This window comes from Nocardia sp. N2S4-5 (genome assembly GCF_044628355.1).
Lineage (GTDB): Bacteria > Actinomycetota > Actinomycetes > Mycobacteriales > Mycobacteriaceae > Nocardia > Nocardia wallacei_B.
Genome location: NZ_JBIUPM010000001.1, coordinates 740,157 through 970,842, shown reverse-complemented (window position 1 = coordinate 970,842; position 230,686 = coordinate 740,157). Strand labels below are relative to the sequence as shown.

Sequence of the window (230,686 nt, the reverse complement as noted above, 5' to 3'; positions counted from 1 at the left end):
GCCTCGTCCAGGGCGTTGGTGTGCAGCGACTGGGTGTGGCCCTGGGTCGCGGCCATCGCCTCCACGCAGGTGCGTGCGACGTTGTTGAACACGTCCTGCGCGGTCAGCGACCACCCGGAGGTCTGCGAATGGGTGCGCAGCGACAGCGACTTCTGGCTCTTGGGCTCGAATTTCGAGACCAGCTCGCTCCAGAGCAGCCGTCCCGCACGCAGTTTCGCGACCTCCATGAAGAAGTTCATGCCGATCGCCCAGAAGAACGACAGCCGCGGCGCGAACTGGTCGATCTCCATGCCCGCGTCCAGCCCGGCGCGCAGGTACTCGACGCCGTCGGCGAGGGTGTAGGCCAGCTCCAGATCCGCTGTGGCACCGGCCTCCTGGATGTGGTAGCCGGAGATGGAGATGGAGTTGAACTTGGGCATCTTGGCCGAGGTGTAGGCGAAGATGTCGGAGATGATCCGCATCGACGGCTTCGGCGGGTAGATGTAGGTGTTGCGGACCATGAACTCCTTCAGAATGTCGTTCTGAATGGTTCCGGCCAGCTGTTCGGGCTTGACGCCCTGTTCCTCCGCCGCGACGACGTACAGCGCCAGGATCGGGAGCACCGCGCCGTTCATGGTCATCGACACCGAGACCTGGTCCAGCGGAATGTGATCGAACAGCTCGCGCATGTCCAGGATGGAGTCGATCGCCACGCCCGCCATGCCGACGTCACCGGTCACGCGCGGGTGGTCGGAGTCGTAGCCGCGGTGCGTGGCCAGGTCGAACGCCACCGACAGGCCCTTCTGACCGGCCGCCAGATTGCGCCGGTAGAAGGCGTTGGAGTCGGCGGCGGTCGAGAAGCCCGCGTATTGGCGGATCGTCCACGGCTGGTTCACGTACATGGTCGGGTACGGTCCGCGCACGAACGGCGCGACGCCGGGCACCGAGTCCAGCGGATAGCCCTCGGCGGCGATGCGGTCGCGGTCGGCCTTGGTGAATACCGGCGGCACGTCGATGCCCTCCGGGGTCGACCACACCAGCTCTTGCGGCGCTTGGTGATTCGCGGCGGCGGCCGCCTGCACGAACGCGTCGACCTGCGCGCCGCTCACCTCCGCCGCGCCGGCGCTGTCGAGCGGCACGTCGGCGAAACTGCCGATCACATGCTTGCTTTCTCGTGTGGTCATCTACGCTCCCAGCTTTTCCAGCAGGCCGGACAGGGCCGTCACCGCGTCCATACGCGCCGTCAGGAATGCGTCCGGCCGCTCCGTGCCGGACAGTTCGGCCACCGCCTTCTCCGGCCCGGCCAGCAGCACCGTCGCGATACCGGCGCTGCGCAACTGCTCCACCGCGGCGCCGGCCTCGGCGGCGTAGCGGGCGTCGGTGCCGCACAGCACGGCGATGGTGGTACCCGATTCGGTTGCGGCCGTACCGATCCCGGCAATGTCGAGGGTACCCGGGTTGATCGTCTCGATACCGCCCGAGGCCAGCAGGTTAGCGGTGAAGGTCACCCGCACGTTGTGCTCGGCCACCGGGCCGAGCGGCACCAGCAGGGCCCGCGGCCGGGCGCCGTGCGTGGCCAGGTAGGCGTCGGAGCGGTCGCGCAGCGCCTCGAACGCCGAACCGTACCGGGCGACCTGGCCGGGCCGTCGCGCCGCCTCCGACAGTGGCTGCTCGGCCAGGTTCGGGAACTCGTTGACGCCGGTCACGGCCGTCTTCCGGTGTGCCACATCGGTTTCGCGCCGCGCGCGGACCGCGGCGATACGCTCGGTGAGCAGCCCGGAGTCCAGCGCCGCCGGATAGCCGCCGGCGCGCTCGATCTCCTGCATGAACTCCCACGCGCGCTGGGCCAGCCGATCGGTGAGGCTCTCCACGTACCAGGAGCCCGCACCGGGGTCCCGCACGTGTCCCAGATGCGATTCCTCCAGCAGCAGCAGCTGGGTGTTGCGCGCCATCCGCGCCGAGAACGCCTGCGACACCTCGAGTTCGCCGGGCGGCAGCGCGGCGTCGAAGGGCAGCACCGTGACGTAGTCCGCGCCGCCCACGCCCGCACCGAACGCCGCCAGCGTGGTGCGCAGCATGTTCACCCACGGGTCGCGCTGGGTCATCATGGCCGCCGAGGTCACCGCGTACTGCGGCGCGTTGCCGAACGCCGGGGCGCCCAGTTCGTGCGCCACCCGTGCCCACAACCGCCGGGCGGCACGGAATTTCGCGATCGTCGCGAACTGGTCGTCGGTCGCGGCGAAGCGGAACAGCAACTGCCCCAGCGCATCCGCGACATCCACGCCCGCGCCGGTGAGCAGTCGCAGGTATTCCAGGCCCGCGGCCACCGCGGCGCCCAGTTCCTGCGCGTCCGAGGCGCCCGCGTTGTGGAACGCGACACCGCAGACGGTGATCGCCCGCACGGTCTCCGCTCGCGCGATCGACTGCCGGGCCAGCGTGACCGCCGCGTCGGTGTCGATGTGGGTGGTGCCGTTGAAGCGGCTGGTCAGCGGTGTGGCACCGAGCGAGATCTGGATGTCGGCCCGATTCGGGTCGGCGACACCCTCGATGCGGTAGTCGTCGAGCACGGCGAACAGTCGCGCCGCCGCGTCGGCGGCGTCGGCGCCGGCGTCCAGCAGCAGCGGGGCCAGCTCGAACAGCACGCCGCGCACGGCGGTCGGCAGCTCGGCGACCGGCACGCCGCGCTCCCCCACGCCCAGCCACACCGCGCCGACGCCGTTCTCCAGCGCCGCGAGAATCTCACGATTGAGCGTGGCGGCGTCGGCGCCGTCGAATCGGTCCGCGACGTGCCAGCCCCGGTGCACGTCGCGGGTCGCGTCGGTACCGCGCACGAACGGGAACTCGCCGGGCAGCGGCTGTTCCGGCAGCTCGTCGCGGCGGGTGTAGAGCGGGGCCACCGTCAGCCCGTCGTAGGTCGAGTCGTCGAGCAGCCGCTCCGGCTCGTCCCCCAGTTCGGACGCGTCCACCTTGCGGGCCTTGGCCAGCACACCGGCCACGCCCTTCCGCCATGCGGCATATCCGGGCACGACCTGCGCGCCCGGGTCCGAACCAATCGGCATCGCTGCTGTCCCTCTTCCACTCGATCCGATACTTCAGCTGTACCGCAAACCCGGGCGCATCCCCAACCCTTCGCACCGTCTTCGCAGCCCGCTGTGTGTCTCGTTCGCTCGGCGTTCACGCCTTGGTTCGCGCAGGTAAACCTGCATTTTGGTTAACCCGCATTCAGCCCTTCGGTGCTGATGCTAACCGCCGGTCACGGGCCGGTTCGCACAGCGTCCGGCTACCGGCCGGTAACCTCGGCCCCGCCGCGCGGCGGGTACTCTGACCCGGTGCTGAGGAGAATCCGCAACCCGCGCGTCCTGGCGCTGCTGGTGCTCGGCGCGGCCCTGGTCGCGGTCGCGCTGCTCGCCCCGCATCCGGCGCCGCAGCAGGTGCGCGACTGGGCCGATTCGGTCGGTCCGCTGTTCCCGCTGGTGTTCTTCGCGGTGCATGCGATCGTCACGGTCGCACCGTTCCCCCGGACCGTCTTCACGCTCAGCGCCGGGCTGCTGTTCGGTCCCGTGCTCGGCATCGGACTGGCGGTGGCCGCGACGACCGTCAGTGCCGCGCTGGCGTTGCTGCTGGTGCGTGCGCTGGACCGCGACCAGGTGGCGGCTCGGCTCACCCACCCCGCGGTGCGGGCGGTGGATCGCCGCTTGGCGCGGCGCGGCTGGCTGGCGGTGGGATCGCTGCGGTTGATCGCGCCGGTGCCGTTCTCGGTGATCAACTACTGCGCCGGGCTGTCCTCGATCCGGGCGCTGCCGTACCTGCTGGCCACCGTTATCGGAATCCTGCCCGGCACCATCGGCGTGGTGGTGCTCGGCGACGCGCTCACCGGGCGTACCGAACCGGGGCTGCTGGTGCTGTCGGGGATCTGTATCGCCCTCGGCGTGATCGGCCTGATCGTCGACGCGCGGTGGGGCGCAGAGCAATTCGCGGAACCCGCGGCCCCGGTGGAACACGAGCCGGTAGCTCACTGACAGCCGGAAAATCGGATGCGAGTCGGCGCGGGAGATCGGCATCATGCGTGCATGCCGCTGCTACCGCATCCCGCGCCCGAGGACCTGCGCCGCGATCCGCTGCCGCTGCGCGGGAGGACCGCCCTCGTCACCGGGGCCAGTCGTCGTGGCGGCATCGGGTATGCCGTGGCACGGCGGCTGGCCGCGTACGGGGCGAGTGTGTATCTGCATCACCATGTTCCGCACGATGCGGCGCTGCCGTGGGGTGCGGACGATCCCGGCGAGGTCGTGGCAGGCGTCCGGGCGGCCCTCGCCGATCCCGATGCTCGCGTCGTCGCGGGGCCGGGTGATCTGTCCGATCCGGACGCACCCGCCCTTCTCCTCGGCGACGCGGCGGAGCGGCTCGGCGGGCTGGACATTCTCGTCGCCAATCACGCGCGCAGCGGGCGCGACGGCACCCTGGACAGCATCGACGCCGCGATGCTCGATGCCCACTGGGCCGTCGACACGCGCTCGGTGATTCTGCTCGTTCAGGCGTTCGCCGCGGCCCGGGCCGCGGAGCCCGGCGGGCGAGTCGTCATGATGACGTCCGGACAGGACATCGCCGACGGCATGCCGGGCGAGGTGGCGTACGCGCTCCAGAAGGGCGCTCTCGCCTCGATCACCCGCACGCTCGCGACGGCACTGGCGCCCCGGCGCATCACCGTCAACACGGTGAATCCGGGGCCGGTCGACACCGACTACCTGACCGGCGAGGACTACGAGTTCATCGCCGGGCGGTTTCCGGCGGGCCGCTGGGGCATGCCCGACGATCCGGCCCGGCTCATCGCCTGGCTGGCCACCGACGAGGCCGAATGGGTCACCGGCAATGTCGTGCACTCCGAGGGCGGCTTCCGCCGCTGGCCACCGGAAGGGTTGGGGTAGGTCGGGAGACGACCCGGCCCCGCCGCCCGGTACACCGAACAGCGGGGCCGCGGAAGTCTGGTCGGCCGCGTAGCCTTACAGGTACGCGCCGCACACGGGCCACGCGCCCGCGCCCTGGCCGGCGAGCACGTTCTCGGCGACGGCGATCTGCTCTTCGCGGCTGGCGTCCGCGGCGTTGCCGCTGCCGCCGTAGGCGTTCCAGGTGCTCTGGGTGAACTGCAGGCCGCCGTAGAAACCGTTACCGGTGTTGGCGCCCCAGTTGCCGCTGGCCTCGCACTGCGCGACGGCATCCCAGTCGTGGCCGCCGGCGGCCGACGCGGTGGAGGTCAGGCCGAAGGGCACGGCGACGAGAGCACCGGCGACGGCGGCGAGACCGAGAGCGCGGGAGCTGAACTTACGGTTACGAGACATGTAGTGGTTCCTGCCTGCGCCCAGCCGGCCCGGCGGAAAAGCGTTACCGGGTCCCTGTCCCCAGTGATGTCGGGGTCGAACTCGAATCGCGGGACAGGGTTACCGGTGTTCGGCGATTCGAGCGTCAGCCCGTCGTTCCGGGCCGCGACCGACGGTAACGAACAAATCTCGATTGATCACGTTGCGGTAACAACCATAAAGTCTCGACCATGACGTGAGATGTACGTTGTTTATGCAGATGGAAAGCTGAAATCAAGCATTACATACTTGTAGTTACCTATTCGTTATGTAACCGAGATCACTGCGATATTGTGGTCCGGGTCACGTTTAGAGCAAGGTTTCGGCCGCTACCAGCGGACTCAGTAACGACTTCGCTGTCACTTCACCTCGGACGATCCGGTCGGCGCCGCAGCGATCGGTGGTCGCGACAGACCTCGGCTAGCTCCTGGCTCGGCCGAGAATATTCGGTTCGCCTATATCGGCCGACGAATTTCTTTGCGTCGCACGAAATATCCGCATCGGGCGGCGCGGTCGTCAATTCACCCGCGTCGACCGGCTCTCGTAATGCGCTGCGGCGCAATAAGTGTGCCCGACTCCGAATCGGCCCGGTACGCCGCCATTCTTTCCGATCACGCTGATCGTGACACTGTTCACCGCACCGCGAGTCCGACAGGATCGGGCCGGACAGTTGCGCCCCCCGGACTCCGGGTGCGGGCGGCGGCCGTCCGAGTTCAGTTCGGCAGGAAGGTGAATCGCGTGAACGGCAACCGCGCAATCCGGCGAGTCCGGCAGCGCCGGATCGCATGACGAGCCTGCGCGGACGCGCGAGGACACCGGATGCGTGGGTACGACGAGCGATGGTGCGGCTGCTGTCGCCGGCGGTCTTCGTCGGGCTCTGGTGGCTCGCCGCCACCGCGAAACTGGTCGATGCGCAGTTCCTCCCGGCCCCGGACGCGGTCTGGGACGCGTTCGTGCGCGCGAACAGCTGGCATCAGCTGGCTCCCGGCGTACCGCGGGAGGTGCGCGGGGAGCAGAACTACTTCCTCTGGGAGCACCTGGTGGCCAGCCTGCAACGGATCGGCGCCGGCGCGGGCGCGGCGGTGGTGCTCGGGCCGCCGGTCGGTTTCGCCCTGGGCACGTCGAAACGCCTTGCCGCCGTGGTGGAACCGTATCTGAACTTCCTGCGGGCGTTGCCGCCGCTGGGTTACATCGGGCTGCTCATCGTCTGGTTCGGGATCGGTGACACCTCGAAGATCTGGCTGCTGTTCCTGGCGTCCTTTCCGCCGGTGGTGATCGCGACCATCGGCGGCGTGCACGGGGTATCGTCCGACCGGATCAACGCCGCTCGTTCGCTGGGCGCGAATCGCTTCCAGGTGGTCACGCGGGTGCTGCTGCCCGCGACGCTGCCGGAGGTGCTCGGCGGTATCCGGGTCGCCGTCGGATTCGCGTGGACCACCGTGGTCGCGGCCGAACTCAACAACGGCATTCCGGGCATCGGCGGGCTGGCGTATCTGTCCGGTCAGCGCCTGGACACCGCCCTCACCCTCGCCTGCATCATCGTCATCGGACTCACCGCGCTCGCCCTGGACGCGGCCATCAAGGGTGTAGGCGCTGTCGTCGCGCCGTGGAAAGGCAAAGTATGAGAAGGACAGTCGCCGCGGCGGTGGCGGGGATGCTGGTTCTGGCCCTGACCGGTTGCGTGGAGTCCGGCCGGACCGATTCCTCCCGGTACACCGGCGAGCAGGTGGCGTGCCCGGTCCCGGTCGACGAGTCGTTCACCGGCAGTGTGCGTATCGGCTATCAGGACATACCCAACGGCGACCTGATCGTGAAGGACACCGGCCTGTTGCGGACGTGCCTGCCGCACGGGACCTTCACCTGGTCGAAGTTCGCTTCCGGCGGCGACGTCATCCAGGCATTCGGCGCCGGATCGCTCGATATCGGCCTGCTCGGCAGCGCGCCCACCGCGCGGGCGCTGTCGGTCCCGCTGCGCCAGGACCTGAAGGTCATCTGGATCCACGATGTCATCCAGGGCGCGGAATCCCTTGTGGCCAAAGATCCCTCGATCACCTCGGTGGCAGGGCTGCGAGGCAAGCGGATCGCGGTGCCCTTCGCGAGCACCGCGCACTACAGTCTCACCGGTGCGCTCGCGGCGGCCGGGCTAGAACGAGACGTGCGGCTGGTGAACCTGGCGCCCGACGCCATCCTCGGCGCCTGGAAGGGCGGGCAGATCGACGCCGCGTTCATCTGGGAGCCGACACTGTCACAAGTGCTGAGCGACGGTCACGTGGTCACCTCGGCCGCGCAGACCGCCGCGGCCGGGCGGCCGACCTACGACCTGGCGGGTGCGCGCGGCGAATTCGTCTCCGCCAACCCGAAATTCGTCGAGGTGTGGACGGCGGCGCAGCACTGGGCTGTCACCCGGATCATCAGCGATCCGGCGCAGGCCGCCACGCATATCGCGGCGCAGCTCGGTGTCACGGTCGACGACGCCCGCAAGCAGCTGGCCGGGTACGGCTACCTCGATGCCCCCACCCAGGCGGGCGCCGCATACCTGGGCGGGCAGCTCGGCGCCGACCTGCGCGGCACCGCCGAATTCCTGTTGAGCCAGGGCGAGGTCCAGGGTGTCCGCGAGCGGGAAGCGTATGCGGGCGCGGTCTATCCGGCGGCCGCGGCGGCGGTGGGCGCGAAATGACCGCCGCGGTCGATGCGCCGGATCGGGTGGTGCTGACCCAGGTCTCGAAGACCTACGACACCGCCACGGGCCCGACCGTCGCCCTGGCGCCCACCGATCTGGTGATCGAACCCGGCGAATTCGTCGGTGTCGTCGGGCCGTCCGGATGCGGTAAGTCCACGCTGCTCAATCTGCTCGCCGGATTCGTAGCCCCCAGTACGGGTGAGTTGCTGGTCGGCGGGGACGCCGTCACCGGGCCGGGGCCCGAGCGCGGTGTGGTGTTCCAGTCGCCGACGCTGTATCCGTGGCTGTCCGTGCGGGGGAATGTCGAGTTCGGGCCGAAATGCCGTGGCGTCGATCGTGGTACGCGGCGGGCCGAGGCCGAGCGGCTGCTGGAACTCGTCGGGCTGGCCGACTTCGCGGGCAAGCGTCCCTACGAACTGTCGGGCGGTATGCAGCAGCGGGTCCAGATCGCGCGGGTGCTGGCCAATGATCCACGGATCATTTTGATGGACGAGCCGTACGGCGCGCTGGATCAGCTCACCCGCGAACGGCTTCAGGTCGAGCTGCTGCGGCTGTGGCGGCGGGCCGGGAAGACCATCGTGTTCGTCACCCATTCGGTGGCGGAGGCGGTGTTCCTGTCCACCCGGGTGCTGGTGATGAGCGCGCGGCCCGGACGGGTGATCGTCGACCGGTCCATCGAGTTGCCCGGTGACGACCCGGACGGGGTGCGGGAGTTGTCGGTCACGGCCGACCCGCAGTTCCAGGCGATGAGAACGGAACTGGCCCAAGCTATCTACGACGCCCACGGCTGATCCGCTCGGGTCAGCTCAGGATCGCTTCGACGGCGGTGTATGCCAGCAGCGTCGCACCGAGACCGGCGACGACGCTGACGACGACGTTCAGCGCGGCGTACAGGTAAGCCCGTTCCTCGGTGAGCCGGACGGTTTCGTAGCCGAAGGTGCTGTAGGTCGTGAGCGCGCCACAGAAGCCCGTGCCGAGCAGCGCGAACACCGGAGTCGAGACCGCCGCGCCGGCCAGGCCGCCGAGGACCAGGCAGCCGGTGAGGTTCACCAGGAAGGTGCCCCAGGGGAAGGCGCTGTCGTGCCGGGACTGCACGGCGCGATCGGTCAGATAGCGCAGCGGCGCGCCGATCATCGCGCCGAGGACCACGAGTATCACGGTCACGCCGCTCGCCTCCCTCGCATGCGGTCGTGTACGCCGCGAGTCACGCGCATGCCGATGAGGGTGGCGAGGAGCGCGCACACCAGCGTGCCCGCGAGGTAGGCGAACGACACCGCGATCGTGTCCGGCCGCAGTAGTGCGCGGGCCTCGTTGGCGTAGGTGGAGAAGGTGGTGAAGCCGCCGAGGACGCCGACTCCGAGGAACGGGCGAACCAGGGGATGCGCGGCCCGGATGTCGGTGACCACGACCATGAGGACGCCGATGAGGAAGCAACCGGTGACGTTGGTGACGAATGTGGCCCACGGGAAGCCGTTCGGGGGCGTCGGCCACCACTGTGACAAGCCGTATCGGGTGAGTGCCCCCAGCGCACCGCCGACCGCGATCACCGGTAGCACCACACCGTGCGCACGGCTCAGCTCGCGGCGCTGCTCCGGTACTCCGAGATCGACATCCGGATCGATGGGCTCGGTCTGCCTACTGGTCACACACGTCTCCTACACGACTCGACCACACGGGTATTCATCGGGTAGGGACTGTTGGCGGCGTCTTCACCACGGTTGTTCCGGGCATGCCCGGAGCGGCGAGCCCCACCGCCGCATCGGCTTACCGAGTCAATCACACGCACGTCGGGTGGCGCGAGGTCGGTGCGGAGGGTCACGCCAGGGCCACGGCCGCGTCGCCGCCGTCGGCGACCGGGAGCGGCCAGCGCTCGGCGCGGTCCAGGGGTGCGAGATCGCAGGCGCGCAGTTGTTCGCACACCGCGGTGCGATATCTGTGGGCGAACAGTGCGTCCGGGTGCCGCGCACCGGCTTCGGCGAGCCAGCCGCTCGCCTGCCGCAGCACCTCGCTCGTGTCGATGTCGCCGTCGAGCAGCAGGCTCCCGTACTCCGGTGCGACCGTCATGGCCGAACCCAGGTGCTGCAGGCAGCGGGCGGTACCGAGCCGGTGGTCCAACTCGTTGTAGCGGGTGAGGGCGACCTGCCAGAAACGCAGCGCCCGCCGGGGTTCGCCGCGCACCCACCACAGCACACCCATCAACTCGAACGTGTGCGCGCGGCCGGACAGATCGCGGCCGCCGCGCGTCAGCGACTCCGCCAACTCCAGCCGATTGCGCGCGGCCACCAAGCGCCCCTGCTGCAGATGCACCACCGCGAGATCGATCAACGCGCACACCTCCCCCGCCACATCCGCGCGAGGCAGCCACCACCACGCCTTCTCCAACTGATCGACAACCTCGTCCAGCTCCTCCCGCCGCGCCCGCTCAAGCCGCTCTCCCAGCGAAAGTTCTTCGCCCACATCCCCTTTCCCCCACCGCCGCGCCAGCCACGCGACGCCGCGACGCCACCGCACACCGATAGCCGAGGTCGAGGGCGGCCCGCCCGTCGCCGACTGTGCGTCGATCGGCAGCTCCATGCCACTCGGCAGCCGCGCACCCGCTTCTGACTGCGTGCCCGTCGACAAGTGTGTGCCGGGCAGCGGTTGAGTGCCCGTCTGCGGGTGGGGACTTGTGGGCAGGTGCTCGGTGCGGTCCGGGGTTTCGGGTGATTTCGGGGTCTCCGGTTTTTGTAGGCGGTGTAGTGCGAGGCGGTGGGCGCGGCGGGCCTGGAGGCTGGTCGAGTAGCGGTGGGGGTGGTAGCGGCGTACGCGGCGGCCCGGGGCGCCTGCTCGGATTCTGGATTGTGCGCGTAGTTCCGGGTAGCGGTCGCCCAGGGGGGAATCGAGCAGATTCCGCATGGCGGCGGCGATGCCGTCGGTGTTCTCCGGCCAGCCGTTGTCGGCGAACCACAGGTCCAGTGCGTCGGCGATGCGCGCCAGGGCGCGAATGTCGATGGTGTCGCGCAGGTCTTCCGGCAGCCGCGGCACAGGTTGCGCGGTATCCGCGGTGAGGGTGCTGGTCGCAGTGGGCGCGGGCTCTTGTCCCGCTGACTCATGGCCGGGCTCCGGCGATGGCATCGGCTCACGCATGTACGCGGTCTCGGGCGGGGACGCATGCGCGGCTTCGAGTTCGGGGCCGGGTTCGGGTTCCGCCGTGGATTCACGCTCGCGATCGGGGTCTGCTGGGGATTCGGGGGCGCAGGCTCGGACGAGTTCTGCCAGGCGGGGCCATTCGTCGGTGAACCAGCGGCGGGCGCCGGGGCCCAGGCGGGTGGAGTCGAGGGCGATCGCCCAGCGTTGTACGCGGTCCGCGTAGTGGCGCAGCAGGGCGGGGGCCATGACCTGGCGGGCGGCGCGTTGCCAGAGTCGCAGTGCGGCAGTGTTTTCGGGGGTCGCGGTGGGTTCGGACGCAGCGTCGGGTGCGGGGATGCCGGTGATTCGGAAGACGTCGGCCGTGCGGCGGGTTTCGTGCGGGGCGGCGGGTTCGGCGCGGCGCCGGGTGTTCGCGAATCGATCGTCGGCGCAATGCACGAGGACTCCGTGGGCCATCAGGCGGCGGATCACCGCGTCCGCCGTCGGCCTGTGCTCCTCGGCGTGGCGCTGCTGGGGCAGGAGGTCGGCGGCCGAGAGCATGGCACTCACCACGTCGTAGAGCGCCGCCGATTCGTAGTCGGGCAGCGACAGTTCGCGCAGTGCGGTCGCGACGACGAGGTCCTCCGGTCGCAGCGGCGGTCTCTGTTCGGGTGCTCGAAAGCCCGTGGGCGCCAACAGCAACGGCACCGGCGCCGCGGGCTCGACGAGCGTCGCGGTCATATCGAGTTCCCTGGCGCGGCGGACCCGTTCGCGCATCTCGAAGACCCGCCGCCACACCAGATATCCCGCGGCCAGCACCACCACCAGCACGACGATCCAGCGCGCCGCGCCCACGACGCGGGTGATCACCTCGTTCTCGCCGACCGCGCCCTCCAGCAGTTTGGCGACGACCTCGAGCATGATCGAGGACGCCACCACCCACGCGCTGCCCAGCAATCCTTGCCACACAGAGGATTTGGGCGTCGAGATCAAGGTCTCGGCGGACTCGTGGGCGGGCGGGCGGCGCTGTTCGCCGTGCGGTTCGGTCATCGCAGCACCCCGCCGGTGAGGCCGGGCACGAGGAACCGCCGCCAGGTCGCCAGCAGCAGCAACGCCGGTGGCACGGCCGCCAGCAGCGCACCGGCGGCGAGATGGCCGGCGTTCTCGTTGAACTGCCGCGCCTCACCCCACAGCAGCAACGACCACGGGCTCACGTCCGAGCCGCTGACCAGCAGCCCGACGAAGAAGTCGTTCCACACCTGCACCAGCTCCAGCACCGCGACCGCGCCCAGCGCCGGCCGCGCGGTGACCATCGCCCGCCACACCACCGTCCACGGCCCGACCAGCCCGTACAGCGCGTCGGCGGCGGGGCTGTCCGGCGGCGCCACCAGCGCGCCGCGCAGGATCAGCACCGCGATCGGCAGCCCGATAGCGGCGTGCACCACGATCAGCGACGACACGGAAGTGGCGGTGAGACCGGACAATTCGATGACGCGGCGGATCGGCCCGGCGTACATCTGCGCGGGCAGCACCGTGAACACCACCAGAAACACCACGGCCACCTTCGACACCACGCTGTCCGACCGCAGCGCCGCCAGATGGTGCGCGACCGGTATCGCCGCGGCCAGTACCAGCAGCGTCGCCCACAGCGCGACCCAGCCGGTGTTCGCCATGCCCTGCAACAGTTCGGTGTCCCGCCACACCGCACCAGACCCGTTGAATCCGGGCCCGTCCGCACCGATCCACGCGAAGACGGCCAGCGCCACGAGCGGCCACACCGCCAGCAGCGAGACCACCGCGACGCGCAGCACGCCGAGCGCGACCGGCGGCACCCGCCGCACGCCCACTGCCTCGGAGGCCGTCCACCGGCGCGGCACCGCCTCCCGCGCCGGACTCCGCGACCAGCCGGTGCGATGGCGGCGCACATTCGTCTGGAGAATGTAGGCGGCCAGGCCGACCAGCACGGCCAGCGGCAGCGAATAGGCCGCCGCCACACCGGGATCCAGTCCGTCGTCGCCGACCAGACGCCACCAGTGCACGGTCGCGCTGTCCAGGGAGTATTGCAGCGATCCGGGCACCGCGATCAGCACCACGTCGAACACCCGCGCCGCGGCCACCGCCACCACCAGTCCGAGGACCAGGAACACCGGCCGCACCAGCACGAAAAGCCGCTTGCGGGAAGGAAGTTCGGGCCGCCGAGCCGACCAGGCCCGCTGCCGCCGCCGAAGCGTGATCCAGACCCGGCGCGCACTGCGGCGGCCGCCCAGCCACCGGACGAGCGGGCGCGGCGACCGGACGGCCGAGGACCGTTGGCCCCCATCCGAATTCGACGCGTCGCGCCGGTACACGTAATCCCGGCGCACCGGATCGGCCTCGATGGCCGCCACCGCGGCCCGGAACAGCGCGAACAACACACCGAGCCAGCTCCACGCGAAGACGGCCAGCAGCAGCCCGAACAACCAGACCTGCTGCCCGAAGACGCTGTCGAGCGGCAGCCGTCGCTGCGGATATTCGAACACCAGCCGCAACGCCACCCCGGCCGCGAACGCGGAGATCCCGAACGGCAGGATCAACGGCTGCCACGGCCACCAGACCCGGCGGCCGAGCCGGGCGAATTCCAATGCGGCACCGAGGATTCCGGCGGCGCACAGCACCCACAGCAGGGTGCGGCCGTACGCGCCGCGACCGTCGGCGCCCAGCGCGATCGCGATCACCCAGCCCGAAACCGCCAGTGTCACCGCGGATCCCAGCGCCAGCAGCGATCGACCGACCGACGTCCGAGTCCTGTTCCGCAGCAACGCGATATCCACCAGCGTCCGACGCACCAGCCGCCACTGCGACCGCCGGACGCCGCGCCACAGCCGGTGCACCCGCTCGTCCCGCCGGCACACCAGCCGCAGGCCGACCGCCGCGGCGACGAACAGCGCACAGGCCGCCACCATGCCCGGCCGCACCCGCGCCGCCGTCCACACCGTCGTCGCCGCCGGACCGACCAGCAGGATCGCGACCAACGCCGCGGCCGGCAGTTGCAGCACCCACGGCACCCACCGGCGCGGCGGGCTGCCGCCGACGAGCGGCCCGGCCATCCGCCGCGTCGCCAGCTCCAGATCCAGCCCGTTGGCGTAGATCCGCTGCGCCGACATCACGATCTCCGCTCGAACTCGTCGAGGGCGGCGACGGCGCGGTCGGTCGCGTCGTCGATCCGGTCCAGCCGGCCGTCGCCGACGGTCACCAGGAAGTCGGTGAGCACGCGCCACAGCCCGTTGCGCAATCCGGCCTCGCCGATGAGGTCGGCCAGATCGAACGCGGTCCACGAATTCAGCTGATCCGCAACGGGATCCAGGGTGGACGGATAGGTGGGCCGGGTGCGCAGGCTGGGCGAGAGGAAGCCGCCGTAGGAGTCGATCCACGGTTGCGCGGCCGTCGGAGCGGCCAGCTGTGCGACCACCCTGTCGACCGCCGGGTCGGGGTCGCCCGTGATCACCAGCGCGTCGCCGCCGCCGATCAGCGGCCGCACCCCGCCCGACCCCGCCGGGAACGGCATCACCCCCACCGCTTCCGGGCCCCGGTGGGCGCGGCGCAGGCTGCTGCGCACGATCGCCTCGGCGAAATCCGGGGCCACCACCATGGCGGCGTCGCGCAGCTCGAACACCTGCCGTACCGCGTCCGGATACTGCCGGGTCAGCGCGCCGGGCACGCCGCCGGGGAACGCGTCCGGCTGCCCCCAGACGGCGCCGAGCTGCCGGAACGTCCGGCGCACGGCGTCGCTGTTCCAGCACCGGGGCGGCGACCCGTCGTCCCGGGCGGCCGCCAATCCCGTGTAGTCCTCGGCGGATTCGGCGTACAGCACGTTGGCGAACATGTACGCCAGCACCCAGCCGTCGGCCGCGCCCAGTGCCAGCGGCCGTCGGCCGTGTGCGGCGACGCGGCGCAGCTGCTCCGGCCATTGCGCCAGCGTCCACTCCTGCGGGTCGTCGCGCGGGCCGGAGCCGCCGAAGGCGTATCGGTCGTACCACACCAGCGATTTCTGCGCCGACTTGAAGGGCACCGCGTACGGAATCCCCTTGTGCCACAGCAGGTTCTGCCAGACCTCCGGATAGCGCAGTCCCTGGTCGTCGGTCCACAGCGACTCCGGGACCGGACGCAGACCGTCGCCCGCCATGTCCCGTACCCGGCCGACATGCGGAAGCATCACCAGATCCGGCTTCGAGCGGCCGCGCGCCAGCAGGGCGGTGTCGATGTCGTCGCCGAGCGGCAGCACATCGACCTGGTCCTGCAGGCGCAGTCCGGCCAGTACGGCGCGGAAGGCCGCGAGCTCGGATCCGCTCCAGGGCACCGCGATTCGGATCACGTCGGGGTTGCCGAGCAGGGCGCTCGGCGCGCACGCCGCCAGGGCCGGAGCGAGCACGCCTGCCTGGAGTACTGCCCGTCGCCTCATCATCGTCCCCCCGCGTCACTGCTGCCGGTCGAGTCGGTTCCAGGGGCCGGGTTTACGCGCCGGCCGCCTGGAACATCGTCGAATCCGACTCGCCGTTAATGGCCCTGCGGCGGCGTCCACGGCCGGGTCTCGCCGGTCCCGGGCTGGTAGGGCTGCTGGACCGGCGGCGGCTGCGGCGGCTGCTGGTCCGGCTGGAAGGTGGGCCTGCTGCCGCCGAGCGCGCCCTGCGGCGGCAGGTTGCGCGAGGGTACCGTCGGCACCGGCGATTCCACCGGAGTGGCGGCCGCGGCCTCGGCGGCACGCACGGCGCGTTCCGCGGCCGGGTCGGTCTTGACGTCGAACCAGTCGGCGACCTCGTCGGAGTCGTCCTCGGGGCGCGGACCGCCGTCCCTGTCGGGCGCGGGCTCGTAGCGGAAGACGCCGTCCTCGCCTTGAGTGCCGAAGTTGCGGGCGAACCCTTCCAGCGCCTTGCCGAAATCGCTGGGCACCATCCACACCTTGTTGGCGTCGCCCTTGGCGACCAGCGGCAGCGTCTGCATGTACTGGTAGGCAAGCAGTTCCGGGGTGGGCTTGCCGGACTTGATTGCGGCGAAGACCTTTTCGATCGCCTTCGCCTGGCCCTGCGCCTGCAGGTAGGCGGCGGCGCGCTCACCCTGAGCGCGCAGGATGCGGCTCTGCCGGTCGCCCTCGGCGCCCAGGATGGCCGACTGCTTGGAACCCTCGGCCGACAGGATCTGCGCCTGCTTGGCGCCCTCGGCGGACTTGATCTGCGCCTCGCGGTTACCTTCCGCGGTGAGGATCATGGCCCGCTTCTCGCGGTCCGCCTTCATCTGCTTCTCCATCGACTCCTGGATCGACGGCGGCGGATCGATGGCCTTCAGCTCGACACGCGCCACCCGCAGGCCCCAGCGTCCGGTGGCCTCGTCGAGGACGCCGCGCAGCTGCGAGTTGATCTGATCGCGGGAGGTCAGCGTCTCTTCCAGGGTCATGCCGCCGACCACGTTGCGCAGCGTGGTGATGGTCAGCTGCTCGACCGCGGCGATGTAGTTACTGATCTCGTAGACCGCCGCCTGCGGGCTGGTGACCTGGAAGTAGACCACCGAGTCGATCTGGACGGTCAGGTTGTCCTGGGTGATCACCGGCTGCGGCGGGAAGGAGACCACGCGCTCGCGCAGGTCCACCTTGGCCCGGATGCGGTCGGCGAACGGCACCAGGAACGTCAGCTGGCCGGACACCGTGCGCGAGTACCGGCCTAATCGCTCGATGACCGCGGCCTCCGCCTGCGGCACCAGCGCGATCGACTTGAACACCACGACCACGACCAGCAGGACGAGGACGACGGCGACGATCAGTACAGCCATTAAGGCCCCTTCCACACGACGGCGTGCGCGCCGTCGATCTTCATGACGTAGACGGTTTCACCCTCGGCGTACTCCTCGCCCGGGTCGAGCGGGCGCGCGCTCCACACCTCGCCGCCGATCTTCACCTGGCCGGTGTGTTCGTTGACCGGCTCGAGCACACGCGCCGTCTTGCCCGGCAGGGCGTCCACATTCGTCGGGGTGGGCGGTGGAGTCGCGAAGCGCCGCAACAGCATCGGACGCACCAGGAATATCAGCACCGCGGAGCTGGCACCGAACACGATGGCGTCGACGATCAGTGAGGTGTCCGCCAGCCCGGAGACACCCGCGGTCGCGAGCGCGGCCGCCCCCAGCATGAGCAGCGTGAAATCACCGGTGAGCATTTCGGCGGCCGCGAGCAGGATCCCCGCGACCAGCCACACTATTGCGGCCACGCCGATCACTCTAGTGGGCGCCACCGCACGATGTCGGGATACACACGCAACATCGAACGGCTCGAGTCGCCGCGCGGCGCGGAGTTCGCCGTTCGCAACGGAATCGGCATCCGACCGGTACGGTGTTGTGATCCGGTACGGCCCGTCGCCGCCGGGAAACGAACCATCACAGGTATTTTCGAGCGCGTGAGTGCGCGGAACTACGGGAATATCTACGGCGGGCACGCCCGCAACGAGAAGCGGGCCGTGCCGCGGGTGCCGGCCGAACGCGACCTGGTCGTCGAGGACGCCGCGACCGGATTCTGCGGCGCCGTCGTGGGATTCGACCGCAGTTACGACGGCGAGTTCGTGAAACTCGAGGACCGCCACGGCAAGGTCCGGCTGTTCGCCCTGCGGGAGGCGGCCTTCCTCATCGACGGCCGCCCGGTCACCCTCGTCCGCCCGGCGCCCGCGGCGCCGGCGCGGCCGACCCGGTCGGCATCGGGCTCGACGCGCGTGGAGGGGGTGCGGGCGCGGGTGGCGCGCACCAGCCGGATCTGGGTGGAGGGCGTGCACGACGCGGCGCTGGTCGAGCGGGTGTGGGGGCACGATCTGCGTATCGAGGGCGTGGTCGTCGAGCACCTCGAGGGGCTGGACAATCTCGCCGAGCGGCTGAGCGAATTCGAACCGGGGCCGGGCCGCCGCGTCGGCGTCCTGGTCGATCATCTGGTCACCGGATCCAAGGAGACCGGCCTGACCACCGGCCTCGGGCCACACGTTCTCGTCACCGGCCACCCCTTCATCGATGTGTGGCAGGCCGTGCGACCCGCCGCGGTCGGCATCGAGGCCTGGCCCGAAGTCCCGCGCGGCGAGGACTGGAAAACCGGCATCTGCCGCCGCCTCGGCTGGGGCACGCCCCAGGACGGCTGGCGCCGCGTCTACAACGCCGTCCACACCTTCCGCGACCTCGAGTCCCCGTTGATCGGCGCGGTCGAACGCCTCATCGACTTCGTCACCGAACCGGCCGAGGAATGACCCTCCGCCCCAGGACCCCTGAAGGGCGGCGGCACCGGGGATGCCGCCGCCCGGGGCTTAGGCCGGGGCCGGGGTGAAGACCATGAAGCGGTTGGCGTCGGTGTCGAGGAGGTGAGCGAAGGTCAGGCCGTCGGGTGTGGTCACGGACGGGACCAAGACCTTGGCGCCGAGGGCGACGGCCTGGTCGCAGGTGGCGGCGACGTCCTGGACCAGCACGCAGAATATGGCGTGTGGCGTGTCGGACTCGTCGAGGTGGGCGATGCCGCCGCTGGGGACCTCGGTGTTCGCGTAGCGGATCAGGTCGTAGCCCTCGCCGCTGCCGGGATCGGCGCCGAAGGTCCAGCCGAACAGGGTGCCGTAGAACCGTTGGGCCGCAGCGGGGTCCGCGCTGCCCACCTGGAACCAGGCCACGGTGCCGAAAGCGGATGTCATGCGATATCTCTCCTCTGGTCGGGCGCGGCCGGACGGTCGCGCCCACTCAGCATCGAGCACCCCCGCGACAACCCTATGTCGGTGTTTTCGCCGGAATCGCGGCCGGTCTCTCCAGACTCACGGTTCGCACGATCCGGCCGGGCGGCACATCGCAGTACTCGCGCGACGGCCGCACCACGGTGAGGAATTCCGTCAGGTCGGCGGCGCGGATCCGATCCAGCCGGAACACCCGTGTCTCCTCCCGCAGCCGGCACCACCCGACCAGATACCACCCCTCGCCGCCGCACATCAGCGCCGACGGCTCGACCGCGCGGTCCGACACCGCGCCGAACCGGTCGACATAGGACATCTCGATCAGCCGGCGGCGTTGCAGCGCCAGCTGGACCAGCGCGGCGAACGGGGCACTGGGCGGTTCGTCCGGAGGCTCCACGACCCGCACCTGCGCCGCGAGTTCCCGTGCGGCACCGGCCGATTCGTCCGACAATGCCGCGAGGATCTTGGCCAGCGCGGCCTGGCCCGCGGCGTCGAAGGGCGTGCCGCGCATGCGCTGCAGGGCCACGCCGAGCGCGACCACCTCGGCCGGCGAGAAGTTCAACGGCGGCAACGACATCCGCTTGTCGAGCGCGTACCCGCCGGTGCGGCCGACGTCGGCGAGGATCGGCACGCCAGACTGCTGCAGCGCCGCGATATCGCGTTCGATCGTGCGCACGCTGACCTCGTACCGTGCCGCCAGCTCCCGCGCGCTGCGCCGCCGCGGCGCCACCGCACGCAGTTCCTCGACCAGCGCGTACAGTCGATCCGTCCGGTTCATGGACCCTCTCCGCTCACCTCGGCTGCGCGCAGGATAACGACGCGCACCGACAACCACCGTCCAGCGCCCGCCCGAACGCGCCATCTCCGCGGGAATGACCACGTCGGCGGGTCGGCAGGCTATTGCCCAGTTATGCTCGAAACATGTGTTCTCCCAGTGCGACGCTGACGGTATGGGCCGGTTCGTGGCTGGCCGGTCAGAGCGCGCCCGACGACGTGCTGGACGCGCTGCGGGCCTGGGCGCCGCGCCACGGCGTGGCGGCCGGTGACCCGATCACCGGCGGCCGGACCGGATTGCCCTGGCCGACCGCCGAGCCGCTCGCGGCCGGGACCGGAATCATGATGCTGCTCAAGGTGATCCGCGAGGCGCTCGACGCGCCCGGGGCGCATCTGCGGTTGGTGCTGCCCGTACCCGGCGATCTCCGCGGCGTCCCGCCGGGCACCGAGTTCGCCACGGCGGCAATGGAAGCCGAGGAGGGCCTGATCGTCGGCGTGCCCGGCGCGGAGGGTGTCGGACTGGTCCCGCAGTGGACCGCCGAGGACACGCTGCAGTGGACCGTCTTCCACACGCCGGTCCCGAACCCGGTGCCGGACATGGCCCTCGGCGAGGCGGAATACGCGATGCGGCAGGCGGTCCGCGACGCCGCCGACGCCCTGATGAAGTTGCAGACCACCACCGTCGGCACCGACGACATGGACCCGCGCGAGCTGGTCGAGGCCGAACTCGCCGACTACTCCCGGCACGTGTATCCGGATTCGGCGCCGCTGCGGGCCCGCCGGATCCTCGACACCGCCGACCATGTCGCCGCGATCCTCACCGTCGCGCAGCAGGCCCCGGCCTCCTCCCCGGCCTCGGCCAGCGCCATGCAGGCGCAGGAGACATTCCTGCGGCCGCTGTGGGACGCGATCCGCGCCGCCCGGCTCACCGCCGTGCACGCGGCCGCCGGTAGCCGCTGAGGCTCACACCGGCTCGGGGCTTTCGCGGGTGTTTTCGCCGAGCCAGCGATCGATGCAGTCCAGCAGTTCGTCCGGGTCGACCGGTTTGGTGATGTAGTCGCTCGCGCCGGAAGCCAGACTCTTCTCCCGGTCCCCCGCCATCGCCTTGGCCGTCACCATGATGATCGGCAGCCGGTCGAAGTGCGGCATCGTGCGAATGGTCGTCGTGGTGGCGTAGCCGTCCATCTCCGGCATCATCACGTCCATCAGGATCACGTCCACGTCGGGGTGGTCGCGCAGCGCCTCGATGCCCTTGCGCCCGTTCGGCGCGTGCTCCACCGACATGCCGTTGAGTTCCAGAATGCCCGCGATGGCGAGCACGTTGCGGGCGTCGTCGTCGACCAGCAGCACCCGGCGGCCCCGCAGCCGCGGGTAGCCGCTGCGCCGCGGCGGCGTCTCGATCCCCGACGGATGCGGCTGGGTCAGCAGCAGAATGAACCGTTCCCGGAACTCCTCCGCCGCGCCGAGCAGCTCGAAGCCGTGGTTGCGGGCGGTGATCTCGGCCAGCCGCTGCTGTTCGGCATTCAATGCCCGCGCCGGATACGCCAGCATCGGAATGCTGCCCGGCGCGACCCGGCCGCGCAGCTGATCCAGGAATTCCGAGGTGAACACTCCCGCGCGGCTCGCGTCGACCAGCACGTACTGACATCCCGAGACCAGCTCGAGCGCGCGGCCCGCCGTCCCGACCGACTCGATGTGCAACGGACCCGTGGTATCGGCGAGTTCGTCCACCACGCCCGACACCAGCCGGGTCAGCGACCGCTCGGCGGGATCCTCCAGCACCAGCACCGCGCGCGTCACCGCCTTGGGCCGGGCCTTCGACTCCGACGGCGTCTCCGGCTGCGGCCGGATCGGCAGGAACAGCGTGAACGTGCTGCCGACGCCGAGCCGGCTCTCGGCCCGGATCTCGCCGCCCAGCAGGTTGGCCACCTGACGACTGATCGACAGGCCGAGCCCGGTGCCGCCGTAGCGGCGGCTGGTGGTGCCGTCGGCCTGCTGGAAGGCGGCGAAGATGGTCTCGAGGTTCTGCTCCGCGATGCCGATCCCGGTGTCGCACACGGAGAATGCCACCTGATCGTCGTACCGCGACACTCGCAGCCGGATCTCCCCCTGCTCGGTGAACTTGACCGCGTTGGACAGCAGATTGCGCAGCACCTGACGCAGCCGCTGCTCGTCGGTGTCGAGGTGGGTAGGCACCTCCGGCGCCACGTCGATCTCGAAGGTCAGCCCCTTCTGACTGGTCAGCGGCCGGAATGTGGTCTGCACGTAGCCGAGCAGCTGACGCAGCGGAATCAGCTCGGTACGGACGTCCATCTTGCCTGCCTCGACCTTGGACAGATCGAGGATGTCGTCGATCAGCTGTTGCAGGTCCTTGCCCGCGGACTGGATCACCCGGGCGAATTCGACCTGCTTGGCGGTCAGGTTCTCCGACGCGTTCTGCGCCAGCACCCCGGCCAGGATGAGCAGGCTGGTCAGCGGCGTGCGCAGTTCGTGCGACATGTTGGCGAGGAATTCCGACTTGTACTTCGAGGCCAGCGCCAGCTGCTGGGCGCGTTCCTCGATCTCCTGGCGGGCCTGCTCGATCTCGAAGTTCTTCATCTCGATGTCGCGGTTCTGCCGGACCAGCAGCTCGGCCTTCTCCTCGAGTTCGGCGTTGGACTGCTGTAGCTGACCGGCCAGCCGTTGCGACTCCTCGAGCAGGGAGTCGGTGCGCGCGTTGGCCATGATGGTGTTGACGTTGACGCCGATGCTCTCCATCAGTTGTTCCAGGAAGTCGCGCTGCACGACGGTGAAGCGACCGAAGGTGGCCAGTTCGATCACGCCGAGCACCTGGTCCTCGAACACGATCGGCAGCACGATCAGGCTGGCCGGGCGCCCGGCCCCGAGACCGGAGGAGATTCGCACGTAGTCCAGCGGCGTGGCCTCCACCACGATCGCCTTCTTGGTCTTCGCGACCTGACCGACCAGGGACTGCCCCAGTTCGAAGACGGTCCCGTCCTCGTTGCGCCCGTAGCCCGCGATGAGCCGCAGCCGCCCGCGGTCGCCGTCGCCCTCCATGAAGAAGAACGCGCTGTACTGCGCCCCGACCAGCGGGGTGACCTGGTTCATGATCAGCTGCGCGACGGCGCTGAGATCGCGATGACCCTGCAGCCGGCCGGAGATGCGAGCCAGGTTGGTGTTGAGCCAGGCCTGTTCCTCGTTGGTGCGGGTGGTCTCGCGCAGCGACTGCACCATCGCGTTGATGTTGTTCTTCAGTTCGGCCACTTCGCCGTTCGCCTCGACCGAGATGGAGCGGGTCAGGTCGCCGGTGGCCACCGCGCTGGTCACCTCGGCGATGGCGCGCACCTGCCGGGTCAGATTGCCCGCCAGCTCGTTGACGTTCTCGGTCAGCCGTTTCCAGGTGCCGGACACGCCCTCGACCTCGGCCTGGCCGCCGAGCTGGCCCTCCTTGCCGACCTCGCGGGCCACGCGGGTCACCTCGGCCGCGAACGAGGACAGCGTGTCGACCATGGTGTTGATGGTGGTCTTGAGTTCGAGGATCTCGCCGCGCGCGTCGACGTCGATCTTCTGCGACAGGTCGCCCCGCGCCACCGCGGTGGTGACCTGGGCGATGGAACGCACCTGGCTGGTGAGGTTGCCCGCCATCGAATTGACGTTGTCGGTCAGGCTTTTCCAGGTTCCGGCGACATTGGGCACGCGGGCCTGGCCGCCGAGCATGCCCTCGGTGCCGACCTCGCGCGCCACGCGCGTGACCTCGTCGGCGAATGCCGAGAGGGTGTCGACCATGGTGTTGATGGTCTGCGCGAGCGCGGCCACCTCGCCCTTGGCCTCGACCGTGATCTTCTGCGACAGATCACCTTTCGCGACCGCGGTCGCCACCTGCGCGATGGACCGGACCTGGTCGGTCAGGTTGTCGGCCATCACGTTCACCGACTCGGTGAGACCCTTCCACGTACCCGACACACCCTTCACATCGGCCTGCCCGCCCAGGCGGCCCTTGGTGCCGACCTCCCGGGCGACGCGGGTGACCTCGTCGGCGAACGAGGAGAGCGTGTCGACCATCGTGTTGATGGTCTCCTTGAGTTCGAGGATCTCGCCGCGGGCGTCGACGCGGATCTTCTGCGACAGGTCGCCGCGGGCGACGGCGGTGGTCACCTGAGCGATGGAGCGGACCTGGTCGGTGAGGTTGTCGGCCATCACGTTCACCGACTCGGTGAGACCCTTCCACGTGCCCGACACGCCTTTCACGTCGGCCTGCCCGCCGAGGCGGCCCTCGGTGCCAACCTCGCGCGCCACCCTGGTCACCTCGTCGGCGAACGACGACAGCGTGTCGACCATTGTGTTGATGGTGTTCTTCAACTCCTGGATCTCACCCTTGGCCTCGACCGTGATCTTCTGTGACAGATCGCCTTTCGCGACCGCCGAGGAGACCTGGGCGATGGAGCGGACCTGGTCGGTCAGGTTGGCCGCCATGAAATTCACCGATTCGGTGAGGCCCTTCCACGTGCCCGAGACACCCAGCACCTGGGCCTGGCCGCCGAGGCGGCCCTCCGTGCCGACCTCGCGGGCGACGCGGGTGACCTCGTCGGCGAACGCGGAGAGCTGGTCGACCATGGTGTTGATGGTGTTCTTCAACTCCAGGATCTCGCCGCGGGCGTCGACCGTGATCTTCTGTGACAGATCGCCTTTCGCCACCGCCGTGGTGACCTCGGCGATGGAGCGGACCTGAGCGGTGAGGTTGCCCGCCATGATGTTCACCGATTCGGTGAGATCGCGCCAGGTGCCCGAGACCCCGGGCACCCGGGCCTGACCGCCGAGTCGGCCCTCGCTGCCCACCTCGCGCGCCACCCGGGTCACCTCGTCGCCGAACGCCGAGAGCTGATCGACCATCGTGTTGATGGTGTTCTTCAACTCCAGCAGCTCACCCTTGACGTCCACGGTGATCTTCTGCGACAGATCGCCTTTCGCGACCGCGGTGGCGACCCCGGCGATGTCGCGCACCTGCGCGGTGAGGTTGTCCGCCATGGCGTTCACCGAATCGGTGAGGTCCTTCCACGTGCCCGAGAGTCCGGGCACCGAGGCCTGGCCGCCGAGTTTGCCGTCGGTGCCGACCTCGCGGGCCACCCGGGTGACCTCGGTGGTGAACAGCGAGAGCTGATCGACCATGCCGTTGAAGACGATCGCGATCTCGTCCAGCATCGGGTCGCCCACCTGCGGCAGAGACCGGCGGAAGTCGCCGTCGCGCACGGCTTTCAGTCCGTTCAGCAGTGGTTTGAGCCGCTCGTCGCTGTTGCTCACCCGTTCCGCGGTCGCCATGTCCTGGACCATCGGTCGCCTGCCTTCACCTGCGAGTAGTGGGTCAATGCCGGAGGTCGGCGTCGAAGTGGTCGTGCCCGGCGGCGATCCGCCGGATGACGTCGAGCAGGTCCTCGAAGAGACCGGTCTTCAACATCAGGCCCGCCCCGCCCGCGGCCGCCACCCGAGCGACCATGGCCCGGTCGGCGTAGCCGGTGAACACCAGCACGCGGACTCCGGGCGACGCGGCGCGCAGAGCCTCGATCGCGTCGATGCCGTCGCCGTCGCGTAGGCGGCGGTCGAGCAGGATCACGTTCGGGTGAGCGCGGGCGGTCGCGGCGATCGTGTCGGCGACCGAGCCGGTCCGTTCGACGATCTCGATGTCCTCGACGAGTTCGAAGGCGGAGTCCAGTGCCACGGCGACCATGGGATGGTCCTCCGCCACCAGCAGCCGGATAGCGTCGTCCGCCCTATCGGATGGCATGACGGGAAGTCTAGGGCGATTTTGGAGGATGACTGCGGGTTTGGTGAAGAAAGACGCAGGTCATACGCCACCCAGCGGTCTCTTTTTACCCTAAGGACGACAGGTCCCCGGGGCGGGCGTCCTCCGGTTCGCCACGTACCTAGACACTCCCGCACGGCGCCTTCGGCGCATCCGGCCAGGTTGCCGGGCCGGTGCACGTCGGCGATCGGTCGCTGGAACGATGCCGAGGGGCGACCTCGCCACCGATTTCCCATCGGCGCCCGCTCCGGCCCGAAAGCGGCGGCACAGCAACGGATGTGATGAGTATCTCGGTGCCGCAGCGGTTTTCATCGGACCGCGAGGCACGTCAGTCCTTCCGCACGACGCGCTCCTCCTCCCCCGGCTTCCAGATAACCACCTCCATGCGGCCGTCGATCAGCTCCACCGCGGACGCGCCGGTGATGTCGGCGACGTAGAACGGATCGAAGACGCGGCCGCGCAGGTCGAACCCGGTCCGCTCGTACAGGGCGGTGGCGAAACGCTGGTGCAGCTGCTCGTCGGGCACGTGGTGGACCACGCCCCACAGCTTCGCGTCGCCGTCGGTGGCGTGGGTGTCGACGGTGGCGGTGTGCAGGCAGAACCGCGGATCGCGGTGCAGGTCGCGGAATTTGGTGGTGCCGGGCATGCCGCCGACGATCAGGCGACCCTCGAAGATCCGCGGTTCCATCGGGCTGATGCGCGGATAGCCGTCCGACCGGGTGGTCGCCAGCATGCACAGGTTCCCGGTCGCGGTGTGGCGGCGCAGGAAGATCGCGGAGGTTCGCGGCGCGGCCGCGGTGAACTCGTCCCAGCTGGTCATAACCTCACGGTAGGCCGGGGCACCGACAATCCGGATCCGATCGCGCGGCGCGGCCCCACTGGATCCGGGCGGCCCGCATGCGGCAGACTCGGCGCATGCACATCTCCCGCGGCGTCACCGCGGCCCTCGCCGCGGCGTTCCTGGCGCTCGGCCTGTCCGCCGCGCCGCCGGCCGCTGCCGTGGTCGGCGGCGCCGAGGCCGAGGCGTCGGCGTACCCGTGGCTGGCGGCCCTCAGCACACCGCTCTATGCCACTCGCGCGGGCGGCCAGTACTGCGCGGGCGCGCTCGTCGCGCCCGACCGCGTGGTCACGGCCGGGCACTGCGGCGCCTTGGCGAAGGTCCTGCCCGGCACGACGGTCACCTTCGGACGCACCGACATGGCCGGTCCGGGCGGACTCACTGTGGGCATCAAGGACGTTCGGCTGCATCCGGATTTCCGCGTGTCGCTGTTCGGTGACGATCTCGCGTTTCACCACGACGTCGCGATCCTGACCCTCGCCGAGCCGGTGGCGCTGCCGACCCTGCCGGTCGGCCCCGCGCACGGTGATTCGGCCGAGGTGGTCGGCTGGGGCATCACCGCCGACGACGACATGTCCAACAGCCGTCTGCGCAGCGCGCGCATCCCGCTGCTCGGCGACGACGCCTGCGCCGCGTACGGCGCCGAATTCGACTCTCGTGAAGCTTTGTGCGCGGGCTCCACTCTCGCCGACAGCGCCCAATTCGACAGCGGCGGACCGCTTCTCGTCGACGGCGCGTTAGCCGGTATCGTCTCGTGGGGCAAGGGCAGCGCCGAGCCCGGCTATCCCGGCGTCTACGCACGCGTCCCGGCCCTCGACTTCTGAACCGGGCGCGGCACCGGCTCGCACCATTCCGGTCCCGGTGAATCTTCCTGGGTGACTTGGTCACCGGCGCGCGGAAATCGGCCGGACCGGACACTGCCGCCGCCGCGCACCGCATTTGCTGCCGGGATGCCACTGGCCGATGCAGTCGAGATCCGCGCGCGGCGACCGGATTTGCGAAGTGTCGCCGAACCCGCCCGGACTGTCCGTTCCGGACGTACCCTGACCACATCCACTCCGGCCGCGAAGATGTGGGATGCGCGCGGCCGCGGGGAGCATCGATCAGTGACGAGGAAGCTGATGACCGCGCCGGACCCGAACCCGCCGTACTCGACTGTCGTCTCCGCCGATGGCACCACCATCGCCTACCTCACCGTCGGCGACGGCCCCGCGGTGATCGTCGTCCCCGGCGTGTTGTCGGTTGCCAGTGGGTATCTGGACTTCGCCCGGGCCCTCGGCGCGCATTTCACCGTGCATGTCATGCAGCGCCGCGGCCGCGACGGCAGCGGACCGCAGGGCGCGGACTACAGCATCGGCAAGGAGTGTGCGGACCTGCTCGCCCTGCGCGCGGAAACGGGCGCCGAACTGTTGGTCGGCCACAGTTACGGCGGGCTGGTGGCGCTGGAGGCGGCGCGGGGATGTCCCGATATCCGCAAGGTCGCCGTGTACGAACCGGGGCTGTCCATCGACGGCTCGATGCCCAGCGACTGGATGCCCGTGTACGAACGGAAACTCGCACAGCACAAGCCGTTCGACGCATTCGTCGAATTCGTGCGCGCGCTCGGTCCGGAGTCGGTTCGCCGCACCCCGCGCTGGGTGATGCGCCGGATGATGCCGCTGGTCATGGAGGCGCCGGAGCGCGAACTGGTCACCGGGCTGCTGGCGGAGAATCTGCGCGAGCACCGCGAGATCGTCCGCCTCGACAACACCTACCCCTGCTACCGCGAGATCGAGGCCGAGGTCCTCTTCCTCCAAGGCGGCAAGGACCACCTCGCGCAGACCGATATCGACCGGGCCACACTGGAATACGTCATTCCCCGCTGCACCGGACATCTGTTTCCGGATCTCGACCACTTCGGCCTGGACAAGCGTGCCCCGGAGCGGGTCGCCGGAGTGATCGGCACCTTCTTCGCAGGCTGAGCCGTTCGCGCCGAATCCCGCCCGGCGGTGGCACTTTCCCCGTCAGGCGGGGCGGCGGGCCGGTTCGCAGCAACCGGTCGCGCACGGTGCGCCGTTGGTGGTGCAGCCGTAGCCGGGCGCCTCGCCGAGGCGGCGGGGCGCGATGTCCGCGAGGTGTTCGCGCACGAGTTCGGTGACCAGCTCGGCGAATCGGGGATCGGGCCCCGGCGTGCCCGCGCGGGCGAAGGCCATGCCCAGTTCGGCGGCCTTCTCCCGCGCCTCGTTGTCCAGGTCCCAGATCACTTCGAGGTGGTCGGAGACGAACCCGACCGGGCACACCACGACCGCGTCGATTCCCTTGGCCGACAACGCTTCCAGATGGTCGACGATGTCGGGTTCCAGCCACGGCACCTGCGGCGGGCCGGAGCGGGATTGCCACACCACGTCGAAATCCTCGAAACCCGTAGCGGCGGCACACAATCGGGCGGCGTCGACCACCTGGCGGCTGTAGAGGTGACCGCCGTCGGCGGGCGGTCCCGCGGCCACGTCGGCCGACACCGGAATCGAATGCGCCGTGAAGACCAGGCGCGCCCGGTCCCGCCGGTCGTCCGGCAGGCCGCGCACCGCCGCGCGGATGGCGTCGGCGAACGCCTCGATCAGCAGCGGATGGTCGAAGTACTGCCGCAGCTTCACCAGCTCCGGCGCCCGCTCCCCGGCCGCGGCGCGCGCCCGCGCGATGTCCTCGTCGTACTGGCGGCATCCGGAGTAGCCGCCCCACGCCGAGGTGGGAAACACCAGGGCCGAACCGATTCCGTCGTCCCGCATCCGGGCGACGGTGTCCTCCACCATCGGATGCCAGTTGCGGTTGCCGAAGTAGATCGGCAATTCGATTCCGGTCCGGGCGAATTCGGCCTCGACCGCCGCGATGAGGTCGCGGTTGAGCGCGTTGATCGGCGATACGCCACCGAAGTGCAGGTAGTGCTCGGCGACCTCGGCGAGCCGCTCCGGCGGCACGCCGCGGCCCCGGGTGACGTTCTCCAGGAACGGAAGTACGTCCTCCGGCCGTTCCGGACCGCCGAAGGACAGGACGAGCAACGCGTCGTATTCCATGCCCACCTCAGTTCACGTCAATGCCACGACGGTCCGAAAGCCCGGGATCGTTCAGTTGGCCGACCAGTTCTCCGGGAACCAGGTGTTGTGGCTGGCGCCGCCGTCGACGTAGATGATCGAGCCGGTGGTGCCGGGCAGCCAATCCGACAGCAGGGTGACGATCGACTTCGCCACCACGGTCGGGTCGTCGACGTCCCAGCCGATCGGCGAGGCGCCGTCCCAGTAGGTGTTCAGCATGGTCAGCTGCTTGGCGTCGTCGGTGGCGGTGCCCGCGATGGCCTTGGCGGCGAGGGTCTTGATCGGACCGGCGGCGATGAGGTTCGAGCGAACGCGCTTGGCCTCGCCCACTTCTCGCGCCACATACCGGTTCACCGATTCCAGCGCGGCCTTGGCCACGCCCATCCAGTTGTAGTACGGCAGCGCGGTGCGCGGATCGAAGTCCATGCCGACGATCGAGCCGCCCTCGTTCATCACCGGCAGCACGGCCCGCGCCAGCGAGGCGTAGCTCCACGCCGAGATCTCGAAGGACTTCGCGGCATCGGGGCCCGGGCCGTCCAGGAACGGCTTGGCGTCGGGGCCCATCAGGGTGCGCGGCGCGAACGCGATCGAGTGCAGCACGCCGTCGACGCCCTCGGGGGCCAGTTCGCGCACCTTGTCCGGCAGCGCGGCCAGGTCGTCCTCGCTGGTGACGTCGAGGCCGATGGCCGGGGCGATCTCCTGCGGCAGCCGCTTGGCGATCCGGTCGATCAGCCGCAGCCGCTCCGGGATACCGGTGATGATCACCTTGCCGCCCTGCTCCTGCGCCACCTTCGCGGCGTGGAAGGCGATCGAGGAATCGGTGATGATGCCGGTGATGAGGACGGTCTTGCCCTCGAGCAATCCGCTCATGAGTTGTCGGGTCTCCTGTTCAAGGTCTGAGGGGCCGGGAACGAGATCGAAAGGCTCAGTGGCCCATGCCCAGGCCGCCGTCGACCGGGATGATCGCGCCGCTGATGTACTGCGCCTCGTCGGAGGCGAGGAAGCTGATGGCGGCCGCGACGTCCGAGACCTGGCCCATGCGGCCCGCCGGGATCGCCTTGAGCGCGATCTCGCGCATGTCCTCGGTCATCTCGTCGCGGGTCATGTCGGTGTCGATGAAGCCGGGCGCGACCACGTTCGCGGTGATGTTGCGCGACCCGATCTCGCGAGTGATGGCGCGTGCCATGCCGACCAGGCCGGCCTTGGCGGCGGCGTAGTTCACCTGTCCGGGCACGCCCATCGTGCCGACGACCGACCCGAGGAAGATCATCCGGCCGAAGCGGGCCCGCAGCATCGCGCGGTTGGCCCGCTTGGCGCAGCGCCACGCACCGGTGAGGTTGGCGTCGATGACGCGGGTGAACTGCTCCTCGCTCATCCGCATCAGCAGCGTGTTGTCCACGATGCCGGCATTGGCCACCAGCACCTCGACCGGCCCCTGCGCGGCCTCCACCTCGGAGAACGCCTCGTCGATCGAATCATTGTCGGTCACATCGCATTTCACGCCGAACAACCCGTCGGGCACCCCCGAACCCCGATGCGTGACAGCGACCTTGTGTCCGTCGGCGGCGAGCCGCTGGGCGACCGCGAGACCGATGCCGCGGTTGCCGCCCGTCACCAGCACCGACCGGGATGTGAAGTTCGACATGGGGGTAAACCTACCTGCGCCGAGCCCCACCGTCACGATCGGGTGGTCGTTTCTCGTGCGGATACCCAAAGAAAACGGCCCGGAAGAGTGCCATTTCACTCTCCCGGATGACGCCCCAAACCTCACGACAAGGCCGACATTGGCGGTGAGCACCCGTCAACGACGGGATGCGCTCGCCGCCAATGTGATTCGGCTACGGCAGGCGCTGCCGGTACAGCAGACCGGCCACCGCTCCCGCCGAGGCGAACAGCAAGCCCAGCAGCAGCCATGGGCGGCTCGCGTCACCCATTTCCGTCTCGTAGCCGATCTGCCCCTGCAGCGTGTCGTAGACGTCGGTCAGCTGTTGCAGTGTGGCGGCGCGATAGAACTGCCCGCCGGAGATTCTCGCGATCTCCTGCATCGCTTCGTCGTCCACACCCACCGGGGCGTCCTGCATCGTGCCGTCGGAGCGGGGAATCTGAATGTGCGCGCCCTTGGTGCCGAACGAGATCGTCGATACCGGGACGTTCTTCTCTTTTGCCACCCGGGCCGCGACATACTCGTGGCGCGGATTGTCGTAGTCCTCGAAGGCGGGTACGGTCTGCTTGCCGTCGGACATCAGGACGATGCGGGCCGGGGGCGGCGATTCGGTGCCGCCGAGGACCGAGCCGAGCGTTTCGATCGCCTGCATGGCCGAGAAGATGCCCTCGCCGGTGGCGGTGCGTTCGGACAGTTTCAGATTGTCGATCGCGGCCTTGGCGGATTCGTGATTCGCGGTGGGCGACACCAGGACCGACGCGGTGCCGGCGAAGGCCACCAGCCCGAGATTGATGCCGCTGGGCAGCTCGTCGACGAAATCCTTGCCCGCCTTCTGGGCGACCTGCAGTCGCGTGGGCGGCACGTCGGTCGCCTCCATCGACAGCGACACGTCGATCACCAGCATCACGGTGGCGCGGTTACGCGGCACCTTCTTCGCCGCCTGCGGACCCGCCGCGGCGATCGTCAGCAGCACCAGCCCGACCAGGATCAGCGCGACCGGCACGTGCCGCCAGCCGCTGGGCCGTTTGGGCGCGACCCGCTCGAGGGTCTCCATGTTGGCGAACCGGAGCAGATGACGTTGACGACGCCGCTGCACCACCACGTACAGCAGTGCGATGGCGGCGACGACCAGCAGGAAGGCCAGCCAGACGGCGGCCGTGAAATGCGAAATGCTCACTGTCGGGGGACCTGTCCGGTCGGGGCGCCGAACGTGTGGCGCCGGGTGGACACGAACCGGACGACGTCGGCGATCCAATCCCGATCGGTGCGCAGGGACAGCACCGGAGCGCCGCACCCGCGCAGCGCCTGTTCGACCTGGCCGCGGTGCCGCTGCGCCGCACGCGCGAAATCGCTACGCAGCGCGGGGGTTACGGAGAATTCGCGGGTGCGGCCGGTCTCGGGATCGTGCAGCACCACGTCGCCCACGTCGGGCAGGTCCAGATCCAGTGGATCCAGCACCTCCACCCCGAGCAGATCGTGGCGGCCGGAGATGGCGCGCAGCGACCGTTGCCAGTCGATGTCGCCGAGGAAGTCCGAAATCACTACGGCCAGACCACGTTTGCGCTGCGGCCGGCGCAGCGACTCGATCGCGCCGCGCAGGTCGCCGCGCACGCCGTCGGCCGCGTGCGGGGTGGTGGCGATGCTGCGCAGCATCGCCTGGGCGTGCACGCGCCCGGCGCGCGCCGGGATGCGGAACAGCCGTTCGCCGTTGGCCACGACGGCACCCACCCGATTGCCGCCGCCGCTGGTCAGATGGGTGACCGCCGCCGCGGCGGCAACTGCCAGATCCCGCTTCTGGCACAGCGCGGTGCCGAAGTCCAGGCTGGCGGACAGGTCGACCACGAGCCAGGTCTCCAGCTCGCGGTCGGCGATCATCTGCCGCACGTGCGGGTGCGTGGTGCGCGCGGTGACCGACCAATCCATCTGGCGCACATCGTCACCGGGCTGGTACTCCCGCGCGTCGCCGGGTTCCGAGCCCGGCCCCGGGATGAGGCCGAGGTGGTCGCCGTGCAGCACGCCGTCGAGGCGGCGCCGCACGGTCAGCTCGAGCGTCTTCAGCGCCGCCGACAGCCGCGGATCGTTCAACTGGCCGGAACGGAACGAAGGGGGTGCGGCACTTCCTCGGGTGGGTGGGATCTTCGCTGGATTCGTCACTGGGGCAACCGGATCCGATGCTCCGTTCACGGACGCTGCGGTTGCTGCTGGCCGACGGCCTGCTGCCCGTTCGGGGCGGGCGGCGCCGGCGGCTGCGGCACACCCGGCTGCTGGCCCACCGCGGGCGCGGGCATCGGCGCGGGCGGCTGCTGGCCCGGCGCGGGCGCGTTGGCCTGCGGCGCGACCTGCGGCAGGCCGACGGTCTGCAGCACCCGGCGGATCACGTCGTCGGGGCTCACCTCGTCGGCCAGCGCGTCGTAGGACAGCACCAGGCGGTGACGCAGCACGTCGGGCACGACCTCGACCACATCCTGCGGGACCACGTAATCGCGGCCGCGGATGAGGGCGACGGCGCGGGCGGCGGCGATGATGCCGAGGCTCGCACGCGGGGAGGCGCCGTAGGCGATCCAGCCCGCGACGTCGTCGAGACCGAACTCGGCCGGGTTGCGGGTCGCGGAGATCACCCGCACCACGTAGTCGACCAGGGCGTGGTGCACGAAGGTGTTCGACGCCAGGCGCTGCAGCCGGATCACCTCGCCGGGCTCGAGGATCTGCTTGGGCTCCGGCGGGGTGACGCCCATCCGGTAGATGATCTCGCGCTCCTCCTCGACGGAGGGGTAGTCGACGACGACCTTGAACAGGAAGCGGTCGCGCTGCGCCTCGGGCAGCGGGTACACGCCCTCGCTCTCGATCGGGTTCTGTGTGGCCATCACCAGGAACGGATCGGGCATCGGGAAGGTCTTGCCGCCGATCGACACGTGCCGCTCGGCCATCACCTCGAGCAGCGCCGACTGCACCTTGGCCGGCGCGCGGTTGATCTCGTCGGCGAGCACGAAGTTCGCCACCACCGGACCCAGCTCGGTGTCGAACTCCTCGCGGCCCTGCCGGTAGATGCGGGTGCCGACGAGGTCGGTGGGCACCAGGTCGGGGGTGAACTGCACGCGGGAGAAGGTGCCGCCGACGACCCGTGCGAAGGTCTCGACCGCGAGCGTCTTGGCGATGCCCGGCACGCCCTCGAGCAGCACGTGGCCGCGCGCCAGCACACCGACGAGCAACCGCTCGACCAGACGATCCTGGCCGACGATGACCCGTTTGACTTCGTAGATCGCCTTCTCCAGGGTCTGGACATCGCGCTCGAGGGTGGCGGGCGCCGGCGTGTCTTTCGCCGGATTCACCGTGCTCACACCATCAGTCGAAGTCACAAACATCCCCGCTTTCGCCTAGTCCGGCCCCGTGAGGCTCGCCGCTGCATCTGTGGTTCACCAGCCGGTGCGTCGTGTCGGCCTCCGCGGCCGGTCCGACGTCACCCGGCGTGTTCCCCACCACTATTCCAGGTTCGACATCCTCCCCCAACGCAGCCAGGGGATTCCGACACGCCAACTCGCCGCGCGCCACGCGCGACATTGTGAACCCTAACGCAAATCCCGCCGAACGCGCCTGAGAGGACACTGGGAGTCGTCAGGTGAGCAATCGCACCGCGTACGGCATGATGCCCCCCTCACGGACCGGCGAAACCTTCACCACGTCGCCGGATTCGGGCGCTTCGACCATCTTGCCGTCGCCGAGATACAGCGCCACGTGCTCGCTGCCGTTGGCCCCCCAGAACAGCATGTCGCCGCGTTCGCGCTCGGCGACCGGCACCCGGGTGCCCATCGTGTACTGATAGCCGCTGTAGTGCGGCAGGGCGATGCCGACTCCGGCGAACGCGTAGATCATCAGGCCGGAACAGTCGAATCCGACCTTGTCGTAGTCGCCGTAGCTGTCGGCCACGCCGCCATCGTGGATGCCCAGTGTGGGGCCGTTCTCGTCGCCGCCGCCCCAGGAGTAGGTGACGCCCAGTTGCGACATGGCGCGATCCACCACGGTTTCGACGAGTTCGGACCGGCTGCCGGAGGGACGCGCCGGACGATCGGGCAGCGAGGCGTGCGGCGCGGGCGCGTTGTCGAGCTGGGTGTGCGGGCGCTTGCCCGTGCCCACCTGTGCGGCGCGGTCGTGGGCGGCCTGGTCGGTGGCCGCGCGGGCGGCGGCCGCGGTCGCGGCGGCCTGGGCCGCGGCGACCTCGGCCTGGCGTTGCCGGTCCCAGGCGAGGAATGCCTCGCGCTGACCCTGGAGCCCGGCCACTCGCTGGCGCGCCGCGTCGAGCCGCTGCTGTGCCGAATCCCGCTGTCCCAGTAGCGCCGTGCGCTGCGCGGCCTGTTGCTGCTGGGCGGCCTGCGCGGCGGCGACGGCCTGCTGTGCCTCCAGCTTCTTCTGCTCGGCCGCGGCCGCGGCGGCGTCGGCGGTCTGCTTCGCCCGGCGCGCCGCGGAATCCCGGTTGGCCTGTTCGACCTGGGCCCGGCGTAACAGCTGCAGGGCGTCCTGCTTGGTCTTGGACGCGACCCCGAGCAGTTGGGCCCGGTCGAGGGCCGCGGCCGGGTCCGCGCCCGCGAGCACGTTGACCATCGAACCGGTCGCCGGTTGCGTGTAGGCCTCGATGGCGAATCGGTCGAACTCGGTGCGGGCCTTCCCTACTCGGACGCCGGCGTCGGCGAGGTCGCGGCGGCAGGCCTCGGCCGCGGCGTTCGCGGCGTCGGCCGCGGCCCGTGCGGCCTGCAGGTCGACCAGTGCCTTGTTCACCGCCTCGCGCTGCCGGGCGACCTCGGTGTCGAGTTGCCGCAGCTGCTGTTCGGCCGCGGCGACCTCGTTGATCAGGCCGCCGACTTCCACCACGCCGGCATCCACCTGCCCGCCCGCGTCGGCGATGTCACCGTCGCTCGGATTGGGCGGCGGCGCGGGCGCCGCACCGGCGGCGCCGACCGATACCGACAACGCCACCGCGCACACCAGCAACCCCAGCGCGACTTTGATCGAGGCCCCGTGCCACCCCACTCGCACACCTCCCTGGATCCCGCTCCGGTTCCCGGGGAACGAGGTTCACCGGGACTGCGCTGGGCGACCAGTGACCGGCATCGCCTCACGAGCCCCAGCCGCACCCGATACCTCAATGGTTGCTGAGGACTCATATGACACTCTTTCCACTTCCGTGCCATTCGAAACCGTACGACACTTCTTGCACGGAGAAAACACGGGCCACAGAATGCCAGAGGTGTAATTCGCGGCTAGCTACTAAATTGCTGGATCAGCGTGTGGATTAGCTCCACAAAACAGACCGGATAGCCATAAAAACCGGATGGTTTGGGATGTGCGTTCGGAGAGGCGAACACGCCCGAAATGAACGAACCCGGCGCAGGTTGCCTGCGCCGGGTCGAGAAAGCCGCCTCGAGCCGATCCTGGCTACGCCCCGGAAGACTGGGCGCCCACCGAGACGGGCACGCGCGCCCGCCGGGCCTTAATCCAGTACAGCCCGGCCAGCACCATGAGCAGTACGGCGAGCGCGGCCGACGTTGCCACTGTGGGCGATACCGCTTCCGGCGTTTCCAGACGGTCGACGAGGATCTGCGCTGCCGTATCCGAATGCCCTAGGCCCTTGCCTTTCGCCGGATCCTCGGCCCACTCGAGCCGCGCCCGCGGAATCGAGTCACTGTAGGTGCCGACGAAGTCGTCGCTGAGCACCGCCACCGTGCCGTGCTCCGTCTTGCCGACCGCGGTAGCCAGGTCGCGCATATCCTCCTCACGCCCCCTGTTGCCCTGCACCACCACGATGCTCAGCGCGATGCCGTGCTCGCGGGCGTCGTCGACGATCGCGGCCAGAGCGCTTTCCTTCTGCTCCTGCCCCTTCGGCACGGCCACGTGATTGTCGGCCAGGTCCTGCGATATCGCATTCAGGTCGGTATCGGGAGGTAGCGCCGCTTTGGGCGTGAGAACCGAGGTGTCAAAGACGGTCATCTTCCATCCGGTTTGTCGAGTCGCGGGCGCGACGGGCATCCAACACTCTGCAGACGATCAGCATGCTGACGGCGGTCGCCGGAACCGACTACCTCCGGCGGACTCGTGAGCACAGTACGCGACAGGAGGATGATGGTTGCTGGCACGGCGCGCGTGACGCGCCCCCCGCGTTTCACAGGACAAGCGTACTGTTAGGGTTGTCAGTACGAGGCGCACAGCCCAGACTGCGCCCTCGACCGGGTCGCCGGCACAGCCCCGCCGACGGCCGACCCCCCGCGGGGCCTCTGGGTAGGACCCGGCGGAGGAAGCTTGCGTAACCACGTAGGGCCCCCGAGGCCCCATCAGACACGACGAGTGGAGCTGAACGTATGACGAGCATCAATACATTCGGCGCCAAGGGCACCCTCGAGGTAGGAGATCAGTCGTATGAGATCTTCCGCCTCTCGGCCGTGCCCGGCACCGAGAAGCTGCCCTACGCCCTGAAGGTGCTGGCGGAGAACCTGCTTCGCACCGAGGACGGCGCCAACATCACCGCCGACCACATCCGCGCCATCGCGAAGTGGGATCCCTCGGCCGAGCCGGACACCGAAATCCAGTTCACCCCCGCGCGTGTCATCATGCAGGACTTCACCGGCGTGCCCTGCATCGTCGACCTGGCCACCATGCGCGAGGCCGTCGCCACCCTCGGCGGCGACCCGAACAAGGTGAACCCGCTCGCGCCGGCCGAGATGGTCATCGACCACTCCGTCATCATCGACGTGTTCGGCCGCGCGGACGCCTTCGAGCGCAACGTCGACATCGAGTACCAGCGCAACGGCGAGCGTTACCAGTTCCTGCGCTGGGGCCAGACCGCGTTCGACGACTTCAAGGTCGTCCCGCCGAGCACCGGCATCGTGCACCAGGTCAACATCGAGCACCTGGCCCGCGTCGTGATGGTTCGCAACGGGCAGGCCTACCCCGACACCTGCGTCGGCACCGACTCGCACACCACCATGGTCAACGGCCTGGGCGTATTGGGCTGGGGCGTCGGCGGTATCGAGGCCGAGGCGGCCATGCTGGGCCAGCCCGTCTCGATGCTGATCCCGCGCGTGGTCGGCTTCAAGCTGACCGGTGAGATCCACCCGGGCGTCACCGCCACCGACGTGGTGCTGACGGTCACCGACATGCTGCGCAAGCACGGCGTGGTCGGCAAGTTCGTCGAGTTCTACGGCAAGGGCGTCGCCGAGGTGCCGCTGGCCAACCGCGCCACGCTGGGCAACATGAGCCCCGAATTCGGTTCCACCGCGGCGATTTTCCCGATCGACGACGTCACCATCGAGTACCTGAAGCTGACCGGCCGCAGCGACGAGCAGGTCGCGCTGGTCGAGGCCTACGCCAAGGAACAGGGCCTGTGGCACGACGCCGACCAGGAGCCCGCCTACTCGGAGTACCTGGAGCTGGACCTGAGCACCGTGGTGCCCTCCATCGCCGGTCCGAAGCGCCCGCAGGACCGAATCCTGCTGTCGGAGAGCAAGACCGCGTTCCGCAAGGACATCCACAACTACACCTCGGACGCCGAATCGGGTCCGGCCGCCCACACCCCGCACAGCAAGCTGGACGAGGCCGTCGAGGAGTCCTTCCCGGCCAGTGACCCGGCCGTGCTGTCGTTCGCCGACGACGGCTCGGTGCCGCTGAGCTCGGCCGCCAACGGGGCCGAGGGCCGTCCGTCGAAGCCGGTCAAGGTCTCCACCGAGGAGTACGGCGACTTCGTGCTCGATCACGGCGCGGTGGTGGTCGCCTCGATCACGTCCTGCACCAACACCTCCAACCCGTCGGTCATGATCGGCGCGGCGCTGCTCGCCCGCAACGCCGTGGACAAGGGCCTGTCCCGCAAGCCGTGGGTGAAGACCTCGATGGCGCCGGGCTCGCAGGTCGTCAACGGCTACTACGAGAAGTCGGGGCTGTGGCCGTACCTGGAGAAGCTGGGCTTCAACCTGGTCGCGTTCGGCTGCGCCACCTGCATCGGCAACACCGGACCGCTGCCGGAGGAGATCTCCAAGGCGGTCAACGACAACGACCTGACCGTCACCGCGGTGCTCTCGGGCAACCGCAACTTCGAGGGCCGCATCTCCCCCGACGTGAAGATGAACTACCTGGCCTCGCCGCCGTTGGTCATCGCCTACGCGCTCGCGGGCACGATGGACTTCGACTTCGAGCACGACGCGCTGGGCCAGGACTCCGACGGCAACGACGTCTTCCTGAAGGACATCTGGCCCGCGCCCAAGGAAATCCAGGACACCATCGACGCGGTCATCTCCCGCGACATGTTCCTCGAGGACTACAAGGACGTCTTCAAGGGCGACGAGCGGTGGCGTTCGCTGCCCACCCCGGAGGGCAAGACCTTCGACTGGGCGGAGGACTCGACCTACGTCCGCAAGCCCCCGTACTTCGACGGGATGCCGCAGACCCCGGAGCCGGTGCGGGACATCAAGGGCGCGCGAGTGCTTGCGCTGCTGGGTGATTCGGTCACCACCGACCACATCTCCCCCGCGGGCAACATCAAGCCGGGCACCCCGGCCGCGCAGTACCTCGAGTCGCACGGCGTCGAGCGCAAGGACTACAACTCCTACGGCTCGCGGCGCGGCAACCACGAGGTCATGATCCGCGGCACGTTCGCCAACATCCGGCTGCGCAACCAGCTGCTGGACGACGTCTCGGGCGGCTACACCCGCGACTTCACCCAGGACGGCGGCCCGCAGGCCTTCATCTACGACGCCTCGCAGAACTACCAGGCCGCGGGCATCCCGCTGGTCGTGCTGGGCGGCAAGGAGTACGGCTCGGGTTCCTCGCGCGACTGGGCGGCCAAGGGCACCAGCCTGCTGGGCGTGAAGGCGGTCATCACCGAGTCGTTCGAGCGCATCCACCGCTCCAACCTCATCGGCATGGGCGTCATCCCGCTGCAGTTCCCCGAGGGCGAGTCGGCGGCGTCGCTGAAGCTGGACGGCACCGAGACCTTCGACATCGAGGGGATCACCCAGCTGAACGAGGGCGTGACTCCGAAGACCCTGAAGGTGACCGCCACCAAGGAGAACGGAGACAAGATCACCTTCGACGCCAAGGTCCGCATCGACACCCCCGGCGAGGCCGACTACTACCGCAACGGCGGCATCCTGCAATACGTGCTGCGCAACATGATCGGCTGAGATATCGGCGCCGCCTCCGGCGTCGCGTGTTCGCGAGAGTGCGAACGATCGGTGGCTTGCTCGTACTGTGGTACCCCCGCGCCGATGTCTTTCGGCGCGGGGGTCCGTGCATCCCGATGGAGGAGTCCATGCCCAAGGTCAGTGACGACCATCTCGCCGCGCGGCGCAGCCAGATACTGGACGGGGCGCGGAGCTGTTTCGCCGAGTTCGGCTACGAGGGCGCGACGGTGCGCCGGCTCGAGGACGCCATCGGACTGTCCCGGGGGGCGATCTTCCATCACTTCCGGGACAAGGACGCGCTGTTCCTGGCGCTGGCGCACGAGGACGCGGCCCGTATGGCGGAGGTGGCGGCCACCCAGGGCCTGGTGCAGGTGATGCGCGACATGCTCGCGCGCCCCGAGGATTTCGACTGGCTCGGCACCCGGCTGGAGATCGCGCGGCGGCTACGCACCGACCCCGAGTTCCGCGCGAACTGGGAGCAGCGCTCGGAGGAGTTGACCGCCGCGACCATCGCCCGCCTGGAGCGCCGCAAGGCCGCCGGGGCCCTGCGCGACGACGTGCCCACCGATGTCCTGCTGGGCTACCTCGATCTGGTGCTGGACGGGCTCATCGCCCGCATCGCCTCCGGCCACGCCAACGACAACCTCTCGGCCGTGCTGGATCTGGTGGAGGCGTCGGTCCGCCGCAAGCAGTGAGCGGAAACAAAGTGCCGCAACACCTTCCGTCTACCGTGACACAGACCACGACCGGTCCGGAAATAACCGGGCACGAGCCAGGAGTTCGCCGAGGTATGACCTTTTCCGTGCCCGTCACCGTCCGCGGCTACGAACTCGATGTGAACGGCCACCTGAATCAGGCCGTCTACCACCAGTACGCCGAGCACGCGCGCTGGGAGGTGATGCGTGCGGCGGGGCTCGTGCCGGACAAGATCCGGCTCTCCGGGCTCGGGCCGGTGGTGCTGGAATCGACGGTCAAGCACCTGCGCGAACTGCATCTCGGCGACGAGGTGACCGTGACGTGCGAGACCGAGTGGGGCGAGGGCAAGGTCTTCCGGATGCGGCAGCGGATCGTCAAGCTCGACGGCACCGTCTCGGCCGAGTTCGATGTGGTGCTCGGACTGATGGACCTCACCGCGCGCAAACTCGTGCCGAATCCGACGGAGCGCTTCCTGGAACTCGTCGACTACGGCGAGGTGCTCGGTCTCTAGCGGGGTGATCGCGCGGACGGGTCGTTGAGCGGTCAACTGAAAATCTTTCGGCGATAGGGTTTTACATTGCGGTGACCCTTTTCGCAGGTGCACTTGAAATCTTCCGTTGTGAACCGAACGGCCCGACGGTGGAGCTATGATCCAGATCACGCTCGGCTTCCGTGGCAAACCGCGAGCAGATCGGAGACCAGCCCTGATGCCTGAAACTCTGCACCCGTTCACCCCTGCCGCCGATTCGGCGCCGGAGCAGCGGGAGATCGTTCCGCCGCTGTCCGGCTACCTGATGGCAGAGTCGGAGCACACCCTCAGCGTTCGCGTCGGCGAGGGCACGTGGACCTTCGACCGGGCGGATGTCCTGAGTATCGACGAGCCCGGCGGCGACAGGAGCCATTCCGAAGTGCCGGGCCGGCAGCGGCCGGGGCGCCCCGTGCGGCTCCGGATCCGGCCGGGCGCCATGGCCGATTTCACCCAGCGGCGGCGCATCGAGCTGACCGACCGCCCGATGACGTTGGCGCGGCAGCACTCTCCCGCGCTCGGTGACGACGCGCTACGCCGCCTGACCGAGGACTGGGCCCGCACCTTGCGGCTGCCCGCCACCCCGGGCATCGGCGGCGCCACCTTCACCTTCTGCCAGACCCGCACCTCCGCGCGCAGCGACGACGGCACCGCCTGCGACAGTCTCGACTGAGGCGCCCGATGGCCGCACGCCCGGCAGGTTCGGTCCTGATCGTCACCGAGACCGATGATCTGCATGCCGACGCCATGACGGCCACGCTGCGAAAACACCACCAGCACACGCCGATCCGCCTGGATATGCGCGAATTCCCCAGGGTCGGTGGCAGTTTCCGGCTCGACCGCGCGGGCACGGCGCGCTCGCTGTCACATGTGGTCGGCCTCGACGACGTCACCGCGGTGTGGTGGCGGCGGCCGCACCCGTGCGCCGTGCCCGGCGGGGTGCGCGCCGCCGACAACGACTTCCGGCAGGCCGAGTGCGACGGCTTCCTGCAGGGTCTGCTGTGGTCGATCCCCGCGGTCTGGGTCAACGATCCCGGCGCCGACCGCACCGCCACCCGCAAGATCGTGCAGTTGGAGACCGCGCGACGGAGCGGTTTCGCCATCCCCGAGACGCTGATCACCAACGACCCGGACGAGGCCCGCAGCTTCGTCGGATCGCGGCCGGGGCCGGTCGTGTACAAGCGCACCGGCACCGGCCGCACCGAATTCGCCGAGACCCGCCTGGTCGCACCGGCGGACCTGGATCTGCTCGGCGGCATCCGCTCCGCGCCGACGACATTCCAGGACTACATCGACGCCGACTGCGATCTGCGGGTGGTGTGGATCGACGGCATCGAGTGGGCGGTGCGCATCGACTCGCAATCCGGTGTGGGACGGGTGGATTCGCGCCTGGACACCTCGGTGGACTTCACGCCCGCCCGGCTGCCCGCGGCGGTGAGCAAGTCACTCGCCACGCTGATGGGCGCGCTCGGGCTGACGTTCGGCGTGCTCGACATCCGGCTCGGCACCGACGGCGAGTACTACTTCCTGGAGGTGAATCCGCAGGGCCAGTTCGCGTATCTGGAGATCAAGACCGGCCTGCCCATCTTCGAGAGCCTCGCCAACTACCTCGTGCACGGTGACGCGGCGGTGGCCGGGTACTGACCGCTACCGGAAGGGCGTGATCTCCGCGAGTCGTCCGTCCCGCACCTTGTGCACCCAGTCCGGATCGGCCAGCAGCGCGCGGCCGACCGCCACGATGTCGAATTCGCCGCGGCCGAACTGGTCTCGCAGCACGCGGAAGCGGTCGGCCTGGGTCTCGTCGATGCGGTCGCCGCGAAAGACGCTGTCCACCCCGACCGAACCCACGGTGATCACCGGCAGCCCGGTGATCTTCTTCGTCCAGCCGGCCAGGCTCAGATCGGCTGCGTGCGCGGTGAATTCGTCGGCCCAGTGCCGCCGCAGCGAGGTGTGGAAGAGGTCGACGCCCGCCTCGGCCAGCGGGGTCAGCAGCTGTTCGAGTTCAGTGGGACTCTCGGCGATCCTGGCGCTGTAGTCCGCGCCCTTCCACTGCGAAAACCGGTAGGCGATCGGGAAATCGGGGCCGACGGCCGCCCGCACGGCGGCTACCACGCGAGCCGGGAACGCCGCGCGACGAGGCAGCGACCCGCCGTACTCGTCGTCACGGTGATTGGTTGCGGCCCAGAAGAATTGGTCGAGCAGGTACCCGTGTGCGCCGTGCAGTTCGATGCCGTCGAAGCCCAGGCGCTTCGCCAGGACCGCGGACTCCACGTACGACTCGACCACCGTGTCCAGCTGAGCGGTGGTCAATGCCCGGCCCACCGGCCGGCCGGTGTAGTCCACGCCGGACGGGCTCACGGTCGGGGTCTCGGGTTCGAAGGCGGGGTCGTCGCCCCGTTCCACACCGGTGTGCCAGAGCTGCGGGACGATGGCGGCGCCTTCGGCGTGGACCGCCTCGACCACCGCCCGCCAACCGGCGGCACTGTCCTCGCCGTAGAACCGCGGCACCTCCGCGATCGGACCGGCCGCCGGGCCCCGGACGTAGGTGCCCTCGGTGACGATCAGACCCACCCCGCCGGCGGCATGGCGTCGGTAGTACTCGACGTTCTCCGCGTTCGGGACGCCGCCCGGCGACTTCCCTCTGGTCATCGGGGCCATCGCGAACCGATTGCGCAGCCGCAGCGATCCCGCGCGGAACTCGGTAAACAAGTCGTCGAGGTAGAGCGAGGGGTCTTCGACCGATCCCTGTGTCATAGAGCACATTCCTTCCGATTCGAACGATACGACTCCGAACTCCGGAGGCAACACCGGCCGCGCCCCGGCCATTCCGGCCCTGGGACGGGAGCGCCTACCGGGCCCGGTCCTCGAAGCTGCCCAGCAGCACGCGCAGGATGCGGTCGAGGTCGCGGCGGTCCTTCGCCGAAAGTACCGACAGCAAACGGGTTTCGTTCTCGGTGTGCGCGGTGACGACCTTGTCGACCAGGGCCCGACCCGCCGCGGTCAGCGCGACCCGGACCGCGCGGCGGTCCCCGGCGTCGGCGACGCGGCGGACCAGGCCCGCCGACTCCAGCCGATCCAGCCGTCCGGTCATGCCCGCGCGCGAGAGCATCATGGTGTCGGCGAGTACCGAGGGGTTCAATTCGAAAGGTTCGCCCGAACGCCGCAGGGCCGCAAGCACATCGAACTCGCCGCGCTGCAGGCCGTGCTCGGCGAACACCGCCTCGATCGCCCGCTGCGCCACCAGTTGCAGGCGGCCCAGCCTGCCCACGATGGCCATCGCCTCGACCTCCAGGTCCGGCCGTTCCCGCTGCCACTGCGCCACGATCCCGTCGACCGCGTCCGCGTTCCGCTTCGCCATGGACAGCATTCTATTCGCTGCGATATAGTTTGGCACCGAACTATTAATCACCGAACGATATGGAATCCGGCCATGAGCATCACGACGCCCCAGATCCCCGCCGCGATCCGCCACCCGCAGGATGCGGAGGTGCACCGCACCGACACGGTCACCATGCGGCTGCTCATCGACGCGAACGAGACGGGCGGCAGCCTGAGCAGCCTCGAGGTCACGCTGGCGACCGGCGCCGACGGGGCGGGGCCGCACTTTCACACGCGCTCCGAAGAGTTGTTCTATGTGGCCGACGGGGAATTGCAGGTGCTGGCGGGCGAGGAGATCGTCACCGTCGCGGCGGGCGGCTCACTCGTCGTGCCGCGGTTCATGCCGCACGCGTTCGGTGCCGCGCCGGGCAGCACCGCGCGGATTCTGATCGCGCTCACCCCGGGCGTGCAGCGGTTCGAGTACTTCCGGGTGCTCGAGCGGGTCGCGCACGGCGAAGCGACCCTCGCCGACCTGGCGGCGGTGCAGGACGAGTACGACAACCACTTCGTCGACGCGCCGCGGTGGTGGGCCGAGCGCACCGCGCACCGGGCCTGAGCTACCGCGCCGCGGCACTCACCGGTCGCAGGCGGTCTCGTGCACGGCGCGCCACCGCAAGCCGTTGCGAGCGTGCGGATCTCGTTGCAGCATCGCGGTGGTGACGCGGTCATCGGCCGCGCCGGCGCGACGGTGCCGCTCGCGGAACCGGGTCAGCACGTAATCGCCTGTGGTGACGAGTGGTTCGATATCGGTCACCTCGATCACCAAGCCCGGTGCGGTATTTCGCGCCGCGGCGAGGCCCTCGAGCAGCGCCGTACGCGCGATCACCGTGCCGGACACGGTCACCACGGACAGGTCGGGGTGCTGCTGAGCGGCGAAGCGGTCGAACACTTCCGACGCCGCCTCACCGCCCAGCCAGCAACTCAGATCCGCGTGCAACGCCTCGACCTCGCGCGCTACCGCCTCGTGCACCGTGTCCACGAGACAACAAGCTACCCAACGAGTTCGGGGTGTCTACTTACCGACCGCCTTACGCCGGTTCGCCCCGCCCCGGCTGCGGAGTTGCACATGCGACTCCACCAGGACGTTGTGGATGAACCCGTATGAACGGCCGGTCTCCCGGGCCAGTGAACGAATGCTCGCTCCCGCCTCGTATTGCTTCTTGAGCTGGGTTTGCAAGCGGTCTCGCGACTTTCCGGTGACGCGCGTGCCCTTACCCAACGTGGACTTCCCTTGTGCGGGCCTGTCACTCATGGCTTCCTCCGGTCGCCCTGCAGCCTCACTCCAGGCTAAACATTCGGCAGTCGGTGATCAACGCCTCTTTGTGATTTAGCTCACCGATTTCGGCTACAGTCCGGTCCGAGCGACGATTTTCCACCGCCGGCGCCGTCTTCAGGTTCGACAACGAGTGCAGTACGAGTACCCAGGAGCACCCCATGCGCAAGATCACCGCCGGCCTGTTCATCGCCCTCGACGGCGTCATCGAGGATCCGCAGGACTGGCATTTCCCCTACTACAACGACGAGATGGGCGCGGCCGTCGATGCGCAACTCGGCAACGCCGACACGCTGCTGCTCGGCCGCAAGACCTACGACAGCTTCGCGGGCGCCTGGCCGGACCGGGAGGCCGGCGGCGCGGAGGACGCCGAATTCGCCCGCAAGCTCGGCGACGCCCGCAAGATCGTGGTCACCGGGCAGGACCTCACCTTCACCTGGCGCAACTCCGAGGTGCTGAAAGGCGATCTGATCGAAGCGGTCACGGCCCTCAAGCAGGAGCCCGGCGGCGACATCGGCATCAGCGGATCGGTCTCGGTCGTCCGTCAACTCCTGAGCGCCGGATTGATCGACGAACTGCATCTGCTGGTCCACCCCATCGCCGTCCGCAAGGGCATGCGCCTGTTCGACGAGGCCGACACCCCCCTCCCCCTCACCCTCCTGACCGCCACCCCGTTCAAAACCGGCGTAGTACACCAGGTCTACGGCCCCGGCGAGCAGCTGGAAGGCGGCTACGAGCAAGCCAAACAGCATCTGGCACAGGACAATTGAGGCTGCGACTGGCCTGAACCGCCCGCTGCGCGGACGGTTCAGGCAATGGGGTGCGGCAGCGCGGTTCGAGCAAGAGTGAGACTGCGGTTCAGGCAGAGCGGGACCGCGGCTCAGGCAGGACTCGACCGCAGCCCACACAGGACTGGACCGCAGCCCACACAGGAGGGGAACGCGGATCAGACAGAATGGGACCGCGGTCAGCACCTCATTGCCTGAACCGTCCGCCCTGGCGGGCGGTTCAGGCTAGTTGGATCAGGTCCAGGTACTCCTGGGACCAATGGTCTTCGGTGCCGTCGGGGAGCATGATCACTCGTTCGGGGTTCAGGGCTTCGGCGGCGCCTGGGTCGTGTGTTACCAGGACTACGGCGCCGGCGTAGCTGCGTAGGGCGTCGAGGACTTGCTCGCGGGAGATGGGGTCCAGGTTGTTGGTGGGCTCGTCGAGCAGGAGGACGTTTGCCGCCGAGGAGACCAGGCCCGCGAGTGCGAGGCGGGTTTTCTCGCCGCCGGACAGGGTGCCGGCGGGCTGTTCCAGTTGCGGGCCGGAGAACATGAACGCGCCCAGCAGGCCGCGCAGGTCCTGTTCGCCCGCGTCGGGGGCGGCGTGGCGGATGTTCTCCCACACCGATGCTCGGTCGTCCAGGGTGTCGTGCTCCTGCGCGAAGTAGCCGATCTTCAGGCCGTGGCCGGGCACCAGGCCGCCCGCGCTGGGCTGCTCGACCCCGGCGAGCAGGCGCAGCAGCGTCGTCTTGCCCGCGCCGTTGAGGCCCAGCACCACCACCCGGCTGCCGCGGTCGATGGCGAGGTCGACGCCGGTGAAGATCTCCAGCGAGCCGTACATCTTGGTCAGATTCTCGGCCATCAACGGGGTCTTGCCGCAGGCGGCGGGCTCCGGGAACTTGATGCGCGCCACCTTGTCGGCCACCCGCACCTCGTCCACCTCCGCCAGCATCCGCTCGGCCCGCTTGACCATGTTCTGTGCCGCAACGGCTTTGGTGGCCTTGGCGCCGAGCTTGGCGGCCTGGGCCTTGAGCGCGGACGCCTTCTTCTCGGCGTTGGCCCGCTCGCGACGGCGGCGCTGCTCGTCGGTGGCGCGGGCGTCGAGGTACTTCTTCCAGCCCATGTTGTAGATGTCGGCCTCGCCGCGCACGGCGTCGAGGAACCACACCTTGTTCACCACGGCCTCGAGCAGTTCCACGTCGTGGCTGATGACGATGAGGCCGCCGTCGTGGCCCTGCAGGAAACCGCGCAGCCAGGTGATGGAGTCGGCGTCGAGGTGGTTGGTCGGCTCGTCGAGCAGCAGCGTGGTGTCGGACTTGCCGCCGCTGCCGTCGGACGCCGAGAACAGGATGCGCGCCAGCTCGATACGGCGGCGCTGGCCGCCGGACAGCGTGCGCAGCGACTGGCCGAGCACCCGGTCGGGCAGGCCGAGGCTGTTGCAGATGCGGGCGGCCTCGCTCTCGGCGACATAACCGCCCAGCGCCGAGAACCGCTCCTCCAGACGGCCGTACTTGCGCACCGCCTTCTCGCGTTCGGCGTCGTCGACGACCTCCGCCATCAGCGCCTGCTGCTTCTCCATCTGGCGAATGAGGGAGTCGAGCCCGCGCGCGGACAGCACCCGGTCGCGGGCGAGCACGTCGAGATCGCCCTCGCGCGGATCCTGCGGCAGGTAGCCGATCTCGCCGGACCGGATCACCTTGCCCGCGTACGGTTCGGCCTCGCCGGCCAGGATGCGCAAGGTGGTGGTCTTACCCGCACCGTTGCGCCCGACCAGCCCGATCCGGTCGCCGGACTGCACCCGCAGCGCCGAGCCCGACGCGGTCAGCAGGGTGCGGATTCCGGCCCGGACCTCCAGGTCGGTCGCGGTGATCACAAATTTCTCCTCGGCAGGTTGGGCGGGTTTCTGGGGGCAATAGCTCGAGTGTGCATTCCGATGGCACACAAGAACCACCGATTTTACCCATGCGAAGGATCGGTTGCCGTAACGTGCACCACCCCCTACCGGGTAACGTGCGATTCATGAGCGATCTGAAGGGCAAGGGGGCGCTGGTCACGGGGGCGAGCCGGGGTATCGGCAAGGCGGTCGCCGCCGAGCTGCTGGCCCGCGGCGCGAACGTGCTGATCACCGCGCGCAAGGCCGAACCGCTGGCCGAGACCGCCGCGGACCTGCGGGCGCTGGGCCATCCGGGCACGGTGGTGGCGCTGGCGGGCAATTCCGGTGACGCCGCGGCGCGGGCCCAGGCGGTGGCCGGTGTGGTGGCCGAGTTCGGATCGCTGGACATCCTGATCAACAACACCGGCATCAACCCCGTGTACGGGTCGCTGATGGACGCCGACCTCGACGCGGTGCGCAAGATCTTCGACGTGAATGTCGTTGCGGCGCTGGGCTATGTGCAGGAGGCGTACCGGGCCTGGATGCGGGACAACGGCGGCGCGGTGGTGAATGTCGCCAGCGTCGCGGGGCTGCGGTCCAGTGGCGTGATCGCCGCCTACGGGGCGTCCAAGGCGGCGCTGATCCGGCTCACCGAGGAGCTGGCGTGGCAGCTCGGGCCGAATATCCGGGTGAACGCGGTGGCTCCCGGCGTGGTGAAGACGAAGTTCGCCGACGCGCTGTATTCGGCCGACGAGGAAGCCGCCGCGCGGCCCTATCCGATGAAGCGGCTCGGCACACCCGAGGACGTGGCGGCGCTGATCGGGTTCCTGGTGTCCGATCAGGCGAGCTGGATCACCGGCGAGGTCGTGCGGGTGGACGGCGGCCTGCTGGCGACCGGCGGGCTCTGATCGGCCCGATGCGCGGATCGCGCCGCGGGACGGCCCGTTTCGGCGGTTTCCCGGCTGTCGCGGGCGTGCCGGAGTCGTGACCGCGGATCTGATCGTCTGCGGGCTCGGTCCCGCCGGGCGGGCCCTGGCGCATCGCGCCGTGGCGCGGGGACTGTCGGTGACAGTGGTGGATCCCCGGCCGGACCGGCGGTGGACCGCTACCTACGCGGCGTGGGCCGACGACGTGCCGGAGTGGGTTGCGGCGCACACCGTCGCGGCCACCGTGCCCCGGCCGGTGGCGTGGGGCACACGGCGGTTCGAGATCGACCGGCCGTATGCCGTGTTCGATGTTGGGGCGCTACAGGATTCGCTGTCGCTCGGGGATGCCCGGGTGGTGGCCGACCGAGCCGCCGAGATCGTGCGGCCGCGCGGCGACACCGGCGCGGAGGCGGTGCGGCTGGCGTCGGGGCAGGTGCTGACCGGGCGGCGGGTCGTCGATGCCCGCGGTGTCGGCCGCTCCCCCGCCCGGGCCGAGCAGACCGCCTACGGCGTGGTGGTGGCGCGCGAGCGGTGGACCGAGCCGCTGTTCATGGATTGGCGGCCCGATCACGGCGCGGGTGCGGACGAGACGCCCTCGTTCCTCTACGCGATCCCGCTCGCCCCCGACACCTGCCTGCTCGAGGAGACCTGTCTGGCCGGGCGTCCCGCGCTGAGCGGGACCGCACTGCGCGAACGGCTGCGGACCCGATTGCGCTGCCGCGGTATCGAACTCGACGGCAGCGAACCGGTCGAGCACGTGCGCTTCCCGGTCCAGGGCGGGCGGCCCGGCGACCGCCGGTTCGGCGCCGCGGGCGGGCTGCTGCATCCCGCCACCGGGTACAGCGTGGCCGCGTCGCTCGCGGCCGCGGACGCCGTGGCCGCGGGCGACTCGATCTGGCCGCCCGCCGCCCGCGCGGTCCATCGCCTGCGCACGGCCGGGCTGCGCGCCCTGCTCGCCCTGCCCCCGCCCGACGTGCCGCCCTTCTTCGACGCCTTCTTCGCCCTGTCGCCCCGGCGGCAGCGCGCCTACCTGTCCGGCCGCGCCGACCTTCCCGGCACCGCGACCGCCATGGCCGCGCTGTTCGCCAATCTGCCCTGGCAGCTGCGCCGCACCCTCGCCGCCGCCACCGTGGGATGGTGACAGGGCCTGGCCCGCAAGGTTCCCGGCTCAGCGGCTGTCGATCACGAGAGCGGTGGTGTTGTCCGTTCCCCCGGCGCGCAGGGCGGTGTCCACCAGAGTTTCCGCGGCGGCGTCCGGGGTGGGATGGGCGGCGAGGATTTCCTTGACCTCCGCGATGGGCAGCATCTTGTGCACGCCGTCGGTGCTCAGCAACAGCCGCCCGGTGCTGGTGCCGGTGACGGCGGAACCGATGTCGGCGGGACGGACGGTGCGGACGGTCGTGTAGACCATGTGGTCGGCCCGGGACGCGGGTTCGACGCCGCGGGTGCGCAGGTATTCGGCGACGGTGTGGTCGGTGGTGATCTGGTGCAGCACCCGGCCGTTCCACCGGTAGGCGCGGCAGTCGCCGACCCAGGCGACCTCGCAGCTGCTCGCCGACCGGTCGCCCGGCAGCACCGCGACCACCAGCACGGCGTCGGCGCTCGGTTCGGGGAACTCGCGCAACAGCTCCCGCTGCGCCGCCAGGATGCCCGACTGCGGGCCGTGCGCGGCCGCCTCGCGGGCCACCGTCGTCGCGGCGGTGCGGGCGGCGCGGGCCGCCAGCAGATGATCACCCACCCCGTCGGCGACCACGAAGGCGGTGTGGCCGGTCTCCTGGTCCGTGTGGCTCGCCACCGCGTCCGCGTTGATCGAACGCCCGCCACGCCTGCTCACCGATTGCCCTGTGATACCGGTGAGCCGGATCAGCTCGCGGCGAGTGATGGCGGTGGTGGGTGCAGTATCCACGGCCTGGCCTCCTCGGACTGGCCCGCGTGTGCTGTCGATCAACACAACTCGAGTAAACGCCGGCAATCCAAGAGTCAACCGTGCCCTCCCTGTGAAAGGGGGCACGAGATGATCACGATTCGATAGCACCCGCGCCGACCAATCCGGGGCGGCGGCCGCTCCGACTCCCCTGTGTCATCCCCTGGCGAAAGGATCGCGCACCATACGTCGACCCTCCTGACCGGCACTTTCCACACCGGCGCCCGCCCCACCGGACCCGACACGTCCGGCGCGGTACCGGATTCGTGCGCCGACCGCCGATCCTTCCCGGCGGCGGTGACACGGTAGGCACGCCCAGCGCGGCGGGTCTCTCGCTTCCCGGCGAAAAATTCTCGTCCGGGACCAATCCGGCGATGCTTCGGCGACGACTCCCTCTCTGTGAGGTCGTACGCATCGGCCGTTGGTCTGGAAGGACACTGAATTGGTCATCCGCGCCCGAGGATCGACGGGTACCGTCTCGACCGGCGAGGGCGCCGGTTCGGACGCGACACTGCAGGCGCTGATCGAACGCGTCGCCGTGGGTGACGAGCAGGCCTTCGCCGATCTCTACGACATCGTCTCGGGTCCCGTTCTCGGCATCGTCACCAGAATCCTGCGCGACCGCTCCCGGTCCGAGGAGGTGATGCAGGAGGTCCTGCTGGAGATCTGGCTCAAGGCGCCCAAGTTCTGCGAACAGCAGGGCAACGTGATGGCGTGGGCCGTGACGATGGCGCACCGGCGGGCCATCGATCGGGTCCGGCACGAGCAGGCCTGTTCCGACCGCGAGGACCGCATCGAACAGCTCGACGTCCGCCGCCCGGTCGACGAGGTCGTCGAGACGGCGCTGGCCCGCCTCGACGAGCAACAGGTGCGCACCGCGCTGGACAAGCTGACCGAGCTGCAGCGGCAGTCCATCGTGCTGGCCTACTATGGCGGCTATACCTACCGCGAGGTCTCCCAGGTCCTCGGCACACCGGTGGGAACGATCAAGACCAGGATGCGTGACGGTCTGATCCGATTGCGTGAACATTTGGGAGCTCAACAGTGACTTGTCCGGCCGGAATGCACGATCTCACGGCGCCCTATGCGCTCGACGCGCTGCCGGACGAGGAACGCACGGCCTTCGAAACCCACCTCCGCGAGTGCCCGTCCTGCCGCCGCGAGGTCGGCGAGCTGGGCGGGACCGTCGCCCGGCTCGCGGCCGCGTGGGAGCGGCCGCCGTCCCCGGACCTGCGCGCACAGGTGCTACAGCGCATCCGGACGACACCCCAGCAGCCGGCCGCCCGCCCGCCCGCTCACTCCGCGATCCCGGTCAGCACCCGCGCCCGCAGGACCGGATCCGGCTGACACGCCAGGCATTCCGCCATCCGCACCAGCACCATCCGGAATTCGGCGACCTCGAGCAGGCACGCCGGGCACCACTCCAGGTGCCGTTCGAACTCCTCCCGCTCGCCGTCGTCCAGCGCGTCCAGGACATACGCGCCGCTCAGCGCGCCCCACTCCGGACATATGTTCACGATGTGGCGACCGTCCCGTCGAGCACGACCGCGGTGACTGTGTAGAGCACTCCGCTACCTCCCGATAGAAGCATCTCCTGTCCATGGCCGCTACTCGGATCTCTCGAGACGAGCCCGCAGCACCGCGCCGATGTCGGCCAGCGCCGCGGGCGAGGTCATCTCGCCGTGCGAACAATTCACGAGATGCTCTCGCACCTCCCCGGCGACGAGCGGACGCCATTGCGCCGCACCGGGATTCGGGCCGCGCCCGGCGGCCGGGCCGTCGTCCTCGACGGTCGCGGTGAACAGCACCATGTCGCCGTCGTAGCGGCCGGGCTCGTACCGCGAACCCATCCGGCTGCCCGCGAGGTATCCGGCGTAGAGCCGCTCCACGTGTTCCGGGGTCAGCGCGCCGAACGGGCCGGACCGCTCGCTCAGCAGCGCCGCGGCCTGTTCGGCCGTGACCTCGACGCGTTTCAGGTCGTCGTCGCCGAGCAGGGCGCCCAGCAGTTCGCCGGTGGTCGGCTCGGCGGCTTCCGGCTCGCCCGCCAGGATGCGGCTGTCCAGCAGAGCCAACAGCGCGACCCGATCCCCGGCGGCCCGCAGCTGGATCGCCATCTCGTAGGCGATGAGCCCGCCGAGCGACCAGCCCAGCAGGTGGTACGGACCCTCGGGCTGTACCTCCTTCATCTCTTCCACGTAGCGCGCGGCCAGCGTCGGCACGGTGTCCGGCCCCACGCCGCCCTCGGTGAGGTGCGGGATCTGCACGCCGTACACCGGGCGTTCCGGGTCGAGGTGCGGCAGCAGACCGGCGTAGCTCCACGACACGCCGCTCACCGAATGCACGCAGAACAGCGGCGGTTCGGTCCCGTCCGCGCGGAGCGGAAGCATGGTGTCGAAGGCGGCGTCGGCGCGCGCCGGTTCGGTCCCGCCCGCGGTGTCGAGGCGGGCGGCGATGCCCGCCGGGGTCTGGTCGAGGAACACCGCCTGCACCGGCACCTCGAGCCCGTGCGACTCGCGCAGCACCGCGGCCATCCGGGTCGCCAGCAGCGAGTTGCCGCCGAGTTCGAAGAAGCTGTGGTCGGCGCCGACCGGCGTGACGCCGAGCACCTCCGCGAAGGCCGCGCACAGCGCCGACTCGACGGCCGTGGCCGGTGCCCGGTACGCGGTGGCGTCGGTGAGCACCGGGGCGGGCAGCGCGGCGCGGTCCAGCTTGCCCGAGACCGTCACCGGCAGTGCGTCTATCACCGTGATCGACTGCGGCACTTGGTAATTCGGCACCCGATCCACCAGGTGGGCGCGCAGCTCCGCCGCCGTGCAGGAGGCGCCGGGCGCCAGTTGCACATAGCAGGCCAGAGCCGCTGCGCCGGTGGGCAATTCGAACGCCGTGGTGACCGCGCGATCGACCTGGGGGTGGCGCACCAGGGCCGCGTCGATCTCGCCGAGTTCGATGCGGAAACCGCGGATCTTCACCTGATCGTCGGTGCGGCCGAGGTATTCGATCTCGCGGTCGGCGGCATGCGGCGCCCAGCGGACCAGGTCGCCGGTGCGGTACATGCGCTCGCCCGGCGCACCGTACGGGTTCGCGACGAACCGCGCACCCGTCAGCCCGTGACGTCCGTGATAGCCGCGGGCCAGGCCGATGCCCGACAGGTACAGCTCGCCCGGCACCCCGACCGGTACCGGCCGCAGCCGGGAATCGAGCACCAGCAGGCCGAACCCGCGGATCGGCCCGCCCACCGTCACCGCGACATCGGGCCGCATCGGCATGCTCAGCGCCGCGGCGACGGTCGCCTCCGAGGGACCGTAGGCGTTGTACATCCGGCGCGGTTCGGCGTCGGGGCCGCGCGGCACCGCCCACCGCTCGACGAGTTCCGGGCCGGTCCGGTCGCCGCCGACCATCACGACCTCGAGGTCGTCGAGCCCGTGCGGGTCGACGGTCGCCAGCGCCGCCGGAGTCACGAAGGCGTGCGTAATGCGCTGTCCGCGCAGCAGATTCCGCAGTTCCGTGCCGCCGTAGACGCCGGCCGGTGCGATCACCAGCGTCGCCGCGCCGCCGAGGGCGAGCAGCAGATCCAGCACCGCGGCATCGAAACTCGGCGACGCGAAGTGCAGCACCCGCGCACCCGGATGCACCGCACAGCGTTCCGCCAGCTCCCGCGTGAAGTTGGCGAGTCCGCCGTGAGTGACGGTGACGCCCTTGGGAATTCCGGTGGAGCCGGAGGTGTAGATGAGGTACGCCGGATTGGCCAGGCGCGGTCCGGGGCCGCGCTCGGCGTCCGTCAGCGGCGCGTCCGCGACCGCGGCCAGCCGGTCGGCGAACCGTGGATCGTCGAGTACCAGCCAGTCGGGGCCGTCGGGCAGCTCGGCGCGGCAGCCCGTGACGGTGACGCCGAGCCGCGTGCCCGAATCGGTCAGCATGTGCTGCTTGCGCTGCCACGGATAGGCGGGATCGACCGGCAGGAACGCCGCGCCGGTCTTCGCCACCGCGAGCACCGCCAGCACCGACTCGGTCGAGCGCGGGATCCCGACCGCGACGTACCGCTCCGGCCCGGCGCCCGCCGCGCGCAGCACCCGGGCCAGCCGGTTGGTGAGTCGGTCCAGTTGCTCGTAGGTGACCTCCTCGGCGCCGTACCGCAACGCGACGGTCCGCGGATCGACCGCCACCGCCGTCGCGAACAGTTCCGCGAAAGTCGTTGCCGCGCAGGGACCGAGGCCGCACACCGGGGTGAGCGCCCGCATTTCCGCCGGGGCCAGCAGTTCCAGATCGCCGACGGCGCGGCCGGGTGTGGCGACGGCGTCGCCGAGCACCCGGACGAACCGCTCGGCCATCCGGCCCGCGGTCCGCGCCTCGAACAGGTCGGTGGCATAGGTGAGGCTCAGCTCGATGCCCGCCGGTTCGCCGTCCGGGCCGAACGACTCCGCCAGCGTGAACTGCAGATCGAATTTGGCGGTCTCGATCTCGACGGGCTCGGCCGTCACCGCGACGCCGGGCAGTTCCAGCGCCACCGGCGCCGAACTGTGTACCGACAGCATCACCTGGAACAGCGGGTGGTACGCGGTCGAGCGCACCGGATCCAGCGCCTCGACCAGCCGCTCGAACGGCACGTCGGCGTGCGCGAACGCGTTCAGGTCGGTCTCGCGCACGGCCGCGAGCAGGTCGGTGAACGCGTCGTCGCGCTCGATCCTGGTGCGCAGCACCAGGGTTCCGACGAACATGCCGATCAATCCGTCGAGCCCGACGTCCTCGCGGCCCGCGATGGGCGTGCCGATGGCGAGGTCGCCGGTGCCGCCGAGCCGCGCCAGCAGCGCCGCCAGGGCCGCGTGCAGGACCATGAAGACCGAGGCGCCGTGGCGGCGGGCCAGTTCGTGCACGGCCCGGTGCAGCGTCGCGTCGATGGGCGTCACCACGGTGGCGCCGCGGTGGCTGGGCAGCGGCGGGCGGGGCCGGTCGGTGGGCAGTTGCACGCATTCGGGCAGGCCCGCGAGGGTGTGCCGCCAGTAGTCCAGCTGGGTGGCCGCCGGGCTGTCCGGGTCGTCGTCGCGGCCCAGCAGTTCGCGCTGCCACAGTGTGAAGTCCGCGTACTGCACCGGCAGCGGCGACCAACCGGGCGCGCGGCCCTCGACGCGGGCCGCATAGGCCGTGCGCAGATCGGCGGCCAGGGGGAGCACCGAGCCGCCGTCGGCCGCGATGTGGTGGATGACGACCGCGAGCACATGGTCCCGTTCGCCCAGCCGCAGCAGCAGCATGCGCACCGGGGTCTCCGCGGTGAGATCGAATCCCTGTGCCGCCGAGCGCCGTACGCGTTCGGCCGCGCCCTCGGCGTCGGTGTCGACGGTGACCGGGTGGACCCGGGCGTCGGTGATCACCTGGCTGGGGCCGTGCACCGAGTCCGGGAACACGGTGCGCAGGCTCTCGTGCCGCTCGACCACATCGTGCAGCGCGGCCCACAGCGCGGCCGTGTCGAGCGCGCCGCGCAGGCGCAGCACCACCGGGAGGTTGTACGCGCCGGAGGACACGTCGGCCCGGTTCAGGAACCACAGGCGCTGCTGGGCGGGCGACAGCGGGATCCGGTCCGGCCGTTCCCGCGGCGTGAGCGCGGGCCGCGCGGCGACCGGGCCCGAGACGTCGAGCAGGGCCGCCAGCCCGGCCGGGGTGGGATGGTCGAAGACCGCCCGCACGCCCAGCCGCTGCCCGCCCGCGGCGGCGATCCGCGCGACCAGCTGGGTCGCCGACAGCGAGTTTCCGCCCAGTTCGAAGAAGTTGTGGTCGGCGCCCACCTCGGACCGTCCGACGGTTTCCGCCATCGCGGCGGCGACCAGCCGTTCCGCCGCCGTGGCCGGGGCGCGCCCGCTGCCGGTGACCCCGAACACCGGTTCCGGCAAGGCTTTTCGATCCAGCTTCCCGGTCGGGGTCATCGGCGGCACGGGCAGCGTGACGATCGCCTCGGGCACCATGTGACCGGGCAGGCGGCGCGCCGCGTGCTCGCGCACCGCGCCGACCGCGGCCTCGTCGCACACCACGTAGGTGACGATGCGGGAGGTACCGGCGGTGTCGGCGCGCACCTCCGTGTGCGCGAATCGCACACCCGGACAGGCGGACACGACCGCGGTGATCTCGCCGAGTTCGATGCGCAGGCCGCGCACCTTCACCTGGTCGTCGGCGCGACCAGCGAACACCAGCTCACCGGCCCGTGTCCAGTGCACCAGATCGCCGGTGCGATACAGCCGATCTCCGGTGCCGCCCAACGGATTCGCGACGAACCGGACGGCGGTCTGCCGCCGCCGGTCGTGGTAGCCGAGGCCGACGCCCGCGCCGCCGACGTACAGTTCCCCGACGGTGCCGGGCGGTACCGGCCGCAGCCGGTCGTCCAGTACCACCGCCGTCACGCCGCGCAGCGGACGGCCTAGCACGGCGGGGCGGCCGGGCCGCATCGGCGGCGACAGCGTGGTCGCGATCGTCGCCTCGGTCGGACCGTAGCCGTTGATCACGGTGCGGCGGGGCAGCCACGGCGCGACCAGGTCGGCGTCGAACGCCTCGCCACCGAGCACCAGCGTGCGAACCCGCGGCAGCGGCCAGCGCACCGGGTCGATGGTGGCCAGCACCGCCGGAGTGGTCACCGCGTGGGTCACCGCTTCGCGCTCCAGCAGCGCCGCGAGGTCGTCACCGCCGTAGACATCGGCCGGGGCGACCACGATCGTCGCCCCGCAACTCCACGCCATCAACAGCTCCAGCACCGACACGTCGAAGCTCGGCGAGGCCAGGTGCAAGGTGTGCGAAGCGGCGTCGATATGGAAGCGGCGGCGCAGTTCCGCGGCGAGGTTGCGCAGCCCGCGATGGCTGATCGCGACGCCCTTGGGCTGTCCGGTGGACCCGGAGGTGTAGATGAGGTAGGCGGTGTCGCCGGGCCGCAGCCGCCGGGTGCGGACCGTGTCGAGCACCGCGTGCGACACCGTGTCCGGCGTCTCGAGGTCGGCCGGGGTCAGCCATTCGATGTCGCCGGGCAGCTCCGCCCGGTCCGCCGGGCGCGTGAGTCCCACTCGCACACCGGAATCCGAGAGCATGTGCCGGATCCGGTCGGCGGGGTGGCGCACGTCGACGGGCAGGAACGCCGCGCCGGTCTTGGCGATGGCCAGCGTCCCGATCACCGATTCCACCGACCGGGCCATGCCCAGCGCGACGACGTCGCCGGGGCCGAGGCCGCGCCCGATGAGCGCCCGCGCCAGCCGGTTCGCCCGCCGGTCCAGGTCCCGGTAGGTCAGCCGCACCGAACCGCACCGCAGCGCGATGCGATGCGCGTCGGCGGCCGACGAGGCGAAGACGGCGGGCAGGGTCAGCGGGTCGGCCGGGATGCCGTCGGCGGCGGGTACCAGCGACGCGTGCTCGGCCGGGGTGAGCAGGTCGATGTCGCCCACGGCGATCCGCGGCCGCGCCACCACCTCGGTCAGAATACGGATCAGGCGCTGCGACAAGGCTTCCGCGGTCTCGGCGTCGAACAGATCGGTGGCGTAGGTGAGGCACACCTCGACGTCGCCGGGACGGTGGTCGTCCAGCCACGACTGGGTCACGGTGAACTGGAGGTCCATCTTCGCGGTGGCGGTGTCGATGTCCTCGCTGCGGATCTCCAGGCCGGGCAGCCGCAGCTGGGCCGGAGCCAGGTTGTTCAGCGACAGTCCGACCTGGAACAGCGGGTGGTGCGCGGACGAGCGCTCCGGATTGAGCACCTCCACGAGCCGCTCGAACGGCACATCGGCATGGGCGAAGGCGTCCAGATCGTCGTCGCGTACGCGGGCCAGCAGGTCGGTGAAGGCGTGCCCGCCGTCCACTTCGGTCCGCAAAACCAGCGTGCCGACGAACATGCCGATCAACCGGTCCAGTCGCGGGTCGGTGCGCCCGGCCACCACCGTGCCGACGGCCACGTCGCGGCTCGCGCCGACGCGGGCGAGCAGCACCGCCAAGGCCGCGTGCAGCACCATGAACACGCTGGCGTCGTGCCGCTGCGCCAGCTCCACCAGGCCCGCGTGCACGGCCGCGTCGAGCCGGGTCAGCACCGACGCGCCGCGATGCGACGCCACCGCGGGACGCGGTCGGTCGCACGGCAATTCGGCGCACTCCGGGAGTCCGGCCAGGCGTTCGGTCCAGTAGCGGATCTGCCGCGACAGCACGCTGTCGGGGTCGTCCTCGTCGCCGAGCACCGCGCGCTGCCACAGACTGAAGTCGGCGTACTGCACCGGCAGCGGCGACCAGTCGGGGGCGTCCCCGGACCGCCGCGCCCGGTACGCCTGCGCCACGTCGGCGGCCAGCGGCGCCAGCGACCAGCCGTCGGCCGCGATGTGATGCACCACCAGCACCAGCACATGCTCACCGGGCGACACGCGGAACAGGGCCGCGCGCAGCGGCGGTTCCACGGCGAGATCGAAACCGGCGGAAGCACATTCGCCGATGGCGGCGGCCAGATCGCCGGGCGTGCGGTCGATGACCGGCAGCGGCGGCCGGTGGGCGGGCAGCACCACCTGCGCGGGGCCATCGGCGCTCTCGGGATAGACGGTGCGCAGGACCTCGTGGCGATCGGTGACGTCCGCGATCGCCGTGGCGAGCGCGTCGGCGTCGAGTTCGCCACGCATCCGCAGCACGGCCGGGATGTTGTACGCGCCGGAGGTGGTGTCGAAGCGGTTGAGGAACCACAGCCGCTGCTGCGCCGGCGACAGCGGGATCCGCTCCGGCCGTTCGCGCGCGGTCAGTTCCGGTCGCGCCGCGGTGTGCTCGGTGGCGTCCAGCACCGCGGCGAGTCCCTCCGGTGTCGGCTGTTCGAACACCGCGCGGACCGCGAGCTGCCGGCCCGTGGTCGCGGCGATCCGCGCCACCAATTGCGTTGCCATCAGCGAGTTTCCGCCGAGTTCGAAGAAGCTGTGGTCGGCACACACCTGGTCGCGGCCGACGACCTCCGCCATCGCCGCCGCCACGAGTCGCTCAGTGGGCGTGGACGGTTCGCGACCGGCGGCGGACTCGACAGCGAAAACCGGCTCGGGCAGCGCCTTGCGATCCAACTTGCCGGTCTGGGTGAGCGGCACGTCGGCGAGCACCACGATCGCCGACGGAACCATGTGCGACGGCAGCCGCCGCCCGGCGCGGGCCCGCAGCGCCGCGGGGTCGAGCGCGGCGGATCCGGTCGGCACGACGTAGGTCACGATGCGCCGTTCCCCGGTGTCGTCCGCGCGAACCTCGGTGTGCGCCAGCTGAACTCCGGGCTCGGCGGCCACGACGGAGGTGATCTCGCCCAGTTCGATGCGGAACCCCCGCACCTTCACCTGATCATCCGACCGCCCCACAAACACCAAACCACCCGCAGACCACCGAACCACATCACCCGTCCGATACATCCGCTCACCCACACCACCAAACGGACACGCCACAAAACGCAACGCCGACAACCCCACCCGACCCACATAACCCCGACCCACACCACAACCCAACACATACAACTCCCCCACCACACCCACCGGCACCGGACGCAACCGACCATCCAACACCACCACACCCACACCACCGATCGGACCACCCAGCACGACCGGCTCACCCGGCCGCAGCGGTTGCGACATCAGCATGACGATGGTGGTTTCGGTGGGGCCGTAGACGTTTCGGAACATCCGGCCGGGCGCCCAGCGTTCCATCAGCTCCGGGCCGTAGGCCTCGCCGCCGACGGCCAGGCACCGCAGCGCGGGCAGCGGCCAGCGGTGCGCGTCGATGCTGGCCAGCGCGGCCGGGGTGATGAACGCGTGCGACACCCGCTCCCGGTCCAGCAGCTCCGCCAGCTCGTCACCGCCGTACACATCGGCCGGAGCGATCACCATCGTCGCACCGGCACACCACGCCAGCAGCATTTCCAGCACCGAGGCGTCGAAGATCGGCGCGGCGAAATGCAATGTGCGCGAGTCGGGTTCGATGCGGTAGCGCTCCCGCTGGGCCGCGGCGAAATTGGCCAGACCGCGATGGGTGACCGCCACGCCCTTGGGCACGCCGGTCGACCCGGACGTGTAGATCACGTACGCCACCTCGTCCACCGACAGCGGCCGAACCCGGTCGCGATCGGTCACCGGGGCCGGGTCGCCGCTGTCCAGTTCGGCCGGTGTCACCCACCGCACGCCGTCCGGCAGCGCGTCCGCGTCGGCCGCGAGCCCGATCCGGACGCCGGAGTCGGTGAGCATGTGCCGGAGGCGCTCGGCCGGATGACGCGGGTCGATCGGCAGGTAGGCCGCGCCCGTCTTGGTGACGGCCAAGGCGGCGAGCACCGACTCGGCCGAACGCGGCAGCGCCAGCGCCACCACGTCGCCGGGGCCGATCGCGTGCCGGATCAGCCCGCGCGCCAGGCGATTCGCCCGCTCGTCCAGCTCCCGGTACGTCCACTCCGCCGTCGCGCTCCGCAGTGCGACCCGGTCCGGGCCGAGCGCCAGCGCCGCGGCGAAGCAGTCGGCCAGCGGCCGGGCCGCCACGGCGGGGCCGCCGTGCGCGGGCACGAGCGCGGACCGTTCTCCGGCGGTCAGCAGATCGATGTCGCCGACCGCGGTCTGCGGACGCGCCACCACGGCGGCGAGTACCCGGGCGAACCGCTCCGCGAGCAGTTCGGCGGTCCCGGCGCCGAAGAGATCGGACGCGTAGGTGAGGTGCACCTCGATGCCGCCGGGTGCGCGGTCGGCCGTCCACGACTGGGTGAGGGTGAACTGGAGATCGAATTTCGCCGAACCGGAGTCGATCGGCTCGCCTACCACCTCGAGGCCGGGCAGGCGCATCACCTCGGGCCGGTCGTCGTGCACCGACAGCATGACCTGGAACAGCGGGTGATGGGCGGTGGACCGGACGGGGTCGAGCGCCTCCACGACCCGCTCGAACGGCACGTCCGCGTTGGCGAACGCGTCCAGATCGCCGTCGCGCACCGAACCGAGCAGTTCGGCGAAGCTCCGCCCGGCGTCGACGCGGGCTCGCAGCACCACGGTGGCCACGAACATGCCGATCAGACGGTCCAGCTGTTCCTCGGACCGCCCGGCCACCGCGGTGCCGACCGCGACATCGTCGGTGTTGCCGAGCCGGGCGAGCAACATCGCGAGCGCCGCGTGCAGGACCATGAACACGCTGGCGTCGTGGCGGCGGGCCAGCTCCACCAGGCCCGTGTGTACCGCCGCGTCCACCCGTGTCACCACCGATGCGCCGCGATGCGAAGCCACCTCCGGCCGCGGCCGATCACACGGCAGCTCCAGGCATTCCGGCAGTCCGGCCAGGGTCCGCCGCCAGTAGTCGAGCTGTGCCGCCGACAGACTCTCGGGATCGTCGGCCTCGCCGAGCAATTCGTCCTGCCACAGGCTGAAGTCGGCGTACTGCACCGCCAGCGGCTCCCACCGCGGCGCGGCGCCCGCGCGGCGGGCCTCGTAGGCCGCGACCACGTCCGCACCCAGCGGTCCCAGCGACCAGCCGTCGGCGGCGATGTGATGGACCACCAGCACCAGCACGTGCTCGTCGGCGCCGGCCCGGGACAGGCCCGCCCGCAGCGGCGGCTGTTCGGTGAGATCGAAACCGGCGGTGGCGAATTCGGCGATCGACGCGGCGTCGGGGCCGAGTTCGCGCAGCGGCGTGCCCTGCGGCCACAGCGCGTCGATCGCGCGGACGGACTGGTACGGGCCGTCACCGGAGTCCGGGAAGACGGTGCGCAGCACCTCGTGCCGCTCCACGACGTCGCGCAGCGCGGTCTGCAACGCCTCCACGTCGAGCGCGCCGCGCATCCGCAGCGCCAGCGGGATGTTGTACAGCCCGGAGCCGGCGTCGAAGCGGTTGAGGAACCACAGGCGGCGTTGCGCGGAGGACAGCGGGATGCGGCCCGGGCGTTCGCGCGGTGTGAGCGCGGGCCGGGCGCCGTCCGCGTCGGCCGGGCGCTCGTCGAGCAGTACCGCCAGATCGGCCGGGGTCGGATGCTCGAACACCGACCGGACCGGGAACCGGTGGCCGGTGCGGGTCGCCAGCCGCGCCACCAGTCGGGTGGCCAGCAGCGAGTTGCCGCCGACATCGAAGAAGCTGTGGTCGGCGCAGACCGTCTCCTGGCCGACCACCTCGGCCATCGCGGCGGCCACCAGTTCCTCGCTGGGCGTGGCCGGGGCGCGGCCGCCGGTCGCGTCGAACTCGGGCTCCGGCAGCGCGGCACGGTCCAGCTTGCCCGCCGGGGTGCGCGGGACCGCGGCGAGCACGACGATCGCCGACGGCACCATGTGCGCGGGCAGCCGGTCGCCGACGTGGCGGCGGATCGCTTCGGGGTCGGCCGCGCCGGTGCCCTCCGCCGTCACGTACGACACGATCCGCGGCTGCCCGACCGCGTCGTCGCGCACCTCGGTGTGCGCGAAACCCACACCGGGACAATCGGAGACGGCAGCGGTGATCTCGCCCAGTTCGATGCGGAACCCCCGCACCTTCACCTGATCATCCGACCGCCCCACAAACACCAAACCCCCACCCACAGACCACCGAACCACATCACCCGTCCGATACATCCGCTCACCCACACCACCAAACGGACACGCCACAAAACGCAACGCCGACAACCCCACCCGACCCACATAACCCCGACCCACACCACAACCCAACACATACAACTCCCCCACCACACCCACCGGCACCGGACGCAACCGACCATCCAACACCACCACACCCACACCACCGATCGGACCACCCAGCACGACCGGCTCACCCGGCCGCAGCGCGTCCGAAAGTACCGGCGCCACAGTCGCTTCCGAGGGTCCGTAGGCATTGAACAGCCGGCGACCGGTCGCCCAGCGCCTCACCAGATCCGCGCCCACCGCCTCACCGCCCACCACCAGCGACCGCAGGTGCGGCAGCTCCCAGCGCGCGTCGATACTCGCCAGCGCCGCCGGGGTGATGAACGCGTGCGACACCCGCTCCCGATCCAGCAACTCCGCCAGCTCGTCACCGCCGTACACATCCGCCGGAGCGATCACCATCGTCGCACCCGCACACCACGCCAGCAGCATTTCCAGCACCGAGGCGTCGAAGCTCGGTGACGCGAAATGCAGGGTGCGCGAGGAGGATTCGACACCGTATCGGTCGCGCATCGCGGCCGCGAAGTTCGCCAGGCCGCGGTGGGTGACCGCGACACCCTTCGGGGTGCCGGTGGAGCCGGAGGTGTAGATCACGTACGCCACGTCGTCCACCGAGAGCGGCCGCACCCGATCGGCGGCGGTCACCGGGCGGGTGTCGCCGGAGTCGGTGATCGTCACCCAGTCGACCGTGTCCGGCAGGTGTGCCCGGTCGGCGGCGGTGGTGACGCCGAGGCGAGCGCCGGAGTCGGCGAGCATGTGGCGGATGCGTTCCGCCGGATACCGCACGTCCACCGGCAGATACGCCGCCCCCGCCTTGGCGACCGCGAGCACGGCCACGACCGATTCCACCGACCGCGACAGGGCCAGCGCCACCGTGTCGCCGGGGCCCGCGCCGCGGCCGATCAGCATCCGGGCCAGGCGGTTCGCCCGCTCGTCGAGTTCCCGGTAGGACACCGACAGCGAATCACAGCGCAGCGCAACGTGTTCCGGCGCGGTTGCCGCGCGCGCGAACAGCTCGCCCAGGGTGGCCGCGGGCAGCGCGGCCCCGCCGCGCGCCGGTACCAGCGCCGACCGCTCCCACTCGTCGAGCACCTCGAGGTCACCGACCACGGCTCCCGGGTCGGCCGCCACCGCGTCGAGGATCGCGATAAAGCGGCGCAGCAGGCGTTCGGCCGTCCCGGATTCGAACAGATCCGTGGCGTAGTCGAGGCGCAGATCCATGCCCGCGGGCGTGTGGTCGCCGGTGTGCGATTCGGTCAGCGTGAACTGCAGGTCGAAGCGCGCGACCGCGGCGTCGATGCGCTCGCCGTGAATCTCCAGCTCCGGCAGGGTCATTCGCACCGGCTGCGCGTCCTGCATGGACAGCATGACCTGGAACAGCGGGTGGCAGGCGGTGGAGCGGGCCGGGTTCAGCAGCTCCACCAGCCGCTCGAAAGGCACGTCGGCGTGCGCGAACGCGTCCAGGTCGCCCTCGCGCACGGCCGCCAGCAGGTCGGCGAACGAGCGGCCGCCGTCCACGTCGGTCCGCAGCACCAGCGTCCCGACGAACATGCCGATCAGCCGGTCCAACTGCGCCTCGGTGCGGCCCGCGATCGGCGTGCCGACCGCGATGTCGCGGGTGCCCGACAGCCGGGCCAGCAGCACCGCGAGCGCCGTGTGCACCACCATGAACAGGCTCGCGCCGCGCGTGCGGGCGAGGTCGGTCAGCCGGGCGTGCAGCGCCGCGCTCAATTGCGCCGACACCGCCGCACCGCGCTGGGAGGCCACCGCCGGGCGGGGATGGTCGACCGGCAGTTCCAGGCATTCCGGCAGTCCGGCGAGCCGGTCGGTCCAGTAGCCGATCTGCCGCGAGAGCACGCTGTCCGGATCGTCCTCGTCGCCGAGCACGGTGCGCTGCCACACGCTGAAGTCCGCGTACTGCACCTCCAGTGGCTTCCATTCCGGCGCGCTGCCCGATCGCCGGGCCTCGTACGCCGCGGTCACGTCGGCGGCCAGCGGCTCGAGCGACCAGCCGTCCGCGGCGATGTGGTGAATCACCATGGCCAGCAGGTGTTCCCGGTCGCCGGTGCGGATCAGCTCGGCCCGCAACGGGACCTCGGCGACCAGATCGAAGCCCCGCGCCGCCAGGTCCCGCGCGCGCTCGCGGGCCTGGTCGGGCGTGCCCTCGCTGCGCGGCAGTTCCGGATGCGCCTCCGCGCCGGGCAGGACGACCTGGCTCGGTCCCGCGTCGGAGTCGGGGAAGAGGGTGCGCAGGCTCTCGTGCCTCTCCACCACGTCACCGAGGGCCTGCCGCAGGGCCGTCACGTCCAGCGGGCCGCGCAGCCACAGCCCGATCGCGATGTTGTAGGCGCTCGAGGCGGTGTCGAACCGGTTGAGGAACCACAGCCGCTGCTGCGCGGTCGACAGCGGGATCCGGCGCGGGCGCTGCCCGGCGGTCAGCGCGCGCTGCCCGGTGCGGCCCTCCCGGTCGGCGGCGTCGAGCAGCGCGGCCAGCCCGGCCGCGGTCGGATGCTCGAACACCGACCGCACGCCCAGCCGATGCCCCGACCGGGCGGCGATCCGCGCCACCAGTCGCGTCGCCGACAGCGAGTTCCCGCCGAGGTCGAAGAAGGCGTGGTCGGCCGACACCGTGTCCGCCCCGACCACCTCGGCCATCGCCGCCGCGACCAGGATCTCGTTGGGCGTCACCGGTTCCCGACCCGGCCGGGCGAGCGCGCCGAAGTCCGGCTCGGGCAGCGCCCGCCGGTCCAGCTTCCCGGTCGGCGTGCGCGGGATCGACGACAGCGCGACGAACGCCGACGGAACCATGTGCGCGGGCAGCCGGGCGGCCACCCGCTCCCGGATCGCGCCGGTGTCGGGTTCGGCCGTGCCCGCGCCGACCAGGTAGGCGACGATGTGCGGTGCGCCGGAGTGGTCGCGCCGCACCTCGGTGTGCGCGAACCGGACCTCCGGGCACGCCGCGACGGCGGCGGTGATCTCGCCCAGTTCGATCCGGAACCCGCGCACCTTCACCTGGTCGTCGGCGCGGCCGACCAGAGCCAGCGCGCCGGTCGGGGTCCAGCGCGCCAGATCACCGGTGCGATACATGCGCTCGCCCGCCGCGCCGAACGGGTCGGCCACGAACCGGTCCGCGGTGAGCGCCGGCCTGCGGTGATAGCCGCGCGCCAAACCCGCACCGGCCAAATACAATTCGCCCACCACGCCGGGCGGCACCGGGCGCAGCCGCGCGTCCAGCAGCACCGCCGTGACGCCGCGGATCGGGCGTCCCAGTTCGATCGGCGCGCCGGGCTCCAGCGGGCTGACGGTGACCGCGACGGTCGATTCGGTAGGTCCGTAGGCATTGAACATCCGGCGGGCCGCCGCCCAGCGGCGCACCAGTTCCGCGTCGCAGGCGTCGCCGCCGACGATCAGGCACGCCAGCTCCGGCAGCGGGTGGCGATCCGGGTCGACGGTGGCCAGCGCGGCGGGCGTGACGAAGGCATGGGTGATCCGTTCTTGGTCGAGCAACTCGCCCAGCTCGTCACCGCCGTACACGTCGGTGGGCGCCAGCACCAGCGGCGCACCGGCACCGAACGCCAGCAGCATCTCCAGAATCGACGCGTCGAAGCTCGGCGAGGCGAAATGCAGCACCCGAGAACCAGTTTCGACCCCGTACCGCTCGCGCTGCTCGGCCGCGAACCCCGCCAGCCCGCGATGGGTCACCGCGACACCCTTCGGTGTCCCGGTGGAGCCGGAGGTATAGATCAGGTAGGCGACATCATCGACGCGCGGCGTCCGTATCGGCGCGGCGTCGAACGCACCGGCGGCATACCCATCGGTCGCGACGGAGGGTCCGGCCGCGGAGACGGCGGGGGTGGGATCGGCTGGGGTCAGCCAGTGGATCTGGTTCGGCAGGTGGGGCGCGGCGGGTGTGGTTGTCAGGCCGAGGCGTACTTGCGCGTCGGACAGCATGTGGCGGATTCGGTCGTCCGGGAGGGACGGGTCGATCGGCAGGAAGGCGGCGCCGGTGCGGGCGATCGCGAGAGCGCCCAGGACCGAATCCACCGAGCGCGGGAAGGCCAGCGCGACCACGTCGCCGGAACCGACGCCCTGCCGGATCAGCTTGTGTGCCAGCCGGTTCGAGCGCTCGGCGAGTTCGCGGTAGGTCAGCCGAGTCGAGCCCGCGCGTAGTGCCTCGGCGGACGGGTTCGCGCGCGCGGCACGGTCGAACAGCTCCACGAAGGTGATCGGGTCCGCCGCCTGGGCGCCGCGGGCCGGCGCCAGCGCGGCGCGTTCCGGCGCGGCCAGCAGATCGACGTCGCCGATCGCGGTCGCCGGGTTCGCCGCGACGGCCGACAACAATCCGACGTAGCGTTCGGCGATGCGCGCGGCCGAGGCCGCGTCGAACAGGTCGGTGGCGTAGGTCAGCCGCAGGTCGATGCCGTCGGGCGTGCGGTCGGCGGTGTAGCGCTCGGTGAGGGTGAACTGCAGATCCCACATGGAGATGCCGGTCTCGACCTGGTCGGCCAGCACCTCGAGCCCGGGCAGCCGCACCCTCTCCGGCGCCGAGTCGTGTACCGAGAGCACGACCTGGAACAGCGGATGGTGCGAGGTGGAGCGCGCCGGGTTGAGCACCTCGACGACGCGTTCGAACGGAATGTCGTTGTGCGCGAACGCGTCCAGATCCGTCTCCCGGACCGCGGCGAGCAGGTCGGTGAAGCGCTCGGCCCCGTCCACCCGGGTGCGCAGCGCCAGAGTCCCGGCGAACATCCCCACCAGCGGATCCAATTGCGCGTCGGTGCGGCCGGCGATCGGGGTCCCGACACACACGTCGCCCGTCGTGCCCAACCGTCCCAGCAGGGCCGCGAGGGCGGCATGGGTCACCATGAACACGCTGGTCTCGGTGCGGCGGGCCAGGCCGACCACGGCGGCGTGCAGCGCGGCATCCATCGGCAGCGCCAGCGACGCGCCGCGGTGCGACGCCACGGCCGGGCGCGGCCGGTCGACCGGCAACTCGAGGCAGTCGGGCAGACCGGCCAGGCGATCGACCCAGTAGCCGACCTGGTTCGCGGCGACGCTCACCGGATCGTCCTCGTCGCCGAGCACCCGGCGCTGCCAGATGCTGTAGTCCGCGTACTGCACCGGCAGCGGCTCCCAGCGCGGCGTCCGTCCCGCGCGGCGAGCCGAGTAGGCGGCGGCGAGGTCACCCGCCAGCGGCGTCAGCGAGCGACCGTCCGCGGCGATGTGGTGCAGCACCAGCCCGAGTACATGCTCGTCGGGCGCGGTGCGCAGCAGTTCCGCGCGCAGCGGGGTCTCGGTGGTCACGTCGAAACCGGTGGCGGCCAGCGCGCGCAGGCGGGTCTCGACGTCCGCCGCGCGCACCGGAACGATCGAAAGGGCCGGAGTCGCTTCGGTTTCGGTGACGATCACCTGGCACGGTCCGTCGGGCCCGTCGGGGTAGACGGTACGCAGCGATTCGTGCCGCCCCACCACATCGCCGAGCGCCGCGGCCAGCGCGTCCACGTCGAGTTCGCCGTGCAGCCGCAGCGAGAGCGCGATGTTGTAGGCGCCGGAGTGCGGGTCGAACCGGTTCAGGAACCACAGCCGCTGCTGCGCCGGGGACAGCGGGATCCGCTCGGGTCGCGGCGCGGCCACCAACTCCGGGCGCGCCCGCGTCCCGGACTGCTTGCCCACCAGCGTCGCCAGGGCCTCGACGGTGGGCGCCTCGAAGATCAGCCGCACTCCGATCGGCGCGCGCATCGCCGCGCTCAGCCGCGCCGCCACCCGGGTGGCGGCCAGCGAATTGCCGCCCAGGCCGAAGAAGTCGTCGTCCAGGCCGACGCGGGGCAGCCCGAGCACCTCGGCGTAGGCGCCCGCGACGAGCCGCTCGATCGGCCCCACCGGCGGCCGGAATTCGGCGATCTCGAACACCGGCTCGGGCAGCGCCTTGCGGTCCAGCTTGCCGTTGGCGTTCAGCGGCAGCGCCTCGAGTACGACGAACGCCGACGGGACCATGTACGACGGGAGCACGTCGGTCAGCCGTGCCGTCACCGCCGCCGTGTCGATCGTCGCGCCGGGCGCGGGCGCCACGTAGGCGACGAGACGGTCGCCCGCGCGTTCGCCGTGCGCGATCACCGCGGCCGCGCCGATCTCGTCGAGCCCCAGCAGCGCGGTCTCGACCTCGCCCAGCTCGATGCGGAACCCGCGAACCTTCACCTGAAAGTCGGTGCGGCCCAAGTATTCCAGCTCTCCGGCGGAGTTCCAGGACACCAGATCGCCGGTGCGGTAGAGGCGTTCGCCGGAATGCTGCGAGAACGGATGTGCGACAAAGCGTTCCGCGGTCAGCGCCGGCGCGCGGTGATAGCCGTGGGCCAGCTGGGCGCCGCCGAGATACAGCTCACCCGCCACTCCCGGCGGCACCGGGCGCAGGTACGCGTCGAGCACGTACACCTGGGTGTTCCACTCCGGGACGCCGATCGGCACGGTGCCCGCGTGCTCGTCGGCCACGCGGCGCGCGGTGACCGAGACGGCCGCTTCGGTGGGGCCGTAGAGGTTCCACAGGTCGACGCCGGGGTTGCTCTCGCGGAAGCGGCACGCGGTCTGCCCGGGCAGGGCCTCGCCGATGACCAGCGCCGTCCGCAGCGCGGACGGCAGGGACGCGCCGGTGGTCAGCAGCGCGTCGACGGTCGAGGGCACCGCGTGCAGCACCGAAACCCGGTGCTGCTCCATGGCTTTGGCGAGATACACCGGGTCGCGGTGCCCGCCGGGTGCGGCCACCACCGTGCGGCCGCCGCAGGCCGTGCCGGACCAGAATTCCCACACCGACAGGTCGAAGGTGGCGGCGGTCTTCACCAGCACGGTGTCCTCGCCGTCCATCGCGAAGGTCGCGCGCTTCCAGGCCAGCTGGTTGGCGATGGCGCGGTGCGGCACGGCGACGCCCTTGGGGCGGCCGGTGGAGCCGGAGGTGAAGATGAGGTAGGCGGTGTGCTCAGGACGCAGCGGGGCGAGCCGATCGCCGTCGGTCACCGGCGCCGCCGACTCCGCGGACAGCTCCAGCGCGTCCACCTCGAGCACCGGGACGTCAGCGGTGACCCGCGCGCGATCACGGCGAGTGCTCAGCACGCACAGCGGCGCGGCGGTGCCGAGCACGTGACCCAGCCGATCCGCGGGCTGGTCGGGATCCAGCGGCACGTAGACGCCGCCCGCCACCGATACGGCGTACATGGCGACGATCAGGTCCACCGACCGGCGCATGCCCAGCGCCACCCGGGTCTCGGGTCCGACGCCCCGCGAAATCAAGTGGCGCGCCAGGCGATTGACCCGTTCGGCGAGCTGACCGTAGGTGAGCGACCAGACCGGTTCGCTCTCGTAGCCGTCGGCGATGATGGCGACCGCGTGCGGCGTGCGCGCGGCCTGCGCCGCGAACAGCGCGGCGAGGGTGTCCGAGGCCGGGACCGGATGCCGGGTGTCGTTCCACTCGTGCAGCATTCGCCGCCGCTCGGTCGCGTCCAGCACGTCGATGTCGCCGACGGGGCGGCGCGGCGCGGCGACGACGTCACGCACGATCCGGCGGAAGCGTGCGGCGATGGCGGCGGCGGTCGACTCGTCGAACAGGTCCGACGCGTAGGCCAGGTGACCGGTGATACCGGCGGGCGCGCCGGTATCGTCGTAGGTGTCGGTGACGACGAGTTGCAGGTCGAATTGCGCTATCCCCGTGTCGATCTCGGCAGCCGAGACGGTGAGCCCGGGCATGTCCAGCCGTACCGGGTCCAGGTTCTGGAACGAGAAGCCGACCTGCACCAGCGGGTGGCGCGCGGTGGAGCGCACCGGGTTGAGTTCCTCCACGAGCCGTTCGAACGGCACCTCCGCGTGGGCGAACGCGCCGAGGTCGACCTCGCGCTGGCGGGCCAGCAGCGCCGCGAACGATTCGCCCGCCTCGACCCGGGCCCGGAACACCAGCGTGTTCACGAACATGCCGATGACGCCGTCCAATTCGCGTTCGCCGCGGCCCGCGATGGGCGTGCCCACCGCGACGTCGGGCATCCCGGAGAGCCGGGCGAGCAGCACCGCGAAGGCCGCGTGCGCGGCCATGAACGGCGTGGCGTTGCCCGCCCGCGCCACCTCCGCCAGCCCCGCGTGCAACTCCGCGTCGAGCGTGACCGGCACCCGCCCGCCCTCGAACGACTGAGTGGCGCGGCGCGGGCGATCGTAGGGCAGGGTCAGCTCGTCCGGGAGATCGGCCAGCTGCTCGGTCCAGTAGGCCAGCTGCACCGCCGCGCGGCTACCGGGCACGGACTCGTCGCCGAGCGAATCACGTTGCCACACACTGTAGTCCGCGTACTGGACGGGCAACGGCCGCCAGTCGGGCGCGCGTCCGGCGCGGCGTGCCCGGTAGGCCGCGGAGAGGTCGTCGGACAGCGGGCTCAGCGACCAGCCGTCGGCGACGACGTGGTGGATCACCAGCGCGAGCACATGCTCGCGGGGGCCGGTGCGGAACAGCCGCGCGCGCAGCGATGTCTCGGTCGTCAAATCGAATCCGCCGCGGGCGAACTCGCGGACCCGGCCGGTCACCTCCGCCGGGTCGACGTCGACGACCGGCAGCGTCAGGGCGGCGGCCGCGGCGGGCAGTACCACCTGGCACGGTCCGTCGGGGCCGTCGGGGAAGATCGTGCGGAGCGTCTCGTGGCGCTCGACCAGGTCGCCGAGCGCCGCGCGCAGCGCCGTCACGTCCAGTTCGCCGCTCAGGCACAGTGTGAACGGGATGTTGTAGGTGCTCGAGCTGGGGTCGAACCGGTTGATGAACCACAGCCGCTGCTGCGCGGGCGACAGCGGGATGCGGTCCGGCCGGGGCCGCGGGGTCAGCGGCGCGCTGCCGCCGCTGCCGACGTGCCGCTCCACCTGCGCCGCGAGTTCGGCGACGGTCGCCTCCTCGAGGAACAGCCGGACCGGCAGCCGGGCGCCGACCTGCTCGCCGAGGCGCGCGGCGGCCTGGGTCCCCGACAGCGAATTGCCGCCGAGCGCGAAGAACCCGTCGTCCAGTCCCACCCGGTCCACGCCGAGCACGTCGGCGAGGGTGCGGGCGGTCGCATATTCGATCGGCGTGCGGGGCGCGCGGTAGTCGCGGACCTCGGCGACCGGTGCGGGCAGCGCCCGCCGGTCCAGTTTCCCGTTGGCGGTCAACGGGATCGCGTCGAGCACCACGAAGGCCGCGGGCACCATGTACTCCGGCAGCACGGCCGCGACCGCCGCGCTCACCGCGCGCGTGTCCGGCGGCGTCCCCGGTCGTCCGGTGAGGTAGGCGACGATGCGCTTGTCGCCGGGAACGTCCTCGCGCACGACGACGGCCGCGGTCCGCACCCCGTCCTGCGCCAGCACGGCCGCCTCGATCTCCCCGAGTTCGATGCGGAAGCCGCGGATCTTCACCTGGTCGTCGGCGCGGCCGAGGTAGTCCAGGGCGCCGTCGCCGATGCGCTTGCCGAGGTCGCCGGAGCGGTACAGCCGGGATCCGGGCGCGCCGAACGGGTTCGCCACGAAGCGTGCCGCGGTCAGGCCCGGCCGCCCGAGGTAGCCGCGGGCCAATTGTGCCCCCGCGACGTAGATCTCCCCCGGCACCCCCGCCGGGACCGGGCGTAGCCGGTTGTCCAGCAGGAAGGTGCGCAGGCTCGGGATCGCCGCGCCGATGCCGCCGGCGTTCGGCCGGCTCACGTCGGACCGGTCCAGGGCTCGATGCGTCACGTGCACCGTGGTTTCGGTGATGCCGTACATGTTCACCAGTACCGGCGCCCGGTCACCGTGGCGGTCGAACCAGTCCGCCAGACGGCGTAATTCGAGGGCCTCGCCGCCGAAGACGATGTGCCGCAACGCCAGTGGCGGCTCGTCGTCCGGGTCGTGTTGCTGTGCAAGAGCTTCGGCGGCGTCGAGCTGATAGAACGCCGAGGGGGTCTGGCTGAGGACCGTGACCCGCTCGCGTCGCAGCAGCTCCAGCAGTTGCTCGGGCGATCGCGAGGTGAGGTAGTCGACCACCACCAGCGTCCCGCCGTGCAGCAGCGGACCCCACAGTTCCCATACCGAGAAGTCGAAGGCGTGCGAGTGGAACATCGTCCACACATCGGTGTGGTCGAACCCGAAGTGGGCACGGGTGCTCGCGAACAACGTGGTGACGTTGCGGTGCGGGATCTGTACGCCCTTCGGGCGGCCCGTCGAACCGGACGTGTAGATCACGTAGGCGATGTGGTCGGGCCGCAGCGGCACGCGCCGATCGGCGTCGGTGAGCGGTGACCCGTCGCCGTCGTCCGAGGACAGTGCGCCCAGGTCGAGCTCCGGTGTCCCGGGCGGCAGCGCGGCACGCACGTCGCGGGTGGTCACGGCGCACACCGGCCGGGCGTCGGTGAGCATGTACTCGATGCGGTCGGCGGGGTATGCCGGATCGACCGGCAGGTACCCGGCGCCGGATTTGATCACCGCCAGCAGCGCGACGATCAGGTCCACCGAACGCGGCAGGGCCACCGCGACCAGTGTCTCCGGTCCGGCGCCCGCTTGGATCAGCTTGCGCGCCAGCCGGTTCGCGCGACGGTCCAGTTCGCCGTAGTCGAGGCTGTCCGCGCCGCAGCGCACCGCCACGGCCGAGGCGTGCGCCCGCGCCGCCGCGTCGAACAGGTCGGTGAGGGTGTGTTCGTCGGACACGATCGGGTGCCGCGCCGCGGCCTGCGCGGTCAGCCGCTCGTGTTCGTCCGCGCTCAGCAGCGGCAGATCCGCCACCACCGCCTGTGGTCCGGCCGCGAGGAACCGGCCGAGGTAGGCGAGGAATCGTCGATGATGCGCGCGCAGCTCCGTGCCGTCGTACCGCTCCGGGTTGCCGACGAAGTCCACGTGCAGTCCGGCGTCACCGGCGCCGTTGTAGATATTGATCGACAGGTCTTCCACCGGCCCGGTGGACACCACGTGCACCGTCGCGTCCGCGTCGCCGAAACGCATCCGGTTGTGGTACAGCATCAGATTGACGACCGGCCCGAAGAAACCGCGCCGGTTGTTGGCGCTGCCGAGGTCGCGGCGCAGGTCCTCGTGCCGGTAGCACTGATGCCGCAGCGCCTCCTCCAACCGGTCCGCGGCCGTGCGGACCAGGTGGTCCACCGTCGCGCCCGGGTCCACCGGCAGGTGCAGCGGCACCACGTTCGAGACGTATCCCGCCGACGCCCGCAGCAGCGGCGTGGTGCGCGCGGTGACCGGCAGGCTCAGCACCACGTCGGCGCTGCCGGTGACCGCCGAGAAGTATCCGGCCAGCGCCGCGGCGAACAGCGCGGGCCGCGAGACGCCGAAACGCTCACGCGCGGAACCGAACAGCGCCGTGGCCGCAGTGTCGACGGCGCCGGTCGCGGTGCGCCGCCCCGCCCCGGCCGGCGCCGGGCGATCGCTCAGCTCGAAGCACTCGGGCACCCCCGCCAAACGGTCGAGCCAGTATCGGCGGTCCTCCACGAAACTCGCCGAGTCGCGGTATTCCAGCTCCGCCGCGTAGACCTCATACAGGTCGCCGGCGCTGGCCGGGCTCGGCTCGGTGCCCGACACGGCCGCGTTGTACCGCTCGATGATGCGGGCCACCAGCAGCATCGCGCCGTAACCGTCGATCGCGATGTGATGCATCTTCGCGTACCAGAGGTATTCGTTCTCCGCGACCAGCAACACCGCGGACCGGAACAGCGGGCCCGACAACGGCATCGGCGCGCTGGCGTCGCGCTCCATCCAGCGCCGGGCCGCGGCGCGCGGCTCGGCCTCCGCGCGCATATCCACCACCTCGCAGGCCAGCGACACCGCGGAGTCCACCAGCTGCCACGGCGTGCCGTCCACCTCCACCACCCGCAGCCACAGGCTCTGCAGATCCGCCGCGGCGCCGACGATCGCCTGGTCGAGCGCTCCGATGTCGAGGCGGCCCCGGATCTCGACGTACTGGGCGACCGTCAGCGGCACGTCCGGAGTCATGTGCTGGGCATTCCAGATCCCGGTCTGCGCGGCCGAGAGAGGGAACCGGCCTTCGGCTTCCGACTCGGTGTAGCCTGCGGACTCGGGGGCCAACGAGGTCATGCAAACGCTCCGTTCGACGGTCGAGACAACGGGTTACGCGACAACCGGGGCAAGTACCTAGCAACACCGGCTCCACCGGCAGTCGTTGCCGCCGCGAGTACGGATTGGTTGGTTTGCTAGAACCGCGGAACAATCTGAAAATCGGTCACGCAGAAGGACGTCGAGGACGCGTGGTCGATGCCGCTTCCGGTCGCCGCGACTGTGCGATTTCGCGGTTCGCCTGCGAGACAGGCCGACAGCCCGGCGGCGATGCTCACCTTCCCGCGAAACACCGCAGATGGAAGGCATTTTCAGCATCACGGTATGGATCGCGATCGTGCAGTGGATTCCCGCTTCTCAATCCATCGGAGCGGACGGGCACCGAGACGCGGACGCCCATAGTTGACATCCGGAGTGCGCAGCAGGGTGAATGCTGAAATGTAGCCGAAGTCGAGTGCGACTCAGCGGTCTCTTATGCCCGCCGCAGCGCGGGGCCCACGCAGTTACCTGGTGGCGCACACCGGAACCGACGCAATCAATCCCGGTATTTACCGAGTACGAGATCGGCGAGCCGGTCGAGTGACTCCTTGTTGCGCGGCCGCAACAGCAGTGCTTGCGCCGGCTCGGGGGCGAACCGGCCCAGGCCCGCCGAGGCGCACTCGGCCATCCGGACCGCGGTGACGCCGTCCTCGACTTCCGCCAACTCCAGGTGGATCGTCGCCGCGCCGAACGGCCACAGCCGCGCCTCCAAGTCGAGACTGTGTGGCGGGTCGGCGGCCAAGACGACGGTGGTATCGCTGATCAGCAGCGGCCACGGTCCCACGCTGTGGTGGATGCGTGCGCCCGGCGCGGGCCATTCGCTGTCGACATCGCGAATGTGGGACGCGCCCACCACCCAATTGGTGTAGGACCACCCGTCGGCGAGCACGTCGAATACCGCGCTCGCCGGTGCCGGGATCCGGATTTCGACTTCGGTCATCAGCACGTCGCTTTCGTCCTCGATGCCGCCGTTGCACTGCCGGGCCCGAACCTGTCCACGATGGCCCCACGCTCCGACTACCGCCGACGGTCCCGGGCAAACCCATCTCCGCCGAGATGTCGTGGGCGTGGGCGCGCGGGCCGTTACCGCAGCGGGTAGTCAGTCGGGTGTGCGAGTCGTTCCCGCGGCGTGTGGTCAGTCGGATGTGCGGGCCGTTACCGCGGCGTGTGGTCAGTCGGCGCGCGGGTGGTTTTCGCGGCGTGTCGTCAGTCGGTGTGCGGGAAGTTAATCGCGGTCGGTGGTCAGTCGAGTCGAGTGTGCGGGTGGTTATCGGGGGGCGGGACTTGGGACTGATGGGTTGGGCGGCCGAGGCGGAGGTCGAGGTGTGGTGGCGCGAGGGGGGCGGAAGGGCCGCGGCGACCGGTTCGCATCGCGGTGGCGAGTTCGGCGCAGATCGCCGTGGCGTCGTGTCGCGGCGACCAGCCGAGGTCTCGCCGGGCTCGCTCCGCGTCGACGAGACGGGCTTGATCTGCCAGGGTCAGCCAGCCGGGATGCAGGGGTTGCAGGCCCAGCCGCCAGCCCGCCCGCGTGACCGCGAGGGCCGCCCGGCGGGGACAGGGGAGGCGGAATCCGCCGAACGAATCCGCCAGCGCCACGGCCGGTAGGACGGGTTCGGCGGCAAGATTGAAGGCGCCCGCCGCACGCTGCCGGAGGATGAGCACCACCGCCGCCGCGACATCGTCGGCGTGAACGAGCTGCAGCCGCAAGTCTTTCCACAGCGGCACCGGAAGCCACCGGCGGCCGAGGAGCGTTCGCGGCAGCCACTGCGGCAGCAACCAGTCGGCCAGCTCACCGGCGGCCTCGCCCTGCCCGATCCCGCACGGCCGGATGCGGGCGACCCGGATGGACGGCTCCCGGCGCTCGAACTCGTCCAACTGCGTCTCGAGGTACGCCTTGGCGAGGCTGTAAGCACTGCCGGGCACCCCGCCCAGCGGTGCACGCTCGTCGGCGCGCTGCCAGCGCGGCCCGGGCGCGTAGGCCGCCGCCGAGGAGGCGCACACCACCTGCCGCACTCCCGCGGTGGCCGCGGCCCGCAGTACCCGCGCGCTGCCGACGGCGTTGGTCCGCGACATCGGCGGGTCGGTGCGTCGCGGATGGACAGCCCAGGCCAGATGAACCACGGCGTCCGCACCCGCGCAGGCGTCGGCGAGCACGGGAAAAGCCTTGGGATCGCCGATATCGCAGGGAACCCAGCGCACCTGCGCGTCCTGATCCCGCCCTGCGGGCGGGAACCGACGGGCGATGCCCACGAGTTCGTCACCAGCTCCGGTCAACGCGCGCACCAACGCGGTACCGACATTCCCCGTCGCGCCGGTAACGACGATTTTCATACGCCCACCGGAATTCACCGCATCCGCATCGGCGGCGGCGCGCAGCTCATCGAACTCGCCATCGGCGTCGGCGGACAACTCACCGAACCCGTCAACGACGTCAGCGGGTAACTCACCGAACTCGTCATCGCTGGGTGCCGGTGCGGGCGTCAGGGGCGAGGGGGCAGGGGCTCGAGGTGGACTACCTTCGTGGTGGTCATTTCGTCGAGGAGTTCGGGGCCGTAGCCGTATCCGGAGCCGGAGGCGCGCCGGGGGTGGGCCGCGCCGCCCGGGGCGCCGCCGAAGACGGCGTTCACCTTCACCGTGCCGACCGGCAGCATTCGCCAGGCTCGCTGGGCGTGCTCCAGTGAGCCGGTGAGAACAGTGGCGGCCAAACCGTATTCGCCGTCGCAGGCCTCGCGCAGGCCCGTGTCGAAATCGGGCACCACTCGCACGGGGGCGACGGGGCCGAAGGTCTCCTCGCACAGCACCCGCATCGCGGGCGTGCAGCCGGTGAGGACCGTCGCCGGATAGACGCTGCCGGGACCGTCCGGAATCGTGCCGCCCACAAGGGTTTTCGCGCCGTCGGAGACGGCCTCGCGGACCTGGGCGTGCACCTCGGCGCGCAACCGCTCGTCGACCAGTGGCTGCGGGTCGAGGTTCCAGCGCTCGGCCCGGTCGCACAGGGCGGCGAGGAACTCCTCGGCCACGTCGCGGTGCACGTAGAGCCGCTCGACCGAGACGCAGATCTGCCCGGCATTGGCGAAGGCCCCGAGCGCGGCCTGCTCCGCGGCCCACACCGGATCGACATCCGCGTCGACCAGCAGCGGATCGTTGCCGCCGTTCTACAGGAGCGCCTTCGCGCCGGTGCGCGCGGCGGCCGCGGCGATGCTGCTCCCGGTGCGGCTGCCGCCCACGTGCGCGATCACGTCCACCTCCGGCGATTCGGCCAGGGCCGCGCCCACCCGACCGTCCCCGGAGACGGTCTGCACCACCCCCTCCGGGAAGTGCTCGGCGAGCAACCGCCCGAACAACTCGCCGGTGCGCGGGCACCGTTCGCTGGGCTTGTGCACCACCGTATTACCGGTCACGAGGGCGGCGCCCAGCAGTCCCGAGGCGATCGCGACGGGATCGTTCCACGGCGTCAGCGCCAGCACGACGCCGCGCGGCTGCGGAATCATGAAATCCGTTGCGTCCCAATGCCCTTGCAGGGTCTTCCCGCGATGCACAGGACCCAGCTCGGCGTACTGGTCGAGAGTGCCCGCACCGGCCAGCACGCCCTCGCGGCCGGAGTCGGCCGGGCGGCCGGTCTCGCTCTCGAGCGTGGCGGCCAGGTCGCCCGCGTGCTCGCGCACCGCGGCCGCCGCCGCGTGCATCGCCTCCGCCCGGGCGCTCGCGGGTGTGCTCGCCCACGCCGGCTGCGCGGCGCGTGCGGCACTCAGAACGGTTACCAGGTCGGCGTCGCCCGTCACCGAGTCGCTCTCGATGCGGGTCGCGTTGTCGATCTCGGTCATAGGCCCCGAGTACCCGCGTATTCCCTGGTAAACATCCGCGCGGGACGCTCAGCAGGCGCGTGCCGCCGCGCGCAGCAGACGCAGCACGGCCCGTTCGACACCGGCCTGCCGCTCGTCGTCGGTGCGGGCGCGCCGCGCCCGGCGCACGGCGGCCTCGATCGTCTCGCCGCGCTCCCACGCCTCGATCACCCGCGGATCGACATAGGAATTGCGGGCCACCGTGGGAGTGTTGCCGAGCGCCTCGGCAACCTCGGTCATGACCTCCCGCACGGCGCTGTTGCGGCGACGCTGGGAGTTCGGGCACTCGGTCGCGGCGAACGCGGCGGCGGCCAGCACCGTCGCCTGCCAGGTGCGGAAGTCCTTGGCGCTGTGCTCGTTTCCGACCAATTCCTTGAACCGCGCGTTGATGTCGTCGGAATGCAGCTCGCGCAACCGGCCACCGTCGCGATACACCAGTAGCCGCCCGCTGGGAGAGCGCATTGGGGTGCGGGCAGATCCACACCTTCCGCCAGGCGGGCGGAATCGCGAGATCCTTGATGCGCCCGGTGGTTTCGGCGTCATCGACCGGCGTCCCGTCGTCGTCCACATAGGAAGCCCCGGCCGCGCCGCACCCGGCGCACGCCGTGGCCGTACGGTGCACTGCGCCGCAATCGCATCGGACCACTCCTCTCGTCGCAGGTCGGGTGATACCCCGAGAGATCGTGTCCATGCGACTGGATCCGCGGCCCCACGCCGGGCGGCAACCGCTATACTCCGCGCATGGCAGGCCCGTTCTTCGACGCGGCCGAGCGCGAACACCTGGCCGACCTCCTCGACCGGCTCGGTCCCGATGCGCCGACCCTCCTCGCGCCGTGGACGACTCACGATCTCGCCGCGCATCTCGTACTCCGCGAGCGCGATTCCCTCGCCGGACCCGGGCTCGTCCTCCCGGGCCCGTGGGAACGCTTCGCCGAGCGGCGCCGGAAAAGGCTGGCGCGCAGGGATTTCCGGTCCCTCGTGGCGATGTTCCGGTCGGAGCCGCCGCGTGGTTTCTTCCGCATCGACTGGGTGCGGCGGGTTCCCAGCCTCAACGAGTTCTTCGTCCACCACGAGGATGTCCGCCGCGCCAACGGCCGCGGGCCGCGCGCCAACCCGCCGGCGATGGATGCGGCGTTGTGGCACAACGCAAGTAGCGCGCCGTGGTTCCTCGCGCGCCGCCTGCGCGGCGCGGGCCTGGTGCTGGAGTGGACCGGCACGCCGGAAACCGTCCGGGCGCGGCGCGGCGAGCCCACGGCCCGTATCGCGGGAGCACCGGGCGAGATCCTGCTTTACCTCTTCGGCCGCCGCCGCGTCGCGCAGGTGGAGGTGACCGGCCCGGCCGAGGCGGTCGACGCCGTCCGCCGCACCCGCTTCGGCATGTGAGGCTATCGCCCCGTCGCAGCTGGTCCGGAGCGGGCGGGCGCTTCGGCGGTGGCGGTGATGTTGCGAGCCATACCGCCGAAGATAACGGCGTGGAAGGGCGCGATGGCCTTCCAGTAGAGGTGTCCGGCCAAGCCGTGCGGCTGGAACAGCGCACGCTGGCGGTAACGCGCCCCGCTACCCGCCGGTTCGACCGACAGTTCCAGCCACGCCCGGCCGGGCAGCAGCATCTCGGCGCGCAGTCGCAGTAGTCGGGGGCGGTCGACTCGTTCCACTCGCCACCAATCCAGGGCATCGCCCTCCCGGAGGCGATCCGGGTCGCGCCGGCCGCGCAGCAGCCCCACGCCGCCGACGAGACGGTCGATCCAACCGCGCAGCGACCACGCGAGCGGGAACGAATACCATCCATTCTCGCCACCGATCGCCTCGATCACCGCCCACACCGTTCGGGCATCGGCGCGCGTATCTCGTTCGCGCACATCCTGATACATCGACCCGCCCGACCACTCGGGATCGGTCGGCAGCGGATCCGCCGCTGCCTCCGGCAGGTTCGCGTCCGACCACCGGGTCGGTACGTCGACGTCGCGAATGCGCCGCAGCGCCAGTTCCACTGCCCGGCGGTACGGCGTCGGTCCCGGGGGCGGATCCGGAATGTATTGCGCGATCCGGTGATCCGCGCAGACCACGTCGTTGACGAGCGACTCCATCAGCGGCACCGCGATCGACCGTGGCACCGGCGTGACCAGGTTCACCCACTGCGCGGACAGCCACGGGGTCAGCACCGGGACGGGAACGATCAACCGACGCGGTAGGCCGGCCACGGCTGCGTAGCCGCGCATCATCCCCGCGTAGGTCAGCACGTCCGGGCCGCCGATGTCGAAGTTGCCCTCGAACCGCCCGGCCACCTCCGCGGCACGGGTCAGGTAGTAGAGCACGTCACGCACGGCGATCGGCTGAATGGCGTTGCGCACCCAGCGCGGTGTCACCATCGCCGGCAGCCGCTCGGTGAGGTAGCGCAGCATCTCGAAACTGGCCGAACCCGAACCGATGATCACCGCCGCGCGGAGCACCACTGCCGGCACCGGCCCGGCCGACAGCACCCGTCCGACCTCGGCTCGGGAGGCCAGGTGCCGCGACAGCCGCTGGTCGGGCGGCACGATCCCGCCCAGGTACACGATCCGCCGCACCCCGGCCTCCGCCGCAGCCCGCGCCACCGACTCCGCCGCCTCGCGATCGACTGTGTCGAAGTCCGACCGCGTGAGCGAGTGCACCAGGTAGTAGACAACCTCCTGCCCGGCCATCGCGCGCCGTACGTCGGCGGCGACCGTGATATCGCCGCGCACGATCTCGACCTGGACACGCCACGGCACTTCGTCCAGTTTGCCGGGGCTGCGCACGAGCACGCGGACGGTGTGCCCGGCGGCCAGTAGTTCGGGGACCAGGCGACCGCCGATATAGCCCGTCGCGCCGAAGACCACGCACTTCATGGCACATCACCTTTCCTCGATCCGCCCGGCTCGATGCATCATTTATGCATCGTTTCATGTAGCCTGAGGCTACCCGCACCACCAGACCGTTTCCGCGATCCGAGGAGCCTTCGTGAGTGTCGCCGGCTTCCGTCCCGACCGGACTGCCTGTCCCGCAGGCGATCTCGCACACGAGCCGCCCGACACCACACCCTCGGTGTATCGATGGCGCAGCGCGGTACGCGCCGGGGTCCTCGCCGAACTGGAGACGTTCCTGAACCGGCACCACATCGCCCCCATCCACGGCATCGCCGTCGACGACATCGCGCGGCAATACGTCGGCCGCGGAAAGTGTCTGCGCTCCACCTTCATGTACCTGGGCTGGCTGTGCGGCGCCGACGCCGACGCGGCCGCCTTGCGCGCCGCCGCCGGGCTGGAACTGCTGCACGCGTTCGCACTGGTACAGGACGACGTCATGGACGAGGCGCAGTTGCGGCGCGGCGAACCGGCCGCCCATGTGCGCTTCGCCGCCCGGCATCGGCGCGCGGCGCTGCCCGGGAACGCGTCCCGTTTCGGCGAGTCCGCCGCCACGCTGGTGGGCGACATCTGTCTCGTATGGGCGGAGAAGATGTTGCGCGACAGCGGAATCGGCCGCGCCGCCCTGGACCGGGTGTGGCCTCGATACGACGCTATGCGAGTGGAGCTGGCGGTCGGGCAGTTCGCCGACCTGCTCAACGATGCCCGCGCCGAACCCGGCCTCGGCGCGGTGCTGGCCGTAGCGCGGGCGAAGTCGGGCAACTACACCGTGCGCCGGCCGCTGGAGATGGGCGCCGCCATGGCGGGGTGTGACGAGCCGACGCGCACGGCGCTGGGCCGCTACGGACGCGCGGTGGGCGAGGCGTTCCAACTCCGCGACGACCTTCTCGGCGCGTTCGGCGCCGCGGAGGTGACGGGTAAGCCCGGCGATACCGACCTGGGACAGCACAAAGCCAGCACGGTGGTCGTCGCCGCGCTCGAGCTGGCCGACACTGTGGCCCGACGGGAATTGACCGCCCTGCTGGCCACACCGCAACCGGGCGATGCCGAGATCGCCCGGCTGCGCGCGCTCCTCGTCGCCACCGGCGCGCGCGAGCACATCGAGGAGATGATCGGCGACCGTACCGCCGAGGCGTGGCGCCTCGTCGCCGCCGCCCGCCTGCCCGAGCCGCAGCGCCACCTGCTCGACGGCATGGCCCGGGTCTGTGCCGCCCGCGAGAACTGAGCGAAGGAGCGCGATGCGCACGACCACCGGTCGCACCGATCATGTCGTCGTAGTCGGAGCCGGACTGGCCGGTCTGTCCACCGCGCTGCATTTGGCCGGCCGTGGCCGTGCGGTCACGGTGGTCGAACGAGAGGCGGTGCCCGGCGGCCGAGCCGGGCGCGCGGGTATCGGCGGCTACCGTCTCGACACCGGTCCGACGGTGCTGACGATGCCGGATCTGATCGAGGAGGTATTCGCCGCCGTCGGTGCGCGAATGCGGGACCGCCTGACGCTGGACCCCGTCGATCCGGCGTACCACGCCCATTTCGCCGACGGTCGACAGCTGGAGGTGCATGCCGACCGCGATCGCATGGCCGCCGCGGTCACGGATTTCGCGGGCAGCGCCGAGGCGGCTGGTTATCTGCGGTTGCGGGAGTGGCTGACCCGGCTCTACCGCGTGGAATTCGACCATTTCATCGCCAGGAACTTCGATTCGCCGCTGTCGATGCTGACACCCGCACTCGCCCGGCTGGTCGCGCTGGGCGGCTTCCGGCGCTGGGATCGAGCCGTGTCCGCCCACCTCACCGACCCGAGCCTGCGTCGCGTTTTCACCTTTCAGTCGCTGTACGCGGGGGTCGCGCCGAAGCAGGCGATGGCGGCCTACGCGGTGATCGCGTACATGGACACGGTCAGCGGCGTCTACTTCCCGCGCGGAGGCATGCGCGCACTCCCCGACGCCTTGGCCGACGCGGCCCAAGGCGCCGGGGTCCGCTTCCGGTACCGGACCGCGGTCACCGGTCTGGACCGCCGCGGGTCTCGCGTTCATGCGGTCGACACCGAGGCGGGCGAACGGATCGCCTGCGACGCGGTGGTGCTGACGACAGACCTGCCCGACTCCTACCGACTGCTGGCGCACCGGTCGCGGCGCCCGCTGCGGCTGACGGCCGCGCCCTCGGCGGTGGTCCTGCACGTCGGCTGTGCGAGTACCCCTGGCACAGCGCACCATTCGTTGCTGTTCGGACGGGCGTGGGACGAGACGTTCGGTGACCTCGTCCGGGACGGACGTGTGATGAGGGACCCGTCGCTGCTGGTAACCCGCGCGACCGCCGGGGATCCGGCGCTGGCCCCGCCAGGCCGGGACCTACTGTACGTGCTGGCGCCGACACCGAACCTCGTTCGCGGACCGATCAATTGGGACAGGTTCGGGGCAAGCTACGCCGAGGAGGTGCTGGCAACCGTCCGCGACCGGCTCCCCGGCGCGCTGTCGGAGGCGGAGCTGCTACGCGTCACGACACCGGCGGACTGGGCACGCCTCGGCATGCCGGCCGGAAGCCCGTTCGCTCTCGCTCACACCTTCGCCCAGACCGGGCCGTTCCGGCCCGCCAACCTGATTCGCGGTCTGGACAACGTGGTGCTCGCCGGCGGCTCCACCGTGCCGGGCGTCGGCATCCCGCCCGTCCTGATCTCCGGACGGCTGGCCGCCGATCGGATCACCGGTCGCAGGCCTGCCGCCGCCATGGCCGCCTCGTCCCTGCCCGCTCCCGCCCGTTGAACGGAAGTCCATGCCCAGCAACGCATCTGTGCTCGACCACACGGATCGGCGGCTACGCCGTTCCTACCGCGCCTGCCGCACGCTCAATGCCCGCCACGGCAGAACGTTCTTCCTGGCGACCCGGTTACTGGCGCCCGACCAGCGGCCCGCCGTGCACGCGCTGTACGGGTTCGCCCGCCGCGCCGACGACATCCTCGACGAGATCACCCCGACCGCCGGCCCCGACGACCGCGCTGCCCGACTGGAGACACTCGCCGGACATTTCCGCACCCGCACCGCCGACGCCGACCCGGTGCTGCCCGCCGTCCTGCACACCGCACGAGCCTTTCACATTCCCGACGCGCTGTTCGACTCGTTCCTCGCCTCTATGCGCATGGACCTGACGGTCACCGACTATCCCGGCCGCGACGCGCTCGACCGGTATATATACGGCTCAGCGGAGGTGATCGGCTTGCAGGTGCTGCCGGTGCTGGGCACCGTGGCACCGGCCGAGGAGGCCGCCCCCTACGCCGGGGCCCTCGGAAAGGCGTTCCAGCTCACCAACTTTCTGCGCGACGTGAACGAGGACCTCGCCCGCGACCGGGTCTACCTGCCCGCCGACGAACTGGCCGGACACGGCGTGGACCGGGACCTGCTGCACTGGTGCCAGGCACGTCGGCGTACCGATCCGCGAGTCCGCCGCGCCCTCGCCGACCAGCACGCGCGCACCCGCGAGATCTATACCTACGCCGGCAGGGGAATCGACCTGCTCGCACCCCGGTCCCGGCCGTGTGTGTCCGCGGCGCTCACGCTCTATTCCGAGATCCTCGATCGTATCGAGGATCTCGACTTCGACATTTTCGTCCATCGCGCCCGCGTGGGTATTTCCCGGCGCGCGGCCGTCGGAGTCCGCGAGTTCGTCCGGTCACGGCGGGTCAGATCGTAATTACTCTGCCGCGCAATCCTTCTCGGGGCGCTATCGATCACCGTTGGCACGCAGTTCCGCGAGGGCCAATTCGGAGGTGTCCACGAGTTCCCGCGCCTCTTCGTCGGTGCCGACCATCGGCTGCGAGCCCTTCAGCGGCAGCAGCGACGATTCTCGCAAGAACAGTGCGGCCACCATGCCGATGAGACCGGAGCCGATCAAGTAGTAGGCGGGCACCATCAGATCACCCGTGCTGTTCACCAACGCGGCGTTGACCAGTGGGGTGGTGCCGCCGAACGCCGAGACCGCGATATTGAACGAGATCCCCATGGCGCCGTAGCGGACCGCGGTCGGGAACAGCGCGGGCAGCGTGGCAGCGCTCGGTCCGGCGAAGCCCGCCAGCAACGCCGCCAGCAGCAACGTGCCCGCCAGGGGCAGCGCCCAGCCGTCCTGCCGGATCAGCACGAAACACGGGTAGGCCAGCAGCACCTGGGCCACGGCCGCGACCAGGAACACCGGGCGGCGCCCGAAGCGGTCGCTGGCCCGGCCCACGAAGGTGATCAGCAGGACCACCAACCCCATCGCGCCGAGCACCAGCAGGTCGGAGTGGGTGGCGGACCGGTGCAGCGATTCGGTCATATAGGTCGGCAGATAGGCCGTGACCATGTAATTGGTGACGTTGTAGAGCAGTACCAGCCCGATGCAGATCAGCATGGCCCGCCAGTGCCGAGTGAAGATCACCGCGATCTCGCCCAGCCGGCTGCTGCCGCTCTCCTGTTCGGCCAGCTCACGGTCGTGGGCGTCCAACTGCTCCTGATAGGCCGGCGTGTCCTCCAGTTTCAGCCGGACATACAGGCCGATGACGCCGATCGGCCCGGCGATCAGGAACGGCAGTCGCCACGCCCATGCCTCCAGCGTCTCCTCGCCGAGGGTGGCGGTCAGCAGGGTGACGATCCCCGACCCGGCGGCATAGCCGACGAAGGTGCCGAAATCGAGCCAGCTGCCGAGGAATCCGCGCCGGCGGTCCGGCGAGTATTCGGCGATGAACGTGGTGGCCCCGCCGTATTCGCCGCCGGTGGAGAAGCCCTGCACCATGCGGCACACCAACAGCAGGATCGGCGCGGCGATGCCGATCGTGTCGTAACCGGGGATGAAGCCGATCGCGAAGGTGCTGGCTGCCATCATCAGCATGGTGGTGGCCAGCACCTTCTGACGGCCGATCCGGTCACCCAGCGGGCCGAAGTACAGCCCGCCGAGCGGGCGGACCAGGAACGCCGCGGCGAAGGTCGTGAACGAGGCCAGCACCTGCACGCCCGCACCGACCTCGGGGAAGAACACCTTCCCGATGACAACCGCGAGATAGCTGTAGACGCCGAAGTCGAACCACTCCATACAATTTCCGAGCGCGGCGGCGACCACGGCGCGTTTCAGCATGCCCGCGTCGACCACCGTGATGTCCCGCAGCGCCAGCGGCCGGCCCCGGCGGCGCAACCGGCGCACGGCGTCCAACCGCACGTGACGAGGCAAGTCCTGTAAGACCTCACGTGCCGACCGGCGTCCGCTGCCCTGTTCCATCGCCGCGCTCCCTGTTCCGGACGGATCGTGCTCTGCCGCTACCAGCATCGAATCGTAGGTGTGCTGCGCGTTTGCCTGGCGCAGGCGCACCCGACACGCAGGAGCATTCGGCGGGTGACTGGCTACGATCGGTCGCGATGCACACCGATCTGATGTTCGATTCGCTGGACGGGCTGTCCGCGGGAGACGCACTCGGCGCGGAGTTCCCGATCCTGCGCCGCACGCTCGCCGAAATCCGCGCCGGCGATCTCGGGGACCGGCAGTGGCGGTGGACCGACGACACCCAGATGGCCTGCACCGTCGTCGCCGAACTGCACCTGCGTGGCGGGATCGACCCGGATCGGCTCGCCGCCGCGTTCGCCGCGCGCTTCGAGGCCCACCGCGACTACGGCTTCTTCACCGTCGACACCCTGCGGCGGATCCGGGAGGGCGTGCACTGGCGGGAGGCGGCCGGAGCCGCCTACGACCATCAGGGTTCCTGCGGCAACGGCGCGGCCATGCGGGTCGCTCCGCTCGGCGCGTATTACGCCGGTGACCCGGAAACGATTGCGGCCGAAGCGGTCCGGTCGGCGCAGGTGACGCACATGCATCCGGAAGGGGTGCGCGGCGCGGTCGCGGTGGCGCTCGCCGCCGGCGTGGCCGCCCGAGCCCGCCTCGACGGCACGCGGCCGGACCCCGCCGAGTTCATCACCACGGTCCTCGGCCATCTCGACGACGGCGAGACGACCCGATCCATCCGCCACGCCCGCACTCTGCTCGGGACCTCCGCCGAGCAGGCCGCAGACGAACTCGGCAACGGCTCCCGGGTCACCGCGCAGGACACGGTGCCGTTCGCGATCTGGGTCGCCGCAACGCATCTGGCCGATTACCCGGCCGCGATCAGCACCTGTATCGCGGCCGACGGCGATATCGACACCACCAGCGCCATCGTCGGCGGGATCGTCGGCGCCCACACCGGTACCCGCTCCGGCGCGATCGCCGGCGTGCCGGGGCCCTGGCTCGACGCCCGGGAACCGATGCCCGCCTGGCTCGACGCGGCCCGGCGGACGCGGCCGCGCACATCGGCCCGGCCGGGCCGCCTGCGGCGGTGGCTGTCCGGCGCGCCGTAGCGGTGGCCGGCCGACGGCCGTGCCGTGTCGGTACGGACGTTTCGGTCGGATCGTGATCTCCTCGAGACCTTCTCGGCCGCGCGAGATGACAGGCTATTCCCGAGCGTCGGGTTCGGCGTTCGCACCGAACGCGGCCGCGACCACCCGGTTCCGCACGTCAGGGCCGATCGCCGCGCACCGGGAGATCGGGTGATCGGCGGTACGGCTGTGGCAGGCTCGGCGACGTGGCTACCTGACCGATGCGAAAGGGTCGGTGATCGATGAGCAGTGCCTTCGCCTTCGCGCAGAACGAAGGCGAGCCGGAGGACGATCTCGCATCGCGCTGGCTCGACACCTATCTCGACCTCGAGCGCTCCGCCTCGCTCATCCGCTGCTACGCACCCGGCATGATTCCCGGTCTGCTCCAGACAGCGGAGTACACGGAGGAGTTCCTCGCGATGGCCGACCCGGACCACTCCGGCGGTCCGCACCCTCGCCTCGCCGAGCTGGAACAGCGCAAACAGATTCTGGCACGGCCGAATCCGCCGCGCCTGTGGATGGTGCTCGAACAGGCCGCGCTGCGCCGCCAGCTCGGCAGCCACCAGGCCTGGCGAGAGCAGCTCGACCATCTGGCCCGCGTCGCCGCCCGGCCCGGCTTCAGCGTGCAGATCATGCCCGACCACGCCGCCGGGCCGATCATCAGCACGATCCCGTTCACCGTCTTCCGTTTCGCCGCCACCCATCGCGGCGACATCGTGCACGTCCCCCACGCCACGGGCGCCGCGTTCCTCGAGGGCCGCCGCGACATCGACGCTTACCACGAGATCTGGAATCGCCTGTGTATCAACGCGCTCGGTCCCGAACGAACCAGCGACATCGTCGCGGCGGCGGCCGCGGGGGCTACTCTCTGACGGCCGGAACCGCGGTCGGCGCAGCGCAATCGGCGAACGGATAGCACGAGGGCGCCGGATCGAGCAGCCGCGTCGTGCTCACCCCCGTGGTGGTGGAGGTGTCGTGCCGCTCCCCCGGAAACAACAGGAGCACGGTCAGCATCGCCAGCACGGCCAGCGCCATCATGAACGCGAACGCCACGATCGCGCGCGGCACCGTGTCCCGGCCGACCGGCACCAGCACCGGCACGACGATATTCCGCCCTGTATTCATTCCGACTCCCACGTTCTGAGGATTCCGGGTTCGAGCCACACTTCGGGGAATTGATTTCGAGGACTCGCCGCTCATTTCCATCGATTCCGCTCGGGCCCGGATCCGGTGCGGCGCACCGGGATACGAACGTCGTAAGAATGCGGCGAAATGTCCGGGAACAGCGGGACCGGCAGCTCGATTCCCCGTATTCGAACCCCTTGTGCACGCGGTGCGTGCAGAATCGATCACGGCGTCGACAGCCCGCCGAACTCGCGGATAAACTGGCTTCCCAGTGTGATCGAGGGGTTTTCTCCCGGGAGAACAAGTGGTTCGCATGACCAACGTCCCGCACGCCACCAGGTGCGCGCGCCGGGTGGCGCGTGAGGTCAAGTCCGCCGGCGGATCGGATCAGGACGCCGCCGCGGCCATACACCGGCACTGCGGGATGTCGCTGCTGCGGGGCCACCGAATCGCCCGGGGATACACCCTGGTGGAGGCGGTCGAGGCGCTCGAGGAGGTGCTGGCGGCGGGCGGTACGCCCAGCGCCGGCCCGAGCCATCAACGTCTGTCGCAGTGGGAGCAGGGACGAGACGTGCCGTCACCGCGCTACCTGGACGCCCTGTGCAGGTCGTCTTCGGCGGCAAACGAGAACTCTCTTCGGGGCAATTGGTTCCGGCCGCGCCACCCGGCGCCCGGCTGCCCGGACGGAAGAAGATGCGGCGGCGGAGATACCGCGAGGAATGGTCTTTCGGAATGTTGTGCAGCTCCGACGAACTCGGATGGACCGCGGGCGGACCCGACGAGGTCGTGGTGCTGGATCCGAATTTCACCACGCCTCCGCTCCGTGCCGGGCAATCGCTGGATTTCGTTACCGATCTCCCGATTCTGCGGGATGAGCGGCGGAACGAAGCCGTCGCGGCGATGGCCGACTATGTCGAGTTCGGGCCGCTGTCACGATAATCGTGAAATCCCTGTCCGGTCTTGCGGCCGAAATGCCCGGCGTCGAGGAGTGCGGCGAGCGCGGGTGGAATCCGGTAATGCGTCTCGCCGGTCTCCTCCCGCAGCACCTCGAGGGTGTCGGCGACGTTGTCCAGGCCGATGAGATCGGCGGTGCGTAGCGGGCCCATCCGGTGTCCGAGGCATTGCTCGAACAGGGCGTCGACGGTCTCGGCGGTCGTGCCGGTGCCGAGGGTGGCGGCGGCCTCCGCGATGGACAGCATCAGCACCCGGTTGAGGACGAAGCCGGGCCGGTCGCCGACGACGATCGCTTCCTTGCCGAGCGCCGTGACCAGGGCGGTGGCGCGGGCCAAGGCGAGTGGCGCGGTCCGCTCGCCGCGCACCACCTCCACCGCGGTCGTCAACGGCGCCGGGTTCATGAAGTGCAGGCCCAGCACGCGGTCCGGTCGCCCGGTCGCGGCGGCCAGGCGCGCGATCGGGATGGCGGAGGTGCAGGACGCGAAGACGGCGTCCGCGCGGCAGTGCCGGTCCAGTTCGCCGAACAGCTTCTCCTTCAACGGAATCCGCTCGGTGGCGCATTCGATGACGAAATCGACCTCGCCCAGCTCATCGATCCGCCGCACCCACCGCACCCGCCCGGTGGCACCGGCGGCGGTGCGCCGGTCGCCGCGCCCCAGCAGCAGCGCCAGGCGCACGGCGTCGGCCAGGCCGCGGCGGGCGCGTCCGGCGGCGTCGCCGTCGGGCTCGACCACCTCGACCTCGTACCCGGCCTGCGCCAGGCATTGCGCGATACCGGCGCCCATGGTGCCCGCGCCGATCACCGCCACGACCCGAATGCCGTCCCCGCTCATCGGGGCGTCCCGTTGCCGGTCACCGTACCTTCCTCGCCCTCACTCATCGCATTATCGTTCCCGCGCACCGGTTTTCCCCGCGCTCACGGCCGTCGTCGCTTGCGGTACGCACGGACACAACGTCCTCACACCTCGAAGACCAGCGGCGCGAGCGTTGCCGCCGCGGCGACTGCGGGGGCATGCGGCGCGAGCGCTCCCGCCTGCGCGGACACGGTGTCGAGGTCGAACAGCATGCCCACCGAGATCGCGCCCGGCCACCGGGCCTCCAGGCGCAGATGCAGCGCCACCACGCGATGGGAGTTGCCACCGACATCGAAAAACCGGTCGTCACGGTCGAATTCGTCGTGCGCGAGTACCTCGGACCAGATCTCGCCGACCGCCCGCTCACTGTCGGTCCAGCGTTCCCGGGACGGCCCGGGGCGGCGCTCGGAGGCGGCGCTCAGCAGCGCCCGCAGCGCCGCCTCGTCCAATTTGCTGCTACCCGCCGCGATCGGCAGGGCGTCGATCGTCACGAATCGTTCCGGAACCGCTTCCGCCGCAAGGTGTTCGGCGCAGTACTCGGTCAGCGCGGCGATCGACGGCGCGGGACCGTCGGCCGGTATCCAGAACGCGGCCAGATACACCGCGCCCTCGGCGTCGGCCGCGTCCAGCACGACGGTCTCGCGCACGGCCGGATGCCGCTCCAGCACGGCCTCGACGGCGGCGCGTTCGACCCGCACCCCGCGCACCTTTACCTGACTGTCGGCCCGGCCGTGGAACTCGATGTCGCCGTGGGCATCTACGCGCGCCAGGTCTCCGGTGCGGTACATCCGGCCGCCCGGCTCGGACGAGAACGGGTCGGCCACGAACCGGGTCGCGGTCGGTCCGGGTTGCGCCGCGTATCCGTCGGCGATCTGCGCGCCGCCCAGATACAGGTCACCGCGGGTGCCTTGGTGCGCGGGTCGCAGTGCGCCGTCGAGGATGTGGGCCGTCGTGCCGTCGGTCGGCGTCCCGATCGGCACCACGCTCCCGGGCGCCTCCGGCACGAGGTGGCAGATACAGGTGACAGTCGCCTCGGTGGGTCCGTACTCGTTGTGCAGCCGGGCCCCGGGCAGCGTCGCGCGATGCTGCTCGACCAGGCTCGCGGAGACAGGCTCCCCGCAGACCGTGACCATCCGCAGCGTCGGCCGCAGCCCGATTAGGCGCGGCAGCAGCAGCCGGTAGTACGACGGCGTCGCCACGAAATGCGAAACGCCGTGCCGGACAGCGAGTTCGGCGACCGCGTCGACATCGGGGAGCATCCGGGCGTCGGGCAGCACGCTCGTCCCGCCGACGACGAGCGCCCAGGCGAGCGCCGCGAGGGAGCCGTCCCAGATCAGGCGCATGGCGGCGAAGGTGACGAGCGCGCCGTCGGTATGCTCGAACGGCCGCGAGCCGATCATGGCGGCGAGATTGGCCCGCGACACGACGACCGCCTTGGGGTCGCCCGTCGAACCGGAGGTGGTGATCACGTACGCGGGCGCCCGTGCGGGCGGCGGAGGCGGCAGCGCCACGTCCGGCGGCTCGGCGTCGTCACCGACCTCGAGCACCACCGGCGCGGTGGTTGTCCCGGCCAGCAGTGCCGTCACCTCGCCGGGGACGGTGAACGGGTCGCGCCCGTCGACGAGCACCGCGGTGCACCTCGCGGCGTCCACCACCGCACGCACCGCCGCCGCCGGGCGGCCCGGCTCGACCACGCACCAGGCCGCGCCCGCACGCAGCGCCGCGATCATGCCGATCAGGGTGTCGAGGCTCTGCCGCTGCCACACCATGACCGCCTGCCCGGGCCGTACCCCCGCGGCGACCAGGCGGCGCGCGAGAACCGCTGTGGCCGTGTCGAGTTCGCCGAAGGTGAGCGACCGGTCACCGACCACGAGGGCGGTGCGGCCGGGCACCCGCCCGGCTTGGCGGAGAATTCCCTCCAGCAGGTCGGTCATCGAACCACCTCGACATGGCCGGTGCCGCCGATCTCCTCGGGTCCGGCGGCGCAGGCGAGCAGAATGCGGTCGCCCGCGGACTCGACCACCCCGAAACCGGCGAAACGCAGGGTCACCAGCATCACCCGATTCACCGGTGTCGCCACGAATTCCGCGGCGGGACGGCGATCTGCGGCCCGGGCGCGCCGCACTACCTCGCGAATCAGCGCCGTACCGACCCCCCGCGACATCACCCGGCAGGACATGAGCAGCAGGACCAGCACCGAGTCCGTGCCGCGCAGTTCCGAGACCGCCAGCCCGATGGTGCCGTAGCCGCCGAACCGGTCCCGCAGCGAGGCCACCAGCACCTCGTGCCGCGGGGAGGCGCACATCTCGCGCAGTTCGCCGATGTCGAAGGTGATGCCGGTGGTGTTGAGCTGATGCGTGCGCACGGTCAGTTCGTGGGCGCGCACCAGATCTTCCTCGGACGCCGGGCGCACGGTCATGACCAGGTCGAGCGAGGCGAGGAAGGCGCTGTCGGGGCCGGTGAATTCGGCCTCCCCGATCCGGCGCGCGTGCTCGGCGCGATAGTACGACCGGCGGTGCCGAGCCTCCGGCGAGATCGCGGCGGGCGTGAACTCCGGCAGCTGCGGCAGCTCGGCGATGCGGTCGGCCGGATAGCAGCGGACCTCCGGATACGAGCCCGCCACCTCCGCCAGTTCGACCGGATCGTTGTCGACGAACGCCATCGATTCGCGGCCGATGCGCAGCGATTCGGCGATGCGGCGGATCGCCTCCGACTTCGGGCCCCAGCCCACCTCGACCGCCGAGAACATGTCCTCGAGCCCGTGCCGGCGCAAATGCGCGGTGGCCGCCGACGTTTCGCCGCGGCTGGCGACGGCGTGCAGGATGCCGCGCTCGTCGAGGACCCGGATCGCGTGCAGCGCTTCGGGTTTCGGCTCACCGCCGTCGGCTTCCAGCACGACGCCGGGCCACACCGTGTCATCGAGGTCCCAGACCAGGCATTTCACCGTCACCACGCGCCACCCCGCAGCACTCGTTCCCCGATGGCCACCTCGGCGACCTCCTGTGCTCCCTCGATGATCTGCATGACCTTGGCGTCGCGGTAGAACCGGCCGGCGCGGCTGTCGGGCGCGCAGCCGGCCGCGCCGAGGACCTGCACCGCCTGCTCGCTCACCGCGGCCGCGGCACGCGCCGCCGCGTATTTGGCGGCGATGGTCGCGACGATCGATTCCGGCGATCCGGCGCCGCGTGCGACGGCCGCGCGCTCGCACAGTGCCTGCGCGCCCGCGACTTCCACCCAGCAGCGGCCGAGAGTGGCGCGGATCAGCTGATGGTCGGCGAGGGCGGCGCCGCCTTGGACGCGGCCGGCGGCGTGCCCGGCGGCATCGGCCAGGCAGGCCCGCGCGAGCCCGACGCAGCCCCACGCCACGGTGAACCGGCCGTGATCCAGCGCGGTGCCGACGACGTGGGAGAGGCCGAATCCCGGCGGCGCGATGAGTTGCGCGGCGGGTATCCGGACCCGGTCGAAGCGCAGGTGCGCCACGCGAGCGCCCCGCAGGCCCAGTTGATCCCGTACCGGCTCCACCGACACGCCGGGGCGGTCGCGGTCCACAAGCGCGGCGCACAGCCCGCCCGCCGCGCGGCCCAGGACCAGGAACACGTCGGCGGCCTGCCCGAATGTCACCCACAGTTTGTGCCCGGACACCAGCCGGTCGGTGCCGTCGGGCTCGAAAGTCGTTGCGACGGCGGACAGCTCGGTCCCCGCACCGGCTTCCGTCGCCGCCAGCGCCGCGATCAGACCGCCGCCGGTGAGCCGGGGCAGCCAGTCGGCGCGCTGGTCGGCGGTGCCCCAGCGGTCCACCGCCGCGGCGACCATGGTGTGCACCGTGACCAGCGAGCGCAGGTTCGTGCAGTATTCGCCGAGCGTCGCGGCCAAGCGGCCGAGTTCGTGCGCGTCGAGGCCGCCCCCGCCGAACTCGGCCGGGCGGTCCGCGCCCAGCAGCCCGGAACCGCCTGCCAGCGTGAGGATCTCGTCGGGCACACCGTCGCGGTCCCACCGGGCTGCGTCGGTCTCGGCGGCTGCTAACACCTTGTCGACGTCGATCACGGCTGCCCGGTCCCGGACCGCTTGCGTTCGACGAACGCCGCCGCGCGGGCCGCGGTGCGGAAGTTGCCGAGATCGAGATCCTCGACCTCGACCGTGATGCCGTAGGTCTGCTCCACGTGCACCACGATCTCCAGCGCCCGCAGCGAATTGACCAGTCCCAGCGCGAAAATGTCGTCGTCGGCGGTCAATTCGACCGACGCGATCGAGCCGAAGTACGAAAGCAGTTCCGCCACCGGCCCCGCGCGGTGTTCCGCCGTCGGCTGCACGTGTTCCGCGACCACCCTCACCTCTCCAGCCTCGTCTCGGCGGCGAGTAGCCTGTGCCGTCGCCCGCAGATCACCACAACACGGGCGGTGATCACCGGCAAGACCCGGTTTCCACGGGCTGACGGCACGGCGGCTCCCGCGCTACCGGCCGATTCGGGCGAAGGATTTACCGCGCGTCGGCGGCGGTGAGCGCGCGGTCCAGTCGCGGGTAGATCGGGTACTCGATGCCCGAGATGTATTGCACGGTCCGCACCACCTGGCACGAATAGCCGAATTCGTTGTCGTACCAGACGTACAGGATCGCGGTGTCGCCCTCGACGATCGTGGCATTGGCGTCGATGATCGACGCCGCGCGCGATCCGATGAAATCGCTGGAGACCGCGTCCGTGGCGGCGGTGTAATCGAGGTTGCGGCTCAACGGCCCGGCGAGCGAAACGCCGCGAAGATACTCCAGCACATCGCTTTTCGTCGTCTCCCGTTCGAGTTGCAGATTCAGGATCGCGACCGAGACATCGGGGGTGGGAACGCGAATCGAATTGCCGGTGATTCTGGCCTTGAAGTCCGGCATCGCCTTCGCGACCGCCGACGCGGCGCCGGTTTCGGTGAGCACCAGGTTGAACGGCGCGGACCGCCCGCGGCGGTCGGCCTTGTGATAGTTGTCCAGCAGGTTCTGGTCGTTGGTGAACGAGTGCACCGTTTCCACGTGGCCGCGCACGATGCCGTATTCGTCGTCCATGGCCTTGAGCGGCGGCACGATCGCGTTGGTCGTGCACGAGGCGCACGAGAAGATTCGCTGCGACAGATCCAGGTCGCGATGATTGACGCCGTGCACGATATTCGGCACGTCGCCCTTGCCCGGCGCGGTGAGCACGACCTTCGCGATGCCCGGGCGCAGATGCTGCGACAATCCTTCGCGGTCACGCCATTTGCCGGTGTTGTCGATCAAAATGGCGTCGGCTATCCCGTATTCGGTGTAGTCGACCGCCGACGGATCGTCGCTGTAAATGAACTTGATGACGTTCCCGTTGGCGATGATCGTGTCGTTGCCGGTGTCGACCTTGATGGTGCCGTTGAACTGTCCGTGCACCGAGTCGCGGCGCAACAGCGACGCGCGTTTCACCAGATCGCCGTCGCCGCCCCGGCGCACCACCACGGCGCGCAGATTCAGCCCGTTGCCCGAACCGACCTTCTCGATCAGCAACCGCGCGACCAGCCGCCCGATGCGGCCGAAGCCGTACAGCACGACATCCCGCGGGCCCGGTGACCGCGCTTTGTTGCCATTGGTCACCTCGGTGAGAACCTGCTCGGCGAATTCGCGGACCGACAATCCGCGCGTATCGGCGCGATAGGCGGTGACGAGCTGGCCGAGGTCGATCTTGCACGGCCCCAGATCCAGTTCGCTCAGCGCGCGCAGGAAGGGCAGCGTTTCGTCCACCGACAATTCCTCGCCCTCGATCTGGCGGGCGAAGCGGTGCGTCCGCAGAATGCTGATCACCGATTTGTTCACCAGCGACCGGCTGTGCAACAGAATCGTCACGCCCTTCGCCCGATACAACGTGCCGATGAGGGGAATCATCGCCTCCGCGGCGGCTTCCTGGGCGTTCCAGCGGTCAAGGTGTTCGGTAGTCAAGGCAGGTCCTCGGATTCCTCGATGGGGTCGCAGCACCGATGCTAATCAGGGCCGAGATATCACCGAGACCGCGTACCCACCGGTGAGGACGCGGCGGGCGCGCGGACCGAACCGTCAGGAGGCGGGCCGCAGATCCGCGCCGGGCGAGGGACCGGTGGGCAGACCGGAACGCAGGAAACTCTCCGTCGCGCCGGTGACCGTCGGCGTGCCCGCGGCGGTCAGGGCATGCGCCTTGAAGGCGCGCGCGGCGACGCTGAGCGTGTGCAGGACCGGAGTGGCGTCGTGGGCGGGGCCCGGCGGCCAGCCGTCGCCCCACAGTACGACCTCGGTTGCCTTGTGCCCCAACGCGTTCAGCAGACCGCGCCGAGTGCGCGAGTCGTGCGTGCACAGATCGGCGGCGACCGCCAGCGCCTGCGGGAGGCGGCCACCGCCGCGGGCGGCGAGCACCGGCTCCAGTTCCAGCATCTCGGCGCCGAGGATGCGCAGCGGGCGCGCGTCGCGGCCGTGCACGACGAGCACCGTGACCTCCCAGCCCGCCACCGCCCGGTCGAACAGCCAGCCGCCGGCGTGCTCGATGACGTCCACGATGTCGGTGGCGACCACGTCGAGCCGGTAGCGCGCCGGGCGCGGGCGAGGTAGCGGTTCGATACCCGGTAGCCGGTGCACGCGGCCCAGGCCGGTCCCCTCGAGACCGCGTGCGTAGAAATCGGCCGTGTGCATGCTGTCGTCAGCCACGATGCGGACGTCCCTTCCCGGCGGGAGCCGCCGGGGCTGTACTACTCGGGCGACCTGGGCCGGTTGGCAAAGCTTCGAGTACCTTCTTGCACTCGCCGGAGAATTTAATACTCTGTTTTACACTTGTCAATTTTCTCACAGCTGTCTATCTTGAAGCCATGGCGTCCGAGTCTTCGCAGGTCACGGCCGTCGGCGACCGCCGTGTGCAACGCACCCGCGCGGCTCTGCTGGCCGCCGCGGTGCGGCTGGTATCCGAACGCGGCACGACATCGATCGCGGTCACCGACCTCGCCGATGCGGCGGGCGTCAGCAGGCAGGTGGTGTATCTGCAGTTCGGTGACCGCGATTCGCTGCTCGCCGCGGCCGCGATGGATCTGGCCGAGCGCGAGCTGTATCCGCTGTTCCCCGATCTCGGCATCGACACGTTGCGGGCCCGGGTACTGGCGGCCGCCCGGCATCTGGCCGGGTACCACCGCTTCTATCGGGCGCTGGTCACCGGTTCGTGCAATTTCGCCCTCCGTACCGCCGCCATCCGATCCTTCGAGCAGTTGCACCGCCAGACCCCGGTGCCGATCCTGGACACCCTGCCCCCGCCGGACGCGGCGATCGCCGGAACCTTCGTGGTCGGCGGGGTCATGGCGGTCATCGACGACTGGCTGCTCGCCGACCGCGAGCGCGAACCCGACCCCCTGGTCCTCACCGACCGCCTGCTGGCGCTGGCCGTCACCTTCACCGGATTGCGGCGCGGCTGACCGTCACAGGGCGAGCCGGGCGAGCTCGGTGCGCTTGGTGACACCGAGTTTCGGATAGGCGCGGTACAGGTGGTGGCCGACCGTGCGGGGACTGAGGAACAGCTGGGCGGCGATGTCGCGGTTGCTGAGCCCGGCGGCCGCCAACCGGACGACCTGGAGTTCCTGGGGTGTGAGCCGGGCGGTCGGATCGTGGTCGTGGGGCCGGGCGACCGGCCGATCGCCCAGGGCGGCCAGTTCGGCGCGCGCCCGCTCGGCCCAGCCCGCGGCGCCCAGCCGTTCGAAGGCGTGCAGGGCCGCGGTCAGCCGAGCCTGGGCGTCCGTGCGGCGGCGTTGGCGGCGCAGCCACTCGCCGTACAGCAGTGCGGTGCGGGCGTGGTCGTACGGGCAGTCGTCCTCGTCGTGGCGCAGTAGCGCTGCGCGGTAATGGGTTTCGGGGTCGGCGGACAGCAGGGCCCGGCAGCGGTGGACCAGGGCGGCCGCGGCGGGCTGCCCGGTGTGCTCGGCCCAGTCGGTCAGGGTGTCCAGATAGCGTGCCGCGCAGGCGGTCCGGCCGCTGCGCACGGCCGCTTCGACGTGATCGGGAACAGCGCGGACGAGGAAGTCGCGGCGGGCCGGGCCGGCGCACACCGCGTCCAGGTGGTCGGCGGCGGCCTCGAACCGTCCGGCGCCGAGTTCGAGCAGGCCCAGCGCCCAGGTGGCCAGGGCGGCATTGGTGGGGTGGCGAGTCCGGTTGCGCAGCATGGTTTCCGCGTGGGTACGGCATGCGGCGGCATCTCCGGCGACGGCGGCCAGCCATGCCGGAATGGCGCTCATGGTCATCGTCTTGGTGTCCTGGCCGAGATCCGCGGACACCGACAGGGCCTCGGTCACCGCGGCCTCGGCGTCGCGGAACCGGCCGCGTAGCAGCAGCGCGATGGCGAGCGGTTCCTGCGCGTAGGGCAGCCAGCCCAGCGCGCCGGATCGGCGGGCGTCGGCGACCAGGCCGGTCAGTATCTCGATCGCGGCGCAATCGTCGACGATCAGCGCCAGGTAGCCCGCCAGCACCAGCTCCACCCGGCCGACCGAGCGGCCCTCCCGCGCGGCGGCGACGAACGCGCGCATGTCGGTGTAGCCCGCGGCGGCGTCTCCGTCGAAAAGCACTGCCAGCCCTGTCATTCCGTCGACCACCGGGCGTAGCTCGGAGCCGGGTTCGAGAGGGACGGCGGCGAGCAACCGGGCGGCGGCCCGCACCAGGTCGTGCGCGCCGCCGTCCTTGGCGCACCCGATCGCGTCGGTCAGCATCGAGACAGCTTGCGCCGGTAGCGTTTCCACGATCGGCGCGGCGCCCCGCACCATCAGCTCGGCGGCCGCCGCGGGCGATTCGCGTTCGTAGGCGAGCTGCGCCCGTATCCAGGTGGCCTCGGCGAGCGCGTCCGCGCTGCTGGTGAGATCGGCCGCGGCCGTGGCACAGCCGGTGGCGCGGTCGAGTTCACCGGCGTCGTAGGCCGCGCGGGCGGCGCCGACCAGGCGGCGGCCGCGGCGGTCCGGGTCGGCGCTCAGCTCGGCGCTGCGTTCGAGCGCGAGCGCCACGGCCGAGGATCCGCCGCGCCGCTGGGCTCGCCGCGCGGCCGTTTCCAGTGCGGCCGCGGCGATTTCGTCCGGTCCGGTGGCGGCCGCGGCCAGATGCCAGGCCCGGCGATCGGCGTACGGCCGCTCGGTGAGGGTGTCGGCGAGGGCTCGGTGGGCGGCGAGTCGCCAGCCGCGGGGTGCGCCCTGGTAGGCGGCGGCGCGAATGAGCGGATGCCGGAACGCGATTGCGCGGGCGGACAATTCGAGCAAGGTGGCGCGCTCGGCCGGTTCGAGGTCGGCGGCGGTCAGTCCGAGCCGTTCCCCGGCGCGCACGACGACCGCCGGGTCGGCCGTGTCGTCGGCCGCGACGAGCACCAGCATCCGCTGTGCGGCATCGGGCAGTTCGCCGATCCGGGCGCGGAAGGCGTCCTGCACCTGCCGCGCCACGGGCAACGGTTCGACGGGCAGCGACCAGCCCCCGCCGCCGCGGCCGGTCAGCGCGGCGGTGAATTCGATGATGGCGAGCGGGTTTCCGCGTGCCTCGGCGAGAATCCGCGCCCGCATCGGATCGGCGAGATCGTGGGCGCGCCGGTCGAGCAGGGCCGTCGCACCCGCACGGTCCAGAGCGGGCAACGCCAGCGTGTCCAGCCCGGCCGCAGGGAAGTGCCCCGCGCCCTCGCGCACGGCGAACAGCACGGCCACCGGTTCCTGCCCGAGCCGGCGGGCGGCGAACAGCAGGGCGTCCAGCGACGCCGGATCGAACCAGTGGGCATCGTCGATCAGGCAGGCCACCGGTCCGTCCCCGGCCAGCTCGGACAGCAGCGACAGGGTGGCGGCGCCGATCAGGAACCGCCCGCCGCCGCTCTCGCCGAGACCGAAGGCCGCGCGCAGTGCCCGCGCCTGCGGTTCCGGCAGGGCCTCGACACGATCGAGACAGGAATGCAGCAGCAGATGCAGACCGGCGAAGGGCACCGACACCTCGGATTCGATGCCCACGCCGCGCAGCACCCGCATGCCGACGGCCACCCGCGCCGCGTGGTCGAGCAGCACCGTCTTCCCGATTCCCGCGTCGCCGCGGAGCACCAGCGCTCCCCCGGTCCCGTCGCGGGCGGCGGCCAGCAGCCGGTCGATCCGCGCCAGCTCCTCCGCACGCCCGAGCACCACAGGAGAACAGTAACAATCCGGTTCGGGGCCACCACTGCTCGCAGGCGTGCGGCCGGGACCGTTCGCTACCGGGCGGGTTGTCCCGGCGCGACGCGGATCGAGGTGCTCTCGTAACCGCCGCCGCCCGGGTACACCCAGGCGCCGCTCAGCACGTCCCCGGTCGCGTCGAACGTGGATCGCAGATAGGCCGGGGAGCCCTTCTCGCCGCACCAGATGGTGAGCACGTCGCCCTCCACCTCGTACACGTAGTCGAGGGTGTCGCCCTTGTTGCCGTAGAAGCGGCTCTTGATGTCGGCGCTCGGTGCGTCCGCCCCGTAGGGCCGCTCGCGCCCGATCACCTCGATGCCCTCGATCCGCTCCCCGTACTGCTCCAGTTCGACGTCCTGGATCAGGAAGTGCCCGCCGGTCATCCAGCGGTAGGTGACGACGCCCTCGGCGCCGCCGGTGACCTTCCAGGTGCCGACGAGCCGATTCAGCGCGGCGAGCTGCGGATCCTGGTGCGGGTGTGCGGTCATCTCCGGTCATCTCCTCTGCCCGGCCGCCGCGTGGTCGCGGCGGCTCTCACGAACACGAAGGTATGGCCGGGCCTATCAGTACCCGCATCGGTCGACATACTGGTGTCGGCGGCGGTCACACCTCGACCAGTTGCTTGCCCAGGTTGCCGCCCTCGAACAGCGAGCGCAGGGCGCCCGGGGCGGATTCCAGTCCGGCGCCGACGGTTTCGGCGACGGTCAGTTCGCCCTGCCGGTACCAGCCGAGCAGGGCCGCGAAGGCTTCGGGGAATCGGTCGAGGTAGTCGAGGAAGATGAAGCCCTCCATGCGGGCCCGCCGCAGCGCGATCTGCATATAGTTGCGTGGCCCACGAGGCGGGTCGACGCCGCGGTATCCCGACGACACGGCCCCCGCCAGCACGATCCGGGCGCGGGACGCGAGGTGCGCGAGGCCGTGTTCGAGAATGTCGCCGCCCACACCGTCGAAGAACACGTCCACGCCCTCCGGGGCCAGGTCACGCAGGCGGGCGTCGATATCGTCGCCGCGGTAGTCGATCGCGGCGTCGAAACCGGCCGTACCGGTGAGCCAGGAGCATTTCGCCGGACCGCCCGCGATGCCGATCACCTTGCAGCCCAGCGCTTTCGCGATCTGACCGGCCAGCGAACCGGTCGCGCCCGCCGCCGCCGACACCAGCACCGTCTGCCCGGATTCCGCGCGGCCGACATCCACCATGCCGAAGTAGGCGGTCAGTCCCGGCGCGCCGAAGACGCTGAGCATCAGCTTCGGCGGCACCCCCTCGGGGACGGCGTTCACACCGAACAGCCCACCCTCGGCGGCGACGACGTAGTCCTGCCAGCCCACCATTCCGGCGACCCAGCTGCCCACGGGGAGCGCCGCCGCGTCGGAGGAAACGACCTGTCCGACACCGCCGCCGCGCATCACCTCGCCCAGCGGCACGGCATCGATGTAGTTCTCGGCGTCGTTCAGCCAGCCGCGCTGGGTCGGATCGATGCTCAGCCATCGCACCCGGACCAGTGCCTCACCCGGGCCCGGGACGGGAATCGGGTTGTGCCGCAGCTCGAAATCCTCGTCGCGCACCGGCCCGTCCGGTCGGCGGCGCAGGATCCACTGCCTGTTGACCTCGTTCGTCACCGGGCCGATGCTAGACGGCGTTCGACGCGGTGCCGACTCGATTTCGCTCCCGGAGTCCGTCGAGAACTATCCGCAGATTGCGGCTCCACTGATCCTCGGCGCTGCGCAGGCCGAGGGTGTGCGCGTCGGTCGAGACGCCCGCGAGCAGGAAAGCCACGTCCTCCCAGGTGATGTCGGCGCGCAGCGCGCCGGCGCGCTGCGCGGCCGCCACGAGAGTCCTGATCCGCGTACGTATTTCAGCCAGCAGGCGATCCAGCCCCGGAATGCCCGCGCCGCCCAGCGCCTCGTTCGCGCCACAGCTCTCGGCGCGCAGCCGCACGTACACGCGGGCGAAGTCCACGAACCCGCGCCACGGGTCGGGGTCCGCGATCGCACGGTCGGCCGTCGCGATCGTCTCCCCCAGCACCTCTTCCAGAACCACCTGCAGCAGCGCCTCCCGCGAGGGGATCCGCCGATAGAAGGTGCCCTTGCCGACTCCCGCGCGCTGGGCGATCTCCTGCGCGGTGACCTCGACACCGACCTCGGCCAGCGCGGACCGCGCCGCCACGACCAGGCGTTCGAGATTCCGGCGGGCGTCGGCGCGCGGGCCCGTCCCGGGCTCGGCGGCGAGTAGTCGATCGACGGCGCTGGTCACGCCCGCCAGCTTAGCAACTGGACTCATCGAGTCCGCTTCGGTATAAACGGACTCGTAAGGTCCGTTTATACGAGGGAGCGACCATGGATTCCATTCGAGTGGGCATCGTCGGGGCCAGCCCCGATCGCGGCTGGGCGGTGCGCGCGCACGTGCCCGCATTGCAGGCGCTCCCGGACTACCGGATCACCGCGGTCGGCACCAGCCGCCTCGAGAGTGCCGAGCGGGCGGCGCGGCTGTTCGGCGCGGCACACGGCTACGCCGATCCGCGCGGGCTCGCGGAGGATCCCGGCGTCGATCTGGTCGCGATCACGGTGAAGGTGCCCGCGCACGCGGAACTGATCCGCCTGGCGCTGGCGGCGGGCAAGCACGTCTACTGCGAATGGCCGCTGGCACTGAACACCGCCGAGGCCGACGAGCTGACCCGGCTGGCCACCGCCGCGGGCGTCCACCATGCGGTCGGCTTGCAGACCCGATACTCCCCCGCCCTGGCGCGCGCTCGCCGCTTGCTGGCGGAAGGCTATGTGGGAGAGGTCGTTTCGGCCACCGTGTACTCCGCCCGGCATCTGGGTGCGGGCACCGAGGTACCGGATTGGGCGGCCTACACCCTGGATCGGCGCAATGGCGCGGGCGTCGTGGAGGTCCTCGGCGGCCACACGCTCGACGCGGTCGAATACGTGGTCGGCGAGTTCACCGACGTGTCCGCCCGGCTCGCCCGCCACCAGTCCCGGGCGATCGTCGAAGGAGTCGGCGCCGTCGCCGTGACGAGTCCGGGCCACCTGCTGCTCGACGCCGCTACGGCCGCGGGTGTGGTGGTATCGGCCCACATCCACGACTCCAAGGCGACCAACGGCCGCACCCGGATCGAAATCGCGGGCACGGCAGGGGATCTGGCGATCGTCTCCGGCGCCGGCGGGCCGGGCGGCATCTCACTGAGCGAGCTGCGCCTGCTGGGCTCCCGGGGCGGCGAGTGGCAGCCCCTCGACTGCGACGACCCGCTGGCGGCGACTCCGCTCGACAACGAGTCCGGCAATGTCGCGCGCCTGTATTCGGCTCTGGCACAGGACATCCGGACCGACGCCGCGACGGTCCCCACCTTCGGCGACGGCGTCCGCGCGCACCGGCTGCTCGACGCCGTGCGCGCCGCGGCGGACACCGGGCGGCGGGTCCCGGTCTCCTGAGGCAGCTCACATCGGATACAGCGGATGCTTGCGCGGGTTGGCGACCGGCAGCACCGGGCGCTTGTCGCGCAGCAGGCGCAGGGCGCGGCGGATCTCCAGGCGGGTGTGCGACGGTTCGATGACCGCGTCGATGTACCCGCGCTCGGCGGCGATCCACGGCGTCGCGACGGTCTCGTTGTACTGGTTGATCAGGAACTGGCGCGTCGCTTCCCGGTGTTCGTCCGGCACCGCCGCCAGCTGCCGCTTGCCGACCAGATCGACCGCGCTCTCCGCGCCGATCACCGCGATGCGCGCCGTCGGCCAGGCCAGGCTGAGGTCGGCGCCCACCTGCCGGGCGGCCATCATGCCGTAGGCGCCGCCGTAGGACTTGCGCACCACGAGATTGACGATCGGCACCGTCGCCTCGATGATCGCCCGCGGCACCCGCCCGCCGCGGATGATGACGCCGTTGCGTTCCTCCTCGAGGCCCGGCAGCACACCCGGCGTGTCCGCCACGAACACCAGCGGAATATCGAAGGCGTCGCACAACCGGATGAAATAGGTCGCCTTGTCCGAGCAGGCGGCGTCGATCGAACCACCCAGCACCAGCGGCTGATTGGCGATCACGCCGACCGGGAAGCCGTCCACCCGGGCGAATCCGGTGATCAGGTTCGGCGCGAAAGCGGCACGGACCTCGTGGAATTCGCCGTCGTCGAAGATGCGCAGCAGGATCTCGTGCATGTCGTACCCGGCACGGTCGGAATCCGGGATGATCCGGTCGAGTTCCCGGTCGGTGTCGGTGATCTCCGGTTCCAGGCCCGGATTGACGATCGGCGGCAGTTCGAGACAGCTCGACGGGAAGTAGCTCAGATAGGCGCGGGCCCAGTCGTAGGCTTCCTGCTCGGTCGCCGCGACGTGGTGCAGGGTGCCGCGCTCGGCCTGCACCTTCGCGCCGCCGAGTTCCTCGGCCGAGATGTCCTCGCCGTTGACCGCCTTGATCACCTCGGGCCCGGTGACGAACATGTAGGACTGCTCGGTGCCGATCAGCACATCGGTGTTGATCGGCCCGTACACCGAGCCCGCGGCGCACTTGCCCAGAATGATCGACACCTGCGGCACATACCCGGACAGCCGCTCCAGCGCCCGCGAGATGTCGCCGAACGACGCGATCGACCCGACCGCGTCCTGGATGCGCGCGCCACCGGAGTCGTTGATCGTCACCACCGGGCAGGCGTTGTCGAACGCCAAGCGCAAGGCGCGCACGAACTTTCGCGCCGACGTGACGCCGACCGACCCGCCGTACACCGTCTGGTCGTGCGCGATCACGACCACCGGCCGGCCGTCGATCAGCCCGCGACCGGTGACCAGGCCGTCACCGTAGAGGGCGTTCGGATCGCCGGGCTGCCGGGCCAGCGCGCCGGTCTCGATGAAGGTCCCCCGGTCCAGCAGCATCTCGATGCGCTGCCGAACACTGGGAATGCCCTTCTTCCGCCGCTTCTCGATCCCGGCCTGCCCCGCCGGTTCGGTCGCGACCGCCATCAGTTTCACCAGTTCGTCGAGCTTCGCCCGGGTACCGACCACTCCCTGTGCCACCTTCCGCGCCACGTCCGCTGTGCTCAGCGCACGTTAAGCGGTATCGACACCGGGCAACCCGCTCGCGCCGGATAACCGGAGCAGTCACAGCGGAATTCGCCTCGGGCTCACACATACAACAATCCGCGGCGGCGCGGATTCTCGCCGACGGCCTCGGCGGAACGGCCTGCCCCGGACGCGAAACACCCCTACTCCCCGCCTTGGGGGTGACGGGGTACGCGTGGTAGAGGTGGTGGGACCGGCGGCGAGCCGGGTCATGTTATGGAAGTCCGCGGGCGACCTCGACAGGACTACGGTGGTGATGCATGTCGACCAGGGATATCACGGTGACCGTGACGGTGGGCGAAGCCGATTGGCTCGAGCTCAGCGACGCGGCCGAATGCGCGGGCATGGGCGTGGACGCCTACGTCGCGTGGGGCGTACGGCTGTTGGCCGCGCGCACGGCGCCCGGCAGGACGCTGCGCGCCGACGACCACCCGGGCCTGCCGCCCGTGCGGCGCAGGCCCGACGTCGCCGACGAGCCGGAGTCGGCGGCCTGGACGGAAACGTTCGCCGAACGGTTGTCCCACCGCGCCGAGGCGTTTCGTGAAGTCTGAGACCGCCGAGTCCCCGCTCAGGCGTTCCGCATAGCCTCGAGCCGCTTACCCAGCGCAATCGCGGCCTCGGTGGCCCGCCGCTGCCGAGCGCGGGCGCTGCGCTCGTAGGCCCGCGCCGACACCACCAACCGCCTTGCCTCCCACGCTGCCTGCTTCGCCTCCGCCAGCGACCGGAGCCGGGTGCGCCGCACCGATCCGTCGTTCATCTCTGCTACGGTCCGCCGCCGCCACGGCGCGGCGCAGCGGTCCGAAGACCTTCTCCGTGTGGACCTTCGGCCCCCGATGCTCAGCCGGCGGACTGCTCGAGCAGCGACAGGGCCCGCTCGCGCAGTTCGGCCGAGGCGCGGGCGGAGTTCCCGGCATCGAACGGCGGTTGCGGATCGTATTCGATGCCCAGCTGGATCGCGCGCGCGGTGTCGTCGTCGGCGAGCAGGGCCGCCAGATACAGGGCCATGTCGATACCGGCGGAAACCCCTGCGGCAGTGAGGTATTTGTCCGATCGGACGTAGCGTCGCGAGACGAACGTGACGCCGTAGGTGGATTCGAGGTAGGGCCCGGCCGCCCAGTAGGTGGTCGCCTCCCGCCCCCGGAGCAGTCCCGCGGCGGCCAGCACCACCGCGCCCGTACAGACCGAGGTGGTCCACGTCGACGTGCGATCGATATCCCGGATCCATTGCAGCACAGCACCGTTCCCGGCGACCGCCGTGCTCCCGCGTCTCCCCGCCCCCGGGACCAGCAGGACGTCGAGCCGGTCCACCTCGTCGATGGCCTGTTCGGCCACGATCGCGACATCACCGGTATCGGTGCGCACCGGGCCGCGGCGTTCGGCGATCATCGTCACCCGAGCGCCCGGGACGCGGGACAGGACTTCCGCGGGTCCGGTCGGGTCGAGCAGGCTGAACCCGTCGTAGAGCAGGATTCCGATTCGGGGCCCGGCGTCGTCGGGCCGCGCCGATGCCGGTGCGACGCTGAAACCGGTGGCCACGAGTGCGGCTGTGCCGCCGACCAATCGGCGGCGGGAGAGGGATGGTGTCACGCTGCCGAAGTGTCGTCCCCGGCTTCGGGTCCGGCCATCGGGATGTCCGTGTTCTTGCGCATCGTGTCGCCGTTCATGCCGTATCGAGCGCGCAGCGCGGCCCGCAGGGTCTGCACGGAACCGAATCCGCAACGCCGGGCGACGGCCGTCATGGGTAACGCGGTGCGTCGGATCAGATGTGCCGCGGCCTCGGCCCGCGCTTCCCGCACCGCGCGTGCGGGCGTCGTCCCGGCATGGGTGGCGAACAGCCGGGCGAGCTGCCGGGTGCTGAGGCCCGCGCGAGCGGCGAGAGCGCCCGGGGACAGGTCCTCGGCGAGGTGTGCGGCAACGTAGGCCAGCAGGTCGCCGACGACGCGGTCCTCGCGCGGCGCCGCGGCCAGGAACATACTGATCTGCTCCTGGTCGGCCGGGCGGTGCACATAGGTGACCAGGATGCGAGCGACCGTGCGCGCCAAGGCCGGTCCGTGATCGTCGTCGATGAGCGACAGCGTCAGATCCAGGGCGCTGGTCACCCCGGCGGAGGTGTAGACGTTGCCGTCACGGATGTACAGCGGCGCGGTGTCGACGGCCACCGACGGGAACCGGGCGGCCAGCTCCGCGCCGTAGCCCCAGTGCGTGGTCACACGACGATGCTCCAGCAGACCGGCCGCGGCCAGCACGTACGCGCCGGTGCAGACCGAGGCGAGCCGCCTGCTGTGGCGGGCCAGCCGCCGCACCTGATCGAGCAGGTGGTGGTCGGCGGCGGCCCGTTCGGTGCCCGCCCCGCCGACGACCATCAGCGTGTCCAGCGGGCCGTGGATCGCCTCCAGCGGACGGCTGCCCAGCACGATCCCCGCCGACGTCCGCACGCCGCGCCCCGCCACCGAGACCACGTCCACGCGGTACGGCGGCTGCGCCCCGGCCCGATTCGCCATATCCAATGCCCCACTGGGACACGCGATATCGAGAATCTGCGCATCGTCGTACGCGACGATCAGCACCCGCCGGTCGGCCTCCATAGCCGCCGATGGTATCCCCGCGGCAGCGGCCGGCCGACGTGCCTGCTCACCCGGCAACCCGCCGGTGCGGGCGAATCCGCCCGTACGGTCAGGGGATGACGACCGGGCCGAGCAGCGGCGAGGGCTCGTCGGCCCAGCGGTGCCCCGTCTCGCGGGGCGTGACGCCCGCGTCGGTCCACGCCGCCAGCAACTGCGCGACCTTGGCGTGCATGATGGTGCGCAGCCGGTCGAACGAGTTGTCCGGGTTGTCGTCGACCTCACCGAGCAGCAGCCACCAGGCCCAGGCCACCGCACCGGCATTGGCGACGAAGTCCGGCAGCACCGGCACGCCGCGCGCGGCGAGCATGGCCTCCGCCTCCGGCGTGGTGGCGGCGTTCGCGGCCTCCACGATGATCCGGGCGCGGATATCGTAGGAGTTGTCCGGCGTGATCGCGTACGAAATGGCCGCGGGGACAAGGATATCGACGTCCGCGGACAGGATCGCGGTGCGCGGCAGCTGTTCGACGCCCGCGGGCAGCCGGGCGCGGTCGATCTCGCCGTAGCCGTCGCGCAGTGCCAGCAGCGCCGGGATGTCCAGCCCGTCGGCGCAGTGCAGGGTGCCGGCGGCGTCGGCCACGGTGGTGACCCGCATCCCGGCCTCGTGCAGGTAGTAGGCGGCCGACCCGCCCATGGTGCCGACGCCCTGGATCGCGACCGTCGTCGCGGCGGGCGGCTGCCCCCAGGAGACGGCGGCGGCGAGGCAGGCGTGCGCCACCCCGTAGCCGCCGATCACGTCACCGAGCAGGAAACCGCCCTCGACCACCGCGTTCAGCCCGCTGCGGACTCGTTCCAGGGTCGCCGCCGGATCGGCCGCGCGGCGGATCGCGGCGTGGTAGCTCTGGCCCAGGCCGAGCTTCTCGAAGACCTCGTCGATCAGATGCTGCGGGACGCCGAGGTCCTCCGCGGTCACCCAGTGCGAGTCGATCCACGGGCGCATGGCCTCGCAGAACCGCTCCAGCACGTCGACGGCGCGCGGGTCCTTGGGGTCGAAGTCGATGCCGCCCTTGGCACCGCCGATCGGCAGGTCGAAGGTGGCGGTCTTGTTGGCCATGCCGCGTGCCAGGTCCTCGACCTCGGTCAGCGTGCAACCCGCCCGCATCCGGGTGCCGCCGGTGGCCAGCCCGGCGCGCAGGGTGTGCACGACGAGGTAGCCGACCGCACCGGTGGGCGCATCGGTCCACTGCAGGCGCATGTACGGCTCGGGGCGGCGGCTGACGGGGGTGAGGTCGGCGGGGATGGTCGGAACGGTTTGGGCGATCGCCTGCTGGGTACCCTCCACAGGGTTCTGCATCATCGTCATGGGGAACCACCTCCGTATTCGTACTCGTGCCGTAACCACCACCCACCGGGAATCGCCGGTCGCGCGACTCCCGTCCGGACCTCGTCGTCCCCGGCCGATGGCTCGCGTCCGGTGTCACCAGCGTGCGGTCGCACGTAGGCGCGCGTCTATTTACGGTTCATTCACGGCAGTGTTCAGCGTTCCTGCACAGCCTTTAGGCTCGGTGCCATGGACTTGTCGTTGCCTCGTCTGCGAATGTTGCGTGAGCTCCACCGCCGCGGCACGATCACCGCGGCGGCGACCGCGCTGCACTACACCGCCTCGGCGGTCTCCCAGCAACTGGCGCAGCTGGAGCGTGATGTCGGCACCCGGCTGTTCGAGCGGCGCGGGCGGCGGGTGCAGCTCACCGATCTCGGGGTGCTGCTCGCCGAGCACGCGGAGGAGATCCTCGCGTCGGTCGAGCGCGCGACCCAGGCGCTCGAGGAGGCGGGCGAGTCGGTGACGGCGAAGATCACCGCCGGTGTCTGGGCGTCGGTGGCCTCGGGCCTGATCCCCGACGCGCTGACCGCCCTCGCGCGCACTCATCCCGGTATCCACGTGCGGACGCGGGAGCTGGCTCCGGAGGCGACGGCCGCGGCGGTCCGCGACGGCGCGCTCGATCTCTCGTTCGTCCTCGACTACTCGAACTACCCGACGACCTGGGACCGCGGCCTGGAGCGCACGGTCATCGCGGTCGAGCGGGTCTACGCCGCCGTCCCGGCCGGTGCGGTGCCGGCGGCCAGCGTGACCCTGGCCGAGCTGGCCGAGCATCCGTGGATTCTCGCGCCTGCTCGCTCCAACTTCGGGCATGCGGTCCGCCTGGCGTTCCAGTCCGTCGGGCTGGTGCCGCGGATCGACCACGAGGTGGAGGAGCAGGCCACCGCGATGGCGATGGTCGCGGCCGGTCTGGGCGTGACGCTGGTGTCGGATCTGGGCCTGGCGCTGCGGCCGCCGGGCGTGGACATCGTCGCGCTCGGCGACGTGCTCACCCGCACGGTCTCGCTGGCCTACCGCACCAATACGGCGCGCCGGGCCGCCCTGCTGCTCGTCGTGGACGCGATCCGGACCGCCGCGGCGGAGAAGGGTCTCGCCGCCGACGCCGCCCTGCCCACCCCGGCGGACGTGGAAACCATTCCCCCGCCGCCGAATTCGCTCGAGCCGTCCAACAAGAGCCTGGGCCTCGGCTGAGCCGGTGCGGCGGGTCAGTCCGGGCGGCGGTGGCGTCCGGACGACGCGACGGGCTGTACCGGTAGCAGTTCGGTGCAGGCGTCGATGTCCACGATCGTGGTGACTCGTAGCCGGGCGATGAACTCGTCGACGGAGTAGCCCGTCGACAGGACATCGGCCAGCAGTCGCTGCGCTGGATTCACATTGCCCCCTGGTGCCATATCGCCGACCCTTTACTCGCTCGAAAGCAACCTGCCCGCGCGGCATGTCACCCCAGTTCCGGTGCGAGACGCCCGCAGAGTAGCCATTTCCTGGCAATCGAAACCCCCGACCGCGGTACCCGTGCGGGCGGGCGATTTCCGCGCTGCCAGACTCGTGGACGTGCGATGGGCGGTGGCGGAGGCGGACGACGGCGGGGCGAGCCTGTGCGCACTGGACGCGGACGGGCGCCCCGCGGGACCGGTGCTGCGCGAACCCTCGCTCGCCGCGGCGGTGCGCTCGCGGCCCGAGGCCGAACGGTGGGTGTGGCGGTCGGCCGAGGTCTACCGGCGGCTGCTGAGCGCTGGGGTACGAGTCGAGCGCTGTTACGACGTCGAGGCCGCGGAGGGCCTGCTGATCGGTCACGAGGAGGGCCAGTCGGGCCAGCCCCGGGCGCTCGCGGCCGCCTGGGCGCGGCGGCACGGCCTGCCGGTGCCGCCGGACGCGCCCGCCCGGACCGCCGAGACTCAGCCGGCGCTGTTCGAGTCGAATTCCCGTGCGCTGCCGCCGGACACCGACGAGTTCACCGCCCTGCTGGAGGTCTACGCGGCCCAGGTGGAGCGCACCGCGCGGACCGAGCATCCCGAGCGCATGCGGCTGCTGCTGGCCGCCGAATCGGCCGGGATGCTCGTGGCGGCGGAGATGTCCCGCACCGGGATACCGTGGCGCGCGGACCTGCACCGCGCACTGCTGGACGAACTCCTGGGCGAACGCTTCGCGGGCGGGACCAAACCGCGCCGGTTGACCGAACTGGCCGACGAGGTGTCGCGAGCGTTCGGGGTGCGGGTCCGGCCCGATCTCCCCGCCGATATCGTGAAAGCCTTTGCGCGCGTAGGGATCTTTCTGAAGTCGACCCGCAAATGGGAGTTGCAGGCCGTCGATCATCCGGCCGTCGCGCCACTGCTGGAGTACAAATCGCTGTACCGCCTCTACACCGCCCACGGCTGGTCGTGGCTCGAGCAGTGGGTGCACGACGGCCGGTTCCGTCCCGAATACCTGCCCGGCGGCACGGTTTCCGGCCGCTGGACCACCAACGGCGGTGGGGCACTGCAGATCCCGAAGGTGATCCGGCGGGCCATCCGCGCCGATCCGGGGTGGCGGCTGGTGGTCGCCGACGCCGATCAGATGGAACCGCGTGTCCTCGCCGCCATCTCGCGCGATCCGGGCTTGATGGAGGTGGCCGGGCGCGCGGAGGACCTGTACGCGGATCTGGCGGCCCGCGCCTTCGCCGGCGATCGCGACCAGGCCAAGCTCGCACTGCTGGGCGCGATCTACGGCCAGACCTCCGGTGACGCCCTCACCCACGTGGCCGAACTGCGCCGCCGCTACCCCGCCGCGATGGCGTACGTCGACGAGGCGGCGCGCGCCGGGGAGGAGGGCCGTCTCGTGCGCACCTGGCTCGGCCGTACCTGCCCGCCGGTGTCCGCTGCGCCGGCCGGGGACCTGGATCCGGCGCCCGATCCCGGCGACGGCGGGTACGGCGGCACCTCCGCGACCCGGGCTCGTGGCCGCTTCACCCGCAACTTCGTCGTGCAGGGCAGCGCCGCCGACTGGGCGCTGCTGGTGCTGGCAGCGCTGCGCCGCGAGCTGACGAGCGCCGGTCTGCGCGCCGAGCTGGTCTTCTTCCAGCACGACGAGGTCATCGTGCACTGCCCCGCCGAGGAGGCCGCGACCGTCGCCGCGGCGATCACCACGGCCGCGGACGCCGCGGGCCGAATCGCCTTCGGGCCCACGCCCGTCCGCTTTCCCTTCACCACGGCCGTGGTCGAATGCTATTGGGACGCCAAATAACCCGGCGTCCCCGTTCGACGGGATTCGCCGGAAGGCTGCCGAGCGGTTGCCCGGCAGGGGTTTTCACAGGGGATACGCATTTCACGAAGGGAGACGGCGCCGGTGCCGAAGATCGACTCGTTCCGATCCGAGCAGCATCACACCCAGGGTGACAGCGTCTGGGTCACGACCTCCGACGGACGCCGGCTGCATGCCATGGTGCTGCCCGGACCGGCGGAGTCGACCGCGCCGACGGTCGTGTTCGAGTCCGGCGCCGCGGTCAGCCGCTCGCTGTGGGCGCTGGTCCAGCCGCTGGCCGGGCAGTGGTCGCGGGCGATCGTCTACGACCGGTCCGGGCTCGGGCGCAGCGCCCCCGACCCGTGTTCGCGAACGCTGCACCGGATGGCCGATGACCTCGGCGAGGTGCTCGACCACTTCGGGCCGGGACCGTATGTGCTGGTCGCGCACAGCGCCGGTGGCCCGATCGTGCGCGCCGCCGCGGCGGCGCGACCGCAGCGTGTCGCCGGGCTGGTCCTGGTCGATCCGACCGACGAGGGGCAGGACGCGTTGTTCAGCAAGGCCTTCCGCAAGTCCGAACGCCGAACCATCGCCTTCCTGATCCTGGCGGCACGCATGCGACTGCTGCGCTTCGCCTACCGGTCGATCACCGCGTCGCTGCCCCCGGACGCGGGCCGGGACATGCGGCGCGAGGGCTTCACCGCGCGAGCCATGCGGACATTCGCCGCCCAGCAGCGCACCTATCTCGACGAACTCGCCGAATTCCGGGATGATCCCCCGCGATTGGGCGATATCGCCGTCACGATCATCTCGGCCGGACGACCCGGCAACGGAGTCGACGCACAGCTCCGCGCCACCCTCAACGACGCGCACGCCCGCAGTGCGGCCCGCTCCCCGCACGGCCGCCACGTCGTCGCCGAGCGATCCGACCACTACGTGCTCGTCTCCGAACCCGACCTCGTCGCCGGCGAAATCCGCCGCCTCACCTGAGCTACGGCCGCCGGGAGCGGCGAGTATTCAGATCGCCGAGCGGTTGCGGGCCGCGAGCAGGACCGGAATGCGGGCGTAGCCACGGAGATTGACGAGTTCGCGGCGCGGCGGCGGGCCGGTGATCCGCAGGTCGGGAAATCGTTCGTGCAGGGTACGCAGGGCGATGGCGCCTTCCGTGCGCGCCAGGCTGGCGCCCAGGCATGAGTGCACGCCGCTGGAGAACGACACGTGTTCGCGCGCGTTGGCCCGCGTCACGTCGAACCGGTCCGGGTCGGTGAACACCTCCGGATCGCGATTCGCGCCGCCGAGCAGCAGCGTGATCAGCGCGCCGCGCGTGATGCGGCGGCCGTCGATCTCCGTGTCGCGCAGCGCGATACGCGCGGTCCACTGCACGGGGCTGTCGAACCGGAGAATCTCCTCGATCGCGCCGGGCCACAGGTCCGGTCGTGCGGCCAGCAGTTCTCGCTGTTCGGGATGCTCGTGCAGGGCGACGACACCGTTGCCGATGAGGTTGACGGTCGTCTCGAAACCGGCGCCGGCGAGCAGCGCCGTGGTGAACATGAGTTCCTCCTTCGACAGCTGTGCGCCGGTCACCAGGGCGCTGAGGATGTTGTCGCCCGGTTCGGCGCGCAGCCGGTCGAGATGTTCGTCCAGGAATTCGCGGGCGTCGCGCAGCGCGTCCTGGGCGCGGTGGTAGGAGCGCCAGGGTATGCCCGTGTCGAGGAGAGCCGCGCCCGCTTCGCCCGCCGCGAGCATGCGGGCCCGCACCTCCTTCGGGATGCCCAGCATCTCGGAGATGATGGCGGCGGGCAGTTCCATCGCGAAATCGGTGATGAGGTCCGCGCGCTGCCGCGTGGCCAGCGCGCCGAGCAGTTCGCCGGTGACCTCGTCGATCCGGTCGGTCAGCCGCCGGACGGCGCGCGGCGTGAACTCCTGGGAGACGAGTTTGCGGTACCGGGTGTGCGCCGGCGGGTCGAGCGCGAGCATGGCCGGTGGTTCGATCGGGTTCGGCAGGCGCGGATCCGTGGCCCGGATCAGGGCGGGCAGCGGCCTCGGCAGCTTCAGCCGCGCGGGAACGACGGCGCCGAAATCGTTGGAGCGCAGCACATGTCTGACGATCCCGTGGTCGGCCGTCACCCACGTGGACGGGGTGCGCACCAGTCGCCCCCGCGCTCGGATGCGATCGGCGAGCAGGTACGGGTTGGCCCGCGTACGGGGATCGACCATGATCCGGGCGAGCGGCTCGCCCCGCCGCGCCTGCACCTTCAGATACGCGCGCGGCCCGCCGTGTATCACGGCCCAGTGGACCCAGGTCTTCATCCTTGAAAGCTAACGCGCACACGGGCCCCGCACATCGTGCCCCGGTCTGAGATCGGCGAGTGGTCGACCATGGCGGAACACGCGGTGCCATGCTGGGTGGCGCGCCGCACCCGCGGCCTCGACCGTGAAGGAGCGCAATGGGACACGAGACGGGCACGCACACCCTCGATTTCGACGCCGAACTGGAGCGGCACAACGAGATTCTGCGCCGGGCGGCCGCGGTCGCAACGCACGACCACGTGCTCGATATCGGGTGTGGCACCGGGCAGACGACGCGGCAAGCCGCGCGTGCGGCTCGGTCGGGCACGGCGCTCGGAGTCGACGTCTCGGCACAAGCGCTCGACCGCGCACGCGAGCTGGCCCGCTCGGCGGGACTCGGCAATATCACCTTCGAGCATGCCGACGCCGAGTCCCACCGCTTTCCGCAGGCGCGTTTCGACCTGGCGATCAGCCGATTCGGCACCATGTTCTTCGCCGACCCGGCTGGCGCCTTCGTCAATATCGGCCGGGCCCTGCGCCCGCACGGGCGACTGGTGATGCTGGTGTGGCAGGCCCACGACCGCAACGAATGGGACGTGACGATCCGTCGCGCACTCGAATCCGCGGCAGGACCGATCCCCGATCACTCGGCCGGACCGGATGCGTTCGCTCTCGCCGACCCGCAGACGATCCGCGACATCCTGCACACCGCGGAATTCATCGACATCGCGATCACCGATATCGACGAAAAGGTCTACTATGGCCCGGACGTCACCACCGCCCTGTCCTGGGTCCGCGGCTTCACCTACACCTCCGAATTCCTGAAAAGGCTGAATCCGGAGGCCGCGACACGCGCGCTCGAGAACCTACGTGCGGCACTGGCCGCTCACCACACCGACCACGGCGTCCATTTCGACTCGCGCGCCTGGCTCGTCACCGCCCGCCGCCCCGCGAAATGAAACTCCGTCTCAGGGATGGGCCGAGCCGCTCTCGAGGAATTCGCGAATGAAGCAGAGGGGGCAGATGGGGTCGAACGGGGCGGTTACCTGGGTGCGCGGGGCGGGTGATTCGGGGGCGGAGGCGACGGCGAGGGCGGGCTGAAGTCCCAGGGCGAGGGTGATCGAGGCTACGGCAACGGCTTTCGGCACGGCGTGCATAGGGATCCTCCGGTTGTCGGGACAGCGGACGCATCCGCAGTTCTCCCACGGTACTGCCGATCGCGCATCGGTAACGCATAGGTAGCCCGGTCCGCGCTCAGTGGCGGTCCGGCTGTTCCAGCACCCGGCGCAGCAGTTTTCCGGTCGCGTTGCGGGGCAGTTCGTCCAGGAAGACGACCTCGCGCGGCACCTTGTGCCGGGCCAGGTGCGTCTTGACGTACGCCTTGATCTCCTGCTCGTCGCAGGTCGCGTCGCCGAGCCGGACGACGAAGGCGCGCAACCGTTTCCCGAAATCGCGGTCGTCCACGCCGACGACGGCGGCCTCGGCGATATCGGGCCGTTCGGCGAGGAGGTTCTCGACCTCGAGGGGATAGACGTTCTCGCCGCCGGAGACGATCATGTCGTCGTCGCGGCCGTCGATGAACAACCGCCCGTCGGCATCGAAGTGGCCGACGTCGCCGCTGCTCAGCATGCCGTCCACGATCTCCTTGTGGCGGCCGTCGGTGTAGCCGGTGAAGCTGAGCCCGCTGGCGACGAAAATGGTGCCGACCACGCCGGGTTCGGTGATCCGGCGGCGGCGCTCGTCGTAGAGGGCGACGCGGCAGCCGACCGGCGGCCGCCCCACCGTGCCCGGGGCCGCGCGCAGGTCCTCGGGCGTGGCGACCGCCGCGACGGCGACCTCGGTGGAGGCGTACAGGTTGTAGAGCACGTCACCGAAGGCGGCGGCGGTCCGGCGGCCGAGATCCGGGGAGACCGACGACCCGGCCGCGAAGATGACGCGCAACGCGGAGGTGTCGTAGGCGGCCAGTGTCTCCGCGCCGAGATCGACGATGCGCTGCAGCATGGTCGGCACGAGAACCAGTGTGGCCGCGCGGTATTCGGCGACCGCGGCCAGCGTCCGCCGCGGGTCGAACCGGCGCTGCTGGAAGACGATGGTGTTGCCCAGCGCCCAGCCCAGCGTGAACTGCGACAGTCCGGTGCCGTGAAAGATGGGCGCCGCCATGACGATCGTGTCGTCGCGCGGCAGCGGGACCCGATCGAGGAACTGGGCCGATTGCAGCGGCGAGACCTTGTCTCGCGGAGCGCCTTTCGGGGTTCCGGTCGTTCCGCTGGTGAGGATGACGGTGCCGCCGGGCCGCGTGGGGGCGGGCAGTTCGTCGCCGCGGTGGGCGGCGATCAGGCCGTCGATCGTCACGGCGCCGGGCGGCACCGGGTCCGACTCGTCCACCCAGGTGAGGATGCGCGGCGTCGACGTCGGAACCGCCGCGAGCAGCGGCAGGAACTCGCTGTCGAGCAGCAGCGCGCCGACCCGCTCCCGGGCCGCGACGTCGCCGAGCTGCGGTCCGGCGAATCCGGTGTTCATCAGCACCATCCGAGCGCCGAGCTTGCCGGCGGCCAGCAGGGCCAGCACCATTCCGCGATGGTCGCGGCACAGCACCGCGACCGTGCTGCCCACGGCAATACCCGCCGCCGCCAAACCCCTGGTGAGAGCGTTCGATTGGCGATCCAGCTCGTCGAAGGTGAGTGCGCCGCGCTCATCGATGATCGCCGTGGCCGCGCCGTGCCGCCGGGTGGCGTGGCGCAGCACGGTGACGAACGGCCCGTAGATCCGGGCGTCGCGCACGGTGCGGACCAGGTCCCCCGGGCGCGACGGATCGACCATGCCGCGCCGGCGCAGGACGGCCAGCGCCGCGAACGAATCGGTCAGCGGCCGCAGCGGCCCGGCCGACGGCAACCTCGTCCTCACAAACACACCTCCGGTTGAGCCGACGTTCGTGTCGAAGCCTACCGCCTGAGCAGAATTTCCATTAACTTATTGAGCATGGATCGCACTTCCGGCACCGAGCTGCCACACCGGCACCGCTATCTCGCGGGCCCGGCCGCCCTGCTCGGCGGACCGGCCAATGTGGTGATGCAACTGAGCCTTCCGCCGGTGGGCCGCGGCGTCGTGGAAAGTACCGTCGACAGCGGCCGCTACACGGTCCACCCACGGAAGCGTGGCCGGACAACGCTCACTTACTTAGCCGTGGCCATGCTCGGCACCGAGGCGGATCGTGCGGCCTACCGGGCGGCCGTCGACACGTCGCATCGGCAGGTGCGGTCCGCGCCGGGCAGCGCGGTCCGCTACAACGCCTTCGATCCGCGGCTGCAGTTGTGGGTCGCGGCCTGCCTCTACCGCGGCACCGTCGATTCCCTCACCTTCCTCTACGGCGACCTCGATGCCGAGTTCGCCGACGAGTTGTACCGGGACGCAGCACGATTCGGCACCACCCTGCAGATGCGCCCGGATATGTGGCCGAGCGACCGGACCGCGTTCGAGGACTATTGGCACTCGATGCTGTCGCGGCTGTCGGTCGATGACGAGGTGCGGGCCTATCTGCTCGACCAGGTCATCGGCCTGGGCCCGTATCGCCGGGTCGAACGCCTGATCTTCGGGCGGGCGAACCGGTTCTTCACGACCGGCTATCTGCCGCAGGAGTTTCGGGACCAGCTCGGGCTGCCCTGGAGTCCGCGCAGGCAACGGGCGTTCGCGCGCATCATGCGGGCGATCGGCGTGCTGTGCTCGGCGCTCCCGGCGCGCTGGCGGCTGCATCCCTTCGAAAGGTATCTGCAGGATATGCGAGCGCGACAGGCGCAGGGCAAATCTCTGGTCTAGCCACTCCGATTCGAGGATCACCGATGAGTTCCCCGCCCCGCTCCCCCGAGATGGCTTCGGTACGTGCGCATGTCGACCCGTGCGCGGAGGCGGTCCGGCTCGCCCATGATTTCACCGCGCGGTCGCTGCGGGGTGAGGGGATCACAGGTTCGCTGCGCCGCTTCGACGAGGCCGCGCGCCGCTGGGCGCACACCGGCGTGTCCTTCGACGCGGTGCACCACGCCGTCTGGGAGGGCACCCGCGAAGCCGTCGATCGCCTCGTCGCCGAAACTCCCGGCCCGCCGGACGCCGCCGCCGCGACCGCGCAACTGCGCACCACCATGGAGGCGATTCACACGATGTCGGTGGCGGCGTACCACGCGTTCCGGCGCGAGGCGGAGGACCGGTCCGCGGTGCTGACGGCCGCGGAGCAGGCGCTCACCGGCGCCGACTCCTATCATGTTCTCGCCGTGCGATTCTGGGAGACGCCGGACCGTCCGGCAGCGGCCGCGTGGTCGCGGTTGTCGTCCGAACTGAAGCAGCGCTGCCACACCTCGATGCTGTCCGTGTCCGGCCACGCCGGGGCGACCTTCCTCGTTCCCGAGTACGCGGTGCCCGACGACGGGATGGAGCACATCCTTCAGGCCGCGGCCACGGCCGCCGGTGTCACCGTCACGGCGACACTGGTCCGAGCCGACCGCGGCCAGGTCACCGACGCCCACGCCCGCGCACACGAACTGCTCGACCTGGCCTGCGCCGCCGGGCGCGGCCCCGGACTCCGGCGCTTCCGCGATCTGGTCGTGGAGTATCAGGTGACCAGGCCCGGCCTCGCCCGCGATCGGCTCGCCGCGATCCTGGACCCGCTCGCCGCGCAACCCGAACTGCTCGACACCCTGACCCGGCACGTGCACAACGAACTCAATCGGATGCGCACCGCACGGGACCTCGAGGTCCACGCCAACACCGTGGACCATCGCCTCAAGCGCGTCCGGCAGCTCACCGGCTATGACCCGAACCAGCTGGCGGACCTGTGCGCGCTGCGGGCGGCACTGATCATCCGCGCGGTGCGGACCGGCCGGGACTGACCGCGAAAGTCATTGCCCCGCAACCGGTCCGGGCGGCCGGAGCATGGGGACGAGGAAGTGGCGGGCCAATGCGGCCAGCTGCTCGTCGTCATCGAGATCGACCAGCTCGCTGGGGATCGCCAGGAACGACGCCGAGATGCGCACCATCAGCTCGGCCACCAGGTCGGCGTCCAGCTCGGGCGCCACCTGGCCCGCGCGCTGCTCGCTGCGCAGCTGGCCGGCGACGAATTGCCGTACGGCGGCGACGGTACGGCCCTGATCGCCGATCAGCGAGCCGACGAACTGGTCCGGTTCGACCGCGAGCAGGCCGCCGATGAGCGGATTGCCCCGGATGGTCCGCAGCGAACTCACGAAACCGATCACCACGCGCTCCTCCGCACTGCGCGCGCGGGCGATGTCGAGCAGGAAGCGGTCGAAGTAGCGGCGGAACTCCCGCAGGATCACCTGTTCGGCCAGCGCGTCCTTGGTGGCGAAGCGGCGGTAGACCGTGATCCGCGAGACCTTCGCCCGGCGGGCCACATCCTCCATCGTGGACCGCTGAATGCCCATCCGGCAGAACTGCTCGTACGCCGAATCGAGTACCCGGGAACGGATTTCGTCACTGTCGCCGACCTGCTCGACCGCATCGATGTAGGCGCGTTCGATCAACGACTCCGCGCTGGAAGCCGACGCTGAGACCGGCGCAGATTCCACGATCTCCCTTCCCCAGCTGCTCGCGACATCCCACCCGGCGGTATGCCGTGACGATCTTCTCACGACGGCTCGCGCGGCGGGCTGTCACTGGTGGCCGCGGCAGCGGCTCGTCGCCGCGACGAGCCGCTGAGCAGGACTATCGGTTGGTGCGCGGAATCTCGATACTGATCGGCATCCGCAGCTCGGCCAGATACCACAGCGCGAATTGCCGCAGGAACTCGTCGAACATCCAGTACGCGTTGTCCACCGGCGGCACGATCTCGCGCACGCCCTCGCGCACGGCGAGGAACGGGCCCCAGCTGAACTTCAGCAGCGGATCCCACACCGGCTCGCGGGCGATGTAGAGCCAGTCGGCGATCCTGTCGCCCATGACGAATCGCGTGAACGCGCCGAGAATCGGCTTGCTGAGCAGCGTGAGGTCGAGGTTGACGCCCAGATCCAGCAGCTTGTGGGCCAGGTCGATACCCTCCGGCGTCGGTTCCAGGATCGGATCGAGCACCTGTTTGGCCTGCGCGTCGGCCTGGTCCCAGGTCGCCGGGATGTATTCGTCCCGGATGCCGAGCATGTGCGCGGCCAGTTGCCAGCTGTGCAGGTAGCCCTCGGACTCGACCGCCGGGATCGCCACATTCCAGGCGCGGAAGGTGCGCATGATCGTGGTGGCCAAGCTGTGCCAGGTGACCATCATGTCGTCCTGGCTGATCGGGGTGTTGTCGTCCGGCCAGTGCGGTGACTGCGGCAGCAGGTGCCGCACCGCCGCGTGGATGATTCTCGTCTTGACGCAGGTCACGATCATCTGGCCGCCGGGACCGTACGCGTTGACCGTGCCGATGTCGTAGCCCAGCTTCGCGGTTTTGGCGATGCGCTCCTTCAGGTGCGACCCGCCGCGCGAGTAGTAGACCACGCGCGCCTCGTGCGGAATGACCGTGGACATCATGCCGCTGGCGAACGCGTAGAGCACGCCGAGATACAGGCCGCGCTTCTTGTTGAATTCGAACGAGGCGGCCAGCTTGCCCTGGTCGGCCCACGACGGGAGCCGGCGCGCGTCTTCGATGAAGTCGCGCAACCCCGTCGGCAGCCCGGCCGGCAGCGGCTGGTCGTTGGTGGTCCACATGCCCAGCAGCCGGTTCACCTCCGTCACATCGGCATGGTCGATCACGTCGGCCAGCACGGGATCGGCCTCCGCATCCCACACCGTCAGCGGGTCGGCCCCGCCGCCGCTACCGACCACCGACCCGTCCGGCGACCACGTCCAGGGTTCGGCGCGCACCGTTCGCGCCCCCAGCGCGAGGGCGCCGACCGCCCCTAGCAGCCCACCGCCCGCTCGCAACGCATCTCGCCTGTTCAGACCGCGTCCATCCATGCTGATCGTCCCTCTTCATTGAGTCGCAGATACAGAGATACACCAATTGCATCTGTGTATCACGATGAGAACATAAAGTGACCGTGATCACAAGGAATCGAAGAAATTTCCGGCCGCTGACCAGCGGCCGCCGCTACCAGCCGCCGAAGGCGGAGGACCCCATGTCCAGGCGGTACAGAAGGTTCTGAATGAGGACCCATACGTTCATGGCTCGCCCCTCTCGCTACTACGGCCGAACACCGTCGACCAACCCTCAGCGTTGAGAATCTCTATTAACATAACGGGCCAGAGCCCTGGTTGTCTCAATATTCGCGGAAGAACAGCCGGAAACTTAACTGGGCGCGACGACACCCCCGACGCACGACACCGCCGGTAAATAGGTAACGGAAATCATTTCCGTTAGACTGCGTTGCCGCGTAGTCGAGACTGCGCGGTTTCACTGCAGAGAACAGGAAGTACATGAACAAGATCACCCGTGCGGCCGTTGTCGCGTTGACGGTCGCGGGTGCCCTGGGCATCGGCTCGGTAACCGTGTCGGCCGCTCCGGCGGCACAGGCCGGACGCACATTGAGTACCGAGATCATGCCGGGGGTGCAGTACACCAGCAGCACCGTGGACCAGTCGGTCGTCATTCAGACCGGCGCGGCCACCCTTGTCACCCAGGGCGGGCAATTCCAGGTTCGGGACGCCACCGGCGGAGTGGTGGCGGGCGTCGCGGCGTTCGCCGAGGAGCCGCAGGCGTGGGAGGCCGTGCACGCCCCGGCGGACGTGCGGGCCGCCGTGCGAGCGGCCACGCCCGCACTGCGCCTCGGCGATATTCACGAGGACCCGCAGACCGAGCGGTTCGACGCGGCGATCCAGGCCGCCGTCAACGAATTCACGCTGGCCGTCGCGGCGGGCACGATGACCGGCGGCGTGATCGGCGCGGCCGTAGGCTGCGGCACCGGCGCTGTCGCGGGCGCGGTGTTCGGCGCGCCCGTCCTGGACGCGGCGGGCCTGACCATCATCGCGGGCTGCCTGGCGGGTGCGGGCGTGCTGGGCGCGCTGGGCGCCATCATCGGGGGCGGCATCCTCGGCGTACCGGTCGGCATCGCCTCGGCGATCAAGTTCCAGCACACCATGAGTGAGCCGTACGACCAGGAAACGTCTTCCGCGACAACGGATCACGCGGACAGCAGCGAATAGCCCGCGGATACCGGCCCCGGTGCAGGCGCGCGGCCCGAAAACCGCGCTCGCACCGGGGCTTCGGTCCTCACCGCTCCCGAAGGCGCGGCACTCGGATCCGGCCGCGCAGCAGTCGCGGGACCGTCAGCCCGGCCACGAGCGCCGCCAACGGCACCACGATGTCCACCCACGGATCGCGGATCGGCCGATACACCGCACTGCCGCCGCGGATTTCGACGAATCCCACCGGCCGCACGTCGACACCTCCCCCGCCACCGCCGCCGCGGCCCACGTCCGGCTCGCCCGCGATGCCCGCGCCGAAGCCGAGGCGGGCACGCGCGACCGGGATCACGGTCACCCCCTCGGCGACCACCGGTTCGCCGAACACCGCTGCCGCCGAAGCGCTTTCGCCGATCCGCTCGGCCAGCCGATGCAGTAGCGTGTGCACCTCCCCCGGCGCGTCCGGCTGCGGTGCGGTGTCGTGGTCGTCGCTCGTCATGGCCCCATCATGACGACGGCGCCCGCGGAATACGAGACTTTCGCCGGACGGACCGGACCGGGATCAGCCCTCGGGACGCCAGGTCGCGACGGCCCAGATGACCACGATGTCGAGCGCGATGACCAGCACCGACCACCACGGGTAGTACGGCAGCCACAGGAAATTCGCCAGGATGGACAGCGCCGCGATGCCGATCGCCGCGCCGCGTCCCCATGCCGTACCCGTCATCAGGCCCACGGCGCAGATGACGAGCACGATGCCCAGCGCGATGTGGATCCAGCCCCACGTGGTGACGTCGAACTTGTAGACGTAGTCGACGCCCACGACGAACAGGTCGTCGTCCACGACCGCCGAAATGCCCTGGAACAGCGACAGCAATCCGACGGTGATCAACAAGGTCGCGGCGCCGATCGATGTGCCTGCCGCCACCCCCTGACGCACGGGATGGTTGTGCGAGGTGGTTGACATTCCCGTCTCCCTTCCGAGTTCCGAGCGCGGTTGTTGCAAGCACTGTCGCGCGCCGCGGCCGAGGACGCTTCACCCGCAGAGGGTGAGCCGACCCGCGGCCCGGGTCACCCGCCGAAGTCACCCCGAACGGATGATGCTCGCGGCCGTACCCGCCACGACGCTGAGGACGCGGGCACATCGCCCGGGACATCGCCGCGGCACCCAACGATCCACGAGGAGGTGAGCGTCCATGTCGGATGCCGTTCGATATCAGTTCGTCATCGAGGGCGAGTTGTCCGAACGCGCTCAGGCGGCCTTCCCCGATCTGTCCCGCAGCGATCACTCCACCTCCGGCACCACCACGCTCTACGGGTCCGTGCCCGACAACACCGCGGTGCGCGGCGTGATGGCTCGCATCGACGCGCTCGGCCTCACCCTCCTCGAGATGTCCCGGCTCCCGGACTGACGGCCGCGATCAGGTCACGAGACCAAAACGTTTCGGCGCTGACCCCGAAGTGCGGGTATACGGTCGAATACCGACAGATCAGGCACGCTGCACGAGCTCGACCGGAACCGGAGAAGCTTACGGAGGCGTAGTGGTCTCATCACAACTGTTCGTCAACGAATCGGGCGGCCTTCGCGTCATCCCCGGTCACGACACGTCCTGCGCACCGCCCGACCTGCCGTTCACCCCCCTGCGCCTGACCGAGGCCGATGCCCGGCTGGATCGGGCCGTCCGCGCGGGCAACGGGCATACCGTGCTGGTGTGCGCGCCGGCCGGTAGCGGCAAGACCGTCCTGGTCGCCGACTGGATCCGGCGCCGCCACGCGAACACTCCCGTGGGCTGGGTCGGCCTGGGCGATGCCGCCGCCGATCCGGCCCGGCTGTGGCCGGCCGTGGCCGACGCGCTGCGGCTGCCGGTCGTCAGCCGCCCCAACACCGTGCCGGACACCCCGGTGGACGACGCCGCCGCCCTGCTGGCCACGCTCGCCGACCGCCCCGGCCGCACGGTGCTCGTCATCGATGACGCGCACCTGATCACCGATCCGCTGACGCTCTCGGGCCTGGAGTATTTCGTCGAACACGCGCCCCGTCATCTGATCACCGTCGTCCTCGGCCGTTACGACCCGCCGATTCGCTGGCACGCGCTCGACATGACCGCCCGGCTGACTCGCGTCACGGCCCAGGATCTGCGGTTCGACGAGTCGCACACCGCGGCCCTACTCGCTCAGCACGACTGCCGTCTCACCGCGGCCGAGCTGTCCGGCGTGCATCACCTAACCTGCGGCTGGGCCGGGTTGGTCCGGATCGCCGCCATCGACCTCGCCGCGCGCACCGGCGACCGGGAGACCGCGATCGCCGCGCTGGCGCAGGGCCCGCGCGCGGTGGCCGACTTCCTCGTCGGGGAACTGCTGACCACACTGCCCGCCGATGCGCGTGACTTCCTGCTCGCCACGGCCGTTCCCGACTCGTTCAGCGCCGGACTCGCCGACACGCTGGCCGGGCCGGCCGCGGCACGGACGCTGGAACGCCTGCTGCGCAACAACTTTCCCCTCGAGGTCACGGCACACGACGGCGCGCTCTGGTACACCTACCACCCCATGCTGCGCACCTACCTGCTCGCCGAGGCGGGCCGCGCCGACCCGGACCGGATCGCCGAACTGCACCGCGACTGCGCCGCCTGGTTCGTCACCGCGGGCCTGTTGCCGAGCGCCCTGCGTCATGTTCTCGCCGAACCGGGCCGCCCGGCGCTGGCCGAGTTCGTCCGCGCACACGGACCCCGCTTGGTGTTCGACGGCAACGGCGCCGCCCTGTTCCGCGCGCTCGACCACCTCGACGCACCGGCCGACGACCCGTTCGTGCTGCTGCTGCGCGCCGCCGACGCCATCGAACACGGCGACGTGGTCCAGGCCGCCGCGCTGCGCGAACTGATCGCGGAACGGCCGCACCGGAATTCGGTGTTCGCGCCGCCGGATCTGTTGCGCCCGTTCACCACCGCGGTCGTCCACGATGTCGTGTCCGGCGCCACCGGCGCGGTGCCGCCCGTACCGCCCGCGACGGGCCACCTGGACCTCGACTGCTATATCGCCCTGCAGGTCGCCACCGCGCACACGTTCTCGGCCGACGCCGGACAACCCGGTGAACCGGGTCTGCGGCACGCCTTGGCCCTGTCGGAGCGGGCCGGCCTGCACCGCCTCACCCTGCACGCGCTGACCCGGCTCGCGATGACGGCCGGTCTCGGCGGTTCGCTCGGGCTCATGCGCGAGCGCGCCTTCCGGGCCGTCGCGTTCGCCGACAATCATCGTCTGCACGACACCGCGTCGCTGACCCACGCCCGGGTCATGGTCGCGCTGATGGCGTATCTGCAAGCCGACGACCACTACCTGCATACGGCCGAAATCCTGCCGCGCACAACACGTCTGGACGGGTCGACCGCGCCGGCGTCGGGCTGGCACGCCGATGTGCTCGCGCACCTGTTCGGCTTCGACACCGACCCCGACCGGCATGCCGCCGCCGACACGCTGCGCGACACCATGCACCGCCTCCTGGACGAGACGCCGGTACCCGCCACGACGGGCGGCCTGCTGACCCACGTCGCCTGGGCGCTGTTACGCCTGCGCCGCCACGACACCGCGCAACAGCTGCTGGACCGGGCGGTGACGGCGCTCGGGCGGCTGCCCGAAACCACTCTCGTGGAGGCCGCGCTCGCCGACTACCACCACCGCTCGACGGCCACGGTGGAGCTGATCGAACCGCTGCTGCGACAGGAGCAGCGACTGCACCCGGTCTCGGCCGTGCACGCCTGGCTGCTGCGCGCCGCGGCCGACCATCGCCTGGACCGGCCCACCGCCGCCTACGAGGCGCTGCGCCGTGCCCTGGCGCTCGCCCACACCGACCGGCTGATCCGCCCGTTCCTCGACGTGCCCGGCACCCTCGGCCTGCTCGACCAATTCGTGGGCAGGTTCGGCCATCTCGACGAATTCGTCGACATCATCCGGCACCGCCCGCGCGCTCGCGCCGCCGCGCAGGCCCCGCACCTGACCGACACCGAACTCGCGGTCCTGCGCCAGCTCCCGTCCGGCATGACCACCCACAGCCTCGCCACCGATATGGGCGTGTCGATCAACACCGTGAAGACCCATCTGCGCGGCATCTATCACAAGCTCGGCGTCCGCACCCGCGCCGACGCCATCGCCCACGCCCGCACCTTCGGACTGATCTGACGGTCACCACGCGGCCGCGGGCCTCGGCGGGTGGGCGGCGCCACGCCGCGGGGCGGGAACGGTCACGGTGGTCTCGCGGCGGAACGCCACGGTGCCCGACGCGGTCGACACCGCTTCCGCGAGATCGCGGGCGAGTGCGAGATCGTCTGCGGGAAGGGCGAATACGGAGAGAGCAAGGGCGCCGGGGCGGCCGCACGCGAGTCCGGGATCGAACCGGTCGACGACGGCGGGACAACCCGACAGCAACATGATGGCGGTGGACAATTCGGCCGGTGTGCCCGCGTCGGGCACCCGGACGCCCGCGGCGGCCGCCGCCACGGCGCTGAACAGCGTGACCTGCCCGGCCGGTACCGGTGGATACCCGATCCCGCCCCACCGCCGCAGCGACGGGCACGCCTCGAAATCGGTGCGACCCGACCAGCGTCCGCGCCCGGCCGAGAGCAACCGGTCGATCCTGGCTCGCCATGCCCGCGGGTCCTCGATGTCGGCGTGCAGCCGAAGTCGGCGGCAGGAGATACCGGCCGCGGTCGCGGGCGCGGTCTCGACGGGCAGCGTCATGGTCACAGCGGCCTCCGAACGCCGATCCGGTTGCCGCTCACCGTGTTCGACCGTCGCACGGGCACGAGCCGGCGCGCCCGCGAGGCCCGCCACGCCAGGGCGAACGCGGTGATCGCGACGGCCAGCAGCGCGGCGGTGGCGGTGAGGGTGACTGTCAGCAAGGCCGTGCTCGCCGCGGTCTCGGCGTGGTGGTGACGGAGCAGGATGGCCGCGGCGACCGGACCGATGAACACCAGCGCCGGGATCAGTACGAGAAACCCGACGGTGGCGGAGGAGGCCGGAGTGGGCGAGTCGTGCCGGTGCCGGCCGGCCGGCGCCGCGCGGCGCGTGATCATGTTCATCGCAAGCTCCTGACGTGCCGTATCAGGGGTTGTCCCGATGAGTTGTCCGATACCGCAGCATGTCCCCCGCGGTCCCGAGGCCGCCTCACCCGGTCAGGATGATCTCCGGCCCGGTGCCGAGATTCACCCGCCGTGGGTGAGGCCGATCCGCCACACGGCTGCGATCGTCGCTGCTTGTCCGACCCGCCAGCCCGCCACGGTAGCGACAGGGGTGCATGCCATGACCGTCCGCAGCGATGTTTCGGCAACCGTCGAATCGCAGCACGAGGAAACAATCCGCGACCTGCCCTTCGACGACGACCAGGACTTCGCCGACGCCCGCCGCGGGTTCGTCGCCGCGTTGCGCCCCGGGACGGTCGAGAACGCCGACGGAGAGGTGGTGTGGGACAGCGACGCCTTCGATTTCCTCGACGAGGACTGCCCGCCGACCGTGCATCCCAGTCTGTGGCGGCAGTCGAAACTCTGTGCGCTGCAAGGGTTGTACGAGGTCACCGACGGTATCTATCAGATCCGGGGACTCGACCTGTCGAATATGACCCTCGTCGAGGGCGACACCGGCGTGGTCGTGATCGATCCGCTCATCTCCGCGGAGACCGCGGCCGCCGGGCTGGCGCTCTACCGGGAGCACCGCGGCGACCGGCCGGTGACCGGCGTGATCTTCTCGCACTCGCACATCGACCATTTCGGCGGCGTCAAGGGCGTCACCACGGCCGACGACGTGGCGGCGGGCCGCTGCCCGATCCTGGCGCCCGTGGGTTTCGTGGAACACGCCGTCGAGGAGAACGTCTACGCGGGCACCGCGATGGCCCGCCGCGCCGCCTACATGTACGGCGCGGCGCTGCCCCGCGGCCCGCTCGGCGCGGTCGGCGCCGGACTCGGGCCGACGACCTCGACCGGCACCCCGACGCTCATCACGCCCACCGTCGACATCTCCCGGACGGGCCACACGGAGGTGATCGACGGCGTCCGGCTGGAATTCCAGCTCACCCCGGGCACCGAGGCGCCCTCGGAGATGAACTTCTACTTCCCGGACCACCGCGCGCTGTGCATGGCCGAGAACGCGACCCACACCCTGCACAATCTGCTGACACTGCGCGGCGCGCTGGTCCGCGACCCGCATGTGTGGGCGAAGTACCTCACCGAGTCGATCAACCGCTACGCCGCCCGCAGCGACGTCCTGTTCGCCTCGCATCACTGGCCGACCTGGGGCACCGAACGCCTCACCGAATTCCTCGCCCTGCAGCGAGACCTCTACGGCTACCTGCACGATCAGACTCTGCGGGCGCTCAACAAGGGCGTCACCGGGATCGAGATCGCCGAATCCATCGAGTTGCCGCCCGCCGTCGCGCGGGCCTGGCACACGCACGGCTACTACGGTTCGGTCAGCCACAACGTGAAGGCCATCTATCAGCGCTACATGGGCTGGTTCGACGGCAACCCGGCGACGCTGTGGCAGCACCCGCCGATCGAGTCCGCGCGCCGGCACCTCGAGTTCATGGGCGGTGCGGACGCGGTGGTGCGCAGGGCCCGCGAATCCTTCGCGGACGGCGACTTCCGCTGGGTGGCACAGGTTTTGAACTACGTGATCTTCGCCGACCCGGAGCACGCGGAGGCGCGGGCACTGCAGGCCGACACCCTCGAGCAGCTCGGGTTCGGCGCGGAGAACGGCACGTGGCGCAATTTCTTCCTGATGGGCGCCTACGAGTTGCGGCACGGGTCGGTCGGCACCCCGACCGCCGCCGACGCGCCGGACATCGCCGCGGCGCTCAACGTCGAGCAGTTGTTCGACGCGATCGCCCTGCGCGTCGACGGCCCGCGCGCCTGGTCGGCCCGCCTCACCATCGACTGGCGCGTGTCCGACCGGAACCTGGTGCACCGCACCGAACTTCGCAACGGACTGCTGGTGCATTTCGACATCGACGGCGACGTCCCCGCGCCCGACGCGACATTCACGCTGACCGACGCCGACCTGCACGCCGCGCTGCTGGGCGGGCGGGATCTGCGGCAGATGATCGCCGACGGCACCGTCGCCGCGGACGGCGACGCGACGGTGCTGGCCGAACTGGTCGGCTACCTGGACACCCCCGATCCGGACTTCGCCATCGTGACACCCTGACCCGCCGCGCGGCGCCCGCGCCGAGGCTCCGGTCCCGGCATACCATCGACCCGAGCGGGCGCCGGCGCCGGTCCGGCAACGGATATCAGGGAGGAACCGTGGACATCACCGAGCTGATCCTCGACGACCATCACGAGCAGCGGCGGCTGTTCGCCATCCTGGAGCAGATCGACCGGTCGCAGACCGGCGAACTGGCCGCTGTCTGGGATCGGCTGGCGAGCTTCCTGGAGCTGCACGCGCAGGCGGAGGAGGAGATCTTCTATCCCGAGCTGCTGCAACTGGGCGTCGCGGCCCGGCGCGCGGCCGGTGTGGAGGAGGAGACGCTCGATGCCATCCACGACCACAACGACATTCGGGACGCGGTCGCCGAGGTGGGGCGTCATCACGTCGGCACCGACGACTGGTACGCCGCCGTCGCCGCGGCCAATCAGGCCAACGGCGACCACATGGCCGAGGAGGAACGCGAGGGCCTGACCGATTTCCGTCGCCTGGCCGGGCTGTCGCGCCGCCATCAGCTGGCCGTCGCCTTCGCGGCCTACGAGGCGCGCAACTACGCCGGCGTGCGGCCGGTCGACAAGGACCCGGCCGAGTACGTCCGCGCCGCCGAGCAGGGCGTGCGGCCGGGACCGAGCGGTTCGCTGAGCATCGGTCCGATGAAACGGTCCTGACGCTCAGAGCAGGTGTGCGAGCGGGCTGTCGGCGATGTCACGCCGGAGCTCCGCGACGTCGTCGCAGACGAATTCCGCTCCCGCGCCGGTGAGTTCGGCGCGCGATATCCCGCCGCTGAGCACACCGATGGTCGGCACGCCGAGAGCCACGCAGGCCCGCGCGTCCCACACCGCGTCACCGACGAAGACCGCCCGCCGCGGTGGCACACCGGCCCGGTCGAGCGCGATCCGCACGATGGTCGGATCCGGTTTCGCGTCCTCGACGTCCTCGCCGCCGGTGACCGCGTACAGCACCGGTTCACTGTCCAGCAGCTCGCGCAGCCGGGCCAGTTCATCGGGGGGCGCGGAGGTGGCGAGGACGACGCGCAGGCCGCGGCCGTGCAGGTCCGCCAGGATCTCCCGGGCGCCGGGCAGCAGCGTCAGCTCGTCGGCGCTGTCGAGGTAGTAGCGCGAGTGCAGGTCGTCGGCGCGGTCGGCGGCGTCCTCGGCCAGATCGGGAGCGAGGGTCCGCAGCAGGGTGCCGCCGTCCATGCCGATGGCGCGGTGGATGCGCCAGGTCGGCACGACCGCGCCCACCTCGCGCAGCGCCCGGTGCCAGGCCCGGGCATGCAGGTAGTTGGAGTCGACAAGGGTGCCGTCGACATCGGACAGCACCGCGGCGGGATCTGGCACCGGAACCTCCTCGTCTCGGGACCGCTGTCGTACCGATCTACCCCGTATCCGCAGGTCGAATCTGTTCACCTGGCGCTCAACGTCTCCGACCGCGTTCGCGTGTCGTGGGCCAATCGCTCCAGTTCGCCGACCGCCTCCTCGACCAGGGCCAGCGCGGTCGGCTCGAAGGCGGGACCGGCGCTGCGCCGGGAGCGCACCAGATCGTTGTGAAGTCGCAAACCGATCGCGAACATGCGATCGATCAACTGGTCGCTCAGCACGGCGACCGGCTCCGGACGACGCGGCGCTGCGGATTCGCCCTCGGACCGCCGATCGCTTGCCGAACCCTCCCCCGTGTTCGATGCGGCAGCAGATGACATCTCGAACCCCCTGTGACTGGCATGGATGCATACGTAGCCACACTTCGGGACTCGGTTACCAAGGTTAGCTCGGAGACCGCCGAAGGCTGTGCGGTTGGCCGGAAGTCGACAGGGGTCGCACGCGCGCCCGGGCTATACCAGGCCGGTGGCGTCGAAGATCCAGGACATGTCCGCGGTGGCGAAATCCGCCATCCAGGTCGGCGGGGCGTGGTCGGCGAGGGCGCTCATGTCCCAGTAGTCCTTCCAGAGCGCGATCTTGCCGTGTTCGACCCGGTGTACCGAGACGAACCGCAGGACGGCGGATTCGCCTGTCTCCCAGCGCCATTCCTCGTGGTGCTCGTACATGACGTCGGCGCCGTTGTCGAGCAGCAGTCCGTCGAAGTTCTGGTAGGAGGCCAGGGGCTCCAGGCCGATCTTCAACCGCTTGACGATGTCCTCGGGGCCGCGGGCCGCCGCTGTCGGACCCACCGGCATGTCGAGATAGAGGCAGTCCTCGGACAGGTGGGACCGTACCGCGTCCCAATCCCGCCGCGACAGCGCGCGCCACAGCCCGAGCACCGTCTCGGTCACCGAATCCGCCTGTGTCCCACCGTCGATCGTCATCGCCTGTCCACCGCCTTCCGGAATCATTGTTAACAGATGTCCATACACCTGTCCATCAATGGTTTCGGGGCAGCGTGCCGGTCGGTTTGCTGGCGCTCCCCGACGGTGTCGCGGCAACGGGGTTACAGCACCGCCACTTCGATGGTGCTGTCGATGATCTTGAAGGCGGCACGGCACGGAAACAGTGATGTGCCGTGGATGTGCTGATGTCGATCGTCGGCGGCCAGCATGGTGATCGCCCAATCGGACAGAGCGTGCGGCACGCGGTGTGCCGAGCCGTCGGCACAGCGCAGTAGCACGTTCCCGGTGAGTGCCGGTGCTTCGAGGTCCATCGAGGTGATCTCCAGGATCAGGCCGTGATCGGCGGCGGAGGCCACGACCGGAACGTCGAGTTCACCCACTTCCGCAGTGTCGTCCATGACCGCGACGCTACTGACCCGCGAGCGTGTTCGCCACGAAATGGCTATTGACATAAATCATGTCGCCCACGGCGGTGCGTCCGACCGGAAGCGCTCGCGTCGCGGGAACACCCCGAACCTGGCCGAGAACCGCCTCCCACCACTGCCGCTGAGTGTTTGCCCAGTGACCGGAGACGAACCGTCGTCAGTCCCGGGCAGCCGAACCGCCGTGTTCACCCACCTTGCGGACCCGGGTGGTCGCCGCGGAAACGCGCTCGCCCGCACGATTTTCGGCACGCAGCGGCGCGACGGGCCTACCGTCGCGATCGACCAGGACGGAATGCGGTTCGTCGTCCGCGAAGGCGTGCCGCTCGCCCCATTGCCGCAGCGCCACGACGACGGTGAACAGATCCCGCCCGGCTTCGGTGAGTTCATAGCCGTGCCGCTTGCCACCCGGGTTGACGCTCGTGGCCAGGACGCCGTGGTCGACGAGCCGGCGCAGCCGATCGGTGAGGATGTTCCGGGCGATCCCGAGCCGCTGCTGGAAGTCGGTGAAGGTCGCGGCGCCGTCCATGGCGTCGCGCACGATCAGCAGGCACCACCGGTCGCCGACCAGATCGACGGTTCGCGCGACCGGGCAGGTGGGGTCGGTCCAATCGCGGCCGGACCCGCGGGTCGTGGTCATGAGCCTCCTGAGGATCAGTTGCGATTTGAAACCATTATGTCCTACGGTCGAAGAGTTTCATTTTGCAACTAATCGGGAGGTGTGGTGGCGACAGGATTCAGGAGATCGCAGCGATTCGTCCTGGCGGGCGTGTGCGCGGTGGCGGTGTCGACGATCTATGCGATCCAGCCGGTGCTGGCGACGGCGGGCAGTGGCCTCGGCGTGGCGCGCGAGTCGCTGGGCGGGCTGGTCGCCGCCGGTCAGCTCGGTTACTTCGTCGGCCTGATACTGCTGGTGCCGCTCGGCGACGTGCTGAATCGTCGCCGGCTCATCACCGCGCAGCTGCTGCTCACCGCCGTGGGAGCCGCGGTCGCGGCCGTCGCTCCGAACGGCGCGGTCGCCGTGGCGGGGCTGGCGGTCGCGGGCCTGTTCGCGGTCGTGGTGCAGGTGACCGTCGCGTATGCCGCGGCGATCGCCGCGCCGGGCGAGCGTGGCCGCGCTCTCGGCGCGGTCACCTCCGGCGTGGTGATCGGCATTCTCGGGGTTCGGGTCCTCGCGGGCGTCGTGGGTGAGGTGGCCGGCTGGCGTGCGGTGTACGCGCTGCTCGCGGCGCTCTGCGTGGCGCTGGCGCTGACGGTCCGCGGCACGCTCGAGCCGGATCGCCGCGCCCGGGGCGCGCGGTACGGGCAGGCACTGGCATCGATGGGGCGGCTCGTGCGCACGGATCGGCTGTTCCTGAGCCGGGGGCTGATCGCGTTCTTCCTCTTCGCGTCTTTCGGGATACTCTGGAGCGGGCTCGCGCTCCCCCTCAGCGGCGCGCCCTGGAACTTCGGCAGCACGCAGATCGGCCTGTTCGGATTGGCCGGACTGGCCGGGGCGGTCGGCGCGGGACGCGCGGGGCGGTGGGCCGATTCCGGTCGCGCGCAAGCGATCACGGGCTTCGCACTGGCGCTGCTCGCTGCCTCGTGGCTGCTCATCGCCCGCGCCGAGACGACCCTGTGGCTGCTGGTCGCGGGCATCGTCCTGCTCGACTTCGCCGTCCAGGCGGCGCATGTCAGCAGCCAGCACCTGCTCACCGCCGCGCGTCCCGACCACGCCGGGAGCATCATCGGCGCCTATATGGCGTTCTACTCACTCGGGTCGGCGCTCGGCGCGCTCACGACCTCTTGGGCGTACGGCACTGGGGGCTGGGCCGCCTCCTGCTGGACGGGCGCGGGCTATGCCGTTGCGGCCCTGGCGATCTGGGCTAGATCACGACGACCGAGCGCAGCACCTCTCCGGCGTGCATCGTGTGCAGGGCCTGTTCGACTTGATCCAGGGCAATGCGTTCGGTGACGAATCGGTCCAGCGGGAGCCTGCCCTGACGGTAGAGGTCGACGAGCGCGGGGAAATCGCGTTCGGGCAGGCAGTCGCCGTACCAGGAGGACTTCAACGCGCCGCCGCGGGAGAAGAAGTCGAACAGCGGCATGTCCAGCCGCATGTCCGGGGTCGGGACGCCGACAAGGACGACGGTGCCGGCGAGATCACGCGCGTAGAAGGCCTGCTTCCAGGTTTCGGGACGGCCCACGGCGTCGATCACCACATCCGCGCCGAAGCCACCGGTCAGGTCCTGGATGGCGGCCACCGGATCGGCCGCGGTCGCGTCGATCGTGTGGGTCGCGCCGAGTTCCGCGGCCCAGGTGAGCTTCCGCGCGTCGCGGTCGACCGCGATGATCGTCGAGGCTCCCGCCAGCCGGGCGCCCACGATCGCGGCGTCACCGACGCCGCCGCAGCCGATCACCGCGACCGAGTCGCCCCGGCCGACCCCGCCGGTGTTCACCGCGGCGCCCAGCCCGGCCATGACGCCGCAGCCCAGCAGCCCGACGACGGCGGGATCGGCGGCGGGATCGACCTTGGTGCATTGCCCGGCGTGCACGAGCGTCTTCTCGGCGAAGGCCCCGATGCCGAGTGCGGGCGTGAGTTCGGTGCCGTCGGTCAAGGTCATCTTCCGCGTGGCGTTGAACGTGTCGAAGCAGTACTGGGGACGACCGCGCCGGCAGGCCCGGCAGCGGCCGCACACCGCGCGCCAGTTCAGCACGACGGAATCCCCGGCCTCGACGGAATCGACTCCCGCACCGACACTTTCGACCGTCCCCGCCGCTTCGTGCCCGAGCAGGAACGGGAACTCGTCGGTGATCCCGCCGTCGCGATAGGTCAGGTCGGTATGGCAGACACCGCACGCGGCGACCGCGACGACGACCTCACCCGGGCCGGGATCGGGAACCACGATCTCGGTCAGCTCGACCGGCTTCCCCTGAGCCCGGGCGATGACTCCACGAACGTGCTGCGGCATGGGCGGTGATTCCTTCGACACTAGCGGGACTTCCGGTCCGGCGACCCTCGATCGCCACGTGTTCAGACTACTATCCAGACAGGTGTCCCACACAGCCGGACGCCTTCCGGACCCGAGTCGACCGAGAACACGTGAGCACCCGATGGACAAAGAAGACCTGACAATCATCGAATTCGCCCTGCTGTGGCAGCCCTACGGCGGCCCACCGGCCGAGGAGATCCTCGTCAACTTCGGCATGACCGAGCTGCGTTTCCGCACCCGCGTCGTCGACATCCTCGCCGACCGCGGCACCGCAAACGACCGTCCCCTGCGCCGACACGCCCGAGCCGCTCTCCGCTCCTACCTCGAGATCGGCAGGTCAGCCGCCCTGGCCCGCGCCGCGGCAGCCAGACGTTGAAGTCGTAGGCAACGGAACCGGCCCGCCGCGGCGGCGAGGGCCGGAGCGGGGGACGCCTGCCGGTGGGGTTGCGGCGTGATAATCGACGAGTGGAGGTTTCCGGGTCGGGGTGGGGCGTGGCGGGATGATCGGGACGCTCGTTGTCGCGGTGGCGGTGGCGGCGGTGGTCGTTGCCGGGCTGATTCTGTGGCTGCGGACCCGGCGGGTGGTGACGACTCCCGCTGAGCGAGCGGTACATTCGGCGCTGCACACGGCTTCGCTGGCTGCGGTTCCGCTGCGGGGCGGGCTGACCGCGGAGTCGGCGGGGGCGGCGGCGCCGCATCTGCGGGTGCTCACCGGCGCCGAGGGGCTCGGCGTCGCGGATGCCGAGGGCGTGCTGCTGGCGTGGGACGGGGCGCATGCCGATCTCGCGGAGACCTTCGCCGAGGCCGTGCGGCGGGCGCTCGCGGGCGGGCGCGCGGTGCTGGTCAAAGGCGGCGGAGAGGGTGACCAGGCGGCGCGGGTCGTGGTGGTCGCTTTCGGCGACTCCATCACCGACGGCTTCGTCGGCGCTACCCCGCTGGCCGTCCCGGCCGATCGCGCGGTCGCCGACACCAACGGCCGATACCCCGATGTCCTGCAGCGCCGCCTCGACGCCGCGAACATCCCGGTCTCGGTCGTCAATGCGGGCATCGGCAGCAACCGCGTCCTCACCAGCGGTGAGCCACTGCTGCTCGGCCCCAGCGGATTGGCGAGGTTCGAGCGCGACGCCCTGAACCGGGCCGGAGTCGGCGGCGTACTGGTCCAGGAGGGGATCAACGACCTCGGACTCCCGCCGCACGCCGACGCACCAGCGATGATCGCCGGATACGAACAACTCATCGAGGCCGCGCACCGGCACGGCAAGAAGATCTGGCTCGGCACGCTCCTCCCCGCCTCCGACGCCATCGTGGACGGCACCCTCCTCGTACCCGGCAGCGAAGCGACCCGCCAGCAGATCAATGCCTGGATCCGCACCCAGACCCTCGCCGACGGCGTCGTCGACTTCGACGCGGCCGTGCGCGACCCCGGCAATCCGGCCGTCCTGCGCGACGCCTACTCCGGCCCGGATCGCCTGCACCCCAGCCTCGCCGGTTACCGGGCAATGGCCGAGACGATCGACCTCACCATGCTCGCCGCCGCCGAATCGCCCTCCTGCTGACCGAATCCCCCGGGCCACACCGCCGCTGATCGCGACTCCGCGGTCACGCTGCGCGCCTGACGTTCCATGAAGTCGACGATCGTGCGGGCGACCTGTCGGCGCACGGGCTCGTGCAGCAGATCGTGTCCGGCATCGGGGAATTCGACCAGTTCCACGAGCGTCTCGCCCGTGGCCCACCGCCGAATCCGTTCCACCGGCGCCCGGCGATCGTCGCACCCGTGCAACGCCAGCGTGGGAACCGGCGGCGCCGGCACCCGCCACGCCTCGGCCTGCGGCGGTGTCCCGATGAGCACCACCGCGTGCACGGCCGTCACCGCGGCGGCCTCGGAGCGCATGGCGATCAGCGCGGTCCCCGCGCCCAGCGAATGGCCCATCAGGACCAGCGGCAGGCCGCCGTGTTCGCGCTCGGCCCGCGCGACCAGCGTCAGCGCGTCGGCGGCCAGCTCCTCGACGGGCGCATGCCGATCGGCCTCGCCCTCGCTGAGGCCGTGCCCGGCGTGGTCGATTCCCCAGACGTCGATGTCGTGCCGATTCATCGCCCGCGCGAAACGGTGATAGTCGGCGCTCTGCTGGCCCAGCCCGTGCAGGAACACCAGCACCACGCGCGGGCGCGGCGCCGGCCATCTGCGGAAGTGCACGCGGCCGTTCACACCCTCGAAGAAGGGCATCGGTTTCCTCTCATTCGTTCCGCTGGTCGCCGTCTGCGGCGATGCTCGACGCGATGCAATCCCACAGCCGTGGCGGCGGCGCGCAGGCCGCCGAGGTGGCGAAAAGCGCTACGGCGGTGTGCATGTCGGCGACCTCCGAGGCGCATCCACCGCAGCGGAGCAGGTGCCATTCGAAGGCGTCGAGCTCCAGGCCGGCGAGGGCGTCCAAGGTATAGGCTCCGGTCAGTTCGTGCAGCTCCTCCCAGGACGTCATGACAAGACGTGGTCGCCGGTTTTCACCAGATGTGCCCGCAGGGTCGGCGCGATCTCGGCCAGCGCCTCCGGGTTGGACATCTCGACGTGGGTGCAGTCGACGAGATACTCGTGGATCTCCGCGTCGACGAACGGCCGCCAGCCCGCGGCGCCGCCGACCGGTTCGGCGCCGCCGTCGCCTTCCGCGGGCCCGCAATCGGCGAGGGCCGTGAAGTACACCAGCTCGCCGTCGTAGTGGCCCGGCAGGAACCGATGCCCCATCCGGGTACCGACCAGATAGCCGTCGTAGAGGCGCTGCACCTGGGTGGCGGTCAGCGATTCGAACGGCCCCGGGTGGCGACGCAGCAGCTCGGCCGCCTCCTCCGCGGAGATCTCGCGCGCGCCCAGTTCGGCGTCGCCGAGCAGCGCGCCGAGCAACTCTCCGGCGGTCGGTTCGGCGGGCTCGGGCGCTCCGGCGAGGATGCGGCTGTCCATCATGGCCAGCAGCGCGACCTGTGCACCGGCGCGCCGGAGCAGACCGGCGATCTCGTAGGCGACCAGCCCGCCCAGCGACCAGCCGAGTAGCTGATATGGGCCGTCCGGCTGAATTCGTCTGATCTCCGCCACATATCGGGCCGCGAGGGCTTCGACGGTGTCCAGGCCCTCGCCGTCGCCGGTGAGGTGCGGCAGTTGCAGTCCGTACACCGGCTGTTCGGGATCGAGGTGTGCGAGCAGGCCCGCGTAGGTCCACGCCACCCCGGTGACCGAGTGGACGCAGAACAGCGGCGGCACGCTGCCCTCCGCGCGCAGCGGCAGCACCGTGGCGAAGGCCGCGTCGACCACCGATTCGGTGGGGTCCGCGTCCGTGTCCAGGCGGGCGGCGATCCCGGCGGGGGTGGGGTCGAGGAATATCGTCTGCATCGGCACGTCGAGCCCGTGCCGCTCCCGCACGAGCGCGACCACCTGTGTCGCCAGCAGGGAGTTGCCGCCCAGTTCGAAGAAGTTGTCCTCCGCGCCGACGGTGTCGACGCCGAGCGCCGTCTCGAACGCGGTGCACAGCGCCGATTCGGTGCGCGTGGCCGGGGCCCGGTAGCTCGCGCTCGCGGTGAGCACCGGCGCGGGCAGCGCGGACCGATCGATCTTCCCGGCCGGTGTGATCGGCAGCGCGTCCACGATCGTGACGGCCTGGGGCACCATGTACGCCGGAACCCGCGCCGCCAGATACCGGCTCAACTCCGCGGCGTTACCCGCGGCGCCCGGCTCCATCGCCACGTAGGACGCCAGTATCGTTGCGCCGCTGCCTGTCTCGTGTCCAATGGTGACGGCGTGCCGCACCTGCGGGTGGCCGGTGAGAGCGGCGTCGATCTCGCCGAACTCGATCCGGAAGCCACGGATCTTCACCTGATCGTCGGTGCGGCCGAGGTACTCGATCTCGAGACCGTCGGCGTGCGGCGCCCAGCGCACCAGGTCACCGGTGCGGTACATCCGCTCGCCGGGCTCGCCGAACGGATTCGCCACGAACCGTTCCGCCGTCAGGCCGTGCCGCGCGTGGTATCCGCGGGCCAGGCCGATGCCGGACAGATACAGCTCGCCGGGCGCCCCGACCGGCACCGGATGCAGCCGGGCGTCGAGCACGAGCAGCCCGAAGCCGCGGACCGGCCCGCCGACGGTGACCGCGACCCCGGGCCGCAGCGGCGCGCTCATCGTCGCGGCGACGGTCGCCTCGGACGGGCCGTAGGCGTTGAACATGCGCTTCCCGGCGTCACCCGCCCAGCGCCGCACCAGTTCCGGACCGCACCGGTCACCGCCGACCAGCACCACCTCGACATGGTCCAGCTCGACCGGGTCCACGGTGCCCAGCGCCGCCGGGGTGATGAACGCGTGGGTCACCACTTCCTCGGCCATCAGCTCACGCAGCGGCTCACCACCGTAGATGTCGTCGGGGACGACGATCATCGTGGCCGCGCCGCCGAGGCCGAACAGCAACTCCAGCACCGCCGCGTCGAAACTGGGCGAGGCGAAGTGCAGCACCCGGGAGCCGACGGCGACCGCGCACCGCTCGATCAGTTCGGCGGCGAAATTCGCCAGTCCGGCGTGGGTCACCGTGACGCCCTTGGGAATTCCGGTGGAACCCGAGGTGTAGATCAGATACGCCGGTTGGTCGAGCCGCACCGGCGCGCGCCGATCGGTGTCGAGGACGGGTGCGTCCGAGGCGTCCAGCAGGGTGTCGACGAACTCCGGGTCGTCCAGCACGAGCCAGTCGACGCCGCCGGGCAGATCGCCGCGGGACTCGCTGACGCACAGCCCGATCGTCGCCCCCGCGTCGGCGAGCATGTGTTCCTTGCGCTGCGCCGGGTAGGCGGGGTCGACGGGCAGGAAGGCCGCGCCGGTCTTGGCCACGGCCAGCACCGCCAGCACGGATCGGATCGATCGCGCGATACCGACCGCGACGAACTGTTCCGGTCCGGCGCCCCGCGAGATCAGCACTCGGGCAAGCTGATTGGTGATCCGGTCCAGCCGCGCGTAGCTCAGCTGCTCGGACCGGTATCGGATCGCCGCGCCGATCGGGTTGATCGCCACGGCCGCGGCGAACAGATCCGTCAGCGTCGCCGGTGCGGTGCCGGACGGCCGGCGGACCGGCGCGAGGGCGCTCGCCTCGCGCTCGGACAGCACCTCGAGGTCGCCGATCGGCCGGGCCGGGTCGCCGACCGCGGCGTCGAGCAGCCGGGCCAGCCGCGCCGCGATGCTGTCCGCGGTGGCCGGATCGAACAGATCCGTCGCGTAGGTCACGGTGAGTTCGATGCCGTCCGGCCGCCCATCAGTGCCGAACGCCTCGGCGAGGGTGAACTGGAGATCGAACTTGGCGACATCGAATTCCGGTGTCTCCGCGGTGATTTCGACCCCGGGCAGGTGGGGCTGTGCCGGGGCCGAGCTGTGCACGGACAGCATCACCTGGAACAGCGGGTTGTGCGCCGTCGACCGCGCCGGGTTCAGCACCTCGACCAGCCGCTCGAACGGGATGTCGGCGTGGGCGAAGGCATCGAGGTCGCCCGCGCGCACAGCGGCGAGCGTCTCCTCGAACGACCGCTCGGCGGTCAGCGGCGTCCGCAGCACCAGGGTGCCGACGAACATGCCGATCAGCTGCTCGAGCCGCTCCTCGGTGCGGCCCGAGATCGGCGTGCCCACCGCGATATCGGCGCTGCCCGACAGGCGATACAGCAGCACCGCCAGCGCGGTGTGCAGCACCATGAATACGGTCGCGTCGTGACGGCGCGCCAGTGCGTGCAGCGCGGCGTGGGTGGGCGCGCCGATCGTCGTCCGGACGGATGCGCCCGCGTGGCTCGGGGTGGCCGGGCGCGGCCGATCGGTCGGCAGTTGCAGGCATTCCGGGAGACCGCGCAGCGTGTCCTGCCAGTACCGCAGTTGCACGGCCAGGCGGCCGTCCGGATCGTCCTCGGCCCCGAGTATTTCGCGCTGCCAGAGGCTGCAGTCCGGATACTGCACGGACAGCGGCGCCCAGTCCGGCGCCGCGCCCGTCCGGCGGGCCCGGTAGGCGGTCGCCAGGTCGGCGGCCAGCGGGGCGATCGAGCCGCCGTCGGCCGCGATGTGGTGGATGACGACGACCAGCAGGTGTTCGTCGGCGGCCAGCCGCAGCAGGGTGGCGCGCAGCGGCGGGTCCACCCGCACGTCGAATCCTTCCGCGGCGAGTTCGCGCACGCGGTCCGCCGCCAAGGTGTCGTCGGCGGCGAGCCGACGCAACACGAAACCGGTCTCCTCCGGCGCGAGGACGACCTGGCTGGGTCCCTCGCCGGAATCCGGGAACACGGTGCGCAGCGCCTCGTGGCGGGTCACGACATCCCCGAGGGCCTGTTCCAGCGCCACCACATCCAGGTCGCCGCGCAGCCGCAGCACCGTCGGGATGTTGTAGGTCCCGGAGGTGGTGTCGAACCGGTTGAGCAGCCACAGCCGCTGCTGGGCCAGGGAAAGCGGGATGCGGGCGGGCCGGTCGCGGCGGTCGAGTGCGGGCAGCGCCGAGCCGGGACCGGAGGCGTCGAGCAGCGCGGCCAGAGCCACCGGGGTCGGGTGCTCGAAGATCGCCCGCACGCCCAGCTGGTGGCCGGACAGCGTGGCGATCCGCGCCGAAAGTTGCGTCGCCGACAGCGAATTGCCGCCCAGGTCGAAGAAGCTGTGCTCGGCGGCCACCTCCGAGCGGCCCACGATATCGGCCATCGCGGCCGCCACGAGGAGCTCGTTCGGTGACTCCGGCGCCCGGCCGGGCCGGGCGGAGGCCGCGAAATCGGGCTGCGGCAACGCCTTTCGATCCAGCTTGCCGGTCGGTGAGAGCGGGATCTCGGCGAGCGGCACCAGGGTCGGCACCATGTGAGCGGGCAGGCGCTCGGCCAGCTGTTCGGTCAGCGACTCGGCCGTGTCCCCGGTGGCGACCACGTAGGTCACGATCCTGGCCTCGCCCGCGTCGTCGCGGTGCAGCTCGGTGTGCGCGAAACGGACACCGGGGCAACCGGATACGACCGCGTTGACCTCGCCCAGCTCGATGCGGAAGCCGCGGACCTTCACCTGGTCGTCGGAGCGGCCGACGAAGGTGAGTTCACCTTCCCTGGTCCAGCGCACCAGGTCACCGGTGCGATACATGCGGTCGCCGGGGTCGCCGTACGGATCGGCGACGAAGCGGCTCGCGGTCAGGGCGGGCCGGCGGTGGTAGCCCCGTGCCAGTCCGGTCCCGCCGACGTAGAGGTCGCCGATCACGCCGGTGGGCACGGGCCGGAGCACGCCGTCCAGCACCACGGCCGTCACCCCGCGCATCGGGCGGCCCAGCGCGATGGGACGGTCCGGTTGCAGCGGACGGGAGAACGTGGTCGCGATGGTCGCCTCGCTCGGGCCGTAGCCGTTGATCACGTCCCGGCCCACGGCCCACCGTTCGACCAGGTCCTGGTCGAACGCCTCGCCGCCGATGATCAGCGTGCGCAGCTCCGGCAGCGGCCAGCAGCGCGTATCGATGGTCGCGAGCGCGGCCGGGGTGACCACGGCGTGGGTGACCCGCTCGTGCTCCAGCACCTCGGCCAATTCGTCACCGCCGTAGGTGTCGGAGGCGACGATCACCATGGTGGCCCCGGCGGACCAGGCGATGAGCAGTTCCAGGATCGCGACGTCGAAACTGGGCGAGGCCAGATGCAGTGTGCGCGAACGACTGTCGATGCCGAAGCGGGTGCGCACCACCTCGGCGCAGTTGAACAGCCCGCGATGGGTGACGGCGACGCCCTTCGGCCGCCCGGTCGATCCGGAGGTGTAGATGACGTAGGCGACGTCGGCGGCGCGGGGCGGCCGCCGGAATTCGGCGCCGGTGAGCGCCCGCGGCGAGACCGCGGGATCGTCCAGGTCGGTGAACGACAGCCACCGCACCTCGTCGGGCAGTTCGGCGATCCGCTCGCTCGTCGTCAGGCCGATGCGGGCCTCGGCGTCGGCGAGCATGTGCCGGATCCGCTCGGCCGGATAGCGGACGTCGACGGGCAGGAACGCCGCACCGGTCTTCGCGATCGCCAGGGACGCGACCACCGATTCCAGCGATCGCGCCATGGCCAGCGCGATCACATCCCCCGGGCCGTAACCGTGCCCGGCCAGGATCCGCGCGAGCCGGTTGGTTCGCTGGTCGAGGCCGCGGTAGCTCAGCTCGGCCATGCCCTCGCGCAGCGCGACGCGGTCGGGGTCGGCCGCGGCGGCCGCGAAAAGGCCGGGCAGCGTGCGGGTTTCGGCGGCGGGACCGCCACGCGCCGGGACCAGCGTGTCGCGCTCGTTGTCGTCCAGCAGGTCGATGTCGCCCACCGTGATCGCGGAGTCGGCGGCCACCTCGGCGAGGATGTGGACGAACTGCGCGGTGAACCGCTCGGCGGTCTCGGCGTCGAACAGATCGGCGGCGTAGCGCACGCAGACATCGATCGCGCCGGGACCGTCGTCCCCTTCCGGGGCCGCTTCGGTCAGGCCGAAATGCAGGTCCCACTGGGCGATGTCGGCGCCGACGTCCTCGGGCAGGATCTCCACGCCGGGCAGCCGCAGCTGCCACGGGGCGTGGTTGTTCAACGCCAGCCCGACCTGAACCAAGGGATGGTACGCGGTGCTGCGGGTCGGATTCACCAGGTCCACAACGCGTTCGAACGGCAGGTCGGCATGGGCGAACGCATCGATGTCGGACTCGCGCACGCGATCCAGCAGTTCGTCGAAGGGCCGGGTGGCCCGCACCTCGGTACGCAGCACCAGGGTGCCGACGAACATGCCGACCAGCTCCGCCAGCTGCGGGTCGGTGCGCCCGGCGACCGCGGTGCCGACGGCGATGTCGCCGCGCCCGCTCAGCCGCGACAGCAGCACCGCGAGCGCGGCGTGCAGCACCATGAACACGCTGGCCTCGTGCCGGCGCGCCAATTCCGACAGGCCGCGATGCACATCCGCGTCGATGGTGGCCGTCACCCGGCCGCCGCGGTAGGACGGCCGCGCCGGACGCCGCCGGTCGGCGGGCAGCTCGAGGCATTCCGGCAGGTCGGCCAGCGTCCGCAGCCAGTACGCGGCCTGCCGGGCGGCCAGGCTGGCGGGGTCGTCCTCGGCGCCGAGCAGTTCGCGCTGCCACATGCTGTAGTCGGCGTATTGCACCGGCAGCGGCGGGCGGTCCGGCGCGGCGCCGGCCCGGCGCGCCGCGTACGCCGTGGTGATATCGGCGGCCAGCGGCGCCAGCGAACCACCGTCCGCGGCGATGTGATGCAGCACCAGCACCAGCACGTGTTCCTCCGCGTCGACCCGGAACAGCGCCGCCCGCAGGGGAATTCGCGTGGTCAGGTCGAATCCGGCCGCGCCGAACTCCTGCGCGGCGGACCGCCAGTGGCCGTCGCGGCCGTCGACGATGTCGAGCTGAATGTCCGCGCCGGAGGTGACGACCTGGGCGGGGCCCGCGGGTCCGCGGTCGGGGAACACGGTGCGCAGCACCTCGTGCCGGTCGGCGACATCGCGGATCGCCTGTTCCAGGATGTCCGCGTCGAGTGCGCCGCGCAGTCGCAGCGCGACCGGAAGGTTGTAGGCGCCCGACTCGGGTTCGAGGCGGTTGAGGAACCACAGGCGCTGCTGCGCCGGGGACAGCGGGATGTGTTCGGGCCGCGGCCGCACGGTCAGCGCGGGTCGCGCCGAACCGCCGTGTGCCGCAACGTCGTCGAGGAAGGTGGCGAGCGCGGCCGGGGTCGGGTGCTCGAACACCGACCGGACCGGCAGCTGCTGTCCGGACTCGGCGGCGATCCGGGCCACCAGTTGCGTCGCCGACAGCGAGTTGCCGCCGAGATCGAAGAAGTTGTGGTGCGCCCGCACCTGTTCGGCTCCGACCACCGCCGACATCGCCGCCGCCACCAGGATCTCGCTCGCGGTGACCGGTGCGCGACCGGCGGCGGGATCGGCGTCGAACTCCGGTTCGGGCAGCGCCGCGCGGTCCAGTTTGCCGTTGGGTGTCAGCGGGATCGCCGGGAGGACGACGATCGCCGCGGGCACCATGTGCGAGGGCAACCGGTCGGACAGGTACCGCCGGACCGCTTCCTCCGGCGACTCGGCGGCCTCGGCCACCGTCACATAGGTGACCAGCAGCGGTGCGCTCGCCGCGCGCCGTACCTCGGTGTGCGCGAACCGGACACCCGGGCATTGCGACGCCACGGAGGTGATCTCGCCGAGTTCGATGCGGAAGCCGCGAAGCTTCACCTGATCGTCGGAGCGGCCGACGAAGACGAGTTCGCCGTCACCGGTCCACCGCACCACGTCGCCGGTGCGGTACACCCGCTCGCCGGGCGCGCCGAACGGGTTCGCCACGAATCGGGCGGCGGTCAGCCCGGGCCGCCCGAGGTAGCCCTGGGCGAGGCCGCAGCCGGAGACGTACAGCTCGCCCGCCACGCCGGTCGGCACCGGGCGCAGCCGTCCGTCCAGCACCACGGCCGTCGTGCCGCGGATGGGACGGCCCATGACGACCGGCCCGTCCGCGGACAGCGGATCGGAGATGAAGGTCATGATGGTCGTCTCGGTCGGGCCGTAGCCGTCGAACAGATTGCGCCGAACGGCCCAGCGCCGCACCAGTTCCGGGCTGACGTGCTCGCCACCGACCGCCAGGTTCCCCAGCGCCGGGAGCGGCCACCGCTCGACATCGATGGTCGCCAGCGCGGCGGGCGTGATGAAGGCGTGGGTGACCTGCTCGCGGTCCAGCAGCGCGGCCAGTTCGTCGCCGCCGTACACGTCGGCCGGCGCGATCACCATCGTGGCGCCGGCGGGCCAGGCCAGCAGCATCTCCAGCACCGAGGCGTCGAAACTGGGTGAGGCGAAGTGCAGCGTGCGCGCCCCCGCGTCGATCCGGAACCGATCACGTTGTTCCGCAGCGAAATTGGCCAAGCCGCGATGGGTGACCGCGACGCCCTTCGGCAGCCCCGTCGATCCGGAGGTGTAGATCACGTAGGCCAGGTCGTCCACCCGCGCCGGGCGGATCCGATCGGCGTCGGTGAGTGCGGCGGTGTCGTCGTCGAGCGGCTCCGACAGGGTCAGCCAGGACACCTCGGCGGGCAGTGCGGGTTCGTGCGCGGCCGCGGTGATTCCGGTGCGGACCCCCGAATCGGTGAGCATGTGGCGGATGCGTTCGGCGGGATGCCGCACGTCGATCGGCAGGTAGGCGGCGCCGGTCTTGGTGACGGCGAGGGCGGCGGCGATCGAGTCGGCCGAGCGCGGCAGCCCGATCGCCACCACGTCGCCCGGTCCGATCCGGCGCGCCAGCAGCGCACGGGCGAGGCGGTTCGAGCGCTCGTCGAGGTCACGGTAGGTCATGGTCTGCGCGCCGTACCGGATCGCCGTTCGTTCCGGATCGCGGGCCGCCGCGGCGGCGAAGATCTCGGCCAGGACCGACGGTTCGGTCGCCGCCGCGCCGCGCGCCGGGACCAGCGTCCGCCGCTCGTCGGCGTCGAGCAGTTCCAGATCGCCGACGGCACGGAAAGCGTTGTGCGCCACGGCCGCCAGGAGACGGTGGAACCGGCGCTCGAACCGCTCGGCGGTGGTCCGGTCGAACAGGTCGGTGGCATAGGTCAGCGACAGTTCGAGCCCGCCGGGTTGCCGGTCGGCGTCGTAGCGTTCGGTGAGCGTGACCTGCAGGTCCCACTTCGCGACCGCGGAGTGCAGTTCCTCGGCGGCCACCTCGAGGTCGGTCAGCCGCAGCGCCGCCGGGGCCGCGTCGTGCACCGACAGCAGCACCTGGAACAGCGGGTGATGCGCGGTGGAGCGGACCGGGTTGAGCAGTTCCACCAGCCTCTCGAACGGAACATCGGCGTGCGCGTAGGCATCGAGGTCCTGGGTCCGCACCGCGTCGAGCAGGTCGGTGAACGTGCGATGGCCGTCCACCTCCGTCCGCAGCACCAGCGTGCCCACGAACATGCCGATCAGTTGATCGAGGCGCTCGTCGGTGCGCCCCGCGACGGCCGTGCCGATGGCGATGTCGGTGGTGGCCGCCGAGCGCGCCAGCAGCACCGCCAGCGCCGCGTGCACCACCATGAACAGACTCGCGTCGTGCGCCCGGGCCAGCCCGAGCAGGGCCTCGTGCACCTCCACCGGCACAAGGGAATTCACGACGTCACCCCGGTGGGAAGCCACCGTCGGACGCGGGCGGTCGACCGGCAGCTCCAGGCATTCGGGCAGACCGGCGAGCCTGGTGCGCCAGTAGTCGAGCTGGCGTGCGGCGAGGCTGTCCGGGTCGCTCTCCGCGCCGAGTACGGCGTGCTGCCACAGGCTGTAGTCGGCGTACTGCACCGGCAGCGGCTGCCACCGCGGGTCGCGCCGCGCGCGGCGGGCGTCGTAGGCCGTCGCGATGTCGGCGGCCAGCGGGCCCAGCGACCAGCCGTCCGCGGCGATGTGGTGCAGCACCAGGATCAGCACGTGGTGGTCGGCGGCCAGACGCGAGAGTGCCACGCGCAGTGGCGGTTCGGCGGTCAGGTCGAAACCCGCGGCGGCGAACGCCGTCCAGGCGGCGGCCGGGTCGGCGCCGGGCTCGAGCGTCGTCCAGTCGATGTCGGTCGCCGCGTCGGCGATCAGCTGGGTGGGACCGGCGGGCGAATCCGGGAAGACGGTGCGCAGGATCTCGTGCCGCGCGATCACATCGACGACCGCCCGCCGCAACGCCTCGAGGTCGAGAGTTCCGCGCAGCCGCAACACGATCGGGATGTTGTAGGCACCGGAGGAGGAGTCCAGCCGGTTCAGGAACCACAGGCGCCGCTGCGCCGAGGACAGCGGAATCCGGTCCGGCCGTGGGCCGGCGACCAGCTCCGGATGCGCGGCCTCGGGCGCCCGCGCGTCCAGCAACGCCGCCAGTTCGGCGGGCGTCGGCGCTTCGAACACCGCCCGCACCGGCAATCGGCAACCGGTCCGGGCCGCGATCGCCGCGACCACGCGGGTCGCGGACAGGGAATTGCCGCCGATGTCGAAGAAGTTCTGCTCGGCGCCGATCGCGGGCACGCCCGCCGCAGCGGCCATCGCGGCGGCCACGAGCGATTCGGCGGGTGTGGCGGGTTCCCGGCCCGGCCCGTCGAGGGCGGCGAAGTCGGGTTCCGGCAGGGCCTTCCGATCGAGCTTGCCGGACGGAGTCAGCGGGATCGACGGCAGCAGCAGCACCGCCGCGGGCACCATGTGCGCGGGCAGCGCGGCCGCGGCGTGGGCGCGCACGGCCGCCACGTCGACGCCCTCGTCGGCCACCACATAACCGACGAGTCGTGCCGAGCCCGCGCCGGTGTGCACCTCGGTGTGCGCGAAGCGGATTCCGGGATGCGCGGCGAGCACCGCGGTGATCTCGCCGAGTTCGATCCGGAACCCGCGAATCTTCACCTGATCGTCCGCGCGGCCGACGAAGGTCAGCTCGCCGTCACCGATCCACCGCACCAGGTCGCCGGTGCGATACATCCGCGCGCCGGTGCCGCCGTACGGGTTCGCGACGAATCGCGCGGCGGTCAGGCCCGCGCGTCCCAGGTAACCGCGGGCCAATCCGTCACCACCGACGTACAGCTCCCCCACGACACCCACCGGCACCGGCCGCAACCGGGCGTCCAGGACCACCGCCTCGACACCGCGGATCGGCCCGCCCAGCACGATCGGGCCGCCCGCACGCAGCTCCCGCGAAAGCGCCGGTGCCACAGTCGCTTCCGACGGGCCGTAGGCGTTGAACATCGCACGCTCGCCCGCCCACGCCGCGACCAGCTCCGGGCCGAACGCCTCGCCGCCGACGACCAGGACCCGCAGCTGCGGCAGTGCCCATCGGGCGGCGTCGATGCTCGCCAGCGCGGCGGGAGTGACGAACGCGTGGGTGATCCGCTCGCGATCGAGCAGGTCGGCCAGCTCGTCACCGCCGTAGATGTCGGTCGCCGCGACCACCATGGTCGCGCCCGCGCACCATGCCAGAAGCAGTTCGAGCACCGACGCGTCGAAACTCGGCGACGCGAAATGCAGTGTGCGCGAAACTGGTTCGACGCCGTAACGGTCGCGCTGCGCGGCGGCGAAGTTGGCCAGTCCGCGATGGGTCACGGCGACGCCCTTGGGCAGACCCGTGGAACCGGAGGTGTAGATCACGTACGCCAGATCGTCGGCCGACAGCGGCCGCGGCCGGTCGCGGTCGGTGATCGGCGCGCCGCTGCCGGTGAGCAGCTCCGCGAGTGTCAGCCACTCGACGCCGCCCGGCAACCGCGCGGCGGCGGCGTCGGTGGTGACACCGATCCGCGCCCCGGAGTCGGACACCATGTGCCGGATCCGCTCCGGTGGATAGTCGGGATCCACGGGCAGGTAGGCCGCCCCCGACTTGCTCACGCCGAGCGTCGCGACCACCGACTCCACCGAGCGGGTCATCCCGAGCGCGACGATATCGCCGGGGCCGACACCGCGCTCGATCAGGCTGCGCCCCAATCGATTCGAGCGGGTATCGAGTTCGCGGTAACTCATCTCGGTGGTGTCGGACCGCACCGCGACACGGTCGGTGTCCGACGCCGCCGCCGCGAACAGCTCGGGCAGTGTCGCCACCGACACCGGCCCGAGCCCGCGGGCGGGGACCGTGGCCGCGCGTTCCTCGTCGAGCAGCAGGCCCGCGGCGGCGATGCCTGCCGCGGGCGCGGTGACCAGCGCCTCGAGCACCAGCAGATAGCGCCGCACGAGGCGCTCGGCGGTGTGGCGCTCGAACAGGTCCGTGGCATAGTCCAGGCGCAGCTCGATGCCGCCGGGCCGCTGCTCGGGCGTGTGTGTCTCGGTGAGCTCGAACTGCAGATCGAATTTGGCGATGCCGGGATCGGCCTGTTCGGCGGCGATCTCGAGGCCCGGCAGACGCAGCGGCGCGGGTCCGGAGTTGTGCACCGACAGCATCACCTGGAACAGCGGGTGATGCGCGGTGGAGCGGACCGGGTCCAGCAGTTCCACCAGCCGTTCGAACGGAATGTCGGCGTGGGCGTAGGCACTCAGGTCGGTGTCGCGCACCGCGTCCAGGAATTCGATGAACGAGCGGTCCTCGGCCACCTCGGTCCGCAGCACCAGCGTGCCGACGAACATGCCGATCAATCGTTCCAGCTGTTCGTCGGAGCGCCCGGCGATGGGCGTGCCGATCGCCACATCGCTGCCGCCGCTCAATCGCGCGAGCAGAACCGCCAGGGCGGCGTGCAGCACCATAAAGACGCTGGCGTCGCGGGTTTTCGCCAGTTCCGTGATGCGCGAATGTGTTTCGGCGTCGATGCGCGCGGTGACCGCGGCGCCGGCGTGCGTCGCGACGGCCGGTCGGGGCCGGTCGGTCGGCAGTTCGAGGCATTCGGGAAGTTGGGCCAGGGTGCGGCGCCAATACTCCAGCTGGGCCGCCGCCACACTGCCGGGATCGCGTTCGTCGCCGAGCAATTCGTGGTGCCAGAGGGTGTAGTCCGCGTACTGCACGCTCAGCGGCGTCCACCGCGGCGGCTGTCCGGTGTGCCGGGCCTGGTACGCCGCGGCGACGTCGGCGGCGAGCGGCGTCATCGACCACCCGTCGGCGGCGATGTGGTGCACCACGAGCACCAGCACGAACTCCCGGTCGCCGGTGCGCAGCAGCTCGCCGCGCAGCGGAATCTCGGTGGTGAGGTCGAACCCGCGCCGGGCCAGCGCCCGGACCCGGGCCGCCACCCGATCGGCGGGGACGAACAGCACCGGCGGCGTGATCTGCGCGGCCTCCGCCGAGATCACCACCTGACTCGGGCCGTCCGCGGAATCGGGAAAGACGGTGCGCAGCGTCTCGTGCCGCTCGACGACATCGTGCAGGGCGCGGCGCAGCGCCGGCACGTCCAGATCACCGCGCAGCCGCAGCGCGATCGGGATGTTGTAGGCGCCCGAGGAGGTGTCGAACTGGTTGAGGAACCAGAGCCGCTGCTGCACCGGCGACAGCGGCATCCGCGCGGGCCGCTCCCGGCGGCCGAGCACGGGGCCCGAACCGTCGGCGCGGTCCAGCAGTGCGGCCAGCCCGGCCGGGGTGGGGTGGTCGAATACCGCACGCACGGGCAGTTTTCGGTGTGCGGCCGCGCCGATGCGTGCGACCAGCTGCGTCGCGGACAACGAGTTGCCGCCCAGCTCGAAGAAGTTGTGGTCGGCGAACACCGGGGCGTGGCCGACCACCTCGGCCATGACCGCGGCGACCAGCGTTTCGTTCGGTGTCTCGGGCTCGCGCCCGGCGACTGCCACGGCGGTGAAATCGGGTTCGGGCAGCGCCGTGCGGTTCAGCTTGCCCGCCGGTGTCATCGGAATCGTCGTCAGCTCGACGAATTTCGACGGGATCATGTGCGCGGGCAGCCGGTCGGCCACGTGGCCGCGGATCGCGTCGAGATCGAGCACCGCGCCGTCGGTGACCGCCAGGTACGTCACGATCCGCGGCGTGCCCGCGTGGTCGCGGCGGACCTCGCTGTGTGCGAATCGCACCTCCCGGCAGGCGGAGACGACCGCGCTGATCTCGCTCAGCTCGATACGGAAGCCGCGGATCTTGACCTGGTCGTCGGCGCGGCCCACTAGGGCCAGCTGTCCGGACGCGGTCCACCGCGCGAGATCCCCGGTGCGGTACAGCCGTTCTCCGCCGCCCGCGAACGGATTCGCGACGAACCGCTGGGCGGTCAGACCGGGCCGATGCAGGTAGCCGCGGGCCAGCCCGGCCCCGGCGATATACAGTTCGCCGGTGACACCGGGGGCAACCGGGTGCAGGCGCTCGTCCAGCACCACCAGGCTCGCCCCGGGAATCGGCTTGTCGCCCAGCACGACCGGCTGTCCGGGCCGCATCGGCTCGGAGATGATCGCGGCGATCGTGGCCTCGGTCGGGCCGTAGGCGTTGAGCATGGTGCGGCCCGGCGCCCACGCCTCGACCAGTTCGGCGCCGCACGCCTCGCCGCCCACGACCAGGCAGCGCAGCCGCGGCAGCGGGTGGCGGACCGCGTCGATGCTCGCCAGCGCCGCCGGGGTGAGGAACGCGTGCGTGATGCGCTCGCGGTCGAGCAGGGCGGCCAGTTCGTCGCCCCCGTAGATGTCGGTCGCGGCGATCACCATGGTCGCCCCGCCGCAGAGTGCCAGCAGCAGTTCCAGGACCGACGCGTCGAAGCTCGGCGACGCGAAATGCAGTGTCCGCGACGACATGTCGACCTGGTAGCGCTGCTGCTGGGCGGCCGCGAAGCTGTGCAGGCCGCGGTGGGTGACGGCGACGCCCTTGGGCAGGCCGGTCGTGCCGGAGGTGTAGATGACGTAGGCGATGTCATCGGTGTTGGTGGGGCGCAGTGGTTCTCGGTCGACAACCGGCTCGGCGGCGGAGTCGTCGAGTTCCGGCAGCGTCAGCCACGCGGTCGTGTCCGGCAGCGCGGCCGGGTCGCCCGCGGTGAGGCCGACGCGGGCCCGGGCGTCGGACACCATGTGCCGCAGGCGATCCGCCGGGTACCGGCGGTCGATCGGCAGGAACGCCGCACCGGTCTTGGTGACGGCGATCGCCGCGACCACCGAGTCGATCGAACGGTCCAAGGCGAGCGCCACCACGTCACCGGGGCCCGTGCCGCGTGCGATCAGGGCGCGGGCCAGCCGGTCGGTCCGATCGTCGAGCTGGCGGTAGGTCAGGGTCCGCGATCCGGCGCGCACCGCATCACCGTCCGGCCGCTGCCGCACGACCGCACGGAAGTACTCGGCCAGGGTGACGGGCGCGGCGGCGGGCTCGCCGCGCGCGGGAGCCAGCGCGGCCCGCTCACGGTCATCGAGAATGTCGATGTCGCCGACCGGGATTCGCGCGTCGGCGACCACGGCCGCCAGCATGTCGAGGAAGCGGCCGCACAGCCGTTCGGCGGTGGCGCGGTCGAACAGGTCGGTGGCGTAGGTCAGGCGCAGCCCGATGCCGTCGGCGGTCCGGTCCGCGGTGTAGGACTCGATCAGCGTGAATTGCAGGTCCCACGCGGTGAATCCGGTCTCGATCGCCGCGGCCGACACCTCGATGCCGGGCAGGTCCACGCCGTCCGGCACCGCGCTGTGCACCGACAGCATCACCTGGAACAGCGGATGATGCGCGGGCGACCGCACCGGGTTGAGCACCTCGACCAGACGCTCGAAGGGGAGATCGGCATGGGCGAAATCGTCCAGATCGCGGTCGCGCACCGCGGCCAGCAGATCGCGGAAGGGGCGGCCGGGGCAACCTCGGTCCGCAGTGCGAGCGTCCCGGCGAACATGCCGATCAGCCCGTCCAGCCGGTGATCGGTGCGCCCGGCGATCGGCGTGCCGATACACACGTCGTCGGTCGCCGCCAGCCGCGCGAGCAGCGCCGCGAGCGTGGCGTGCAGGACCATGAACACGCTGGCGTCGTTGCGCCGGGCGAGCTCCGCGATCCCGGCGTGCAGTCGCGAATCCACTGTCGCCGCAACGGTATCCGCGCACTGGGACGCCGTGGTGGGGCGGGGGCGGTCGGTGGGCAGCTGGAGGCATTCGGGGAGCGCCGCCAGCCGCGACGTCCAGTAGTCGCGCTGGGTGGCCGCGAGCGACCGCGGGTCGGTGTCGTCGCCGAGCAGTTCGCGCTGCCACAGTCCGAAGTCCGCGTACTGCACCGGCAGTGGCTCCCAGTGCGGGGCCGCACCGCCGCACCGCGCCCGGTAGGCCGTCGCGAGGTCGTCGGCCAGCGGCGTGAGAGACCAGCCGTCGGCGGCGATGTGGTGCAGCACGAGGATCAGTACGTGTTCGCCGGTTTCGCCGCGCAGCAGTTCGACGCGCAGCGGGACCTCGGTGGTGATGTCGAAGCCGCGGCGCGCCGCCGCGGCCGCGCGCGCCTCGAGGTCGGCAGCGGCCACCTCGAGCACGGCCGGCGTCGGGGCGGCCGTCGCCGCATCCAGGATTACCTGGTGGGGCCCGTCCGTGCTGTCGGGGAACACCGTGCGCAGCGACTCGTGCCGCGCGACGAGGTCGCCGCACGCCGCGAACAGCGCGGCGACATCGAGCGGGCCGCGCATCCGCAGCGCGACCGCGATGTTGTATGCCCCGGAGGCGGGGTCGAACCGGTTGAGGAACCACAGCCGCTGCTGGGTGGCCGACAGCGGTACCCGTTCCGGTCGCGGACGCGGCGTCAGCACGGGCCGCGCGTGCGAACCCGGCTGCCGTGCGCCGATCCACGCGGCCAGGCCCGCGACGGTCGGGGCCTCGAACACCGCGCGCACCGTGACGGTGGCCGCGACGGCGTCGTTCAGCCGGGCGACCACGCGGGTGGCGGCCAGCGAGTTGCCGCCGAGGGTGAAGAAGTCGTCGTCCAAGCCCGCGCGCTCGACGCCGAGAACGTCGGCGAACACCGCCGCGACCGCGCGCTCGACATCGCTACGCGGGGGCCGGTATTCGCGGGGGCCGAAGTCCGGCGCCGGCAGCGCGCGCCGGTCCACCTTTCCGTTCGCCGTCAGCGGCAACTCGTCGAGTATCACGTACGCGGCCGGGACCATGTACGACGGCAGCAGCTCGGACAGATGTGCCGACACCGCCGCGGTATCCACGGAATGGCCTTGCGCGGGAACCACATACGCGACCATCCGGTCGCCGGTCGCCGGGTCCGAGTGCACGGTGACCAGGGCCGCGGCGATCTCCGCCGCCCGCCGCAGCGCGCTCTCGACCTCACCCAGTTCGATCCGGAAACCGCGGATCTTGACCTGGAAGTCGGTGCGGCCCAGGTATTCCAGCTCCCCGGCGGTGTTCCAGGCGACCAGATCGCCGGTGCGGTAGAGCCGCTCCCCCGGCGTCGGCGCGTACGGGTCGGCGACGAACCGCCCGGCCGTGAGCGACGCGCGCCCCAGATAGCCGTGTGCCAGTTGCGTGCCCGCCAGGTACAGCTCACCCGCGACACCGACGGGCACCGGGCGCAACCGGCCGTCCAGCACGTACACCCGCGTATTCCATTGCGGCACACCGATGGGCACGGCGGCAGAGTCGGTCTCGGTGACCCGGTGCGCGGTGACCGACACCGCGGCCTCGGTGGGGCCGTAGAGGTTCCACAGCTCGGCCGCCGGGGCGGCGTCGCGGAGCCGCTCGGCGGTATGCGGCGGCAGCGCCTCGCCGATGGCCAGCACGGCCCGCAGCGACGGTGGCAGCGCGCCGCCCGTGATCGTCAGCAGGGCCTCCAGCATCGAGGGCACCGCGTGCAGCACCGAGATGTGCTGCTCGGACAGGAGCCGGGCCACATAGGCCGGATCGCGGTGGCCGTCCGGGGCCGCCACGACCAGCCGGGCGCCCGAGACGAGCGCCGACCAGAACTCCCACACCGACAGATCGAACATCGCCGTGGTCTTCAGCAGGACGGCGTCGCCGGTGCCGAGCGCGAAAGCCGCCTTCTTCCAGGTCAATTGGTTGACGATCGCACGGTGCGGCACGGCGACGCCCTTCGGCCGCCCGGTCGATCCGGACGTGAAGATCACATACGCCGTGTGGTGCGGACGCAGCGGGCGGACGCGCTCCTCGTCGCGCACCGGGCCCGCGGGCAGATCCGCCAGGTCGAGGGTGTCGATGCGCAGGTGCGGAGTATCGGCGTCCAAGTCGAGTTCCGCGGCGGTCAGCACGCACAGCGGCGCCGCGGTGCGGACGATGTGGTTCAGGCGGTCTCGCGGCTGGTCCGGATCCAGCGGCACATACGTGCCACCGGCCGCAGCCACCGCGTACATGCCGACGACCAGATCCACCGACCGCCTCAGCCCCAGCGCCACCGGCGTCTCGGGGCCTACGCCCAGCGAAATCAGATGGCGCGCCAGGCGATACACGCGCGTGGCGAACTCGGCGTAGGTCAGCGACGCACCGGTACCGGCGTCGATCAGCGCCACCGCCTCCGGGGTGGCGCCCGCCTGCGCGTCGAACAGCGAGGCGAGCGTGCCGTCCGCCACGACGGCGTGTGCGGTCGCGTTCGGATCGTGCAGCAGCCCACGGAGTTCGGCCGGATCCAGCATCCCGACCTCGCCGACCGCGGTGTCGGGCGCGGCCACGATCCCGCGCAGCAACCGCTGGAACCACGCCACGAATCGTGCCACGGTCGGCTCGTCGAACAGATCCGTCGCATAGATCAGATGCCCGTGCAGCCCGCCCGGCTCACCGTCGTCGGTGTAGGTGTCGGTCAGAACCAGTTGCAGATCGAATTGCGCTACCTCGGTATCGATTTCGGTACCGCTCACACTCAACCCGGGCAGTTCGAGGCCGGACTGCGCGAGGTTGTGGAACGAGAAGCCGACCTGCACCAGCGGATGCCGGGCGGTCGATCGGACCGGGTTCAACGCCTCGACCAGTCGCTCGAACGGGATGTCGGCGTTGGCGAATGCGGCCAGGTCGACCGCGCGCTGCTGGGCCAGCAATTCGGTGAACGAAGCGCCGGGGTCGACCCGCGCCCGGAACACCAAGGTGTTCACGAACATTCCGATCAGATCGTCCAGTTCGCGTTCGCCGCGACCGGCGACCGGCGTCCCCACGGCGACATCGGTCATGCCCGACAACCGTGCCAGCAGGACCGCGAACGCCGTGTGCACCACCATGAACAGCGTCGAGTTGCCGGTGCGCCCGAGTTCCGCCAGGCCGCGGTGCACGTCGGCGTCGAGGGTGAGGCCGACTCGCCCGCCGCGAAACGACTGCACGGCCGGGCGGTGCCGGTCGTAGGGCAGCGAGAGTTCCTCGGGCAGGTCGGCGAGTTGCCGGGTCCAGTAGGCCAGCTGTGCGGCCGATCGGCTGTCCGCCGCCGAGTCGTCACCGAGCAGTTCCCGTTGCCACAGCGTGTAATCCGCGTACTGCACCGGCAGCGGCGACCACTGCGGGCCGTGCCCGGCGCGGCGCGCGGTGTAGGCCGTCATGAGGTCGCTGAACAGCGGCACCAGCGACCAGCCGTCGGCGGCGATGTGATGCAGGACCACCGCGAGGACGTGCTCGCGCGGCCCGGCGCGCAGCAGTTCCACGCGCAGCGCCGTCTCGCGGGTCAGATCGAATCCGTGCCGGGCCGCGGCCCGCAACCGGTCCTCGATCTCGTCCGCGGCCACCTCCACCACCGGCAGCCGCGGCGCCGCCTCCCACGCGGGCACGATCGTCTGGGTGGCGCCGTCGCCGTCGCCGGGGAACACCGTGCGCAGCGACTCGTGCCGCTCGACGACGTCGGCCAGGGCGTAGCGCAGCGCGGCCACATCCAGCTCACCGGTCATGCGCAGCGCTAACGGAATATTGTATGTGCTTGCGGCGATGTCGAATTGGTTGATGAACCAGAGCCGTTGCTGCGGCAGCGACAGCGGGATGCGGGCCGGGCGCCGCCGCCCCGCCAGCGGGGTGCGCGTCTCGGTGCCGCTGTGCCGCACCCGCGCCGCCAGATCGGCGACGGTCGACTCCTCGAGCAGCAACCGCACCGGCACCGTGGTGTCCAGCACCGCGCCCAGCCGCGACGCCACCCGCGTCGCCGACAGGGAATTGCCGCCGAGCGCGAAGAAGCTGTCGTCCAGCCCGACTCGCTCCACCTCCAGCACCTCGGCGAGCACCTCGGCCACCGCCCGCTCGACGGCGGTGCGCGGGGCGCGGTAGGCCTCGACCGCGGCGGCGGGACGCGGCAGCGCGCGCCGGTCGAGTTTGCCGTTGACCGTGAGCGGAATGGCGTCGAGCACCACGAACGCCGAGGGGACCATGTAGTCCGGCAGCAGCAATTCGGCGGCGGCGCGGACCGCGGCCACGTCCGGCGCGGCGCCGGGCTGCCCGACGAGGTAGGCGACCAGGCGCTGGGACCCGGACTCGTCCCGCACGATCACCGCCACCTGCCGCACGGTCTCGTGCGCCAGCAGCGCCGCCTCGATCTCACCGAGTTCGATGCGGAAGCCGCGCAGCTTGACCTGGTCGTCGATGCGGCCGAGGTATTCGACCTCGTGGTCGGCGCTCCACTGCCCGAGATCACCGGACCGGTACAGCCGGGATCCCGGCGGACCGTACGGGTTGGCGACGAACCGGGCCGACGTCAGCTCCGCGCGGCCGAGATAGCCGCGGGCCTGCTGGCTGCCCTCGACGTAGATCTCGCCGGGCACCCCGGTCGGCACCGGGCGCAACCTGGTGTCCAGCAGCAGGATTCGCAATCCGGGCAGCGCCTGTCCGATGCCCCGCGGCCGGGCGCCGCCGAACGCCGCGCCGTCGAGGGCGCGAAACGTCACATGCACCGTGGTTTCGGTGATGCCGTACATGTTGATCAGTCGCGGCGCGGTGTCACCGTGCCGGTCGTACCAGCCCGCGAGGCGGCGTGGCTCCAGCGCCTCGCCGCCGAACACCACGTACCGCAGCGCGGGCAGCGTCGTCCCCGGCCCGGCGGCCCGATCCACCGCGTCGAGTTGATAGAACGCCGACGGGGTCTGGTTGAGAACCGTCACGTTCTCCCGGCGCAGCAGCTCGAAGAACTGCTCGGGCGAGCGCGAGGTGAGGTAGTCGACGACGACCAGCGTGCCGCCGTGGAGCAGCGGGCCCCACAGCTCCCACACGGAGAAGTCGAACGCGTACGAATGGAACATCGTCCACACGTCGGACGCGCCGAATTCGAAGTGCGCCTCGGCATTCGCGAACAGGGTCGTGACATTGCAATGCGGGATCGGGACGCCCTTCGGGCGGCCGGTGGAGCCGGAGGTGTAGATCACGTAGGCGAGGTGGCCGGGCCTGAGCACCCCGCGCCGCTCGGCGTCGGCGATCGCGGTGGCGTCGAACCCCGACAGATCCAGGCGGTCCAGCCGCACCACGGGCAGCTCGGGCGCCGCCTCGATGCCCAGGTCCGACGCGGTGATCAGGCAGACCGGCCGGGCGTCGGCGAGCACGAACTCGATGCGGTCCGCCGGGTAGTCCGGGTCTACGGGCAGGTAGGCGCCACCGGCCTTCAGCACGGCGAGTAGCGCGACGACGAGTTCGGCGGACCTCGGCAGGGCGACGGCCACCAGGGCGTCCGGGGCGACACCGAGGTCGATCAGCTTGCGGGCCAGGCGGTTCGCCGCGGCATCCAGTTCCGCGTAGGTCATCGACGTGTCGCCGGACCGGACCGCGCACCGCCGCGCGTGCGCGGCCGCGACGGCGTCGAAACGCTCGGTCAGCGTGCTCTGCGGCCCCGGGCGACGCGGGCCGTCCGGAGCCGGAATGCCGAGCAGGCGAGCCTGTTCCGCCGCGCTCATCAGCGGTAACCGGCTCACCCGCGTCTCCGCGTCGGCGCTCAGGAACGCGGTCAGGTAGTCGAGGAATCGCTCGTGATGACCGTCGAGTTCGGCGGGATCGTAGCGGTCGGGGTTGGCGACGAAGTCGACGTGCAGGCCGTCGCCGTCGCTGCCGTTGTAGATGTTGACCGACAGGTCGTCCACCGGTCCGGTCGACACCAATTGCATGGTGCCGATGGCCGAGCCGAAGCGAAACTGGTTGTGGTACAGCATGATATTCACCACCGGGCCGAAGAAGCCGCGGCGATGGCCCGCGCCGCCCCGATCACGCCGGATGTCCTCGTGGCGATAACGCTGATGCGCCAACGCCTCCCGGATCCGCTCGGCGGTGGCGCGCACCAGTTCCGGAACGGTGAGCTCCGGCGCGACCGAGATCCGCAGGGGCACGACGTTCGACACGTAACCGGCCGAGGAACGCAGTGCGGGTGTCGTTCGCGCGGTCACGGGGAGGCTGACGACCACCTCGTCGGTGCCGGTGACCGCCGCGAAATAGCCTGCGAGAGCGGCGATGAACAGCGCCGGGCGGGAGGCGCCCGAGCGCGTGCGCACCGTCTCGAGCAGCTCGGCCGCGGCTCCCCCGAGCCGGGCGCCGGCCGTGCGGCGGTGGCTGTTGGCGGGCGCGGACCGGTGACCGAGGGTGAATTCCTCCGGCATCGTGGACACCTGCTCGCGCCAGTACCGCCGGTCGTCGTCGAAGGCGGCGGATTCGCGGTACTCGCGCTCGGACCGGTAGACCTCGTACAGGTCGGCGGCCGCCACCGGACCGGCCTCGACACCGTCCAGCTGCGCGTTGTACCACTCCACGATGCGGCTGATGACCAGCATCGCCCCGTAGCCGTCGATCGCGATGTGATGCATCTTCGCGTACCAGAAGTATCGCGCGTCGGCGATGCGCAGCGCCGCGCTCTCGAACAGCGGCCCCCGCGTCGCCGACATCGGTGTGGCCGTATCGTCTTCCATCCACCGCCGGGCCGCCGCGCGTGGATCCGCCTCCCCGCGCAGATCCACGACCTGCGACACGATGCGAATATCGGTGGCCACGTATTGCGTCGGCTCGCTGTCCCCCTCGACGATGCGCAGATGCACGCTCTGCAGATCCGCGGCGCAGCGGTCGATCGCCTCGTCCAGCACCTCGACATCGAGGTCGCCGGGGATCTCGACGTACTGGGCGACCGACAGCGGCACCCCCGGGGCGATGTGCTGGGCCCGCCACATTCCCAGCTGCGCCTCGGACAGCGGGAAGGATCGCGTTGACACCGGTACCGCTTCGCGCGTCGACTTCGGGGCCAACGACGTCATCCAGCTACTCCTATCGACGGAACGAGAAGGAAGAGACTGTTACACATGAGCAACCGTCGCGCAGGTCCTCTCGAACCTCCGCGACAGTGCCCAATGATGATTCGTGCCACCAGGCGATCCGGTTTGGTTCACAGTGGAAACAAGTCTCGAATCCGGCCGATTCCGAAGCGATTCCCGCCCCTGGCAACCACCGAACAAACCATCCGGCCGCCACATCTGTCAACTTGTGGCTAACCGAGCGATCGCGCCAGGAACGGCCAGGAGACGCGCAGATCGTCCTCCCAGTAGCCCCATGAGTGCGTACCGACGGGTCGGTCGTCGAAGGTCACCGGAATGTCCAGCTCGTTCAACCGGTTCGTGAGATTGACTGTGCAGTAGTGGATCGCCGCCTCGATCGGCCCGCCGAAAGCGATCTGCACCGGCAGCGGAATCCGGCCCTCCCGCACCCGCCGATCACCGGGGGTGTCGTGCGGCGGCGCCGGAATCCCGCTGCCCGCACTCAGATAGACGGCGGTCCCGCGCAACCGGTCCGCATTGAGCAGCGGATCGTTGGCCCGCCACAGCGGCCCGCCAGCCGGGCCCCACATGTTCTCCACGCTCTGCCCGCCGCCCCAGTTCTCCACCGTGAGCCGGACGAACTCGTGCCCGATGGGATCGGAGGTCTGCGCGCAACCGCTGTAGGACGCCACGCTCTTCCAGAAGCCGGGCTTGGCGATCGCCAGGTTCAGAACGGAGGTGCCACTCATCGATACCCCGGCCAGCGCTCGGTTGCCGTCGGCCGAAAGGTAGTCCTCGATGATCGGCGGCAGTTCGTCGTTGAGGAAGGTCTGCCATCGGTTGTGCCCCAGGACGGCGTCGTCGCGTATCCAGTCGGTGTAGTAGGAGTTGCTCCCGCCGAACGGCGTCACCACGTTCACGTTCTTGTCCCGCAGGAAATCGAACGCGTCGGTCTGCACATCCCATCCGCTCTCGTTGGGCCCGCCCCCGGAGCCGTTGAGCAGGTACAGCGTGGGTCGCGAACGGTCCGCGGCGCGGACGACCTGCACCGGAATCGGCCGGTTCATCGCGGCCGAGAAGACCAGCACCGTCTGCTGTCGGTCGTTCACGTCCGCCACCGAGACCACGCCGGGCGTTTCGGGCCCCGCAGCCGCGGTGGTGGTGCCGCCGGCCGCGCCGGCCGCGGCCAGCGCACCGGCCAGTACCCATCGCGTGATCCGTGTCCGTCTCGATCGCTGTGTGTCCACCATCAGCCCCTCGTAGTCGAGTCGTCGGCGCTTTTCGCGACGAGTTCGCGAGGGGTTCGTGCCGGTGGGCCTTCAGGTTTGGAGATGCCGCGGATCCGATCGCCGCGGCGCGGCCGTCAGGTGAGTGGCACGCCCGCGATGGGCTCGGTGGTCGGTGCGGGCGAGCCGCCCGCCGGTTCGATCGAGAGCGCGAGTTGGACGGCGTCACCGAAACGCAGGAGCAGCGGCGCCTGCGCGCCGGGCAGACCGGGCAGCACGCCGGCCGAACGGACCTGGCCCGCCGGCGAGATCAGCCACAGCTGATACGTGCGGTCCGCCGGTGGGTTCGGCACGGTCTCGAAGGAAACGACGGCCGCGTCCAGCCGGCGCGACATGTGCACGGTGACGGTACCGCCGCCCGTCACCGGCGCGACGCTCTCACGGCCGTCCGGCTGTGCGTCGATCTGCTCGGCGGTGATCGCGCCCGCGTCGTGGGATTGACTGCGGTACACCGCGATTCCGGCGCCCGCTCCGACGGCGACCACGATCGCCGCGGCGGCCGCGAGCCACCGCATGCGGAGGGCAGGCCCGACCGCGAGTACCGGGTCCGCCGCGCCGTCGAGATGGAGGTCGAGCGCTCGCTGCACCCTCGCCTCGAGATCCGGGGGCGCGGGCACGGCATCGACGATGGTCATCGTCGCCAGCGTCTCGCGCAGGTCGTGCACGGTGGCACGGAAGTCGTCGGCGACGCTCTCCGGCGCGTCCTCGAGGCGCCGCTCGACGACGCGCCGCTCGTCGGCGGACAACGCGTCGAGCGCGTACGGGTACGCCAGTTCGAGCAGGTCGGCATCGTCGTGGTCAGGCATCGCGCACCGATCCTGTCAAGCAGTTCCGTAGTTTTCTGAGGCCGTCCCGAATCCGTGTCTTCACGGTGTTCAGCGGGACGTCCAGGTGGTCGGCCACCTCGGCATAGGTGCGGCCGCCGTAGTACGCGAGAGCGACTGTCTCACGCTGGATTTCAGTGAGCGTTGCGAGGCAGGACACGACCGCACGTTCGTCCGAGCGCTGGCCGACCGTCTCGGCGACGGTGTCGTGGTCGCGCCCCAGCTGCCGCTGCCCGTAGGCGAGATCCCTTGTGGTGGCGGAGGTTTCGGCCCTAACCCGGTCGACGGCGCGGCGATGGGTGAGCATCATGAGCCACCCGATCGGACTGGCCAGGCGAGTGTCGTACTGGGCGGCCGCCTTCCACACATGGAGATAGACCTCCTGAGCGATCTCCTCGGCCAGCGCGGGCCGCCGCAGGATGCGCAGCGCCAGTCCGTACACGCGGTGCTGGGTCGAGCGGTAGAGCTCGGTGAACGCCTGCCGATCGCCGACCGCGACGCCCTTCAGCAGTTCGGCGAGCCGATCGGCGGCGTCCCGGTCGGGCGCCGGACAGGCGTCCGATTCGAAGCCGTCATCGAGACGGCCGATGCCGACCGAAATGCGGCGCTCATCCGCCATAGCGTGGTATCTCCAGAGGTAGAGGTGTCCCGGCGGCAGTGCCGATGCTGTCGGTCGCGCGCGACCGGCGGACCGGCCTCCTCTCGCCTCGCACCTTACCCCGAGCACCGACGCGCTCACCGGGTCTGCCCGGCGGCGCAACTCATGCCGTTCCGGATTCGGCCAGCCCGGCGGCGAGCCGCTTGAGACCCTCACGGATGCGCGCTTTCACGGTGGCCAGCGGCGTCTGCAGGCGCTCGGACACCTGCAGATAGGTGAGCCCGCCGTAGTAGGCCAGCACGATGCTCTCGCGCTGCAACGCGGTCAGGGTGTGCAGGCAGCGCCGCACCGCTTGTTCGTCCAGATGTTGTTCGACGGTCTCGGACACCACGTCGTGCGAGCGACCCGACTGCACCTGGCCGAACACCGATTCGCGCCCGGCGGCGGCGCGGTCGACCCGGATGCGGTCGACCACCCGCCGATGGGTCAGCATCATCAGCCAGCCCATCGGGCTCGACATCCCCGGGTCGTACCGGCCGGCCAGCGACCACACCTGGATGTACACCTCTTGGGCGACATCTTCGGCTGTCGCCGGATTGCGCATCATTGATAACGCCAAGCCGAAGACGCGGTGAGTGGTGTGCCGGTAGAAGACCGCGAACGCGTCGCGGTCTCCGTTGCCCGTCGCGGCGAGCAGGTCCGCGAGACGCGGTCGAGGATCTTGGACAAGTAGTTCAGCGGCCGTGCTCACTTCGTTCATCAGAGTGGTACCTGCAGCTTTCGCCGAATCAGCGTCCGGACGCCGCCGGCGCATGATTCGCTCGTTCCTTCGTGGTACGCGGGCGAGTCATTCGGAAGGGCTTCGAACAGCCCGGCCGGATGGTTTGGTCACGAAGGGAACAGATTCAGCCGCGGGTCACAGGCCCGCGATGCCCTTGCCCGCCACCACCGCGCCCATCACGAGTAACACCACGGCCATGACGGCGTGGTTGTTGTCCTGCAACCAGATTCGGGCCGAGTCGAGGGTGCCGCGGAGACGGTCGGCCGCGATCGCGTAGCCGAGGACCACGACCAGCACGCTCGCCGCTGCGATCGCCGTGAATACCAGGACCGCCCCCACCTTGCCGCTCGCACCCAGGTCACCGGTGCCCACGGCGACGCCCGCCGACAGGCACAGCAGCAGGTTCTTCGGATTGACCGCCGACAGCAGCACGCCCAGCCCGGCCGCCTTGGTCGCGGTGAGCTGGTCGATGGCCCGCATCCAGCCCGGCGGCGTCGTATCGGCGCGGCCGCGCCATTGCGCGACGGCCAGCGCCACGAGCAATACTCCGAGCACGATTTTGATCCAGGCGGCCGCCGTGGACGGCTCACGACCGCCGGTATTCCCGAGCAGTCCGGACAACGCGGTCACCGCCGCGGTCACGCCGCCGATGCCCACCACCCAGCCGACCGCGAAGCCGCCACCGGCGCCCCCACCGTGCTTCGACAGGATCATCAGGATGGCCGCGACCACGGGAATCGGCGAGATCGCGACCCCGACCGCCAGCGGTAGCAGTTCGCCGAGCACCGGACCCATCGCGGAACCCCTGTCGTCGCGACTCCTCGCCGTTCGAGAAGCGATGCGGCTGGATTCGATCACGAGGTCCGCGCGGCGACCTCACCCGACGAGGATGAACCGCCGTGCGCGGACCCCGTGACCGAGCCCGCGGACGTCAGGAATTCTTGTTGTACGCCGCCACCACATCCGCCTGGATGCGGCCGCGGCTCGACACGTTGTAGCCGTTGCGCCGGGCCCAGTCCCGGATCGCCGCCGTCTGCTCGCGATCGGTCGACGAACGCGCCACCACACTGCTCTTGCCCTTGGGAATGCGGCCGACCTTCCGCGCCGGCCCCGCCCACTGCTCGAACACCTCACGCAGCTTGCCGGCATTCTGCACCGACAAGTCGATCTCGTACTCCACGCCGTCGACAGCGAACCGCACCGTCTCCTTCGCCTCGGACTTGCCGTCGTAGTCGTCCACCAGCTCGACGATGACTTTCCGTGCCATACACCCGCCTCTTTCGCCGAAGTACAAGAACGACAACACTAAACCGGGAACGAATCGGATAACAATTCCGGGGCGGATATCCCGAATTCGCGGGGCACGGCCGCGCTACCAGTCGACCAGCAATTCCGTCAGGCCGCCGTTGAGCTTGTCGGTATACAGCTGGACGGCCTCCGCCGGGCGGGCCAACCGCAGTCCGGGGAGTCGCCGGGGTAGTTCGGTGAAGACCACATTCAACTCGGCGCGGGCCAGGTTGGCCCCGATGCAGTGGTGTGCGCCGTGCCCGAAAGCGATGTGCGGGTTCGGGTTCCGGGCCGGGTCGAATTCGTCGGGAGTGTCGAACACGTTCGGGTCCCGATTGGCGGCGGCCGGGGCGATGACGACCAATTCGCCCTTCTCGATGGTGACCCCGCCGACCTCCAGCGGTTCGAGCGCGTGCCGCGGATGGATGGCGTTGTCCGACGGTGCGGCCATGCGGAGGATTTCCTCCACGGCGCTCGGCACGGATTCGGGGTGCGTGCGGCCGCCGATACCGGGCGGGCTCGGCGAGCAGGAACAAGGTGCCGAAGTCGATGCGGCCGACGGTCGTGGTCTGCCCGGCGAACAACAGCACCGCCGCGGTCCGGGCGATCAGGGTGGCGTCCAGGCCCTCGGCGGACTCGGCGGCGATGAGATCGGACACCACGTCCGTACCCGGTTCCCGGCGCTTGCGATCCACCAGATCCATCATGTAGGCGAACAGTTCGTTCGTCGCCCGCACGCCCGCCGCGGGATCGTCGAGCAGTCCGATGGCATCACACCACGGTAGGAACCGGTCCCGGTCGCCGGTCGGGATGCCGACGATCTCGCAGATCACCGCCACGGGCAGCGGCACGGAGAACTCCGCGTGCAGGTCCAGCGGACGGGGCCGCTCCCGCAGCAGATCGATGTACTCCTCGACCAGTTCGCCGATCCGGTGCCGCAGCCGCTGCATCCGGCGCGCCGAGAACGCCGGAGCCAGCAGCTTTCTGATGTTCGCGTGGTCGGTCTGCTCGTGCGAGCGGTCGGCCGGCACATGCGCGCCCGAGGACGAGGTGGTGAATTTGCGGTCCTGGTTCGGGTCGTCGGGGTGGATGCGGATTAGCCGGGGATCGGCGAACAATCGTTTGGCCAGTTCGTAATCCGTCACCAGCCAGGCCTCGTACCCGGCCTGGGTGACGATGCGCGCTACGGGAGTCTCCGCGCGCAAGGCGGCATACAGGGGCGCGAGTTCCAGTGCGCTGGCGCGCGGGAACGGCAGCCGCGGCAGTGTCTCGGTAACCGGCATACCGAGCCTCCTTCGGTGGTCAGGCCTGTTTCACGAGACGGAATCGCCAGGCCGGCGGGATCTTCGACGAGGTCATGAAGGCGCGAATCGGTCGCTGCGTGGCGGGCACCTCCCCCACTCGGCTCTGCATCTCCTCGTTGGGGACCTCCTCGGCCAGCGCCACATCCCACGCCGGGAACCGGCGGCCGAGTTCTTCCGCGGTCATCCCCACCTCGCCGTAGGCCTCGCGGCCCCAGATCCACAGCACGGCGCCGGGCGCCGCATGGGCCGTCACGACCTCGGCGTACCGGTCGCGCGAATCCCACGGAACGCTGTGCAGGCAGCCGAAGTCGACGAGCAGTGTGTAGTCCGCGCCGATCTCGGCGTCTTCGAGGGCGAGAAGGTCGCCGTGCACGAACCGGGCCGTCGTCACGCCCTCCGTACGGGCCCGCTCCCGCGCACGCTCGACGGCCTCGGCGACCAGTTCGACCCCCGTCACCTCCCAGCCGTGCTTCGCCAGGTAGACGCTGTTGCGGCCGGTGCCGCAGCCGAGGTCCAGCGCGCGGCCGGGCGGCAGCGCGTCGGCGCCCTCGACCAGTTCGACCAACCCGCGATCGGTGTCGAACGTATCCCAGAACGCCAGTCCCAGGCGGTAATACATCTCGTAGGGCAGGGTGCTGGTGGAGGTCTTCTTCACCGGTTCCACTTCCTCTCCACCACCGCCGGGCGCGGATCGGCGTCGTCTGCCCGCCGCACGGTGATGCGGCGGGGATTGATGTGTTCGCGACGGAAGGCCGCCACCGCGACTTGCGGGTAACGCCACGACAGCGGGGCGAGCCGCTCCCAGAGCGGACTCAGTGCCCGGCTCACCGCGCACACCGCCACATACAGCCGCTCCTCCCGGGCCGACCAGGAGATCTCCAGTTGTTCCCGCACGGCGGCCGGGGTGCCGCCGATGGTCAGGAACATCAGCACGGCGACGAACGCGTTCCAGGCGCGGGGCGGGATCTTTCCGCCCGGCGGACGCGGCAGCGTGCGGCTGTTGAGCCGGCGGGCCACATGCCGGGCGCCGATATTGCCCCGGCTCTCCTCGCGCAGCACGCGCTCGAAGTATTCCTCGAATTCCGCCCAGCTGCGCGGCGCGTCGGCAGGCAGGGCGACGCCCCACATCGAGTACAGGTCCAGGCTCTCCCGGAACAGCCGCTCCTTCTCGGCCGGGCTCAGCCTTCGCACGAACCGGTCGATGCCGGTCACCAGGTGGTCGAGAAATGTGGCGTGCGCGAAAAAGAATGTATTCGCGTCCAGCGAGTGGTACCGGCCGCCGCCCGGCATGGCGCCCGACAACGGTTTGTGGTAGTTCCGGATCTGCAGACCACGCTTGCGGGCCTGTTCCGGTGGGGCATAGACGGTTTCGAAGATCGGGACGAAGGCGACGCGCAGCCGTTCCATCGGGCCGTGCGCCCGCGAATGCTGCATACCCGACTGCGCGAATTGCGGGTGCACCGCCTGGGTGACCACGCTCCGCAGCGCGATGCCGAAATGCCGGAAATCACCCATGTACCGCCAGGTGAGCGACTGCGGCGAGAGCGGGAGTTGCTGTAGCTCAGATCTTTTCAGGCTGGAGTCGGCGGACCGCTCCGGAACGAGCGGTGGGGTGGCGGCGCGCCGCGCGGATTTCCCGGCGGCATCGTCCCCGTCCTCGCCCGAGCCACCGATCATGGAAATGATCTGCACCGCATCGACGGTACCGCAGTCCCACATTCACTGCAATGCTTGCGGCACAACGTCATCGGATGTTCGCGACATTGTTTCGGTAACATTCTCCGACGCCGCGAGGGAGTCCCCCGGACGGAATGCGGCGATGATGGAATCGACCGTCGCCACCCGGCCCGCGGGTGTCGACATCTCGCCGGAGAACACCACGTTGTCGCCGATCATCCGTTCCAGCCGGACCTCGTGGCTGACCAGGTCACCGGGCCACACGCGGCGCTCGAAGACGCACTCGCGCAGCACGGCGACCATGCCGACGCCGCCGAGCGGTTCCCGGCGGTCGTGCGCGGTCAGCAGCCACAGCAGCGCGCCGCTCTGCGCGAACGATTCGACCAGCAGGGTCTCGGGATAGCCGAACGCCTCCGGCGGCGCGTCCGCGGGCAGGCCCGCGAAACACGGCTCGGCCCCGGAAACCGCCTTGACCGTGGAGATGCGCTCGCCCGCGGCGTACGACAGCACCCGGTCCACCAGCAGCATCGGATGCCGGTGCGGCAGAAGCCGCCCGATCTCACCGTATTCCAGCATCGGCGCCTCCGTTCAGCGCGAAGACGAGGCGCACGGTGGCGGCGGTGACGCCGTCGCCGCGCACGCAGGTCGCCCGCACCTCGATCCGCTCCTCCGATCGGTCGACGGAGAATTTCCCGCGCACGACGAGCCGATCGCCCGGGCGCACCGGCGCGGTGAAACGCCCGGATCGCAGGCGCCGCAGCGGCCCGGCTCCGCCGGGAACCCCTTGCGCCAGCGCTACTTCCGCCGCCCGGACGACATTCTCGACAATGAAGACGCCCGGATAGATGAGATAGTCCGGATAGTGCCCCGCCTGATAGGGATCCGAGGCGACGACGGACCGCACGGCCTCGAATTCGCCGGGACGCGGCACCGTCACCGTCAGCCCCGCGGCGGGAATCGGCGAGGCGACCGCCCCGGTCACAGGACCATCCCCCCATCGATCCGGATGACTTGGCCGGTAATGAAACTCGCGGCGTCCGAGACCAGGAAGTGCACCAGCTCGGCGACTTCCTCGGGAGTGCCGAAGCGCCGCAGGGTGATCGCCTCGAGCGCGCGTTCGCGGGCGGCCTGTTTCGACGCGGCGGTCATCTCGGTCTCGATCCAGCCGGGCGCGACCGAGTTGACGCGAATACCGTAGGGCCCCAGCTCCTTCGCCAGTGAGCGGCTCAGGCCGTCTATGCCCGCCTTGGCGGCGGCGTAGTTCGTCTGCCCGGCGTTGCCGCGTTCCCCGGCGACCGAGGAGATATTGACGATCACTCCCTTCCGCTGCTTGATGAAGCTGAACGCCAGCCGTCGGCAGAAGTGGAAGGTGCCGGTCAAATTCGTGTCGAGCACGGTGTGCCAGTCCGCGTCCGACTGCAGCGCCAGTGGTTTGTCCCGGATCACCCCGGCGCAGTTGACCAGCGCCTCGATCGGCCCGATCGTCTCTTCGACCGCGTCGAGGAAATGCCGCACCGCGGTGTCGTCGGCGACCTCGCACCGCGCATAGTGACATTTCCGGCCCGCCTCGGTGACGGCGTCGGCGACCTCGCGCGCCGCGTTCTCGTCGGTGCGGTAGCACAGCCCGATGTCGTAGCCGGATCGCGCCAGCCGCACCGCGATCGCACGGCCGATGCCGCGCGATCCGCCGGTCACGACGGCACACGCTCCGTCGTCGCTCATCTCCGTCACCTCTCTCCGGCTCGCGGCCGGCCGGACCATCGGTTGTTCAGCGGCCCGGCGACTCCCGGGCCGCCTCGGCCGCTCGCGCGGCCGCCGGTATGTCGGCGGGACAATTCACCGTGAGCGCGACCAATGCGCGGTCGTGCAGCCGGGCCAGGCCGCACAGCGCCTTACCGGGGCCTACCTCCACAAGAATGCGGGCGCCGAGATCGCCGGTGAGACTCTGCATGGTGCGGTGCCACTGCACCGGTTCGACCAGTTGCCGGCACGCCAGCTCCGCCCAGTCGGCGGGCCCCTTCTTGACCAGGCCGTCGGCATTGGTGACGAGCGCGGTCCGGCCCGGCATCACCGCGACCGCGGCCAGCGCCGCGGCGACGGCGGGCACCGCCGGGCTCATGAACGGTGTGTGGAATGCGCCGCCGACCCGCAGGTCGATGAGTTTGCCGCCGATCTCGCGGACTCCGGCATCGAGCGCGGCCAGCCCGGACTCGGTCCCGGCGACGGTGATCTGTTGCGGCGCATTGATTCCCGCCACCCAGACCTCCGCACCCGCCTCCCGCACCCGCGTGACCAGACCGACGCTGTCGGCGTGATCGGCATTGACGACGACCGCCATGGTCCCGGGCCGCTGTCGCGCGGCCGCGACCATGGCCTCCGCGCGGACGCTCACCACCCGCGCGGCGTCGGCGAGACCGAGCACTCCGGCGGCGACCAGCGCCGAGTACTCCCCCAGGCTGTGCCCGGCGCAACCGGCCACACCGTCCACCGGAAGTCCCGCGGCCGCGAGTTCGGCGAGCACGACCATTTCCAGTGCGAAGGTGGCCAGTTGCGCATTGTCGGTGCGCCGCAGGGTCGCCGCGTCGGCGTGCAGCAGCAGTCCGGCGATGTCACGCCCGGTCAGCTCAGCGAGGGCGGCCACCAGAGCCCAGGATTCCGTCTCGATCCACGGCTGCCCCATTCCGGGCCGTTGCGCCCCCTGTCCCGGGAACAGCAGGGCGACGGCGCCGGGCGCCCGGACCTCCTCGACGGCCATGACCTCACCCCGCCGGCGGTCAGGGCAGCCGGCCGAGCAGGTGGGCGTAAAGCCCCTGGACATTGCCGAGTTCGAGCAGTTCCTCGCCGCTGACCTCCACGTTGTACCGGCGCACCAGATGCACCGCCAGCTCCAGGCCCTTGGCCGAGTCGGCGCCGAGATCTTCCTTGAAATGCGCGGTGGCGGTGACCTGCTCGGGATCGATATCGAAGACGTCGGAGACGAGTTCGCGAAGCTCCTCGATGTCGGGTCTGGTCGAACTGGTCATGACTGCAACCTCTCCTCCGGTGCCGGATACGGCCAGACCGGCATCACCGCGGCCGCGTGCGCCCAGGCCCACGGCGCGAGCATGACGAACAGCGATCCGTACCACGGGGTCGACGCGAACTCCACGATCCCACCTCCGGTCACGGACGAACAATGTCACGACCACCGTCGGCCGGGCAGCTGCTCGATAAATGACAGTACGCGAGCGCGGCGGCCGGGGGCAAGCTTCGGATAACATTTTCAGTGCATTGTTTCGATCATTGCTGCGCTGCCTGGCGAACGCCACCGCAGACCACACCGTGGACGCCATATATCTTGGCGGCCAGCTATTTTCGTATACGGCTCGATGATTTGGGAGGCCCGGCGGCATGACACGAGCATTCAGGTTCGGGATCAGCATCATGACGGCTCCGGCGGACCGGGAATGGGTCGCGGCCGGGGTTCGCGCCGCATCGCAGGGCTACGACATCCTGCTGGCGCCCGACCATCTGACGACTCCCGCGCCCTTCCCGTTCGCCGTGGCCGCGGCCTCCGCCACGCCGCTGCGCGTCGGCACCTACGTGCTCAACACCGGCCTGTATCCGACAGCGCTGCTGGCCCGTGAGGTAGCCACGGCGGCCGGGAACATCGCGGGACGGTTCGAACTGGGTCTCGGAACCGGTTATCTGCCACAGGAATTCGCGGCCGCGGGCATCGACCCCGGCTCGCCGCGGGATCGAGTGGACGATCTGGCCCGCGCCCTCGACACCGCCCGCACGGCGCTCGGCGGAGGGACGGACGTACCGATCCTGGTGGCGGGCAATGGAGACCGCGTCCTGCGACTGGCCGCCCGCCACGCCGATATCGTGAGCTTCCTCGGCATGCGCTACGACCCGTCGTCGGCCGGCGGGCTGAGCCCGCTCGGGCAGCGCGCTTTCGCCGAGCGGGTGGCCTACTTCGACCGCGTCGCCGCCGACCGATCGGCCGCGATCGAGCGCAATCTCACCCTCCGCGCGGTGGTGGTCACCGACGACCGCGACGCCGCCCTGCGCGCCCTCACCCGGCGATTCCGGCTGCCCGCCGAGGTCCTCGCCGACCTCCCGATACTCCTGGTGGGGACGATCCCGGAGATCGCGAAACAGGTCGAGGACCTCCGGGAGCGGTTCGGCATCTCCTACTTCGCCGTACCCGACCGGCACCAGGACGAGTTCGCTCCGGTCATCGAATTACTGCGGGGCGCTTGAGGTTTCCGCGCCCACCGCGGCCGCGCCGGGCGAGAGGTACTCCCGCAGCGGCAGCGACCGCGCCACCGCGAGGTCGCGCCACCGCCGGCACTGCGCGACCAGGGCCGGGTTGGTGAGTTCCTGCGTCGCCACGAACCGGTCGTCCGCGTCGAATTCCATCGACCACAGGGCAGTATCGTCGAACAGCCAGTAGTCGAATCCTTCCGGCAGGTCCGCGGGCCACGGCCCGTCGGGCACCGGCAGCACCCGGATGTCCTCGCCCGCGTCCACACACTGGACGAACGCGGCCAGCGCGAAACGCAGGTAGTCGCCGAGCGGTTCGCGGGCGACGAACACCCGCTGCAGCACGCGCCCCTCGGCGACGTGACCGGAGATCACGCGCAGGAACGTGTCGGGCAGATTGTCGATCCGCCCGGTGCGCAGGTATTCCCGCATCGGCTCCGCCTCGGAATCGAAGTCGTACCGCTGCAGCGTGGCGAGGCGGAACCACGACGAGCGGATGCCGGTGAGAAAGCCCCGAATCTCCGGCGATTGCAGTTCGGTGATCCGTCGTGACATGGGTGTTCCCTTCTACGCCGGAACCGCTTCGATGATGTCGGCGCGATCCAGCGTCGCGGTCGGCACGATCCGTGCGATTCGTAGTCCGGCCGCGCCCAGCAGTGTCGCGTAGCGGCGTTCGGTGCGCTCGCCGCGCCCGGAGGCGACGAACATGGTCAGATCCGCCCAGATCTTCTGCCGGTGTTCGCGGGTCGATTCGGTGCGGTCGGGCATCACGACCTCGACGACGAGCAAGCGCGACCGCGCACCCATCGCCGCGCGGCAGCGGCGCAGGATCTCCACCGCCCGGTCGTCGTCCCAGTCGTGCAGCACGCTCTTGAGCACGTAGGCGTCGGCCGCCGGCGGCAGCGGATCGCTGAAGAAGCTGCCGCCCGCGAAGCGGTACCGGTCGGCCAGACCGGCGTCGGCGATGACACGGTCCGCGCCCGCCCGGCAATAGGGCCGGTCGAAGACCACTCCGGTCATGTCCGGGTAGCGGCGCAGGATCGGCGGCAGCAGCGTGCCGTATCCGCCGCCGACGTCCACGATGCTGCCGATCCCGGTGTAGTCGTAGGCGTCGGCGACGGCCTGTGCGACCGCAGCGGTCGCGTCGGCCATGGCGGTGTGGAACCGGTCCTGTGCCTCGGGCAGCGTGGCCAGGCGGTCGAAGGGATCGTCCACCCGCTCCTGCTCGCTGATCGGCGCGCGCCCGGCCCGGACGCGCTCGGTGAGCCGCATCCAGCCGTGCAGGAAACGTTCACCGCCGGAGACGAGTACGGCGTCCCGGAGCGAGCCGGGCGCGTCGGCACGCAGCGTGGCGCCGGCGGCGGTCGCCTCGAACAGTTCGCCGTCGTCGAGCTGGCGCACCAGGCCGATGGTCGCGAGCGCGCGCAGCAGGCTGGTCACGCCCACCTCGTCGGCCCCGGTGGCCGCGGCGACGGCGGCCGCCGAGCGGGGACCGTCGGCGAGCGCGTCGGCGACGCCGAGTTCGGCGGCCGTGGTCATCGCGTAGCCGATCCAGCGGGTGGCGAGCAGGTCGGTGATCGTGTCGGTGTCCGGGTCGGCTCCGCAGTGCGGGCACACCGCTTCGGCGGTCAGTTCGGCCATGGCTGTTCCGTTCTCCCTTGGTATTTCCGTCGTCCGGTCAACGCAGCAGTTCCATGGCTTCGGCGAACAGGTCCATGGAATGGCCGAAGGTGGTGAAGTAGCTGATGCCCAGCCGCTCGTGCAGTTCCGCGATCTGGTCGGCGATATCGCGCGGGGTGCCGAGCAGGAAAACCGGTGAGTCGTCGAGGGTTTCGCGGGTGATGCCGGGCATCCGCGGCCGCAGCCGCTCGAGCAGCGGTCCCGCGTCGGTGGCGACCTGCTGCACGAGCAGGTTCAGTTCGACCTCGCTCAGGCGGTCGCGCGCGGCCGCCCGGACGAAGGACACGCGCTCGGCCAGTTGCGCCGATCCGGCCGGGATCCGGCTGCCGTCGCGTCCCTTGGCGGCGCCGCTGAAGCTGATCACGTCTGCGTATTCGGCCGCCAGCCGCAGCAACCGGTCGCCGCCGCCCGCGATCAGCAGCCGGGGGCACGGTTGGTGCGGGCGGGGCGCGTATTCGGGGTCGGCGTAGAGCCGCCGCAGTTCGGCGACGGTGCGGCCGAGGTGCCGGACGCGGTCGCCCGCCGTGCCGAACCGTATTGCGGCTGCGCGGTATTCGGCCTCGACGTAGCCCGCGCCGATGCCCAGTTCGAGGCGGCCGCCGGTGAGTCGATCCACCGTCGCCACCTCGCGGGCCAGCAGCACCGGGTTGTAGAACCCGGCATTCAGCACGAACGTGTTGACCAGCACGTGTTCGGTCGCCTCGGCGGCCAGGACCAGCGCCGGGAACGGGGCCGGGTATCCGAGATGGTCGGCGAGCCCGATGACGTCGAAGCCGAGTTTCTCCGCGCGCCGCGATTCCTCGACGAATGCGGTGCGGTCGCCCGACCACACCGTGTTGACGCCGAATCGGAGTGTGTTCTTCTCGCTCATATGTCCTCCACCGCAACGGCTCTCGATCCCAGCAGCACACGGTCGAGCGACTCCCGCAACGCCCGCACCGGGTCGTCCGGAGCGCGCCGGGCCCGCCAGGCCACCACCTGGTCCGGGCGGACCAGCAGCGCGCCGGTGTCCTCGAGGCCCACCGACTCCGCCCACGGCGTGTCCAGGCTGTACAGCCGCAGTCCCGGTCGCGCGGCGGCGTCGACCGCCGGGTTCCAGTGCGCCGCATCGGGTCCGGTGAGCAGTGCGAAATCGGGACCGATCAGGTCGAGGGTCGAACGGTCGTGATCCAGCGGCCGGTGCGGGAGCCGGGTGCCGGGCTGGCCGGACAGCGCGAAATAGTCTGTGGGGGCACTACTTCCATCGTCGATGACCGCCGCGGATCGGTACTGGGCGCCGAGGATCAGCACCGTCGGATCGGCCAGCGCCGTGCCGTCGGGCGAGGTGCCGTACTTGCGGCGCAGATCCGCGGCGCTGCGCAGACTGGACTGATCGGCGGTGAACCAGCCCACCGGATGTCGTTCGTCGTGGTAGGTGTCGAGCAGGCGCGCCGAGGCGGCGCCGCACAGCACGTCGGCCAGCTTCCACGCCAGATTGTGCGCGGCCTGGATGCCGGTGTTCGCGCCCAGCGCGGCGTACGGCGGCATCACGTGTGCCGCGTCGCCGACCAGGAAGACCCGCCCCGCGCCGAATCGGTCGGCAATGAACATTCCCGGTGTCCATTCCATGACCCGTGCCACCCGGACCTCGATGTCGGGGACGCCGATCGCGGCCCGCATCGCGTCAGCCCATTCCCGTTCCGAGCGGTCGGCATACCCGGCGGTGGTGAAGAACCAGCGCCCGCCGCCCGCGCCGGCCAGTCCCCCGGCGACCTGCTCGTTGTCGATCTGGAAAATGCGGTTCTCCCGGTCGTCGACCAGCGCGGCGAGGTCGGCGTGGAATTCGATGTTGACCAGTGTCTCCATAGCCCCGCGGCCGCTGCGGGCGATGCCGAGCCGCTCTCGGATCGCGCTGTGCGCCCCGTCGGCGGCGATGAGGTAGTCGGCCCGGATCGTCTCCATGCCACCGGCGGCCGCCCGCACGGTGGCCGTGATGCCGTCCGCGCCCTCGGACCAGTCGTCGCATTCGACGCCGAAGCGCAGTTCGACGCCACGCTCCGCCGCGATCTCGCGCAGCACCGGCTCGAGCAGGTCCTGCGCGCACAGGCAGGTCTGCACGGGTGTGACGGCCGACGGCGCCGGGCCGGGCGGGCGCGGCAGGTCGAGAGGTTTCGCCGCGACGAGCGAGGGACCTGCCGACGCGAGTTGCCCGCCGCCCCGGAACGTCACTGTCCGAGAGGCCGCCAGGACGCGTTCGGCTATCCCGATCTGACGGAAGATCTCGACGGTGCGGACATTGATCCGCCGCGCCTTGGGCAGTGTCGAGGTCTCCCGGCGGCGTTCCACCAGTACCGCCTCCGCGCCGTACCAGTTCAGGAACAATGCCGCCGACAGGCCGGCCAGCCCGCCGCCGACGATCAGCACACGCGGCATCAACGCCATCCCGCGTGTTCGGCCACCACGTCGTGGACGGCCTTCATGTTGACCATCTTCGCCAGCTCCGACTGCGGTATCTCCACCTTGTAGGTCTTCTCCAGGCGGGCCAGGATCTCGATGGCGCGCAGCGAATCGGCCTCGTGGTCCTCCACGAAGAGGCTGTCGTCGGTGAGTTCGTCGGGTTCCAGCTCGAGGACGTCGCACACGATCTCGCGCAGTTCGTCCATGTGGGCCTGGTAGGAAGTCGTGTCGGTCATCGCTGTCTCCTGTTTCCGATCCGATACCGCTGTCTCCCAGCAGGTTCCGCGCGGCGGCGGATGAACGAACGTCCGGTCTCGACGATATCCAATTTTTCCGCGCTTTGTCAGAGCATTCTTCGGCAATGTTCCGACAATGCGCCCGGCGAGCTGTCAGGCGGGCTGCCGGCGCAGCAGCGCGCGCAGTTGCCCGGCGAACTCCACCGGGTGGGTGATGTGCGGGTTGTAGCCGCCGTCGAACACGAACACCTCGCCGCCGACGAGATCGGCCAGGGCGTGCGCGCAGCGGCTGCCGAACATCTGCGGTGGCGTCGATTCACCCACGGCCGCAATGAATTCCACCCCGGACGCGGACAGCTCGCCCGGTTCCAGGGCGGTCTCGCAGGCGGCCGGGATCTCGTTGACGTACAACCATTCGAAGTTGCGGGTGCGCTCGGCCGACATCACCTGGGACTTCAGGTTGAGTTTGGCCGTCTGGCCGCCGCCCGGTCCCCGCTTGCCGCTTTCCGCGCCGCGGCGCTGGTCGGCGACATCGATGCCGAGGAACTCCCCGGTGCGCACGATCGTCTGGACCAGCCCGGCCGTCCGATAGGTGTGCGCGAGGTCCAGGAATTCGCGAACGTGCCGCCCCCGTTCGGGTTCGGGCAGCAGGAAGGGGGCGTGCGGGGTGTGCGCGACCACGCCGGCGACCTGTTCCGGATGCCGCGCCGCCAGCAGCAGCGCCGTCACGACGCCGAGGCCGACGCCGAATACGGTCGCCGGACGTCCGCCCAGCGCGGTGAGCAGCATGTGCGCGTCGTCGGCGTGGGTGTGGTGCGAGACCAGCCCGCCCGGGTCTGCGGTGAGCGGGCTGCGGTGGAAGCCGCGGCGGTCGTAGGTGATCACCGTGAACGTCTCGCCGAGTTCGGCGATCGCGTCCGCGCGGCGGCGCGACTCCCCGCCGCCGTTGTCGGAGATGAGCAGCAGCGGCCCGGCGCCGGAGACCTCGTAGAACAATCCCGCGCCGGGCACCTGCAATGTTCCGGATCGGCTCGTACCATTCACGGAAATGTCCCTCCAACCCGGGCTCGTCACCAGCGCGATCGACACATGTGGCGTGTGAACCGTTGCACCACAGCGTGTTTCGTCGGGCATCCGATCGGCCATCAATGCTCGACAATTCAAGCTACTATGGGCCTCGGTGTCAGACAATAGCCGGAGGTGGTCATGACCAGGCGGACAAACAATGAATTCAGCTTCGGCGGGTTCAATCATGTGTCGCTGCTGTGCGACGACATGAAGCGCACCGTCGAGTTCTATCGCGACATCCTGGGGATGCCCCTGATCAAGACGGTGGACCTGCCCAAACGGCCCGGCGGCGGGCAGCAGTTCGTCTTCGACGTCGGCAACGGCGCGTCGCTGACGATCTTCTGGCTGGCCAACCGGACCGACGGCCGGCCCGGCAATTTCAATCCGCCGCCGGGCGACCAGGAGTCCGAGGCGCCGCAGTGGAACGCCGCCGTCAGCTCGCTCAACCACATCGCCTTCGATGTGCCGCCGGAGAAGTTCGACGAGTACTACGAGCGGCTCAAGGCCAAGGGGGTCGGCGTCGGGCCGATCCGCAATCACGACGACAGCGAGACCCAGGAGGCGGAGCAACTGCACCCCGGCGTGTACTGCCGCTCGTTCTACTTCCGCGACCCGGACGGGGTTCTACTCGAATTCGCCTGCTGGACCCGGGAACTCACCGAGGACGAGGTGGTGCACGAGCCCAAGACGGCGGCCGACCGCACGCCCGTGGCCGCGACGTCCTAGCCGCGACGGCGACGACCCTCCGGCCGCGGAGGGTCGCTTCGCCGGTTTCACGCCGCGGCCTTTCTCCCCACCACGAGCAGGGTCGGATCCTGCGGGATGCGCGACACGCTGACATCGTGCAGCGGCAGGTTCCGCACCATCGCGCGGGCTTCGTCCAGTTCCAGTCCCTGGCCCGCGACATAGGTCCGGAAATGCCACAGCAACGGGCCCCGCGCGAGCTTGGGCGCGTTCATGCGCGCGACGAAACCCTGTGCGGCCTCGAAGGTGCAGCCCCGGTCGATCTCGAGGACCGTGAGCCGCCCGCCCGGCCGCAGGACCCGCACCAGCTCCGCCATTCCCGCGGCCCGGTCGGGCCAGTGTTTGATCGAGCCGACGCTGACGACCGTCGAGAAGCGATCGTCGGCGAACGGCAGGTCCGTCGCGGAGGCCACGCGAAATGTCACGCGGTCACGGAGCCGGGCCGCCCGCTGGGTGGCCCGTTCCACTTGATCCGCCGAGAGGTCCACCCCCACGACCGACACGTCGTCGGCGCGTTCGGCGACCGCGAGCGCCAGATGCCCACCGCCGCAGCCGACGTCGAGGACCGAGCCGCCGATGGCGACGTCCGCGAGCAGGCTGTCGACGAGACCGGCCTGGCTGGCCAGCACGCTGCCGGCCACCGTCCGGTCGTAGAACCACGATTCGAAGCCGCTGTAGGTGGAGGTGATGTCGCGGAACAATCCCATGCCGAAATCCGATCCGTGTCAGTGCTGCGCGAGCCACGTCGCGATGTGGCGGGCGACGTCGGCCGCGCCGTCGGTGAGCAGGGTGAAATGGTCGTAGCCGACCTCGCGCACGGTGTGTTCGGGCTGCCACGGGGAAGCGAGCGGGAACTCCGGGAGGTCGCCGCCGGGCGGGCGGTAGTTCTCCGTGCAGCGGACGAACAGCACGGGCAGCGGCAGCGGGTTCAGCGGCAGCGCGCGTAAGTGGCGGCCCCACATCGCCATGGCGGTGAGCTTCACCGCGAGACCGCTGTCGCCCGTTCCGTCCTCGCCGTCGAGCATGCCCGCGAACAACGGTTCCATCGGGGCGCCCCAGCCCGCCGCGTCCGGCCGGAAGCTGTCGAGCATCACCAGCCCGCGCAACTCGCCTGGGCGCCGGGCGGCAAATTCTCCGGCGACGGCATGTGCCAGGACGCCGCCCGAGGAGTAGCCGACGAGCACGATCGGCCGTCCTCCCGCCGCGTGTTCCACCGCGTCACACAGCCAGGTGACCGCGGCCGAGGGGGTGGCGGGCAGGGGTTCGCCCGCACCGAACCCGGCCAACGGCACTCCGCTCACGGGTGTCCGGCCCTCGAATTGCTTGGCGATACGCACGTATTGATGGATGCCGCCGGTGATAATCGGCGCGCTGACGCACACCAGCAGCGGGTCGGCCTGGCCCTGGGAGAGCGTGAGCGGTGTGGGCGGCGGTCCCGCGGCGTCGAAGGTCGGGCGCAGGTCCGCCGCCGCGCTGATCAGTGCCAGTCCCCGGTCCACGGTGCGGGTCCGGACGGCGGCCCGGAACAGTTCGGCGACACCGAGGTCCGCGGCGACGGAGGCCTCGGCATCGGTGTTCGACGTGTCCGGTTGCGCCAGGCGCGACATGATCACGCCCGCGAGACCGGTGACCGAGCCGGAATCCAGGATTTCCATGGGCGACAGCCGTATTCCGCTCGTCCGGCGCACCCCGGCCTGAATGTCCATGACACTCAGCGATTCCACCCCGAGTTCGAGGAAGGGGCGATCCGGCTCGACCGCGCCGGGATCCCGGTGCCCGAGTGCGGCGGCGACGACGGCCCGCACCTCCGCGGCGATGTCCCGCCGCCCGTCCGGCCCGGCATGGGCGAGGTCTCGCGCGGATTCCGGTTCCGGTCTCGCACGCACGGCGTCGGCGACGAGCTGCCGGAGCAGTGCGGGGCGATAGTCGGTGCGGTCGGCCAGGACGGCGGCGTCGATCCGTACCGGGTGCAGTACCGGTTCGCCGCGCCGGACGGCACGGTCGAACAGACCGAGGGCCTCCTCTCCGCTCAATCGCGAAATACCCTGCCGCCGTAAGCGTTCCATCTGCAAGTCGGTGGTCAGGGCGCCGACTCCGAGTTCGGCCCACGGCCCCCATGCCAGCGCCGTGGCGGGCAGCCCCAGCCCGCTGCGGTGGGATGCCAATGCGGCGAGGAAGGCGCTCCCCGCCGCATCGCAGGCCTGTGCCGCCGGTAGGACCGATCCGGTCGCCGCCGACAGCAACAGCAAGAACGACAGGTCCATATCCGAGGTGAGTTCGTGCAGATGCCAGGCCCCGGCGTGGTCCCGCAGCGCGGCGTCCAACGGGGCGGGGGTCAGGGTGCGCACCAACGCCAGCGGTGGCGACGGTGCCGTGTAGACGATTCCGAGCGGCGCACCGGCGTCGACGAGCCGAGTGAGCAAGCGCCGCAAAGCATCCCGGTCCGCCGGATCACAGACCTCGATCCGCGCCTCGGCGCCCGAGTCCGCGAGGTCGCCCAGCAGAGGCCTCCCGACCTCCTCGGGAACCGGCTCACAGGTGGTCAGGACAAGCCGCCGCGCCCCATGCGCGGCGGCCAAATGCTGCGCCACCTGCGCACCGTATCCCGTGGTCCCCCCGATCACGAGCACGGTCCCGGTCACATCCAGGCCGGACCCGGACGCTGTACTCGCAGAACCCAACTCAGGGTGTGTGGGTCCAAGGTCGGGGCGTGTGGGCTCGGGGTCGGTGTGTGGGACGTGGGCGAAGCGGGGGACCAGGAGTTGTCCGTCGCGGAGTGCGAGTTCCGGCTCGTCGGGCGGAACCAGGTCGGTGAGGTCGGCCGAGTCGTCGGTGTCGGCGAGCTGGATCCGGCCGGGGTGTTCGGCTTGGGCGGCGCGGACGAGGCCCCAGACGGGCGCGGAGGCGAGGTCGGTGACGTCTTTTCCCGCCACATTGATAGCGCCGCTGGTGACGACGAGCAGGCGGGCGTGCGCGTATCGGTCGTCGGTAAGCCAGGCTCGCAATACGGCAAGTACCCGGCCGGTGGCTTTGCGCATTCCCTCCGGAACTGCCTCCGCCGCGGCGTCGATCCGCAGGACCACCAGGTCGGGCACCGGGCCGCCGGTGCGGACCCGGTCCCAATCCGCACAGATTCCGCCGCGCTCACCGGCATCCTCGGCCCAGCCCGTGTCGCCGACCGGATGTCGCTCCGATTCCACGGGCAGCCAACGCACGTGATAGAGCGATTCCGTCTGTGCGGCAGGGCGTTCCGATTCGCCCGGGGTCTGCGGCCCGGGTAGCTGGATATCGTGCCCAGACTCACCGTGCTGATCGTCGCCCTCACCGTGCTGATCGTCGCCGGGGACAGCGCCCTGCGTTCGATGAGGCGCTGTCCCGGCCGGTGCCGCGAATGCACCGACCTCATCGTGGGCTCGGCCCGCCGCTTCATCGACATCCCAGGCCGCGCCGCGCCGGGCGGGAATCCAATAGTGCTCATGCTGGAATGCATAGGTGGGCAGCGCGATTCGGCGGGCGCCCGATTCGCGGAACAACGCCTGCCACTCGACGTCGCGCCCGTGGACGAAGGCCCTCGCTACGCCGTCGAGCAGCGTTTCTTGCTCGCCGCGATCTCTGCGCATGGTCGCGAGGACCACCGCGTCCGCGGCGATCTCACCGATGGCGGCCGTCAGCCCGCTGCCGGGGCCGATCTCCACGAACTGCGATATGCCGCTTCCGCGTAGCGTGGCGATGCCGTCGGCGAATCGGACCGTCTGCCGGGCGTGCCGTACCCAGTAGTCCGCCGAGCCGTAATCCGCGGCACCGAACTCGCCCGTGAGATTCGAGACGACCGGAATGTCCGGAGCGCTGGTCGAAATGCCGCGGAGTTCGGCGGCGAGGTCCGCGAGCACGGGACCGATGAGCGGGGAGTGGAAAGCGTGGGAGACGGTGAGCCGCTTCGTCCGGCGGCCCTGCGCGGCGAAGTCCGCCGCGACCTCTTCGACCGTCTCGGCGCGGCCGGAGATCACGACCGAGCGCGGGCCGTTCACCGCGGCGATCTCCGCTCCGGGGCGCAGCCGCGCCCGCACCTCGTCCGCGTCCGCCTGTACCGCGACCATCGCCCCGCCGCCGGGCAGCGACCGCATCAGCGCGGCCCGTACCGCCACGACCCGCACGGCGTCCGAGAGCGACAGCACACCCGCGACGTGCGCGGCGGCGATCTCACCGACCGAATGCCCGGCCACGGCGTCGGGGACCATGCCCCACGATTCGAGCAGCCGGAACAGTGCCACTTCGATCGCGAAGAGACCCGCCTGAGCGTTCTCCGTCCGCGCGAGCACCTCGGAGTCGTTGCCCCACACCGTATCTCGCAATGGAAACCCGAACTGCTCTGTTATGGCATCCCACGCGGCGGCGAAGACCGGGTACCGTTCGTACAGTTCACGGCCCATCCCCGGCCACTGCGCGCCCTGGCCAGGGAACACGAACGCGGCGCGCACCGAGGCCGAGGCGGGCGTCTGCGCCCCGGCGGTCCGCAACCCCGCCAGCAACGACTCGCGGTCCGTTCCGCACACCACCGTCCGGTACTCGAACACGGTCCGCCGCGCCAGGGATACGCCGACGTCGGCCACATCCAGTTCGGGCCGCTCATCGACGAACTCACGCAATCGTTCGCACTGGGCCGACAATGCCGCCCGCGAGCGCGCCGAGACAACCCACGGAATAACCTGCGGCGCAGGAGTTTCGGTCTCACCATCCGCGGTGACAGCTCGGCGGACGGGCGGGGTAAAGCGCGGCTTCTCCGGCCGCGCGGGAGGTTCTTCGAGAATCACGTGGGCGTTGGTGCCCGATATCCCGAACGACGACACCGCCGCCCGCCGCGGACGCCCCAGGTCCGGCCACGGCCGCTGCTCGGTCAGCAGGCGCACATGACCCGACGACCAATCCACATGCGGCGTCGGCTCGTCCACATGCAACGTCTTCGGCAATATCCCGTGCCGCATAGCGTGAATCATCTTGATCACGCCCGCCATTCCCGCGGCGGCTTGCGTATGCCCGATATTGGATTTCACCGAACCGAGCCACAGCGGTTCGCCGTCGCGGTCGCGCTGACCGTAGGTCGCCAGTGCCGCCTGCGCCTCGATGGGATCGCCGAGCCTCGTACCGGTGCCGTGCGCCTCCAGCACATCGATATCGCTCACCGATAAGCCCGCGTTCGCCAATGCCGCCCGGATAACACGCTGCTGTGCTGGTCCGTTCGGCGCCGTCACACCATTCGACGCACCATCCTGATTCACCGCCGAACCCCGCACCACCGCAAAAACCTCATGCTCATTACGAACAGCATCCGAAAGCTTCTCCACCACAAGAACACCCACACCCTCACCCCAACCCACACCATCCGCCCCCGCCCCAAACGACTTACACCGCCCATCCGACGCCAAACCCCCCAACCGCGAAAACTCCACAAACACCTCCGGCGTCGCCAACACCGTCACCCCCACCACCAACGCCAACGAACACTCCCCCACCCGCAACGACAACCCCGCCTCATGCAACGCCACCAACGACGACGAACACGCCGTATCCACCGACACCGCCGGACCCCGCAACCCCAACACATACGCCAACCGACCCGACACCAACGACCCCGCCTGACCCACCAACCCATAATCGTGATACATCACCCCCGCAAACACACCCACACCACCACCCCGCAAACCCCACGGATCAAAACCACCCACCTCCAACGCCTCCCACCCCACCTCCAACACCAACCGCTGCTGCGGATCCAACCCCACCGCCTCCCGCGGCGACACACCAAAAAACCCCGCATCAAAACCACCCACCCCCTCCACAAAACCCCCACACCCCACCCCCGAACCACCCACCACACCCCACCCCCGATCCACCGGAAAACCACCCACCACATCCCGGCCACCCGACACCACACCCCACAAACCCTCACCCGACACCACACCACCCGGAAAACGACAACCCACACCCACCACCGCCAACGGCTCACACCAAGCGTCGCGCAATTCCTGATTGGCGGCACGCAGCTGCTCGACCTCGAGCAATGATTTGCGCAGCGCTTCGACGATTCTGCTGTCCGAGTTCGCCATGCTGTCCCTCTTTTCCGGCTACTGCTCGAATTCGGTGTTGCCGAGCGCCAATCGGATCAGGTCGGCCTCGCTCATGTCCTGAATGCTCGACACGGTGCGCTGCTCGGTCGCCGGGGTGTCCCCGGCCAATTCGAGCAACCGATCGAGTAGCCCCGAGGCGCGCAGCGCGGCCGGCGGGATCGCGGCGATCGCGGTCCGGATCCGGTCGTCGTCGTCCGCGGCCGGGCCGGTGTCGCCCAGCAGGCCGGTGATGAATTCGGCCATCGCGGTGGAGTTCGGGTGATCGAAGGCGACCGTGGCCGGCAGCGACAGTCCCGTCGCGGCGCGCAGGCGGTTGCGCAGTTCCACCGCGCTCAGCGAGTCGAATCCGAGGTCGAGGAACGGGCGGTGCGGGTCGATATCGCTCGCTTCGGGATAACCGAGAATGGTCGCGGCCTCGGCGGTGACGAGGTCGAGCACGGCCTGCGAGCGCCGCTTTCCGGTCAGTCCGGCGAAGGACGCGCGCGGTGCCCGGTCGCTGGTCGCGACGGGCCGGACGGGCCGGCGCACCAAGCGTTCCAGGATCGGCGGTACGAAGCCGCCGCGCTCGAGCGCGGCGTGGTCCAGTCGCGCGGCCACCGTGACGGACAGGTCCGACCCGATGACGCCGTCGAGGATCGACAATGCCTGGGCGGCAGGCATTTCCAGCAGTCCGGCCCGTGCCATCCGCCGCCGGTCCGTTCCGGCCAGCCGCCCGGCCATCCCGTCGCCCGCCCAAGGCCCCCAGGCGATGGAGGTGCCGGGAAGTCCACGCGCGCGGCGGTATTCGGCGAGCGCGTCGAGGACGGCGTTGGCGGCGGCGTAGTTGCCCTGGCCCGGGCCGCCCAATACGCCCGATACCGAGGAGAACAGGACGAACAGCGACAGGTCGAGGTCCGCGGTCAGTTCGTGCAGATGCCAGGCCCCGAGCACCTTGGGCGCGAACACCTTCGCGATTCGTTCGGCGTCCAGTGATTGCACCACCGCATCGTCGAGGACGCCCGCGGTGTGCACCACGCCCGACAGGGGCGCGTCGGCCGGGAGGGTGGCGAGCGCCTTGCGCAGCGACTCACGGTCGGCGACGTCGCACGACTCGATGCGCACGGTGGCACCGGCCGCGGTCAGCTCGGCGGCCAGCTCGGCCGCCCCGTCCGCCGAGGGGCCACTGCGGCTGAGTAGCAACAGGTTCCGGACGCCGGACGCGCTCACCAGGTGGCGCGCGACGGTCGCACCGAGTCCGCCGGTGCCGCCGGTGATCAGCACCGTGCCCGGGACGGGGTCGCCGCCGGAGGCAGGTAGTGGGGCGCGGGCCAGTCTCGGCACCCACACCGCGTCGCCGCGCACCGCCAGCTCCGGCTCCCCCGTCGCGAGCAGTGCGGCCGGATCAATGTCGTCGGTGTCCACATCGGCCACGACGATCCGGTCGGGGTTCTCGGCGCGTGCGGCGCGCGCCAGGCCCCAGACCGCGGCCCCGGCGAGATCGGAGATCGACTCGCCGGGTGTGGCCACCGCGCCGCGGGTCAGGATCAGCAGGCGGGCGTCGGTGAGGCCGGGAGCCGACAGCCAGCGCTGCATCGCGCGCACCAGGCGGGCCGTCCGGGCGGCCGCCGCCCCGAGGTCCGGTTCCGCCGGGTCCACGCACCGGACGACGATCGCGTCGGCGGACGCGGTCACGTCGTCGTCTCCCGTCCACTCCACGATCGACAGGTGCGTGGACGGTGGCAGCGGCCGGCGCAGCCACTCCAGCCGGAAGACCGAATCATGTTCCGGGGCAGGCGAATAGGCAATCTCCAGCGCGGTCGGGCGGCCCGCCACCGACCGCGCCGTGAGCACCGGCCGGCCCGCCGCGTCCGCGATCCGCACGGTCATCTTCGACGATTCGCCCGACAGCGCCACCCGCAGCCGCGTCGCCCCGGCCGCGTGCAAGGTGACCTCGCTCCAGGCGAAGGGCATGAGCGGCTCGTCGGTCGCGGCCAGTCCGATGTGCAGCGCCGCATCCAGCAATGCCGGGTGCAGCCCGAATGCCGCGGGTTCCGCGGCCGCGGCGGCGGGCAGGGCGACATCGGCGAATCGCTCGTCGCCGCGGCGCCACGCGGCCGTCACGCCGCGGAACGACTCACCGTAGGCGTAGCCGCGCGCGGCCAGGACACGGTACAAGTCGTCCACGTCGATCGGTTCGGCCCCGGCGGGCGGCCACCGGGTGAATTCGCCGTCCGCCGGACCCGGTTCCTTCCCGAGCAGGCCGCGTGCGTGCAGCGTCCACTCCGCGCGCCCGCCCGTGTGACCCGAATGAATGGTCACCACGCGGCCGTCGGCATTCTCCGCCTCGACCACGACCCGGATCTCGAGCCCCTCGTCGGGCACCCGCATCGGAGTGTGCAGCGTGAGTTCCCGCAGCGCCGCGTATCCCACATCGTCGCCCACGCGAATCGCTAGCTCCACCAGGGCCGTTCCGGGCAGCACGGCCGTGCCGAAGACCAGGTGATCGGCCAGCCAGGGCTGTGCCGCCGGGGCGACCCGGCCGGTGTAGATCACCGCGCCGCTTCCGGGATCGTCCAGTGCCGCCGACAGCATCGGGTGCTCGATCGCCCGCATCCCCGGCCCGGCCGCACCGGCCGCCGACCACCAGTAGCGGCGGTGTTGGAACGCGTAGGTGGGTAGGTCCATCGGGACGGACGCCGCCGCGGAGAAATAGCGGGGCCAGCGCAGGTCAGCGCCTGCCGCGAAGGCCCGCGCCGCACCTTCGACGACGGTATCGGTTTCCGGTCGCCCGGCACGCAGCACGGGCACGACGGCCGCCGCGTCGACCGCCTCGGCGATCAGTGCCGACAGTCCGCCGTCCGGTCCGACCTCGACGAACCGCGTCACGCCCGCCGACGAGAGGGTGCGCAGGGCGGCGTCGAATCGTACGGTCTCACGGACGTGCCGGACCCAGTACGCGGCGGTGCCGTAGCCCTCGCCGCCGATATCACCGGTCACGGTGGACACGATCGGAATCCGCGGGGCGGTCGTGGCGATTCCGGCGATCGCGGCGGCGAATTCGTCGAGCATGGGTTCCATCAGCGCCGAGTGGAACGCGTGCGACACCCGCAGGCGCGAGGTCTTGCGGCCGCGCGCGGCGAACCACGCGGCGACATCGCCGACCGGGCCGGAGTCGCCCGAGATCACCACCGAGTCGGGACCGTTGATCGCGGCGATCTCGACGCCGTCCGTCAGGTGCGGCGCGATCTCGGCCGCGGCCGCCCGCACCGCGACCATGGCCCCGCCCGCGGGCAGCGCCTGCATGAGCCGCCCGCGCGCGGCGACCAGGGTCACGGCGTCGTCGAGCGACAGCACACCGGCGACATGAGCCGCGGCGATCTCACCGACCGAATGGCCCATGACGAAATCCGGTGTCATTCCCCAGGATTCGAGCAGCCGGTACAGCGCGACGGCCATGGCGAACAAACCGGCCTGCACGTATCCGGTCCGGTCGAGCAGGTCCCGATCCGTACCCCACACGACCTCGGCCAGCGAGATGTCGGCGTCGCGGCGCAGCGCCGTGACGACCTCGTCCCACGCGGCGGCGAAAACCGGTGAGGCGTCGTACAACTCGCGCCCCATGCCGAGCCGCTGCGAGCCCTGTCCGGCGAAGACGAACGCGGTGGTGCCCGGAACCACCTGTCCCGTCACCACATTCGCCGTCCGTTCACCGGCCGCCAGCGCCGTGGCCGCCGCACGCAGTTCCGCCCGCCCCGTGCCGAGCAGGACCGCGCGGTGCTCGAACGCCGAGCGCCGGGCCAGCGCCGCGCCGATATCGGTCGGCGCGAGTTCGGTTCGGGCGTCGAGGTATTCCGCCAGCCGGCGGGACCGGTCGCGCAGCGCCCGCTCGGTGCGGCCCGCGAGCATCCACGGAATCCGGGGCAGGGCCGGCGCCGGCGGCGTTCGGGGTTCGGGGTTCGGCGCCTGTTCGAGCACGACGTGTGCGTTGGTGCCGGACAGCCCGAACGAGGACACGGCCGCCCGGCGCGGCCGGTCCCCGCCGTGCCACCGCTGCGCCCGGGTCGGCAGCGCGACCGCGCCCGCCGACCAATCGACGTGCGGTGAGGGCGCGTCGGCGTGCAGCGTCGGCGGCAGGGTGCCGTGCCGCATGGCCTGAATCATCTTGATCACGCCCGCTACGCCCGCGGCGGCTTGGGTGTGTCCCATGTTCGACTTGATCGACCCCAGCCACACCGGCCGGTCCGCCGCGCGGTCCCGCCCGTAGGTCGCCAGGACCGCCTGCGCTTCGATCGGGTCACCGAGCGTGGTCCCGGTGCCGTGCGCCTCGACGACGTCGATATCCGCCGCGGTCAACCGGGCCGCGGCCAGCGCCGCGCGGATCACGCGCTGCTGCGCGGGCCCGTGGGGGGCCGTCAAGCCGTTGCTCGCGCCGTCCTGGTTGACCGCCGAGCCGCGCAGCACCGCCAGCACGTCGTGTCCGTGGCGGTGAGCGTCGCGCAGCCGCTCGAGCACCAGGATGCCGACGCCTTCCGACAAGCCCACGCCGTCGGCGCCCGCGCCGAAGGATTTGCACCGGCCGTCCGGCGCCAGGCCGTGCTGCCGCGAAAAGCCCAGCAGCATACCGGGAGTCGACATCACGGTGACGCCGCCGGCGAGGGCCAGCGAACATTCCCCGCCGCGCAGCGACTGCGCGGCGACGTGCAATGCCACCAGCGAGGAGGAGCACGCCGTATCCACGGCTATCGCGGGACCGGTCAGGCCGAGCGTGTAGGACACCCGGCCCGGCAGGACCGAACCCCCGTTGGTGGTCAGCAGATAGTCGGCGATCTCGGCCGGCGCCTCGCTCATGCGCGGCAGGTAGTCCCAGGAGAACGAGCCGATGAACACTCCGGTGTCGGTGCCGCGCAATGCCTTCGGGTCCAGACCGGACCGCTCGAGCGCCTCCCACGACACTTCGAGCACCTGCCGCTGCTGTGGATCCATGACCCGCGCCTCGCGGGGCCCGATGCCGAAGAAGCCCGCGTCGAACTCGGCGACTTCGGCCAGGAAGCCGCCGTATCGCGTGGAGGTGCGCCCGGCCCGGCCCGGTTCGGGATCGAACAGCCCGGGGTCCCAGCCCCGGTCGGCAGGGAACTCACCGATCACGTCGCGCCCTTCGGCGACCATCTCCCACAGTTGTTCCGGCGTCTCGATGCCGCCGGGGAAACGGCACGCCATGCCGACGACCGCGATCGGTTCGGCAGGCCGCGCACGCAATTCGTCGTTCTCGCGCTGTAGCGCGTGGTTCTCCTTGACCGCGATCCGCAGCGCGGTGAGCAGTTCCTCCTCGGTCGGCACCGTCACTCACCGCCGCTCGTCCGGCGCGGCCCGGCGAGAACGTGGCGGACCAGCGCTCCGGCGTCCATGCTGTCGAATTCGGCTGTGCCGGAATCGGATACGGGTAGCGGGACCGCGACGGTCGCGGTGTCGGTCGCCGCCTGCTGCCCGAGGCCGAGTTCGGTGACGAGGTGATCGGCCAGTTCCTCGGGTGTGGGGTGGTCGAAGACGAGGGTGACCGGTAGCGGCAGCCCGGTCTCGGACCGGATCCGTTCGCGGAACTCCATGGCGCTGAGCGAGTCGAATCCCAAGTCCTGGAAGGTGGACAGCACCGGCACCTCCGCGCTCGATCGGTAGGACAGCACCGCCGCGACGACTCCACGCACCAGCTCCCGCAGGTGGTGGCGCCGTTGCGCGACAGTGAGCGGCCGGAGTCGCTCACGCAAGGCCGCTTCCCGGTCGGGCCCGGCGGCGACCGCGCGGGCCGGGGCCGCCGTGAGACCGCGCAGCTGCGCCGGGAGGTCTCCGGTACGCGCCCGCAGCGCGGCTCGGTCGACCGCCATCGGGACGACGACCGCCTCGTCGGCCGCCAGCGCCGCGTCGAGCAGCCGCAGCCCCGCCGCCGTCGGCAGCGGCGCGACACCCTGCCGCCGGATGCGCTGGGCCTGTTGCTCACTCACCTCGGTGCCCATGCGGGCGTCCGCCCACGGCCCCCACGCGAGCGAGATCGCGGCCAGCCCGTGCGCACGGCGGTGCGCGGCCAGCGCGTCGAGAAAGACGTTCGCCGCCGCGTAGGCGGCCTGCCCACCGGCGAGGATCAGCCCGCCGACGGAGGAGAACAGCACGAACAGCGACAGGTCGCGGTCGCGGGTCAGTTCGTGCAGATGCCAGGCCCCGTCGGCTTTCGCGCGCAGCGTGGCGTCCAGCCGGTCGGCGGTGAGTCCGGCGACGACACCGGTGTCGAAAAGGCCTGCGGCATGGACGATTCCGGTGAGTGGCCGGTCGTCGGGAATCTCGGCCAGTACCCGGGCGAGCGCGTCCCGGTCCGCGACATCGCAGGAGACGATACGGGCGCGGGCCCCCTTGCCGGTCAGGTCGGCGGCCAATTCCTCGGCGCCCGGCGCGGATTCGCCCCGGCGGCCGAGCAGGACGACGTTGCCCGCACCGTAGGCGTCGACCAGGTGACGGGCGACGAGCGCGCCCAGTACCCCGGTGCCGCCGGTGATCAGTACGGTGCCCGTCCGGAGCCGCTCGATCGGGACCGCCGGGGTGTCATCGTTATCGGTGCCGGGTACCGCGGACAGCCGCGGCACCCACACCTGACCATCGCGTGCGACCATCTCCGGTTCCCCGGTAGCCGCCAGCCGGGCCGGGTCCACGGTGTCGTCGGTGTCCGCCAGCATGATTCGGCCCGGATGTTCGGCCTGAGCCGATCGCACCAGGCCCCACACCGGCGCGACGGCGAGGTCGTGGATGTCCTCGCCGGGCCGCGCGACCGCACCCCGGGTCAGCACGAGCAGGCGGGCGGCATCGGGATCCGCGGACCACCGCTGGATTACCTCGAGCAGATCGGCGAGCCGGTGCCGGGCGCCGGTCAGCGTCTCCGTGCCGCCGGGCGCGACGGGAACCACCACGGTGTCGCCGCTCGACCCCGCGGCGGGCCATTCGCGCAGGTTGTCGCCGTTGGCCTCGGCGGCCGGGACGGGCTGCCAGACGGTCGTGAACAGCGCGCCCCGCACCTGGCCCGAGGCATTCAGCTGGTCCGGTGTGAACGGCCGTCCGATGACGGATTCGACTGTCAGCACCGGGTTGCCGGAGGGGTCCACCGCGCGCAGCGACATCCGTCCGGGACCCTGCCGGATTCCCGTGGCTCGCAATTCGCTCGCGTGCGAGGCGTGCAGGGTCACGCCCGTCCATGCGAAGGGCAGCACCAGGTCGCCGCCTTCCAGCAGCGCCGGATGGGTGGCCGCGTCGAGGAGCGCCGGGTGCACGGCATAGGCGCTCGCGTCGGTATCCGCCGCGCCGGGCAGCGCCACTTCGGCGAAGGAGCGCTCCCCGTGCCGCCAGGCCGCGCGGACACCGCGGAAGGCCGGACCGTAGTCGTAGCCTAGTGCGGCCAGGTCGTCGTAGGCGTTGCCGAGGTCCACCGGCGCGGCGCCGGACGGTGGCCATGGTGTCGAATCCGGCGGCGGGACAGACGTATTCGTCGCGGCCAGGGTGCCTTCGGCATGCGTCGTCCAGTCGTCCGCGTCGTCGCGGCACGAGGCGATCCGCACCGACCGTTCGCCCGCGGCCGTGTCGCGTACGAGCACGTGCAGCCGGACGGCGGCGTCGGGCGGGATCGGCAGCGGCGCGTGCAGGGTCAGTTCCCGGATGGTGGTGCAGCCCACCTCGTCCGCGGCGCGCAGGGCCATTTCCACGAAGGCGGTGCCCGGCAGCAGCGGCCGGCCGAGGATCGCGTGGTCGGCCAGCCACGGGTGGGTTGCCAGCGAGAGCCGCCCGGTCAGCCGGACCTCGGTGGTGCCCGGTTCGTCGAGTGCGGCCGACAGCAGCGGGTGGTCGATGGGGCGCAGTCCGTGTCCGGTCGCGTCGCCGGTCGCCGGCCGGGCCTGCCAGTAGGTGCGGTGTTCGAACGGGTAGGTCGGCAGCGCCGTGCCGTGCGGCCTGCGGGGGTAGAGAGCGGTCCAGTCGACAGTGTGTCCCGAGGTGTGCAGCGCGCCGAGCGCCTCGTGTACCGATCGCGGCTCGGGCCGGTCCGGTCGCAGCAGGGCGATCGTGGTGGCGGTGGGCGCGGTCTCGGTGATGTGGCCGGTCAGCCCGCTGTGCGGGCCGATCTCGAGGTAGCGGGCGGCCCGCCGGTCGGCGAGCGTCGCGATACCGCGGCCGAATCGGACGGTGTCGCGCACGTGGCGGACCCAGTATTCGGCGGTACCGTAGCCGTCGCCCGCGAGTTCGCCGGTCAGGTTGGTGGCCAACGGGATACGCGCGGGAGTGGGGACGATACCGGCCAGCGCGGTGCGGAGTTCGTCGAGCACCGGTGTCATGGCGGCGGAGTGGAAGGCGTGCGATACCGCGAGCGTCTTGGTGCGGTAACCGGCTGTGCCCGCACGCTTTTCCAGCCTGCCGACCGCGTCGACCGGTCCGGCGACGACGGTCGCGCCGGGGCCGTTGACCGCGGCGATCTCCACGTCCTCGGCCAGCAGCGGCGCCACATCCTGCTCGGCGGCGTGCACGGCGAGCATGGCGCCGCCGGACGGCAGCGACTGCATGAGCCGGGCGCGGGCCGTGACGACGGTGGCGGCGTCGGACAGGGTCAGCACTCCGGCGGCGTGGGCGGCGGCGATCTCTCCGATGGAGTGGCCGATCACGAAATCCGGTAGCACGCGCCAGGATTCGAGCAGTCGGAAGCCGGCGACGTGCAGCGCGAACAAGGCCGTCTGGGCGTGCAGGGTGCGGGTGAGGTCGTCGGCCCGGTCACCCCACGCGATGTCGCGGACCCGCAGGCCGAGCGCGTCCTCGACCTCGTCCCAGGCTTCGGCGAAGACCGGGTGGGCGGCGTGGAGTTGCCGTCCCATCCCGAGGCGCTGCGAGCCCTGGCCGGTGAACACGAACGCCGTCTTCCCGGCGATGCCGGTGGCGGCGTGCCCGTCGAGATCGGTCAGGCCGTCGAGCAGTTCGGCCGTGCTGTCGCCGGTGATCACCGCGCGGTGCTCGAACGCCGTGCGCCGGGCCAGTGCTGCGGCGACATCGGCGGCGTCCAGGCCGGGATTGTCGCGCAGGTGCGCGCGCAGCCGGGACGCCTGCTCGGACAGCGCATTTCGGGTGCGGGCCGACAGTGCCCACGCCACGATCGACGGGCGGGCGGGGCGCGGCGGCCGCTCGGGGCGCGGCGGCTCCTCCAGAATGACGTGGGCGTTGGTGCCCGAAATTCCGAACGACGAGACCGCCGCCCGCCGCGGACGCCCCAGATCCGGCCACGGCCGCTGCTCGGTCAACAGGCGCACATGACCCGACGACCAATCCACATGCGGCGTCGGCTCGTCCACATGCAACGTCTTCGGCAGAATCCCGTGCCGCATCGCGTGAATCATCTTGATCACACCCGCAACACCGGCCGCCGCCTGTGTATGACCCATATTCGATTTCACCGAACCCAGCCACAAGGGCTCGCCCGAGAAATCCCGCTGTCCATATGTCGCGAGAATGGCATCGGCTTCGATCGGGTCGCCGAGCGTGGTTCCGGTGCCGTGGCCTTCCACGACATCGATATCCGAGACGGAAAGTCCCGCGTTCGCGAGAGCCGCGCGAATTACCTGTTGCTGTGCTGGTCCGTTCGGCGCCGTCACACCATTCGACGCACCATCCTGATTCACCGCCGAACCCCGCACCACCGCAAAAACCTCATGATCATTACGAACAGCATCCGAAAGCTTCTCCACCACAAGAACACCCACACCCTCACCCCAACCCACACCATCCGCCCCCGCCCCAAACGACTTACACCGCCCATCCGACGCCAAACCCCCCAACCGCGAAAACTCCACAAACACCTCCGGCGTCGCCAACACCGTCACCCCCACCACCAACGCCAACGAACACTCCCCCACCCGCAACGACAACCCCGCCTCATGCAACGCCACCAACGACGACGAACACGCCGTATCCACCGACACCGCCGGACCCCGCAACCCCAACACATACGCCAACCGACCCGACACCAACGACCCCGCCTGACCCACCAACCCATAATCGTGATACATCACCCCCGCAAACACACCCACACCACCACCCCGCAAACCCCACGGATCAAAACCACCCACCTCCAACGCCTCCCACCCCACCTCCAACACCAACCGCTGCTGCGGATCCAACCCCACCGCCTCCCGCGGCGACACACCAAAAAACCCCGCATCAAAACCACCCACCCCCTCCACAAAACCCCCACACCCCACCCCCGAACCACCCACCACACCCCACCCCCGATCCACCGGAAAACCACCCACCACATCCCGGCCACCCGACACCACACCCCACAAACCCTCACCCGACACCACACCACCCGGAAAACGACAACCCACACCCACCACCGCCAACGGCTCACACCAAGCACTCTCGAGTTCCCTATTGCGCTCGCGCAGCTGGCGCAATTCGACCGCGGTGCGTTTCAGGTAGCGGACGTATTTATCGTTGTCGGTCGTCACGTCGGATCCTCTCTCCTTACGACGCTCAGAGTTCGCGATCGATGATCGCGAGAAGCTCGTCGCCGGTCGCGGCTTCGATGTCGTCGTCGGTGCCGGGCCGTTCGCCGTTCTCCCATTTCGCGGCCAGGGTGTGCAGTCGGTGCAGTACCCGCGCGCGATCGGCGGAACGGCCGGGATCGATGGTCCGCGACAGCGCGGCGTCGAGCCGATCCAGCAGGCCGTCGAGCGAATCCGTCGGCGCCGCTGTGGTTTCCGCCAGTTCGCGGGCGAGGATCTCGTGCAGGTAGTCGCTCAGCGCCAGCGGCGTCGGCCGGTCGAATACCAGCCCCGCGGGCAGCCGCAGCCCGGTCGCGGCGCTCAACCGGTTGCGGAATTCGACCGCGCCCAGGGAATCGAAGCCGAGATCGGTGAAGGCCCGGTCCGGGTCGATGCCGTCGGCCTCGGCGCGGCCCAAAACGGCGGCAGTGTGTGCGCGGACGGCGTCGAGCACCAGGTCCGGCCGTTGCGCGGGCGCCGCGCCGCGCAGCCTTTCCCGCAGGTGCGCGATCGGTGTCCCGGCGCCCGCGTCGGTCGGCGTGGGCACGAGTCCGCCGAACAAGGGCGGCAGCATGCCCGCGCTGGCTCGGGCTCGCAAGCCCGGCAGGTCCCAGCGCGCGGCGACGACGACGCTGCGGTCGGTGCGCACGGCGTCGTCGAACAGTCGCAGCGCGTACTCGCTCGACATCGGGGCCACACCCGCCCGACGCACCCGTTCGCGGTCGGCTGCCGCGAGATTCCCTGTCATTCCGGTGTTTTCGTCCCACAGGCCCCATGCGATCGAGGTGGCGGGCAACCCCCGGGATCGCCGCCGGGCGGCCAGCGCGTCCATGGCGCGGTTGGCGGCGGCGTAGTTGGCCTGTCCGGCGGTGCCCAGTACGCCGGCGACCGAGGAGAACAGCACGAAGGCGGCGAGCTCGGCGCCGCCGGTGAGTTCGTCCAGGTGCCGGGCGCCGTCCACCTTCGGTGCGAATACCCGGTCGATGCCGTCCGCAGATTGGGTGGCCAGCACCGCGTCGTCGAGGACACCGGCGGCGTGCACCACTCCGGTCGGCGGCGCGTCGTCCGGCACGTCGGCCAGCGCGCGACGCAGCGCCTCCCGGTCGGCGACATCGGCGGCGGCGATCCGCACCCGGGCGCCGGTGGCGGTCAGGTCGCCGGCCAGTTCGGTGGCGCCCGGCGCGGCCGCGCCCCGGCGGCTGATCAGCAGCAGCGACCGTACCCCGTACTCGGTCACCAGATGGCGTGCCAGCAACGCACCGAGCCCACCGGTGCCGCCGGTGACTATCACTGTCCCGGAACCGAATTCGGGACGCGGGCCGTTGCCGTCCGGTATCCGTTCCAGGCGTGGCACGAACACGCTGTCGCCACGAACCGCCGATTGCGGCTCCGGGCATCGCGCGATCGTGGCGGCGTCGAGATCGCCGCCCGCCGCCAGGTCGACCAGGGCGATACGGCCCGGGTGTTCGGATTGTGCCGCGGCGACGAGCCCCCAGATCGCTGCGGCCGCCGGGTCCGGTGCGCCCGTCCCGAGATCGACGGCCGCGCGGGTCGCAATGATCAGCCGCGTCCGCTCGTTGTGCGGGTCGCCGAGCCAGGGCTGCACGAGATGCAGCACCTCGCGTGCGGCCGCGGGCACGGTGGCAGCGGAATCCGATTCGGCCGCACCGCATTCCACGACGACCGCGTCCGGCCCGTCGCCATTGCGCCCGGACATCGCGGCGAGACCGGGCGGGTCGGTCACCGCGACGGTGCCGGGGTCGGCGGCGGGTGCGGCCTGCTCGATCCAGTGGAGGCCGTGCAGATGTGCGGCCGCGCCGGAAACCAGCTGCGCGGCGGAAACCGGCCGGGAGCGCAGGTTTTCGACGGTGAGCACAGGACGGCCGGATTCGTCGGCGACCTTGACCGTCACGGTGTCCGGGCCGGTCGGCGAGATCCGCGCTCGCACGCGGGTGGCGCCCGGACCGGTCAGGCGCACGCCGCTCCAGGAGAAGGGCAGCAGCAGGGTGTCTCCGGTGTCGTCGGCGGCGAGCAGAACGGCGTGCAGCACCGCGTCGAGCAGCGCCGGATGCAGGAGATAGCCCTGCGCGTCGACTGTTTCGGGCAGCGCCGCCTCGACGTACACTTCGCCGTCCGCACGCCAGGCGCCGCGCAGTCCGTGGAAGGCCGGACCGTAGTCGTAGCCGCGGTCGGCCAGCATGGTGTACAGCCCCGGCGGGTCCAAACGCTGCGCCGGGTCGGGCGGGCCGTCCGGCACCGTGTCACCGGAATTGGTCGAATCCGCTGCGGCGAGAATACCTTCGGCGTGCTGGATCCACGCGACGTCGTCGGTGCGCGAATATACGGCCACGGACCGCCGCCCGTCGCCGTCGGGAGCGCCGAGGAGCACCCGGAGCTGCGCGCCGTGCCGATCGAGCGGCAGCGGCGCGGCCAGGGTCAGCTCCCGCAGCACCGTCAGGCCGACCGTGTGCCCGGCGCGGAGCGCGAGTTCGACGAAGGCGGTGCCGGGCAGCAGGGTGGTGCCGAGGATCGCGTGGTCGGCCAGCCATGGATGGGTGCGCGGCGACAGCTGCCCGGCCAGCGTCACCGCCGCGGTGTCGGGATTGTCGACCACACCGGCGAGCAGTGGGTGGTCGATCGGGCGCAGCCCGAACTCGGTGGCGTCGCCCCCGGGCGCCGCCGTGAGCCAATAGTTCTCGCGCTGGAAGGCGTAGGTGGGCAGGGTGATTCGGCGTGCGCCGGTTCCCTCGAAGAACCGCGACCACTCGACGTCGTGCCCGGCCTCGAACAGTCGTCCCAGGGCCGCGACGACCGCGACCGGTTCGCCGCCGGGTGTAGGCAGTGTCGCGATCACCGCCGCGTCGTCGATGATGTCGGCGATGGTGGCCGTCAGCCCGCTGTCGGGCCCGACCTCCACGAACCGCCGGGCGCCGTGTTCGCGCAGCGTCGCGATCCCGTCACCGAATCGCACCGCTTCACGCACGTGCCGCACCCAGTATGTGGCGCTGCCGTATTCGTCCGCGCCGAGTTCGCCGCTGAGGCCGGCGCTCACCGGCAGCCGTGGCGCACGGGGCGAGATGTCCGCGATGGCCGCGGCGAAGTCGGACAGGATCGGTTCCATCGATGCCGAGTGGAATGCGTGGGATACGGTGAGCCGCTTGGTGCGGCAGCCTTCGGCCGCCAGGGGCGCCGCCACCTGTTCGACGGCCGCCACGTCCCCGGAGAGCACGACCGACCGCGGGCCGTTGACCGCGGCGATCTCCGCGCCGTCGAGTAGCCGCGGGCGCACCGTGTCCTCGCTCGCCCGCACGGCGATCATCGCGCCGCCGCCGGGCAGCGACTGCATCAATCGGCCGCGTTCGGCGACCACGCGCACCGCGTCGGCGAGTGACAGCACGCCCGCGACGTGCGCGGCGACGATCTCACCCACCGAATGGCCCACGACCGCATCGGGTGTCGCGCCCCACGATTCCAGTAGCCGGAAAAGGGCGACCTCGACGGCGAACAAGCCCGCCTGGGCATTTTCGGTCTGCGCCAGCAGGTCGGCGTCCTCGCCCCACACGATCGCGCGCAGCGGCAGGCCGAGATGCTCCTCGACGGCGTCCCATGCTGCGGCGAACACCGGATACGCCTCGTACAGCTCGCGGCCCATACCCGGCCACTGCGATCCCTGTCCGGGGAATACGAACACCGTCCGGCCCGGAACCTGTTCCGCAGGTGTCACTTCGGCCGCCGCGGCCAGCAGTTCCGCACGGCCGGTCCCGGTCACCACCGCCCGGTGCTCGAACACTGTCCGGCGTGTCAGCGCCGCACCCACCTCGACGGCTTCCAATTCGGGCCGCTCCGTGACGAATTCACGCAACCGTGCCAGCTGCGCCGACAAGGCCGTCCGGGATCGCGCCGATACCACCCACGGAATGATCAGCGGCACTGTACGTTCCGGTGTCGGGTCCGGCACGGCGACCGGCGCCTGCTCGAGCACGACGTGGGCGTTGGTCCCCGAGATACCGAACGACGACACCGCCGCCCGCCGCGGACGACCCAGATCCGGCCACCGCCGCTGCTCGGTCAGCAGTTCGACATGCCCCGCGGACCAATCCACATGCGGCGACGGCTCATCCACATGTAGGGTCTTCGGCAACACCCCGTGCCGCATCGCCTGAATCATCTTGATCACCCCCGCCACACCCGCCGCCGCCTGCGCGTGACCCATGTTCGACTTCACCGAACCCAGCCACAACGGCTCACCATCCGCGGCACGCTGCCCGTAGGTCGCCAGCACCGCCTGCGCCTCGATGGGATCGCCGAGAGTGGTGCCCGTACCGTGGGCTTCCAGGGCATCGACATCGCCCACCGTAAGCTCGGCGTTCGCGAGCGCGGCACGAATGACCCGCTGCTGCGACGGACCGTTCGGCGCGGTCAAACCGTTCGACGCGCCATCCTGATTCACCGCCGACCCCTTGACCACCGCCAGCACCTCGTGACCGTGGCGCACGGCATCCGAAAGGCGCTCCACCACAAGCATTCCCACGCCCTCGGCCCAGCCCGTCCCGTCGGCGGCCGCCGCGAACGACTTGCAGCGGCCGTCCCCCGACAAACCGCCCTGCAACGAGAACTCCAGGAACACGGCGGGCGACGCCATCACCGTCACCCCGCCCACCAGCGCCAGCGAACACTCCCCCGCCCGCAACGACAACCCCGCCTGATGCAACGCCACCAACGACGACGAACACGCCGTATCCACTGTCACCGCAGGACCTTCCAAACCCAGCACATACGACACCCGACCCGACGCGACGCTGGCCGCGATCGCGGGAATGCCGTATCCGGTGGCGCCGTACCCCTGCGGTGAGGCCACGCCCGCGAAGACACCGGTCGCGCTGCCCTGCAACGATTTCGGGTCGATTCCGGCGTGCTCGAGCGCCTCCCAGGCGACCTCGAGCAGCAGCCGCTGCTGCGGGTCCATCCCGAGCGCCTCGCGCGGCGTGATGCCGAAGAACCCGGCGTCGAAACTCCCGGCGTCCTGGAGGAATCCGCCTTCGCGCACGTAGGTCTTCCCGGCCACACCGGGTTCCGGGTCGTACAACCGTCCGAGGTCCCAACCCCGGTTGTCCGGGAACTCGCCCATCACGTCCCGCCCGCCGAGCACGATGTCCCACAGCTCGTCCGGCGACGCCGCGCCGGGATATCGGCACGCCATCCCCACGACGGCCAGCGGTTCCGCGCTCGCGACCGCGGCTCTGTGCACCTGCTGCGGCAGGCCGCTGCCCGTCAGTTCGCCGACCAGGTAGCGGGTCAGCAGGCGGGGGGTCGGGTAGTCGAAGACGGCGCTCGCGGGCACCCTGACGCCGGTCGCCGCGCCGATCTGGTCGCGGAAGGCGACGGCGTCGAGCGAGTCGAAACCGATGTCCTTGAAGGCGTGTCCGGACTCGATCTGCTGGGCGTCGGTATGGCCGAGTACCGCGGCCGCCCGGGAGCGCACGAGGTCCAGCACATGCTCGTACCGCTGTGTCTCGCCGAGCCCCGCGAGTTCCTGTGACAGCGCGCCCGGCGCCGGGACGCGCGTGGCGGTGGCCCGCTGTGCGGGCACGAGATCGGCGAAGATCGACGGCAGCGTACCGGCGGCGGCGCGCGAGCGCAGTTCCGGGAGATCCCATCGTCCGGCGATCACCGCGCTGGTCTCGGTGCTCAGCGCGCGGTCGAACAGGGCGAGCGCGTGGTCCCGCGTCATGGCGGCGACTCCGGCGCGCTGCAGCCGATGCAGATCGGTTCCGGCGAGATGACCTGTCATTCCGGTGCTGTCGTCCCACAGGCCCCACGCGATCGATGTGGCGACGGCGCCGCGGGCGCGGCGGTAGGAGGCCAGCGCGTCCAGGAAGCTGTTCGCGGCAGCGTAATTGGCTTGCCCGGCCGCGCCGAGGGTCCCGGCGACCGAGGAGAACAGGACGAAGGCGGCCAGGTCGGTGCCCGCGGTGAGTTCGTGCAGATGCCAGGCGCCGTCCACCTTGGGCGTGAAGACGGCGTCGACCCGATGCGCGGTCTGGTCGGGCAGGACGGCGTCGGCGAGCACGCCGGCGGCGTGGACGACGCCGACCACGGGCGCGTCCGGGGGCGCCGCCGCGAGCGCGGCGCGCACGGCCTCCCGGTCCGCGACATCCGCCGCCACGAGCTGGACCCGCGCTCCCGCCGCGGTCAGGTCGGCCGCCAAGTCGGCGGCGCCGGGGGCGTCCGCGCCGCGGCGGCCGAGCAGCAGCAGCGACCGGACGCCGTGCTCACGTACCAGATGCCGGGCCAGCACCGCGCCCAGGCCGCCGGTGCCTCCCGTGATCACCACGGTGCCCGAATCCAGTTGTACGGCAAAGGGGTCGGTGACCGCTTCGGCGGTGGGGTCGGGCTCGATTTCGCCGATCCGTGGGACGTAGACACGTCCGCCGCGGACGGCGAGGCGGTCCTCGGCGGTGGTGAGGTAAGTGGCCGGATCGGTCCGCGCGTCGGTGTCCGCGAGCACTATGCGGTCGCTGTATTCGGCCTGTGCCGAACTCACCAGCCCCCAGACGGCCGCGGCGGCCAGGTCCTCGGCCGGTGCGCCGGGCGTGGCCACCGCGCCGCAGGTCTCGACGACCAAGCGGCTGTGCAGGCAGCGGTCGTCGGCGAGCCAGCCGCGCAGCATGTCGAGTACCCGGTGGGTGAGGGTGTGCACCTCGCGGATCAGGTCGTTACCGTCGATGTCGCCGGCGCTCGGGCAGCGGACCACGAGTATGTCGGGGATCGGGTCGTCGGTGATCGCATCGGCGAAGTCCGCGAGGTCGATTACTCGGATATCTCCGTCGAAACGCTGAGCAGCCGTGTCGCCCAGCTCTTTCCACGAGACTTCGTGCAGTGGCCGCGCGGTGTCCCCGGCTTGGAGTTGCTCCGCGGACAGCGGCCGGGTGCGCAGGGTGGCGGTGAAGACGGGCTGCCCGGCCGGGTCGGCAAGCCGGACGCTGTAGGTGTCGCCGGCGGTGGTGACGATGGTCGCCCGGACACGGGTGGCGCCGGTGGCGTGCAGGACCGCACCCGACCACAGGTACGGCAGCGGCGTCACGCCGTTCTCGGTGGCCTCGGGCAGCACGGCGTGCAGCACGGCGTCGAGCAATGCCGGATGGATGCCGTATCCGCCGGGTTCGACGCCCTCCGGCAGCGCGATCTCGGCGTAGGTGTGGTTGCCGTCCCGCCAGACCTGCTGCAACCCTTGGAAACTCGGTCCGTAGTGATAGCCGCGGGCGCTCAGGATGCCGTACGGGTCGTCGCGGTGGACGGGTTCGGCGTGCGGCGGCCAGGGTTCGTGTCCGGGGTGCGTGTCGGCGGTGTCCCCGGTGAGCAGCCCTTCGGCGTGTAGCTGCCAGGGCGTGGGTTCCGCGGCATCCGGTCGCGCGTAGACGCGCACCGGCCGCCGGCCGTCCGGGTGCTCACCGCCGACGACCACGTGCAGCTGCATCGCGCCCCGGTCCAGTGGCAGCGGCACGAGCAGGCTCAGCTCGTCGACGACGGGCGTGCCGGTCTCGTCCCCGGCGCGGACCGCCAGATCCACGAAGGCCGCGCCGGGCAGCAGGGTCCGGCCGTGCACGACATGGTCGGCGAACCAGGCGACGGTCGGTGACAGGCGTCCGGTGAGCCGGACCCCGTCGCCCTCGGGCGCGGGGATCACGGCGGACAGCAACGGGTGCCCGGTGGTTTCCAGGCCCGCCGTCGTGAGGTCGGCGGTGGCCCGGGTATCGGACCAGAACCGCTGATGTTGAAATGGGTAGGTGGGCAGTGGAATTCGCCGTGCGCCCGCGTCGTCGAACAGCCGCTGCCAGGCGACGGGCACACCTCGCGTCCAGGCGTGGGCGGCGTTGGTGAGGATCTGCTGCCAGCTGCCGTCGTCGCGGCGCAGCGATGGCACGGTCGCCAGGCCGCGGTCACGCACCGTCTCGTCGGTGACGGAGTCGAACGTGTCGTGTATCGCCGCGAGCAGCACCGGGTGTGGGCTGGCTTCGATGAACACCGAACGACCGTGGGCGAGCAGGGCGCGGGTGGCGTCCTCGAAGCGCACGGTGGAGCGCAGGTTCCGGTACCAGTATTCCGCGTCCAGCTCGGTGCCCGCGAGCACCCCGCCCGTCACCGAGGAGAAGAACGGGACGTGGCCGGGGCGGGGCCTGATGTCCTCCAGTGCCGCAACGAGTTCGGCTCGGATCTGTTCCATTTCGGTCGAGTGGCTGGCGTAGTCCACCGGCAACCGACGCACCTGCACTCCGTCGCGGACGCAGCTGTCGACGAACGCGTCCAGCTCGTTCACGGGACCCGAAACCACCACCGACTCCGGGCCGTTCACCGCGGCCACGCTCAGTCCGGTCCCCAGCCGAGCCGCCGCCGCACCCTCCGACGCACCGACAGCGACCATGCCCCCGCTGCCGGTGAGGTTCACCAGCAACTTCGACCGCGCCGCGACGATCCGCGCCCCCTCCTCCAACGACAACACCCCCGCCACACACGCCGCCGCCACCTCACCCTGCGAATGACCCACCACCCCCGACACCACCACACCCAACGACTCCCACACCGCCGCCAACGACACCATCACCGCCCACAACACCGGCTGCACCACATCCACCCGACCCAACAAACCCCCATCCCCCAACACCTCACCCAACGACCAACCCACCCACCCCGACAACGCCACCTCACACTCACCGAAACGCTCCGCAAACACCACCGACTCCCCCAACAACACCCGACCCATACCCACCCACTGCGAACCCTGACCAGGAAAAACCAACACCACACCACCCGACACCGCCGCAGGTGTCGCGGCCGCCTGCGCCCACGCGGCGAGCAGTTCGTCGCGGTCGCGGCCGACTACGGCCGTGCGGTATTCGAGTGCGGAGCGGTAGGTCAGCGATGCTCCGATGTCCGCGGCGGCCAATTCCGGGCGCGCGGTGACGAATTCGCTCAGCTGGGCGGTGTGCGCCGCGAGTGCGGGGCGGGTTCGGGCGGAGACGAGCCACGGGATCACCGGCATCTGTTCTCGCGCAGGGCTTTCGACCGGTTCCGGTTGCGGGGGCTGTTCGAGGATGACGTGGGCGTTGGTCCCCGAGATGCCGAACGACGACACCGCCGCCCGCCGCGGACGACCCAGATCCGGCCACGGCCGCTGCTCGGTCAGCAGTTCGACATGCCCCGCGGACCAATCCACATGCGGCGACGGCTCATCCACATGCAGGGTCTTCGGCAGAACGCCATGCCGCATGGCCTGGACCATCTTGATCACACCTGCCACACCCGCCGCCGCCTGGGCATGGCCCATGTTCGACTTCACCGAACCGAGCCACAGCGGCTCGCCGTCCGCGGCACGCTGCCCGTAGGTCGCCACGAGCGCTTGCGCTTCGATGGGATCGCCGAGAGTTGTTCCGGTGCCGTGGGCGTCGACGGCATCGACATCGCTCACCGACAAATTCGCGCTCGCCAGGGCCGCGCGGATGACGCGCTGCTGCGAAGGACCGTTCGGCGCGGTCAAACCGTTCGACGCGCCGTCCTGATTCACCGCCGACCCTTTGACCACCGCCAAGATTTCGTGGCCGTTGCGTATCGCGTCCGACAGACGCTCCACCACAACGACACCCACGCCCTCCGCCCAGCCGGTTCCGTCGGCGGCCGCCGCGAACGATTTGCAGCGGCCGTCCCCCGACAATCCGCGCTGTGCGGAGAACTCCACGAACACGGCGGGCGACGCCATCACCGTCACCCCGCCCACCAGCGCCAGCGAGCACTCCCCCGCCCGCAACGACAACCCCGCCTGATGCAACGCCACCAACGACGACGAACACGCCGTATCCACCGTCACCGCAGGACCTTCCAAACCCAGCACATACGACACCCGACCCGAGGCGATGGATCCTTTGCCGTCGCTGGCCGGGTAGTCGTGATACATCAGGCCGGTGAACACGCCGGTGTCGCTGCCGTGCAACGACTTCGGGTCGATACCCGCGGCTTCCAGCGCCTCCCACACGACCTCGAGCAGCAGCCGCTGCTGCGGGTCGGTCTCCGCGGCTTCACGCGGGCCGATGCCGAAGAATGCCGCGTCGAATTCCGCGGCGCCATCGAGGAATCCGCCCGATCGGGTCGACGACTTGCCGGCCACGCCGGGTTGCGGGTCGTACAGCCGCTCGATATCCCATCCCCGGTCGGCCGGGAAGTCGGTTACCACGTCGCGGCCCTCGGCCACCATGTGCCACAGGTCGTCCGGCGACGCGACGCCGCCGGGGAACCGGCATCCCATGCCCACCACCGCCAAGGGTTCGTCCGTTCCGGCAGTGACGGGGGCCGGCCGGGGCGCGGACGAGTCGTCGCCGGTGAGTTCGGTGAGCAGAAACCGGGTGAGGGCGCGTGGCGTCGGGTGGTCGAAGACCACGGTCGAGGGCAGCGTCAAACCCGTTGCCGCGCCGAGTCCGTTGCGGAAGCGCACCGCCGCGAGGGAGTCGAACCCGAGATCCCGGAAGGCGTGGCTCGCATTGATCGCGGCGGGACCACTGTGCCCCAGCACCGCGGCGGCCTGACTCCGGCAGATACCGAGCACCGTCTCGAATCGCTGCTCCGCGTCGAGATCCCGCAGCCGATCACGCAGACTTTCGGCGGGCGGACCGACCACGGCTGTCCGGCGGCTCGGCACGAGCGCCGAGAACACCGGCGGCAGTGTGCCTTCCGCGGCCCGCGCGCGCAGGGCAACGGTGTCCAGCCGCGCCGCCACAGCCAGCGGTGCGTCCACGGCCAAGGCGTCGTCCAGCAGCCGCAGCGCCTGCCCGGTCGACAGTCGCCCGATACCCGAGCCCCCGGCCTCGACACCCGTCAGGTGCGCGGTCATCGCGGTCGTCTCGTCCCACAACCCCCACGCCACGGCCACGCCCGCCAGCCCGAGGCGGCGCCGGTGCGCGATCAGCCCGTCGAGAAATCTATTGGCAGCCGCATAATTGGCCTGCCCCGCGCCCCCCAGCACACCCGCCGTCGAAGAAAACACGACGAACGCCGACAACTCCTTGTCCGCAGTCAATTCGTGCAGATGCCAGGCCCCATTCACCTTGGGCGCCAACACATCCGCAAGCCGCTCCGCTGTAAGCGCCTGCACCACCCCGTCATCGAGCACACCGGCCAGATGCACCACCGCCGACAACCGCAACGGCTCCACCACCCGCGCCAACGCGCCCCGATCCGTCACATCACACTCGACAACCTCCACCACGGCCCCCACCCCAGCCAACTCCTCCACCAACTCACGCGCACCAGCCGCCCCCACCCCACGCCGGCTCAACAACACCAGCCGCCCCACCCCATAACGCCGAACCAAATGCCGTGCAACAGAGGCCCCCAACCCCCCGGTCCCCCCGGTAATCAACACCGTCCCACCAAACCCGGCAACGGCAGCCGAACCGGACGCCCGCGCGGAAGTAGGCGCAGCCGAGGACGCGGACATGGACTCCAGGTCCGAGCCGGACGCGGCCGCAGCCGCAGGCGCTGCCATGGCATCAGACACCGACGCGGATGTGGAAGCAGGCGCGGGACCAGAAGGGGGCGCACCTGCAGGTGCCGAGTCAGAGCCGCGCTCCGAGACGGAAGCGGCCTCGGACACGGGAGTAGGCACCGAAGCGGACGCAGGCGCAGGCGAGGACGTCGGCGCGGACGCGGACGCGGACGTGGGCTTAGGCGCAGACGCGAGGGCAAGCGCGGATGGCGGTGGGGGCACGAGGGCGGACGTGGGAGCGGGGGCGAGGGTGGGTGTGGGAGCCGCGGTGGGGGGTGGGACGGGGATGGGGCGGAGGCGGGGGACCCAAAGGTGGGATTGGCGGATTGCTATCTCGGGTTCGGTGGCTGCGGCGATGGCGGTCAGTTGGGTGGGGGTGGTGGGGCTGTCGAGTAGGACGATGCGGTGTGGGTGTTCGGACTGGGCCGCGTGTACCAGGCCCCAGACCGCGGCGGCGGCGGGGTCGACGGGGTCGGTGCCGGTGACATCTACTGCGTTGGTGGTGGTTATCAGGAGGCGGGATCGGGCGAAGCGTGGGTCGCCGAGCCAGCTTTGCAGGGCCGCCAGCATGGTTGTGGTTGCGGTCCGGGCCTTTTCGGCCGGGTCGGTGCCCGACGGCGTGCATCGCAGGAGGATTATGTCGGCGGCTTGTTGGTCGTCCGATCCCCACTCCGCGATCGTCGCGGGACCGGTGTCGGGCAATTCCAGTGGTATCCAGCCGAGTTCGTAGAGCGGTAGCGCATCGGCGTCGCCGGTCCGGAGTTGTTCGGCTGTCATGGCGCGGGTTTCGAGTGTTCCACTGAATACCGGCTGCCCGGCCGGGTCGGTGAGCCGGACATCGTAGCTGTCGCCCGCGCCGATGATCACCGCGCGGACCCGGGTGGCCCCCGTGGCGTGCAGGACCGCGTTCGACCACCGGTACGGCAGCGGCGCCCGGTCCGCAGCCTCGGTCACCAGCACCGCGTGCAGGGCCGCGTCGAGCAGGGCGGGGTGGATGCCGTATCCGGTGCTGTCCAGTCCCTCCGGCAGTTCCGCTTCCGCGTAGCGATGGTCGTCGCGCCGCCATACCCGTCGCAGTCCGGCGAAGTGCGGGCCGTAGTCGTATCCGCGTTCGCGCAGCGAGTCGTATGGATTGTCGAGCGGCACGAGGTCGGCTCGGGGCGGCCAGCCCAGCTCGCGCTGCGACGCGGAGACCGTGAGATGCTGTGCCAGCCGACCCTCGGCATGCAACTGCCAGACACCGGAATCGGCCACGGCCACACGGGAGTAGACGCGCACCGGACGATAGCCGGGGGTCTCCTCCGCGCCGACGGCGACGTGCACGTCGACCGCACCCGCATCGAGCAGCAGCGGCGCGGTGAGGGTGAGTTCGTCCACGACCGGGAAGCCGATTTCGTCACCGGCCCGGATCGCCAACTCCACCAACGCCGTTCCCGGCAACAGCGTCCGACCGAACACCACGTGATCGGCCGCCCAGGGCGGATTCGTCGCCGACAGTCGACCGGTGAGCCGGATCCCGCCGGTCTCCGGGACGTGAACGGCCGCCGCCAGCATCGGATGGTCGGCCGCGCGAATCCCGGCCGCACCGAGCCCGGGTGCCCCCGCGGCGGCGTCGAGCCAGTACCGCTCATGCTGAAATGCGTAGGTGGGCAATGGCACACGACGTGCCCCCACCCCTTCGAACAGCGTCCGCCAATCCACCGGCACACCGCTCGACCAGGCCGTTGCCGCATTGCCGAGCAACTGTCGCCAGCTGCCGTCGTCGCGCCGCAATGAAGGCACGGTCACCAGGCCACGATCACGCACCGCCTCATCGGTGATCGAGTCGAATGTCTCCTGCACCGCCGCGAGCAGTACCGGATGCGGACTGACCTCCACGAACGTCGTGCACCCCTGGCCCAGTACCGCGCGAGTGGCGTCCTCGAAGCGCACGGTCGACCGTAGATTGCGGAACCAGTAGTCGGCGTCCAACAGGGTGCCGTCGATCCGCTCACCGGTGACCGACGAATAGAAGTCCACGTGGCCCGCCCGGGGCCGGATATCGGCCAGTGCCGCAACGAGTTCCGCCCGTATCCCCTCCACCGCCGCCGAATGACTCGCGTAACCCACCGGCAACCGCCGCACCGAGACCCCCGAACCCGCACACGTCTCGACGAATACGTCCAGCTCGTCCTGCGGACCCGAAACCACCACCGACTCCGGGCCATTCACCGCGGCGACACCCAATCCACCGCGCAGCCAACCACTCACCGCACCCTCCGACGCACCCACCGCGACCATCCCCCCGCCATCCACACCCACCAAGAGGCCCGACCGCGCCGCGACGATCCGCGCCCCCTCCTCCAACGACAACACCCCCGCCACACACGCCGCCGCCACCTCACCCTGCGAATGACCCACCACCCCCGACACCACCACACCCAACGACTCCCACACCGCCGCCAACGACACCATCACCGCCCACAACACCGGCTGCACCACATCCACCCGACCCAACAAACCCCCATCCCCCAACACCTCACCCAACGACCAACCCACCCACCCCGACAACGCCACCTCACACTCACCGAAACGCTCCGCAAACACCACCGACTCCCCCAACAACACCCGACCCATACCCACCCACTGCGAACCCTGACCAGGAAAAACCAACACCACACCACCCGACACCGCGGGCCCGCGGAGCACTGCCCGCCCTTCGGCAATCTCGCCGAGACCCCTCAGTAACTCGTCCCGATCGCCGCCGAGCACCACCGCGCGGTGCTCGAACCGCGAACGATTACTCAGCGACCATCCGATGTCGACCGAGCCCGATTCCGTTCGCGCGGCGAGGAATTCACGAAGCCCGGCAGCCTGCGCGACCAGCGCGGACCGCGAGCGCGCCGAGAGCACCCACGGAATCACCGGCAGACCGGCACGATCAACCTCGGGCACGGCCTGCTCCGGCGCCTCCTCCACGATCACATGCGCGTTGGTGCCGGAAATGCCGAACGACGACACACCCGCGCGCCGTGGACGATCCGCACTCGGCCACGGTCGCGGCTCGGTCAGCAGCTCGACATTCCCGGCCGCCCAGTCCACGTGCGGAGTGGGGCGGTCGACGTGCAAGGTGGCGGGCAGCGTGCGGTGACGCAGCGCCAGAATCATCTTGATCACTCCGGCCACACCCGCCGCCGCCTGGGTGTGCCCAAGATTGGATTTGATCGAGCCCAGCCACAGCGGGCGGTCACCGGGACGGTCCTGCCCGTAGGTCGCGAGGATCGCCTGCGCCTCGATCGGGTCGCCGAGAGTCGTTCCCGTGCCGTGCGCTTCGACGGCATCGACATCGCTCACCGATAAACCCGCACTCGCCAGCGCCGCACGAATAACCCGCTGCTGCGACGGACCGTTCGGCGCGGTCAAACCGTTCGACGCGCCATCCTGATTCACCGCCGACCCTTTGATCACCCCCAGAATCTCGTGACCGTGGCGCAGCGCGTCCGAAACACGCTCCACTACAACCACACCCACCCCCTCGGACCAACCAGTCCCGTCGGCGGCCGCCGCGAAGGACTTGCAGCGGCCGTCCGGCGACAGCCCGCCTTGCAGTGAGAATTCGACGAACACCTCCGGCGACGCCATCACGGTGACCCCGCCCACCAGCGCCAGCGAGCAGTCCCCCGCCCGCAACGACAACCCCGCCTGATGCAACGCCACCAACGACGACGAACACGCCGTATCCACCGTCACCGCAGGACCTTCCAAACCCAGCACATACGACACCCGACCCGACACCACACTGGCGGCGGTCGCGGGAATGCCGTGACCCGGCGCCGCGTACTCCTGCGGCGACGCCACACCCACGAACACCCCGGTATCGCTGCCGCGCAACCCTTCCGGATCGAACCCCGCGGATTCCAGTGCCTCCCAGGCCACCTCGAGCAACAGCCGCTGGCGCGGGTCCATGCCGACCGCCTCGCGCGGGCTGATACCGAAGAACGCCGCGTCGAATTCGGCGGCACCGTCGAGGAAACCGCCCGACCGGGTGTACGACCTGCCCTCCGTGCCCGGCCGCGGGTCGAAGAGACCGGCCACATCCCAGCCGCGGTCGGCCGGGAACTCCCCCACCACGTCCCGGCCCTCGGCCAGCAGCCGCCACAAGTCGTCCGGCGACGCGACGCCGCCCGGATATCGGCACGCCATGCCCACCACGGCCAGCGGCTCGGGCGCGCGGCCCAGCCGCAGCTCGCGGTTCTCCCGGCGCAGGCGCTCGACGCGGCGCATCGACGCCCGCAGAGCCTCGACCAGTTCGGTATCCGGAGTGTCAGTCATCGCATCCCCTCGCAACGGTGCGGGTCAGACGGAGATCGGCAGCGTCTCCGGCCCGCGCAGGTTCACCCGGCCGTTCCAGCGGACGTCGCCGTCCAGCCGGAGCTTGCCGAACCGCTGCACCAAGCCGCCGATCGCCAGCCGCCCCTCCATCCGGGCCAGTGCCGAACCCAGGCAGAACCGGGAACCGGCGCCGAACGACAGGTGCGCTCGCGCGTTCTCGCGATCCAGGCGCAGCCGGTCGGCATCCGGTCCCCAGAACTGTTCGTCCCGGTTCGCCGAGCCGAGGCTGGTCAGCACGAACGCGCCGGCCGGGATGACGACATCACCGGCGGGGAACGGCCGCACGGTGATTCGCCGCAGGGCCTGCGTCGGCACGTCGTAGCGCAGCACCTCGTCGATCGCGTTATCGATCAGGCCGGGTTCCGCGCGCAACGCCGCGAGCTGATCGGGATTGCGCAGCAGCGCCAGCGTCCCGTTCGCGATGAAGTTGACCGTGTTGTGGTAGCCCGCCAAGTAGATGAGTTCGACCTGCGCGACCAATTCGTCGTCGTCCAGGACATCGCCGTCGTCCTCGGCCGCGATGAGCGCCGACATCAGGTCGTCGGCCGGGTGGGCGCGCTTCCACGCGATGACCTCCCGCACGATCCCCGCCAGCTCCTCGTCGGCCGCGGTGAGCGCGCGAGCCAGTTCGGGATCGACACCGGGCTCGAAGGATCGTGCCAGCACCGCCGCCAGCTCCCGCACCCGGACGTGATCGGTGTCGGGCATGCCGAGCATCGCGGAAATGACCTCGAACGGCAGCGGGAAGGCCAGCGCGGCAACGAGATCGGTGGTGCCCGCGGCCGCGATCTCGTCCAGCCGGGCCTCGACCAGTGTCGCGATCCGGGCCTCGAGCGCCTGCACCGCACGGGGGGTGAATGCCTTGGTGACCAGTTTGCGCAGCCGGGTATGCGTCGGCGGATCGCGGTCCAGCATCGACAACCCGCCCAGCCGCGGCGTGCCGACCCGGCCGTAGAGCTGCTCGTTCATGTCGCGATAGCGGCCGGGCCCGAGGTTCTCCAGTTCGACGGACTGCTCGGACCGCAGCATCGCCTGCACATCGGCGTACCGGCCGAGGAACCAGAACCCGAGCGGATGTTCGTGCGCCGGGGCCTCCGCCCGCAGTCGCGCGTACTGCGGATAGGGATCGTCGGTGAACCCCGGTTCGAAGGGATTGAAGACGGCCGCGGTCGTCTGGCTCATGGTCGATCTCCTCAGGGCTGTGCCGGCGCGGATCGCCGGCCGAGCACGTCGCGCAGCCGCCGCGCGTACTCGACGGGATGGGTGAAATGCGCATTGTGGCCACCGGGGAATGGCACCGCCGCGGTCTCGAGCGCGGCGGCCAGGGCGTGGGCGCAGCGACTGCCGAACAATGCCGGGTCGGTCGCCTCGCCCACCGCCGCGACGACGGGCACGGGCGTGTTCCGCAGCGCGGTGACATCCACCGGAGTGGTTCGCGCCTGCGGGATCTCGTTGGTCAGGATGAAGTCGAAGTTGGCGGTGCGCTGGCCCGCTACGGCCGGGTCGGTGGCCGCGGCATCGTGGTCGAGACTGTGCTGGACGCGGTGCTGCGCGGCGGCGCCCGCCCCCAGCATCGCGGAAATGCGCACCACGGCGGCGGGCAGGCCGCGCTCGCGGTAGTCGGCCTCCAATTCCTCGAAGGCGGCCACGTGTTCGGCCCGATCCGCGCCCGTGAGCAGGGCGGGCGCGAGCGGTTCGTGCGCGACCACCGTCGCGAACAATGCGGGCGCGGCGAGTACGGCGTGCAGCGCGGGCAGGACACCGAGCGCGCATCCGAGGACGTGCGCCGGTGCGTCGGTCAGTTCGGTGAGCAGCAGGCGCAGGTCGTCGGCGTGGACGGCGACGGGCACCGGGGCGCCGGGCCGGTCCAGCGGGCTGCGGGCGAAACCGCGTCGGTCGTAGGTCACGACGGTGAAGGCGTCACCGAGGCGCGCGGCGATCTCGGTGCTGCGCCGGACCTCACCGCCGCCGCTGTCGGAGATCAGCAGCAGCGGGCCCTCGCCCCGCAGTTCGTAGTGCAGGGTCGCCCCGGGCACTCGCACCGAGCCGGTGCGCAGGTCGGTAGTCATCGGCACTCCTTCACCGTCGGGCTCCGGCCGCACAACAATGTTCGCCGGAATGCTCGTACAACGCTACAGTGATTTCATTGTCGGATCACGCTTCCTAGGAAGGATACGAGCAATGACGACAAAATACGATGTCATTGTCGTCGGGGCTCGCTGCTCGGGCGCACCCACCGCAATGTTGTTGGCGCGCAAGGGCTATCGTGTGCTACTGGTAGACCGTTCGACATTCCCGAGCGACACGGTGTCCACGCACATGGTGCAGGCTCCCGGGGTGGCGCTGCTCGAACAATGGGGCCTGCTGGCTCCGGTGGTCGCGGCGGGGACCCCGCCCATCGAGAAGTACACGTTCGATTTCGGCTTCGACAGCGGACCGGTGCGGCTGTCCGGCACGGCCCGCACGGCCACGGGCCACAGCACCGCGTACGCGCCGCGGCGTACGCTGCTGGACAAGATCCTGGTCGACGGGGCCGTGGCCGCGGGCGCGGAGGTGCGCGAGCACTTCACCGTCGAGGCGCCGGTGTTCGAGGACGGCCGGGTGGTCGGTGTCATCGGGCACACCGCGCGGGGCGCCTCCGTGGTGGAGCGCGCCCGGGTGGTCGTCGGCGCGGACGGCCGCGACTCTCGCATCGCCAAAGCCGTTGGCGCCGAACGGTACAACGAGCATCCCAAGGGCCAGTACCAGTACTACACCTATTGGCGGGACCTGCCCGTCGACGGATTCGAGGTGGTGATCCGCCCCGGCCGGGTGTGGGCGGCCCAGCCCACCAACGACGGGCTCACCATGCTCGTGGTCGCCTGGCCGATGGCGCGGCGCAACGAGTTCCGAGCCGACATAGAGCGCAATTACCTGCGGACACTGGAACTCTCGCCGGAGTTCGCGGCACGCGTGCGCGGCGCGACCCGGGTCGAGCCGTTCGTCGGCGCGGCCGTGGCCAACTACTTCCGCAAGCCCTACGGTCCCGGCTGGGCCCTGGTCGGCGACGCCGCCTACAACAAGGACCCCATCACCGCGCTCGGCATCACCGACGCCTTCCAGGGGGCCGAGCTGCTGAGCACCGCGATCGATCGGACCTTCACCGGGACAGCGTCGTTCGATGCCGCCATGGCGGACTATCAGCGCACCCGGGATGCACGCAACGAGGCGGTGTACGAGCACACCACCCATATGTCCCGGCTGGAACCCGCGTCCGCCGATTTCGAGCGGCTGGTTCGCGCGATGCAGGGCAATCAGGAGGCGATGGACGCGTTCGCCGCGATCAACGCGGGCATCGTGTCGCCGGTCGAGTTCTTCGACGAGGCCAACATCAATCGAATTCTCTGCGGTGTCCCGGCGGGGGCGCACCGGTGACGAGCGCGATGGCGGCCGCCGGGCACAGTTCGGCGGCCGCGCGCACGTCGTCGCCGTCCGCCGCCGCGCCGCCCGCGACAAGCACGACCAGGCCCGCGTCGTCCTGATCGAATGTGCCGGGCGCGGCCGAAACGCAGTGCCCCGCACCGATACAGCGGTCCCGGTCGACGGTCACCGTGCCGCCGGTCGGCGCGGGCCCGCTCACCACCGCACCGGCAGCGCGTGCAGGCCGTAGATGCGCATATCGTGCTTGTACGGCAGAGCGGTGAGGTCGGCGTCGAGACGCAGGCCCGGGATCCGGCGGAACAGCGTGCGATAGGCGACCTGGAGTTCGACCCGGGCCAGCGCCTGCGCCAGGCACTGATGCGGGCCGAAGGCGAAGGCCAGGTGGTTGCGCGCGGGCCGGGCGACGTCGAGCACATCCGGATCGCCCTCGAAGGCGCTCGGATCGCGGTTGGCGGACTCGATGGCCAGGATCAGCCCCTCGCCCGCGCGGATCAGGGTGCCCTCGACCTCGAGGTCCTCGCGCGCCACCCGACGCCTGCCGTGGTGGACGATGGTGAGATAGCGCAGGATCTCTTCCACCGCACCGGCGGTCGACGCCGGGTCGTCGGCGTCGCGAAATCGCCGCAGCTGTAGGGGATTCGCGAGCAGCGCGGCGACACCCAACGCGATCATGTTCGCCGTCGTCTCGTGTCCCGCCAGCAGCAGCACCCGGCCGATACCGGCGATCTGGCGGTCGGACAGCTCGCCCTGCGACACCAGGTGGGTGAGAATGTCCGGTCCGGGCCGCGCCCGCTTGGCCGTGACCACCGCGCCGATGAGCCCCAGCATCTCGTCGGCGGCCGCCAGGGCCTGCTCGGCGGTGGACGTGGTCGAGATCGAGGTGCCCGCCAGCCGCTGGAACCGCTCGCGCTCGTCGTAGGGCACGCCGAGCAATTCGCAGATCACCATGGACGGCAGCGGCAACGCGTACGCCGCCACCAGATCGGCCGCGTCGCCGGCGTGCAGCATCGCGTCGACCAGGTCGTCGGCCATCCGCTGGATCCCCGGGCGCATGGCTTCGATCCGCTTGATCGAGAAGTAGCTCGTCAGCATGCGGCGGTATACCGCGTGCTCGGGATCGTCCATGGACATGAAGGTGTTGCCGCGCTTGACACTCGCGGCGAGCGCGACCGTCGAGAACGGATAGCCCGGCCGGGTCGCGTCGGCGCTGACCCGGGGATCGGCCAGCAGCGCGCGCACCGCGCGGTAGCCGGTCACGAGCCATGGTTCGCTGCCGTCCCAGATCCGCACCCGCGACACCGGCGGCGCGCGCCGCAGTTCCGGCGGCGGATCGAAGGGGCAGCGCGCCTCGCGCGGCATCGGGAACGAGCGCACATCGGCCGCCGGTTCGGTCATCTCGGTCTCCTCGTCGTTGCCCGCCGGATCGCGCTCAGGCGAGCCGGGCCACCATGATCGAAACCGCCGCGGGCGTGGGCTCGACCCGTTCGACCTCGAATCCGGCGGCCGCCAGCAATTCCCGGTGCTCCCGCTCGGTGCGCTCCTTGCCGCCGAACAGGGCCAGCAGATTCAGGTCGGTCAGGAAGCCCAGATTCGGCGCGTTGCCCTCGGGCAGCAGGATCTCGATGATCAGCAGCCGGCCCTCCGGCGACATCGCCTGCTTGATGTTGCCGAGAATGGTGCGCGCCTCGTCGTCGCTCCAGTTGTGCAGCACGTGCTTGAGAATGTAGGCATCTCCGCCGGACGGGACGGCGTCGAAGAACGATCCGGCCGTGATGGCGCAACGGTCGCCGAAGGCGCTCAGCCGCTCCCGCGCGCCGTCGACCACCGGTGCCGTGTCGTACAGCACGCCCCTCGAATCCGGTGTCCGCGTGAGGATCTCGCCGAGCAGCCGCCCGTTGCCGCCCCCGACGTCGACGATCACCGGATACGGCGAGAAGTCGTGGGAGGCCAGCACCGCCCGCAGCGTCAGCCCCGACACGCTGGTCTGCGAGTCGTCGAACACCTTGCCGAACTCCGGGTTGCTGCGGGTGAATTCGAAGAACGACATACCGCGCAGCCCGGGCACCACAGCCGTGCCCGTGCGCACCGCCTCGTCCAGGTGAGACCAGTGTTCGCGGTGTTCCGGCGAGCCGATGAACAGCGACCACGGCCGGATCGACACCTCGGCGTCGGAGCGCAGCGGGTCGGACAATTCGTTGAGGGCGAAGCGGCCGTCCGGCTCCATCCGGAAGACCCCGCGGCTGGACAGCAGCCGGAGCAGCCGGAAGGTGGCGTCGGCGTCGGTGTCCGCGCGGGCGGCGATCTGCGCGGCGTCCAGCGGACCGGCCGCCAGCACGTCGGCGATGCCGAGCTTGGCGGCGACATAGATCGCCTGCGCGAACGAGCCGTTGCCGATCATCTCCATGAGCGCCATCGGCGCCGGGACCTGCGGGACGGAATTCACGGCGGACCTCCCTCGAACGTGCGGGTACCACGACAATGCGCCCCGGGATCCCCCGCCGACCGGGATCGGCTCGCCCACAGGTTCTTTCACATTGTTCGGGCTCCACAGTAGCGGAAGACGGCATTCCGGAGAAGGGCGTCGAGCCGCCGGCACAACATTCTTCGGAACGCGGTGAGAATGTTTCGATGGCCCCGGCCGCACTCGTCTTCTACGATGATCGAGGCGGGGCGCCGCCCGCACCGCACTCATCCGGCCGGTAGACGGGAGCACCAGATGCCCAGGCCAGCAGCCCATTCCGCGACGCAGAGCGGCTCCGATCAGTATGTATCGAAGATTCTGTCCGCATTGTCGGACCGGCCCGACGACATTGCGATCGGCCGGCCCGGCGGCGGCTACACCCGGCGGGAATGCGCCGACGCCATTGTCTCGGCGGCCGGTGCGCTGGCCCGGTCCGGCATCGGCCCCGGCCACACGGTCGCGGTCCTCGCGGACTCGAACAGCCCGATCATGCTGTTCGTACGCTACGCCGCGAATCTCGTCGGGGCGGCCGTGGTCTATCTGCGCTCCACCAACGCGGCCAGTTCGCTGGAACCGCTGCCGGACGATCAGCAGCTCGGCATCCTCCGGGAGACGGGCGCGAGCTTCCTCGCCGTCGACGCCGAGCATCTCGAGCGCGCGCGGCGGCTGCGCGCCGCGCTGGACCGCCGCATCGACCTCGGGGCGTACGGCGGCGGGCACGACGCGGTCGATCTCGCGGCGGACGTCCCCGGCGCACTGCCCGATCCCTTTCCGGCGGCCGCCGACGATCTGGCCGTGATCACCTACACGACGGGAACCACGGGCCGCCCCAAAGGTATCTGCCGGTCCTACCGGGCCTGGCGGTATGCCGTCGAGACGATGCTCGGCGACGAACACACCAACATGCTCGTGACCACACCGCTGAGCCACACCGTGGGTCCCATCGCCGACGCCGTGCTCACCGCGGGCGGACGGCTGCACGTGCTGGCGGGTTTCGAGCCGGGTGCGGTACTGCGCGCGCTCGCCGCGCATCGCATCACCCGGGTCTTCTGGGCGACACCGCAGGTGTATCAGGTGCTCGATCATCCCGATCTGCCCGCCACCGACCTGTCGAGCCTGAATACGCTGATGTACGGGGGCATTCCGGCCTCGCCCGAGCGCCTGGCGCAGGCCGTCGGCGCGCTCGGCCCGATCCTGGTGCAGTCCTACGGCACCACCGAATGCTGGGAGATCGGCCGGTTGGAGCGCGAGGACCACACCGACGCGCGGCGACGCGGTTCGGTCGGTCGGCCGTCCTGGCAGGCGCGCGTGGCGGTCCGCGATCCCGATACCGGCCGCGACCTGGCCGCCGGGGAGATCGGCGAGATCTGCGTCAGCTCGCCCGGCATTCTCACCGAGTACTTCCGTGATCCGGAACGCACCGCGAACACGCTGCGCGGCAACTGGTTTCACACCGGAGACCTGGGCCACGTCGACGCCGACGGCTACCTGTACCTGGTCGACCGGCTGCAGCATCGCATCAAGTTCGACGGCGTGAACGTCTATCCCGCGGAGGTGGAGAAGACACTGCTCACCCATCCGGCGGTTGCGCAGGCGGCGGTCTTCGGCGCGCCGGACGCCGACCGGGTGGAACGGATCCACGCGGCCGTGGTGCTCAAGCCGTCGGCCGCCGCCACCGCCGAGGCGCTGCGCGACCATGTCCGGGACCGGATGTCGCCGCGGCACGCGCCCGCGATCGTGCAGTTCCGCGGCGAGCTGCCGGTCATCGGCTCCGGCAAGATCGACAAGCAGCTGCTGCGGAGCGAGGCCGCCGCGCCCTGACCGCCGCGAGTGATCAGCCGATCCGCGCGGCCAACTCGCGTTTGAGCACCTTCCCGCTCGGCCCCAGCGGGAATTCGTCGACGAACACCACGCGCCGCGGATACTTGTAGGCGGCCAGCCGATTCCGGCTCCACGCGACGATCTCGTCGGCCGCCTGACCGGCCGCGGCCGCGCCGCCCCGGGCGATCACGACGGCGCAGACTTCCTGGCCGAGCCGCTCGTCCGGCACGCCGATCACCGCAACCTGCGCGATCCGCGGGTGATCGATCAGCACGTCCTCCAGTTCGCGCGGATACACGTTGTACCCGCCGCGCAGGATCATGTCCTTCTTGCGGTCCACGACGATCAGATAGCCGTCCTCGTCCTTGCGGCCCAGATCGCCCGAACGGAACCAGCCGTCGACCAGTACCTCCGCGGTGGCGTCGGGCCGGTTCAGGTAGCCGGCCATGACATTGTGCCCGCGGACCACGATCTCGCCGACCTCGCCGTCGGGCAGCAGTTCGATCCGACCGTCCAGGTCGCTGCGCGCGATCTCCACGCGCACGCCCCAGATCGCGCGGCCGACGGTGCCCGGCTTCACCGGCGCGCCCGGAGCGTTGTAGGCGACGACCGGTGAGGCCTCGGTCAATCCGTAGCCCTCGTAGATCTCGCAGCCGAAGACGGATCGGAAGCGCCGCAGGGTCTGCGGGGACAGCGGCGCGCCGCCGCAGTAGGCGCGGTCGAGCGCGGATTCGACGCCCGCGCCCGCCGCGTCGAGCAGGGCGAAGTACATCGTCGGCACCCCCATGAACACCGTGCAGCGTTCGGCCGCAAGCAGTTCCAGGGCGTGGGCGGCGTCGAACCGCGGCATCAGCACCAGTGTCGCCCCGGCCCGGAAACACACGCACATGCCGCAGATCTGGCCGAAGGTGTGGTGCAGCGGCAACGCGCCCAGCAGCACGTCGGCCGGGCCGAACGCGAACGGGGACAGCATGGTGACGGTGACGTTGGTGACGAGATTCGCGTGGGTGAGCAGGACGCCCTTGGGGTGGCCGGTGGTGCCCGACGTGTAGAGCACGACCGCGACCTCATCGCCGTCGGTACGTACGTAATCGGCCGCGGCGCCACACTTCGGGTCATCGATCTCCGGTGTCTCCGCGAACTCGATGATCTCGACGCCCGCCGCTCCGGCGGCGTCCTCGGCGCTCGGGCGCAGCGCCGGCTCGGACACCAGGGCTGCCGCCGCGCAGTCGCGCAGCAGGTAGGCGATCTCCTCCGCCCGCAGCAGAATGTTGACCGGCACCACGGTAGCGCCTGCCGCGAGAATGCCGAAATAGGCCACCGGGAATGCGGGCGTATTGGTCAGCAACAATGCGATGCGGTCGCCGCGGCCGAGGCCCCGGGCACGCAGCCGTTCGGCGAACCGCATCGCCCGCGCCCACAGCGCCCGGTAGCTCACTCGGGCATCTCCGCACACCAGAGCGGTGTCTTCGCCTGCCCGGCTTGCTGTTTCGGCCAGCACGGCCGCAACCGACATCTCCACGACAGCCTCAGATCGTTCGGGGGGCGACCACACAAACATTCCCGCATCATCTTGCCGGAAAATGTCGCTCGCCGCTAATGTGGTGAATGCATTGCGCCGCCCGGCGAGCGCTCGTTTCGTCGTTCGCGTCCGCCACCAAGCAGAGAGTGACTCGATCGCCATGACACAACTGCTCGAATTCTTCTCGCGCGAGGTGGCGCAGCTCGGCGAAGGCCGCCGCCACTTCCTCGAAATCAGCCGCCGCGCAGGCCATTTCCCCAGCGCCATCGCCCACGGCGCGGCCGAGGGCGGCGAACGCGAGGTCAGCGTGTGGTGCAGCAACGACTATCTGGGCATGGGTCAGGCCCCGTTCGTGCTGGACGCGGTCAAGGCCGCGGTGGACCGTTACGGCGCCGGTTCAGGCGGGTCGCGAAACATCAGCGGCACCAACCGGTATCACGTGCTGCTGGAGCAGGAGCTGGCGGCCCTGCACGGCAAGGAATCCGCATTGTTGTTCAGCACCGGATACACCGCCAACGACGGCGCGCTGTCGGTGCTGGCCGGCCGCACCCGGGACACGATCGTCTTCTCCGACGAGAAGAATCACGCCAGCCTCATCGACGGCATCCGGCACAGCCGCGCCGACAAACACGTCTTCCGGCACAACGATACCGCGCACCTGGCCGAGTTGCTCGCCGCGGCCGATCCGGCCCGCCCCAAGCTCATCGTGTTCGAATCGGTGTACTCGATGGACGGCGATCTCGCGCCCCTGGCCGAGATCGCGGAGCTGGCCCGGCGTTTCGGCGCCACCACCTACATCGACGAGGTGCACGCGATCGGCATGTACGGGCCGCGCGGCGCCGGAATCGCCGCCCGCGAGGGCCTGGCCGACGAGTTCACGGTGGTGATGGGCACGCTGGCGAAGGCGTTCGGCACGATCGGCGGGTACGTCGCCGGTCCCGCGCCGCTCATCGAGGCGGTGCGCGCGTTCTCGCGGTCGTTCATCTTCACCACCTCGCTGCCGCCCGCCATCGCCGCGGGCGCGCTGGCCGCCGTCCGCCATCTGTCCGGTTCCGAGGTCGAGCGCACCCGGCTGCGCGCCAATGCCCAACTGCTGCACCGGCTCCTGAACGGGCACGGCATTCCGTTCATCTCGCCGATGTCACACATCGTGTCGGTGTTCATCGGGGACGAGCGGCTGTGCCGCCGGGCGTCGGCGCTGCTGCTGGAGCGCTACGGCATCTATGTCCAGCCCATCGACGCGCCGAGTGTGCGGCCGGGCGAGGCGATTCTGCGCGTCGCCCCGTCGGCCACCCACGACACGACCGATGTCGAGAAGTTCGCCGCCGCGCTCGACGACATCTGGCGCGAGCTGGAGATTCCCCGCGCCGCCCGCTGAACGGGCCTCAGCGGTACCCCGCGATGACGCCGTGCGGCGTCCACGAGGCGCCGCGGATCTCCCTTACCCGGCCGAAGCCGTTGTCGGCCAGCCATTCCCGATACGCGCCCCACGGGTACAGGGTGCTCTGCGCGAACGGCAGCGTCGCGAAATACACATTGTCCAGGCCGGCGTAGAGCGGTCCGCGCCCGTCGTCGTCGGACATGGCGTTGAAGATCAGCACCCGGCCGCCCGGCGCCAGCGCGCGGTACGCCTTCCCCAGCAGCGCCCGGTTCTGCTCGGGCGACCAGATCACCAGCTGGTGGGCGAACAGCACGTCGTCGTGGCCCGGCGGATAGTCGTCGGCGAAGATGTCGGCCGCATGCGTGCCGATGCGGTCGGACAGGCCCGCCTGCGCGATATTGCGGCGCGCGATCTCGAGCGCGGGCGCGCGGTCCAGCACGGTGACGCGCAGGTGCGGGTGCGCGCGCGCCAGGGCGATGGCGTTGACGGCGTCACCGCCGCCGACATCGAGAATGCCGCGGTCACCCGGATAGTCGACGTGCCGCACCAGGACCGGATTGGACAGCTCCGACCACGAATGCATGCAGCGGTAGAACAGATCCTCGAGGCCGGGCACATTGGCCAGCCGCGAGTACAGGTCCTCGGTGTCGCCCGGGAAGTGCCGGATGCCGACATTCCGGTCCTGTCGCAGGGATTCGGTGTAGTCCGAGGCCGGGAGATAGGACACCCGCGCCTGGAACTCGATGATGTCGCGGATGATCGGCCACTGCCCGGCGGTGAACACTTCGGCGATCGCCGGGCCGTTGCGATAGCGGTCGCCGGATTTCTCGGTCAGCCGCAGCGACGTGGTGCCCAGCAGCAGCAGGTCGGCGGAACGCGCACCGAGGCCGAGGGATTCGGCGATCACCGCCTTCGTCAGCTCGCCCTTGGCATCGAGCAGATCGAACAGGCCCAGTTCGGCGGCCGCGTTGAGTTGCTGAAACGCCGCGTGGCCGAACAGCACCGGCACCAGGTCCGGCAGCGCCGACCGATCGTCGTGTACCACGGGGGTTCTCCTCTCGCCTTCGATCACAGCCGGGTGCGCATCGACCACAGCTCGGGAAAGAACCGATGCTCGCTGACCGCGCGCAGCCAGTCCACCCCGTCGGTGCCGCCGGTGCCCGGCTTGCGTCCGAGTTTGCGCTCCACCACCAGCAGATGCGTTGCCCGCCACTGGGAGAACTGAAACGCGACCTCGGTCAGCAGCTCGGCGACACGATACTCGTCCGGGTGGGAGCGAGGCGCGCGGTAGATCGTCAGCCACACGTCCTCGACGGCCGGGTCGGGGGCGTACTGCTCGCGAAAATCGCGCGTACACAGCGATTCCGGCACCGGGTGCCCGCGCCGGGCCAGATAGCGCAGCGTCTCGTCGTACAGGCTCGGAGCGGACAGTTCGGCACGCAGGTCCGGATACCGGTCGGCCTGGGCCGAGGCCGTCTCGACCATCGCGGGATTCTTGTTGCCCAGGGCGAATTCGAGCGTGCGGTACATGAACGACTGCACCCCCGACGCGTCGCCGAGAATGTCCCGGAAGGCCAGGAACTCGTCGGCCGAGATCGCGTTGATGCCCTCCCAGGTCGTCACGAGAATGCGCTGCGAGCGAACGGTCCGCTCCAGCGCGCGGCAGGCCTGGTCCACATCATCGGCCCGCAACCGGGCCCGGGCCTGGTCGACGTCGACGTAGACCATGCGGAACAGCAGCTCCTTGACGTGGCTGAGCAGAATGAACGACAGCTCCTGCGCGGATTCGGTACGCGGCGCGGCCAACTCGTGCAACCGGTCCATCCGCGCGTAGGTCACGTACCCGGGCGCCGGGGGCGGCTCGACGCGTCCCGCGACGGGGCAGGTGAGCGGCCGTTCCAGGTGCTCGGTCATGCGAATTCTCCTTCGGGGCGGGCATATCGCCGTAGCGCGGATTCGAACAGCTCACGAAAATGGCGGTCCAGCCGCGAGCCGTCGGAGTAGCGGTGGCCGAACGCGCGGCGGTAGTGGTCGAACCAGTCCCGGTCGTGGTGCAGGAACAGGATGTCGTGCACGGCCATGTGCCGGACGGCGTACAGCGGATAGGGTGCGCGGTTGACCGGGAACAACGGATTGCGCACGGCGGGCTCCTCGCAGCGGGGGTGGAATTGCCCGAGCATCAGCCCCTGCCGGATCACGGTGTCCTTGGCCACCCGGTGCCCCTCGTCGATGAGGCCGAAATGCCGTTCCGGCAGACCCGCGATCACGACCACCAGGGCGTGCAGCTTCCGGTTCGGCGAACTCGCCTCGGTCTGCCGGAATCGTCGCACGATTTCGCCGATCAGCGACACCATCCGGTCGGTCTCGTGCGGCGCCTGCCAGCGATGCATCAGCACCGACAGGGCGCCGGCGCGCACGGCGGGCTGGACGAACGGGCACACCGGACCGTCGCGGCCCAACTGCGGATGCGGGCGGCTCACCACCGTGCCGAGCCATGCGGACACGGTGCGCTCGATGTCCTCGTCGGGTTCGGACAGGCCACCCACCACGGCTTCCCGCCCCTCATACGGCGCGGCGGCAGGCATTGTTTGCGGGCCGCGCATTGTTTGCGAACATCGACAACCGACCTTTCCGATCGACCGGGCTCCGACATTTCCCGAAAGGGCCCGATTGACATCCTAGGTCGGCATCGGCCGGGCTGTCACCTGGCACAGACAATGCGATCTCGAGCCGTGCGCGCTCGCTGCCGTCGTGTCGGCGGTGGCCTAATAATACCTTGTGACAGCGGTTCTTTCGTTGGGCGCGGCCGTATCGGTCACGTGATCAGCCGCCGGACCGCGAAACGTTCGTCCCGGTAGCAGCCCGATCGAACAATGTCGCGCAGCTCGTCCGCGGCGCGGTGCACGTCCCGGAACGACACATAGAGGGCGTTGAATCCGAATCTGAGCAGATCCGGCGGCCGCATGTCGCCGATGACGCGTCGCTCGAGCAGCGCGGTGATCATTTCGTAGGCCGCCGGATGTCGCAGCGCCACCTGACTACCGCGCCGCCGGTGTGCGCGCGGCGTGACGACCTCGAAGATGCCGTCGGACACGAGATCCGCGACGCAGTCCAGAAAGAAATCGCCGAGAGCCAGGCTTTTCGCGCGCACCTCGGCGAGGTCGGCCTTGTCGAAGACGTCCAGGGCGCTGTCGAGGGCCAGCAGCGACAGCACGTGCGGAGTGCCGATCCGGGTGCGGGAGATGCCGTCCGCGGGCCGGAACTCCGGCTCCATCGCGAACGGCGCGGCGTGCCCGTGCCACCCGGTCAGTGGCGGGTCGTAGGCGTCCTGGTGACGGCCGGCGAGGTAGACGAAGGCCGGGGCGCCGGGACCGCCGCCGAGGTATTTGTACGTGCAGCCCACGGCGAGATCGACGCCGTCGTCGTCCAGGGCGAGCGGTACCGCGCCGGCCGCGTGGCACAGATCCCACACCGTCACCGCGCCCGCCGCGTGCGCCGCGGCGGTCACCTCGGCCACGTCCCACAGTTCACCGGTGCGATAGTCCACCGCCGGGACCGCGACCACCGCGACCTGCCCGGACCAGTGCCTCACGGTGGCGGTCACCTCGGCCGCGGGCACGGCGATCACCCGCATTCCGAGCAGCCGCGCCACCGAATCCGCCAGGTAGCGGTCGGTCGGGAAATGTCCGGCGTCGGTGATGATCACCTCGCGGCCGGGCCGTAGCCGCGCGGCGCCCGCGAGCGCGTTGAACAATTGCACCGAGGTCGACTCGCCGACCGTCACCTGTCCCGGCGCCGCGCCGATCAGACGGCCGATGCGGTCACCCACGCGAAGCGGCGCGGACCACCAGTCGTGCTCGGTCCAGGCGCCGATCAGCGAGTCCCCCATTCCCGCGTCAGCACCTGCGACAGGCGGTCGGGAATGTGCGCGGCCAAGGCGCCCAGCGAATTTCCGTCGAGGTAGACCGTATCGGCGGGCAGCCGGAAGAACTCGCGCAGCGGGCCGAGCGTATCGGCCGCGTCGAGCTGTCCGGCCTCGTCGGATGTCGGCATCGTGCACACCTTTCCGCACCCGGTGGGCCTGTCGCCCGGCGCTGAGAAATCGGTTCCCCCGACCATTATGTGCAATGATGGGAGCCGTCACCAGCATTTGCGGAGACCCCGGGGACGCATTCCCGGGCGCCCGTTGCGATCCGGAGCCGCGTCATGGACCACTTGCTGCCGCGGGACGAACTCGATCGCGAGTACTCGCCTAGTTCCGTTGCCCCGCAGTACTTGTCGGTCCTTCGTAGCTATCGCCTGCGCAGTGAATCGGCGCGGGAGCGCCACCGGCACGACGCCGATGTCCGCTACGGCCCGGATCCCGCCGAGACATTGCATTTCTTTCCGCCCGCCCGCGGTCCCGCGCCGGTCCACGTGTTCGTGCACGGCGGCCATTGGCAGGAATCGAGCAAGGAGGACGCGTGCTTCGCCGCTCCCGCATTCCTGCGGGCCGGTGCGGCATTCGCCGCGCTGGGTTACGGGCTGGCGCCGCAGCGCACCCTCGGCGACATGGTGCGCTCGGTGCGCCGCGGAATCCGATGGCTCGCCGACCACGCCGCCACCCTCGGTATCCGGCCCGGCGGTGTCTACCTCAGCGGCAGCTCGGCCGGCGCACACCTGGTGGCCGCCGCAGTGGCGAGCAACAGCGGCGACCTCGCCCCGGTCGCGGGAATCACGCTGCTGAGCGGCGTCTACGACCTGGAACCGGTGCGGCACAGCTACGTCAACGACCTGGTCGGCCTGACCCCCGCCGACGTCCACACCTACAGCCCGATCCACCACCTGCCACTCCGCACCCCCCGAATCCTGGTCGCCCGCGCCACCGCAGAGACCAACGAATACGCCCGCCAGCAGCAGGAGTTCGTCCGATCCCTACGAGCCGCCGCACAACACTGCAACGACCGAATATTCCCCAACCGCAACCACTTCGACCTCCCCCTCGACCTCGCCGACCCCGCCACACCCCTAGGCCGCGAGGTCCTCACCCAAATGCACCTCTAACACCGCACCCCTCCCTACACCCACGCCCTACCCCTCCGCCAACACCTTCCGCGCTCCCGCCACCCACCTCCCCCATCGGCGGGTGCCTGCGCTGCCCGCCGGTGCTTTTACTGCCCCGTGAAGCGGGGCTCGCGGCCGGCTGCGAGGGCGGCCAGGGCCTCGGACAGGTCTTCCGAGGGTAGGAAGGCGGAATTCCAGGCCGCGACATAGCGTAGGCCGGCTGCGATGGCGTCGCGTTGGTCGTGCTCGACGACCTCCTTGATGCCCTGGACGACCAAGGGTGGATTGGCCGCGATTTCCCGGGCGGTGGCGCGGGCTCGGCGTAATACCGCTACGGCGTCGGGCTGCACCTCGTTGACCAGGCCGATTCGTTCCGCGTGGGCCGCGTCGATCTCTCGGCCGGTGTAGGCGAGTTCGCGGAAATGGCCCTCGCCGATGATCCGCGGCAACCGTTGCAGGGAGCCGACATCCGCGACGATCGCCACCTTCACCTCGCGGACGCTGAACTTCGCGTCGGCGCTGGCGTACCTGATGTCGGCTGCGGCGATCAGGTCCACGCCCCCGCCGATGCAGGCCCCGTGCACCGCCGCCACCACCGGTTTGCGGCAGGCGGCGACGGCGCTGACTGCCTGCTGCATTTCGCAGAGCGTGCGATGGAAGCGGGTGCGCCGCGCGGCCGCCGAGCCGTCCGCCAGCACCTCGTCGAACACCGGCCGCATCGCCCGCAGGTCCAGTCCCACCGAGAAGTTGCGGCCCGCTCCCGTGACCACGATCGCACGCACCTGCGGATCGGCGTCCAGCTCGCCGAACAGCAGCGGCAGTTCGCGCCAGAAGTCCGGGCCCATCGCATTGTGTTTGCCGGGGCCGGTCAGGGCCACCTCGGCGACCTGCTCGGCGATCCGGACCGTGAACGCCTTCCATTCGGTCATCAGGGCTGCCCTTCCTGGCCGGACTCGCGAAACAATGCGCATTCCTCGGGCAGCCTACCGGTATGGACGGCGACGACGC

The 230,686-nt window shown here is 70.7% G+C and carries 162 protein-coding genes and 2 pseudogenes (1 of these 164 running past the window's edge); 52 read left to right on the top strand and 112 right to left on the bottom strand.

The genetic code is table 11. The features are described from left to right. Positions 1-1,163 carry the 5' portion of a methylmalonyl-CoA mutase gene (gene scpA / locus ACFMRZ_RS04280; protein WP_400177993.1) on the bottom strand. The gene continues 1,105 nt to the left of window position 1, outside the view, so only the first 1,163 of its 2,268 coding nucleotides appear in the window; its start codon is at positions 1,161-1,163; its stop codon lies off the left edge, out of view. Further along, positions 1,164-3,038: a methylmalonyl-CoA mutase family protein gene (locus ACFMRZ_RS04275; protein WP_400177992.1), complete on the bottom strand. Its 1,875-nt coding sequence runs from the start codon at positions 3,036-3,038 to the stop codon at positions 1,164-1,166. Between the two features lie 270 nt (positions 3,039-3,308). On the opposite strand from ACFMRZ_RS04275, the gene ACFMRZ_RS04270 reads away from it, so the two are divergent. Continuing rightward, the gene (locus tag ACFMRZ_RS04270; RefSeq protein ID WP_400177991.1) at positions 3,309-3,998 is read left to right on the top strand and encodes a TVP38/TMEM64 family protein; all 690 of its coding nucleotides are present in this window, start codon (positions 3,309-3,311) and stop codon (positions 3,996-3,998) included. A gap of 51 nt (positions 3,999-4,049) precedes the next feature. Beyond that, positions 4,050-4,901 (top strand): SDR family oxidoreductase, encoded by an 852-nt coding sequence (locus tag ACFMRZ_RS04265; RefSeq protein WP_400177990.1) that lies wholly within the window; start codon positions 4,050-4,052, stop codon positions 4,899-4,901. Between the two features lie 75 nt (positions 4,902-4,976). Here ACFMRZ_RS04265 and ACFMRZ_RS04260 read toward each other — a convergent pair whose 3' ends face one another. After that, positions 4,977-5,312 carry a transglycosylase family protein gene (locus ACFMRZ_RS04260; protein WP_280361341.1) on the bottom strand — a complete coding sequence of 112 codons (336 nt, stop codon included), beginning with the start codon at positions 5,310-5,312 and terminating at the stop codon, positions 4,977-4,979. Positions 5,313-6,169: 857 nt separating this feature from the next. Here ACFMRZ_RS04260 and ACFMRZ_RS04255 point away from each other — a divergent pair. Genes ACFMRZ_RS04255 through ACFMRZ_RS04245 form a run of 3 tightly spaced genes read left to right on the top strand, consistent with a single transcriptional unit; the run spans position 6,170 to position 8,801 of the window. Then, complete coding sequence (locus ACFMRZ_RS04255) at positions 6,170-6,955, top strand: ABC transporter permease (RefSeq protein ID WP_400177989.1); 786 nt, start codon at positions 6,170-6,172, stop codon at positions 6,953-6,955. After that, on the top strand, positions 6,952-8,007 hold the full coding sequence (locus tag ACFMRZ_RS04250) for an ABC transporter substrate-binding protein (RefSeq protein WP_400177988.1): 1,056 nt from the start codon (positions 6,952-6,954) through the stop codon (positions 8,005-8,007). The genes ACFMRZ_RS04255 and ACFMRZ_RS04250 overlap by 4 nt, the downstream gene beginning before the upstream one ends. After that, positions 8,004-8,801, top strand: a complete 798-nt coding sequence (locus tag ACFMRZ_RS04245) for an ABC transporter ATP-binding protein (RefSeq protein ID WP_400177987.1) — start codon at positions 8,004-8,006, stop codon at positions 8,799-8,801. The genes ACFMRZ_RS04250 and ACFMRZ_RS04245 overlap by 4 nt, the downstream gene beginning before the upstream one ends. A 10-nt stretch (positions 8,802-8,811) precedes the next feature. Here ACFMRZ_RS04245 and crcB (ACFMRZ_RS04240) read toward each other — a convergent pair whose 3' ends face one another. The 7 genes from crcB (ACFMRZ_RS04240) to ACFMRZ_RS04210 all read right to left on the bottom strand — a co-directional run bounded on the left by crcB (ACFMRZ_RS04240) (position 8,812) and on the right by ACFMRZ_RS04210 (position 17,348). Beyond that, complete coding sequence (gene crcB / locus ACFMRZ_RS04240; RefSeq protein WP_400177986.1) at positions 8,812-9,174, bottom strand: fluoride efflux transporter CrcB; 363 nt, start codon at positions 9,172-9,174, stop codon at positions 8,812-8,814. After that, on the bottom strand, positions 9,171-9,656 hold the full coding sequence (crcB, locus tag ACFMRZ_RS04235; RefSeq protein WP_400177985.1) for a fluoride efflux transporter CrcB: 486 nt from the start codon (positions 9,654-9,656) through the stop codon (positions 9,171-9,173). Before crcB (ACFMRZ_RS04235) ends, crcB (ACFMRZ_RS04240) begins: the two co-directional genes overlap by 4 nt. Positions 9,657-9,825: 169 nt before the next feature. Further along, complete coding sequence (locus tag ACFMRZ_RS04230; RefSeq protein ID WP_400177984.1) at positions 9,826-12,168, bottom strand: hypothetical protein; 2,343 nt, start codon at positions 12,166-12,168, stop codon at positions 9,826-9,828. Next, a complete protein-coding gene (locus ACFMRZ_RS04225) occupies positions 12,165-14,261 on the bottom strand; it encodes a hypothetical protein (RefSeq protein ID WP_400177983.1) in 2,097 nt (698 codons plus the stop codon). The genes ACFMRZ_RS04230 and ACFMRZ_RS04225 overlap by 4 nt, the downstream gene beginning before the upstream one ends. After that, the gene (locus ACFMRZ_RS04220; protein ID WP_400177982.1) at positions 14,261-15,526 is read right to left on the bottom strand and encodes an extracellular solute-binding protein; all 1,266 of its coding nucleotides are present in this window, start codon (positions 15,524-15,526) and stop codon (positions 14,261-14,263) included. The genes ACFMRZ_RS04225 and ACFMRZ_RS04220 overlap by 1 nt, the downstream gene beginning before the upstream one ends. A gap of 125 nt (positions 15,527-15,651) precedes the next feature. Beyond that, the gene (locus ACFMRZ_RS04215) at positions 15,652-16,917 is read right to left on the bottom strand and encodes an SPFH domain-containing protein (protein ID WP_400177981.1); all 1,266 of its coding nucleotides are present in this window, start codon (positions 16,915-16,917) and stop codon (positions 15,652-15,654) included. Beyond that, positions 16,917-17,348, bottom strand: coding sequence for an NfeD family protein (locus ACFMRZ_RS04210; protein WP_280270283.1), 432 nt, complete (start codon positions 17,346-17,348; stop codon positions 16,917-16,919). Before ACFMRZ_RS04210 ends, ACFMRZ_RS04215 begins: the two co-directional genes overlap by 1 nt. Positions 17,349-17,534: 186 nt before the next feature. Here ACFMRZ_RS04210 and ACFMRZ_RS04205 point away from each other — a divergent pair, with 186 nt between their 5' ends. Continuing rightward, entirely contained in the window at positions 17,535-18,362 is an 828-nt protein-coding gene (locus ACFMRZ_RS04205) for a DUF3097 domain-containing protein (protein ID WP_400177980.1), read from the top strand. A gap of 57 nt (positions 18,363-18,419) precedes the next feature. On the opposite strand, the gene ACFMRZ_RS04200 is transcribed toward ACFMRZ_RS04205, so the two are convergent. After that, entirely contained in the window at positions 18,420-18,794 is a 375-nt protein-coding gene (locus tag ACFMRZ_RS04200; protein WP_400177979.1) for a VOC family protein, read from the bottom strand. A gap of 73 nt (positions 18,795-18,867) precedes the next feature. Further along, positions 18,868-19,605: a YafY family protein gene (locus ACFMRZ_RS04195; RefSeq protein WP_280275738.1), complete on the bottom strand. Its 738-nt coding sequence runs from the start codon at positions 19,603-19,605 to the stop codon at positions 18,868-18,870. 143 nt (positions 19,606-19,748) lie between these two features. Between ACFMRZ_RS04195 and ACFMRZ_RS04190 the strand changes: the two genes are divergently transcribed. Beyond that, positions 19,749-20,561: a hypothetical protein gene (locus ACFMRZ_RS04190; protein ID WP_280275737.1), complete on the top strand. Its 813-nt coding sequence runs from the start codon at positions 19,749-19,751 to the stop codon at positions 20,559-20,561. Positions 20,562-20,564: 3 nt separating this feature from the next. Here ACFMRZ_RS04190 and ACFMRZ_RS04185 read toward each other — a convergent pair whose 3' ends face one another. The 3 genes from ACFMRZ_RS04185 to ACFMRZ_RS04175 form a co-directional block, all read right to left on the bottom strand. Next, complete coding sequence (locus ACFMRZ_RS04185) at positions 20,565-24,917, bottom strand: HAMP domain-containing protein (RefSeq protein ID WP_400177978.1); 4,353 nt, start codon at positions 24,915-24,917, stop codon at positions 20,565-20,567. A 43-nt stretch (positions 24,918-24,960) separates the two neighbouring features. Continuing rightward, positions 24,961-25,380, bottom strand: a complete 420-nt coding sequence (locus ACFMRZ_RS04180; protein WP_400177977.1) for a response regulator transcription factor — start codon at positions 25,378-25,380, stop codon at positions 24,961-24,963. 346 nt (positions 25,381-25,726) lie between these two features. Continuing rightward, the gene (locus tag ACFMRZ_RS04175; protein ID WP_280275734.1) at positions 25,727-26,218 is read right to left on the bottom strand and encodes a pyridoxamine 5'-phosphate oxidase family protein; all 492 of its coding nucleotides are present in this window, start codon (positions 26,216-26,218) and stop codon (positions 25,727-25,729) included. Between the two features lie 95 nt (positions 26,219-26,313). Between ACFMRZ_RS04175 and ACFMRZ_RS04170 the strand changes: the two genes are divergently transcribed. Then, positions 26,314-27,060, top strand: a complete 747-nt coding sequence (locus ACFMRZ_RS04170; protein ID WP_400177976.1) for a serine protease — start codon at positions 26,314-26,316, stop codon at positions 27,058-27,060. Positions 27,061-27,342: 282 nt separating this feature from the next. Further along, positions 27,343-28,197 carry an alpha/beta hydrolase gene (locus tag ACFMRZ_RS04165; RefSeq protein WP_280361689.1) on the top strand — a complete coding sequence of 285 codons (855 nt, stop codon included), beginning with the start codon at positions 27,343-27,345 and terminating at the stop codon, positions 28,195-28,197. Positions 28,198-28,239: 42 nt separating this feature from the next. On the opposite strand, the gene ACFMRZ_RS04160 is transcribed toward ACFMRZ_RS04165, so the two are convergent. From ACFMRZ_RS04160 to ACFMRZ_RS04125, 8 genes are all read right to left on the bottom strand, one after another. Further along, complete coding sequence (locus tag ACFMRZ_RS04160) at positions 28,240-29,286, bottom strand: ferrochelatase (RefSeq protein ID WP_400177975.1); 1,047 nt, start codon at positions 29,284-29,286, stop codon at positions 28,240-28,242. A 51-nt stretch (positions 29,287-29,337) separates the two neighbouring features. Further along, entirely contained in the window at positions 29,338-30,174 is an 837-nt protein-coding gene (inhA, locus tag ACFMRZ_RS04155; protein ID WP_280275730.1) for an NADH-dependent enoyl-ACP reductase InhA, read from the bottom strand. Positions 30,175-30,229: 55 nt separating this feature from the next. Next, positions 30,230-30,949 (bottom strand): 3-oxoacyl-ACP reductase FabG1, encoded by a 720-nt coding sequence (gene fabG1, locus ACFMRZ_RS04150; RefSeq protein WP_280361687.1) that lies wholly within the window; start codon positions 30,947-30,949, stop codon positions 30,230-30,232. 193 nt (positions 30,950-31,142) lie between these two features. Then, positions 31,143-32,144 (bottom strand): VWA domain-containing protein, encoded by a 1,002-nt coding sequence (locus ACFMRZ_RS04145; protein ID WP_400177974.1) that lies wholly within the window; start codon positions 32,142-32,144, stop codon positions 31,143-31,145. Beyond that, positions 32,141-33,121 carry a DUF58 domain-containing protein gene (locus tag ACFMRZ_RS04140; protein WP_400177973.1) on the bottom strand — a complete coding sequence of 327 codons (981 nt, stop codon included), beginning with the start codon at positions 33,119-33,121 and terminating at the stop codon, positions 32,141-32,143. Before ACFMRZ_RS04140 ends, ACFMRZ_RS04145 begins: the two co-directional genes overlap by 4 nt. Positions 33,122-33,147: 26 nt before the next feature. Further along, complete coding sequence (locus tag ACFMRZ_RS04135; RefSeq protein ID WP_280273039.1) at positions 33,148-34,329, bottom strand: MoxR family ATPase; 1,182 nt, start codon at positions 34,327-34,329, stop codon at positions 33,148-33,150. 250 nt (positions 34,330-34,579) lie between these two features. Continuing rightward, positions 34,580-35,989, bottom strand: a complete 1,410-nt coding sequence (locus tag ACFMRZ_RS04130; protein WP_400177972.1) for an NlpC/P60 family protein — start codon at positions 35,987-35,989, stop codon at positions 34,580-34,582. Positions 35,990-36,394: 405 nt separating this feature from the next. Further along, positions 36,395-36,946 carry a DUF6676 family protein gene (locus tag ACFMRZ_RS04125; RefSeq protein ID WP_400177971.1) on the bottom strand — a complete coding sequence of 184 codons (552 nt, stop codon included), beginning with the start codon at positions 36,944-36,946 and terminating at the stop codon, positions 36,395-36,397. Between the two features lie 368 nt (positions 36,947-37,314). Between ACFMRZ_RS04125 and ACFMRZ_RS04120 the strand changes: the two genes are divergently transcribed. The 5 genes from ACFMRZ_RS04120 to ACFMRZ_RS04100 all read left to right on the top strand — a co-directional run bounded on the left by ACFMRZ_RS04120 (position 37,315) and on the right by ACFMRZ_RS04100 (position 42,994). Continuing rightward, positions 37,315-40,128: an aconitate hydratase gene (locus ACFMRZ_RS04120; protein ID WP_400177970.1), complete on the top strand. Its 2,814-nt coding sequence runs from the start codon at positions 37,315-37,317 to the stop codon at positions 40,126-40,128. Positions 40,129-40,256: 128 nt separating this feature from the next. Further along, the gene (locus ACFMRZ_RS04115; protein ID WP_187682994.1) at positions 40,257-40,823 is read left to right on the top strand and encodes a TetR/AcrR family transcriptional regulator; all 567 of its coding nucleotides are present in this window, start codon (positions 40,257-40,259) and stop codon (positions 40,821-40,823) included. 95 nt (positions 40,824-40,918) lie between these two features. Then, a complete protein-coding gene (locus ACFMRZ_RS04110; RefSeq protein ID WP_280273035.1) occupies positions 40,919-41,335 on the top strand; it encodes an acyl-CoA thioesterase in 417 nt (138 codons plus the stop codon). A gap of 196 nt (positions 41,336-41,531) precedes the next feature. Then, positions 41,532-42,023 (top strand): hypothetical protein, encoded by a 492-nt coding sequence (locus tag ACFMRZ_RS04105; protein WP_400177969.1) that lies wholly within the window; start codon positions 41,532-41,534, stop codon positions 42,021-42,023. An 8-nt stretch (positions 42,024-42,031) separates the two neighbouring features. Next, positions 42,032-42,994 (top strand): hypothetical protein, encoded by a 963-nt coding sequence (locus tag ACFMRZ_RS04100; RefSeq protein WP_400177968.1) that lies wholly within the window; start codon positions 42,032-42,034, stop codon positions 42,992-42,994. Positions 42,995-42,997: 3 nt separating this feature from the next. Here the strand turns inward: ACFMRZ_RS04100 and ACFMRZ_RS04095 are convergent, their stop codons facing one another. Further along, positions 42,998-44,104: an NADH:flavin oxidoreductase gene (locus tag ACFMRZ_RS04095; protein WP_400177967.1), complete on the bottom strand. Its 1,107-nt coding sequence runs from the start codon at positions 44,102-44,104 to the stop codon at positions 42,998-43,000. Between the two features lie 94 nt (positions 44,105-44,198). Continuing rightward, on the bottom strand, positions 44,199-44,708 hold the full coding sequence (locus ACFMRZ_RS04090) for a MarR family transcriptional regulator (protein WP_280273031.1): 510 nt from the start codon (positions 44,706-44,708) through the stop codon (positions 44,199-44,201). A 72-nt stretch (positions 44,709-44,780) separates the two neighbouring features. Between ACFMRZ_RS04090 and ACFMRZ_RS04085 the strand changes: the two genes are divergently transcribed. After that, a complete protein-coding gene (locus tag ACFMRZ_RS04085; protein ID WP_280273030.1) occupies positions 44,781-45,284 on the top strand; it encodes a cupin domain-containing protein in 504 nt (167 codons plus the stop codon). A gap of 18 nt (positions 45,285-45,302) precedes the next feature. Here the strand turns inward: ACFMRZ_RS04085 and ACFMRZ_RS04080 are convergent, their stop codons facing one another. Both ACFMRZ_RS04080 and ACFMRZ_RS04075 read right to left on the bottom strand, forming a co-directional pair. Further along, the gene (locus ACFMRZ_RS04080) at positions 45,303-45,707 is read right to left on the bottom strand and encodes a DUF4440 domain-containing protein (RefSeq protein ID WP_400177966.1); all 405 of its coding nucleotides are present in this window, start codon (positions 45,705-45,707) and stop codon (positions 45,303-45,305) included. Positions 45,708-45,740: 33 nt separating this feature from the next. Then, positions 45,741-45,980, bottom strand: a complete 240-nt coding sequence (locus ACFMRZ_RS04075) for a helix-turn-helix domain-containing protein (RefSeq protein ID WP_280273028.1) — start codon at positions 45,978-45,980, stop codon at positions 45,741-45,743. Between the two features lie 182 nt (positions 45,981-46,162). Here ACFMRZ_RS04075 and ACFMRZ_RS04070 point away from each other — a divergent pair, with 182 nt between their 5' ends. Beyond that, the gene (locus ACFMRZ_RS04070) at positions 46,163-46,771 is read left to right on the top strand and encodes a dihydrofolate reductase family protein (protein WP_280273027.1); all 609 of its coding nucleotides are present in this window, start codon (positions 46,163-46,165) and stop codon (positions 46,769-46,771) included. Between the two features lie 238 nt (positions 46,772-47,009). Here ACFMRZ_RS04070 and ACFMRZ_RS04065 read toward each other — a convergent pair whose 3' ends face one another. Further along, complete coding sequence (locus tag ACFMRZ_RS04065; protein ID WP_280360921.1) at positions 47,010-48,641, bottom strand: ABC-F family ATP-binding cassette domain-containing protein; 1,632 nt, start codon at positions 48,639-48,641, stop codon at positions 47,010-47,012. A gap of 146 nt (positions 48,642-48,787) precedes the next feature. Here ACFMRZ_RS04065 and ACFMRZ_RS04060 point away from each other — a divergent pair, with 146 nt between their 5' ends. Then, positions 48,788-49,549, top strand: a complete 762-nt coding sequence (locus ACFMRZ_RS04060; protein ID WP_280273025.1) for an SDR family oxidoreductase — start codon at positions 48,788-48,790, stop codon at positions 49,547-49,549. A gap of 76 nt (positions 49,550-49,625) precedes the next feature. Further along, positions 49,626-50,708, top strand: coding sequence for a lycopene cyclase family protein (locus tag ACFMRZ_RS04055; RefSeq protein ID WP_400177965.1), 1,083 nt, complete (start codon positions 49,626-49,628; stop codon positions 50,706-50,708). A gap of 27 nt (positions 50,709-50,735) precedes the next feature. Here ACFMRZ_RS04055 and ACFMRZ_RS04050 read toward each other — a convergent pair whose 3' ends face one another. Continuing rightward, positions 50,736-51,473 carry a PP2C family protein-serine/threonine phosphatase gene (locus ACFMRZ_RS04050; RefSeq protein WP_280273023.1) on the bottom strand — a complete coding sequence of 246 codons (738 nt, stop codon included), beginning with the start codon at positions 51,471-51,473 and terminating at the stop codon, positions 50,736-50,738. Between the two features lie 439 nt (positions 51,474-51,912). Here ACFMRZ_RS04050 and sigK (ACFMRZ_RS04045) point away from each other — a divergent pair, with 439 nt between their 5' ends. Next, positions 51,913-52,539 (top strand): ECF RNA polymerase sigma factor SigK, encoded by a 627-nt coding sequence (gene sigK / locus ACFMRZ_RS04045; protein ID WP_280360916.1) that lies wholly within the window; start codon positions 51,913-51,915, stop codon positions 52,537-52,539. Next, positions 52,536-52,838, top strand: coding sequence for a zf-HC2 domain-containing protein (locus ACFMRZ_RS04040; RefSeq protein WP_400177964.1), 303 nt, complete (start codon positions 52,536-52,538; stop codon positions 52,836-52,838). The genes sigK (ACFMRZ_RS04045) and ACFMRZ_RS04040 overlap by 4 nt, the downstream gene beginning before the upstream one ends. Here the strand turns inward: ACFMRZ_RS04040 and ACFMRZ_RS04035 are convergent. The 6 genes and pseudogenes from ACFMRZ_RS04035 to ACFMRZ_RS04010 form a co-directional block, all read right to left on the bottom strand. Continuing rightward, positions 52,787-53,008, bottom strand: coding sequence for a zf-HC2 domain-containing protein (locus tag ACFMRZ_RS04035; protein ID WP_400177963.1), 222 nt, complete (start codon positions 53,006-53,008; stop codon positions 52,787-52,789). The two genes, ACFMRZ_RS04040 and ACFMRZ_RS04035, sit on opposite strands and share 52 nt — an antisense overlap. 90 nt (positions 53,009-53,098) lie before the next feature. Beyond that, positions 53,099-76,138, bottom strand: a complete 23,040-nt coding sequence (locus ACFMRZ_RS04030; protein ID WP_400177962.1) for a non-ribosomal peptide synthase/polyketide synthase — start codon at positions 76,136-76,138, stop codon at positions 53,099-53,101. A gap of 514 nt (positions 76,139-76,652) precedes the next feature. Continuing rightward, on the bottom strand, positions 76,653-77,096 hold the full coding sequence (locus ACFMRZ_RS04025; RefSeq protein ID WP_400177961.1) for an SRPBCC family protein: 444 nt from the start codon (positions 77,094-77,096) through the stop codon (positions 76,653-76,655). Positions 77,097-77,398: 302 nt separating this feature from the next. Next, positions 77,399-78,487 (bottom strand): NAD-dependent epimerase/dehydratase family protein, encoded by a 1,089-nt coding sequence (locus ACFMRZ_RS04020; protein ID WP_400177960.1) that lies wholly within the window; start codon positions 78,485-78,487, stop codon positions 77,399-77,401. Positions 78,488-78,636: 149 nt separating this feature from the next. Further along, positions 78,637-79,980 (bottom strand): annotated as a pseudogene (locus tag ACFMRZ_RS04015) (aldehyde dehydrogenase family protein). Between the two features lie 48 nt (positions 79,981-80,028). After that, positions 80,029-80,636 (bottom strand): annotated as a pseudogene (locus tag ACFMRZ_RS04010) (hypothetical protein). Positions 80,637-80,739: 103 nt separating this feature from the next. Between ACFMRZ_RS04010 and ACFMRZ_RS04005 the strand changes: the two are divergent. Further along, entirely contained in the window at positions 80,740-81,381 is a 642-nt protein-coding gene (locus ACFMRZ_RS04005) for a TIGR03085 family metal-binding protein (protein WP_400177959.1), read from the top strand. Positions 81,382-81,383: 2 nt separating this feature from the next. On the opposite strand, the gene ACFMRZ_RS04000 is transcribed toward ACFMRZ_RS04005, so the two are convergent. Continuing rightward, entirely contained in the window at positions 81,384-82,865 is a 1,482-nt protein-coding gene (locus ACFMRZ_RS04000; RefSeq protein ID WP_400177958.1) for an SDR family oxidoreductase, read from the bottom strand. A gap of 196 nt (positions 82,866-83,061) precedes the next feature. Between ACFMRZ_RS04000 and ACFMRZ_RS03995 the strand changes: the two genes are divergently transcribed. Genes ACFMRZ_RS03995 through ACFMRZ_RS03985 form a run of 3 tightly spaced genes read left to right on the top strand, consistent with a single transcriptional unit; the run spans position 83,062 to position 86,561 of the window. Continuing rightward, a complete protein-coding gene (locus ACFMRZ_RS03995; RefSeq protein ID WP_400182761.1) occupies positions 83,062-84,105 on the top strand; it encodes a polyprenyl synthetase family protein in 1,044 nt (347 codons plus the stop codon). A gap of 13 nt (positions 84,106-84,118) precedes the next feature. Next, complete coding sequence (gene crtI, locus ACFMRZ_RS03990) at positions 84,119-85,636, top strand: phytoene desaturase family protein (RefSeq protein WP_400177957.1); 1,518 nt, start codon at positions 84,119-84,121, stop codon at positions 85,634-85,636. 10 nt (positions 85,637-85,646) lie between these two features. After that, complete coding sequence (locus ACFMRZ_RS03985; RefSeq protein WP_400177956.1) at positions 85,647-86,561, top strand: phytoene/squalene synthase family protein; 915 nt, start codon at positions 85,647-85,649, stop codon at positions 86,559-86,561. 30 nt (positions 86,562-86,591) lie between these two features. Here ACFMRZ_RS03985 and proP read toward each other — a convergent pair whose 3' ends face one another. Further along, positions 86,592-88,115, bottom strand: a complete 1,524-nt coding sequence (gene proP, locus ACFMRZ_RS03980) for a glycine betaine/L-proline transporter ProP (RefSeq protein WP_400177955.1) — start codon at positions 88,113-88,115, stop codon at positions 86,592-86,594. A 137-nt stretch (positions 88,116-88,252) separates the two neighbouring features. On the opposite strand from proP, the gene ACFMRZ_RS03975 reads away from it, so the two are divergent. Together ACFMRZ_RS03975 and ACFMRZ_RS03970 are read left to right on the top strand one after the other, a co-directional pair. Continuing rightward, positions 88,253-89,224 carry an ADP-ribosylglycohydrolase family protein gene (locus ACFMRZ_RS03975; RefSeq protein ID WP_400177954.1) on the top strand — a complete coding sequence of 324 codons (972 nt, stop codon included), beginning with the start codon at positions 88,253-88,255 and terminating at the stop codon, positions 89,222-89,224. A 260-nt stretch (positions 89,225-89,484) separates the two neighbouring features. Then, entirely contained in the window at positions 89,485-90,114 is a 630-nt protein-coding gene (locus tag ACFMRZ_RS03970; RefSeq protein WP_400177953.1) for a DUF5753 domain-containing protein, read from the top strand. On the opposite strand, the gene ACFMRZ_RS03965 is transcribed toward ACFMRZ_RS03970, so the two are convergent. Further along, the gene (locus tag ACFMRZ_RS03965) at positions 90,104-90,367 is read right to left on the bottom strand and encodes a hypothetical protein (RefSeq protein WP_280273053.1); all 264 of its coding nucleotides are present in this window, start codon (positions 90,365-90,367) and stop codon (positions 90,104-90,106) included. The two genes, ACFMRZ_RS03970 and ACFMRZ_RS03965, sit on opposite strands and share 11 nt — an antisense overlap. Positions 90,368-90,967: 600 nt before the next feature. On the opposite strand from ACFMRZ_RS03965, the gene ACFMRZ_RS03960 reads away from it, so the two are divergent. Further along, on the top strand, positions 90,968-91,306 hold the full coding sequence (locus ACFMRZ_RS03960; protein WP_400177952.1) for a hypothetical protein: 339 nt from the start codon (positions 90,968-90,970) through the stop codon (positions 91,304-91,306). Here the strand turns inward: ACFMRZ_RS03960 and ACFMRZ_RS03955 are convergent. The 7 genes from ACFMRZ_RS03955 to ACFMRZ_RS03925 all read right to left on the bottom strand — a co-directional run bounded on the left by ACFMRZ_RS03955 (position 91,276) and on the right by ACFMRZ_RS03925 (position 98,850). Beyond that, positions 91,276-92,154, bottom strand: coding sequence for a 3-hydroxyacyl-CoA dehydrogenase family protein (locus ACFMRZ_RS03955; protein ID WP_400177951.1), 879 nt, complete (start codon positions 92,152-92,154; stop codon positions 91,276-91,278). The two genes, ACFMRZ_RS03960 and ACFMRZ_RS03955, sit on opposite strands and share 31 nt — an antisense overlap. 125 nt (positions 92,155-92,279) lie before the next feature. Next, positions 92,280-94,109, bottom strand: a complete 1,830-nt coding sequence (locus ACFMRZ_RS03950; protein ID WP_400177950.1) for a non-ribosomal peptide synthetase — start codon at positions 94,107-94,109, stop codon at positions 92,280-92,282. After that, positions 94,106-95,125, bottom strand: a complete 1,020-nt coding sequence (locus tag ACFMRZ_RS03945) for an HAD-IIIC family phosphatase (protein WP_400177949.1) — start codon at positions 95,123-95,125, stop codon at positions 94,106-94,108. Before ACFMRZ_RS03945 ends, ACFMRZ_RS03950 begins: the two co-directional genes overlap by 4 nt. Next, on the bottom strand, positions 95,122-96,219 hold the full coding sequence (locus ACFMRZ_RS03940; protein WP_400177948.1) for an acyl-CoA dehydrogenase family protein: 1,098 nt from the start codon (positions 96,217-96,219) through the stop codon (positions 95,122-95,124). The genes ACFMRZ_RS03945 and ACFMRZ_RS03940 overlap by 4 nt, the downstream gene beginning before the upstream one ends. Beyond that, the gene (locus ACFMRZ_RS03935) at positions 96,216-96,506 is read right to left on the bottom strand and encodes an acyl carrier protein (protein ID WP_280274460.1); all 291 of its coding nucleotides are present in this window, start codon (positions 96,504-96,506) and stop codon (positions 96,216-96,218) included. The genes ACFMRZ_RS03940 and ACFMRZ_RS03935 overlap by 4 nt, the downstream gene beginning before the upstream one ends. Positions 96,507-96,651: 145 nt before the next feature. Next, complete coding sequence (locus tag ACFMRZ_RS03930) at positions 96,652-98,061, bottom strand: glyceraldehyde-3-phosphate dehydrogenase (protein WP_400182760.1); 1,410 nt, start codon at positions 98,059-98,061, stop codon at positions 96,652-96,654. Positions 98,062-98,229: 168 nt separating this feature from the next. Next, complete coding sequence (locus ACFMRZ_RS03925) at positions 98,230-98,850, bottom strand: hypothetical protein (RefSeq protein WP_280274458.1); 621 nt, start codon at positions 98,848-98,850, stop codon at positions 98,230-98,232. 158 nt (positions 98,851-99,008) lie between these two features. Here ACFMRZ_RS03925 and ACFMRZ_RS03920 point away from each other — a divergent pair, with 158 nt between their 5' ends. Then, positions 99,009-99,602 carry a TetR family transcriptional regulator gene (locus ACFMRZ_RS03920; protein WP_280274457.1) on the top strand — a complete coding sequence of 198 codons (594 nt, stop codon included), beginning with the start codon at positions 99,009-99,011 and terminating at the stop codon, positions 99,600-99,602. Between the two features lie 3 nt (positions 99,603-99,605). Here ACFMRZ_RS03920 and ACFMRZ_RS03915 read toward each other — a convergent pair whose 3' ends face one another. From ACFMRZ_RS03915 to ACFMRZ_RS03900, 4 genes are all read right to left on the bottom strand, one after another. Further along, entirely contained in the window at positions 99,606-102,314 is a 2,709-nt protein-coding gene (locus ACFMRZ_RS03915; RefSeq protein ID WP_400177947.1) for an ATP-binding protein, read from the bottom strand. Between the two features lie 65 nt (positions 102,315-102,379). Then, positions 102,380-102,829 carry a hypothetical protein gene (locus tag ACFMRZ_RS03910; protein ID WP_400177946.1) on the bottom strand — a complete coding sequence of 150 codons (450 nt, stop codon included), beginning with the start codon at positions 102,827-102,829 and terminating at the stop codon, positions 102,380-102,382. A gap of 115 nt (positions 102,830-102,944) precedes the next feature. Further along, a complete protein-coding gene (locus ACFMRZ_RS03905; RefSeq protein WP_400177945.1) occupies positions 102,945-103,958 on the bottom strand; it encodes an NADP-dependent oxidoreductase in 1,014 nt (337 codons plus the stop codon). A gap of 10 nt (positions 103,959-103,968) precedes the next feature. Beyond that, a complete protein-coding gene (locus ACFMRZ_RS03900) occupies positions 103,969-104,592 on the bottom strand; it encodes a TetR/AcrR family transcriptional regulator (RefSeq protein WP_400177944.1) in 624 nt (207 codons plus the stop codon). Positions 104,593-104,675: 83 nt separating this feature from the next. On the opposite strand from ACFMRZ_RS03900, the gene ACFMRZ_RS03895 reads away from it, so the two are divergent. Beyond that, entirely contained in the window at positions 104,676-105,770 is a 1,095-nt protein-coding gene (locus tag ACFMRZ_RS03895) for a Gfo/Idh/MocA family protein (RefSeq protein WP_400177943.1), read from the top strand. 6 nt (positions 105,771-105,776) lie between these two features. Here ACFMRZ_RS03895 and ACFMRZ_RS03890 read toward each other — a convergent pair whose 3' ends face one another. Then, complete coding sequence (locus tag ACFMRZ_RS03890; RefSeq protein ID WP_400182759.1) at positions 105,777-107,288, bottom strand: acyl-CoA carboxylase subunit beta; 1,512 nt, start codon at positions 107,286-107,288, stop codon at positions 105,777-105,779. Between the two features lie 359 nt (positions 107,289-107,647). Here ACFMRZ_RS03890 and ACFMRZ_RS03885 point away from each other — a divergent pair, with 359 nt between their 5' ends. Further along, a complete protein-coding gene (locus tag ACFMRZ_RS03885) occupies positions 107,648-107,938 on the top strand; it encodes a hypothetical protein (RefSeq protein ID WP_400177942.1) in 291 nt (96 codons plus the stop codon). Between the two features lie 17 nt (positions 107,939-107,955). Here ACFMRZ_RS03885 and ACFMRZ_RS03880 read toward each other — a convergent pair whose 3' ends face one another. From ACFMRZ_RS03880 to ACFMRZ_RS03865, 4 genes are all read right to left on the bottom strand, one after another. Then, on the bottom strand, positions 107,956-108,144 hold the full coding sequence (locus tag ACFMRZ_RS03880; protein ID WP_280274258.1) for a hypothetical protein: 189 nt from the start codon (positions 108,142-108,144) through the stop codon (positions 107,956-107,958). A gap of 80 nt (positions 108,145-108,224) precedes the next feature. Continuing rightward, on the bottom strand, positions 108,225-108,974 hold the full coding sequence (locus ACFMRZ_RS03875) for a DJ-1/PfpI family protein (RefSeq protein WP_400177941.1): 750 nt from the start codon (positions 108,972-108,974) through the stop codon (positions 108,225-108,227). Further along, a complete protein-coding gene (locus ACFMRZ_RS03870; protein ID WP_400177940.1) occupies positions 108,971-109,972 on the bottom strand; it encodes a GlxA family transcriptional regulator in 1,002 nt (333 codons plus the stop codon). Before ACFMRZ_RS03870 ends, ACFMRZ_RS03875 begins: the two co-directional genes overlap by 4 nt. Before the next feature lie 88 nt (positions 109,973-110,060). Continuing rightward, positions 110,061-111,311, bottom strand: coding sequence for a Glu/Leu/Phe/Val dehydrogenase dimerization domain-containing protein (locus tag ACFMRZ_RS03865; protein WP_400177939.1), 1,251 nt, complete (start codon positions 111,309-111,311; stop codon positions 110,061-110,063). A 207-nt stretch (positions 111,312-111,518) separates the two neighbouring features. On the opposite strand from ACFMRZ_RS03865, the gene ACFMRZ_RS03860 reads away from it, so the two are divergent. Beyond that, on the top strand, positions 111,519-112,517 hold the full coding sequence (locus ACFMRZ_RS03860) for a LysR family transcriptional regulator (RefSeq protein WP_280274255.1): 999 nt from the start codon (positions 111,519-111,521) through the stop codon (positions 112,515-112,517). A 14-nt stretch (positions 112,518-112,531) separates the two neighbouring features. Here the strand turns inward: ACFMRZ_RS03860 and ACFMRZ_RS03855 are convergent, their stop codons facing one another. After that, positions 112,532-112,699 carry a hypothetical protein gene (locus ACFMRZ_RS03855; RefSeq protein WP_280274254.1) on the bottom strand — a complete coding sequence of 56 codons (168 nt, stop codon included), beginning with the start codon at positions 112,697-112,699 and terminating at the stop codon, positions 112,532-112,534. A 178-nt stretch (positions 112,700-112,877) separates the two neighbouring features. On the opposite strand from ACFMRZ_RS03855, the gene ACFMRZ_RS03850 reads away from it, so the two are divergent. Further along, positions 112,878-114,545 (top strand): bifunctional 3'-5' exonuclease/DNA polymerase, encoded by a 1,668-nt coding sequence (locus ACFMRZ_RS03850; protein WP_400177938.1) that lies wholly within the window; start codon positions 112,878-112,880, stop codon positions 114,543-114,545. A gap of 102 nt (positions 114,546-114,647) precedes the next feature. Next, complete coding sequence (locus ACFMRZ_RS03845) at positions 114,648-115,532, top strand: alpha/beta fold hydrolase (RefSeq protein ID WP_400177937.1); 885 nt, start codon at positions 114,648-114,650, stop codon at positions 115,530-115,532. Between the two features lie 27 nt (positions 115,533-115,559). On the opposite strand, the gene ACFMRZ_RS03840 is transcribed toward ACFMRZ_RS03845, so the two are convergent. Continuing rightward, on the bottom strand, positions 115,560-116,852 hold the full coding sequence (locus tag ACFMRZ_RS03840) for a cytochrome P450 (RefSeq protein ID WP_400177936.1): 1,293 nt from the start codon (positions 116,850-116,852) through the stop codon (positions 115,560-115,562). Positions 116,853-116,989: 137 nt separating this feature from the next. On the opposite strand from ACFMRZ_RS03840, the gene ACFMRZ_RS03835 reads away from it, so the two are divergent. Next, a complete protein-coding gene (locus tag ACFMRZ_RS03835; RefSeq protein WP_400177935.1) occupies positions 116,990-117,790 on the top strand; it encodes a class I SAM-dependent methyltransferase in 801 nt (266 codons plus the stop codon). Positions 117,791-117,799: 9 nt separating this feature from the next. Here the strand turns inward: ACFMRZ_RS03835 and ACFMRZ_RS03830 are convergent, their stop codons facing one another. Next, positions 117,800-117,988 (bottom strand): hypothetical protein, encoded by a 189-nt coding sequence (locus ACFMRZ_RS03830; protein WP_280274249.1) that lies wholly within the window; start codon positions 117,986-117,988, stop codon positions 117,800-117,802. A gap of 97 nt (positions 117,989-118,085) precedes the next feature. Beyond that, positions 118,086-119,735, bottom strand: coding sequence for an acyl-CoA synthetase (locus ACFMRZ_RS03825; RefSeq protein ID WP_400177934.1), 1,650 nt, complete (start codon positions 119,733-119,735; stop codon positions 118,086-118,088). Between the two features lie 75 nt (positions 119,736-119,810). Here ACFMRZ_RS03825 and ACFMRZ_RS03820 point away from each other — a divergent pair, with 75 nt between their 5' ends. Continuing rightward, positions 119,811-120,644, top strand: a complete 834-nt coding sequence (locus ACFMRZ_RS03820; protein WP_400177933.1) for an oxygenase MpaB family protein — start codon at positions 119,811-119,813, stop codon at positions 120,642-120,644. A 23-nt stretch (positions 120,645-120,667) separates the two neighbouring features. Next, positions 120,668-121,708: a PucR family transcriptional regulator gene (locus tag ACFMRZ_RS03815; RefSeq protein ID WP_400177932.1), complete on the top strand. Its 1,041-nt coding sequence runs from the start codon at positions 120,668-120,670 to the stop codon at positions 121,706-121,708. Positions 121,709-121,717: 9 nt separating this feature from the next. On the opposite strand, the gene ACFMRZ_RS03810 is transcribed toward ACFMRZ_RS03815, so the two are convergent. Further along, entirely contained in the window at positions 121,718-122,401 is a 684-nt protein-coding gene (locus tag ACFMRZ_RS03810) for a TetR/AcrR family transcriptional regulator (RefSeq protein WP_400177931.1), read from the bottom strand. A gap of 136 nt (positions 122,402-122,537) precedes the next feature. Continuing rightward, entirely contained in the window at positions 122,538-123,761 is a 1,224-nt protein-coding gene (locus tag ACFMRZ_RS03805; protein ID WP_400177930.1) for an oxygenase MpaB family protein, read from the bottom strand. Positions 123,762-124,220: 459 nt separating this feature from the next. On the opposite strand from ACFMRZ_RS03805, the gene ACFMRZ_RS03800 reads away from it, so the two are divergent. Beyond that, a complete protein-coding gene (locus ACFMRZ_RS03800; protein ID WP_400177928.1) occupies positions 124,221-124,946 on the top strand; it encodes a hypothetical protein in 726 nt (241 codons plus the stop codon). 67 nt (positions 124,947-125,013) lie between these two features. Here the strand turns inward: ACFMRZ_RS03800 and ACFMRZ_RS03795 are convergent, their stop codons facing one another. Both ACFMRZ_RS03795 and ACFMRZ_RS03790 read right to left on the bottom strand, forming a co-directional pair. Beyond that, the gene (locus ACFMRZ_RS03795; RefSeq protein ID WP_400177927.1) at positions 125,014-125,424 is read right to left on the bottom strand and encodes a spore germination protein GerW family protein; all 411 of its coding nucleotides are present in this window, start codon (positions 125,422-125,424) and stop codon (positions 125,014-125,016) included. Positions 125,425-125,487: 63 nt separating this feature from the next. Beyond that, the gene (locus tag ACFMRZ_RS03790; RefSeq protein ID WP_280274241.1) at positions 125,488-125,892 is read right to left on the bottom strand and encodes a hypothetical protein; all 405 of its coding nucleotides are present in this window, start codon (positions 125,890-125,892) and stop codon (positions 125,488-125,490) included. Positions 125,893-126,121: 229 nt separating this feature from the next. On the opposite strand from ACFMRZ_RS03790, the gene ACFMRZ_RS03785 reads away from it, so the two are divergent. Both ACFMRZ_RS03785 and ACFMRZ_RS03780 read left to right on the top strand, forming a co-directional pair. Beyond that, positions 126,122-126,337 carry a hypothetical protein gene (locus tag ACFMRZ_RS03785; protein ID WP_280274240.1) on the top strand — a complete coding sequence of 72 codons (216 nt, stop codon included), beginning with the start codon at positions 126,122-126,124 and terminating at the stop codon, positions 126,335-126,337. Between the two features lie 130 nt (positions 126,338-126,467). Further along, positions 126,468-129,095 carry a LuxR C-terminal-related transcriptional regulator gene (locus tag ACFMRZ_RS03780; RefSeq protein ID WP_400177926.1) on the top strand — a complete coding sequence of 876 codons (2,628 nt, stop codon included), beginning with the start codon at positions 126,468-126,470 and terminating at the stop codon, positions 129,093-129,095. A gap of 3 nt (positions 129,096-129,098) precedes the next feature. Here the strand turns inward: ACFMRZ_RS03780 and ACFMRZ_RS03775 are convergent, their stop codons facing one another. Next, positions 129,099-129,659, bottom strand: a complete 561-nt coding sequence (locus ACFMRZ_RS03775; RefSeq protein WP_400177925.1) for a hypothetical protein — start codon at positions 129,657-129,659, stop codon at positions 129,099-129,101. Then, positions 129,656-129,994: a hypothetical protein gene (locus ACFMRZ_RS03770; RefSeq protein WP_280274237.1), complete on the bottom strand. Its 339-nt coding sequence runs from the start codon at positions 129,992-129,994 to the stop codon at positions 129,656-129,658. The genes ACFMRZ_RS03775 and ACFMRZ_RS03770 overlap by 4 nt, the downstream gene beginning before the upstream one ends. A 220-nt stretch (positions 129,995-130,214) precedes the next feature. On the opposite strand from ACFMRZ_RS03770, the gene ACFMRZ_RS03765 reads away from it, so the two are divergent. Continuing rightward, complete coding sequence (locus ACFMRZ_RS03765) at positions 130,215-132,110, top strand: alkyl/aryl-sulfatase (RefSeq protein ID WP_400177924.1); 1,896 nt, start codon at positions 130,215-130,217, stop codon at positions 132,108-132,110. Positions 132,111-132,208: 98 nt separating this feature from the next. After that, complete coding sequence (locus tag ACFMRZ_RS03760; RefSeq protein WP_400177923.1) at positions 132,209-132,778, top strand: hemerythrin domain-containing protein; 570 nt, start codon at positions 132,209-132,211, stop codon at positions 132,776-132,778. Between the two features lie 3 nt (positions 132,779-132,781). Here the strand turns inward: ACFMRZ_RS03760 and ACFMRZ_RS03755 are convergent, their stop codons facing one another. The 5 genes from ACFMRZ_RS03755 to ACFMRZ_RS03735 form a co-directional block, all read right to left on the bottom strand. Then, positions 132,782-133,450: an HAD family hydrolase gene (locus ACFMRZ_RS03755; protein ID WP_400177922.1), complete on the bottom strand. Its 669-nt coding sequence runs from the start codon at positions 133,448-133,450 to the stop codon at positions 132,782-132,784. Positions 133,451-133,515: 65 nt separating this feature from the next. After that, a complete protein-coding gene (locus ACFMRZ_RS03750) occupies positions 133,516-133,809 on the bottom strand; it encodes a hypothetical protein (protein ID WP_280274233.1) in 294 nt (97 codons plus the stop codon). Between the two features lie 132 nt (positions 133,810-133,941). After that, positions 133,942-134,412 carry a nuclear transport factor 2 family protein gene (locus ACFMRZ_RS03745; RefSeq protein WP_280369698.1) on the bottom strand — a complete coding sequence of 157 codons (471 nt, stop codon included), beginning with the start codon at positions 134,410-134,412 and terminating at the stop codon, positions 133,942-133,944. A 122-nt stretch (positions 134,413-134,534) separates the two neighbouring features. Beyond that, positions 134,535-134,831 carry a hypothetical protein gene (locus ACFMRZ_RS03740; protein ID WP_280274231.1) on the bottom strand — a complete coding sequence of 99 codons (297 nt, stop codon included), beginning with the start codon at positions 134,829-134,831 and terminating at the stop codon, positions 134,535-134,537. Positions 134,832-135,015: 184 nt separating this feature from the next. Beyond that, entirely contained in the window at positions 135,016-135,495 is a 480-nt protein-coding gene (locus ACFMRZ_RS03735) for a winged helix-turn-helix transcriptional regulator (RefSeq protein WP_400177921.1), read from the bottom strand. A gap of 84 nt (positions 135,496-135,579) precedes the next feature. On the opposite strand from ACFMRZ_RS03735, the gene ACFMRZ_RS03730 reads away from it, so the two are divergent. Further along, complete coding sequence (locus ACFMRZ_RS03730) at positions 135,580-136,809, top strand: MFS transporter (RefSeq protein WP_400177920.1); 1,230 nt, start codon at positions 135,580-135,582, stop codon at positions 136,807-136,809. On the opposite strand, the gene ACFMRZ_RS03725 is transcribed toward ACFMRZ_RS03730, so the two are convergent. Then, positions 136,721-137,806: an S-(hydroxymethyl)mycothiol dehydrogenase gene (locus ACFMRZ_RS03725; RefSeq protein WP_400177919.1), complete on the bottom strand. Its 1,086-nt coding sequence runs from the start codon at positions 137,804-137,806 to the stop codon at positions 136,721-136,723. The genes ACFMRZ_RS03730 and ACFMRZ_RS03725 overlap by 89 nt on opposite strands. A gap of 142 nt (positions 137,807-137,948) precedes the next feature. Between ACFMRZ_RS03725 and ACFMRZ_RS03720 the strand changes: the two genes are divergently transcribed. Together ACFMRZ_RS03720 and ACFMRZ_RS03715 are read left to right on the top strand one after the other, a co-directional pair. Continuing rightward, positions 137,949-138,203 (top strand): hypothetical protein, encoded by a 255-nt coding sequence (locus ACFMRZ_RS03720; RefSeq protein ID WP_400177918.1) that lies wholly within the window; start codon positions 137,949-137,951, stop codon positions 138,201-138,203. A gap of 124 nt (positions 138,204-138,327) precedes the next feature. Further along, the gene (locus tag ACFMRZ_RS03715; protein WP_400177917.1) at positions 138,328-139,383 is read left to right on the top strand and encodes a GDSL-type esterase/lipase family protein; all 1,056 of its coding nucleotides are present in this window, start codon (positions 138,328-138,330) and stop codon (positions 139,381-139,383) included. On the opposite strand, the gene ACFMRZ_RS03710 is transcribed toward ACFMRZ_RS03715, so the two are convergent. From ACFMRZ_RS03710 to ACFMRZ_RS03660, 11 genes are all read right to left on the bottom strand, one after another. Then, positions 139,317-140,051 (bottom strand): alpha/beta fold hydrolase, encoded by a 735-nt coding sequence (locus ACFMRZ_RS03710; RefSeq protein ID WP_342213821.1) that lies wholly within the window; start codon positions 140,049-140,051, stop codon positions 139,317-139,319. The two genes, ACFMRZ_RS03715 and ACFMRZ_RS03710, sit on opposite strands and share 67 nt — an antisense overlap. A gap of 10 nt (positions 140,052-140,061) precedes the next feature. Next, a complete protein-coding gene (locus ACFMRZ_RS03705) occupies positions 140,062-140,304 on the bottom strand; it encodes a hypothetical protein (protein WP_280272973.1) in 243 nt (80 codons plus the stop codon). Further along, positions 140,301-155,948 (bottom strand): non-ribosomal peptide synthase/polyketide synthase, encoded by a 15,648-nt coding sequence (locus tag ACFMRZ_RS03700; protein WP_400177916.1) that lies wholly within the window; start codon positions 155,946-155,948, stop codon positions 140,301-140,303. The genes ACFMRZ_RS03705 and ACFMRZ_RS03700 overlap by 4 nt, the downstream gene beginning before the upstream one ends. After that, positions 155,837-163,303, bottom strand: coding sequence for an amino acid adenylation domain-containing protein (locus tag ACFMRZ_RS03695; protein ID WP_400177915.1), 7,467 nt, complete (start codon positions 163,301-163,303; stop codon positions 155,837-155,839). The genes ACFMRZ_RS03700 and ACFMRZ_RS03695 overlap by 112 nt, the downstream gene beginning before the upstream one ends. A gap of 230 nt (positions 163,304-163,533) precedes the next feature. Continuing rightward, positions 163,534-164,550, bottom strand: coding sequence for an alpha/beta hydrolase (locus ACFMRZ_RS03690; protein ID WP_400177914.1), 1,017 nt, complete (start codon positions 164,548-164,550; stop codon positions 163,534-163,536). A 113-nt stretch (positions 164,551-164,663) separates the two neighbouring features. After that, a complete protein-coding gene (locus tag ACFMRZ_RS03685; protein ID WP_400177913.1) occupies positions 164,664-165,392 on the bottom strand; it encodes an anti-sigma factor domain-containing protein in 729 nt (242 codons plus the stop codon). Beyond that, the gene (gene sigK, locus ACFMRZ_RS03680; RefSeq protein WP_400177912.1) at positions 165,385-166,029 is read right to left on the bottom strand and encodes an ECF RNA polymerase sigma factor SigK; all 645 of its coding nucleotides are present in this window, start codon (positions 166,027-166,029) and stop codon (positions 165,385-165,387) included. Before sigK (ACFMRZ_RS03680) ends, ACFMRZ_RS03685 begins: the two co-directional genes overlap by 8 nt. Before the next feature lie 142 nt (positions 166,030-166,171). Beyond that, positions 166,172-166,768 (bottom strand): sigma-70 family RNA polymerase sigma factor, encoded by a 597-nt coding sequence (locus tag ACFMRZ_RS03675; protein ID WP_400177911.1) that lies wholly within the window; start codon positions 166,766-166,768, stop codon positions 166,172-166,174. A 156-nt stretch (positions 166,769-166,924) separates the two neighbouring features. Beyond that, on the bottom strand, positions 166,925-167,584 hold the full coding sequence (locus ACFMRZ_RS03670) for a GAP family protein (RefSeq protein WP_400177910.1): 660 nt from the start codon (positions 167,582-167,584) through the stop codon (positions 166,925-166,927). Between the two features lie 136 nt (positions 167,585-167,720). Continuing rightward, complete coding sequence (locus tag ACFMRZ_RS03665; RefSeq protein WP_280272980.1) at positions 167,721-168,056, bottom strand: Lsr2 family protein; 336 nt, start codon at positions 168,054-168,056, stop codon at positions 167,721-167,723. A gap of 105 nt (positions 168,057-168,161) precedes the next feature. Next, on the bottom strand, positions 168,162-168,527 hold the full coding sequence (locus ACFMRZ_RS03660) for a cytochrome P450 (protein ID WP_400177909.1): 366 nt from the start codon (positions 168,525-168,527) through the stop codon (positions 168,162-168,164). On the opposite strand from ACFMRZ_RS03660, the gene ACFMRZ_RS03655 reads away from it, so the two are divergent. Beyond that, a complete protein-coding gene (locus tag ACFMRZ_RS03655) occupies positions 168,526-168,861 on the top strand; it encodes a hypothetical protein (protein WP_400177908.1) in 336 nt (111 codons plus the stop codon). The genes ACFMRZ_RS03660 and ACFMRZ_RS03655 overlap by 2 nt on opposite strands. A 78-nt stretch (positions 168,862-168,939) precedes the next feature. Continuing rightward, on the top strand, positions 168,940-169,176 hold the full coding sequence (locus ACFMRZ_RS03650) for a hypothetical protein (RefSeq protein WP_400177907.1): 237 nt from the start codon (positions 168,940-168,942) through the stop codon (positions 169,174-169,176). 202 nt (positions 169,177-169,378) lie between these two features. Here the strand turns inward: ACFMRZ_RS03650 and ACFMRZ_RS03645 are convergent, their stop codons facing one another. The 8 genes from ACFMRZ_RS03645 to ACFMRZ_RS03610 are packed head-to-tail and all read right to left on the bottom strand — an operon-like array spanning position 169,379 to position 174,223. Next, on the bottom strand, positions 169,379-170,035 hold the full coding sequence (locus ACFMRZ_RS03645) for a class I SAM-dependent methyltransferase (RefSeq protein ID WP_400177906.1): 657 nt from the start codon (positions 170,033-170,035) through the stop codon (positions 169,379-169,381). Beyond that, a complete protein-coding gene (locus ACFMRZ_RS03640) occupies positions 170,032-171,072 on the bottom strand; it encodes an oxygenase MpaB family protein (protein ID WP_400177905.1) in 1,041 nt (346 codons plus the stop codon). Before ACFMRZ_RS03640 ends, ACFMRZ_RS03645 begins: the two co-directional genes overlap by 4 nt. A gap of 27 nt (positions 171,073-171,099) precedes the next feature. Further along, entirely contained in the window at positions 171,100-171,633 is a 534-nt protein-coding gene (locus tag ACFMRZ_RS03635; RefSeq protein WP_400177904.1) for a 3-hydroxyacyl-ACP dehydratase FabZ family protein, read from the bottom strand. Then, complete coding sequence (locus ACFMRZ_RS03630; RefSeq protein ID WP_400177903.1) at positions 171,617-172,039, bottom strand: hypothetical protein; 423 nt, start codon at positions 172,037-172,039, stop codon at positions 171,617-171,619. Before ACFMRZ_RS03630 ends, ACFMRZ_RS03635 begins: the two co-directional genes overlap by 17 nt. After that, positions 172,036-172,779 carry a 3-oxoacyl-ACP reductase FabG gene (gene fabG / locus ACFMRZ_RS03625; RefSeq protein WP_400177902.1) on the bottom strand — a complete coding sequence of 248 codons (744 nt, stop codon included), beginning with the start codon at positions 172,777-172,779 and terminating at the stop codon, positions 172,036-172,038. The genes ACFMRZ_RS03630 and fabG overlap by 4 nt, the downstream gene beginning before the upstream one ends. 46 nt (positions 172,780-172,825) lie before the next feature. Then, complete coding sequence (locus ACFMRZ_RS03620; RefSeq protein ID WP_400177901.1) at positions 172,826-173,812, bottom strand: ACP S-malonyltransferase; 987 nt, start codon at positions 173,810-173,812, stop codon at positions 172,826-172,828. A gap of 19 nt (positions 173,813-173,831) precedes the next feature. Continuing rightward, positions 173,832-174,080, bottom strand: coding sequence for an acyl carrier protein (locus tag ACFMRZ_RS03615; RefSeq protein ID WP_400177900.1), 249 nt, complete (start codon positions 174,078-174,080; stop codon positions 173,832-173,834). Next, the gene (locus ACFMRZ_RS03610; protein WP_400177899.1) at positions 174,077-174,223 is read right to left on the bottom strand and encodes a hypothetical protein; all 147 of its coding nucleotides are present in this window, start codon (positions 174,221-174,223) and stop codon (positions 174,077-174,079) included. The genes ACFMRZ_RS03615 and ACFMRZ_RS03610 overlap by 4 nt, the downstream gene beginning before the upstream one ends. A 257-nt stretch (positions 174,224-174,480) precedes the next feature. Between ACFMRZ_RS03610 and ACFMRZ_RS03605 the strand changes: the two genes are divergently transcribed. Beyond that, entirely contained in the window at positions 174,481-175,302 is an 822-nt protein-coding gene (locus tag ACFMRZ_RS03605) for a TIGR03621 family F420-dependent LLM class oxidoreductase (RefSeq protein WP_400177898.1), read from the top strand. Here the strand turns inward: ACFMRZ_RS03605 and ACFMRZ_RS03600 are convergent. From ACFMRZ_RS03600 to ACFMRZ_RS03575, 6 genes are all read right to left on the bottom strand, one after another. Next, a complete protein-coding gene (locus ACFMRZ_RS03600) occupies positions 175,285-175,860 on the bottom strand; it encodes a DUF6879 family protein (RefSeq protein ID WP_280363105.1) in 576 nt (191 codons plus the stop codon). The two genes, ACFMRZ_RS03605 and ACFMRZ_RS03600, sit on opposite strands and share 18 nt — an antisense overlap. 12 nt (positions 175,861-175,872) lie before the next feature. Continuing rightward, a complete protein-coding gene (locus ACFMRZ_RS03595; protein WP_400177897.1) occupies positions 175,873-176,946 on the bottom strand; it encodes a methyltransferase in 1,074 nt (357 codons plus the stop codon). 37 nt (positions 176,947-176,983) lie between these two features. Next, entirely contained in the window at positions 176,984-177,856 is an 873-nt protein-coding gene (locus ACFMRZ_RS03590; protein WP_400177896.1) for a TIGR03621 family F420-dependent LLM class oxidoreductase, read from the bottom strand. Continuing rightward, positions 177,853-179,397 carry an FAD-dependent monooxygenase gene (locus ACFMRZ_RS03585; RefSeq protein ID WP_400177895.1) on the bottom strand — a complete coding sequence of 515 codons (1,545 nt, stop codon included), beginning with the start codon at positions 179,395-179,397 and terminating at the stop codon, positions 177,853-177,855. Before ACFMRZ_RS03585 ends, ACFMRZ_RS03590 begins: the two co-directional genes overlap by 4 nt. Continuing rightward, positions 179,397-179,657, bottom strand: a complete 261-nt coding sequence (locus ACFMRZ_RS03580; RefSeq protein WP_280272995.1) for an acyl carrier protein — start codon at positions 179,655-179,657, stop codon at positions 179,397-179,399. The genes ACFMRZ_RS03585 and ACFMRZ_RS03580 overlap by 1 nt, the downstream gene beginning before the upstream one ends. 153 nt (positions 179,658-179,810) lie before the next feature. Then, positions 179,811-180,701 carry an alpha/beta fold hydrolase gene (locus tag ACFMRZ_RS03575; RefSeq protein ID WP_400177894.1) on the bottom strand — a complete coding sequence of 297 codons (891 nt, stop codon included), beginning with the start codon at positions 180,699-180,701 and terminating at the stop codon, positions 179,811-179,813. A 156-nt stretch (positions 180,702-180,857) separates the two neighbouring features. Here ACFMRZ_RS03575 and ACFMRZ_RS03570 point away from each other — a divergent pair, with 156 nt between their 5' ends. Continuing rightward, the gene (locus ACFMRZ_RS03570) at positions 180,858-181,451 is read left to right on the top strand and encodes a VOC family protein (RefSeq protein ID WP_400177893.1); all 594 of its coding nucleotides are present in this window, start codon (positions 180,858-180,860) and stop codon (positions 181,449-181,451) included. Between the two features lie 47 nt (positions 181,452-181,498). Here ACFMRZ_RS03570 and ACFMRZ_RS03565 read toward each other — a convergent pair whose 3' ends face one another. From ACFMRZ_RS03565 to ACFMRZ_RS03535, 7 genes are read right to left on the bottom strand one after another with little or no spacing between them, the layout of a single operon-like run. Continuing rightward, the gene (locus ACFMRZ_RS03565; RefSeq protein WP_280363117.1) at positions 181,499-182,176 is read right to left on the bottom strand and encodes a class I SAM-dependent methyltransferase; all 678 of its coding nucleotides are present in this window, start codon (positions 182,174-182,176) and stop codon (positions 181,499-181,501) included. 18 nt (positions 182,177-182,194) lie between these two features. After that, positions 182,195-187,573 (bottom strand): acyltransferase domain-containing protein, encoded by a 5,379-nt coding sequence (locus ACFMRZ_RS03560; protein WP_400177892.1) that lies wholly within the window; start codon positions 187,571-187,573, stop codon positions 182,195-182,197. A gap of 18 nt (positions 187,574-187,591) precedes the next feature. After that, positions 187,592-192,916, bottom strand: a complete 5,325-nt coding sequence (locus ACFMRZ_RS03555) for a type I polyketide synthase (RefSeq protein ID WP_400177891.1) — start codon at positions 192,914-192,916, stop codon at positions 187,592-187,594. Beyond that, the gene (locus ACFMRZ_RS03550) at positions 192,913-198,090 is read right to left on the bottom strand and encodes a type I polyketide synthase (protein WP_400177890.1); all 5,178 of its coding nucleotides are present in this window, start codon (positions 198,088-198,090) and stop codon (positions 192,913-192,915) included. Before ACFMRZ_RS03550 ends, ACFMRZ_RS03555 begins: the two co-directional genes overlap by 4 nt. 25 nt (positions 198,091-198,115) lie before the next feature. After that, complete coding sequence (locus tag ACFMRZ_RS03545; RefSeq protein WP_400177889.1) at positions 198,116-213,970, bottom strand: SDR family NAD(P)-dependent oxidoreductase; 15,855 nt, start codon at positions 213,968-213,970, stop codon at positions 198,116-198,118. Positions 213,971-213,994: 24 nt separating this feature from the next. Continuing rightward, positions 213,995-215,212 carry a cytochrome P450 gene (locus ACFMRZ_RS03540; protein ID WP_400177888.1) on the bottom strand — a complete coding sequence of 406 codons (1,218 nt, stop codon included), beginning with the start codon at positions 215,210-215,212 and terminating at the stop codon, positions 213,995-213,997. 11 nt (positions 215,213-215,223) lie between these two features. Then, positions 215,224-216,099 carry an alpha/beta fold hydrolase gene (locus ACFMRZ_RS03535; protein ID WP_400177887.1) on the bottom strand — a complete coding sequence of 292 codons (876 nt, stop codon included), beginning with the start codon at positions 216,097-216,099 and terminating at the stop codon, positions 215,224-215,226. 112 nt (positions 216,100-216,211) lie between these two features. On the opposite strand from ACFMRZ_RS03535, the gene ACFMRZ_RS03530 reads away from it, so the two are divergent. Next, entirely contained in the window at positions 216,212-217,444 is a 1,233-nt protein-coding gene (locus ACFMRZ_RS03530; protein ID WP_400177886.1) for an NAD(P)/FAD-dependent oxidoreductase, read from the top strand. Here ACFMRZ_RS03530 and ACFMRZ_RS03525 read toward each other — a convergent pair. From ACFMRZ_RS03525 to ACFMRZ_RS03515, 3 genes are read right to left on the bottom strand one after another with little or no spacing between them, the layout of a single operon-like run. Beyond that, a complete protein-coding gene (locus ACFMRZ_RS03525) occupies positions 217,401-217,649 on the bottom strand; it encodes a ferredoxin (RefSeq protein WP_400177885.1) in 249 nt (82 codons plus the stop codon). The two genes, ACFMRZ_RS03530 and ACFMRZ_RS03525, sit on opposite strands and share 44 nt — an antisense overlap. Then, a complete protein-coding gene (locus tag ACFMRZ_RS03520) occupies positions 217,646-218,845 on the bottom strand; it encodes a cytochrome P450 (protein WP_400177884.1) in 1,200 nt (399 codons plus the stop codon). The genes ACFMRZ_RS03525 and ACFMRZ_RS03520 overlap by 4 nt, the downstream gene beginning before the upstream one ends. A 34-nt stretch (positions 218,846-218,879) precedes the next feature. Next, positions 218,880-219,893, bottom strand: a complete 1,014-nt coding sequence (locus tag ACFMRZ_RS03515; protein WP_400177883.1) for a methyltransferase — start codon at positions 219,891-219,893, stop codon at positions 218,880-218,882. Between the two features lie 273 nt (positions 219,894-220,166). Here ACFMRZ_RS03515 and ACFMRZ_RS03510 point away from each other — a divergent pair, with 273 nt between their 5' ends. Then, a complete protein-coding gene (locus ACFMRZ_RS03510) occupies positions 220,167-221,732 on the top strand; it encodes an AMP-binding protein (RefSeq protein WP_400177882.1) in 1,566 nt (521 codons plus the stop codon). A 13-nt stretch (positions 221,733-221,745) separates the two neighbouring features. Here ACFMRZ_RS03510 and ACFMRZ_RS03505 read toward each other — a convergent pair whose 3' ends face one another. Further along, positions 221,746-223,248 carry a long-chain fatty acid--CoA ligase gene (locus tag ACFMRZ_RS03505; protein ID WP_400182758.1) on the bottom strand — a complete coding sequence of 501 codons (1,503 nt, stop codon included), beginning with the start codon at positions 223,246-223,248 and terminating at the stop codon, positions 221,746-221,748. 166 nt (positions 223,249-223,414) lie between these two features. Between ACFMRZ_RS03505 and hemA the strand changes: the two genes are divergently transcribed. Further along, entirely contained in the window at positions 223,415-224,632 is a 1,218-nt protein-coding gene (gene hemA / locus ACFMRZ_RS03500; protein WP_400177881.1) for a 5-aminolevulinate synthase, read from the top strand. Positions 224,633-224,639: 7 nt separating this feature from the next. Here hemA and ACFMRZ_RS03495 read toward each other — a convergent pair whose 3' ends face one another. The 5 genes from ACFMRZ_RS03495 to ACFMRZ_RS03475 form a co-directional block, all read right to left on the bottom strand. Then, positions 224,640-225,680 (bottom strand): methyltransferase, encoded by a 1,041-nt coding sequence (locus ACFMRZ_RS03495; protein WP_400177880.1) that lies wholly within the window; start codon positions 225,678-225,680, stop codon positions 224,640-224,642. Between the two features lie 23 nt (positions 225,681-225,703). Then, the gene (locus tag ACFMRZ_RS03490; protein WP_400177879.1) at positions 225,704-226,549 is read right to left on the bottom strand and encodes a tryptophan 2,3-dioxygenase; all 846 of its coding nucleotides are present in this window, start codon (positions 226,547-226,549) and stop codon (positions 225,704-225,706) included. Further along, positions 226,546-227,181 (bottom strand): DUF6875 domain-containing protein, encoded by a 636-nt coding sequence (locus tag ACFMRZ_RS03485; protein ID WP_400177878.1) that lies wholly within the window; start codon positions 227,179-227,181, stop codon positions 226,546-226,548. Before ACFMRZ_RS03485 ends, ACFMRZ_RS03490 begins: the two co-directional genes overlap by 4 nt. Positions 227,182-227,450: 269 nt before the next feature. Then, positions 227,451-228,524: an aminotransferase class V-fold PLP-dependent enzyme gene (locus ACFMRZ_RS03480; protein ID WP_400177877.1), complete on the bottom strand. Its 1,074-nt coding sequence runs from the start codon at positions 228,522-228,524 to the stop codon at positions 227,451-227,453. Beyond that, a complete protein-coding gene (locus tag ACFMRZ_RS03475; RefSeq protein ID WP_400177876.1) occupies positions 228,509-228,688 on the bottom strand; it encodes a hypothetical protein in 180 nt (59 codons plus the stop codon). The genes ACFMRZ_RS03480 and ACFMRZ_RS03475 overlap by 16 nt, the downstream gene beginning before the upstream one ends. A 153-nt stretch (positions 228,689-228,841) precedes the next feature. On the opposite strand from ACFMRZ_RS03475, the gene ACFMRZ_RS03470 reads away from it, so the two are divergent. Beyond that, complete coding sequence (locus ACFMRZ_RS03470; RefSeq protein WP_400177875.1) at positions 228,842-229,678, top strand: alpha/beta hydrolase; 837 nt, start codon at positions 228,842-228,844, stop codon at positions 229,676-229,678. A gap of 107 nt (positions 229,679-229,785) precedes the next feature. Here ACFMRZ_RS03470 and ACFMRZ_RS03465 read toward each other — a convergent pair whose 3' ends face one another. After that, a complete protein-coding gene (locus ACFMRZ_RS03465) occupies positions 229,786-230,607 on the bottom strand; it encodes a crotonase/enoyl-CoA hydratase family protein (protein WP_400177874.1) in 822 nt (273 codons plus the stop codon). Positions 230,608-230,686 lie beyond the last annotated feature (79 nt).

What these genes read in the sequence shown, in the direction of transcription:
- ACFMRZ_RS04275 (WP_400177992.1), bottom strand. Translation starts at nt 3,038, where the DNA reads ATGCCGATTGGTTCGGACCCGGGCGCGCAGGTCGTGCCCGGATATGCC.
- ACFMRZ_RS04265 (WP_400177990.1), top strand. Translation starts at nt 4,050, where the DNA reads ATGCCGCTGCTACCGCATCCCGCGCCCGAGGACCTGCGCCGCGATCCG.
- ACFMRZ_RS04260 (WP_280361341.1), bottom strand. Translation starts at nt 5,312, where the DNA reads ATGTCTCGTAACCGTAAGTTCAGCTCCCGCGCTCTCGGTCTCGCCGCC.
- ACFMRZ_RS04255 (WP_400177989.1), top strand. Translation starts at nt 6,170, where the DNA reads ATGGTGCGGCTGCTGTCGCCGGCGGTCTTCGTCGGGCTCTGGTGGCTC.
- ACFMRZ_RS04250 (WP_400177988.1), top strand. Translation starts at nt 6,952, where the DNA reads ATGAGAAGGACAGTCGCCGCGGCGGTGGCGGGGATGCTGGTTCTGGCC.
- ACFMRZ_RS04245 (WP_400177987.1), top strand. Translation starts at nt 8,004, where the DNA reads ATGACCGCCGCGGTCGATGCGCCGGATCGGGTGGTGCTGACCCAGGTC.
- ACFMRZ_RS04230 (WP_400177984.1), bottom strand. Translation starts at nt 12,168, where the DNA reads ATGACCGAACCGCACGGCGAACAGCGCCGCCCGCCCGCCCACGAGTCC.
- ACFMRZ_RS04225 (WP_400177983.1), bottom strand. Translation starts at nt 14,261, where the DNA reads ATGTCGGCGCAGCGGATCTACGCCAACGGGCTGGATCTGGAGCTGGCG.
- ACFMRZ_RS04215 (WP_400177981.1), bottom strand. Translation starts at nt 16,917, where the DNA reads ATGGCTGTACTGATCGTCGCCGTCGTCCTCGTCCTGCTGGTCGTGGTC.
- ACFMRZ_RS04200 (WP_400177979.1), bottom strand. Translation starts at nt 18,794, where the DNA reads ATGACATCCGCTTTCGGCACCGTGGCCTGGTTCCAGGTGGGCAGCGCG.
- ACFMRZ_RS04195 (WP_280275738.1), bottom strand. Translation starts at nt 19,605, where the DNA reads ATGAACCGGACGGATCGACTGTACGCGCTGGTCGAGGAACTGCGTGCG.
- ACFMRZ_RS04190 (WP_280275737.1), top strand. Translation starts at nt 19,749, where the DNA reads ATGTGTTCTCCCAGTGCGACGCTGACGGTATGGGCCGGTTCGTGGCTG.
- ACFMRZ_RS04185 (WP_400177978.1), bottom strand. Translation starts at nt 24,917, where the DNA reads ATGGCGACCGCGGAACGGGTGAGCAACAGCGACGAGCGGCTCAAACCA.
- ACFMRZ_RS04180 (WP_400177977.1), bottom strand. Translation starts at nt 25,380, where the DNA reads ATGCCATCCGATAGGGCGGACGACGCTATCCGGCTGCTGGTGGCGGAG.
- ACFMRZ_RS04175 (WP_280275734.1), bottom strand. Translation starts at nt 26,218, where the DNA reads ATGACCAGCTGGGACGAGTTCACCGCGGCCGCGCCGCGAACCTCCGCG.
- ACFMRZ_RS04170 (WP_400177976.1), top strand. Translation starts at nt 26,314, where the DNA reads ATGCACATCTCCCGCGGCGTCACCGCGGCCCTCGCCGCGGCGTTCCTG.
- ACFMRZ_RS04160 (WP_400177975.1), bottom strand. Translation starts at nt 29,286, where the DNA reads ATGGAATACGACGCGTTGCTCGTCCTGTCCTTCGGCGGTCCGGAACGG.
- inhA (WP_280275730.1), bottom strand. Translation starts at nt 30,174, where the DNA reads ATGAGCGGATTGCTCGAGGGCAAGACCGTCCTCATCACCGGCATCATC.
- fabG1 (WP_280361687.1), bottom strand. Translation starts at nt 30,949, where the DNA reads ATGTCGAACTTCACATCCCGGTCGGTGCTGGTGACGGGCGGCAACCGC.
- ACFMRZ_RS04135 (WP_280273039.1), bottom strand. Translation starts at nt 34,329, where the DNA reads ATGTTTGTGACTTCGACTGATGGTGTGAGCACGGTGAATCCGGCGAAA.
- ACFMRZ_RS04125 (WP_400177971.1), bottom strand. Translation starts at nt 36,946, where the DNA reads ATGACCGTCTTTGACACCTCGGTTCTCACGCCCAAAGCGGCGCTACCT.
- ACFMRZ_RS04120 (WP_400177970.1), top strand. Translation starts at nt 37,315, where the DNA reads ATGACGAGCATCAATACATTCGGCGCCAAGGGCACCCTCGAGGTAGGA.
- ACFMRZ_RS04115 (WP_187682994.1), top strand. Translation starts at nt 40,257, where the DNA reads ATGCCCAAGGTCAGTGACGACCATCTCGCCGCGCGGCGCAGCCAGATA.
- ACFMRZ_RS04110 (WP_280273035.1), top strand. Translation starts at nt 40,919, where the DNA reads ATGACCTTTTCCGTGCCCGTCACCGTCCGCGGCTACGAACTCGATGTG.
- ACFMRZ_RS04105 (WP_400177969.1), top strand. Translation starts at nt 41,532, where the DNA reads ATGCCTGAAACTCTGCACCCGTTCACCCCTGCCGCCGATTCGGCGCCG.
- ACFMRZ_RS04100 (WP_400177968.1), top strand. Translation starts at nt 42,032, where the DNA reads ATGGCCGCACGCCCGGCAGGTTCGGTCCTGATCGTCACCGAGACCGAT.
- ACFMRZ_RS04095 (WP_400177967.1), bottom strand. Translation starts at nt 44,104, where the DNA reads ATGACACAGGGATCGGTCGAAGACCCCTCGCTCTACCTCGACGACTTG.
- ACFMRZ_RS04090 (WP_280273031.1), bottom strand. Translation starts at nt 44,708, where the DNA reads ATGGCGAAGCGGAACGCGGACGCGGTCGACGGGATCGTGGCGCAGTGG.
- ACFMRZ_RS04085 (WP_280273030.1), top strand. Translation starts at nt 44,781, where the DNA reads ATGAGCATCACGACGCCCCAGATCCCCGCCGCGATCCGCCACCCGCAG.
- ACFMRZ_RS04075 (WP_280273028.1), bottom strand. Translation starts at nt 45,980, where the DNA reads ATGAGTGACAGGCCCGCACAAGGGAAGTCCACGTTGGGTAAGGGCACG.
- ACFMRZ_RS04070 (WP_280273027.1), top strand. Translation starts at nt 46,163, where the DNA reads ATGCGCAAGATCACCGCCGGCCTGTTCATCGCCCTCGACGGCGTCATC.
- ACFMRZ_RS04060 (WP_280273025.1), top strand. Translation starts at nt 48,788, where the DNA reads ATGAGCGATCTGAAGGGCAAGGGGGCGCTGGTCACGGGGGCGAGCCGG.
- ACFMRZ_RS04030 (WP_400177962.1), bottom strand. Translation starts at nt 76,138, where the DNA reads ATGACCTCGTTGGCCCCCGAGTCCGCAGGCTACACCGAGTCGGAAGCC.
- ACFMRZ_RS04025 (WP_400177961.1), bottom strand. Translation starts at nt 77,096, where the DNA reads ATGACCGAAGTCGAAATCCGGATCCCGGCACCGGCGAGCGCGGTATTC.
- ACFMRZ_RS04020 (WP_400177960.1), bottom strand. Translation starts at nt 78,487, where the DNA reads ATGAAAATCGTCGTTACCGGCGCGACGGGGAATGTCGGTACCGCGTTG.
- ACFMRZ_RS04005 (WP_400177959.1), top strand. Translation starts at nt 80,740, where the DNA reads ATGGCAGGCCCGTTCTTCGACGCGGCCGAGCGCGAACACCTGGCCGAC.
- ACFMRZ_RS04000 (WP_400177958.1), bottom strand. Translation starts at nt 82,865, where the DNA reads ATGAAGTGCGTGGTCTTCGGCGCGACGGGCTATATCGGCGGTCGCCTG.
- crtI (WP_400177957.1), top strand. Translation starts at nt 84,119, where the DNA reads ATGCGCACGACCACCGGTCGCACCGATCATGTCGTCGTAGTCGGAGCC.
- ACFMRZ_RS03985 (WP_400177956.1), top strand. Translation starts at nt 85,647, where the DNA reads ATGCCCAGCAACGCATCTGTGCTCGACCACACGGATCGGCGGCTACGC.
- proP (WP_400177955.1), bottom strand. Translation starts at nt 88,115, where the DNA reads ATGGAACAGGGCAGCGGACGCCGGTCGGCACGTGAGGTCTTACAGGAC.
- ACFMRZ_RS03975 (WP_400177954.1), top strand. Translation starts at nt 88,253, where the DNA reads ATGCACACCGATCTGATGTTCGATTCGCTGGACGGGCTGTCCGCGGGA.
- ACFMRZ_RS03970 (WP_400177953.1), top strand. Translation starts at nt 89,485, where the DNA reads ATGAGCAGTGCCTTCGCCTTCGCGCAGAACGAAGGCGAGCCGGAGGAC.
- ACFMRZ_RS03965 (WP_280273053.1), bottom strand. Translation starts at nt 90,367, where the DNA reads ATGAATACAGGGCGGAATATCGTCGTGCCGGTGCTGGTGCCGGTCGGC.
- ACFMRZ_RS03955 (WP_400177951.1), bottom strand. Translation starts at nt 92,154, where the DNA reads ATGAGCGGGGACGGCATTCGGGTCGTGGCGGTGATCGGCGCGGGCACC.
- ACFMRZ_RS03950 (WP_400177950.1), bottom strand. Translation starts at nt 94,109, where the DNA reads ATGACCGACCTGCTGGAGGGAATTCTCCGCCAAGCCGGGCGGGTGCCC.
- ACFMRZ_RS03930 (WP_400182760.1), bottom strand. Translation starts at nt 98,061, where the DNA reads ATGATTCCCCTCATCGGCACGTTGTATCGGGCGAAGGGCGTGACGATT.
- ACFMRZ_RS03920 (WP_280274457.1), top strand. Translation starts at nt 99,009, where the DNA reads ATGGCGTCCGAGTCTTCGCAGGTCACGGCCGTCGGCGACCGCCGTGTG.
- ACFMRZ_RS03910 (WP_400177946.1), bottom strand. Translation starts at nt 102,829, where the DNA reads ATGACCGCACACCCGCACCAGGATCCGCAGCTCGCCGCGCTGAATCGG.
- ACFMRZ_RS03895 (WP_400177943.1), top strand. Translation starts at nt 104,676, where the DNA reads ATGGATTCCATTCGAGTGGGCATCGTCGGGGCCAGCCCCGATCGCGGC.
- ACFMRZ_RS03890 (WP_400182759.1), bottom strand. Translation starts at nt 107,288, where the DNA reads ATGGCGGTCGCGACCGAACCGGCGGGGCAGGCCGGGATCGAGAAGCGG.
- ACFMRZ_RS03885 (WP_400177942.1), top strand. Translation starts at nt 107,648, where the DNA reads ATGTCGACCAGGGATATCACGGTGACCGTGACGGTGGGCGAAGCCGAT.
- ACFMRZ_RS03880 (WP_280274258.1), bottom strand. Translation starts at nt 108,144, where the DNA reads ATGAACGACGGATCGGTGCGGCGCACCCGGCTCCGGTCGCTGGCGGAG.
- ACFMRZ_RS03870 (WP_400177940.1), bottom strand. Translation starts at nt 109,972, where the DNA reads ATGGAGGCCGACCGGCGGGTGCTGATCGTCGCGTACGACGATGCGCAG.
- ACFMRZ_RS03865 (WP_400177939.1), bottom strand. Translation starts at nt 111,311, where the DNA reads ATGACGATGATGCAGAACCCTGTGGAGGGTACCCAGCAGGCGATCGCC.
- ACFMRZ_RS03860 (WP_280274255.1), top strand. Translation starts at nt 111,519, where the DNA reads ATGGACTTGTCGTTGCCTCGTCTGCGAATGTTGCGTGAGCTCCACCGC.
- ACFMRZ_RS03840 (WP_400177936.1), bottom strand. Translation starts at nt 116,852, where the DNA reads ATGAAGACCTGGGTCCACTGGGCCGTGATACACGGCGGGCCGCGCGCG.
- ACFMRZ_RS03835 (WP_400177935.1), top strand. Translation starts at nt 116,990, where the DNA reads ATGGGACACGAGACGGGCACGCACACCCTCGATTTCGACGCCGAACTG.
- ACFMRZ_RS03830 (WP_280274249.1), bottom strand. Translation starts at nt 117,988, where the DNA reads ATGCACGCCGTGCCGAAAGCCGTTGCCGTAGCCTCGATCACCCTCGCC.
- ACFMRZ_RS03820 (WP_400177933.1), top strand. Translation starts at nt 119,811, where the DNA reads ATGGATCGCACTTCCGGCACCGAGCTGCCACACCGGCACCGCTATCTC.
- ACFMRZ_RS03815 (WP_400177932.1), top strand. Translation starts at nt 120,668, where the DNA reads ATGAGTTCCCCGCCCCGCTCCCCCGAGATGGCTTCGGTACGTGCGCAT.
- ACFMRZ_RS03805 (WP_400177930.1), bottom strand. Translation starts at nt 123,761, where the DNA reads ATGGATGGACGCGGTCTGAACAGGCGAGATGCGTTGCGAGCGGGCGGT.
- ACFMRZ_RS03800 (WP_400177928.1), top strand. Translation starts at nt 124,221, where the DNA reads ATGAACAAGATCACCCGTGCGGCCGTTGTCGCGTTGACGGTCGCGGGT.
- ACFMRZ_RS03795 (WP_400177927.1), bottom strand. Translation starts at nt 125,424, where the DNA reads ATGACGAGCGACGACCACGACACCGCACCGCAGCCGGACGCGCCGGGG.
- ACFMRZ_RS03790 (WP_280274241.1), bottom strand. Translation starts at nt 125,892, where the DNA reads ATGTCAACCACCTCGCACAACCATCCCGTGCGTCAGGGGGTGGCGGCA.
- ACFMRZ_RS03785 (WP_280274240.1), top strand. Translation starts at nt 126,122, where the DNA reads ATGTCGGATGCCGTTCGATATCAGTTCGTCATCGAGGGCGAGTTGTCC.
- ACFMRZ_RS03770 (WP_280274237.1), bottom strand. Translation starts at nt 129,994, where the DNA reads ATGAACATGATCACGCGCCGCGCGGCGCCGGCCGGCCGGCACCGGCAC.
- ACFMRZ_RS03765 (WP_400177924.1), top strand. Translation starts at nt 130,215, where the DNA reads ATGACCGTCCGCAGCGATGTTTCGGCAACCGTCGAATCGCAGCACGAG.
- ACFMRZ_RS03750 (WP_280274233.1), bottom strand. Translation starts at nt 133,809, where the DNA reads ATGTCATCTGCTGCCGCATCGAACACGGGGGAGGGTTCGGCAAGCGAT.
- ACFMRZ_RS03745 (WP_280369698.1), bottom strand. Translation starts at nt 134,412, where the DNA reads ATGACGATCGACGGTGGGACACAGGCGGATTCGGTGACCGAGACGGTG.
- ACFMRZ_RS03740 (WP_280274231.1), bottom strand. Translation starts at nt 134,831, where the DNA reads ATGGACGACACTGCGGAAGTGGGTGAACTCGACGTTCCGGTCGTGGCC.
- ACFMRZ_RS03735 (WP_400177921.1), bottom strand. Translation starts at nt 135,495, where the DNA reads ATGACCACGACCCGCGGGTCCGGCCGCGATTGGACCGACCCCACCTGC.
- ACFMRZ_RS03725 (WP_400177919.1), bottom strand. Translation starts at nt 137,806, where the DNA reads ATGCCGCAGCACGTTCGTGGAGTCATCGCCCGGGCTCAGGGGAAGCCG.
- ACFMRZ_RS03720 (WP_400177918.1), top strand. Translation starts at nt 137,949, where the DNA reads ATGGACAAAGAAGACCTGACAATCATCGAATTCGCCCTGCTGTGGCAG.
- ACFMRZ_RS03715 (WP_400177917.1), top strand. Translation starts at nt 138,328, where the DNA reads ATGATCGGGACGCTCGTTGTCGCGGTGGCGGTGGCGGCGGTGGTCGTT.
- ACFMRZ_RS03710 (WP_342213821.1), bottom strand. Translation starts at nt 140,051, where the DNA reads ATGCCCTTCTTCGAGGGTGTGAACGGCCGCGTGCACTTCCGCAGATGG.
- ACFMRZ_RS03705 (WP_280272973.1), bottom strand. Translation starts at nt 140,304, where the DNA reads ATGACGTCCTGGGAGGAGCTGCACGAACTGACCGGAGCCTATACCTTG.
- ACFMRZ_RS03695 (WP_400177915.1), bottom strand. Translation starts at nt 163,303, where the DNA reads ATGACGTCGTTGGCCCCGAAGTCGACGCGCGAAGCGGTACCGGTGTCA.
- ACFMRZ_RS03690 (WP_400177914.1), bottom strand. Translation starts at nt 164,550, where the DNA reads ATGGTGGACACACAGCGATCGAGACGGACACGGATCACGCGATGGGTA.
- ACFMRZ_RS03685 (WP_400177913.1), bottom strand. Translation starts at nt 165,392, where the DNA reads ATGCCTGACCACGACGATGCCGACCTGCTCGAACTGGCGTACCCGTAC.
- sigK (WP_400177912.1), bottom strand. Translation starts at nt 166,029, where the DNA reads ATGGCGGATGAGCGCCGCATTTCGGTCGGCATCGGCCGTCTCGATGAC.
- ACFMRZ_RS03675 (WP_400177911.1), bottom strand. Translation starts at nt 166,768, where the DNA reads ATGAACGAAGTGAGCACGGCCGCTGAACTACTTGTCCAAGATCCTCGA.
- ACFMRZ_RS03670 (WP_400177910.1), bottom strand. Translation starts at nt 167,584, where the DNA reads ATGGGTCCGGTGCTCGGCGAACTGCTACCGCTGGCGGTCGGGGTCGCG.
- ACFMRZ_RS03665 (WP_280272980.1), bottom strand. Translation starts at nt 168,056, where the DNA reads ATGGCACGGAAAGTCATCGTCGAGCTGGTGGACGACTACGACGGCAAG.
- ACFMRZ_RS03655 (WP_400177908.1), top strand. Translation starts at nt 168,526, where the DNA reads ATGCGGAGGATTTCCTCCACGGCGCTCGGCACGGATTCGGGGTGCGTG.
- ACFMRZ_RS03660 (WP_400177909.1), bottom strand. Translation starts at nt 168,527, where the DNA reads ATGGCCGCACCGTCGGACAACGCCATCCATCCGCGGCACGCGCTCGAA.
- ACFMRZ_RS03635 (WP_400177904.1), bottom strand. Translation starts at nt 171,633, where the DNA reads ATGCTGGAATACGGTGAGATCGGGCGGCTTCTGCCGCACCGGCATCCG.
- fabG (WP_400177902.1), bottom strand. Translation starts at nt 172,779, where the DNA reads ATGAGCGACGACGGAGCGTGTGCCGTCGTGACCGGCGGATCGCGCGGC.
- ACFMRZ_RS03620 (WP_400177901.1), bottom strand. Translation starts at nt 173,812, where the DNA reads ATGGCCGTCGAGGAGGTCCGGGCGCCCGGCGCCGTCGCCCTGCTGTTC.
- ACFMRZ_RS03615 (WP_400177900.1), bottom strand. Translation starts at nt 174,080, where the DNA reads ATGACCAGTTCGACCAGACCCGACATCGAGGAGCTTCGCGAACTCGTC.
- ACFMRZ_RS03605 (WP_400177898.1), top strand. Translation starts at nt 174,481, where the DNA reads ATGACGGCTCCGGCGGACCGGGAATGGGTCGCGGCCGGGGTTCGCGCC.
- ACFMRZ_RS03600 (WP_280363105.1), bottom strand. Translation starts at nt 175,860, where the DNA reads ATGTCACGACGGATCACCGAACTGCAATCGCCGGAGATTCGGGGCTTT.
- ACFMRZ_RS03595 (WP_400177897.1), bottom strand. Translation starts at nt 176,946, where the DNA reads ATGGCCGAACTGACCGCCGAAGCGGTGTGCCCGCACTGCGGAGCCGAC.
- ACFMRZ_RS03590 (WP_400177896.1), bottom strand. Translation starts at nt 177,856, where the DNA reads ATGAGCGAGAAGAACACACTCCGATTCGGCGTCAACACGGTGTGGTCG.
- ACFMRZ_RS03585 (WP_400177895.1), bottom strand. Translation starts at nt 179,397, where the DNA reads ATGCCGCGTGTGCTGATCGTCGGCGGCGGGCTGGCCGGCCTGTCGGCG.
- ACFMRZ_RS03580 (WP_280272995.1), bottom strand. Translation starts at nt 179,657, where the DNA reads ATGACCGACACGACTTCCTACCAGGCCCACATGGACGAACTGCGCGAG.
- ACFMRZ_RS03565 (WP_280363117.1), bottom strand. Translation starts at nt 182,176, where the DNA reads ATGGGATTGTTCCGCGACATCACCTCCACCTACAGCGGCTTCGAATCG.
- ACFMRZ_RS03560 (WP_400177892.1), bottom strand. Translation starts at nt 187,573, where the DNA reads ATGGCGAACTCGGACAGCAGAATCGTCGAAGCGCTGCGCAAATCATTG.
- ACFMRZ_RS03545 (WP_400177889.1), bottom strand. Translation starts at nt 213,970, where the DNA reads ATGACTGACACTCCGGATACCGAACTGGTCGAGGCTCTGCGGGCGTCG.
- ACFMRZ_RS03540 (WP_400177888.1), bottom strand. Translation starts at nt 215,212, where the DNA reads ATGAGCCAGACGACCGCGGCCGTCTTCAATCCCTTCGAACCGGGGTTC.
- ACFMRZ_RS03535 (WP_400177887.1), bottom strand. Translation starts at nt 216,099, where the DNA reads ATGACTACCGACCTGCGCACCGGCTCGGTGCGAGTGCCCGGGGCGACC.
- ACFMRZ_RS03530 (WP_400177886.1), top strand. Translation starts at nt 216,212, where the DNA reads ATGACGACAAAATACGATGTCATTGTCGTCGGGGCTCGCTGCTCGGGC.
- ACFMRZ_RS03520 (WP_400177884.1), bottom strand. Translation starts at nt 218,845, where the DNA reads ATGACCGAACCGGCGGCCGATGTGCGCTCGTTCCCGATGCCGCGCGAG.
- ACFMRZ_RS03510 (WP_400177882.1), top strand. Translation starts at nt 220,167, where the DNA reads ATGCCCAGGCCAGCAGCCCATTCCGCGACGCAGAGCGGCTCCGATCAG.
- ACFMRZ_RS03505 (WP_400182758.1), bottom strand. Translation starts at nt 223,248, where the DNA reads ATGTCGGTTGCGGCCGTGCTGGCCGAAACAGCAAGCCGGGCAGGCGAA.
- hemA (WP_400177881.1), top strand. Translation starts at nt 223,415, where the DNA reads ATGACACAACTGCTCGAATTCTTCTCGCGCGAGGTGGCGCAGCTCGGC.
- ACFMRZ_RS03490 (WP_400177879.1), bottom strand. Translation starts at nt 226,549, where the DNA reads ATGACCGAGCACCTGGAACGGCCGCTCACCTGCCCCGTCGCGGGACGC.
- ACFMRZ_RS03480 (WP_400177877.1), bottom strand. Translation starts at nt 228,524, where the DNA reads ATGGGGGACTCGCTGATCGGCGCCTGGACCGAGCACGACTGGTGGTCC.
- ACFMRZ_RS03475 (WP_400177876.1), bottom strand. Translation starts at nt 228,688, where the DNA reads ATGCCGACATCCGACGAGGCCGGACAGCTCGACGCGGCCGATACGCTC.
- ACFMRZ_RS03470 (WP_400177875.1), top strand. Translation starts at nt 228,842, where the DNA reads ATGGACCACTTGCTGCCGCGGGACGAACTCGATCGCGAGTACTCGCCT.
- ACFMRZ_RS03465 (WP_400177874.1), bottom strand. Translation starts at nt 230,607, where the DNA reads ATGACCGAATGGAAGGCGTTCACGGTCCGGATCGCCGAGCAGGTCGCC.